The following is a 222,554-nucleotide window of genomic DNA, read 5'->3' as shown; positions in this document are numbered from 1 at the left end:
CCCAGCGGCGCACGTTGCGCACCGAGGCGGTGATGGGGGCCTGACGCCGCTCGGGCATCTGCCGCCAGCTGCCGGGCCCCATCCAGTAGTCGATAAAGTGTTCGGCGGCCGCCGCGGGATCGCCCGCATCCAGAGCGGCCGCCGATTGCGCCACTGTCGCGCGAATGCCGTCGGCGGCATTGGGCGGCGGTTGCCGGGCATCGATCAGGGCGAACAACGTCGGTTCGTAAAGCACCAACGCGGCGATCCGCTCGGGGTGCCTGAGGGCGGCGAGCAGGGCCACCGCCGCGCCGTAGGAGTGACCGACCAGCGCCAGTGGTGCGCCGGCCTTCGCCAGCAGCGGTTCGATCAGCTCGACTTCGTCGCCCAGGCTGATCTGCCGATCCGACGGCCAGTCCGGACTCTTGCCGGCGCCGTAGGCGTCGGGCGCGAGGACTCGGTAGTCGGGCGCCAGGCGCTCCATCAGCGCTAGCCACTGGCTGGAACTGCTGGCGTTGGCGTGCAGGCAGACCACCGCCGGGCCGTTGCCGGCCTCGCGACAGAAGGCTTCGTGTGGCATGCAACCTCCCGCGCTAGACGCGCACGCCTTGCTCGCGCAGGCGCTTGTACAGGGTATTGCGGCTGACGCCCAGGCGCCGCGCCAGGCCCGAGACGTTGCCGCCGCAGGCGCGGTACTGGCTGGCCAGATCGCTGGGCTCGACCGACGATGCCTGCGCCGCACCGGGTGCGCTCGCCGGCAGATCGAGGAAGAAGTCGTCCGGCAGGTGCTCGGCACGGATGGGCTGGTCGTCGGCCATGGCCAGCGCCACGCGCAGCACGCTGCTGAGCTGACGCAGGTTGCCCGGCCAGGGATGACGCTGGAACAGTTCCACCACCTCGCGGCTGAGTCCGGCCCATTGCTTGGGTTCGCGGTGCTGCTCCCACAGCCGCTGGAACAGCGCCTGCTTGTCGCTGCGTTCGCGCAGCGGCGGCAGTTCCAGGTTCAGCCCGCTGATACGGTAGTACAGATCGGCGCGGAACTGACCGCTGTCGACGTCCTGGCGCAGCGGGCGGTTGGTCGCGGAAATCAGCCGCACGTCCACCGGATGCTGTTCGCTGCTGCCCAGCGGCTGCACGCAGCGCTCCTGCAGCACGCGCAGCAAACGGGCCTGCACCCGCAGCGGCATGTCGCCGATCTCGTCGAGAAACAGGGTGCCCTTGTGCGCCTTGCGGATCAGGCCGACATGGCCCTTCTGGCTGGCGCCGGTGAAGGCACCCTTCTCGTAGCCGAACAGCTCCGATTCCACCAGTTCCGCCGGAATGGCCGCGCAGTTGACCGCGATGAAGGGGTGGCTGGCGCGTGAGCTGGCACGGTGCAGGGCCTTGACGAAGACCTCCTTGCCGGCGCCGGTTTCACCCTGCACCAGGATCGGGATGTCCTTCTCCAGCAGGCGTTCGGCCTGGCGAATGACCTTGTCCATCCGCGCATCGCCCAGGCTCAGCGCATGCAGCTCGGGTTCGCCGCTGGGGCGCGGCGCGGTCTGCGGGCGGAAATCGCGGGCCTGGATCGGTGCCGGCTGCGCCGGGCGTCGAATCCGCGCATGGAAACGCAACTGGCCGCTGGTGCGCAGACCGAATGGCTGGCCGTCCGGCTGGTTTAGCAGTTGTTGCAAGGGCACGTCGAACAGCTGCTCGATGGCGCCGTAGGCCAGCGGTTGGCCGAGCAGGTTATCGGCGCGGCGGTTGGCCGAGACCACATGGCCCTGTTCGTCGAACACCACCAGGCCGGCCCAGGGGCTGTCGAGGTTGTCCAGGCTGGTGTTGAAGCTGAGCAGGTGGTACTGGTCGGCGAACAGCTTGAGGATCAGGCGGTTCTCCACCGACTGACTCATCATCTTGACCATGCCGAGGGTATGCGCCGGCGGCAGGTAGCTGTCGCTGGAGACGTCGAGCACGGCGATCATGCGCCGCTGTTCGTCGAAGATCGGCGAGGCCGAACCGGTCATGAAGCGGTTGGCCTTGAGGAAATGCTCGTCGTGCTGGATATGCACGGCCTGGCCGCAACCGAGTGCGGTGCCGATGGCATTGGTGCCGGTGTAGCGCTCCAGCCAGCTGGCGCCGGCGACGAAGCCGGCGGCCTGGCGCGGCTCGATGAAGCGCCGGTCGCCCCAGGACTGCAGCAGCCGGCCCTGCTCGTCGGCCAGCATGATCAGGCAGTTGGAGTTGGCGAGGATGGTGCCGTAGTAGGGCAGCACCTCCTGGTGGGTGGTCTGCACCAAGGCCTGGCGGCTTTCCAGCAGGGCCGAGAGTTCGTCGGGGGGCGGCGGGTCGAAGCGCGGCGTGCTCTGGTGGGTCAGGCCGTAGTCACGACAGCGCGACCAGGACTCCTGGATGATGGTGTCGTGTGCCGGGGCACGGGCAGCTTCTGTCATGGTGCGATCTCTTCTTGTCGGTTCGCGATCTGCGTCGCGATGGGTCCAGTTTCGTTCAAGCCTGTTCAATGTCAACGAACGAATTGTTCAGTTGTTCACATTCGACTGTTCAAAAGTGTTCAGTCGAACATCGCCCAGCAACCCGAACCTGCGCTTATTTCTCTTCTGGAACAGATAGATATTCTGATTTTTGGCGGTCTGGCACGCTTGTCGCTGTAGGTGTTCGAAACCGAATGGCACGACAAGAAAAAGGACAGGCCATGTCGCTCAAGCTCGAACACGTCACCCGTATCGTCGACGGCCAGGTGCATATCGACGATGCCTGCCTGAGTTTCGAACCCGGCTCCTTCAACGTCCTGCTCGGCCGCACGCTGGCGGGCAAGACCAGCCTGATGCGCCTGATGGCCGGGCTGGATCGCCCCAGCAGCGGGCGAGTGCTGATGAACGGCGCCGATGTCACCGGTGTGCCGGTGCGCCAGCGCAATGTGTCGATGGTCTACCAGCAGTTCATCAACTATCCGACCCTGACGGTGTTCGAGAACATCGCCTCGCCGCTGCGCCAGGCTGGGGTGGCCAAGGAGCAGATCGTCGAGAAGGTCGAGGCCACCGCGCGCATGCTGCGCATCGACAAGCTGCTGGCGCGCTACCCGCTGGAGCTGTCCGGCGGCCAGCAGCAGCGCACGGCGATGGCGCGGGCGCTGGTCAAGGATGCCTCGCTGATCCTGTTCGACGAGCCCCTGGTCAACCTCGACTACAAGCTGCGCGAGGAGCTGCGTCAGGAAATGCGCGAGCTGTTCCAGGCGCGCCACACCATCGCCATCTACGCCACCACCGAGCCCAACGAGGCGCTGGCCCTGGGTGGCACCACCACCATCCTGCACGAAGGACGGGTGGTGCAGAGCGGTAGGACCGCCGAGGTCTACCATCGCCCGCAGCAGGTGCTGGCCGCCGAGCTGTTCTCGGAACCTGCGATCAACCTGATGCCGGGGCGCATCAGTGGCACCGAGGTGAGCTTCGCCGATTGCGTGCACTTTCCGCTCAACCCCGATCTGCGCGGCATCGCCGAGGGCGAGTACCGCTTCGGCGTCAGGCCCAGCCATATCGGCCTGGTGCCGTCCAACGACGATGATCTGGAACTGGCCGTGACCGTCGAGCTGGCCGAGATCAGCGGCTCGGAAACCTTCCTCCACGTGCGCAACGAGCAGTTCGTGCTGGTGTTGCACCTACCCGGGGTGCACGAGTACGCGGTGGATGCGCCGATCCTCATCTATATCCCCACCCACAAGCTGTTCGTCTTCGCCGCCGACGGGCAACTGGTGCAGGCGCCCAGCCGTCGTCAGGGGAGGGCCGCCTGATGGCCGAGATTCGTCTGCACAACCTGGCGCACAGCTACAGCGGCGTGCCGAAAGCGCCTGAAGACTATGCAATTCGCGAGATGAACCACGTCTGGCAGCAGGGCGGCGCCTATGCATTGCTGGGGCCGTCGGGCTGCGGCAAGTCGACCCTGCTCAATATCATCTCCGGCCTGCTCAGCCCGTCTCAGGGCGAGGTGCAGTTCGACGGCAAGGCGGTCAACGCGCTGTCGCCGCAGCAGCGCAACATCGCCCAGGTTTTTCAGTTCCCGGTGGTCTACGACACCATGACGGTGTTCGACAACCTGGCCTTCCCGCTGCGCAACCAGGGCCTGGACGAAGCGCGGGTGATGAGCAAGGTGCACGAGATCGCCGAGGTGCTGGAACTGCATCCGCTGCTGCACAGGAAGGCGCGCAACCTCACCGCCGACGAGAAGCAGAAGGTCTCCATGGGCCGTGGCCTGGTGCGCGACGACGTGTCGGCGATCCTCTTCGACGAGCCCCTGACGGTGATCGACCCGCACCTGAAGTGGAAGCTGCGGCGCAAGCTCAAGCAGATCCACGAGCAGTTCAATATCACCATGGTCTACGTCACCCACGACCAGCTGGAGGCCTCCACCTTCGCCGACAAGATCGCGGTGATGTACGGCGGGCAGATCGTCCAGTTCGGCACGCCGCGCGAGTTGTTCGAGCGCCCCGGGCACACCTTCGTCGGCTACTTCATCGGCAGTCCGGGCATGAACCTGATCGAGGTGCAGCGCTGCGAGGGCGGGGTGCGTTTTGCCGGGACGGTATTGCCGCTCTCCGACGCGCTCAACCAGCGCCTGGTCGAGCTGGACGGCAAGCGCCTGCAGGTGGGCATCCGTCCCGAGTTCGTCCACGTCTGGGATGGCGCCTACGAAGACGCGCTGTGCGGTCGGGTGCTGCACGTCGAGGACCTCGGCACCTACAAGATCCTCACCTTCGACCTCGACGGCCAGGTGCTCAAGGCGCGCCTGCAGGAGGATCAGCCGGTGCCGCGCGAGCAGGTGTACCTGAGCTTCCCGGCGCAGTGGCTGATGCTCTACGCCGACGACTACCTGGTGGAGGTGGCGCCATGAGGGTGCAGAACAACAAGGCCTGGTGGCTGGTGCTGCCGGTGTTCCTGCTGGTGGCGTTCAGCGCCATCGTGCCGATGATGACGGTGGTCAATTACTCGGTGCAGGACATCTTCGATCCGTCCACCCGCTATTTCGTCGGCGTCGACTGGTATCGCCAGGTGCTGCAGGACCCGCGCCTGCACGATTCGCTGCTGCGCCAGTTCATCTTCTCCGCCTGCGTGCTGCTGATCCAGATTCCCTTGGGTATCGCCATCGCCCTGTGCATGCCGACGCGCGGGCGCTGGGCCTCGCTGTGCCTGATCCTGATGGCCATTCCGCTGCTGATCCCGTGGAACGTGGTGGGCACCATCTGGCAGATCTTCGGCCGCGCCGACATCGGCCTGATGGGCTGGGTGTTGAACAAGCTGGGCATCAGCTACAACTATGCCTCCAACACCATGGACGCCTGGGTGACGGTGCTGATCATGGACGTCTGGCACTGGACCTCGCTGGTGGCGCTGCTGTGCTACTCGGGGCTGCGCGCCATTCCCGACGTCTACTACCAGGCGGCGCGCATCGACCGCGCGTCGAACTGGGCGGTGTTCCGCCATATTCAGCTGCCCAAGCTGAAAAGCGTGCTGCTGATCGCGGTGATGCTGCGCTTCATGGACAGCTTCATGATCTACACCGAGCCCTTCGTGCTCACCGGCGGCGGGCCGGGCAACGCCACCACCTTCCTCAGCCAGACCCTGACGCAAATGGCCATCGGCCAGTTCGACCTGGGCCCGGCGGCGGCGTTCTCGCTGGTGTACTTCCTGATCATCCTGCTGGTGTCCTGGCTGTTCTACACCGCCATGACCCACGACGACAAAACCCGCTGAGGCCGACCATGATGCTGCGCAAACGCCTGGTGCTGCTGCTCTACTTCCTATTCCTGCTGGTGCCGATCTACTGGCTGCTGAACATGTCGTTCAAGGGCAACACCGAGATTCTCGGCGGCCTCAGCCTGTGGCCGCAGAACTTCACCCTGGACAACTACCGGGTGATCTTCACCGACCGCAGCTGGTACGAGGGCTACCTCAACTCGCTGTACTACGTCAGCCTCAACACCCTGATCTCGCTCAGCGTGGCGCTGCCGGCGGCCTATGCCTTCTCGCGCTACCGCTTCCTCGGCGACAAGCACCTGTTCTTCTGGCTGCTGACCAACCGCATGGCGCCGCCGGCGGTGTTCCTGCTGCCGTTTTTCCAGCTGTACTCGTCCATCGGCCTGTTCGACACCCATATCGCCGTGGCGCTGGCGCACTGCCTGTTCAACGTGCCGCTGGCGGTGTGGATTCTCGAGGGCTTCATGTCCAGCGTGCCCAAGGAAATCGACGAGACGGCCTATATCGACGGCTACAGTTTTCCCAAGTTCTTCGTGAAGATCTTCATTCCGCTGATTCGCTCCGGCATCGGCGTCACCGCCTTCTTCTGCTTCATGTTCTCCTGGGTCGAGCTGCTGCTGGCGCGCACCCTGACCTCGGTGGACGCCAAGCCCATCGCGGCGGTGATGACCCGTACCGTGTCCGCCTCGGGCATCGACTGGGGCGTGCTGGCCGCCGCCGGGGTGCTGACCATCCTTCCGGGGATGCTGGTGATCTGGTTCGTTCGCAACCATGTGGCCAAGGGCTTCGCCCTCGGTCGCGTGTAAGGGAGGTTTGTCATGAGCTGGATGGCCTGGACTCTACCGACCGCGCTGTTCTTTGCCGGCATCGCCATGCTGCTGGCCGGCATGACGCTGGTCGAGCTGCGCTGGCCGTGCGTCGAGCGCAAGGGTTTTCTGCCGATTGCCACCACCCGGGGCGATCGGCTGTTTATCGGTCTGCTCGGCAGCGCCTACCTGCACCTGCTGGTGATAGGCGTGACCGACTGGAGCGTGTGGATAGCCTCGCTGCTATCACTGTTGTGGTTGTGCGCAGTCATGCGCTGGGGCTGAGCCGGGCTGCCACCGGTATGCCTCTCCCCATATCCTGAGATGGAGGTCTCTATGTTCGACAATAACAACAAGACCCGACATAGCATGGCGTTGGCCGCCCTGCTGGCGTTGTCCGGTTTGAGCGGTGCGGCCTGGGCCGATGCCTTTGAGGAGGCCGCGAAGAAATGGATCGCCGAGGAGTTCAATCCCTCGACCCTGACGCCCGAGCAGCAGCTTGAAGAGCTGAAATGGTTTATCAAGGCCGCCGAGCCGTTCCGCGGCATGAACATCAGTGTGGTGTCGGAAACCATCACCACCCACGAGTACGAGTCCAAGGTGCTGGCCAAGGCTTTCAGCGAGATCACCGGCATCAAGCTCAAGCACGACCTGCTGCAGGAAGGCGACGTGGTCGAGAAGCTGCAGACCCAGATGCAGTCGGACAAGAACATCTACGACGGCTGGGTCAACGACTCCGACCTGATCGGCACTCACGCGCGCTACGGCAAGGCGGTGGCGATCAGCGACATGATCGCCGGCGAGGCCAAGGACTTCACTTCGCCGACCCTGGATCTCGAGGACTTCATCGGCATCTCCTTCACCACCGGGCCGGACAAGAAGATCTACCAGCTGCCGGACCAGCAGTTCGCCAACCTCTACTGGTTCCGCGCCGACTGGTTCGAGCGCCCGGAGCTCAAGGCCAAGTTCAAGGAAATCTACGGCTACGAGCTGGGCGTGCCGGTCAACTGGTCGGCCTACGAGGACATCGCCGAGTTCTTCTCGGTGCACGTCAAGGAAATCGACGGCCAGCGCGTCTACGGCCATATGGATTACGGCAAGAAGGACCCGTCGCTGGGCTGGCGCTTTACCGATGCCTGGTTCTCCATGGCCGGCGGCGGCGACAAGGGCCTGCCCAACGGCCTGCCGGTGGACGAATGGGGCATTCGCGTCGACGGCTGCCGGCCGGTGGGCTCCAGCGTCGCCCGTGGCGGCGACACCAACGGTCCGGCGGCGGTCTACGCCACCAGCAAGTACGTCGACTGGATGCGTCAGTACGCCCCGCCGGAAGCCCAGGGCATGACCTTCTCCGAGGCCGGGCCGGTGCCGGCGCAGGGCGCCATCGCCCAGCAGATCTTCTGGTACACCGCCTTTACCGCCGACATGACCAAGCCGGGCCTGCCGGTGGTCAACGAGGACGGTACGCCGAAGTGGCGCATGGCACCGTCGCCCAAGGGGCCGTACTGGGAGGAGGGCATGAAGCTCGGCTACCAGGACGCCGGCTCCTGGACCTTCCTCAAGTCCACCCCGGAGAAGCAGCGTCTGGCCGCCTGGCTCTATGCCCAGTTCGTCACCTCCAAGACCGTGTCGCTGAAGAAGACCCTGGTTGGCCTGACGCCGATCCGCGAGTCGGACATCAACTCCCAGGCCATGACCGACGCCGCGCCCAAGCTCGGTGGGCTGGTGGAGTTCTACCGCAGCCCGGCGCGGGTGCAATGGACGCCGACCGGCACCAACGTGCCGGACTATCCGCGTCTGGCCCAGCTGTGGTGGCAGTTCATCGCCGAGGCGGCCAGCGGCGACAAGACCCCGCAGCAGGCGCTCGATGGTCTGGCCGCGGCGCAGGACACCATGCTCGGCCGCCTGGAGCGCTCCGGCGTGCTGGGTGAATGCGGGCCGAAGCTGAACGAGCCGCGTGATCCGCAATACTGGCTGGATCAGCCGGGTGCGCCGAAACCGAAGCTGGACAATGAAAAGCCCAAGGGCGAGACCATCGCCTATGACGAGCTGCTTAAATCCTGGGAGCAGGCGCGCAACTGATCGGTAAGGCAGAAACGACAACGGCACCCGCAGGTGCCGTTGTTCGTTGTGTAGCGCTGCTTATTTATGCAGGTGTTCGGCTGCGTGCAGGGTGTTTTCCAGCAGGCCGGCGCGGGTCATCGGGCCGACGCCGCCCGGCACTGGGGTGATCCAGCTGGCGCGGGGCAGGGCGGTCTCGTAGACCACGTCGCCGACCAGCTTGCCGTCTTCCTGACGGTTGATGCCGACGTCGATGACGATGGCGCCTTCCTTGATCCACTCGCCCTTGACCAGACCCGGCTTGCCGGCGGCGACCACGACGATATCGGCCTGGCCAACGTGGGTCGGCAGATCCTTGGTGAAGCGGTGGGTGACGGTGACGGTGCAACCGGCCAGCAGCAGCTCCATGGCCATCGGCCGGCCGACGATATTGGAGGCGCCGACTACTACTGCATGCATGCCGTACAGATCGACGCCGGTGCTTTGCAGCAGGGTCATGATGCCCTTCGGCGTGCAGGGGCGCAGCAGCGGCATGCGCTGGGCCAGGCGACCGATGTTGTAGGGGTGGAAACCGTCCACGTCCTTGTCCGGGCGAATGCGCTCGAGCAGCAGGGAGGAGTCCAGGTGTTCGGGCAACGGCAGTTGTACCAGGATGCCGTCGATGGCCGGGTCTTCGTTGAGTTCGTCGATCAGGGCGAGCAGATCGGCCTGGCTGGTCTCTGCCGGCAGATCATAGGCGCGGGAAACAAAGCCGACTTCTTCGCAGTCCTTGCGTTTATGTGACACATAGACCTGGGAGGCGGGATCGGTGCCAACCAGGATCACGGCCAGGCCTGGCGCACGAAGGCCTTGCTGGCGGCGTTCGGCGACACGTTGGGCAATCTGCTGGCGGAGGCTGGCGGCGATCGCCTTGCCGTCGATCAGTTGTGCGGTCATTGCGCTGATTAACCATTAATAAGGATGAAAAAAGGACGCGCATTCTCGCATGGGCGCTCCCTCGGGCAAAGGCGCCTACTGTCGTTTTCGCGTAACTCCTTTATATCGCTGAATTTTTTTGATTTTTTCTGTTGACGGGGTGTGGCCGCCTCTATAACATTCGCCCCGCTTGTCGAGCACAGCCAGTCGCTGGGTAAGACGGCAGCGGTAAAGCCCTTGTGGTAGAGCCTAAGCCGAAAGCTTTAAGTCTGCGCTTGCAGATGGATAGGCGCCCGTAGCTCAGCTGGATAGAGCATCCGCCTTCTAAGCGGATGGTCGCAGGTTCGAGTCCTGCCGGGCGTGCCATTTGGCAGCTAGGCATGCAAGCAAAAAGCAATATGGTGGGCGTAGCTCAGTTGGTAGAGCACAGGATTGTGGCTCCTGGTGTCGTGGGTTCGATTCCCATCGTCCACCCCATATTCCAGAACGCCAGGCCCCAAGGCCTGGCGTTTTTGTTTTAAGGTTCCGACCACGCGGACGTGGTGAAATTGGTAGACACACCAGATTTAGGTTCTGGCGCCGCAAGGTGTGAGAGTTCGAGTCTCTCCGTCCGCACCATCTTTATCTAGCCCTCCCGACTGCCGCCTGCTTCTAGGGTGACTTCTGCACATCGACCCTCTAGAATGCATGCCCTTGATTCGGGGCCGGTTCGAGCCGGCTTATGTCTGTGCAACGAGGAATATCCATGCAAGTTTCTGTTGAAAGCACTTCTGCTCTTGAGCGCCGCATGACCGTCGGCGTCCCCGTCGAGCGCATCGAGACCGAAGTCAACAAGCGTCTGCAGCAGACTGCCCGTCGCGCCAAGGTTCCTGGCTTCCGTCCTGGCAAGGTGCCGATGAGCGTCATCCGTCAGCGTTACGAAGACGCCGCTCGTCAGGAAGCCCTGGGCGACCTGATCCAGGCCACCTTCTACGAAGCCGTGGTCGAGCAGAAGCTGAACCCGGCTGGTGCGCCGTCCGTCGAGCCGAAGTCCTTCGAGAAGGGCAAGGATCTGGAATACGTCGCCACCTTCGAAGTGTTCCCCGAGTTCCAGGTTGCCGGTTTCGACTCCATCGCCATCGAGCGCCTGCAAGCCGACGTGGTCGATAGCGACGTCGACAACATGCTGGACATCCTGCGCAAGCAGAACACCCGTTTCGAAGCCGTCGAGCGTGCCGCCGAGAATGGCGACCAGCTGAACATCGACTTCGTCGGCAAGATCGACGGCGAAGCCTTCGCCGGCGGCAGCGCCAAGGGTACTCAGCTGGTGCTGGGCTCCGCTCGCATGATCCCGGGCTTCGAAGATGCCCTGGTCGGCGTCAAGGCTGGTGAAGAGCGCGTGATCAACCCGACCTTCCCCGAGGATTACCAGAACCTCGACCTGGCCGGCAAAACCGCCGAGTTCACCGTCACCGTGAACAGCGTTTCCGCCCCGCAACTGCCTGAGCTGAACGACGAGTTCTTCGCCCTGTTCGGCATCAAGGAAGGCGGTCTGGAAGGCTTCCGCGCCGAAGTACGCAAGAACATGGAGCGCGAATTGCGCCAGGCCATCAAGTCCAAGGTGAAGAGCCAGGTGATGGACGGCCTGCTGGCCGCCAACCCGGTCGAAGTGCCGAAGGCGCTGATCAGCAACGAAGTGAACCGTCTGCGCGTGCAGGCCGTTCAGCAGTTCGGCGGCAACATCAAGCCGGATCAGCTGCCGGCCGAGCTGTTCGAAGAGCAGGCCAAGCGCCGCGTCGTGCTGGGTCTGATCGTCGCCGAAGTGGTCAAGCAGTTCGAGCTGAAGCCCGATGACGCCCGCGTGCGCGAGCTGATCCAGGAAATGGCGTCGGCCTACCAGGAGCCGGAGCAGGTCGTGGCCTGGTACTACAAGAACGACCAGCAGATGAACGAAGTTCGCTCGGTTGTACTGGAAGAACAAGTTGTAGATACTGTTCTGCAGAAGGCCAACGTGACCGACAAAACGGTCTCCTACGAAGACGCAGTCAAGCCGGCAGAAGCCCCGAAAGCCGACTGATCTCGCAACCTCGTTCGAGCACACCATAAGCCAGCCTTAGTGCTGGCTTATGCGTATTTGAGACATGACTATTTAGGGAGTGAGCGCAAGACATGTCCCGCAATCCTTTTATGCAACACATGCCCGACATCCAGGCCGCCGGCGGCCTGGTGCCCATGGTCGTCGAACAGTCGGCCCGCGGTGAGCGTGCCTACGACATCTATTCGCGCCTGCTCAAAGAGCGGGTGATCTTCCTGGTCGGCCCGGTTGAAGACTACATGGCCAACCTGGTGGTGGCGCAGCTGCTGTTCCTCGAGGCGGAGAACCCGGACAAGGACATCCACCTGTACATCAACTCGCCGGGCGGTGCGGTGACTGCCGGCATGTCGATCTACGACACCATGCAGTTCATCAAACCGGACGTCTCCACCATCTGCATCGGCCAGGCCTGCAGCATGGGGGCGTTGCTGCTGGCTGGCGGCGCCGCCGGCAAGCGTTACTGCCTGCCGCATTCGCGCATGATGATCCACCAGCCGCTGGGCGGCTTCCAGGGCCAGGCCTCGGATATCGAGATCCATGCCCGCGAGATCCTCACCATTCGCGAGCGCCTGAACAAGATCCTCGCCGACCACTGCAACCAGCCGATCGAGGTCATCGCCAAGGATACCGACCGCGACAACTTCATGAGCGGCGAGGCGGCGGTGGAGTACGGTCTGATCGACAAGGTTCTGGACAAGCGTCAACTGGCGGTCTGAAGCACCGCGCCATAGAGCGGTCGGCGACGAGTCGGCCGCGTCGCGGGCTTGAAAATGCCCGCATTTGCCTTCATCTTGTGTTTCAAGCCTACCGTATTGGATTGATCGAATGACTGATACCCGCAACGGCGAGGACAACGGCAAGCTGCTCTATTGCTCTTTCTGCGGCAAAAGCCAGCATGAAGTACGCAAATTGATTGCCGGTCCCTCCGTATTCATCTGCGACGAGTGCGTCGACCTGTGCAACGACATCATCCGCGAGGAGGTGCAGGAAGCCCAGGCCGAGAGCAGTGCGCACAAATTGCCGGCTCCCAAGGAAATCAGCAGCATCCTCGATCAGTATGTGATCGGTCAGGAGCGGGCCAAGAAGGTGCTTTCGGTAGCGGTGTACAACCACTACAAGCGCCTCAACCAGCGCGACAAGAAAGACGATGTCGAGCTGGGCAAGAGCAATATTCTGCTGATCGGTCCGACCGGCTCGGGCAAGACCCTGCTGGCGGAAACCCTGGCGCGTCTGCTCAACGTGCCGTTCACCATCGCCGACGCCACCACCCTGACCGAAGCCGGTTACGTGGGCGAGGACGTCGAGAACATCATCCAGAAGCTGTTGCAGAAGTGCGACTACGACGTCGAGAAGGCCCAGATGGGCATCGTCTATATCGATGAAATCGATAAGATCTCGCGCAAGTCGGACAATCCCTCGATCACCCGCGATGTGTCGGGCGAGGGCGTGCAGCAGGCGCTGCTCAAGCTGATCGAAGGCACCGTGGCCTCGGTTCCGCCGCAGGGCGGGCGCAAGCATCCGCAGCAGGAGTTCCTGCAGGTCGATACGCGCAACATCCTGTTCATCTGCGGCGGCGCCTTCTCCGGCCTGGAGAAGGTCATCCAGGGGCGCTCGACCAAGGGTGGCATCGGTTTCAACGCCGAGGTGCGCAGCAAGGACACCGGTAAGAAACTCGGCGAGTCCCTGCGTGAAGTGGAGCCGGACGATCTGGTTAAGTTCGGTCTAATCCCCGAGTTCGTCGGTCGTCTGCCGGTGATCGCCACCCTCGAGGAGCTGGACGAAGCGGCGCTGGTACAGATTCTCACCGAGCCGAAGAACGCGCTGACCAAGCAGTACGCCAAGCTGTTCGAGATGGAAGGGGTGGATCTGGAGTTCCGTCCGGATGCGCTGAAATCAGTCGCACACAAGGCCCTGGAGCGCAAGACCGGCGCCCGCGGCCTGCGTTCGATCCTCGAGGGTATCTTGCTCGACACCATGTACGAGATCCCTTCCCAGCAGGAAGTGAGCAAGGTGGTGATCGACGAGAGCGTGATCGAAGGCAGCTCCAAGCCGCTGCTGATCTACGAGAACAGCGAGCCGCAAGCCAAAGCCGCGCCAGACGTGTAACGCTCAAGTTACATGGTGCAATGAAGGGGCCCGCTGGGCCCCTTCGCTTTTCTGGCCGCAGTGCTTGTTTTTTGCCGGGCCTACCCCCATCTTAAAAGCCAAGGGTAATCCCATCTGTTTACGGCCTTATGGCCGCCGCTGAGCCGAAATCATGAAGACAACCATCGAATTGCCTCTCCTGCCATTGCGCGATGTTGTGGTCTATCCGCACATGGTGATCCCGCTTTTTGTCGGGCGCGAGAAATCTATCGAAGCCCTGGAGGCAGCGATGACGGGCGACAAGCAGATTCTTCTGGTCGCCCAGAAGAATCCTGCGGTCGATGATCCGGATGATCAGGATCTGTATCGGGTCGGTACCGTCGCCACCGTACTGCAGCTGCTCAAGCTGCCCGACGGCACCGTCAAGGTGCTGGTCGAGGGCGAGCAGCGCGGTGCCATCGAGCGCTTCATAGAGGTCGACGGCCACTGCCGTGCTGAGGTGCAACTGATTGAGGAGGGTGACACCGCCGAGCGCGAGTCCGAGGTGTTCACCCGCAGCCTGCTGAGCCAGTTCGAGCAGTACGTGCAGTTGGGCAAGAAGGTGCCGGCCGAGGTGCTGTCCTCGCTCAACGGCATCGACGAGCCGAGCCGGCTGGTCGACACCATGGCGGCGCATATGGCACTGAAGATCGAGCAGAAGCAGGAGATCCTCGAAATCACCTCGCTGTCCGCTCGTGTCGAGCATGTGCTGGCGCTGCTGGATGCCGAGATCGACCTGCTGCAGGTGGAAAAGCGCATTCGCGGCCGGGTCAAGAAGCAGATGGAGCGCAGCCAGCGCGAGTACTACCTGAATGAGCAGATGAAGGCCATTCAGAAGGAGCTGGGCGACATCGACGAAGGGCATAGCGAGCTCGACGAGCTGCGCAAGCGCATCGACAACGCCGGTCTGTCCAAGGAGGCGCTGACCAAGGCCAATGCCGAGCTGAACAAGCTCAAGCAGATGTCGCCGATGTCTGCCGAAGCCACCGTGGTGCGTACCTACATCGATTGGCTGGTCAACGTGCCGTGGAAGGCCGAGAGCAAGGTGCGTCTCGACCTGGCGCGCGCTGAGAGCATTCTCGATGCCGACCACTACGGCCTGGAGGAGGTCAAGGAGCGCATCCTCGAGTACCTCGCCGTGCAGAAGCGGGTGAAGAAGCTCAAGGGGCCGGTGCTCTGCCTGGTCGGCCCGCCCGGCGTGGGCAAGACCTCGCTGGCCGAGTCCATCGCCACTGCGACCAACCGCAAGTTCGTGCGCATGGCCCTGGGCGGTGTACGCGACGAAGCCGAAATTCGCGGCCACCGCCGCACCTACATCGGCTCGATGCCCGGCCGCCTGATCCAGAAGATGACCAAGGTCGGCGTGCGCAACCCGTTGTTCTTGCTCGACGAGATCGACAAGATGGGCCAGGACATGCGTGGCGACCCCGCCTCGGCGTTGCTCGAGGTGCTCGATCCGGAGCAGAACCACAACTTCAACGATCACTATCTGGAAGTCGATTACGACCTGTCCGACGTGATGTTCCTCTGCACCGCCAACTCGATGAACATTCCCGGGCCGCTGCTGGACCGCATGGAAGTCATCCGCCTGCCGGGCTACACCGAGGACGAGAAGGTCAATATCGCCATCAAGTACCTGGCGCCGAAGCAGACCCAGGCCAACGGCCTGAAGAAGGGCGAGCTGGCGTTCGACGAAGGCGCCATTCGCGACATCATCCGCTACTACACCCGCGAGGCCGGGGTGCGCGGCCTGGAGCGGCAGATCGCCAAGGTCTGCCGCAAGGCGGTGAAGGAGCACCTGCGCGAGAAGCGCTTCCAGGTTCAGGTCACGGCCGAGTCGCTGGAGCATTTTCTCGGCGTGCGCAAGTACCGTTACGGCCTGGCCGAGCAGCAGGATCAGATCGGCCAGGTCACCGGTCTGGCCTGGACCCAGGTGGGCGGCGAGTTGCTGACCATCGAAACCGCCGTGGTACCGGGCAAGGGCGTGCTGATCAAGACCGGCTCGCTCGGCGACGTCATGGCCGAGTCCATGACCGCTGCCATGACCGTGGTGCGCAGTCGCGCCAAGAGCCTGGGGATCGCCGCCGATTTCAACGAGAAGCGCGACGTTCACATCCATATGCCGGAAGGCGCCACGCCCAAGGACGGCCCCAGCGCGGGTATCGGCCTGTGCACCGCGCTGGTGTCGGCACTGACCCAGATTCCGGTGCGCGCCGATGTGGCCATGACCGGCGAGATCACCCTGCGTGGTCAGGTGTTGGCCATTGGCGGGCTCAAGGAAAAACTTCTGGCGGCTCACCGGGGCGGGATCAAGACGGTGATCATTCCGGAAGAAAACGTGCGCGACCTGCGGGAAATTCCGGAAAATATTAAGCAAGACCTGCAGATTAAACCGGTTAAATGGATTGACGAGGTCCTGCAAATTGCGCTGCAATACGCCCCGGAGCCCTTGCCCGATGCGGCTCCGGAGATGGTTGCAACGGATGACAAACGCGAGTCTGATTCCAAGGAGCGAATCAGCACGCATTAGCCGGGGGGCTTCCTTGACACATTTTTTGAGCCCTTGTTATAAAGCGGCTCTTATTGTGTCGGCAGGCCATCCAGCACCCGCTTTGCTTACACTAAAAATCAAGAAACAAACTCAACAGAAATAAGGGGACTTAGAGTGAACAAGTCGGAACTGATCGATGCCATCGCTGCATCTGCTGATATCCCGAAAGCTGTTGCTGGCCGCGCGCTGGATGCAGTGATTGAATCCGTCACTGGCGCTCTGAAGGCTGGCGATTCCGTTGTACTGGTTGGTTTCGGTACCTTCGCTGTCAAAGAGCGCGCTGCTCGCACTGGTCGCAACCCGCAGACCGGCAAGCCGATCAGCATCGCTGCTGCCAAGATCCCGGGCTTCAAAGCCGGTAAAGCTCTGAAAGACGCCGTCAACTAAGCGTCTTCCGGGTCTTTGCCCCGCCGCTGCGCACAGGTTGCGCAGCGGTCGCGAAGCGCCAAGGTCGGCTCAGCCTGCATCAGCCGCTTCGCACGTTACGAGAAGGCGCATCCTCGGATGCGCCTTTCTTCTATCCGGACATTACCCACGCTGCGCGGCCGGTCATTCTTTACGGACGTTCTGGGGGAAGCATGCTGCAAAATATCAGGGACAATTCAAAGGGTTGGATTGCCAAAACCATCATCGGCCTCATCGTCCTGCTGATGGCCTTTACCGGCTTCGAGGCGATTCTCACCGGCACCAGCAACAGCCAGAATGCTGCCGCGGTCAACGGTGACGAGGTCACGCTCAACGAGCTGGGCCAGGCCGTGGAAATGCAGCGTCGTCAGCTGCTGCAACAGCTGGGGCGTGATTTCGATGCTTCGCTGCTCGACGAGCGCCTGCTGCGTGAGTCCGCACTCAAGGGCTTGATCGACCGCAAGCTGCTGCTGCAGGGCGCCGGCGATGCCGATTTCGCCTTCTCCCAGGCGGCGCTGGATCAGGTCATTCTGCAAACCCCCGAATTCCAGGTCGATGGCCGATTCGATGCCGCGCGCTTCGATCAGGTGATCCGCCAGATGGGCTACGGCCGCCTGCAGTTCCGCAAGATGCTGGAAGAGGAAATGCTCATCGGTCAGCTGCGCGCCGGCCTCGGTGCCAGCAGCTTCGTCACCGAGCAGGAAGCCCGTGCGTTCGCCAGCCTGGAGCGGCAGACCCGCGACTTCGCCAGCCTGGCGATCAAGGCCGACCCGACGACGGTCGAGCTGGCCGATGACGACGTGCGGGCCTATTACGACGAACACGCCAGCGAGTTCATGAGCCCCGAGCAGGTGGTGTTGGAATACGTCGAGCTGCACAAGGACAGCTTCTTCGATCAGGTCGAGGTCAGCGACGAAGAGCTGCAGCCGCTGTATCAGAGCGAAATCGCCAACCTGGCCGAGCAACGCCAGGCTGCGCATATCCTGATCGAGGGCGACGACGAGGCGGCGCGTACTCAGCTCGAGGAGCTCAAGACGCGTATCGACGCCGGCGAGGACTTCGCCGCGCTGGCCAAGGAGTTCTCCCAGGATCCGGGCTCCGCTGCCGATGGCGGCGATCTGGGTTACGCCGGCCCCGGCGTCTACGACCCGTCTTTCGAAGAGGCGCTCTACGCCCTGCAGCAGGGCCAGGTGTCTGCACCGGTGAAGAGCGAATTCGGCTGGCACCTGATCAAACTGCTCGGCGTGCAGGCGCCCGAGGTGCCGAGTTTCGACAGCCTGAAGGACAAGCTGGCGCGCGACTACAAGGCGCAGCAGGTCGAGCAGCGCTTCGTCGAGGCCACCAAGCAGCTGGAAGACGCGGCGTTCGAGGCGTCCGATCTGGCGCAGCCGGCGCAGGAACTCGGTCTGGAGGTCAAGGTCAGCGAGGCGGTCGGTCGCGAAGGCGGCGCCACTGGCGTCACCGCCAACCGCCAGGTGCTGCAGGCGGCGTTCAGCCCGGAAGTGCTGGAAGACGGCAACAACAGCTCCACCATCGAACTGGATCCGAGCACGGTCGTGGTGGTCCGGGTGAAGGAGCACAAGAAGCCCGAACAGCTGCCGCTGGAGCAGGTCGCCGAGAGCATTCGCGGCCACCTGTTGCAGGAGCGCGCCGCGGCCGCGGCCAAGGCCGAAGGCGAGAAGCTGCTGGCGGCGGTACAGGCCGGCGAGGGCAGCAGCGAGAGCTGGCAGGTGCAGGAAGCGGCGACGCGCAGCCAGGAGGGCGTCGAGCCCAAGGTGCTGCAGGCGCTGTTCCGCATGCCCAAGCCGGCTGCCGCAGGCGCGCCGACCTATGCCGGGGTGACGCTGAACAACGGCGACTACGTGCTGCTGCGCCTGGACGGGGTGAATGTGCCGGAGCAGGCGCTGAGCGCGGAGGAGCTGGGCATGTACCGCAACTTCCTGGCCTCGCGCGCCGGTCAGCAGGACTTCGCCGCCTACCGCAAGCAGCTCGAAGCCAAGGCCGATATCGAGCGTTTCTAAGCCTTTCCGGGCGCCTCGTTCGAGGCGCTCTTCGGGCAATAAAAAACCCGCACATCGTGCGGGTTTTTTATTGCCTGATGGGGCGTCTCAAGTCGTTCCCGGCAATCTGCTATTGCCGAGAACGAGTCCCTCAGTCTTCCATCGCGCCCATGGCGGTGGTGTTGAAGCCGCCGTCGACGTACATGATCTCGCCGCTGATGCCCGAGGCCAGGTCGGAGCAGAGGAAGGCGCCGGCATTGCCGACTTCCTCGATGGTGACGTTGCGGCGCAGCGGGGTCTGCTTCTCGTTGGCAGCCAGCATCTTGCGGAAGCTGGCGATGCCGCTGGCGGCCAGGGTGCGGATCGGCCCGGCGGAGATGGCGTTGACGCGGGTGCCTTCCGGGCCGAGGCTGCCGGCCAGGTAGCGGACGCCGGCTTCCAGGCTGGCCTTGGCCATGCCCATGACGTTGTAGTTAGGCATGGTGCGCTCGGCACCCAGGTAGGAGAGGGTCAGCAGGCTGCCGTTGCGGCCCTTCATCATCTCGCGGCCGGCCTTGGCCAGGGCAACGAAGCTGTAGGCGCTGATGTCGTGGGCGATCTTGAAGCCTTCGCGGGTGGTCACCGCGGTGAAGTCGCCATTGAGCTGGTCGCCCGGGGCGAAACCGACGGAGTGGACGATGCAGTCCAGGCCGTCCCACTTCTTGCTCAGCGCTTCGAATACCGCGTCGATCTCCTCATCGCTGGCCACGTCGCAGGGGAAGCACAGGTCGGCGCTGGAGCCCCAGCCGGCGGCGAACTCCTCGACGCGGCCCTTGAGCTTTTCGTTCTGGTAGGTGAAAGCCAGCTCGGCACCTTCGCGGTGCATGGCGGCGGCGATACCCGAGGCGATGGACAGTTTGCTGGCAACGCCAACGATGAGTACGCGCTTACCGGTTAGAAAACCCATTGTGCTATTCCTCTTCCTGTTTCAAGGATCAGTGAGCGGTTGCCGGGGCCATGAAAGCGGCTTCCAGCAACTGCTGTGTATAAGGGTGTTGCGGTGCGCCGAAGATCGACTCGGCAGACCCCTGTTCGACCACCTGGCCCTGCTTGACCACCATCAGTTGGTGGCTTAGCGCTCTGACTACCGCCAGGTCATGGCTAATAAACAGATAGGTCAGGTTGTACTTGGCCTGCAAGCCGCGCAACAACTCCACCACCTGACGCTGTACCGTGCGGTCAAGCGCCGAGGTGGGCTCGTCCAGCAGGATCAGCGCCGGTTTCAACACCAGTGCCCGGGCAATGGCAATCCGCTGCCGTTGCCCGCCGGAAAACTCGTGGGGGTAGCGGTGCCGCGTCTGCGGGTCCAGCCCTACCTCCAAAAGCGCGTCGATGATCGCCTGTTCCTGCTCCGCCTCGTTGCCCATGCCATGGATGCGCAGGCCCTCGCCAACGATCTGGCCCACCGACATGCGCGGGCTCAGGCTGCCGAAGGGGTCCTGGAACACCACCTGCATCTGCCGCCGCAGCGGCCGTACCTCATGCTGGCTCAGCCCCTGCAACTGCTGGCCCTGGAAGCGGATGTCGCCGCGACTGGCGAGCAGCCGCAGGATGGCCATGCCCAGGGTGGATTTGCCGGAACCGCTTTCGCCGACTATGCCCAGGGTCTGACCCTGGGGCAGGCTGAAGTTGATGCCGTCCACCGCCTTGACATGATCTACCGTCCGGCGCAGCAGGCCCTTCTTGATCGGGAACCATACGCGCAGGTCGCCCACTTCCAGCAGCGGCTGGCCCACGGGGTTGGCCGCGGGCTCGCCGCTGGGTTCGGCGCCGAGCAGTTCCTTGGTATAGGGATGCTGTGGCGCCTGGAACAAGTTTTCACACGACGCCTGTTCGACGATGCGACCTTGCTGCATGACACATACGCGATGGGCAATTCTGCGCACCAGATTGAGATCGTGGCTGATCAGCAGCAGCGACATGCCCAGGCGCGCCTGCAGATCCTTGAGCAGTTCGAGGATTTTCAGCTGCACGGTGACGTCCAGTGCGGTGGTCGGTTCGTCGGCGATCAGCAGCTCGGGCTCGTTGGCCAGCGCCATGGCGATCATCACCCGCTGGCGCTGGCCGCCCGACAGCTCGTGCGGGTAGGCCTTGAGGCGCTTGGCTGGCTCGGGGATGCCGACCAGCTCCAGCAGTTCCAGGGTGCGGGCGCTGGCGGCCTTGCCGCGCAGGCCCTTGTGCAGGGCGAGCACCTCGTTGATCTGCTTTTCGATGCTGTGCAGCGGGTTGAGCGAGGTCATCGGCTCCTGGAACACCATGGCGATGCGGTTGCCGCGGATGCCGCGCAGACGGCCCTCGCCGAGCTTGAGCAGGTCCTCGCCGGCGTACTCGATGCTGCCGGCCGGATGGCGCGCCAGCGGGTAGGGCAGCAGGCGCAGGATGGAGTGGGCGGTGACCGACTTGCCCGAGCCGCTCTCGCCAACCAGGGCCAGGGTCTCGCCCTTGCGGATGTCGAAGCTGACGCCTTCGACCACGCGCTGGCATTGCTCGCCCATGACGAACTCGACGGCCAGGTCGCGTACTTGCAGCAGGGTTTCGTGCTGGCTCATGTCATTTCCTCGGGTCGAAGGCATCGCGGGCGGCTTCGCCGATGAACACCAGCAGGCTCAGCATGATCGCCAGCACGGCGAAGGCGCTGATGCCCAGCCAGGGCGCCTGCAGGTTGCTCTTGCCCTGGGCGACCAGTTCACCGAGCGAGGGTGCGCCGGGTGGCAGGCCGAAGCCGAGGAAGTCCAGGGCGGTCAGGGTGCCGATCGCCCCGGTGAGGATGAAGGGCATGAAGGTCATGGTCGAGACCATGGCGTTGGGCAGGATATGGCGGAACATGATGGCGCCGTTCTCCATACCCAGCGCCCGTGCCGCACGCACGTACTCCAGGTTGCGCCCGCGCAGGAATTCGGCGCGCACCACGTCGACCAGGCTCATCCAGGAGAACAGCAGCATGATGCCCAGCAGCCACCAGAAGTTCGGCTGGACGAAGCTGGCCAGGATGATCAGCAGGTAGAGCACCGGCAGGCCCGACCAGATTTCCAGGAAGCGCTGGCCAAGCAGGTCGACCCAGCCGCCGTAGAAACCCTGCAGGGCGCCGGCGATCACGCCGATCACCGAGCTGGCCAGGGTCAGGATCAGGGCGAACAGCACCGAGATGCGAAAGCCGTAGATCACCCGCGCCAGCACGTCGCGGCCCTGATCGTCGGTGCCCAGCCAGTTCTGCGCCGAGGGCGGGGCGGGGGCGGGCACCTCCAGGTCGTAGTTGATGCTCGAGTAGCTGAAGGGAATCGGCGGCCAGAGCATCCAGCCGTCTTTTTCCGCGATCAGCTCCTGGATATAGGGGCTCTTGTAGTTGGCCTGCAGCGGGAATTCGCCGCCGAACACGGTCTCCGGGTAGCGCTTGAGTACCGGGAAGTACCACTGGCCGTCGTAGCGCACCGCCAGCGGCTTGTCGTTGGCGATCAGCTCGGCGCCCAGGCTCAGGCCGAACAGCACGAGGAACAGCCACAGCGACCACCAGCCGCGCTTGTGCGCCTTGAAACGCTCGAAACGCCGTTGATTGAGCGGGGAAAGCTTCATATTCAGCCCTCCCGGCTTTCGAAGTCGATGCGCGGATCGACCAGGGTGTAGGTGATGTCACCGATCAATTTCACGATCAGCCCCAGCAAGGTGAAGATGAACAGGGTGCCGAACACCACCGGGTAGTCGCGGTTGATCGCCGCCTCGAAGCTCATCAGGCCGAGTCCGTCGAGGGAGAAGATCACTTCGATCAGCAAGGAGCCGGTGAAGAAGATGCCGATGAACGCGGCGGGGAAGCCGGCGATGATCAGCAGCATGGCGTTGCGGAACACGTGACCGTAGAGCACGCGGTGGTTGGTCAGGCCCTTGGCGCGGGCGGTGACCACGTACTGCTTGTTGATCTCGTCGAGGAAGCTGTTCTTGGTCAGCAGGGTCAGGGTGGCGAAGTTGCCGATCACCAGCGCGGTGACCGGCAGCACCAGGTGCCAGAGATAGTCGAGAATCTTGCCGCCGAGGCTGAGCTCATCGAAGTTGTTCGAGGTCAGGCCGCGCAGCGGGAACCAGTCGAAGTAGCTGCCGCCGGCGAACAGCACGATCAGCAGGATGGCGAAGAGGAAGGCCGGGATGGCATAACCGACGATGATCGCCGAGCTGGTCCAGACGTCGAAGGCGCTGCCGTGGCGGGTGGCCTTGGCGATCCCCAGGGGGATGGAGACCAGGTACATGATCAAGGTGCTCCACAGCCCCAGGGAGATCGACACCGGCATTTTCTCGACGATCAGGTCGATGACCTTGGCGTCGCGGAAGAAGCTCTCGCCGAAGTCCAGCTGCGCGTAGTTTTTCAGCATGATCCAGAAACGCTCCGGCGCCGACTTGTCGAAGCCGTACATCTTCTCGATCTCGGCGATCAGCTGCGGGTCGAGGCCCTGGGCGCCGCGATAGTTGGAGCCGGCCACCGAGACTTCGGCGCCGCCACCACCGATGCGCCCGGTGGCGCCGCCGGCGGCCGCATCGAACCCCTCCAACTTGGCGATCATCTGCTCGACCGGGCCGCCGGGCGCGGCCTGAATGATGACGAAGTTGATCACCAGAATGCCGAACAGGGTCGGGATGATCAGCAATAGGCGGCGAAGGATATAGGCCAGCATTATTGCTTCGCCTCTTCGGTCGCCTGTTGCTGGGCCTCGCTTGGCTCTTCGAGGCCAGGGCGTACCCACCAGGTGTGCAGGCCGATGTCATAGAGCGGCGTCACCTTGGGGTGTTCGAAGCGGTTCCAGTAGGCCACGCGCCAGGTCTTGATGTGCCAGTTGGGGATCACGTAGTGGCCCCACAGCAGCACGCGGTCGAGGGCGCGGGTATGGGCGATCAGGCTCTGGCGCGAGTCGGCGTTGATCAGCCCCTCGACGATCTGGTCGATGGCCGGGTCCTTGAGGCCGATGAAATTGCGGCTGCCGGGATTGTCGGCGCTGGAGGAGTGCCAGTACTCGCGCTGCTCGTTGCCCGGCGAGTTGGACTGACCGAAGCCGCCGACGATCATGTCGAAGTCGCGCGAGCGCAGGCGGTTGATGTACTGCGAGACGTCGACCCGGCGGATCACCAGCTCCATGCCGAGATCGGCCAGGTTGCGCTTGAACGGCAGCAGGATGCGCTCGAATTCGGTCTGCGCCAGGAGGAACTCGAAGCTCACCGGCTGGCCGCTGGCATCCAGCATGCGGTCGCCGTCGATGCGCCAGCCGGCCTGTTGCAGCAACTGGTAGGCGCGGCGCTGCTGCTCGCGGATGATGCCGCTGCCGTCGGTGGTCGGCACGCGGTACTCCTCGCTGAATACCTCGGCCGGGATCTGGCTGCGCAGCGGTTCGAGAATGGCCAGTTCGTCCTCGCCCGGCAGGCCGCTGGAGCCCAGCTCGGAGTTGTCGAAGTAGCTGCGGGTGCGGGTGTAGGCGCCGTTGAACAGGCGCTTGTTGGCCCACTCGAAGTCGAACAGCAGGCCGAGGGCCTCGCGCACGCGGCGATCCTGGAACTGCGCGCGGCGGGTATTGAAGACGAAGCCCTGCATGCCGGTGGGGTTGCGGTTCTGGATCTCTTCCTTGACCAGCTGGCCGTTGGCCACGGCCGGCACGCTGTAGGCGGTGGCCCAGTTCTTCGCGCTGGTCTCCAGCCAGTAGTCGAACTGGCCGGCCTTGAGCGCCTCCAGGGCCACGGTGTTGTCGCGGTAGTAGTCGATCTGGATGGCGTCGAAGTTGTAGAAACCGCGGCTCACCGGCAGGTCCTTGGCCCACCAATCCGTCACCCGCTCGTAGCGGATGCTGCGCCCGGCCTGCACCCGGGCGACCCGGTACGGGCCGCTGCCGAGCGGCACCTCCAGGTTGCTCTTGCTGAAGTCGCGCTCGGCCCACCAGTGCTTGGGCAGCACCGGCAACTGGCCGACGATCAGCGGCAGTTCGCGATTGCCGGCGTGCTTGAAGACGAAGCGCACGCGCTGCGGCGATTCCACCTCGACCCGCTCGACGTCGGCGTAGTAGCCGCGGTACATGGGCGCGCCTTTCTCCATCAGGGTATCGAAGGTGAACTTGACGTCCTCGGCGGTGATCGGCGTGCCGTCGTGAAAGCGTGCCTCCTGGCGCAGGTGGAAGCGTACCCAGGCATTGTCGGGGGCCTTCTCGATCTTCTCCGCCACCAGGCCGTAGGCGCTGAACGGCTCGTCCTGGCTCTGCACGGTGAGGGTGTCGTAGATCAGGCCGATATCGTCGGCGGCGACGCCCTTGTTGATGAAGGGGTTGAGGCTGTCGAAGCCGCCGAAGCCGGCCTGGCGGAAGGTGCCGCCTTTCGGTGCATCGGGGTTGGCGTATTCGAAGTGCTGGAAGCCGGCCGGATACTTGGGCGCCTCGTCGTAGAGGGTGACCGCGTGTTTGGGGGCGGCGAGGGCGAGGCCGGCCAGGCCGAGCAGGATGAGGCTGCTACCGTGAAGCAGGAAACTGCGCAGCGGGTGGGTCATCGAGCGTTCTCCGTGGGCTTCAGCCACCAGGTGCGCAGGCCCAGGGTGTAGGGCGGCGTGGTGACGAAGGCGAACCGGTTGCGGTACGCCAGGCGGTGATAGTTGATGTACCAGTTGGGGATGCTGTAGTGCTGCCAAAGCAAGACCCGGTCCAGGGCGCGGGTGGCGGCGATCTGTTCGTCGCGGGTCTGCGCCGAGAGCAGCTTGTCGATCATCGCGTCGACCACCGGATGGGCGACGCCAGCGTAGTTCTTGCTGCCCTTGACGTTCACCTGGCTGGAGTGGAAATACAGCGACTGTTCCAGGCCGGGGCTCAAGGTTTGCGGCAGGGTCAGCAGGATCATGTCGTAGTCGAACTGGTCGAGGCGCTGTTTGTACTGGGCGCGGTCGACGGTGCGCAGGTTGGCGCGGATGCCGATGCTGGCCAGGTTGGCGACGTAGGGCTGGAGGATGCGCTCGAGGCTGGGGTTGACCAGCATGATCTCGAATTCGAAACGCTCGCCGCGGGCGTTGCGCAGCTCCTGGCCGGCAGGCTTCCAGCCGGCGTCGGCCAATAGACCCAGGGCGCGGCGCAAGGTTTCCCGCGGGATGCCGCGGCCGTCGGTCACCGGTTGCACTATGGGCTGGCTGAACAGCCGCGCCGGCAGCTTGTCGCGGTGCGGCGACAGCAGCAGCCACTCGGCGCCTTCCGGCTTGCCGGTGGCGGAGAACTCGCTGTTGGGGTAGTAGCTGCTGGCGCGCACGTAGGAGTTGTTGAACAGGGTGCGGTTGGTCCACTCGAAGTCGAACATCAGTCCCAGCGCCTCACGCACCTTGCGCTGGCCGAACAGGCCGCGGCGGGTGTTCATGAACAGTGCCTGGGTCTGGGTAGGGATCTGGTGGGCGATCTCGGCGCGGATCACCTCGCCGCGGGTGACGGCGGGAAAGCGGTAGCCGTTGGCCCAGTTCTTCGCCTGGTTCTCGATGTAGAAGTCGAATTCGCCGGCCTTGAAGGCCTCGAAGGCCACGTGGTTGTCGCGGTAGAACTCCACCTCGACGCGGTCGAAGTTGTACTTGCCGCGATTGACCGGCAGATCCTTGCCCCACCAGTCCTTGACCCGTTGGAACACCAGGCTTCGCCCCGGCACCACCTGAGCGATGCGGTAGGGGCCGCTGCCCAACGGCGGCTCGAAGGTAGTGGCCTTGAAGTCGCGGTCCTTCCAGTAGTGCTGCGGCAGCACCGGCAGCTCGCCCAGGCGCAGGATCAGCAGCGGGTTGCCGGCGCGCTTGAAGACGAAACGGATGCGCTGGCGATTGAGGATGTCGACCCGCTTCACCTCCTGCAGGTGGGTGCGGTACTGCGGATGGCCGTCGCTGCGCAGCAGGCGGTAGGAGAAGGCCACGTCGTAGGCGGTGATCGGCTTGCCGTCGTGAAAGCGCGCCTCGGGACGCAGGTTGAACACCACCCAGCTGCGGTCCTCGCTGTACTCCACGCTGGCGGCGATCAGCCCGTAGCTGGAGGCCGGCTCGTCGCCGGAGGGGTCGTAGGCGCCGGTGCCGACCATCAGCGGCTCGTTGAGCTCGTTGACCCCGTACTGCAGGAAATGCGCAGTGGAGATCGGGCTGCTGCCCTTGAAAGTGTAGGGATTGAGCGTGTCGAAGGTGCCCGAGGCCATGATCCGCAGGGTGCCGCCCTTGGGCGCCTCGGGGTTGACCCAGTCGAAATGGCTGAAGCTGGCGGGGTATTTGAGCGTCCCGAACTGGGCGTAGCCGTGGCTCTCGCTGATGGTCGCAGAGACGGGAAAGCTCAAGGCCAGGCTGAGGAACAGCGGGAGGGGGGAACGCATCGGGGGTGAGATCCGATCCATGGCGGCTTTTGGGCTTCTGGGTCGGTACAGTAACAGCTTGTATCGGCAGGAAAAAGACCGCCGTGCCAGGCAAGCAATGACAGCACTTTGGCATACACTTGGGGAAAGCTCAGCGAGGGTACCGATTTGCCAGAACGTAGCCATGGTTTGCAGTCATGGATCGATCGCTTGAACCAAGCCGAACTGCCCGCGCTGGCCGCCGTGGTGCAGGATTTGCAGCGCCTGGCGCAGCAGGATTCGGCCTCGGTGCAGCAATTGGCCGACGTGCTGCTGCGCGACGCGGCGCTGACCTCCAAGGTGCTGCGGGTCGGCAACAGCGTCTATTACAACCCCTCGCAGGAGGCCATCAAGACCATCTCGCGGGCCATCGTGCTGATCGGTTTCGACAACGTGCGGCTGATCGGCCTGTCGGTCAGCCTGATCGACGGTCTGCTCACCCGCGCTCCGCGCGAGCAGCTGCAGGAGCTGCTCGCGCGCTCCTTCCACGCCGCGGTGCAGGCGCGCAACATCGCCGGGTACGTGCTCTCCAAGCATGCCGAGGAAGTGTTCATCGCCGCCTTGCTCCATCACCTGGGCGAACTGGCGTTCTGGGGCTGCGGCGGCGAACAGGCCGACGAGCTGGCCGCCGCCCTGGCCCAGCCCGGGGTGGAGGTGGACGAGGCGGTGCGCGAGGTGCTCGGCACCAGCTTCCGGCAGTTGACCCAGGGCCTGGTGAAAAGCTGGAACCTGGGCGAAACCGTCAGCCTGGCGCATGCCGGCGCCAACCAGCACGATCCGGCGGCCTATGCGGTGCAGCTGGGCGTGCGCATCAGCGAGGCGGCGCTGCACGGCTGGGATTCGCCGGAAATGGAGGCGGTGCTGGCGAAGATGGCCGCCTTCGTCGACCTCAGCCCGGAGGAAGCCCTGCAGCAGGTGCTGGCCAGCGCCGAGGAGGCGGTCAAGGTGGCCTCCACCTTCGGCGCCAGCAAGCTGTGCCGACTGATTCCCAATACCGACCCCGAACAGATCCGCCTGCAGCAGGAGGAGCGCAAGGCGCGCCTGTTGCAGCCGGATCTGCTGGTGCTGCAGCAGGCCTTGCAGGATCTCGGCCTGATGGTGAGCAAGCGCGGCGACGTCGGCCTGATCCTCGACACCCTGCTCAAGGGGCTGCATCGCGGCGCCGGCTTGGAGCGGGTGATGCTGGCGGTGCTGGCCGACGAGCAGAGCTGTTTCCGCGCCAAGCGGGTGATCGGCGACAAGACCGAGCAGTGGTTGAAGGATTTCGTCCTGCCGGCCGAGCAGGTGGAACAGCCGCATGTCTTCAGCTATGCCCTGCGTCATCGCGAGGCGATCTGGATGGGCGTGCCGGCCAGCTACAACCTGGCCGAGCTGGTCACCCAGCCGATCCGCCGCAGCCTGGGAGCGGGGATGTTCTTTATCGCGCCGATCATTGCGGGGACGCGGGAGATCGGCGTGCTCTACGCCGACAGCCGGCTGTCCGGGCGCGCGCTGCGCCACGAGCAGTTCGTCGCCTTCCAGCGTTTCACCCAGCTGACCGGGCGTTGTCTGGAGGCCTTGAGCCGGCGCTGATCAGGGCAGGTAGAGGGTCAGCATCTGCCCCGGGCGCAGGCTGCTGCTGCGCGGGTTCCAGGCCTGCAGGCGCTTGAGGTCGATCTTGAAACGCTTGGCGATGACGTACAGCGAGTCGCCTTTCTGCACCCGGTAGTAGGTGGCCTTGTCGCGCGAGGTGCTGCTGCGCGTGTTGCTGGCGACCTGGCTGCGCTTGTCGGCAGGCGCCAGGCTGAGGCGCTGGCCGACCTTCAACTGGTTGCCCCGCAGCTTGTTCCAGCGCTGCAGGTCGTGCACCGAGACCTGGTGGGCGCGGGCGATCTGCCACAGGTTGTCGCCGTCTTTCACCTGATAGCTGCGCGCCGCCGGCGCCTGTGCCGTGCTGCGCTGGTACAGCGGTTCACTCGGCTGCGCGCCGGGCTTGCCGGGAATGGTCAGCACCTGGCCGATACGCAGGTTGTTGCCACTGAGGCGGTTGACGTCCTTGAGCGTGTTCACCGTCAGGTGATGGCGGTTGGCGATGCCATGCAGGCTGTCGCCGGCGCGCACGGTGTAGCTCTGCCAGGCGACCAGCTCCTGCGGTTTCATCAGGGCCAGGTTGGCGCTGAGCATCTCCGCCTTGTCCGTCGGCACCAGCAGGTGCTGCGGGCCGTCGAGGGTGACGCCGCGCTTGTAGGCGGGGTTGAGCTGCAGCAGCTCCTCCTCGTCGAGGTCGGCCAGGCGGGCGACACGCGACAGGTCCATGTGCTGCTTGATCGCCACCTGTTCGAAATAGGGCTCGTTGGCCACCGGCGACAGGCTCACGCCGTAGGCCTCCGGGGTGAGGATCACCTGCGACAGGGCCAGCAGCTTGGGCACGTAGTCTTCGGTTTCCTTGGGCAGCGCCAGGTTCCAGTAGTCGCTGGGCAGGCCGAGTTTCTCGTTGCGCTCGATGGCCCGGCTGATGCGGCCTTCGCCGGCGTTGTAGGCGGCCAGGGCGAGCAGCCAGTCGCCGTTGAACATCTCGTGCAGGCGGCTCAGGTAGTTGAGCGCAGCCTGGGTCGAGGCGGTGACGTCGCGGCGGCCGTCGTACCAACTGGTCTGGCGCAGGTTGTAGTGACGGCCGGTGGAGGGGATGAACTGCCACAGGCCGACGGCGTGGGCGGAGGAGTAGGCCTGCGGGTCGTAGGCGCTCTCGATCACCGGCAGCAGTGCCAGCTCCATGGGCATGTCGCGCTCGGCCAGGCGTTCGACGATGTAGTGGATATAGGGGGCGCTGCGTTCGCTGACGGTATCGACGTGCTTGGGGTTGCTGGCGTACCACAGGCGCAGGCGTTCGATGCGCGGGTTGATGCCGATCTCGTCCTGCAGCTTGAAGCCGTCGCGCATGCGCTCCCAGATGTCGGCGTATTCGCGAGGCTTGATCTGGCTGCTGAGCCACTCCGGTTCACGCTCCAGGCCGACGGCGCGCGAGGTGTCGGCGTCGGCCGGAGCGGACGGGGCCAGGCTCTGACAGCCGGCCAGGGTCATGCAGCACATCACCACGAGCACCTGAGTGCTTTGTGCCAATGCCTTTAAATTCAAGGGCTTGCGTGGTGATAAGGGCATTGGTCGAGGTGGTATTCCCGGCGAAAAGGTCGGGCGATTCTAGGAATCGAGCCTGGACTGGTCAAGTTTTCACCAGTCTTTTGTGACCGGCATCCCTGTCGGTCAGCCTGCCGGGCCGTCGCAGAGCGACGTCAAAAAACGCTCCAGGCGTTTTTTTGCGTGCCTGTGGTGCGTTTAGAACTGGTCTTTCCAGGCGCGCAGGCTGGCAAACACAGCGCTTGGTTCTGCATGGGGCCGGCCGTCGCGCCGTTCGGCGGCGCCGATCACCGCAGCCTCGGCAGTGCGCAGAAAGGGGTTGCTGGCCAGTTCCAGGGCGATGTTCGAGGGCAGGCTGATGCGCCCGGCCTCGCGCCAGCGGCTGACCTCGGCCAGACGGGCGGCTATCTGCGGATTGTCCGGCTCCACCGCCTGGGCGAAGCGCAGGTTGCTCAGGGTGTACTCATGGGTGCAATACACCTGGGTGGCGCCGGGCAGCGCCGCCAGCCGCCCGAGCGATTCGTGCATCTGCTGTGGCGTGCCCTCGAACAGGCGCCCGCAGCCGCCGGCGAACAGGGTGTCGCCGCAGAACAGCAGGTGCTGCTCGGCCTGGTAATAGGCGATATGACCGAGGGTATGACCGGGCACGGCGATGACCCGAAACTTCAGGCCGAGCACCTCGATGCTGTCGTTGTCGCTCAGGCCCAGGTCCCGTCCCGGGATGTTTTCGTCTGCCGGACCGAGCACGCGGGCGCCGGTGGCGGCCTTGAGCCCTTCGATGCCGCCGACATGGTCGAAATGATGATGGGTGACCAGGATGTCGCTGAGTTGCCAGCCCGGATGGGCCGCCAGCCAGGCCAGCACCGGCGCCGCATCGCCCGGGTCGACCACGGCGCAGCGCTGGCTGGCGGCATCCTGCAGCAACCAGAGGTAGTTGTCGGTGAAGGCGGGCAGGGCGTCGATGCGGATCATTGCGGGTCGCTAAGCTGCTAATAAAGGTGCATCTTAGTCCCCATGCACGACGACTGTCATGAGAGGAATCCGATGAGCGATCAGGCATTCGCCCAGGCCGACCCCGACTGGCTCAAGCTGATCGGCGAGGCCCGTGACTGGCTGGCCGGGCCGCTCGGCCAGTTGCTGCTGGGCGAGGAGCGGCGCCTGCTGGAGGAGGAGCTGGCGAAATTCTTCGGCGGTTACCTGGTCAGCTATGGCCCCGGTGCCGAGCCGCCGCCGGATGCCGGGCAGATCCAGTGCAACGTGCGCCTCGGGGCGCCGCTGCCGGGGGTGCAGATCGTCTGCGAGGAGCAGGCCTGGCCGCTCAGCGAGCACGCCGCCGACGTGGTGGTGCTGCAGCACGGCCTGGATTTCAGCCTGTCACCGCACGGCCTGCTGCGCGAGGCGGCGCGCAGCGTGCGGCCGGGCGGCCATCTGCTGATTCTCGGCATCAACCCCTGGAGCAGCTGGGGCGCCTGCAGCCTGTTCGCCGGCGACGGACTCAAGCGCGCACGCTGCATCTCGCCCAATCGGGTCGGCGACTGGTTGACCCTGCTCGGCTTCGCGCTGGAGAAACGCCGCTTCGGGTGCTATCGTCCGCCGCTCGCTGCAGCGGCCTGGCAAGCGCGCCTGAGCCGACTGGAGCAATGGGGCGAGGCCTGGCAGTTGCCGGGCGCCGGCTTCTATCTATTGGTGGCGCGCAAGCTGGTGGTCGGCTTGCGCCCGCTGCGTCCGGCACGCCGCGAGCCCATGGGCAAGCTGCTGCCGATGCCGGTGGCCAAGGTCAGCCGGCGCAATGCCGAACGTTAGGCGCTCTACGAGAAGCGCCTGCGCGCGGCGATTTTCGTAGGCCTGGAAACAATGTCTGAAACCGATCAAGTCGTGATCTATACCGATGGTGCCTGCAAGGGCAATCCCGGCCCCGGCGGCTGGGGCGCTCTACTGGTCTACCGGGGGGCGGAAAAGGAACTCTGGGGCGGCGATCCCAGTACCACCAACAATCGCATGGAGCTGATGGCGGCGATTGCCGGGCTGGTCGCCCTGACCCGGCCCTGCTCGGTCAAGCTGGTGACCGACTCGCAGTACGTGATGAAGGGCATCCAGGAATGGCTGCCGAACTGGAAGAAGCGCGGCTGGAAAACCGCTGCCAGGGAGCCGGTGAAGAATGCCGACCTCTGGCAGAAGCTGGACGAGGAGGTCAACCGTCACCAGGTCAGTTGGCAATGGGTGCGCGGCCACACCGGCCATCCTGGCAACGAGCGTGCCGACCAGCTGGCCAACCGCGGCGTCGACGAGGTGCGCGCGGCGCGCTGAGCCGCTGGGTTAAGATGCCGCGTTGGCCGCGTGCGGCAAGCGATTGATGAGAGAGACGAGACGTGACAAGCGATAACAGTGTCATCCGCTACGTGGTGCTGGACACCGAAACCACGGGTATGCCGGTCGCCGAGGGGCACCGCATCATCGAGATCGGCTGCGTCGAGCTGATGGGCCGGCGCCTGACCGGGCGGCATTTTCACGTCTACCTCAACCCGGATCGCGAGATCGACGAAGGCGCCATCGCGGTTCACGGCATCACCAACGAATACGTCGCCGACAAACCGCGGTTCAAGGACGTGGCCGATGAGTTCTACGAATTCATCAAGGGCGCCCAGCTGATCATCCACAACGCGGCGTTCGACGTCGGCTTCATCAACAACGAGTTCGCCCTGCTGGGGCAGAGCGAGCGCGCCGACGTCAGCGACTACTGCACCGTGCTCGACACCCTGATGATGGCGCGCGAGCGGCATCCGGGGCAGCGCAACAGCCTGGATGCGCTGTGCAAGCGCTACGGCGTGGACAACTCCAACCGCGAACTGCACGGCGCCTTGCTCGACTCGGAGATCCTTGCCGACGTCTACCTGGCGATGACCGGCGGGCAGACCAACCTGTCGCTGGCCGGCGAAGGCGGCGACGGCGATGGCAGCGGTCGTCAGCAGGCCACTCCGATCCGCCGTCTGGACGCCGCGCGGCCGCGTACCCGGGTGATTCGCGCCAGCCAGGACGAGCTGGCCGCGCACCTGACGCGGCTGGCGGCCATCGAGAAATCCGCCGGTGGGCCGGCCTTGTGGGCGCAGTTGGAACAGGCGCCGGAATAAGCCAACAGCGCAATTGCGACCTTTTCGTATAGCGTGACGCATGGGGGGTTCCGCCCGTTCGGGCGAATCTCTACCCTGAGACGATGGGCAGGTCGGACCTGCCAGCCTTCAGGACGTCACAATGTACAAAGACCTCAAATTCCCCGTCCTCATCGTCCACCGCGATATCAAGGCCGATACCGTCGCCGGTGATCGCGTGCGTGCTATCGCCCAGGAGCTGACGCAGGACGGTTTCAGCATCCTGCCCACCGCCAGCGCCGCCGAGGGGCGCATCGTCGCCTCCACCCACCACGGCCTGGCCTGCATCCTGGTGGCCGCCGAGGGCGCGGGGGAGAACCAGCGCCTGCTGCAGGACATGGTCGAGCTGATCCGCATCGCCCGGGTGCGCGCGCCGCAGCTGCCGATCTTCGCCCTGGGCGAGCAGGTGACCATCGAGAACGCGCCGGCCGAGGCCATGGCCGATCTCAACCATCTGCGCGGCATCCTCTACCTGTACGAGGACACCGTGTCCTTCCTCGCCCGCCAGGTGGCGCGCGCCGCGCACAATTACCTCGACGGCCTGCTGCCGCCGTTCTTCAAGGCGCTGGTGCAGCACACCGCGCAATCGAACTATTCCTGGCACACGCCCGGCCACGGCGGCGGCGTGGCCTACCGCAAGAGCCCGGTGGGGCAGGCCTTCCACCAGTTCTTCGGCGAGAACACGCTGCGCTCGGACTTATCCGTGTCGGTGCCGGAGCTGGGCTCGCTGCTCGATCACACAGGCCCCTTGGCCGAGGCCGAGGCCCGCGCCGCGCGCAACTTCGGCGCCGACCACACCTTCTTCGTGATCAACGGCACCTCGACGGCGAACAAGATCGTCTGGCACTCGATGGTCGGCCGCGACGACCTGGTACTGGTGGATCGCAACTGCCACAAGTCGATCCTGCATTCGATCATCATGACCGGCGCCATTCCGCTGTACCTGTGCCCGGAGCGCAACGAGCTGGGCATCATCGGGCCGATTCCCCTGAGTGAGTTCAGCAGGGAGTCGATCCAGGCCAAGATCGACGCCAGCCCGCTGGCCAAGGGGCGCGCGCCCAAGGTCAAGCTGGCGGTGGTGACCAACTCCACCTACGACGGTCTGTGCTACAACGCCGAGATGGTCAAGCAGGCCCTGGGCGATTCGGTCGAGGTGCTGCACTTCGACGAGGCCTGGTACGCCTACGCCGCCTTCCACGAGTTCTACGCCGGCCGCTACGGCATGGGCACCCAGTGCGACGAACATTCGCCACTGGTGTTCAGCACCCATTCCACGCACAAGCTGCTGGCGGCCTTCAGCCAGGCCTCGATGATTCACGTGCAGGACGGCGGGCTGCGCCAGCTGGATCGCGACCGCTTCAACGAAGCCTTCATGATGCACATCTCCACCTCGCCGCAGTACGGCATCATCGCCTCGCTGGACGTGGCCTCGGCGATGATGGAGGGCCCGGCTGGCCGCTCGCTGATTCAGGAAACCTTCGACGAGGCGCTGAGCTTCCGCCGCGCCCTGGCCAACGTGCGGCGCAATCTCGACGCCGATGACTGGTGGTTCAGCATCTGGCAGCCGGCGGCGGCCGACGGTGCCGATAGCCTGGCCACCGCCGACTGGGTGTTGCAGCCGGATGCCGACTGGCATGGCTTCGGTGAAGTGGCCCAGGACTACGTGCTGCTCGATCCGATCAAGGTGACCCTGGTGATGCCCGGACTCAATGCCGCCGGCAAGCTGGAGGAGCAGGGCATCCCCGCGGCGGTGGTCAGCAAGTTCCTCTGGGAGCGTGGCCTGGTGGTGGAGAAGACTGGTCTGTATTCCTTCCTGGTGCTGTTCTCCATGGGCATCACCAAGGGCAAGTGGAGCACCCTGCTGACCGAGCTGCTGGAGTTCAAGCGCAGCTACGACGCCAACCTGCCGCTGACCCAGGTGCTGCCGTCCATCGCCCAGGCCGGCGCGGGGCGCTACCAGGGCATGGGCCTGCGCGACCTGTGCGACGCGTTGCACGGCTGCTACCGCGATAACGCCACGGCCAAGGCGCTGAAAAGCATGTACACGGCGTTGCCGGAAGTGGCGATCAAACCGGCCGACGCCTACGACCGCCTGGTGCGCGGCGCGGTGGAGGCGGTGCCGATCGAGCGGCTGGAGGGGCGCATCGCCGCGGTGATGCTGGTGCCCTATCCGCCGGGTATTCCGCTGATCATGCCGGGCGAACGCTTCACCGCGGCGAGCCGTTCGATCCTCGACTACCTGGCCTTCGCCCGCACCTTCGACCAGGCCTTCCCGGGCTTCGATATCGACGTGCACGGCCTGCAGACCGAGGCCGGCCAGTACTGCGTCGACTGCCTGGTGGAGTGAGCTTGGCGCTCTGCCGAGAGGACGAGACCCTCGGCAGATCAATCCCTTATTCACGATAGTCAAAGCAGTTCTTAACCTCCGGGGCGTGCCCTGCGTCACAGCGGCAAGCATCGACTTTTATGTCGTGCTTGTTATAGTTGCTCGGTTTTAATCACAAAATAATTGCGTGCGCTGCCGAGCAGCGGCTGAGGATGACTGCCGTGTCCGACTACCAAGCCTTTCGCGTCGAACTGGCGGACAAGATCGCCCATGTGCAGATCAACCGTCCGGACAAGGTCAATGCCATGAACGCCGACTTCTGGCGCGAGATCGTCGAGATCTTCCGCTGGGTCGACGCCACCGATGCGGTGCGCGTGGTGGTGCTGTCCGGCGCCGGCAAGCATTTCTCCTCCGGCATAGACCTGATGCTGCTGGCCTCGGTCGGCGCCCAGCTGGGCAAGGACGTCGGTCGCAATGCCGATGCCCTGCGGCGCAAGATCCTCGAGCTGCAGGCGTCCTTCAACGCCGTCGACCAGTGCCGCAAGCCGGTGCTGGCAGCCATCCAGGGCTACTGCCTGGGCGGCGCCATCGACCTGATCAGTGCTTGCGACATGCGTTATTCGACGCTGGACGCGCAGTTCTCGATCAAGGAAATCGACATGGGCATGGCCGCTGACGTCGGCACCCTGCAGCGCCTGCCGCGGATCATCGGCGACGGCATGATGCGCGAGCTGGCGTTCACCGGGCGCAGCATCGACGGCGTCGAGGCCCAGCGCATTGGTCTGGTCAACCGCACCTACGAGACCCAGGAGGCGCTGCTCGCCGGGGTGCTGCAGATCGCCGGCGAGATCGCGGCTAAGTCGCCGGTGGCGGTGCGCGGCACCAAGGAAATGATTCGCTACATGCGCGACCACCGGGTCGACGATGGCCTCGAGTACATCGCGACCTGGAACGCGGCCATGCTGCAGTCCGAAGACCTGCGCCTGGCCATGACCGCGCACATGAGCAAGCAGAAACCGGAGTTCGCCGACTGATGCCGTATCCACTGTTGTCCGCAGCGAGCCGCGAGGTGCCTAGAGCATGGTGAGTGGAGCCACATCCCTGAGCCTGGTGCGCGACGAACTGTTCGTCACCATGGAAGAGGCCGAGCAGAGCCTCGAGCACTTCATCGCCGAACGGCACAACGGCAGCCTGTTGCAGCAGGCGGTGGAGAGCCTGCAGCAGGTGCGCGGCACGCTCAATTTGATCGAGCTGGCCGGCGCCGAGCTGCTGGCCCAGGAAGTGCTGGACCAGGCCACCGACATCCCCGCCGGCGCCGGCGAGGAGCGCGACGTGCAGCTGGCGGCGCTGAGCAACGCGCTGCACGTGCTGCGCCGCTACCTGGAAAACGTCGACGCCCATCGCCAGGAAATGCCCGAGCTGCTGCTGCCGGCGATCAACGACCTGCGCCAGGCCGGCGCCCAGCAGCCGCTGCCGGAAAGCTTCTTCTTCAGTGTGCGCCTCGACCAGGCCCGACCGCACAGCGCCAGCCTGGCACTCGACGGCGCGGCCAAGCTGGCCGAAGGCAAGCGCCTGCGCCATATGTACCAGGTGGGCTTGCTCGGTTTTATCCGCGAGCAGAACCCACAGGCCAGCCTCAAGCTGATGGTGCGCGCCATGGGCCGTCTGGACAGCCTGTTCGCCAACGAGCCGCGCGGGCGCATGTGCTGGATCGGCGCCGCCGCCATTGAGGCGCAGAGCGACGGCCAGCTGCTGCCGCGCAAGTCGCGCAAGCAGCTGTTCTCGCGCCTGGATCGCGAACTCAAGCTGATGCTGGGCAACCCGCAATACGAGGCGCCGCGCAGCCTGCTCAAGGAATTGCTGTACCTGGTGGCCCTGGCTGACAGTCACGGCCCGCATGCCAGCGCCATGCGCCAGGTGTTCGGCCTGACCCCGCTGCCGTTCACCGACCACCTGTTGGAAGCCGAGTACCAGCGCCTGGCCGGCCCCGGCAAGGCGGTGATGCGTTCGCTGTCCACCGCCATTCGCGAGGAGCTGGCCAGCGTCAAGGACATGCTCGACCTGATGGAGCGCGGCACCCTGCAGAGCGAGACCCTGGGCACGCTGCACGCCCTGCTCGGCAAGCTGGCCAAGACCCTGGGCATGGTCGGCCTGACCTCCGCCGGCAACGCCCTCGGCGCCCAGTTGCCACTGGTCGCCGCCTGGAGCGATGCCACGCCGCCGGCGCCTGCGCAGTTGCACAAGCTGGCCGATGCGGTGCTCTACGTCGAAGGCATGGTCGCCAGTCTGGAACGCGGCGAAAGCCGCGACACGCGACCGACCCCGGCCGAGCCGGGCAGCGAGGCTGATTCCTTCGCCAGCCACCAGCTCAACGAGGCGCGCATCGTCGTGGTCGATGAGGCTCAGGCCGGCCTGGCCCTGGCCAAGCGGGCGATCACCGCCTACCTGGAAGCCGGCGGCGACAGGATGCACCTGGCCAACGTGCCGTTCAGCCTGCAGGCGGTGCGTGGTGGCCTGTGGTTCCTCGAGCAGCGCCGTGCGGCGACCCTGGTCGGCGCCTGCGCCGACTATATCCAGACGCGCATGCTCGAGTCCGGGCAGATGCCCTCCGAGCAGATGCTGGAAACCCTGGCCGACGCCCTGAGCAGCCTGGAGTACTACCTGGAAGCCGGCGCCGTGCTGCGTCCGGAAACCCAGCCCAGCGTACTCGACCTGGCCGAGGAGAGCGTCAAGGCCCTGGGAATGCCGGTGGCGGCCTGATGGTCTGGCGCAACGCCTTTCTCGACCCCGCCCAGCCCGGCGGTTGGGCGCTGCTGTACTGCCGGCAGCAGTTTCTCGCTGACGCCAACGGCGTGCTGTTTCCCCGCGACTGGATCAAGCGCCAGGAGCTGGACATTCTCGCCGAGCAGGGCATCGGTCATTTCGGCGAGGATGCCGTCTACCTGCTGCAGGTTACGCCCTCCACCCAGCTGGACGGCGCCAGCTGGCAGAGCCTGCGCCAGTTCATGCTGCAGGGCGAGGCCGAGACCTTCCGCATGCTCGCCTACGCCGCGCAGATCGGCACCTGGTATGCCGAGCATCGTTTCTGCGGCAGTTGCGGCGCGCCGACCCGCCAGCTACCCGGCGAGCGGGCGATGCGCTGCGACGCCTGCGAGTCGCAGCACTATCCGCGCATCTCGCCGAGCATGATCGTGCTGGTCAGCCGCGGCGACGAAATCCTTCTGGCCCGTTCGCCGCGTTTCGTTGCCGGGGTCTACAGCACCCTGGCCGGCTTCGTCGAGCCGGGCGAGTCGGTGGAACATTGCGTGGCGCGCGAGGTGCGCGAGGAAGTCGGCGTCGAGGTGCGCAACCTGCAGTACATCGGCAGTCAGGGTTGGCCCTTCCCGCATTCGCTGATGCTCGGCTTTCACGCCGAGTACGCCGGCGGCGAGATCGTCATGCAGGCGGACGAGATCGAGGATGCCCGCTGGTTCCGCGTCGACGACTTGCCGCCGCTGCCGGCGTCGCGCTCCATCGCCCGCCACCTGATCGATCTCTACGTGGCACGCCGATTGGGTTTGCCCGAGCCTGTGCTGCCAGCGTAAGACCCCTTGTAGGAGCGGCTTCGGCCGCGAACCTCGGTTACCTTTTCGCGGCTCAAGCCGCTCCTACAAGATCCCGGATGGCCCGTCGGAGCTAGCCAAACCAGTGCTGCCAGGCCAGGCGCGCGGTCAGCGCCAGCACCACCAGGATGAACACCGGGCGGATGAACTTCGAGCCGCCCTTGATCGCCGTGCGCGCACCGAGGAAGGCGCCGACCATCAGCGCCGCGCCCATGCTCAGCCCCAGCACCCAGGCCACCTGCCCGAAGGCGATGAACACCGCCAGCGCCGCGGCGTTGCTGACGAAGTTCATGGTACGTGCCACGCCGCTGGCGCGAACCAGGTCGAGCGGGTAGAGCAGCAGGCTGCTGACGGTCCAGAAGGCCCCAGTGCCGGGGCCGGCGACGCCGTCGTAGAAGCCCAGGCCAAGGCCTTGCGGCCACTGGCGGCCGCGGGCAATGGGCAGGTTCTGCTCGCTCGGCGCCTCGGGCGTGCGACCGAACAGCAGGTACAGGCCGCAGGCGAACACCACCGCCGGCAGCATCTGGTTGAGCCATTCGGCCGGCAGCCAGTGGGCGATCAGCGCGCCGAGCAGGGCGCCGATCAGCGTGGCCAGCAGTGCCCCGCGCCATTGTCCGGGATCGAACAGCTTGCGCCGGTAGAAGGTCAGCGCCGCGGTGCCTGAGCCGAAGGTGGCGCACAGCTTGTTGGTGCCCAGCACCAGGTGCGGCGGCAGCCCGGCGGTGAGCAGCGCGGGAATGGTCAGCAGGCCGCCGCCGCCGGCGATGGCGTCGATGAAACCGGCGATGAAGGCGACCAGCGCCAGGATGGCCAGGGTGCTGGGATCGATGGCGAGTTCGAGAGCGAAGGGCATATAAAGTGTCGACTTGTGGGCGAGTGCGCAGCCTGCCGACTGTTCGGCGTCCGGCGAGCTGCGCATAATGCCGGGATTTTCCGGCGGAAGGAACGCAATAGATGCAATACGACGGGTTGGCCTGGGCGGTGGCGCTGCTGGCGGTGCTGGCACTGCTGGTGGCGCTGCGCATTCTGCTCAATAGCGGCTGGTTTCTCGGCTGGCTGCGCGGCACCTGCGGCCTGGCGTTCCTCGCCCTGGCCGGCCTGGTCGGCCTGGTCGCCTACGACCTCTACAGCTACGCGCCGTTGCCGCAGGTTAAGCCGCTGGCGACGCTCAGTTTCAAGGCCGACGGCCCGCAGCGTTACCGCGTCAGCCTGCTGGAAGGTGGCCGCGAGCGCACGCTGATCCTGGAGGGTGATCTGTGGCAGCTCGATGGCCGGCTGATCCGTTGGAAGGGCCTGGCCGAGCTGATCGGCCTGGAGCCCGGCTACCGTTTCGAGCGTTTGTCCGGACGCTTTCTTGCCATCGAACAGCAGGCCCTGGCCCAGCACGGTCGCGTGCAGCTGGCCGAGAGTCCCTACGGCGTCGACCTGTGGCGCTGGCTGCGCCTGAGCCAGCGCGACCTGCTGCTGTTCGACCCGCAGGCATTGCGCGTGACCTACCTGCCGATCGCCGCCGATGCGGTGTACAGCGTCAGCCTGACGCCGACCGGGCTGCTGGCCGAGCCGATGAATCCGGCAGCCGAAGCCGCGCTGAAGGATTGGTAGCGGCCGCTTTGCGGCCATTTGGCGACCCGGAGGGTGTCCGAAGGGCAGGAGAGGAGAGCGAAATATCCTACAAAGCAAAAAGGCACCCTAGGGTGCCTTCGTCGTTTATGCCACTTGATGTGCAGGCTTGAGAAAGATAACACCGGAAAAGCGCGATAAAGGCGGGATATAAAGGAACGAAGGGGAAAATAGCGGGACGGGGTTTGTAACGGTGTTGCCGTAGGTGAAACGGCGGCGGCCGGGGATTACAGGCCGTCGCCGAGGTCGAGTTTGTGCTGGTCGCGGTCGAACTTCCTGTCCTGGGTTCTCTTCAGCAGCTTGTATATCGCGTTCTCGGTCATGTCGTACTCAACCGCCAGCGCGTGGTGGTTGCGACCGTTGAACTTGCCGAGGATCTCCAGATCGCGCTGGGTGATCCTCCAGCGGAAATCCTTCGGAAAGGTCACACAGGAACCGGCCCAGGTGTTCGAGAGATGCTCGACCACCGCGGCTCCGGCCTGCTCGGCGATCACCGCCGCCACTCCGTGGTCCTGGATCACCGCCGACACGTGGTCGGCGATATCGCTGAGTAGTTCGTGGCGCTTCTGCGCCATGGCTGTCGGCTTGGTGCTCATGCTTTCCCCCTTGCCGCCTGCTTGCGGCGTTCGGCTTCCTCTTCATCTATAAGGCCCAGGCGGCGATCGGCTTCGATGCGGCCGATTGCGTCCTGCAGGATCTGCTGCGACGTCGCAACCGCACGCGGCGGCTTGGCCGGCGCGGCGGCTTGGGCCTGGGCGGGGTCGCTGGCGATGCCGTAGACCACCGCGCGCAGGTAGTTGTGGTTCTCCAGCGGCAGCTGCAGGCGATCGCGACCGGTGACCATCTGCTCGATGCCGGCCGCCCACAGCCGTGGCGGCGCCGGCTTGCTGTCGTTGGTGCGGGCGTCCTTCTGCACGGTGCCGGCGTTGACCAGGTCGAGCAGCTCCTCCACCAGCTTGACGGCGCGAGTCATGCGCAGGCCGCGCTTGGCCGGGCTGAACAGGCGCAGGTAGTTGAGCACCGCGCGGCCCAGCTTCGGATCGAGGCCGGCGAATAGCGCGGCCAGCTTCTTGCCGTCCGCATCCGCAAAGCCGGCCTCGATCGGGAACTGCTCACCGCAGCAAGGGCATTGCAGCTGCATCAGTCGCCCCTCCGCGCGATGGCCAGGCTGTTGAGCGTGTCGATCAGGGTCTTGAGGATTGGACGCTGGCGCTTCCAGCCCTTGGGCAGCGCTTCCAAACCGCTGATGCGTTCTGGATCACTCACCCCCAGCTCCTTGCACAGCTCTTCCACCTGGTGGAGTAGCCCGCGTTTCTCCTGCTCGACGTGCAGCGCGGCCAATACCGCCTTGAGCTGCTCGGGTTTTTTCAGCCATGCCACCTTGGCGACGCCGAACTGCTGCCGGGCGATGGCATCGGCGTAGCTCCAGGGCAGGCGCATATCGGTGAGCTGGGCCTCGATGACCTTGATCTCGCCGGACAGCTGGTTGAAGTTGTGCGGCTTGCCCTTGGCCTTGCTGCTGGGCTTCGGCTTGAACCCCAGGCGCTCGAACTCGCGCAGGACGCTGCCGGCCTGCTTGCTGTTCAGCTCCTTGGCCGAGCGCACGCCGGCCACGCGGGCCAGCAGTGCGCGGTAGCTGTCGTCATCCATGCCGAGCTGCTGCTGGGCGATGTGGATCTTGCTGAGGATGGCTTTGGCGATCGGCATCACGACCTCTCCAGGCGACGCATACGCTCCGCCTTTTCCTGCGCCAAGCGAGCAGCATCGGAATCGACGTTCATCCAAGTCGGCTGCGCCGCGCCCTGGGTAGCTTTGACCAGTTCCACTTCGAGCTTGCCGACCTGCACCATGACGCCGCCCAGCTGCGCGATGGCCTTGGCCTGATCGACGGTGATCTTGCCTTCCATGACATCCTTCATAGCCGCGCCGAGGCGGGCCTGGAGCTCAAGCTGATTTTTCATCTTCTTTCTCCTGGATTGCCTTATTGAGCTTGCGGAGCTGCTGCATCGTGGCCTTCAGCTCCGGCGGATAGTTGTGAATGGTGTTGCGCCGCATAAGCTCGGCGCGGGTGATCAGCTCGAAATTCTCGTGCTCGATATGGGCGGTGTTTCCATCCCGGAAAACGACGATGTGCCCCTTGGGGATAGGTCCGTTGCGCTCCTCCCACATGATCGAATGCACCGACTTCCAGCGCCGCTGAGGCGGGCCGTCATCGCGCACCTTGCGCTGGCGGATACCATCCTTGGTGATGCGCTCGGCGCCGATTGGCTGCAGCAGTTGGGCCGCCCTGCCGTTCACTTGGCCCTTTGTGAAGCGCGTTTCCGCAGACCGGCCTCCGGCCTTCCAGCCCTTCATGCCTTTGTTCCAGGTGGTGTGCCCCCTCTGGAACCTGAACGCCGCGCCAGTCTCCGGATCGAGGTTTCGGCAATGCTGCTCGATAAACGCCTCGGACTTGTGCAGCCCCATGGCGTTGGCCTTCGAGAGCACCTTGGCCACCGATCGCCCGAGTTCCTCGGCCAGTACCTCGGTCAGCTCGTCGGCATAACGCTCGCGCAGCAGCTGTTCCTCCTCGGCCGACCAGAACTGCTTGTTGCGGCAGGCCTCCCGCCGGCGGATCTTCCTTCTCGCCCGTTCGACGGCCTCCATGGCCAGGGCGCCGAGTGCCACGTCAGGCCCCCTGTAGAGCCTGGAGGCCTTCGAGGATGCGGCCGGTGGCGTCCAGGTCATCAGCCAGAACGGCAACCAGGATCAGCTCACGACCGCTGTCGAGATCCAGGTGAATCAGGTCGAAATGGTTGGACTCGGTGGCTTCTGCCGCCTGGATGACGTGCAGGAGCGTGGTGGTTTCGGTGTCTTTCCCATGGAGTAGGCTCATCTCACACCGCCGCGATATTCAGGTTGATCGGGTCGTAGCGGTCGGTGTTGCCGACGCGCTGGTAGACGCGGATGTACACCGCGGTGCCGTTGACCTGGATGGAGTCCTTCAGGGCCTCCATGGCGCGCTGCCAGTCCGGGTCGTCGATCTCCACGCGCAGCAGGCTGAGCACGTCGCCGGTCTTGATCTGGCCCTGGCGGTTGGCGCGGAACGCGCGGTCGACCAGGATGCGCAGGTGCTGGTCCGCGCCTTCGCTCCATTTGCGGATGCACTGGTCGATCAGCTCCTTGGCTGCGAGGATCTCCTCAGTGAAGGTGATGCGCTCGGCCATGGCGCGCTCGATCTTGAAGCGGCCGTCGTAGGTGACGATCGAGACGTTGCCCTTCTTGCCGCCGAGCTTGACCTGGTACTTCTCGGCCGAGATGGCGATAAGGTCGGCGATATCGCCCAGGGCCTTGGCCTTGAACGTGGCCAGGGCCTCGCTGATGGCCACGGCCTGCTTGGCCAGATCGCCGGCGACCTGGTCGCGCAGCTTGTCGTGCTCGCGCACCTGGTGCTCCGGCACCAGGTGGCCGGCGGCGTTCTTGACGAAGCCGGCGGGGATGTTGGTATCAGCCATGGGTCTCTTCCTCGGCTTGTTGGGTGACGTGGTCGAGTTCGGCCAGTACCTGGCAGCGGAACTGGCAGATCTCGTCGTTGAGCTTGTGGCCGCCGATGCTCGGGTAGGACGAGGCGTAGCCGGCGCTGCGCTTGAGCAGCTCCAAGGCTTCGCGCAGGCGGCGCTCGACGGTGAGCTGTACGGCGGATTTGGTCATGCTGTTCATCAATGCACCCTCCCGTCGGCGCCGGCCGGCTTGCAGTTCTTGACGTAGCCCTCGGTGAACTGCGCGACTTTGCGCATCACCAGATCGTGATCGCCGGCCAGCTGCGCTTCGCACATGACCGCCATCTCGCTGCAGAGCTGGTTGCTGGCGGCCATGAGGTTGTCGAATTGCAGCCAGAGGGCGTTGTAGCGCTGGCTCTCATTGATCAGGCTCTGCTCCATCTCCTTCATCTCGGCGCGCATGGCGTCGAGGAAGCCCTCGAAGCCGTTGAGGAACAGCAGCGTGCCGTCCTCGTCGACTTGGAAGGTGGTGCTATGCAGCGGAATTCGGACGCCGGCAATGCTGGCGAACAGTTCAATGGCGTCCGGCTCAAGATCGAGATCGCGAGCCACGGTGCCCAAGCGCACGGCCAGGTTCTTCGCGGTAATCGGAAAGGCGCTCATTGGTCCTGCTCCTTCAGCGGTACCAGCCAGCAGATATCCACCTGGTTGAGGGTGGCGACGTGGCGGCTGTAGCGTCGGCCGGGGTAGCCGCGCGAGCGGATGCCGCGCAGCAGGTGGCCGAAGCGTTCGCGCAGGGTGGGTACATCCTCGGCGCGGATGAACAGGCGGTTATCCAGGAAGGACGCGGCCTCGATGCCGATGCCGGCCTCGCGCAGCCGGCGGGAGACCGAGTTGAAGGCCTCGATCCTCGTGGCGAAGTGGGCGTCCAGGATGCTGAGGGTCTTGGGGGCCGGTGGCGGCACGAGTTGAAGGCGTGCGTTCATGGTCACTCCTCCTCGTCGCTGGCCGGTGCGGTGCGTTGGATGGACAGCGGGAACTTCGCAACCCACTCGCGGGCGATCATCAGGCCGATGCGGAAGCCACGAAGTACTTCTCCGTTGAGCACCAACGGTTCCTCGTCGCCGGTGTCCAGGCGAACCTCGGTATCCTTCGGCGTGTTAAGCAAAGTGTCGAACGTCGCCAGGCGCTTCTGATGCCACTGCACCAGGCCCTCGGCGATCTCCTTCAGGTTGCCGGGGGCGGCGTTGGTGTCGGTCTGCTCCCAGAACAGTCCGAGCATCTCCTCCAGTCGCTCTTTCTCCTCTTCAGCCAGCTGCAGCTGATTACCCTGGTCGAAGACCCCGCCTACCAGGCTCCAGGCCGAGGCGTACACCTGGGCCTGCTCCATGATCTGTTCGATAGTGATGGCCATCTCACACCTCCCTGATCACGTTGGCGGTAACCACAGGCTCACCGACGCGTACGGCCAGGTTCATCGCCGCCACCACCAGGTTGCCGATCGCCAGCGGGTACAGGAGGCTGCGCTGGCTGTCGCGGCCGGCGGCGGTCAGGCGTTCGGCGATCGCCTGCACGCCGCTGGCGTCGATGATCTCCTCCAGCTTCTTGCCCGCCCGGCCCAGGCGGAACTGCAGGAACTCATCCAGGCGCCCGGCGCTCACCGGCATCAGCTCCGCGACCTCGATGCGCTGAACCACCTCGCGCACCTCCGGGTTGCGTTCGGAGAGCTTGACCATCAGCTCTGGCTGGCCGATCAGGATGATGCTCAGCAGCTTGGTGAAGCCCGACTCCAGCTCGCGCAGGCGCTTCAGGTGCTTGAGCGTCGAGGTCGGCATGCTGTGCGCTTCCTCGATGATCAGCACGTGGCGAAAGCCGCTCTCATAGCTGTTCTTCAGGGCCCGGTGCATCTGCCGGAAGCGCGCCTCCGGGCTGGATTTCAGGCGCTCCAGCGGCACAACGGTGTCGACGATGGCCTCGGCGATATGCGCGGTGCGCAGCGCCTTGCCCTTTTCCCCTTTGTCTTCCATGGCGATCACATAGGGCTCGATGACCAGCACCGGCGCGCCTTCGGCGGCCAGGCGGTTGATCAGATCGCGGCGCAGAGTGGACTTGCCGGCGCCGGACTCCCCGACCACCGCCAGGAAGCCATCGTGGCGCGCCACCTGGTACATCGACTCGCGGATGTAGCGGATATCCGGGCTGACGTACATGTCGTCGGCCGACTGCAGGTCATCGAAGGGGTCGCGGAAAATCGAGAAGGCCCGCTTGGTTTCTGGCAGCAGCACCTGTTTGCGCAGTAGCATGGGTTCGCACTCCTGGTCGTCTTTGGCTTTTTTGGTTGGGTGTGCAGGAGCCGGAGCGTTGCAGCGCTCTGGCTCCGCTTCTTCAAAGGCGGTGTTCACCGCCACTTCATCCGCGCCGTGTTCCTTCAGGAACTGCTCGACGCCAGCGCGCAGATCAGCTTCAGGAATGGTTCGCGGCCACTGCCGGTGGTTGATCAGCAGCGATACGGTTGCTGAGCTGACCTTCAGGTGCTTGGCCAGCGTGATTTGCCGCTGGCCGATATCCTCCAGGGCGTGCTTCAGGTTCAGCATGATTCACCTCCAACCACGCGCAGGCCGGGGCGCGCGGGCGTGTTGAGGGTGGCGGCGATGGTGTCGAGTTCGGCCTCTGGCACGCCGTCCGGGTAGTGGGTTTTCAGCCAGGCCAGCGAGTCCGCCGACCAGTTCTTGACCTTGCCGCGCAGCGCCTTGGCAGCCGCCACATGGGTCAGCGGGGTGAGTTCGATGGTCGGCAGTACCAGGCCGTGGTCGGTGCCGCGGCGCGGCATGAAGGTGGGCAGGTTGGCGTCGTCGATATGCTTGTACGGCTGCAGCTGGCCGCCGAAGGGGATGGCCTTGGCCTTGCGCGCCGCTGCCACCTCTTCCTCGGTATCCGCGCCCATGGCCAGCTTGGCGGCCTCCTTGCGGGCGACCTGGGCCGGGGTTTCGGCGTGGCGCTTGAAGGCTTCGCCGATCGTCGCGCCGTCCTCGCGGAAGCCGTACTGGTTGGTCACCACTGCCGGCACCACGTAGTACACCTCGTGGCCGTTGGCGTCGGTGGCCACCACCTGGGCGGCGTCCTCGCGCCACGGGTTGATGGTGATGAGCAGGCGCTCGTTGACCATCACCCCCGGCACGCTGGCCACGTTGTAGCTGCGGCCTTCGAAGCTGACGGTCAGATCCGGGCGCACCTTGCGGCTCACCGGCTCGGCCACCGCCAACTGGCGGCACACCTCGACGCTCGGCGCCTTGATCAGCTGCTCCTGGCGGATGGTCATCCACATGGCGGTGCGGGGCTGGCCGTAGCGGCTGTGCTTGGCCGTGGCGTTGAAATAGCCGCGCCAGGTGCAGGCCTTGGCGTTCAGCTCGTCCAGGTCGGCGACCGGCTGGAACTTCAGGCCCGCCTCGAACTTGCGCTCGATCAGGTTCCGCGCGTTCTCAACCTGGCCAGTGACGCGCGCCGCACCAGGTGCGTGAACGATCATCTGGATGCCCAGGCTGCGGCACAGGTTGCGCGTCATCGCCGAGGTGTTGGCCGAGCCCGGGTCCATCATCAGGATGCGCGGCACGCCGTGCAGCACGTCGGCGCCGCCGCGCTCCTGCATGGCGTTGATCAGCACCGAGCAGAGGTTCTCGCTGCTCTCGGCGCCCATCACATATTCCACATACACCCAGCCACTGGTGTGGTCGGTGATCTCGTAGGACCACACCCGGTTGGCGGCGATGCGCGCCAGGTTCTTCGGCTTGTTCTTGTAGAACTGATCCGCCTCCATCACGCGCAGGCCGTTGCCACGCGCATCGGCGCCGGGACGCAGGTAATAGAGCACGCACAGCGAGGCGTCGATCTGCCACACGTGGTTGGGGTGCTCGCTGACCAGCTGGGTTACCGGGGCCTGGGCCAGCAGTTGCTTGGGGTGCAGCTTGTAGGCGTACAGCGCGCGGTTGATGGCGCTGAGCGACATCGGCCGCAGCTCGCCGGTGGCTTTGTCCACCGTCTCGGCGCGGATCATGCCGCTGGCGCGCAGCGCCTCCACGGCATCGCCCAGGGAATACAGGCGCTTCTCGTTGCGGCGGGCCGTCTCGATCAGCGCGGTGCTGATGGTCAGCGCCTCCTCGCGGGCCAGTTCGCTCTGGCCCGCATCGACACGCTGTTTGCGGGTGGTGATGGTCACGGTCACCTCCTCCAGTTTTCGGTAGAGCGTTGCCAGGGAGAGGTTCAGATCCTGCGCCGCCGCCCTGCACAGGGCTGTGCGCTGGCCGCGCCCTGCGCTTTGCAGGGCGCGCTCCAGGTCAACCAGGCGTTGGATGATCACGGCGCTCATGGATCAGGCCTCGTTTCCCGGGGCGGCATTGCCGGGTTGGTCGATCCAGCCGAAGTCCTCTGCGCCGGCCAGCAGCTCGGCCGGCACCTCGAACTCGTCGCGGATGCCAGCCAGCACCGCCTCCAGCTGCGCCAACAGGCCGGCCTTGAACAGGCGGTGATCCACGCCCGTGCTGTTGGCATGCTCCACCAGGGTGTTGAAGCCCTCGCGCAGCTTGCCCAGCAACACCGCCTCGGCCTCGAAGGCCAGTAGGCTGACCTCCTGGCGCAGCTGCTTGGCCTCTTCGTCCGGGGGCAGGGTCTGTACGCGCGGCTGCTTGGCCAGCGCCGCGGCCAGCTCGTCAATCTTGGCGTTCTTGTCGGCATTGACCTTGGCCAGGGCCTGCTTGTCCTCGCGCGCTTCTCGCAGCGCCTTGCGCAGTTCCTTGACGCTCATGGTGGCCACGTCGTCCAGGCGCAGCTCGCCGGTATGGCCGGTCAGCTCCAGTTCCTGGATCTCCTCGTCGTCCAGGACGAGCATCTCGAACAGCTTGGTCTGGTTGCCGATGGCTTTGGTCAGTGCGGAGCTGCTGCTCATGCTGGCGAAGCGGCTAGCAGAGGCCATGAACTTCTGTGCTACGCGGGGCTCAATGCCCATCACATCCAGCCGGGCGATGAAGTTGCCGTGCCCGCATGCGGCCTTGAGCACCTGCAGCCCACGGCCGACCTCCAGGCAGGCTTCCACGCTGCGGCGCATGTTTGCGGCGATATCGCGCTGGATCAGGTCCGGGTCGGTGCAGTCCGCCGGCAGTTGGTAGCCCAGCTGCGCGGCCACGGCACGCACCTGGGTGTCCTGCTCGGCAGTGAGGGCGATCAGCTGGTTCTGCTGACCGATCAGGGTTTCGCCGTCCAGCGCCACGTCGGCGACCAGTTCGACATTCGGGGTTGCGCTACGAGCCATCAGGCAGCCCTCCGCTCAGTGTCGCCAGCCAGCTGGCGCAGGCGTTCGATGGCCTGCTCGCGGTTGCCGTTGGCCTCGATCAGCGTATTGCGGAACTCGTCGGCGCCGCGGCGGCAGCCGTAGTACCAGGCGTCGAACTCCAGGCTGCCCTGCGGGTAGGTCATCACCGTGGGTTCGCCCTCGATGCGCAGCTTGAGCGCGGCGCAGAGGCCGTCGACATAGACGCTGCTGTGGCGATCGCCGCCGCGCAGCAGGTGCTTGGCCAGGTTGCGGTAGTCCATTGGTTGCTCCTTGTTGTCAGCGGCTGGCTCCAGCCAGCACACGTTGGTTGATCTCGTTGATGCGGGCCTGGGCCATGCCCATCTCGTTGGCATGGGCCTGGGCGATCTGCAGCAGCGCCACGCTGGGGGCGAAGCGGCCGTTGTCCAGCTTCACCGCCAGGCCTTCGGCGATCAGGGTGTTGAGGGCGCGATTGATATTGGCCGGGCTTTCGCCCAGGCCCTTGGCCAGGTCGCCATTGCTGATGCCGGTGAGGCTGTAGCCCTTGAGGGCCTTGAGGACGCGCAGCACGCGGGCGCCGCTGTCCGAGGTGCGTGGGGTGCTCATGCTTGGCTCCTGGGGTAGAAGTAGTCCTTCATCTCTTCGTCGACGGCTGCGGCTATGTCCTGCAGCTCGCCAACGGTGAGTTCGCGCAGGGGCTTGCCCAGGGCCATCACGCGCTTGGCGAACTTCATCTGCGTCGGCGCGTTCCACCACTCGGTGAAGCCAGTGAAGGGCTCCAGGGCTTCATGCACGTCCATGATCTGGGCCAGGGTTTCCGGGCTCATGGCTGCTCTCCGAGTTCGAGTTGTGGGTGGGCGTGCTGCTGCACGTTGGCGCGATGCCAGGCCAGGGTGGTGAGCCCGTTCTGGATGGACGCCAGGGTGGCGTCCACATCGGCGTGGTCCTGGTAGAAGGCGATCAGCGCGCCGATGGTGGTGTTGAGCACGCCTTGCAGCTCGTGCATCTCCTGGGCATCGCAGGTGCGGCCGGTGGGGATGTCCACCAGCAGCTTGCCGCCGGTGGAGGCCAGCCAGCGGCTGACCAGGTTGATGCCGCAGGCATGCTCGAAGGCCGGGATCAGCACTGCCGGCATGCGCCCCTCGCTGGCCCACTTGTAGATCACCCAATGGCTGGGCAGGCCCATGCGCTCGCCGATGCGCTCGGCGTTCAGGCGGTGCTCGGCGGCGAACTCCAGCGACCACTCAACCGCCTGGCACATGGTGCGCGGCTGCACCCGTTTCCAATTGCGGCGGCTCATTGGAAGGCCTCCAGGCGCGGGCCAGAGCGGCCCGCCAAACAAATAGGTTTTTTGCGGGTGGGCAAAAGCCTTGCCATGGGCACAATGGAATCATGTACATTCACTGGCATGAGGAATCACCCAATGGACGTTGAAGAGGTTCGCCTGCTGCAGATCGAGGGGCAGATTCATGCCCTTGCTCAGGCTTGGCTGTACCTGGCTGCGGCGTTGGAAATGCGGGGAGAGATTGATCCCGAGGTGCTTGCACACTCGATGCTGAACGCGAACTGGCAAGGGGCGCCTCTGGAGCCTCATGCGCAGCGGATGATGCAGCACCTGGTTGAGCAACTGGCCGCGGCCCGTGAGAACCGGCAGCGGAAAGATCGATACCAATCAACGGGGCTTGATGAGTGAAGCCGAAGGCATTGTGTGACCGCTGCGCCTGGCCAGCCCGCTTGCCCGCGGCAAGCAGCATCAGGCGGTCGATCAGCATGGCTTCGCCTTGGGTGGCCGCCGAGAAGTCGCGGCAGACCAGGGTCTTCTCGCGAGCATCGGCGAGGTGCCAGGCAACGTCGTAGGTGCTGCCGGGCGCAACGGCGATCAGCGCGTTGAGCGCGGTGCGCCATACGTCGATGTGGAGCGGGGTTAGCTCGATCTCTTCAATCGGGCACTGCGGCGTGCTGGACATGACGGTCCCTCGCGGCGTGTGGTGGGTGGTCAGGCGGCGGAGAGCTGCTCAGCGGAGAGCTTCATTCCGAGCTTGAGTGCGATTTCGTGGGAGGTACCGCGGCGGCCCTTGAACTGGCCGTTGATCACGCAATACACCTGGTGGCGGCTGTAGCCGTTGGCCTCGGCCCAGGTGGAGATGGCCACGCCTTCGGCGTGAAAGAGTTCTTTGACCCGTTCGCCCGAGTACGGCTTGCGGGTGGGTAGCGGATACGGGACGTTCATGGCGGTGTTCCTGTCTGCTTAAAGATTGCTAATCAGTCAGCGCATGTGCAGTGCGTTGGTGTGAATTGAGTATGGGTAGATTTCTACCCATCGTCAAGGCGTATATGGATAGAAAAATACCCATCGGAGAGCGTCTCAGAGCGGAGCGGGAACGCCTGGGGGAAAACCAGACGGACTTCGCTGCTTTGGCTGGCGTGACCCGGAAAACTCTTTTCGGTTACGAGACGGCAGATCGTTCGCCGCCGGCGGATGCCCTGGCCGTTTGGGCGGAACATGGGCTGGATGTCAGCTACGTGGTCACTGGTCGCAGTTCAAATGCGTCGTCAACGACGCATTTGCCCGCGGACGAACAGCTGCTTCTGGAGGCGTATCGGGGCATGGCGGCGCCGGCGCGCAAGGCGCTGCTGGCCGAGCTGCTGACCGGCGGCGCCAAGCCCAAGGCCAAGCCGAAGGCGGCCAGCGACAACGCAGGTATGAAGGTTTCAGGACGCGGCCACCGGGTCGCGGGCAGGGACTATCACGAGAAGGAGTAGTACGTGAGCGAAATTGGGATTGATGGCGATTCGAACCGGGCGGCAGGCCGGGACTACTTTGAGATCAATCTGGCGAGTCAGGAGCGCGAGCCGCTGGCCCAGGCGCAGCGGGCGCGGCTCAAGGAGGAAGTGGACAAGCTCAGCGAAGAGCTGGGCATGGACCCGCGCATGCTCTGGCGCAGTGTGCATGAGAGCACGGGCGTCAAGACGGTCGGCGAGGTGAGAAAGGACCAGTTCCAGGACGCCCTGGCCGCCCTGCAGGCGGTGCGCGAGCGACACCAGGAGAAGGCCCGTGCGCAAGCGCTGATCACCGAGCTGGAGCAGGCCGCCGCCGAGCGCGGCCTGGCCAAGAAGCTGGCCCGCTTCTGCCTACGCGAGTTCGGCGAACAGGCGCTCACGGGCCTCAGCATCGCCCAGCTCACCCAGGCGCTGCGCTTCGTGGACGAATACCAGGCGCCGCGGCAGGTGGCCGCGCCACTGAACTTCGGCGGTTTCAAGCAGCTGGCGGTGGCTCACCCGTGGCATGTGAGTGCGGTACTGCTGGCCGGTGTCGTGATCGGCCGTATTTTCTGAGCGCGAGGGAGTAAGGGAATGAACAAGAAGGCGATGGTGCTAGGGCTGGCGGCGGTTGCGGCCATTACGGGCTGTTCCACCAAGAACTACGGGCGGCAGCCCGAGCTGACCTCGTTCGAGCGGCAGACCATGACGTGCCGCGAGATCGACCTGGAGGAGGCAAAAGTGCATGGTTTTCTCTCGCACGTGCGGCAAGAGGCCGAGTTCGACGGCCGTTCGGTGCTGTCGTTCCTGGGCGACTTCGGCATCGGCAACCTGATGGAGCGCGACGCCGCCGTGGACAGCGCCAACAAGCGCCTGGCCCAGCTCAGCGACGCCAAATCGCGGCAGCGCTGCAACTATGCCAGCCGCGAGCAGCAACACAGCATACCTCTAGCCCCTGCCAGTCAAGCGGCTGCTCCGGTCAGTACCGTGACAGGCGCGACCAAGGAGCAGCAGCTGCTGGAGCTGCAGAACACGCCGGGGCTGAGCTACGAGGAGTACAAGCGGCGCTACGCGATCATCATGGGGCAGTGATCAGGGAGGTTACGCGATGAAAACCTTGGTTTTGTTGGTGTTGACCGCCTGCTCTTCGGCCGTCTTTGCAGGGAATTTGATCGATGAAATGGACAGGTTCACGGGCGACAGGATAGTAAGCTGGAGGTCTCTCCCAGAGGCCGAAGGTAAGTTCGCGATATCCGCACACGTGAAGGTTGCCGAGCAGCAGAATAGAAATGCGATGACGGTGTACCTGTACACCTATGGGAGGCAACGATTCAGCCGCTGCAATGAAACCTTCTGGCTGGTGGATGGTGAGCGGGAATCGAATTTCGTCACCAAGTACAGATCCGTCTACTCGAACGGGATCAACTTCGAGTACTTCGATTTTGTACAGCCCGTGGCGGTTATAGAACGCCTGGCAAAGGCTAAGAAGGTTGAGTACCGAGCCTGCAACGAGGAGGGCGAGGTCTCGCAGGATGATCTGGAGGGGCTTCGTGGCCTGTTGAGCAAGCTCAACTCATAGCTCAGATACCGGTAATGCTAGGGGCGCCGCAATGGCGCCCTTTCGATTTTTGCCCCGTCAAAATTACTCCGCGCGCGCGCGAGGTGAAGCTGTTCACGCATCCCGTTGGAACGGATCGGGATTCGAACAGCCATGGCCAAGGATGGCCACCTTAGCGCGGAGCACACCATGTCCAAATCCTGCACGCCCAGCCAGCGCCTGCCGCGCATGTGGCTGTGGAGCATCATCAGCCTCGGCCTGCTGCTGGCCCTGTATGTCATCCGCCCCGAGCAGCTCCAGGTGGTGCTGTACAAGGCCGCCCTGGTGACGTTGGCCGCCACGCTGGCCTACTGGATCGACCGCTCGCTGTTCCCCTACGCCCAGGCTCGCCCGCACCAGTGCCTCAGCTTCGTCCAGATTGTTGGCGCCTGGATTCGCCGCGCGCTGATCGTGCTGGCCTGTGTGCTCGGCATGACGCTGGGGCTCTAGCCATGTGGGGCCTTAAACGTTGGCTGGCGATGGCCAGCATCATCTGGCAGATCGAGCCACGCCTGTTCCTGTACCCGTTGCTCCTGCTGGTGTGCTTCATCGGGTTCTTCTTGGTACCGACAGCAGAGGCCGCGAGCATTCCGTCCGGCGCCGAGCAGCACCGCCGCACCCTGGTGCGCGCCGCGCATGCCGGCTGGGGCCTGGATGCGCCGATCGCCACGATGGCCGCACAGGTGCACCAGGAGAGCGCCTGGCGCGTGAATGCGCGCAGCCCAGTCGGCGCCCAGGGTCTGGCGCAGTTCATGCCTGCGACGGCCGATTGGATGGCCGAGCTGTACCCGCGCAGCCTGGGCCCGGCGCAGCCGTACAACCCGGGCTGGGCGCTGCGCGCCATGGTGGCGTTCGACCTGTGGCTGTACGAGAGAAACCAGGCCATCAGCGAGTGCGATCGCTGGGCGTTCGTGCTGTCCGGCTACAACGGCGGCAATGGTTGGGTGAACCGTGACCGCAGGCTGGCATCGGCTATGGGTGCCGATCCGCTGGCCTGGTTCGATTCCGTCGAGCGGCACAACGCTGGCCGCTCGACCGCCAACTTCCGCGAGAACCGCCACTACCCGCGCGCCATCCTGCTGCGCTGGGAGCCCCTGTATGCGGCTGCCGGCTGGGGGCCTGGCGTGTGCGCCGACAGGTATAGCCGCCATGAAGATCCCGACGCTGTTTCTGCTCGCCACGTTGACTACGAGTTCGCCTGCCGCCTGCTCCCGGAACTGGCTGGCTGCCGCCGAGCTGTTCGCCTCGCCACCGCCCCGCGAGCGCCACGCGCCGCGGCTGCCGCGCAAGTTCAGGCGTAAGGGGCGGCGATGAATCGATCACTCGTCCTGGCCGCCGCGGCTTCCCTGCTGTTCGCCGGCTTCGTATGGCTCATTCAGAACGGCGCCTACCAGCGCGGCTACAGCGCCGCCCAGGCCGAGGGCGACAAGGCCCTGGCCGAGCTGCGCGGCCAGCACGACAAGCTGCGCGCCGATGCCGCCGAGCAGAACCTGGTGCTCTACCGCCAGCAGGTGGAGCGCGCCAACCAGGCCGAGCTGGTGTTCCTGGACGCCCAGGACGAGATCGGCCGGCTCAAGCAGCAACTCACACAGGAGCGCATCAACCGTGTCTCGACTCAATACACCCCGGCGCGCGGTGCTGCCCCTGTGGCTGCTCCTCGCTTCGTTGTCACTTGTGGCTGGCTGCGCGACTTCAACGCAGCGCTTGGAGCCACTGCCCCAGCTCCAGCCAGCTGCCGAGCCTACGCCGGCTCTCAAGCGCCGGCCTGGCCCACCCCCGGCTCTGACGCCGAACTACTGGAAAGCGGCGTTGCCGCGGCTGACATCCTGGCCCATGCGCGTGACTACGGCGCTTGGGCGCTCGCCAACCTTGCGCAGTTGAACGCGCTGATCGACCTCCACGACAAGGACAAACGCTGATGAAACGGCTGAAGGAATGGTGCGAACTGGCGTTCGTTGCTCTGGCATCCCTGCTTTGGGTGCTCCTGACGGAGAAGCCCTACCGGCGCAGGAAGTGGAGGGTCGCAACGGCAGCTCTGCTGCTGGTCGGCGCCATCTATCTCGTAATGCAGGGGGCCTGATGGATCTCGACTACATGCTGCGCGCCGGCCAGTTCGTTTTCACCGTTGCGGTGGGGCTGTTCTCCATCAGCAGCGCCCGCAAGGCCAGCTCCAAGGCCGATGCCGAGCAGCTGGCCGGCCGGCTCAACGGGCAGGACAACCGCATCCTGGTGCTGGAACAGCGCATGAACCACCTGCCCGATAGCGAGCAACTGACCGAACTGGCGGGCGAACTGGCCGACCTGGCCGGCGACATGAAGGCGATCAAGGTCGAGATCGCGGGGGTAACCAAGGCGCTCGACCCTTTGGCCCGCGCGGTTGAGCGCATGAACGAATACCTGTTGAACAACAAGTGAGGCCGCGATGAGCACTCAATACGCTGACTTTCTGCGCCAGGATCAACGCCTGGTGATGCTGCGCATCCTCTCCGAGCTGCCGCAGTACCGCTCCAACTCCTCGGTGATCGCCAGCCTGCTGGGCCAGTTCGGCCACCACCCGAGCCGCGACCAGGTGAAGGGCGACCTCGTATGGCTCGGCGAGCAGGGCCTGGTGTCGATCGAGGACATCGGCTCGGTCCTGGTCGTGACCCTGACCGAGCGCGGTGGCGACGTGGCTGCCGGCCGCGCCTCGGTTCCGGGCGTCAGCAAGCCGAGGCCCTGACCATGGGTCGCAAGTCGAGCATCGACCGGCTAGATCCGGCAGTCCGCACGCACATCGAGAAGCGCCTGCGCGAGCGGCGCCTCACCCTGGACGAGCTGATCGAGGATCTGCACGAGCACTTCCCCAGCGCGGACAAGCCCAGCCGCTCGGCGATCGGCCGCTACAAGGTCAGCTTCGACGAGATGGCCAAGCGGCTGCGCGAGCAGCAGGCCATGGCCAGCCTGCTGGTCGAGGAGCTGGGCGAGAACCCCAACGACAAGGCCGGCGCGTTGATGGTGCAGTCGATCCAGACGCTGACCACGCACGCCGCCCTGGGCGCCCAGGTGGACGACGAGACAACCATCGACGACGTGCGCAAGCTTGCCCGCGCGGCGAAGGACGTGCTGCAGGCCAGCAAGGCCAGCCGCGAGGAACGCAAGGCGATCGAGCGTGAGGCCCGCGAGGCGCTGCTGGCCGAGCAGGAACAGCGCCTGGAGGAGATGCGCGGCAGCGACGGGATGAGCGAGGAGTTCGAAGATCGCATCCGCCGCGTACTGATGGGGAAAGCCTGATGAAGCTTTTGGCGATTATTGGCCTGCTCTGGATCGGCTGGCTGCTGGGCTGGCGTCATGCCCATATCACCGTGGCTGCAGAGTGCGAGCGCCTAGGCGCCTTCTACGTTGGCAAGACCGTTTACCGCTGCACCGCCATCGAGCCGAAGGAAGAGTCCAGTGAGTGAGCCAGAAGCCAAGGCGCTCAAGGCGCTGACCAAGCCGCGCAAGATCGATCTCGCCGCCGAGCTGGAGCTGCATGGTGTTGTCGTGCCCCAGGATATGGCCGATGCGGTACCGGAGGCCGAGGGCGTCTTCCTGCCCTACCAGCAGCGCTGGTTCGACGACACCAGCCAGATCATGATCGCCGAGAAGTCGCGCCGTACCGGCCTGACCTGGGCCGAGGCCGGCCGCAACGTGATCAACGCCGCCAAACCGCGGCGCCGGGGCGGGTGCAACACCTTCTACGTGGGCAGCAAACAGGAGATGGCGCTGGAGTACATCGCCGCCTGCGCGCTGTTCGCCCGCGCCTTCAACGAAATGGCCCAGGCCGACGTCTACGAGCAGACCTTCTGGGACGATGGGCGGCGCGAGGAGATCCTGGCGTACATGATCCGCTTTCCGAAAAGCGGCTTCAAAATCCAGGCGCTCAGCTCGCGCCCGAGCAACCTGCGCGGCCTGCAGGGCGACGTGGTGATCGACGAGGCGGCGTTCCATGAATCCCTGGAGGAGCTGCTCAAGGCCGCACTGGCGTTGACCATGTGGGGCAACAAGGTGCGCCTGATCAGCACCCACAACGGCGTCGACAACGCCTTCAACAGCTACATCCAGGACGCACGCGAGGGCCGCAAGGACTACAGCATCCACCGCATCACCCTGGACGATGCCCTGGCCCAGGGGCTGTACAAGCGGATCTGCTACGTCACCAACCAGAAATGGTCGCCCGAAGCCGAGAAGGAATGGCGCGACAAGCTGTACCGCAACGCCCCCAACGTCGAGTCGGCCGACGAGGAGTACGGCTGCGTACCGAAGAAATCGGGTGGTACCTACCTCAGTCGGGTGCTCATCGAGCAGGCGATGGTCAACGACCACTCCATCCGCATCTACCGCTATGAGGCGCCCGAGGGTTTCGAGCAGTGGACGCCGCAGATGCGTGAGGCGGAGATCCAGGCATGGTGCGAGGAGAACCTGGCGCCCGAGCTGGCTCGCCTCAACCCACGCAACCGCCACACCTTCGGCGAGGACTTTGCCCGCCGCGGCGACCTCACCGTATTCACGCCGTTGCAGATCGACCCGCTGCTGCGCAAGCGCGTGCCCTTCGAGGTGGAGCTGCGCAACCTCACCTACGAGGCACAGCGCCAGGTGATGTTCTACATCTGCGATCGCCTGCCGCGCCTCAGTGGCCTGGCGTTCGACGCCACCGGCAACGGCGGCTACTTGGCTGAGCAGGCGGCGCTGCGCTATGGCGCCGGCATTGTCGACCAGGTGCAACTCAGCTTGGCCTGGTACGCGCTGTGGATGCCCAAGCTCAAGGGCGAGCTGGAGGCCTTCAACCTGCAGATCGCCCGCCACCAGACCCGCCTCGACGACCTGTTGTCGATCAAGGTGGACAAGGGTGTGCCGGTTATCGAGAAGGGCCGCACCAAGGATCTGCAGGCGCAGGACAGCAAGGCCAAGCGCCACGGCGACAGCGCCGTATCGCTGGCCATGGCGGTGCGGGCCAGTTTCATGGAAGGCGGCGCCATCGAGTTCACCGCACTGCCGCGCCACAGCCGCGGCTTCGACAACGTCGACGACAACGACTCCGACCTCACTCTCCCGGAACCTTCAGCATGGTGACCACTACCCGCATCCTGGGCCCCGATGGCCAGCCGATCAGCCTGGCCGAGATCCGCGAGCCGCAGACCGCCCACCTGACCAGCCTGCACCACGAGGTGGGCAACCACCCGTCCCGCGGCCTGACCCCAAGCCGCCTGGCCGCGCTGCTCGATGCCGCCGAGCAAGGCGACATCGTGGCGCAGTACGAGCTGTTCGAGGACATCGAGGAGAAGGATGGCCACGTATTCGCCGAGATGGACAAGCGGCGCCGCGCCGTGTCCCAGCTGGAGTGGCAGATCGTGCCGCCAGCCAACCCCACCGCCAAGGAGAAGGACGCCGCCGCTGCGCTGGAGAGCCTGCTGGCCGGGCTGGATGACTTCGAGGCGATGCTGTTCGACGTGACCGATGCCATCGGCAAGGGCTTTGCCTGTCTGGAGTTCGACGGCTGGCACCGGGTGGACGGCGACTGGCTGCCGCGTGCGATCGATCACCGGCCGCAGACCTGGTTCCAGCTGACCCGTGGCGAACGGCGCCAGGAAATCCGCCTGCGCGGCGCTGCCGGCGGCGAAGCCCTGCAGCCGTTCACCTGGATCACCCACATCCACAAGGCCAAGAGCGGCTACCTGGAGCGCAGCGCCCTGATGCGCGTACTGGTGTGGCCGTACCTGTTCAAGAACTACAGCGTCGGCGACCTGGCCGAGTTCCTGGAGATCTACGGCATCCCCATGCGCGTGGGCAAGTACCCAGGCGGCGCCACCCAGAATGAGAAGCTCACCCTGCTGCGCGCCCTGGCCCAGCTCGGCCACAGCGCCGCGGGCATCATCCCGATCGGCATGGAGATGGATTTCCTCAACGCCGCCCAGGGCGACCCGGCCGCGTTCAAGCTGATGATCGACTGGTGCGAGCGCACCCAGAGCAAGGTGATCCTGGGCGGCACGCTCACCAGCGGTACCGGCGAGGGCACCAACACCAACGCCCTGGGCAACGTGCACAACGAGGTGCGCCTCGACCTGCGCGACTCCGACGCCAAGCAGCTGGCCGCCACCATCAGCCGTGACCTGGTGTACCCGATCGCCGTGCTCAACGGGCTGGTGGACAACTGGAAGCGCTGCCCGCGCCTGGTATTCCCCACCCAGGAGCCCGAGGATCTGAAGGCCTACGCCGATTCCCTGCCGCAGTTGGTCAAGCTCGGCTTCAGGATTCCGCGCCAGTGGGCCCAGGAGAAGGTGGCCATCCCCGAGCCGGCCGACAACGAGGACGTGCTGCAGCTGCAGGCCGAACCATCGGCGCCGACGCCACCCGAGCCGCCTGCAGTGCGTGCAGCGGCTACCGCACAGAAGCCGGCCACCACCGCCGCCGATCGCCTGGACGATGACCTGCAGCCCCTGACCGGCCAGTGGATCGCACGCATCCGCCAGCTGGTGGAGCGGGCCGAGAGCCTGGAGCAGATCCGCGATGGCCTGGCTGAGCTGCTGCCGGACATGACCCTGGAGCAGTACGCCGAGGCCATGGCCCAGGCGCTGGCCGCCGCTGCCCTGCAGGGGCGCCTGGACATCGTCCAGGAGGCCGCCAATGGCCGTTAGCGCCACCTCGCTGCCGTTCCGCGAGCAGAACGAGTTCCTGCGCCGCAAGCTGAACCTGCCCAGCAACGGCTGGACGGACGTATACGGCCGCGAGCACGACTACGCCTTCACCGTGGCCGGCGCCAACCGTGATGACCTGGTGGCCGACTTCCACCAGGCGGTGCAGCGCGCCATCGAGGGCGGCACCACCCTGGAGCAGTTCCGCCGCGACTTCGACCGCATCGTCGCCAAGTACGGCTGGAGCTACAACGGCGGGCGCAACTGGCGCTCGCGGGTGATCTACGAGACCAACATGCGCAGCAGCTACATGGCCGGCCGCTATGAGCAGCTGATGGCCGTGCGTGAGGAGCGCCCGTTCTGGCAGTACCTGCACAGCGATGCGGTGGAGTTCCCGCGCGAGGAGCACGAGGCCTGGAACGGCATGGTGCTGCGCTGGGATGACCCGTGGTGGCAGTACCACTTCCCGGTCAACGCCTGGGGCTGCCAGTGCAGCGTGCGGGCACTGAGCTATGACGACCTGGTGCGCATGGGCAAGACCGGGCCGGACACCGCGCCGCCCATCGTGTTCGAGCAGCGCACCATCGGCCAGCGCAGCCCGCAGGGCCCGCGCACCGTCGAGGTGCCGGTGGGCATCGATCCGGGTTTCGAGCACATTCCCGGCCAGTCGCGGCTGGAGAGCCGGGTGCCGGTACCGCGCGCCGGTGAGGAACTGATCCCCGCGGCCACGCCAGGCCTGCCCAACCGTCCGGCGCCCGATGCGCTGCCTGCGCCGCGCGTAGTCGACCCGGCCAGCCTGCCGCCTGCAGGCATGACCGATGCCGAGTACGCCCGCCGCGCGCTCGATGCCTTCGGCGCCCAGCTCGATGCCGCCGAGCTGGTGACCGACGTCCTGGGCGAGCGCATCGCCGTTGGCCCTTCGATGTTCGAGCAGCCCTCGGGCGCACCCGCCGTGCAGGGCCAGGGCGAGCTGCTGCCGCTGCTGGCGGAAACGCTGTTACAGCCCGACGAGATCTGGACGCGCCTGGAGTACTCCGAGCCGCTGCGCAAATCCCAGGTGCTGCGCCGCTACCTGGGCCGCTTCAACCTGGGCCAGCAGCTGACCCAGCTGGTGGTAGTCGAGCTGGCCGGCAACGCCTGGAGCTGGGACATCGAGCCGGATCGCAACGGCCTGGCCGAGCTGGTGCGCCAGGGCGTGCGCCTGTACCGGCGCGAGGAGTGAGGTATGGCCGGGGCTACTCTGGAGTTCGACGCCGTCGCGGCGCTGGCCGTGGTCAACGAGGCCGCGGCCGCGCTGGCCGACCCCAAGCCGATGCTGCGCGATATCGGCGAGTACCTGCTGATCGCTCACGACCAGCGCTTCGCCAGCCAGGCCTCGCCGGACGGCACGCCGTGGCAGGCGCTGTCGCCTCGGTACCTCAAGCGCAAGCGCAAGAACCCGGACAAGATCCTGGTGCTCGATGGCTTCCTGAAGAACACCCTGCGTTACCAGGTGGGTGACAACGAGCTGCTGTTCGGTACCAACCGCATCTATGGCGCCATCCACCACTTCGGCGGCGGCATCGACGTCGCCGCGCGCAGCCAGCAGGCCTACTTCCGCCAGGACGGCAAGAGCGGCGAGGTGGGCAACCTGTTCGTCAGCAAGCGCAAGAGCAACTTCGCCCAGTGGGTGACCATCGGCGCGTACACCATCCAGATCCCGGCACGGCCTTGGCTGGGTATCAGCGACGACGAAAACTACGCCATCGCCGGCATCGCAACCCGATACATGGTGCCGAGTGGGGCATAACGCCAGAACGCGCCAGGAAGGCCTATAACGCCCTCTGGGGGCTGCCGTTGTATGCGTCAGGGCAGCACTTGCCGTTTCCGGGGCTGTTTGGGCGTTTATAAACACAGTGGGCGGGGTGGCGGTGGTTCACCTTCGCGCGCCCCGGCGAAAAACACCTGCCGCAAGATTTTTGCCCCGTCAAAATTACTTCCCCTCCCGGCGGCGCCAAGCTGCCGGCATGAACAGAAAACGCCTCCCTCTCGCCGTAGCACTCGCCGCCTGCAGTTACTCGCTGGGCACGGTTGCTGACGACAACACCATCTGGCTGCAGGTGACCCCGGCGGGTCACTTCAAGCCGGCGGATGGCCGTGAAATCAAGGTGCCGGCCTGGCACATCAACCAGGCGGTGGCCACCAAGGTCATCGAGCGCTTCCGTGCGACCAAGAACAAACGGGTGGTCGACTACGAGCACCAGACCCTGCGCAAGGAAGAGAACGGCCAGCCAGCCCCCGCTGCCGGCTGGTACCAGGATCTCGAATGGCGCGAGGGCGAAGGCCTGTTCGCCCAGGTGCAACTGACCGCCCGCGCCGCGCAGTACATCGCCGAGGGCGAGTACCAGTATTTCTCCCCCGTGTTCCTTTACCACCCGACCACCGGCGACGTCCTGGACGTGCAGATGGGCGCGCTCACCAATGCCCCGGCAATCGACGGCATGCAGGAACTCAGCCTGCGTGCCGCGGCGTCGTTCGGCTGTTTCGATGACCCTTCAGAGGAAAACCCCGTGGACCCACTGCTGCAGGCGTTGATCGCCGCCCTCGGCCTGGCCGAGAACACCACCGAAGAGCAGGCAGTCGCCGCGCTCTCCGCCCATACCACCAACCTGCGCAAGCTGCTGGGCCTGGATGAAGGTGCCGTTTTCGGCGAGGCCCTGGTGGCCGCCTGCACCGGCCTGAAGGCCAAGGCCGCCACCAGCGTCGACCCGGCGCAGTTCGTACCGCTGTCGGTCGTCGACGGCCTCAAGGCCGAGATGGCCGCGCTCACCGCCCGCCTGGGCGAGCGCGACGAGAAGGATCTCGACGGCCAGATCTCCGCCGCTCTGGAAGACGGCCGCCTGCACAAGACCATGGAGGGCTGGGCGCGCGAACTCGGCAAGAGCAACCGCGCAGCGCTGACCGCCTACCTGGACAAGGCTGCGCCGATCGCCGCGCTGGCCGGCAGCCAGACCCAAGGCAAGCCGCCGGTAGCGGACGAGAAAACCGGCCTGACCCAGGACGAGCTGGCTGTGTGCTCGGCCATGGGCCTGACCCCCGAACAGTTCAAGGCCGCCAAGGTCGAGGAGCAATAAGCCATGACTGCGCTGACCAAAGACCGCAACACCAAGCGCCGTGATGGCGTGCAGTTCTCCGACCCGGTAGCCGCTGCTACCCGCATTTTCGCGGGCTCGCTGGTGTGCCTGAACGCGGCCGGTAACGCCGTGCCCGGCTCCACCGCCACCACGCTGAAGGCGCGCGGCGTCGCCCAGGAGCAGGTCGACAACTCGGCCGGCGCCGCCGGTGATCTGCGCATCGAAACCCGCCGCGGTGTGTTCCCGTTTGCCAACAGCGCTTCCGGCGACGAGATCACCCGTGCCGATATCGGCGCCACCGCGTACATCGTCGACGACCAGACGGTCGCCAAGACCGATGGCACTTCCACCCGCTCGGTTGCCGGGACTATCCGCGATGTGGATAGCGATGGCGTCTGGGTCGAGATCTAAAGGAGCAAGACTCAGATGATCATCAACCGCCAGAACCTCGCCATCCTGCACACCGGCTTCAAGGCGTCGTTCCAGAACGCCTTCAACGGTGCGCCGATCGACTACAACCAGCTGGTGATGGAGGTGAACTCCGGCACCGCCATCGAGCAGTACGGCTGGCTGGGCGCCACCACCCGTTTCCGCGAATGGATCGGCGATCGGGTTATCCAGAACCTCGCGCTGCATGACTACGCGATCAAGAACAAGACCTTCGAGAACACCGTGGGCGTGCCCCGCGAGGCGATCGAGGACGATCAGTACGGCACCTACAACCCGCTGATGGCTCAGTTGGGCCAGGATGCCAAGGAGCATCCGGCCGAGCTGGTGTATGCCCTGCTGAAAAACGGTTTCACCGGCAAGTGCTACGACGGCCAGTTCTTCTTCGACACCGACCACCCGGTGATCGGCGCCAACGGCCAGGAAACCTCGGTGAGCAACTTCCAGGGTGGCAGCGGTACGCCGTGGTTCCTGCTGGACGTGACGCGCGTGATGCGCCCGCTGATCCTGCAGAAGCGCAAGAACTACCAGTTCGTAGCCAAGACCGGCGAGACCGACGACAACGTGTTCGACCGCAAGGAGTTCGTGTGGGGTGTGGATGCCCGCCTGAACGTCGGCTTTGGCCTGTGGCAGCTGGCCTACGCCTCCAAGGAAACCCTGGACGCCACCAGCTTCAACGCCGCCTATGCCGCCATGCAGGAACTCAAGGGCGACAACGCACGCCCGCTGGGTATCCGGCCGAAGCTGCTGGTAGTGCCGCCGAGCCTGCGCGCCACCGCCCTGGAAGTGGTCAAGGCCGAACGCAACGCCGCCGGCGCCACCAACATCAACCGCGACGTGGTCGACGTGCTCACCACCCCGTGGCTGGCCTGATGGAGGTGATGTATGCCCCGTAAATCGACCACCAAGGCGCCTGCGAAGGCGCCCGTCACGAGCGCAGAACCGGCAGCCACCACGGCTGCCCCTGCGGCCGCCGAACAGCTGGCCAACCAGCCGGCGGCACCTACTGATAACGCTGCGCCGGCTCAAGTGACCGGGTCGGCCGGCACCGGACAACCCACCGAGAGCGTTCCGGCCACGGCCGGTGACATGGCCGGGAATGGACCCGGCGTTATTACCGGGCAGGAAGCCCACCCTGTTGTGATCCTGGACGGCGCTGAGATCGGCGAGTACCTCGCCAAACTCAAGGCCGCAGGTGAAAGCCTGGGCGACCTGATCCCGCTGTCGGCGCTCGATGAGCCGCTGCTGCGCCAGGTTGGCCAGTTCGTCGAGATTGAGGGCTATGCCGAGTTGCCGCCTGAGCAACTGGTTATCCAGATCGAGGCCAAGGTGGGTATCGGTGCGGTGGTTACGCCAGCGCCGTCCACTGGTGGGCCGCTGCCGTACCCGCCCGGTGTCGAACCTGGTGCGGATCCGCTGGCGGTTGCATTGAGTGAGCTGCGGGGCGGCGTCTCGTCTAAGACCATCGATGAATCGGAGGTGCCGGCTGTGCTGTCGGCAGGTGGCGATGCCACTAATACCGTCGATGACTCCTCGATGGACGACGACGGCGACATCGAAGGCCTGTGGATCACCGCCATCCCCGAGCACGGCTTCCGCCGCTGCGGCTATCGCTTTACCCGGGAAGGCTTCGGCATCGCCCTGGACGCGCTGACGGCCGAGCAGATCGAACAGCTGGAGAACGAGCCCAACCTCAAGGTTGAGCGCGGTGTCTTCTCCGGTCGCGTCGGCGAGCGGCTGGAGTAATCCATGCAGTACATCACCCTCGACGACCTGGCCGAACGCCCCGGCGCCCGCGAGCTGGCCCAGGTGGCCACCCCGGAGCATGCGCGCCAGGTGGCCACCGAGCTGATGGAGGCCACCCTGCGCGGTGCCGACCGCAGCACGTGGCCGGCCGACCAGGTCGCCGTGGCGGATGATGCCCTGCAGCGCGTCCAGGATGCCGTCACCGAGGCTGAAAGTCTGATCGACGGCTACCTGGCCAAGCGCAGCTACCCGCTGCCGCTCAGCCCGGTGCCGAAGCTGGTCACTGGCTGGGTACGCGATATCGCCCGCTACCTGCTGCACAAGGATCGCGGCGGCAAAGAGGACAGCGACCCGATCGTGCGCAACTACAAGGATGCGCTGAAGTTCCTGGGCCTGATCGCCAGGGGCGAGTTCAGCCTGGGCGCCGAGGATCCGATTGCGAGCAACCCGAACCAGCTCGACGTGCGCTTCGAGTCCGCGCCGAGCGTGTTCGATCGCCCCAGCCGGAGGGCGTTCTGATGAGCTTCGCGCCTCTGGACACCTCGCTGATCGAGCAGCGCCTGCGCGAGCAGGTGCCCGAGTTCGAGGAGGTCAATGGCGCCGCGGCCTATCACACGCTCAAGGGCCTGCAGGACTTTCGCACCGGCACCTGCTACGTGGTGCTGGCCGCCGAGAGCAACCCGGCTGCCGATGCTGGCCAGCCGCGCCGCAAGGCGGCCGCCTCTGCGGTGTTCGGCGTGGTGATGTGCACCAGGAACTACCGCGACCCGCACGCGGAAGCGGCCATGGACGAGGCCACGATTTTTGCCGGTAAGGGCCGCCAGGCGCTGATCGGCTGGACGCCAGGCAACTGGTCCCCCTGCATCTGGCTCAAGGGCCAGGTGCTCGATAGCGACCAGGACCGCGTGCTCTGGATCGACGTTTACCACACCACCCACGTACTAGGGGGCACCCCGTGAGCAAGCAACCCGAAACCGCCAAACCCGCCGCCAAGCCCGAGCTGTTCAAGGTGAAGCTGGCCAAGCCGCATAAGCATGCCGGCGAGGATCAACCCAAAGGCAAGACCATCGAAGTCACCGGCCCGGAGCGCGCCTTCCTGATTCGCGCTGGCGTGGTCGAGGCCCCTGAAACCACTGAAGGCGCCGCCCCGGCCGCCGAATAACGAGGTGCACAATGTCTGAGTCCTACTACTTCGGCCAAGGCAAGCTTTGGATTGCCGAGATCCTCGCTGGTGGTCTGCTGGGCCCCTGGATCTGGGTCGGTGACGTGTCCGAGCTATCGGGCCAGGGCAACGAAACCCGAGTTCAGCACCGCGAATCGTTCAGTGGCATCAATGCCATGGTGCGCGACTTCGGCAAAGAGACCGGCATGACCTGGTCCGCCACCATGCACCAGCTCGACGCCGACAACGTGGGCCGCTTCACTCGCTCCCGCATGAGCGCGCAGATCGCTGGCACTGTGACTGGTGAAGTGCTGCCGAACCCGGTGGAAGATGGTGACCTGATCGCGCTCGATCACATGAACGTGACCGACCTGGTCATCACCGACAGCCTGACGCCGACCCCGGCCACCCTGGTGCGCGGTACCCACTTCGACTATGACGTGTTCGGCGACGTCGAGATCCTGACCCTGCCGACCTCGCCAGCGCCGACTCAGCCGCTGGTAGCCGCTTACAGCCACGGGGCCACCAAGCAGGCCGCCTTCCTGGCCGGTACCGACAAGAACTACGCGCTGAAGTACAAGGGCATCAACCTGGCCGAGAACGGGGCACCGATCCTGGTCGAGCTGTACAAGACCAGCGCCGGCCTGCTGCAGCAGCTCTCGCTCATCACCAGCGGCAACCAGTTGGCCGGTTCGCCGGTCACCTTCACCACGCTGCTGGATTCCAGCAAGCCTGCATCGGGCGACCTGGGTCAGTTTGGCCGCTTCGTTGAAATGGCTGCCTGACCATGGCTCAGCGCAAGGTAAGGAAAGGTCTGATCACCGCGCCCGAGGCCCCCGCGGCCGAAGGCGCCAACGACGTGCAGGTGATGCACCCCAACCTCTCGGCCACCCTCAACGGTCGCGAGGTGACGGTGCGCGAGTACGGCTTCGTCGAGGGCCTGGAGCTGCAGCCGCTGCTGCAGCCGTTCCTCGACGGGCTGTACGAGCTGGCTAAGGGCGACACACAGCCGCCGCTGGAACACATCGTCGCCCTGATCGGTCGCCACACCGGCGTGGTGATGCAGGCGATGGCCCAGTCGGCCGACGTCGAGGTGGCGGAGCTGCGCAACCTCAAGAGCCAGCTGGAAGGCCGGGCGCTGCTGATGAAGTGGTGGACCGCCAACGGCCCTTTCTTCTATCGCTGCGTCCTCGACCGGATTCTGGCCGAGCGCGAGCTGGCAAGGCGGCGCGGTGGAGTGACATCTTCGGCACCCTCATCAGGGCCGGCTACGGCGACGCCGAGCGAATCGGCAAGCTGACGCAGCGCCAGATACTGCTGTACTACGAAACCGAACAGCGGCTGCGGCGCAGGGAACGCGCCGAGGCGCTGATAGACCTGAACCAGGCGTTTGCCGGCGGCGAGGCTGCCGAGAAACACCTGAAGAAGCTGACCCAGTAGGAGGCACCATGAACCAGGCCATTGCCGAACTGCAACGCACCGCCGAGATCGCCGAGCACAACCTGCCGTACAGCGAGCAGGCCGGCGACACCGCCCAGGCCGAGCTGCAGCGCACGACGTCGACCGAGTGCCGCGAGGCGATCGAGCAGCTGCAGCACCAGGGGTGCGTCGACCAGGAGTAACCGCGCCAGGGATTGCTCCTTCGCCGCCTACGGGCGGCTTCTTTTTGCCTCGTCAAAATTACATCCCGCCTCGCGCGCGCGAGCATGTCGGCATCCCTCCCATCTGGATGCTGACCGATGAACAACCGCGGTGATATCGAGTTTGCCCTGCGCCTGCGCACTGACCTGGAACAGGGTCAGCGCGAGCTGCAGGGGCTCGCCCAGTCCGTTGAGGACGTCGGCGCCGCGGCCGCCACCAGCAGCACCCAACTCGGGCAGATCGGCGAGTCCGCCGAGCAGCAGGCCGCCCGCATCCGCGTCATGGTCGAGGCCAGCCTGCAGCAGCAGGCCGCCGCCGATGCCCTGGCCAGTAGCGTCGAGCGTGGCAACACCGTTGCCCAGGAGGCCAACACCACCTGGCAACAGACCGCCGCGGCGCAGACCGAGGCGATGAACGCCTACCACAACGCCGAGCGCGCGGCCCTGGAGAAGGCCCAGGCCGACGCGCGCGCAGCAGAAGCGGCCGCGCAGGCCGCCGCGGCCACCGAGAAAGAGGCTCAGGAGCTGCAGCAGCTGCTGGGCAAGATCGACCCGGTGATCCGCAAGCTGGACGAGCTGGACAACATGGAGCAGCAGCTGCGCCGCGCGCGCAGCTCCGGCCAGATCGACCTGGATACCTTCGACACCTACAACGCCAAGCTCCAGGAGCAGCGCCAACGGCTCACCGGCACCACTGAGGCCATGCGCGTCGCCAGCATCACCGCCGGGCAGTACCAGCAGGCGATGCGCCAACTGCCGATGCAGATCACCGACATCACCACCAGCCTGGCCAGCGGCATGCCGGTGTGGCTGGTGGCGGTGCAGCAAGGCGGACAGATCAAGGATTCGTTCGGTGGCTGGGCCAACGCCGGGCGCGCGCTGGTCAGCACCATCAACCCGCTGACCCTGGCCATTGCCAGCATCACAGCCGCCATCGGCGCCACGGTGATCGCCGCCGTCCAGGGCGCCGCCGAAACCTACGAATATGAAAAAGCCATTGCCCTGACGGGAAATTCGGCGGGTGTTACCTCGGATCAGCTGGCAGCCATGGCCCGCCAGATCGACGGCGTTTCCGGCACCCAGCGCCAGGCCGCCGCTGCACTCGCCGAAGTGACCGCCGCCGGCAAGTTCACCGCCGATCAGATCCAGCTGATCGCCACCACCGCCGTGGTGATGGAGAACAGCATCGGCCGCGCCGTCAGCGCCACAGTCGACGAGTTCAAGCGCCTGGCCGAGGAGCCGGCCGAAGCCTCGGCCAAGCTCAACGAGCAGTACAACTACCTCACCCTGGCCGTATACGAGCAGATCGCCGCCCTGGAGGCTCAGGGCGATCAGGCCGGCGCTGCCCAGGTGGCCATGGAGGCGCTGGCCGAGGCGATGCAGGGCCGCGCTGCCGATATCGCTGGCAACCTGGGGCTGGTCGAGTCGGCCTGGCAGGCCGTCAAGAATGTGGCCGCTGAAGCCTGGGACGCCATGCTCGATATCGGCCGGGCCGATACTCTGGAGGACAAGCTCGCCGCCATCGCTCAGCAGCGCCAGACGGCCCTTTATGGGGTGCGGGGTGATCGTGTCGGCGGCGGCATTGATCCGGCCCTCGAAGCCCGGTTGGCCGCCGAGGAGGAAGGTCTGCGCGAGCAGATCCGCCTACGCGACGAGCAGGCCAAACAGGAGGGTGAAGCCGCGGCAGCCAACCGCGAGGCCATCGCCGCCGCCCAGGAACGCACCAAGGCCGCCGAAGCCTTCGTCAAGGGTGCCGAGGCGCAGCTGCAGAGCCTGCAGAACCTGACCAACGTCGAGCGCGCGCAGCGGGTGATGCAGGAGCAGAGCATCGAGGCCACCAGCGAGCTGGGCCAGCGCATGCTGGCTGCGGCCGAGGCCACCGATAAGCAGCGCGAGGCCAACCAGGCCGAAGCCGACGCCAAGCGCCTGGCCACCGAGGAGCAGCGCAAGGCGACCGCCGCGCAACGCGAGCAGGAGCGCGCCGCCCAGGCCGCGCTGCGCGCAACCGAGCAATCCGTGCGGCAGCAGCTAAGTTACGTGCAGGGCCTGGAGGATCAGGCCATCAAGCTCGGCATGACCGCCGCCGAGGTCCGCCAGTACGAGCTGGCCGAGAAGGGCCTGGCCGGCGCCATGCTTGATCGCGCCCAGGCCGCCCTGGTGCTGATCGATGCCGCCGAGGCCCAGCGCCAGGCCGACGCCAATGCTCGCACCAACGCCGGGCTGGAGGCCGAGTTCCTGCGCGCCGCCGGCCGCGAGACTGACGCGGCGCTGCTGGAGATCCGCACCAAGTTCGAAGGCATGCGTACCGAGTTCGAGAAGGTGGGCAACGAGGCCGGCCTTGCCTGGCTCGACAGGCTGATCCCGGTGGCCGAGGCCAAGGTGCGCGTCGACGACGTGCAGCGCGAGATGGAGCGCATCCTGGCCGAGCAGCAGCGCCAGGAGCAGTCGGTAAACGTGCAGCAGGATGCCGGGCTGATCACCGAGCTGCAGGCGCGCGAGCGCATCCTGGAGATCCACCGCCAGACCTACGCCCAGCTCGAACAGATCCGCCCGGTGCTGGCCGAGCTGGCCCAGCAACCTGGTGCGATCGGCGAATCGGCTGCGCAGGCCCTGTACGCCCTGGACGCTCAGGCCCAGCGCCTAATGGCCACCACCACGCTCCTGCAGGAGACCCTGCGCGACGGGCTGACCTCCGGGCTCACCGAGGCGCTGACCGGCCTGGCCAACGGCACCATGACCCTGCGCGAGGCCGTCACCGCGCTCGGCCAGAGCGTGCTCGATGCGCTGACTCAAATGGCCGCCGAGAACGTGGCGGAGTCGCTGACCAATGGTGTCATGGGGCTTTTCGGTTCAGGCGCCGATGCTGCGGCTGATGCCGCAGGTGCCACGGCTACGGCCACCGCTATCACCACCGCAACGGCCGCCGGAGCCACAACGATGGGCGCCGGCATTACCACAGGTGGTGCGACCGCGGCGTCTGCCATGGCCGCCTCTATTACGGCCGCCGGTGCCTCTGCCGCCGCGGCAATGGGGGCTGCTATCGCCAGCGCTGGAGCAGCTGGCGGAGCTAGCAACAGCCTCGGCCTTCTCGCCTCGCTTGCTGGCGGCGGCGCCGGAGGTGCCGGAGGTGCTGCCGCCTACACCGGCGCCTTCGGCTTCGCCGAGGGCGGCAAGGTCAAGGGCCCAGGTACACCCACCAGCGATTCCATCCTGGCGGCGCTCTCGACCGAGGAGGTGGTGATTCGCGCCGCCTCGGCCATGCAACCTGGTGCGACCGACTTCCTCCTGGACTTCAACGCCCGCGGCATGCAGGCGCTGCACGACTGGGCCTTCCAGTCCGCCTACCACCACAACACCGGCGGCCTGGCCGGCGTACCGGCGCCCGCGCTGGCAGCCCCGAGCCTGGGCAACACCCGCCTGGCCGAGCCGGCGAAGAACATGAGCACCACCCTCAAGAACGCGGTGAACCTCTACGCGGTGCAGCGCCCCGAGGACGTGGCCGGCATGGCCTGGGGCAAGGCCGGCCAGGAGCACTTCATGGTTTACCTGCAACAACACGGCGCCGAAGTGCGCCAACTACTGGGGATCAGCTGATGCCGTATCAGATCGGGTTCGTCGATGACACCGGCGGCACCCTTGCCCACCAGAAGATGCTCGACACTATCAAGACGTTTGCCGAGGCGAATGGCTGGGTGACGGTCTTCCACAACACTGCCGGCACCAACCATCAGGTCATCTTGAAGGGGCCAGGGTATAGCGGTACCGAAGAGATCTTCGTCGGCTTCGGCACTTACCAGGACGTCACGGCGGACTACTACAACATGATCTGCTACGGCTTCACCGGGTATGTCCCCGGTAATCCGATCGGCAGCCAACCCGGCGCGCGTTGGTCGGCGGTGCCGGCGCATAACCAGCGCATCGACTACTGGCTAACCGTCAGCCCGCAGCGTGTCGCGTTCGGCCTGAAGGTCGGCATCCCGGTCTATGAGTCGGCCTACGTCGGCAAGATGCTGCCGTATGCCAGGCCGTCTCAGTTCCCGTATCCGATGGTCGTTGGGGGCATGCTGGCGGCCAACAGCGCGCCGGCGACCCGGTTCTCCGACACCGCGCACTCCATGCCCTACAAAGGCAACCGCAGCAACCTGGCGTTGCGTGACAACGCCGGAAACTGGCTGCAGGTGGAATGCCACCCCTGGAACAACAGCGTGCTGGCCGGCGTCGGCACCGGCACCACCACCAACGTCCGTGACACCGGCGGGGAGTACCCGCTGCTGCCGATCATTCTCAGCGATGCCAATGGCATCTACGGGGAACTGGAGGGGGTGTTTTACATCAGCGGCTTTAACAACGTGGTCGAGAACACGCTGGAGATCGAGGGCGTCACCTATGTCGTGCTCGAGGACGTGTACCGAACCGGCCACACCGACCACTACGCATTGAGGATGAGCTGACATGGCGCACTACACCGGTAGCGCGAACGATTTCGCTGAGCTGCTCACCGCGCTGCGCAACGCCTGCGTTGCAGAAGGTTGGACGTTGACCGGCGATGTGCTGAGCAAGGGCACGGCCTTCATCAAGATCGAGGACATCACACTCGACGCCAACACGCCGCGCAGCCTGATGGTGACCGGTGGTACCGGGCTCGACGGGTCTACCCTGCTGCAGCCGTCGGCCGTCACGCCGCGTATGGGGCGAGGCCACAACAATGCCGCGGCCTACGTTTGGCCCATGTCCTACCACATCCATATCCACGCCGACCCGGACGAGGTGTATTTCATCGCCAACTGGTCAGTGGAGTACTTCATGTGGTTGGCGTTCGGGGTCTCCGACGTACCCGGCCTGGCCGGCACAGGGCTGTGGCTGACCGCCAATGCGATGCGCCGGTACAACTCGGGGTTCGGCGAGTCTATTAGCTACAGCTACGAGATCCGCCCCAACTCGGGAGGGTCGGGCCCCAGCGTCAACAGCTTCTACCGCAACACCGGGCCGTTCTGGCGCACCTACACCCGCAATACGTCGGGTGCTGTTGCCCTGTATGGCCCGTACTACCAAGACGCCGTGCACACCGGCCTTAATGCCCTGGGCGCGGACGGGTGGGCTGGCGTGCCGACAGCCACCGGTTCCATTGCCCCTGGCAACATCGACGCGATCCTGGCCCAGCAGCCCCACATGGCAAGACAGCCATCTGTCTGGAACAACGAGGCAATCCTGCTGCCGATACAGGTGTACGAGGTCACCAGCTCGAATAAGCGTCAGCTGATCCTTGACGTTCGCCACGCCCGCTACCTGCGTATCGACAACTACGAACCCGGCCAGGTAATCACCCTGGGCACGGATCAGTGGAAGGTCTACCCGTTCTGGCGCAAGAACGTCGCTGTGCGCGACGGTGGTAGCAACCTGGAGCACACCGGCACTTTCGGCTGGGCCATTCGGTACGACGGGGAGTAACCGGTGGCCATCCTGCCAGGCTTCAGCATCGGTTCGCCCGCCGGCGGGGTCAACAACCCCTACGTGACCGACGACATTGACCTGTTCGAGGATCAGCCCTGGCCATTCGGGCCCTCACTGGCCGGCGCGGCGCCGATTCAGGATGTCACCAGCCACTTGCCCGTGTCGGCTGCGCCGCGAGTGCTGGAGGGTTTCATCGCCTACAGCTACCAGCACGACTTCTATCACCGCATCCATATTTCCCGGTCCCAGCTCGACCTGGGCAACGTGGTTTCCACCCAGATAACGCCAGTGAATGTCTGGAACGCCTATCTGGTCGATCGCACCTTGGTCGCGATCAGCGGGTTAGATGAGGGCATCGAGCTGGCTGGCCAGCCTGAGCCGCCCTTTGTTTTCGAGCCCCTGCAGGAGCGCGAGTGGCTGGTTTCCGTCACGCCGGACGGCGTGCCTGTGCTCGACACTGCCCTGGAGTGGCAGTTCGATAATGGCGCCACGGCCCGCTTGCGCATTACTGCCAACCGCATAATCGCCTGGACGTTCGTGCCGGACTGGGGCGACGGCGTGCGCGAGCGCCTGATATTCGCTACCGACATCCTGCAGAGCGAATCGGGAGTCTCGCAGCGTCGGCAGCTGCGCCTGGCGCCGCGGCGCGAGTTCCAGGCGTCGATGTTCGCTGAGGGTCGCGAGCGTCAGTTGCTCGACCTGGCGCTGGCCGGTTGGGGCGATCGCCTTTGGGCGCTGCCTATCTGGCCTGATGTGCAGTTGCTAGCCGTTGGTGTTCCTGCAGACGGCGTGTTCATTCCGTGCCAGACCGAACACCTGGACTTCCGAGCGGGTGGCCTGGCGTTGCTGCGGGCCGAGGATGCCTTTACTTACGAGACCGTGGAGGTCGAAGGGGTATCGCCTCTCGGTCTGGACTTGGCCCGCGCCACTCAGAAGACTTGGCCGCCCGGTACCCGGTTGTACCCAGCCCGCACCGCCCAGCTCATCGAGCCGCCTCCGCTGACCAAGCTGACCGATCAACTGATCGAGGCGCAGGTTCGCTTCCTGATCATGGAGGCGTGCGAGTGGCCGGCGCTGATGCCGGCGTCGACATATCGCGGTCGACCTGTGTGGGATCGCCGCCCTGACGATAGCCAGGATCTGACGTTGGCAGCCGAGCGGCTGATGTCGACGCTGGACAGTGGCCTGGGCCTGCCGCGCTTCACCGACACCGCACGGAGGGCGTTCGCGCTACTCGGCCAGCGCTGGCTCGACCAGGGTCGCGCTGAGCGGGCTGCTTTGCGCAGCTTCATCTACGCCATGTGCGGTAGGCAGAAAGTAGTGTGGGTGCCAACCCACATGGCAGACCTGACGCTGGTTGCGACGGTCTCCAGTGTCGCGGCCACCATCGACGTCGCCAACATCGGCTACGCGCGGTTCAGCGGAGGGCGCCCTGGCCGCCGTGACATCCGTATCGAGCTGTACGGCGGCGCGGTGTTCTTCCGGCGGGTACTCGCTGCCGCGGAGGTTGATGCCGATGTTGAGCAGCTAGTGCTCGATGCCGCCTTGGGGCAGGTGGTCGAACCGGACCAGGTGGCGCGCATTAGTTGGATGGTACTGTGCCGCTTCGAGAGTGACACCCAGGAGCTGGAGCACATGACAGACAGCCTGGGCGTTGCCAGCTGGGCAACGACCTTCCGCGAGGAGCGCGATGATGAGTTTTGACAGCCGTGAGCAGTCTCTCGCCGCCGGCGCGCCTGTGCGCCTCTATGAGTTCCGCCGGGGGGTGTGGCGCTGGCTCTACAACAGCAGCGATCGCAATCTCACTGTCGGGCCCCAGGTATACCTGGCGCTGCCAGGAGGCATCAGCGACGGCGGCATCCGCCAGAGCGGCGTGGCGCGGCAGGATGACTTCGTCATCACCGCCCCGGCCGACCTGGAGGTCGCTCAGCTGTTTCGTAATAGCCGGCCGAGTGCCGAGATCGCTCTGATCGTGAGCGACATGCACATGGGCGACGGCCAGGTGGTGGCGCGTTACACCGGCACCATCGCCAGCGTGCGCTGGCCGACGCTGGATAGCTGCCGCATTACCTGCCAGGACATCGACGCCAGCATGGAGCGGCCGGGCCTGGTGGACACTTACAGCCGCACCTGCACGACCACGCTCTACTCGAAGTGGTGCGGGGTCGATCGCAACCTGCACCGTGTGGAATCCGTCATCGATGCAATGGCCGGCAGGACTATTACCTGTGCGGGGATCGATGCCTACCCGGACGGACGTTTCGCCGGCGGTTACGTCGAATGGCCGATCGGCAATGGCGAGTTCGATACGCGCACCATCGAGACTCACGCCGGCGAAGTACTCACCCTGATGGGCGGCACCTTCGGCCTGGCGCCTGGCATGGCGGTGCGGGTGTATCCGGGGTGCGACTTCCTCCCCGGCACCTGCAATGACGTCTACGACAACCTGCCCAACTTCCGGGGCACCAACGCTATGGACGGCGTCTCACCTTTTGACGGCGACCAGGTGTTCTGACCATGTGGTTACAAGTTGCGATCCTCGTCGCGTCGTATCTGCTCAGCGCCGCGAACCAGCCGAAACCGGCAAAGCCGAAGCCGGCGGCGTTCTCTTCGTTCGACTTCCCGCGCTGCGAGGAAGGCTCCGAGAAGACAGTGCTGTTCGGCCAGCGCTGGACGAAGAGCTGGATGGTGCTCTCGGTGCGAAACCAGCGCAGCGAGGCCATCAAGAGCAGTGGAGGCAAGAAGTGAGCGGGCGTTTGATCGTCACCATCGAGCACCTTTATACGGTGCCGACCTGGACAGGTCGCGTCGGCTACTGTGGGCAGAAGTCGCGCGAGTTCTTCGCGGTGCAGGGCTGGGACTGGCTGGACTTCGTGCAGAACGGGATCGATGCCGATCGCCTGACGGCCACGGGCAACGCCCTGGCCATTCACCTGGTGGCGCACGCGCGGGGCGTAGAGGAGGCTCGACATGGGCAGCAGTAGTAAGAAGTCGGTGATTGTCGGATTCCGGTACTCCTTCGATATCCACTTCGGCCTCGGCAAAGCCATGGACGGTCTGCTAGCTATCCGAGCTGCCGGCAAGACCGCCTGGACAGGCTTGGTCACCAGCAACTCGCGCATTCACATCAGCGCGCCAAATCTGTTCGGTGGCGACAAGGGCGAAGGCGGCATCGACGGCGACCTGGATGTGATGTTTGGCGAGGAGGATCAGGCAGTGAACAGCTCGCTGGCAGCCGCCCTCGGTGGGCTGGTGCCGGCGTTCAGAGGCTTCTGCGGCGGATTCTTTTCGGGGCTGATCACTTCCATTAACCCGTATCCCAAGCCCTGGGAGATCCTGCGGTGGCGAGCGCTCAAGGGGTGGGATGGCGATGTCTGGTACCCGTCCACCTGCCAGATCACCTTGGCCGGTGGCCAGGTGCGGGCGATGAACCCGGCGCACATCCTCTACGAGACCTATACCAATGCGGACTGGGCGCGCGGTCTGGATCGGACGATGCTCGATGACGCCGCCTTCAGGGCGGCGGCGCTGCAGCTGTACAACGAGGGCTTCGGCCTGTGCCTGGAATGGGAACGCTCCGGCTCGCTGGCCGAGCTGCGCGACCTGGTCTGCGACCACATCGGTGCCTACGCCGGCCCTGATCGGCGCACCGGACTGATCACCCTCAAGCTGTTCCGCGACGACTACGACCCTGAGGATCTGCCGCTGTTCGATGAAGACAGCGGTCTGCTTGCTATCGAGGAAGACGAAGCCAGCAGCCAGCTGGTCGCACCGAGCCAGTTATTCGTCGAGTTCGATGACGCCATCACCGGCGAGAAGCGGCGTGCTCGAGCGGTTAACCCGGCCGTGGCCCAGGCCCAGGGCGGGCCTGCAGCTGAGGTCGTCAGCTATCCCGGCCTGCCGACCGCCGAGCTGGCCGGGCGTGTGGCGAGTCGTGATATGCGGGTTAAGGCGAGCAACCTGCGCAAGTTCAAGGTGCGTCTCGACCGGCGTGGCTGGGTGCTCGGACCTGGCGATGCCTTCCGGGTTCGCTCGCTCAAGCGCGGCATCGAGCAGATCATCCTACGCGCGGGGCGGATCGAGGACGGTACGCTGAGCAGCGGCGCCATTACCGTCACCGGCCTTGAGGACGTGTTCGGCCTCCCGGCCAACTCGTTCGTCGCGGTCCCGCCCAGTGGTTACGTCCCACCAGACCGTACACCGCAGCCGGTGGCTATACGCCGTCTGGTCGAGGCACCGTATCGGGAACTGGCCGGGATCGTCGATCCGGCGAACCTGGAGCTGCTCAATGCCAACACCAGTGCCGCCTATGTGTTCAGCGCAGCCGTTCGGCCCTCGGGCCTGTCGCTCAGCTATACCTTGTTGACTAGGGTTGGTTCCTCCGGGGCTTTCACCGAGCGCGACACCGCATCCTGGTGCCCGACGGGAACCCTGGCTGCCGTCCTGGAGCCTGGCGCTACCGGTGCTTTACTCGGCAACCTCATAGGCGGACAGGACGTCCAGCTGGGTACTGCGGCACTCGTCGGCGACGAAATCTGTCGGGTTGACGCGATTGATGCGGAGACGGGCGCTGTGACCTTCGGCCGGGGCTGTGCTGATACCGTGCCTGCGCGGCATGTGGTGGGTACGCGAGTCTGGTTCTACGACGGCAATGAAGGCCAGGATGGAACCGAGTACGCCAGCGGGCTGACCATCCAGGCGCGGCTTCTGACCAACACGAGCCAGGGCCAGTTGGCGCAAGGGTCTGCCAGCACGGACAGCCTGGTCCTACAGGGGCGTCAGGGCAGGCCCTATCCTCCAGGCCTACTCAAGATCAATGGAACAGCCTATCCGGCCGAGGTAGAGGGCAACATCACTGCCACCTGGGCCCATCGTGACCGGATTTCTCAGGCCGACCAGTTGATTGATACCACGCTGGGCAGCATTGGGTCTGAAGCGAGTGTTACATACACCTGCAGGCTCCTTCGGGCAGATACGAACGCGGTCTTGCTGAGTCAGACAGGTATCACTGGCACGTCATGCAACTTTGTCCCTGACTACGGAACCTATGCCGGGCTGATGAAGTTAGAGCTTTGGTCGGTGCGAGGCTCCTTGGCCAGTACCCAGATGCATGTGCACGAGTTCGAGGCTGGGCCGGTCGAGGGTATGCAGGAACTCAGCGTTGTTAACACCAGCATCCAACCTCCGAGTGGTACTGCTTCGTCGATCTCGCGCCTTATCCAAAGCAGCACGGCGATCGGTGACTTAATGCTGGCCTTCGTGATGCACTTCGGCCCGCTTACGACTGTTCCCGCCGGCTGGGTGCTGGTCACCTCTGTTACAGGCGCGAATGATCGTCTGTCCGTCTACAAGAAGATCGCCGAGGCGGGTGACCCTGGCGCCAGCAGAACCTGGGCCATGAGCGTGTCCTCAAGGTTCAGTGTCCATTACGTGGTGTTGAGGGGAACGGTGACGCTAGATGTTGTTGCGTTTAACGGCGAGGTCAGCTCTGCAGGCGTCTCCAACGATCCCACTCCGATCGCGGCGGTGGCAGCAACTGCGGTTGGCCAGGTGGTGCTCAACACAGCCTGTCAATTGGCGAACACATCCGTGCCGTCCAGCTTCACAGTGTCTGCTCCCTGGACACTGCGTACGAACGCCTCCTCGGCCACTCAGGCCAATCGGCATGGCGTGGCGACTCTGACTGCCGGTGATTTGACCCCGGTCGAAGGGGAATGGACGCCTAGCCCAGCGAACGCATCAAGTTCCTGGGCGAGCATATCGGTGGTGGTTGGGTACGCGGGGACGTAATCGGCAATTCCTTTGCCGCATGTGAAACGCTAGGCTTGCCGTGATTATCGCGCACAAGCCTGCGTTTTTTCGCGCGGCGCTACAACTTGACCTCAGGAGAGGAAGCCGCCGTCGACGTTGAGCGCCACGCCGGTGGTGTAGCTGGACGCTGCGCTGGCCAGGTACAGCACCGCGCCGGCCATCTCGCTGGGATCGGCCACGCGCTTGAGCGGAATACGCTGCAGCGCCATGTTGAGAATGGCGTCGTTCTTGGTCAGTGCCGAGGCGAACTTGGTGTCGGTCAGGCCAGGCAGCAGGGCGTTGCAGCGGATGCCGAACTGCGCGCACTCCTTGGCGAACACCTTGGTCATGCTGATCACCGCGGCCTTGGTCACCGAGTAGATGCCCTGGAACTCGCCGGGCGAGACGCCGTTGATCGAGGCGACGTTGATGATCGAGCCGCCGCCACCCGCCTTCATCAGCTTGCCGCCTTCGATGGACATGAAGTAGTAGCCGCGGATATTCACATCGACGGTCTTCTGGAAGGCGCCGAGGTCGGTATCCAGCACGTTGCAGAACTGCGGGTTGGTGGCGGCGTTGTTGACCAGGATGTCGAGACGGCCGAACTGTTCCTTGATCTGTGCGAAGACGCTGGCGATCTGCTCCATCTCGCCGATGTGGCAGGCGATGGCAGTGGCCTTGCCGCCCTCGGCCACGATGGCGTCGGCCACGGCTTGGCAGCCTTCGAGCTTGCGGCTGGAGACGATCACGTGCGCGCCTTGCTGGGCCAGCAGCTTGGCGATGGCCTCGCCAATGCCGCGGCTGGCGCCGGAAACGAAGGCGATCTTGCCGTCGAGGTCGAACAGTTGGGTCTTGGACATTGTGATTACCCCGGGGTTAGAGAGTGGATTTGCCGATGACCTGCAGGCTCATCTGTTCCAGCAGCTTGTTCATCTGAATGAACTGGGCGAAACGCTTGTCCTGGGTCTGGCCATGGTAAAAGCGGTAGTAGATCTGCTGGACGATGCCGGCCAGGCGGAATAGGCCGTACACGTAGTAGAAATCGAAGTTGTCGATGCGGATGCCGGCGCGCTCGGCGTAGTAGTCGACGAACTCGCGGCGGGTCAGCATGCCCGGCGCGTTGCTCGGCTGGCGGCGCATCAGCTGCACGGGGGGCGGGTCGTTCGCCTCGATCCAGTAGGCCAGGGTGTTGCCCAGGTCCATCAGCGGGTCGCCGATGGTGGTCATTTCCCAGTCGAGCACGCCGATGATCTGCATCGGGTTGTTCGGGTCGAGGATGACGTTGTCGAAGCGGTAGTCGTTGTGCACGATGCCCGGCTTGTGGTGGTCGGCCGGCATCTTGTCGCGCAGCCAGGCCTTGACCGGCTCCCAGGTGGGCGCATCGGGGGTCAGGGCCTTCTCGTAACGGCTGATCCAGCCGCCGATCTGGCGCTCCACATAGCCTTCCGGCTTGCCCAGGTCGCCGAGACCGCAGGCGTTGTAGTTGACGTTGTGCAGCTCGACCAGCTTGTCGATAAAGCTCTTGCACAGCGCGCGGGTCTGCTCGGGCGAGAAGTTCAGCTCGGTCGGCATCTCCGAGCGCAGGATGATGCCCTTGACCCGTTCCATCACGTAGAACTCGGCGCCGATCACCGACTCGTCGGTGCAGTGCACGTAGGCCTTGGGGCAGTACGGGAAACCGGCATTGAGCTGGTTGAGGATGCGGTACTCGCGGCCCATGTCGTGCGCCGACTTGGCCTTGTGGCCGAATGGCGGGCGGCGCAGGACGAACTCCTGCTGCGGATACTCGATCAGGTAGGTCAGGTTCGAGGCGCCGCCGGGGAACTGGCTGATCTTCGCTGCGCCGCTCAGGCCGGGAATATGGGCCTTGAGATAGGCGTCGATGACGGCGGCGTCGAGCTCTTCGCCTGCGCGGATGCGGGTGGATTGGTCGGTGAGCGCCATGCTTATCCCTTCTACTTATGATGGGTGCCCTAGATAATTGGCTAATCTAATGCTGCACCCGAACCGTCACAAGCAATACGCGCCGTTATAGGCGGGCGTGTTGCACCACAATCAAGCTGCCTGATTCGCCCGCAGGCGGCGGCTGCGCATAAAAAAAACCGGAGCCCAAGGACTCCGGTTTCGTCTGTGTCACGGTCAGCCTAGACGCTTAGACCGGGAACAGTTCGCCCAGCTTCATCGCCAGCATCATGTCGCCTTCGGCGCGCAGCTTGCCGGCCATGAAGGCCTGCATGCCGTCGGTTTCGCCGCTGGTGATGCCCTTGAGGGTTTCGCTGTCCATGATCAGGGTCACGTTGGCGTTCGGGTTGTCGCCTTGCTCGACGGCGCAGGTGCCGTCCTTGACGATCAGCGCGTAGTTCTCGCCGTCTTCGATATTGAACTGGAACACCAGATCCAGGCCGGCGGCGGCGCTGGCGTTGAACTTGGATTGCATGGTTTGGACGATGTCAGCAACGCTCATGGTCTTATCCTTTTTTCAGGTTTTTCGCGCAGCCTCGCGGCCGCAGTGGGCCAAAACTCATCGGTAGGTGATGAGCTCCGGCGCCTTCAGCAGCTGCAGATGCACATGGCTGTTGAAGGAAGCCAGACTCACCTCGCGGCCGCGGAACTTCAGCTGGCTGAGCGAGGTGTTGACGATTTGCCAATTCAGTTCGAAGGCCTTGTCCGCCGGTACGCCGGTGATCAGCCGGAGCAGGGCGGTGATGGTGCCGCCGGAGGTGAACACGGCGATGTTCTGTTTGCTCCGGGCCTGCTCGAGGATGCGGGCCAGGCCGCCTTCAACCTGCTCGACGTAGGCCTGCCAGCTCTGCAGACCGGGCTGCTCGTACTCGCCGCAAACCCAGCGGGCGATCAACTTGGAGAACAGGCGCTGGAACTCGGCACGGTTCTGCGCGCCGTTACGCAGGATATGCAGGGCCTCGGGTTCTTCGGGCAGGATGCCCGGGAGCAGGGCGCGGATCACCGCATCGGCGTCGAACTCGTTGAAGGCCGCGTCGATGTCCAGCGGCGGGGCGTCGCTCATGCGCTGCAACGCGGCATTGGCGGTATGCTGCTGGCGGCGCAGGCTGCCGCTGACGCAGCGATCGAAGACGATGCCGAGCTGATTCAGGTGCTCGCCCAATACTTCGGCCTGGCGCACGCCGGTGGCAGACAGGACATCGTAGTCGTCCGCGCCGAATGAGGCCTGGCCATGTCGAATCAGGTAAATGCTGCCCACGTCCGTTTCGGTCCCGGCGCGTTGAAAGTTCCGCGAGGGTATGAGGAAGCTCAGGGGCTGTCAACGAAAAAACATACGCTTGTTTGAATCCGCTGTGCGGTGCCCGTCGACCTTCGTCGCGCTTGGCCGCCGGCCGATGGCGCCGGTATGCTTGAGCCTTTGCGCGCCTCGGCGCCGCCGCATTGTCCAAGGGGGATCTGTGGAGTTTCTTAGCGAGTACGTCGGTTTTCTGGCGAAAACCCTGACCCTGGTGGTCGCCATCGTCCTGGTGCTGGCGGCGGTCGCCGCTACGCGCGGCAAGGGCCGGCGCAGCAGCGGCCAGTTGCAGGTGCACAAGCTCAACGACTTCTACAAAGACCTGCGCGAGCGCCTGGAGCACAGCGTGCTGCACAAGGACCAGCTCAAGGCCGCGCGCAAGGCCGAGGCCAAGGCGGCCAAACGGGAGAAGAAGCACCCGCCGAGCAAGCCGCGGGTGTTTGTGCTGGACTTCGACGGCGATATCAAGGCCTCGGCCACCGATCATCTGCGCCATGAGGTGACCGCGCTGCTGTCGCTGGCCAAGGCCTCGGACGAGGTGGTGCTGCGCCTGGAAAGCGGCGGCGGTATGGTGCACAGCTATGGCCTGGCTTCCTCGCAGCTGGTGCGCATTCGCGAGGCCGGCATCCCGCTCACCGTCTGCGTCGACAAGGTGGCTGCCAGCGGCGGCTACATGATGGCCTGCATCGGCCAGAAGATTCTCGCCGCGCCGTTCGCCATCCTCGGTTCCATCGGCGTAGTGGCACAGCTGCCCAACGTGCATCGCCTGCTGAAGAAGCACGACATCGATTTCGAGGTGCTCACCGCCGGCGAGTACAAGCGCACCCTGACCGTGTTCGGCGAGAACACCGAAAAAGGCCGGGAGAAGTTCCAGGAAGACCTGGAAACCACCCATGAGCTGTTCAAGGGCTTCGTCGCCCGTTACCGCCCGCAACTGGATATCGACGCCATCGCCACCGGCGAGGTCTGGCTGGGCCTGTCCGCCCAGGAGCGCCTGCTGGTGGACGAACTGAAGACCAGCGACCAGTACCTGGCCGGGCGCGCCGCCGAGGCCGAGCTGTTCCACCTGCATTTCGCCCACAAGAAGAGCCTTCAGGAGCGTGTGGGGCTGGCTGCCAGCATGGCCCTGGACCGCTTCGCGCTGACCTGGCTGAGCAGACTCAATCAGCAGCGCTTCTGGTAAGAGCACGCCACCGAACAACGACAAGAGGAGAAGGTGATGACTGAATTCAAGGCCTTGCTGGTCAGCGAAGGCGCCGATGGCGGTTTTCAACGCCAGGTGGTGGCGCGGCGGATCGAGGAGCTGCCCGCTGGCGAGCTGCTGATCCGCGTGCGCTATTCCTCGCTCAATTACAAGGACGCGCTGTCGGCCAGCGGCAACCGTGGCGTCACCAAAGCCTATCCGCACACGCCGGGCATCGACGCTGCCGGCGTGGTGGAGGCGTCCGCCGTCGCCGAGTTCGCCCCCGGCGACGAGGTGATAGTCACCGGTTACGACCTGGGCATGAACACCGCCGGCGGTTTCGGCCAGTACATTCGCGTACCGGCGGCCTGGGCGATCAAGCGTCCGCAGGGCCTGTCCCTGCGCGAGGCGATGATCCTCGGCACCGCCGGCCTCACCGCCGCCCTGTGCGTGGACAAGCTGGAGCAGGCCGGCGTCACCCCCGAGGCTGGCACTGCGCTGGTTACCGGCGCCACCGGCGGGGTCGGCAGTATCGCCGTGGTGCTGTTGAAGGCGCTGGGCTACCGGGTCGCGGCCGCCACCGGCAAGGCCGAGCAGGGCGAATTCCTGCGTGGTCTCGGCGCCGACGAGATCGTCAGCCGCGAAGAGCTGCTGCAGGGCGTCGAACGGCCATTGCTCAAGGAGCGCTGGGCGGCGGCGGTGGACACCGTGGGCGGCGACATCCTGTTCAATGTGGTCAAGTCCCTACGCCATAGCGGCAGCGTGGCGTGCTGCGGGCTGACCGCCGGCGTCGGCTTCCAGGCCAGCGTGCTGCCGTTCATCCTGCGCGGGGTCAACCTGCTTGGCGTGGATTCCGTTGAGCTGCCGCTGGTGGTCAAGGCGTCGATGTGGGACAAGCTGTCGCTGCAGTGGAAGCTCGATCTCTCGGCGTTGTGCCAGGAAGTCGCCCTGCAAGAGTTGCCGGCGGCCATCGAGCGGATACTCGCCGGCGGCATGGTCGGCCGCGTGCTGGTGCGGCTGGATTGAGCGAGAGGCCCGCCTTCGACGGGCCTCTGCGTTTCACGCCCGGCTGACGTACATGGTGATTTCCGCGCGAAACACCGGCTTGTCGCCGACATAGGCCAGCACCGGCACCTTGATGTCGCCGAGCTGGCTCCAGTCCAGCGCACTGCCGTCGGCCACGGCGCGGATATCGCCGTCGGCCTTGGCCAGGTACTCCACCGTCATGCCCTTGGGAATCCAGCGACAGCCGGCCGGGATCGAGGCGTCGGTCATGCTGCCGGCGGCCAGCTCGGCGGCGTTGCACAGGGCGATGGCGTGCACCGTGCCGATATGGTTGAGCACTTCGCGACGCTTGGGGAAGGTCAGCTCGGCATAGCCGGGGCGCAGCTCGACCATCTGCGGGGCGATGCTGGCGAAGTAGGGGGCGACCTGGCCGATCAGTGCGCTGAACTGCGCCGGGCCGGCTTGCTGGAACATCTGCAACATCTGACTCATGACTGTCTCCTGCGGGTTTGCGATTGAAGATGAGCGCGCGCCAGGGCAGTATACGAACGTTAGAAAATAATTCTAGAAAAATATTCTAGTCATCAGGGAGTGGCATGGCCCGTCCATCGCGTAAAGACGAGATTCTCCAGGCCGCGCTGGCCTGTTTCACCGAGCAGGGCGTCGATGCCACCACCATCGAGATGATCCGCGACCGTTCCGGCGCCAGCATCGGCAGCCTGTATCACCACTTCGGCAACAAGGAGCGCATCATCGGTGCCTTGTACCTGGCCGGCACCGCGCAGTACGCCGAACGGCTCGAGCACGGCTTCGCCAAGGCAGGCAGCGCCGAGGCCTGCGTCAAGCTGCTGGTGACCAGCTATATCGATTGGGTGGTGGCCAATCCGGACTGGGCGCGCTTCATCCTGCACAGTCGCGGTCGGGTCGAGGCAGGGGAAATGGGCGAGGCGCTGCGCGAGGCCAATCGCCTGCACTTCGCGCGGATTCTCGCGGCACTGGCTGAGTACCGCCAGCAGGGGCTGTTCAGGGCCATGGCCGACGACTGCTTCGCTGCGGTGGTGATCGGCCCGAGCCAGGATCTGGCCCGCAACTGGTTGGCCGGCCGCAGCCAGAGCGAGCTGGGGGCGTGTCGCGAACTCCTGGCGCAGATCGCCTGGGAGTCGGTGCGGGCGAGTTCCTAGGTGCAGGGAAGCAGGATCTTGCCGGTAGCCCGGCCGTAATTCGGGGTGCGCCGTCGCGCATTCGCGGAGTGCAGCTGCGCCACATCAACGCAAAAGCCCCGCCAGTAGCGGGGCTTTTGCGTACAAGCGGCGACGATCAGGCGCGGCGGCGGAACAGCGGTTGCGGCTGGTCGGCCGAGGCCTGGTAGACCTCGCTATAGTCCTCGAAGGCCTTGAGCGCGTCGTACGGGTCCTTGTCCGCGCGCAGGGCGAAGGCATCGAAGCCGACGCGGCGCAGGGCGAACAGCTGGTCGCGCAGCACGTCGCCGATCGCGCGCACTTCGCCTGTGTAGCCGTAGCGAGTGCGCAGCAGGTAGGCGCTGGAGGAATGGCGACCGTCGGTGAAGGCCGGGAAGTCCAGGGCGATCACCTGGAAATGCGCGAGATCGTCGGCGATTTCCTCGACTTCGTCGCCGGCTTCCAGCCACACGCCCAGGCCGCCATCGCGGGCCTTCAGCGCATGGGCGTGCTCGCGCCACAGCGCCAGTGGGACGATGATGTCGTCGCAGTTGGGGATGGCGTCGAGCGTCACGTCCTTGGCCAGCAGGTGCCAGGTTTCGTCGATTACCTGGCCGTTCTTAATGATTCGCTGCATAGACGCGCTCCTTGAACGGGTCGATACCGATGCGGCGGTAGGTATCGAGGAAGCTTTCTTCTTCGGTGCGTTGCTCGACGTAGACCTTGATGATCTTGTCGATCACGTCCGGCATGTCGTCCTGAGCGAAGGACGGGCCGAGAATCTGCGCCAGGCTGGCTTCGCGGCCGGCGCTGCCACCCAGCGAGACCTGGTAGAACTCCTGGCCTTTCTTGTCCACACCGAGGATGCCGATATGGCCGACGTGGTGGTGACCGCAGGCGTTCATGCAGCCGGAGATGTTCAGGTCGATATCGCCGATGTCGAACAGGTAGTCGAGATCGTCGAAACGACGCTGAATGGCTTCGGCCACCGGGATCGACTTGGCGTTGGCCAGCGAGCAGAAATCGCCACCCGGGCAGCAGATGATGTCGGTCAGCAGGCCCACGTTGGGCGTGGCGAAGCCTTGCTCGCGCAGCTCGCCCCACAGGGTCAGCAGCTGACGCTGCTCGACGTCGGCGAGGATGATGTTCTGGTTGTGGCTGTTGCGCACTTCACCGAAGGCGTAGCGATCGGCCAGGTCGGCGATGGCATCGAGCTGCTTGTCGGTGACGTCGCCTGGCGCGGTGCCGGTGGGCTTGAGCGACAGGGTCACGGCGACGTAGCCGGGTTTCTTGTGGGCGAAGGTGTTGCGCTGGCGCCAGCGGGCGAAGCCCGGGTGCTCGGCGTCCTGCTGGGCGAGCAGGGCGTCTTCGTCGTTCAGAGCCTGATAGGCCGGGTCGACGAAGTGGCCGGCAACGCGCGCCACTTCGGCTTCGGTCAGGGTGCTCGGGCCATCCTTGAGGTGCGCCCATTCGGCGTTCACCCGCTCGGCGAATACCTCGGGGGTCAGCGCCTTGACCAGGATCTTGATGCGCGCCTTGTACTTGTTGTCGCGACGGCCGTAGCGGTTGTACACGCGCAGGATGGCGTCGAGATAGCTGATCAGGTGCTGCCAGGGCAGGAATTCGTTGATGAAGCTGCCGACGATCGGGGTACGGCCCAGGCCGCCGCCGACGGAAACGCGGAAGCCCAGCTCGCCGGCTGCGTTCTTCACCGCTTCCAGGCCGATGTCATGCACCTCGATGGCGGCGCGGTCGCTGACGGCGCCGTTGACCGCAATCTTGAACTTGCGCGGCAGGTGGCTGAACTCGGGGTGGAACGTCGACCACTGGCGGATGATCTCGCACCAGGGGCGCGGATCGACGATCTCGTCCTTGGCCACGCCGGCGAACTGATCGGTGGTGGTGTTGCGGATGCAGTTGCCGCTGGTCTGGATCGCGTGCATCTGCACGGTGGCCAGCTCGGCGAGAATCTCCGGCACGTCTTCCAGGTCCGGCCAGTTGAACTGCACGTTCTGCCGGGTGCTGATGTGCGCGTAACCCTTGTCGTAGTCGCGAGCGATCTTGGCCATCATGCGCACCTGTGCCGAGGACATCAGGCCGTAGGGCACGGCGATGCGCAGCATGGGCGCGAAACGCTGGATATACAGACCGTTCTGCAGGCGCAGCGGGCGGAATTCCTCGCCGCTCAGCTCTCCGGAGAGGTAGCGGCGGGTTTGATCGCGGAACTGCTTGACGCGATCCTCGACGATCTTCTGATCGTACTGGTCATATACGTACATGAAGGGTCCTGTTGTCAGGCTACTACTGCCAATCAGCGCGCACGGCCGCGCACTCCCCACGGAGCCGGGGCACGATACCAGCTCAGCTTTATGCGTAAAAGTGATGTTTGAGTATATAAACAGAACTATGAGCAATAAGAGCGCGACGGAACATAACCTGAGGGCTTGAGCCCTGGCTCGGGCTGGTCTTAACTGCAGGGCGTGTCACCCATAAGCACAAGAACAAGGGGGAGTCATGCACGACCATAGCGAAATGGAAAAAACCGACAGCCGCGTCGACGCCTGGGCCATCTTCAGCCTGATCCTGATTGCCGTGGCCACGGCGGTGTTCTGGGTCAGCGGTCAGTAGCACCCGCGCCGGCATACAGGCCGACCCGCCACCGCGATCGGCCTTTTTGCGCTTATGCCCTTATACTGCGCCCGGTTATTGGGAGGGGCGTCGTGATCAGGTGGGTGCTGGGGCTGTTGGCCATGTTGGCCTGGTGCGTTGCCGAGGCGCAGGGGCGACCGCTTTCCGTGGTGTTTCTCAACCCCGGCCATGCCGCCGAGCCGTTCTGGGCCGATTATTCGCACTATATGCAGGACGCCGCTGGCGATCTGGGCATCGACCTGCGGGTGATCTACGGCGAGCGCGATACCGCACGCATTCTGCGCAACGCTCATGAGGTCCTGGAGCGGGGCGAGTTGCCCGACTACCTGATCTTCGTCAACGAGCAGTTCACCGGCCCGGAGATCCTGCGCCTGTTCGACGGCACCCAGGTGCGTCTGTTCGCCCTGCACAGCACCCTGACGCCGGAGCAGCAGGCGCTGGTCGGCGGCAGCCGCGAGCGCTATCGCCACTGGCTGGGCAGTCTGGTGCCCAACGACGAGGAAGCCGGCTACCTGATGGGGCGGGCGCTGATCGCCCTGGCCGGCGGTGAGCCGGCGCAGATGCTGGCGTTCACCGGCATCAAGCAGACGCCCTCGGCGACCCTGCGCATCGTCGGCCTGCAGCAAGCCCTGGCCGAGGCGCCGCATGTTCGCCTGCAGCAGGTGCTGTACGGCGAGTGGCGCCAGCAGCGCGCCTACGAGCAGTCGCTGGCCCTGTTGCCACGCTACCCGCAGCTGAGCCTGGTGTGGTCGGCCAACGACGAGATGGCCTTCGGCGTGATGCAGGCGGCCGCCGAGCAGGGGCGGCAGCTGCGCTACGCGGCGCTGAACAATTCCGCGCGGGTGCTGCAGGCGCGCGTCGACGGGCGCATCGAGGTGTTGGCCAGCGGACATTTCCTGCTCGGCGCCTGTGCCCTGGTGATGCTCCACGACCACGCCAAGGGGCTGGATTTCGCCGCGCGCGGCGGCAAGGATCAGGTGGCCAACCTGCTGCGCCTGGTCGATGACGAAGCTGCCGGACGTCTGATGCGGCGCCTCGAACAGGGCGACCTCGACCTGGACTTCCGCCAGTTCAGTGCCACTCGTCAGCCGCAGATGAGCCGTTACGCGTGCTCCATCGACAGCCTGCTGCGCTGATCAGCCGACCGCCAGGTGCAGCACCAGTTTCACCAGGGCCAGCAGCACCAGCACGAACAGCCCGGTGAACAGCAGCCCGAGGAGGATGAAGTGGCTGGGTTTGCCGCGGCTGAAGTCGCGGCTGCGATTCTTCCCGCTCTGCACCCCGAAGGCGGCGGCCAGCACGCTCTGCAGCATTTCCCAGAACGTCAGTGGCGGTGGCGGCGGTGGTTTGTCCGGTTCTTTCATGGGCGTTCTCCCGATCTTCCTCAAGCATAGTCGCTGTACCTGGCGAGGCCGAAACAGAGCGCCGCAGCCGCCGCCGGGGAAGACCTCGGGCGGACTCGCCAACGGATGGCAAACGGCTATAGTCAAGCACAGGAAGCCACTATAGGCAGGAGCGTTGTCCTTGATGCCCAGACCGTTACCCCGCGCGCTCGGCGAGGCACTCGGTTCGCTGGTTCGCCGCCATCTGCCGGATGCGCTGCGGCAACTGTGTCTGGCACTGGAACAGGCGCTGGCGGAGCAACGCTTGCGCGCCTTCTCCAACGAGGAGGCGCAGGCCTGCGAGCATTTCATGCGCCTGTGCCGCAACCAGCAGGGCCGCGCCATCGACAGCTGCCTGCAGCGCATCTGCGGCGGTCTGCTGGAGCGCCCGCTGCAGCCGGTGGCACTCGACAGCCGCAGTGAGTGGAGCCTGGTGGACGACGAGGAAGTCGACGACATGCTGCTCGCCCGGCGCCTGGTGCGCACCCTGCGCGAACACCTGGGCGTGCTGGAGTGGCGCGTGTGCGGCTGTTTCAACCAGTTGGTCGGTGAGCCCCTGGCCGATGCGGACAACCCCTTGTCGTTCGAGTTTCTCTTGCGTCAGTGGCAGGGCGAGCTGCGCCTGCGCAATCAGCCTGCCAGCGTGCGCGGTCTGTACCTCAGCGAGGCCGGGCGACTGCTGCCGGCGCTGTTGCAACCCTATATGCAGGCCCTGGCCGAACAGTTTGCCGCCCAGCGTATCGAGCCGCTCGGCGTCGAGCTGGCACCGCCGCGCCCCCAGCTCGCATCGCCGCCGCGCGCCGAGGCGAGGTCCGCCGCTTATCAGGCCATCCACCAACTGCGGCGCAGCAGCGCGGCGCCGCGCCAAGCCGTGGCGGACCAGGCGTCGAGCGGCCAGCCGGCCGAACTGCTGGGACGGCTGCGCGCCGAACCGACGCCGTCCGGCGGCTGGACGGCGCAGGCGCTGCTCGAACAGTTCCAGCAACAGGACTGCTCGCTCAGCCTGCGCCAACAGGAAGACACCCAGCTGGTGGGCGAGGTGTTCCAGCACCTGGGGCAGGACGCCGGCCTGGCGCCAGCGCTGAAACCGGCCATCGAGCGCCTGCTGCTGCCGGTGCTGCAGGCCACGTTGAAGGAACCGGCGGCCATCGCCGACAGCAGCCATCCGGTGCGCGCCACCCTGGATCGCCTGCTACGCCTGGGCGATCACTGCGAACCGGCCAATCCGGCGCTGGAGGCCCGCTTGCAGGGCCTGATCGAGCGAATCGTCGACGGCTACGACGGCGACAGCCAGAGTTTCGCCGCCCATGACGCCGAGCTGGACGAGCTGCTCGCCCAGCAGCAGCGCAGCTACCAGCAGAACGCCGAACGGGTCAAACAGCTGCACCGCGGCCAGGACACCCTCAAGCAGGCGCAGCAGGAAGTCGCCGGCGCACTGCGCGACCTGCATGGCGAGCGCGTGCCCAGGCTGCTGCTGGAATGGCTGGACGTCGGTTGGCGCGACCTGCTGGTGCACGAGCTGATCCGTATGGGCCGGCAGGACCTGACCTGGCGTCTGGACATGTCGCTCACCGGCATGCTCTGCAAGCGCCTCAACGAGCGTGCGCAGGGCCCGCTGGGGGGCGATGGCGAGGCCTACGCCAAGGAGGTCGAGCACCAGTTGCAGATTCTCAAGCGGCGCATGGAGGCCTTCGGCGCCGGCAGTTTTCAGTACGCCCCGGTGCTGGCCGGGCTGCGTCGGCAATTGCTCGGCGAGGAACCGGTGGCCATGGTCGCGCCGCCGAGCCTGGCGCTGGCCCGGCCGCCGTTGGCCGAAGAGCTGCAGCGTTGGGGCGAACGCCTGGAGCAGCTCAAGGAGGGCGCGCGCCTGCAAGACGCCAGCGGCCAGCTGCATCGCCTGGTGTGGAAGAACCCGGCGCTGGATCACTATGTGCTGGTCGACCGTCAGGGCCGCGAAAGCGGCAGGTACAGCGAGCGCGAGCTGGTCGCCGAACTGGCGGGCGGGCGGCTGCTGGTCGACGATGGCGCGCAGGACTCCGACAGCCTGGTGCAGCGCACCCTGCAGGACATAGTCGGGCGCCTGTACCGCGAGATCGCCCATGCGCGCAGCCACGACGAGCTGACCGGCCTGCACAACCGTCGTGCCTTCGAGTCGTCCCTGGCGCAAAGCCTGGCCAGCCGCGGCCGCCACGCCTTCCTCATGCTGCACGTCGACCAGTTCGCCCTGATCAACACCCACGCCGGCCCGCAGGCCGGCGACGCCTGCCTGAAACGGCTCTGCGAGCAGCTGCAACGCTGGCTGCCGCAGGCCAGCTGCCTGGCGCGGGTCGGCGGGGTGGATTTCGCCGCGGTGCTGCCGGGTTGTACCGAGGCCCAGGCGGCCGATCTGGCCGAGCAGCTGCGCCGCGAGGTGGAGAGCGAGGGCTTCACCTGGGAGGCGCGCAAGCACGGCATCACCCTCAGTGTCGGGGTGGTCGAGGCGGCCGAGCGGCACGATGTCACCAACCTGTTCTGCGACCTGCAGGCGGCCTGCAACGCGGCCAAGGAAGCCGGGCGCAACCGCGTGCACTGTTTCAGCATGGCCAGCGACGATGGGCGCATCGGCCTGCTGGCGATTGCCGCGCGGGTCGACGATATAGTCGAGCGCGAGGACCTGTCGCTGCGCGTACAGCAGATCGCGCCGACTGCCGAAGACGCCAGCGAGTTGCCGCACTACGAGCTGCTGCTGGTGATGCAGAACGAGCTGCTGCTGCAGGACTTCATCGCCGCCGCCGAACGCTACCACCGCATGAGCAAGGTGGATCGCTGGGTGCTGCGGCACATCTTTGCCGTGCTCGACCGCCACCCCAACCTGTGGCGGCGCTGCAGCGCGCTGTCGATCAACCTGTCCGGCAGCAGCCTGAACGACGACAAGCTGCTCGGTTTCATCGAGAGCCTGTTCGAGCGTTACCGGGTCGACCCCCGGCGCATCTGCTTCGAACTGACCGAGACCGCCGCGGTATCCAACCTGGCCAAGACCGCCGACCTGGTGCGCCATCTGCAGCGTGCCGGCTGCAGCTTCTCGATCGACGACTTCGGCGTCGGCTTCTCCAGCTACGACTACCTCAAGCGTCTGCCGGTGGACTACGTGAAGATCGACGGCAGCTTCGTCAAGGAGATCGAACGCTCGCCCAGCGATCTGGCCATGGTCCGCTCGATCAACGAGATCGCCCACGCCCTGGGGCGCCAGACCATCGCCGAGTACGTCGAGACCCCGGCCATCCGCGCGCGCCTGCTGGAGATGGGGGTCGACTACGTGCAGGGCTTCGGCGTGCAGAAGCCGGTGCACCTGGAAGACTGGCTCGGGGTGGCGGCGCTTTGACCCGTTTGCGGCGAATCGGGCAAGCTGCACGGTGCCCCTGAAACGATGCCCGCCATGTTCGACGACAATTTCCCTGACGACGCCGCGCAGACCGCGCGCACCCGCGAGACTGTCCTGCGCTATCACCTGAGCTGGAAGCAGCGCGACCTGGAGGCGGTGCTGGCGCTGTACCACCCGGACGTGGAGTACAACGACTTCTACCAGCAGCGCTGCATGCGCCTGGCCGAGCTGCGCGGCTATGTCGAAAGCAACCTGCCGCGCCACCCCGGCGAGGTGCTGGAGCATCTCGACCGCATCCGCATCGATGGCCACACCGCCTTCATCCAGTACCGCACCAGCCTGCAGGGCGGTGCGGGATTGGTGTCGTTCCGCACCGGCGAGGCGATCACCGTGCGCGACGGGCTGATCTGGCGCATCAACGAGTACGCCACCCTGGTGCGCGAGGCGAACCCTGCCAACCAGCCGGTCGGTGCGCGCCCGGCGATCAGCCGGCTGGGGTTGTCGCCCCGCCAGCTCGGCCAACTGGCGCAGGACCTGCAGGAGTATTTCCAGCGCAGCAAAGCCTTTCTCTATCCCGAGCTGAACCTGCAGCAGGTGGCGGCGGCCACCGGCTACAGCCGCAACCAGATCTCCCATCTGCTCAACCAGGTGCTCGGCGAGAGCTTCTACCGCTACGTCAGTCGCGCCCGCCTGCAGCACCTGCTCGCCGGTCTGGAGGCGGGCAGCGACCTCAAGCGCATCGACGAGCTGGCCTTCGCCGCCGGTTTCAACTCGCTGTCGGCCTTCTACAGCTGCTTCAAGCGGCATACCGGGCTGTCGCCGAAGGCCTATCTTAGAGGCCGTCCAGGATCTAGCGAGCTAGAGCCCGTTTTTAACGCAGCAGGGCCGACGCGCAGCAGATTCTAGGCGGGTTCTCTAGCAGATTTCCGCGCGGGTCCGCACGCAAGACAGCTACTGAGCCGTGCCGCTAGCCTTGGCGCATCGATCGATGACGGAGGCGTGCATGAATCCCTGGCGCAACATCAGTCTGTGGATGGATCGAATCGACGATCCGCTGCAGGCGCGACCCCGCCTGCAGGCCGATCTGCAGGCGGACGTGGCGATCATCGGCGCCGGCTATACCGGGCTGTGGACCGCCTATTACCTCAAGCGCCAGGCGCCGCAGCTGCGCGTGGCGATAGTGGAGGCCGAGACCGCCGGCTTCGGCGCCTCCGGGCGCAACGGCGGCTGGTTGATGGGTAACCTGCTCGGCGAGGATCGCCTGCTGGCGGGCCTGCCTGCCGCCGAGCGCAAAGCTTCCTTCGATCTGCTGCATGGCATTCCCGACGAGGTGGCGCAGGTGGTGGCCCGCGAGGGTATCGACTGCGACCTGCGCCAGGGCGGGGTGCTCTACTGCGCGGCGCGCTATCCCGAGCAGGAAGTACGCCTGCGCGAGTACCTCGACGGCCTGCGCGCGCTCGGCCTGGGCGAGGACGACTACCGCTGGCTGGCGCCGAGCGAGCTGGCCGAGCAGCTGCGCCTGGCCAACGCCTACGGCGCGCTGTACAGCCCGCACTGCGCCACCATCGATCCGGCCAAGCTGGTGCGCGGCCTGGCACGCTGCGTCGAGGCGCTCGGCGCCCAGCTCTACGAACGCAGTGCGGTGATCGACTGGCAGCCCGGTCTGGTGCGCACCGCGCAAGGCAGCGTGCGTGCTGACTGGGTGGTGCCGGCCATCGAGGGCTACGCCGCCGGCTTGCCGCCGCTGGGCCGGCATCAGTTGCCGGTGCAGAGCCTGATCATTGCCACCGAGCCGCTGCCGGCGAAGGTCTGGGCCGACATTGGCTTGCAGCGTGGCCAGGCCTTCAGCGAGTTCAGTCGCCAGGTCACCTATGGCCAGCGCAGTCGCGACGACCGCCTGGTGTTCGGCGCGCGCGGCGGGTATCGCTTCGGCGGCCGCCTGCGCCGCGACTTCAACCTCAGCGACGACGAACTGGGCCTACGCCGCTATTTGATGGGCGAGCTGTTCCCGCAGTTGCGCGGCGTGCGGCTGAGCCACGCCTGGGGCGGCAACCTGGGCATGGCGCGGCGCTTCCAGCCGCATATGCTGCGCGACCTGAAGCAGCGCATCGCCCTGGCCGGCGGCTACGGCGGCGAGGGCGTCGGCGCCAGCAACCTGGGCGGGCGCACCCTGGCCGACCTCATCCTCGGTCGCGACAGCGAACTGCTGCGCCAGCCCTGGGTGCTACCCGACAGCCCGGTTTCCCGCCTGCGCCGCTGGGAGCCCGAGCCGTGCCGCTGGCTCGGCTATAACGCCATCATCCGCAGCTTCGTCCACGAGGATCGGGTGCTGGCCAATCCGCACAGCCCGGCCTGGCGCCGGCGTCTGGCGCAGGCCGTGGCCGAGCGCATGGAACGTCTGATGAGTTGAGGAGGGCTTCGATTGCTGGTGCGCACGGCCTAGGCGGCCCGGCTACACCCTGCGGGCGGGGTCAGCGAACCCGGCGCAGCGGGATCAGCTCGCTGGCGCGGGCGCGCAGCTGGCCGCAGCCGCCGTCGATATCCTGGCCGGCCGAGTTGCGCACCTTGGTCAGCACGCCGCGGCTGTGCAGGTAACGCACCATCTGCACGATGCGCTCTCCGTCCGGGCGCTGGTAGTCGTCGGCTTCCAGGCTGTTGTAGGGAATCAGGTTAAGCACGGCGAACTTGCCCTTGAACAGGCGCAGGATGTTGTCCATTTCCTCCTGGCTGTCGTTGATGCCCTTGAGCAGTGTCCACTGGTACTGGATCGGGTAGTCGATGCAGCGGGCGTAGGCCTCGCCCAGTTCCACCAACTGCTCGGGATCGATGCGCGGCGCCTTGGGCAGCAGGCGCTGGCGCAACTCGGCGTCGGTGGTGTGCAGAGACAGCGCCAGGGCAGGGCGCACGCGTTGCTGCGGCAGACGCTCGAATACCCGCGGATCGCCCACCGTGGAAAACACCAGGTTCTTGTGGCCGATGCCACCCTCGGTGCCGAGCAGGTCGATGGCCTCGAGCACGTTGTCGAGGTTGTGCGCCGGCTCGCCCATGCCCATGAACACCACCTTCTTCACCGGACGAAAGCGCCGGCCGAGGGCCACCTGGGCGACCATCTCGGCGCTGCTGAGCTGGCGCAGCAGGCCGCTCTTGCCGGTCATGCAGAACACGCAGCCCACCGCGCAGCCGACCTGGCTGGAAATGCACAGGCCATCGCGCGGCAGCAGCACGCTTTCCACCATCTGCTGGTCGGCCAGCTCCACCAGCAGGCGCGCCGAGCCGTCGGCGCCGGGATGCTCGGAGCGCAGCCGGGCGAGCTTATCGAGGTCGGCGGCAAGCGCCGGCAGGCCCTGGCGTACGGACAGCGGCAGGAAGTTCTCGGTCTTCTGGTGCTTGGTGCCGGTGTCCAGCGCCTTGCCCTGCAGCCAGGCGCGGGTGATCCGCCCGATGTGCTGGGGTTTGGCGCCAAGGGCGGCGAGGCGTTGGGTGAGATCGGCGAGCTGCATGGGGCGCGGATGCTATCAGGTGCCGGGGGCGTCGGCCACGTCGAAGCGCAGCACGCCGATCAGCTGCCCGGCCTCGGTAAGCACCTGCACCTGCCAGCGGCCCTGGGCCTCGGTGGGGAAGTTCTGCTTGTGGCTCCAGGCGCGGTAGCCCTCCTTGCGCCCGCCCTGGATATCCAGGGCGATGCGGTCGACCTCGCGGCCGTCGTGGCGCCAGACATGGTAGATGCGTTCGTTCAGCCCGCGCGGCGCGTTGATCGCGGTGTAGGCGTAGAGCCCGCCGGCGCTCAGTTGGGCCGGGCTGATGCGTTCGATCGAGCGCCCCGGCGAGCGCTGCGCCCCGTCGAACTCGGTGGTCACCGCCACCTCGTTCAGCCAGAGCGTGGCCGGCGGCACCCAGGTGCGTGCCAGCCAGCCGCCTGCGCCGAGGATCAGCGGCAGCGCGGCCAGGGCCACGGCGCGGCGCCAGCCGACGAAGCCGATCAGCCCGGGCAGGCTCGGCAGCGTCAGTAGCGTGGTCAGGACCAGGGCGACGCGGTAGCTCTGCGGGGTGCTGAGGTGGAAGATGATCGGCAGCGCGGTCAGCATCACCGCGAACAGCGCCAGGCTGTGAAACATCAGCAACAGCCAGCGCCGGGCCGCCAGCCAGCGGTAGTAGAGCGGATCGGTAATGGATATCAGCGCGGCGACGGCGAGCAGGCCGCTGAACAGCAACTGGCCGCTATTCCAGGTGGTGGTGATGAAGAAGAACGGCAGGACGAAGAACAGGCTTTCCTGATGGATCATCTGCGTCGCATAGCGCAGCAGCGGGATCGGCAGCTCGAAGCCGAAACGCCGGGCGATGTGCTCGCGCAGCAGGTTTTCCAGCATCAGCCACAACCAGCTGGCCAGCAGCACCACGCCGAGCACCTTGGCCAGATTGGCCTGGCGCTCGACCAGCAGGAAGCTGGCCAACCCCGAGCAGAAGCCGAAGGCGGCAACCAGGCCGGGGTAGCGACGGACCCAGGCGAGCAGGGTGGGGATGCGATCTAGCAGGATTTTCATGGCGGCGCTGTACGACGGCGTGGCCGCGCATGCTAGGGCCCGCTCCCCGGGGTGTCCAGCCCGGGCCGTGACTGCGCCGCGCTAACGGCCGTTGCCGCGGGGCGCCAGCGCTACGGCCTCGCCTGCCCGTTCAGCCGTCGGCTATCACTGCGCCTCGACGCTAACGGCCACCGCCGAGGTCATGCGCAGCACCAGCTCGCGGCCCAGGTACTCGGGTTTCATCTCGACGTCGGGGCGCACCTTGACGGTACGCTGGCTGCCGTCGGCGAACTGCAACGTGGCGGTACGCTGGGTGCTGTCCATGGCCTTGATCACCGCGGTGAGTTCCAGCGTCTCGGCCATCAGCAGGCCCGGCTTGCTGCCTTCCGGTGTGGTGGCCAGGATGCCGGCGGCGCCGTCTTCGCTGGTATCGCCCGGCTCGCGCAGCTGGACGATGCGTTCCAGGCCGATCATCGCGCGCACCTGGTCGCCGACCCTGAGCTGCTCGAAGTTGCGCATCTCCGGCGGTGCCTGCAGGGTGCGGCTGTGCCCCTGCTCGTCGGTGAGGGTAAAGCTGCGCGTGGCGGTATCGATGGCACTGACCTTGGCGTGTACCTCCTCGGTTTCGAGCACCGCGCCGCCGGGCTTGCCCGGTTCGAAGGATTCGCTGCGGTCATGCTCGCCGCCGAGCTGCTCCTCGGCCTGGCTATAACCGCCGTGTAGCAGGCCGGCGACGAGAACGGGGGCAAGGAAGCTGGATATCTTCATGGGCGGGCTCCTGCGAGAGGCGACGTGCTGCGTTTGCCGAAGGTGCTTGCCGCGCGCTCCGGCGCGGCGGCTGAAATCAGCCTAGCAGCGCTTGAGCAGGCGCGCCCCGTCGTCTCGGCGCTGCCCGCGGCGCGCGCTCGTGCTATCGTCGCGCCCCCGATCCAACCGGAAGCACGCATGAAATTCATCCATCAACGCGAACAGCTGAACGAGGGCGACCTGGTGGTCATCGAGTGTTCGCAGCCCTGCAATATCCGCCTGATGAACGACGCCAACTTCCGCGCCTTCAAGAACCGTGGCCGGCACAGCTACCACGGCGGCGCCTTTATCAAGTTCCCGGCGAAGATCCGCGTGCCGAGCAGCGGTTTCTGGAACATCACCCTGGATACCGTGAGCCGCCGTGCCGTCAGCGTGACGCGCAAGCCGCAGATGGAGTACTCGATCAAGATCGTGCGCAGCAGGGTCTGACGGCGCTCGGGCATAGTCCGGAAAGCGCGCAAGGCGTTTTCGATTGGCCAGGCAGCGGTGGGCAAACAGAGCGTTGCCCACCCTACGCAACGCGAGCCCGCGTCAGCCGTCGTAGCCCAGATTCGGCATCAGCCAGCGCTCGCTGACGGCGATGTCCTGGCCCTTGCGCTTGCTGTAGCTCTCGACCTGGTCCTGGTCCACCTTGCCGACGGCGAAGTACTGCGCCTCGGGGTGGGCGAAGTACCAGCCGGACACCGCGGCCGCCGGGAACATGGCGTAGTGCTCGGTGAGGAACACGCCGCTGCGCCCGGCCTGGTTGTAGCCGGCCTCGGGGTCGAGCAGCCTAAACAAAGTGGCCTTTTCGCTATGGTCCGGGCAGGCCGGGTAGCCGGGAGCGGGGCGGATGCCCTTGTACTGCTCCTTGATCAGGTCTTCGTTGGCCAGCTGCTCGTCGGCGGCATAGCCCCAGTACTCCTTGCGCACACGTTCGTGCAGCCACTCGGCGCAGGCCTCGGCCAGGCGGTCGGCCAGGGCCTTGACCATGATCGAGTTGTAGTCGTCGCCTTTGGCCTCGTAGGCCTTGGCCACTTCCTCGGCGCCGATGCCGGCGGTGGTGATAAAGCCGCCGACATAGTCGGTCTTGCCGCTCTCCTTCGGCGCGACGAAGTCGGCCAGTGACAGGTTCGGCTTGCCGTCCGCCTTGATGCTCTGCTGGCGCAGGTGGTGGAGCAGGGCGATGGGCTTGCCCTGGGCGTCGCGCAGTTCGATATCGTCGTGCGCCACCTGATTGGCCGGCCAGAAGCCGAACACCGCGCGGGCCTTGATCAGCTTCTCGTCGATCAGCTTCTTCAGCATCGCCTGGGCGTCGGCGAACAGCGCGCTGGCGGCTTCGCCGACCACTTCGTCGGTGAGGATGCGCGGGTACTTGCCGGCCAGGTCCCAGGAGATGAAGAAGGGCGTCCAGTCGATGTACTCGGCCAGGGTGGCCAGGTCGATATCCTCCAGCACCTGCGCGCCTATGAAGCTCGGCTTGGGCGCGTTGTAGCCGGCCCAGTCGAACTGCGGCTTGTTGGCGATGGCGTCGGCATAGCTCAGGCGTTCGGTGCGCGAGGCGCGCGCCGAGGTGCGCTCGCGCACCACCACGTATTCCTCGCGGGTTTTCTGCACGAAGTCGGCCTTGAGCTCCTTGGACAGCAGCTGGGTGGCCACGCCGACGGCGCGCGAGGCGTCGGTGACGTAGACCACCGCGTCGTTGCTGTACTGCGGGTCGATCTTCACCGCGGTGTGCGCCTTGGAGGTGGTGGCGCCGCCGATCATCAGCGGCAGCGTGAAGCCCTGGCGCTGCATTTCCTTGGCCACGTGGACCATCTCGTCCAGCGAGGGGGTGATCAGGCCGGACAGGCCGATGATGTCGCATTTCTCGGCAATCGCCGTCTGCAGGATCTTCTCCGCCGGCACCATCACGCCCAGGTCGACGATGTCGTAGCCGTTACAGCCCAGAACGACGCCGACGATATTCTTGCCGATGTCGTGCACGTCGCCCTTGACCGTGGCCATGAGGATCTTGCCCTTGGCCTCGGGTTTGTCGCCTTTCTCGGCTTCGATAAAGGGGATCAGGTGCGCCACCGCCTGCTTCATCACCCGCGCGGACTTGACCACCTGGGGCAGGAACATCTTGCCCGAGCCGAACAGGTCGCCGACCAGGTTCATGCCGCTCATCAGCGGGCCTTCGATCACCTCGATGGGGCGCGCGCACTGCTGGCGGCACTCTTCGGTGTCCTCGACGATAAAGGCGGTGATGCCCTTGACCAGCGCGTGTTCCAGGCGCTTGTTCACCGGCAGCGAGCGCCATTCCTCGTTTTCCACTTCCTTGGCGGCGCCGTCGCCCTTGTACTTGTCGGCGATGGCCAGCAGCGCCTCGGTGGCGCCGTCGTGGCGGTTGAGCACTACGTCCTCGACCGCGTCGCGCAGCTCCTTGGGGATCTCGTCGTAGATTTCCAGCTGGCCGGCGTTGACGATGCCCATGGTCAGGCCGTTCTGGATCGCGTAGTAGAGGAACACCGAGTGGATCGCCTCGCGCACCGGGTTGTTGCCACGGAAGGAGAACGACACGTTGGACACGCCGCCGGAACTCAGGGCATAGGGCAGCTCGTCGCGGATGTAGGCGCAGGCCTCGATAAAGTCGACCGCGTAGTTGTTGTGCTCCTCGATACCGGTGGCCACGGCGAAGATGTTCGGGTCGAAGATGATGTCTTCCGGCGGGAAGCCCACTTCGTTGACCAGGATGTCGTAGGACCGCTTGCAGATTTCCTTCTTGCGCGCGGCGGTGTCGGCCTGGCCGACCTCGTCGAAGGCCATCACCACCACGGCGGCGCCGTAGCGCTTGCACAGCTTGGCGTGGTGCTTGAACTGCTCGACGCCTTCCTTCATCGAGATGGAGTTGACGATGCCCTTGCCCTGGATGCATTTCAGGCCGGCCTCGATCACCTCCCACTTGGAGGAGTCGATCATGATCGGCACGCGCGAGATGTCCGGCTCGCCGGCGATCAGGTTGAGGAACTTCACCATCGCCGCCTTGGAGTCGAGCATGCCCTCGTCCATGTTGATGTCGATCACCTGGGCGCCGGCTTCCACCTGCTGCAGCGCCACTTCCAGCGCTTCGGTGTAGTTTTCCTCGCGGATCAGTCGGGCGAACTTGGCCGAGCCGGTGATATTGGTGCGCTCACCGACGTTCACGAACAGCGAATTGCGGTCGATGGTGAAGGGCTCCAGGCCCGACAGGCGGCAGGCGCGCGGAATCTCCGGGATCGCCCGCGGCGGGTACTTGGCCACGGCCTCGGCGATGGCCTGGATATGCGCCGGAGTGGTGCCGCAGCAGCCGCCGATGATGTTGAGGAAGCCGCTGGCGGCGAACTCCTCGACCACCGCGGCCATTTCCGCCGGGGTCTCGTCGTACTCGCCGAAGGCGTTGGGCAGGCCGGCGTTGGGGTGAGCCGAGACATGGGTGCCGGCCTTGTTCGACAGCTCTTCCAGGTAGGGGCGCAGGTCGGCGGCGCCGAGGGCGCAGTTCAGGCCCACGGAAATCGGCTTGGCGTGCGCCACCGAGTTCCAGAAGGCCTCGGTGGTCTGGCCGGACAGGGTGCGGCCGGAGGCATCGGTGATGGTGCCGGAAATCATGATCGGCAGTTCGATGCCGAGTTCCTCGAACACGCCCTGCACGGCGAAGATGGCCGCCTTGGCGTTGAGGGTGTCGAAGATGGTCTCGATCAGGATCAGGTCGGCGCCGCCCTCGATCAGGCCGCGGGTGGCCTCGGTGTAATTCTCCACCAGCTCGTCGAAGCTGACGTTGCGGTAGCCGGGGTCGTTGACGTCGGGGGAGATCGAGCAGGTGCGGCTGGTCGGGCCGAGCACGCCGGCGACGAAGCGCGGCTTGTCCGGGGTTTCCAGGGTCTTGGCATCGGCCACTTCACGGGCCAGCCGCGCGCCTTCGACGTTCAGCTCGTAGACCAGCGCCTCCATGCCGTAGTCGGCCTGGGACACCTGGGTGGCGTTGAAGGTGTTGGTTTCCAGGATGTCGGCGCCGGCATCCAGGTAGGCCTTCTCGATGGCCTGGATCACGTCCGGGCGCGACAGCAGCAGCAGGTCGTTGTTGCCCTTGACGTCTCTCGGCCAGTCGGCGAAGCGCTCGCCGCGATAGTCGGCCTCGTCCAGCTTGTAGCTCTGGATCATGGTGCCCATGCCGCCGTCGAGGATCAGGATGCGCTCCTTCAGGGCTTGCTGGAGGGCGTGGAGGCGGGCGCTGCGATCGGACATGGGAACTACCTGAGCAAAGCGGGAACAAAGGTGCGCGATGATAGCAAAGCTGCAGGGTTCTGGAGTGCCTGCGCCTTTTGCATGAATTGCGCTCATGTTGCAGGCGGCGACATCTGGCTAGAATCGCCGTTATCGTCATCAAGGAAGTTGCCATGCTCAAGCCCGCTGCCCTGTTTGTTCTTTCCTTCGCAGCCGGTCTGGCGCGGGCCGAGCCGATTTCCTACGCGAACGACGTCCAGCCCATCCTCACCCACAAGTGCGTGGCCTGCCACGCCTGTTACGACGCGCCCTGCCAACTCAACCTGGGCAGCGGCGAAGGGCTGATGCGCGGCGCCAGCAAGCAGCCGGTGTACGACGGCACGCGGACCAAGGCGCAAGCCACTTCGCGCCTGTACCTGGATGCCCAGGGCGAGGCCGCCTGGCGCCAACGCGATTTCCACTCGGTGCTCGGCGACGGGAACGGCCAGGCCGCATTGCTCAAACGCATGCTGGAACTGGGGCGCAGCCAACCGCTGGAAGCGGGTGCCAAGCTGCCGGAGGCCCTGGACATCTCCATCAACCGCAGCAACAGCTGCCCGCTGCCCGGCGAGTTCGCCGCCTATGCCAAGAAAAATGCTCACGGCGGCATGCCCTTCGCCGTCGCCGGCCTGAGCGACGCCGAGTACGCCACCCTGCAGCAATGGCTGGAGCAGGGCGCGCCGGTGACCGAGCAGGCCCTGTACCCCAACGCCACCGAGCGTCGGCAGATCGCCGAGTGGGAGGCCTTCCTCAACGCCCCCGGCGCGCGGCAGAACCTGGTATCGCGCTGGCTCTACGAGCACCTGTTTCTCGCCCATCTGCATGTCGACGGCGGCGAGCCGGGGCATTTCTTCCAGCTGGTGCGCTCGCGCACGCCCAGCGGCCAGGCCATCGATCCGATTGCCACGCGCCGCCCCAACGACGACCCGGGCACCGCGTTCCACTATCGCCTGTGGCCGATCCAGGGCGTTATCGTGCACAAGACCCACATCACCTATCCGCTGAGCAGCGCCAAGCTGGCGCGGGTCAAGGAACTGTTCTTCGCCGAGGACTGGCCGCTGGACGCGGTGCCCGGCTACGGCGCGCAGCGCCGCGCCAACCCCTTCGAGACCTTCGCCGCGATCCCGCCGCGGGCGCGCTACCAGTTCATGCTGGATAACGCCGAGTACTTCGTGCGTACCTTTATTCGCGGCCCGGTGTGCCGCGGACAGATCGCCACCGACGTGATCCGCGACAATTTCTGGACACTGTTCCAGGACCCGCAGCACGACCTCTATATCACCGATGCCGACTATCGCGCCCAGGCCACGCCGCTGCTGGCGATGCCCGGGCAGTTCGACGAGATCGGCGACCTGCCCGGGCTGTGGCGCAATTACCGGGACAAGCGCAACCACTATGAGAACCTGCGCAAGGACGCCTACGCCGACGCGCCGCCGGCCGACTGGGCGCATATCTGGCGAGGCAACGACAACGCGCTGCTGTCGATCTTCCGTCAGCACGACAGCGCCTCGGTGCGCAAGGGGCTGCTCGGCGAGATCCCGCAGACCCTCTGGTGGATGGACTACCCGCTGCTGGAGCGCACCTACTACCAGTTGGTGGTCAATTTCGACGTGTTCGGCAACGTCTCGCACCAGGCGCAGACGCGCCTGTACTTCGATCTGATCCGCAACGGCGCCGAGGTCAACTTCCTCCGCCTGTTGCCGGCCCAGGCGCGCAAGGGCTACCTGGACGACTGGTACCAGAACAGCGGCAAGCTGAAGATGTGGCTGGATTACACCGCGGTCGACTACCGCACGCCCAGCGCGCTGGCGCTGGACGGCGGCGACCCCAAGCGTCAGTTCGCCGAGCAACTGCTGCAGCGCCTGACCAAGCTCAATGCCCGGCCCGACCCGATCAACCGCTGCACCGGCGCACGCTGCTACCGCGAGGGGCTGGCGGCGGAGCTGCAGCACGCCGAGCAGGCGCTGGCGCGCCTGGCCAGTCGCCCGGCCGGCGGCCTGCGGGTGATCGAGCAGCTGCCGGAGGCGACCCTGTTGCGGGTCGAGCTGAGCGACGGCTCGCGCGAGGTCTACAGCCTGCTGCGCAACCGTGCGCACAGCAACGTGGCCTTCATGCTCGGCGAAGAGCTGCGCTACCAGCCGCGCCTGGACAGTCTGACCATCTACCCGGAGGTGCTGAGCAGCTACCCGAACTTCCTGTTCAGCCTCAAGGCCGAGGAGATGGACACGTTCGTCGCGCAAATGGAACGCGCCGCCGATGCCAAGGCCTTCGAGCGCATCGTCGAACGCTGGGGCATTCGCCGCAGCCACCCCGAGTTCTGGCGCTATTTCCACGACCTGGCCGAGCATATCCGCGAGACCCAGCCGCTGGAGGCCGGCGTGCTGGACATGAACCGCTACCAGAACCTGTAGCTTGGGCTTCGTCAGCTCGGCACCCACCTGTGGCGACCAACCTATCCCGGCGGTCGCCATAGCTGCAATTAATTCCTACTAATTTGCTTGGGCTTTAACCGCGCAACGCACTGGCGTACACTGCGCCCATGTTTGCGAGGAGTTGCCATGAGCGCCATCACCATTACCCAAGCCGCCGAAGACTACCTGGCCGAGTTGCTGAGCAAGCAGGACACGCCGGGCATCGGTATCCGCGTGTTCATCACCCAGCCGGGCACGTCCTATGCGGAAACCTGCATCGCCTACTGCAAGCCGGGTGAGCAGAAACCTGAAGACACCGCCGTCGGCCTGGCCAGCTTCACCGCCTGGATCGACGCGGTCAGCGAGCCCTTCCTCGAAGACGCCGTGGTCGACTACGCCACCGACCGCATGGGCGGCCAGCTGACCATCAAGGCACCGAACGCCAAGGTGCCGATGGTCAACGAAGACAGTCCGCTCAACGAGCGCATCAACTATTACCTGCAGACCGAGATCAACCCCGGCCTGGCCAGCCATGGCGGCCAGGTGACCCTGGTCGACGTGGTCGACGAAGGCATCGCCGTGCTGCAGTTCGGCGGCGGCTGCCAGGGCTGCGGTCAGGCCGACTACACCCTCAAGGAAGGCATCGAGAAAACCCTGCTCGAGCGCATTCCCGAACTCAAGGGCGTGCGCGACGTGACCGACCACAGCAACCGGGAAAACGCCTACTACTGAGGCACCCAGTTGCGAGTCAAATGAAAAGGCGACCCCATGGGTCGCCTTTTTGCTGCCTGGCTGGGTGCATCGGCTTAGCCGGCGGCCTCCAGCAGGCCACGCCTGGCCGGCAGCAACATCAGCATGGCCAGGCCTACCAGGGGCAGGATAATCAGGTTGATCGCGTCCCAGCCAAGGCCGCTGATCAGCGCGCCGGCGGTGAACGCGGCACAGGCCGCCATCAGGCCGTTGAGCAATTCCATCAAGCCCTGGGCCTGGCCACGTTCCGTGTCGCTGTGGCCTTCGGCCAGCAGGGTGGTGCCGGCGACCAGCATCAGGTTCCAGCCCAGCCCGAGCAGCAGCGAGCTGAGCAGAAAGTGCAACTGCTGCAGGCCGGCCAAGGCTATGGCGGCACTTGCCAGCATTATCACCCCGCCCAGCACGGCTACCCGCCGGCTGCCGAGGCGATCCACCAAGGGACCCGCCAGAAAGGCCGGGAGGAACATGCCGAGCATGTGCCATTGAATCACCTGGGCGCTGCTGGCCAGGCCAAATCCGCAAAGGTTCATGGCCAGGGGCGTGGCATTCATCACCAAGACCATCAGCCCATTGCCAATCGCCGTGGTGGCGATCGCCGCGCGTACCACCGGGCGGCGCAGCAGCAGTCTCAGCTCACCGAGGCCAGCTTTGGCCCGGCGCGGTGCAGTGCCCTCCGGTAGCTTCATCATCAGCAACGCAGCGAGCGCTGCCAGGATCGCGATCAGCAGGTAGGCACCGACAAAAGGCGTGCTCAGGGCGGAGCGCGCCCACAGCGTCATACTCGGTACCAGCACGGCCGCCAGTACGCCGCCGCCAATCACATAGGCACTGGCGCGGCCCTTGTGCGCCTCTTCGGCGGCCTCCAACGCGGCAAAGCGGTAGTACATCGCCGACGCCTGATAGACGCCAATGGGCAGTGCACCCAGGCAGAACAGGGCGAAATCGGCCAGCCAGACGCCCAGTGCACTGAGCAAACCGCCCACCACGCCGGCACCGGCGCCGAGCAGCAAGCCAGGGCGACGACCATGGCGCTGCATAAACAGCGACAAGGGTTGTACGGCGAACAAGTTGCCCAGCATCCACAAGCCCAGTGGCAGGGTCGCCAGGGCATTCAAGGGGGCCAGTTGCAGCCCCACCAGCGCGGTCAGGGTGATCCCGATCATCGAGCAGGACCAATACAGTGCCTGGCCGGCAAACAGTATGCGGATCGAAGGGTTACGTATCAGCAGCATCAGCTGGCTCCAGATAACAGCTAGGGTCTCGAGGTATCTTGCTTCTAGTCGCAGTCGGCGGACTTGAGCACGCGCTGACAGGAGGCCGGGAAACGCTCCAGCTTTTCGGCTGGACGGATCGGTCGCCTGACCAGTTCGCCGCCACAGTTCGGGCAGCTGCCGTGCAGAACCCGCTCATTGCAGGCACTGCAGAAGGTGCACTCGAAGGAGCAGATCAGTGCGTCCAGGCTGTCGGCCGGCAGGTCGCGGTCACAGCATTCGCAGTTGGGGCGCAGTTCAAGCATGGGCGTTCTCCTGGCGCTGGCCGAAGCGCTGCAGGTAGTCCTGCGGACTGACGGCCAGGTGTTTGTGAAAGCTGCGCCGCAGGTTCTCGGCATGACCGAAGCCGGTCAGCCGCGCCACCGTGGCGATCGAGGCCTGGGCGTCCTGCAGCAGGTTGCGTGCGGCCTCCAGGCGGACGCGCTCGACGTAGCGGCCCGGCCCCATGCCCAGTTCCTGGCTGAACACCCGCGACAGGGTGCGCGGGGTCATGCGTGCCTGGGCGGCGAGCGCCTCGAGCGACAGGTCGTCGCCGAGGTGGGCGGGGATCCATTCGAGCAGGGTCGCCAGGCGCGGCACGCGGCTTGGCTCCGGGCTGAGCAGGGCGCTGAACTGTGCTTGTCCCCCGGGCCGGCGCAGGAACATCACGAGGCGGCGAGCGACCGCCAGGGCCATGGCCCGCCCCAGATCGGCCTCCACCAGCGCCAGGGCCAGGTCGATACCGGCGGTGACCCCGGCGGAGGTGAAGAGGTGCGCGGCACCGCCCAGGTCGTGCGGGTCATAGGTGTGCAGGCAGTCGCCCAGCACCTCCACCTCTGGATAGCCCTGACGCAGGGTCTCCACGTCGGCCCAGTGGGTGGTGGCGCGGCGCCCGTCGAGCAGACCGGCGGCGGCGAGGATCAGTGCGCCGGAGCAAACCGAACCGAGCCGGCGCACGCGCGGCTCGTTCTCGCGCAGCCAGGCCAGCAGCGGCGCATTGGCGCATTGCCGGCTTTCGCCCAGACCGCCGGGAACCAGCAGGGTATCCAGGGTTGCGCCGTCGAGCTGGCGCCAACTGCCGTCGGCCACCAGCTGGAAACCGGCGGAGGTGCTCACCGGGCCGGCCTCGTCGGCCAGCAGGCGAATGCGGTAGCAGGGCGGCAGGCCCTGGCGCTGGCGTTCGACGTTGGCCGAGGCGAATACCTGCAACGGCCCGCTGACGTCCAGGCTCATGACGTCGGGGTAGATCAGGCAGGCGATGGTTCTGAGCGCATCCATAAGGGCCTCCTTGGGAATTGGAGGCAGTCTGCGCCGGCAGGATCATGGCAACAAGGACAATAAGCCCACAGATATTGCCAAGGGGTAGCAAAACTCAGGGGGCGCCGGGCGGCGCCCCGAACGGGCTTACTCCGGCATGCTCCAGGGCGCCAGGTCGAAGCCTTGGCGACGCAGTTCCTCGCGGGAGCGCTGCAGGGCATCGGCCAGTTGTTGCGGGTCGCTGTAGGTGGCGCTGGACAGCTGGGTGCGGCCGAGCAGGCGGGTGCTGGTGCGGTCGATGACGCTGATGCTGACGACGCCGGTGCCGTCCTGCTGGGCCCAGGCCACGCACTGGAACGGGCGGAAGGCGCGATCGGCAATCAGCAGGGCTTCGTTAAAACGCAGCGGGGTGTTCATGGGGTCGGTATCTCCGAGTTGATCCCAGCAATAATGGCGGCCAGCGGTTTATTGAGTTGGCCTGTCAAAGCTGTTGATGAACGCAGTCGACCTATAAGTCACACGGTACCGAAAAAAGTTTTAACGCAGTTCGCAAAAGTGTCCGGTAAAGAAGTTTTAACGTCCTGCCCTTTACAACTTTCTGCCGCGAAAGTTCCTTTTTCCTGTTTCGCTCTACCGGCTGCAGGCCCGGAACCGCGCGCCCTGTGGCTCAGGGCGCAGCATTGCGTTGATGGCGATAAGCGCTCACCGCCTCATATACCGCCTGGCGCAAACGGTTGATACCGCCAATCGGCCGATGTTCCGGCAGGGCATGCCAGGGATTGAAGGACAAATTGTCGCAGAACAGATTCTGTTCGCGACTATCGAAGTCCTGAGCCGGCACGCTGATACGTGCCACGCTTTCGAATGGCGCGATCTTTTCGTCCCACTCGACGCTGGTGTCTTCGATGGGCATGTAGTACTGCGGATTCTGCCTTTGCACCTGCAGTTCGAAGCAGGCCGGCGCGCGATCCAGCGACAGTTGCTGGTACAGCGCGTTGCGCAGGAAGTTGGGCAGGGCGCTGTTCTGCTCCGGCAGTTGGTAGGGTGGACAGTGCTGTGGCGCCGGCACCACCCGGTACTTGATGTTGTGCGGGCCGAGCTTGAACGGCGCGATGGAGTTGTAGGTGGTCGCCACCGGGCTTTCCGGCGCCGGCGCCAGGGTTTTCAGGGCGATGATCAGGTGGCGGATTTCCCAGCTGCGCGGATCCCAGCTGGGCAGGAAGGCCAGCACCTTCTTGCCGTCGGCCTGGGCGGCGAAGTTGCTGCGGTATTCGGCCACGTCGCGCACGAAGAACACCGGATGGTTGAACATCACGAAGTCCTGTTCGCCGGCATGCGCGGGGCTTTTCATCAGCTTCTCGCCTGGTACCTCGAGCAGCTTGATGGCCATGCCGCGGGCATCGCGGGCGCGGTCGAACTGCGGGTAGGCGTTGCCGTTGGACAGGCGCATCCAGGCTTGCCAAGTGTGCCCCGGCTCGCTGAATACGCCATGACGTAAGCTCTCGTCCAGATCTTCCAACACCTGCACTTCGGCCTTGACGCAGCCATGTGCCTTGGCGTGGGCATCGCGCAGCACACGGGTGTTGTCGCGGTGCTGTTCGACGATGCGCACGGCGTCTTCGATGATCAGTCGGGTCAGCGCCGCTTCGCCCGGCGGAATCTGTTCTTCGCTGGAGACCGGGCCGGAGAATTTCCAGGCGTAATAGAGTTCACCCAGCGCCCAGGCGAGGCCGGCGAGGATGAGCAGCAGGGCCAGCAGCCGGCCGAACAGACGGCAGAACCACAGCCAGAGCGTTTCGAGCATCGGATGTCTTCCTTCAGTCGGGTTCAGTTCAGGCCCGCGCACTCGGGCCCCGGTGTCCAGGCCTTGGCCGGCACGTTGCTGAGCTGGCTTTCCAGTTCGGCGTTGCCGAGCACCTTGAGGTACTCGATCAGCGCCAGGCGTTCCTCCGGCGCCAGGGCGCGACCGATCACGCCCTGCTGGCGGCAGCCGTCGCGGAACTCGTGGCCGCCGTTGCCGTTGCCGGTGATGCGGGTGTCGAACAGGAAACCGCCGGGGAAAGGTTCGCTGCGGTAGCCGACGCGCACCGGGTCGAACTCGAAGTTGCCGACCCAGAACTGCGTCTGCCGTTCGTACACCGGCGACAGCAGCTCGAACAGGTTGGCCACCGAGCCGTTGTGCAGGAAGGGCGGGGTGGCCCAGATGCCGTCCAGCGGACGGGCCTTGTAGCCGCGCTTCTCCTGCACGCCGATGGACAGCCCATAGCCGTCCATGCGCCAGCGCTGGCGCGGGGAGATACCGGCGTCCTGATAGGCGCGGTTTTCCACGTAGGCGGTGATATAGGCCAGGCCCTTGGCGCTGGAGATGCGTTTGAAGTCGACCTCGTCGAGGCTGGCGCCGAACAGCTGGACGTCCAGCCGCGACAGCTCCGCCTTGGTCCAGCCCAGGCGGCTGATGTCGAAGCGGTGGTCGGCGATGTTGTCGGCGGTGGTCGGGTCGGTGCCGACGATGGCAGTCGGCACGATGCGCATCTTCCATTCCGGGTCGCGCGCCGGCGCCAGGCGCTGGTCGCGCGGCTTCGGATCGGGGGCGTGGCAGTAGGCGCAGTTTTCCGTGTACAGCGCCTTGCCGCGACTGGCCAGCGGCAGGTCGAGCTGGCCGAAGACGGCCTGCGGCCACTTCGGCGGCTGCAGTTTCTTCAGGGTTTCTTCCAGGGTATGCAGGTCGTGCAGGCGCACGCTGGAGGCATAGCGCTCGGCCTCGGCGACGCCGCGTCCTTGCTCGTCGAGCAGGTGCAGGCTGGCGCCGACGCCCAGCGCCTCGCCGACGTTGCGCGCCATAGGCTGCATCGCCGAGCCGTTCCACTGCACCCAGTCGAACTTCCAGATGTCCCACAGCTGCGGGTAGCTCACCGGGGCATTGGCGATGCGGTAGTTGGCCTCGTCGAGAGCGTCACCGAACACGGTATTGGCAATGCGACCGAAGGCATCGGTGCGGCCGAAGCCTTCCTCGGTGGGATACAGGCCGCGGTGCCAGTCGTTCTTCGCCGTGGCCAGCAGGCGATCGAGCACCTGCTTGAAGTCCTTGCGCAGTTCGTCACGCCCCTGCGGGTACTGCTCGCCGAGCACTTCGCGGGCGAAGCGGCGGAACTTCAGCGGGTTGTAGTAGGTGAAGGCCATGCTCATGCCCAGGGCCTGGCCGAAGCCGCCGCCGCGCAGGGTCGGCACGGTGGAGGCCAGCGAGTGCAGGGCGGCGCCGCCGTCGATGCGCACCGCCTGGCCCTGGTAACGCAGCTCGCCGGTGTGGCAGGCGGCGCAGCTGATGTCGAGGAAGTGCTCGCCGCTTTCGTCGTCCTGGTGGCGGGCGAAACCCACCGGCAGGTTGCCGGGGTTGAGGGGCGTGGCGCGCTGGTTCGGGTCGGTGAGAAAACCGAAGCGGGCGAGGTATTCGGGGCGGGCGAACTTGGCGCTGCCGAAGGGCATTTCCAGGGCGTTGAACCAGGCGTAGCGCAGGCCTTTTACCGTGGTGCCCTGGGGTGTGTAGTAGTAGGTCTGACGTTCCTCGTCGCTCCATTGCTCGAGGTAATGCAGCTGGCTGGGTTGTTCGAAGGTCGGCAGGTTGGGGTTGGCGATGTAGTAAAGCACCACCGCCAGGCCGATCAGCGCCAGCAACAGGATGAGTTTCAGGGTACGACGGAGCAGACGCATCAGAGACTTCCTTGTGGCGTTCTTATTAATGGGCTTGTTATGCCAATACCGCAGGCGCTTGGCAAGTTGCCATCTTGACGGCTAAGAGAAGTTCGCCATAACCAGCCAGAACAAGTGATATAGAGAAATGTTCCAAGCGGCGTCAAAGTTCTTGCTAGCGTTACATCTATGTGCGCCAAATCATTGTTTTTATTGGGATTACAAAATAATGGCGCCAAGGATGGGATATGTTGGAGGCTGTATCCGTCGCATCCCGCCAGTTACTGGTGATCGACCCCTGTGACGAGTGCGAACGCCTGCTGCCACGTGTGCAGGCCGCCGGCTGGGCACTGCGCGGCTGTCGCCTGGACGAGTGCGACAGCCTGCACGGCGATGTCGTGCTGATCCGCCTGGGCGAGGCGCTGCTGCTACAGCCGCAGGGACTGCTTGCGCTGTTGCGGCGCAGCGCCGCCAGTTGCGTCGCCTTGCTCGATGGGCCGAGCCTGGCGCGGAGCGAGGTCGCCGAGCTGATCGGCGAATGGTTCTTCGCCGCCCATGCGCTGCCGTGCGAGGCCGAGGTGCTGCTCGAGTCGCTGGCGCAGGCGCAGGCCACCACGCGCCTGCGCAGCCTGCAGGGCGAGCGCCACCCCCGTCAGTTTCTCGGCAACAGCAGCCAGACCCGCGCACTGCGCAAACAAATCGAGCGCTGCGCCGGGCTGGAGGCGCCGCTGTTGCTCACTGGCGAACGCGGCAGCGGCAAGGCCCTGCTGGCGCGCCTGCTGCACGAGCGCTCGGCGCGCGCCGGCAAGCTCTATCTGCGTTTCGACTGTGCCGCGCCGCCCGCCGCACAGCTCGAGGCCCGTTTGTTCGGCGAAGGAGGCGCCCTGGCTGCAGCGGCGGGCGGCACCCTGGTGCTGGAGGGCGTCGATGCGCTCGACGGCACCGGGCAGCGCCGCTTGCTGCAGCATCTGCAGGCGCATCCGGGCCTGCACCTGCTGACCATCAGCCGCGGCGAGCTGGAGGAGGCGGTGCGCCAGGGCCGCTTGCGCGACGACCTGTACCGCCTGCTGGCCAGCCAGCAGCTGCAGACCACGCCGCTGCGCGAGCACCGCGGCGACCTGCTGCTGCTGGCCGAGTATTTCGCCAAGGTCTATGGCGCGGTCATCGGTCGGCGCCATCGGCGGTTCAGCGACGAGGCGATCGACGCCATGGCCGAGCACCTGTGGCCGGGCAACGTGCGCGAGCTGTGCAATCGGGTGGTGCGCGCCCTGGTGCTGGCGCAGGGGCGGCAGATTCTCGCCCGCGATCTCGGCCTGGAGCCGGGGCAGGAGCAGAGCGCGGCGGTCGCCACCCTGGCCGACTACATCCTGCGCGCCGAGCGCCAGGCGCTCAACGACGTGCTGGCACGCTACGCCAACAATATGAGCCAGGCGGCGCGCAGCCTGGGTATTTCCCGCCCGACTTTCTATCGGTTGCTGCACAAGCACCGCCTGCGCTGACCCGCCGCGGCTGTATCGCTGGCGAAACACTGCTAAGGTGCACGGCGCACCATCTTGCCAAGGAGATCGCCATGCACCCGTTCGACGCCGAGAAACCGCCGCAACTGGCCATGCTGCTGGGCTATGCCGGGCTGGTGCCCTTCGTCAGCGGGGCCTTGGGGATCTGGGTGATCCCGCTGGGCTGGCGGCCCTTCGTGCTGGCGGCGCTGCTGGATTTTGCCGCGGTGATCCTCGCCTTTATGGGCGCGATCCACTGGGGCCTGGCCATGCGCGCGGAGGAGACCAACGAGAATGCCCAGCTGCAACTGGGCCTGTCGGTGATTCCGCCTTTGCTCGGCTGGGCCGCGCTGGCCAGCGGTCTGCCCATGGCCCTGGCGCTGCCGATCTTCCTCTTGGCCTTTATCGGCCTCTATCTGGCCGACCTGCACGCGGTCAAGGTGGGGCTGGCGCCGCAGTGGTATCCGGCGCTGCGCACGCCGTTGACCCTGGTGGTCTGCGCCAGCCTGCTACTGGCCTGGGCCAGCGTGCTGATCCGCTGAGTCCAGCAGCGCCTCGACCCGTTCCAACGCGGCCTGGCGGCGTTGCGGCCAATCGCCGGACAGCTCGCAGAATGGCTGGCGGTTGTCCACCAGCCACTGCCGGCAGGCGCGCTGGAAGGCCAGGCGCTCGTCCAGCTGCGGCTGGCAGCGTTGGCCGTCGTCGACCCAGGGCACGCCCTGCGGGTCGAGCAGCAGGTGCAGGTCGTAGCGGCGCGCGCGCAGTTCGTGTTCCAGCCACGGCGGGCAGTCGCCGAACAGGCAGCGGCTCCACAGCAGGTTGCTCAGCAGGTGGGTGTCGAGGATCAGCAGCGCCGGGCGTTCGGCCCGCGCGGCATCCTCCCAGGCCAGTTGGCCGCGGGCGATGGCCGGGATATCGGCGTAACAGGTGTCGCGCCGCTCCCGCTCGATGAAATGGCGCACGTACTCGCCCACCACCAGGCCGCCGAAGCGTGCCTGGATCTCGGTCGCCAACCAGCTCTTGCCGCTGGATTCAGGGCCGGTCAACACCAGTACCTTCATGCGCTGGCTCGCAGCGCCGGGGCGTGACGCCAGCTCAGCCAGCCGCTGACAGCCAGCGCGGTGAAGGCGGCGTACAGGCCGGCGGTCAGGTACAGCGCGCTGTGCAGGAAGAAGGCGACATAGCACAGGTCCACGACTATCCACAGCGCCCAGCACTGCAGACGCTTCTGCGCCATCCACAACTGGGCGATCAGGCTGAAGGCGGTGAGCGTGGCGTCCAGCCAGGGCGAACTGGCGTCGGTGTGGGTGGCCATCAGGTAGCCGAGCAGCAGGGCTCCGCCGGCGCCGGCGCTCAGTCCGACGGCCAGGCCGGAAACACTGAGGCTGCTGACTTGGCGTCCGTCGTGATGCTCGCCCCCGCGGGTCCATTGCCACCAGCCGTACAGCTGCAGGCCGGCGAACAGCAGCTGCAGCAGCAGATTGGAATACAGCCGCCAGTCGAAGAACAGCCAGGCATAGAGCAGCACCATGATCAGGCCGATAGGCCAGCACCAGGGGTTTTGTCGTACCGTCAGCCAGACCGCGACGATGCCGAGACCGGCGGCGATGAGTTCGAGCCAGGACATCCAAGCTACTCGGGAGGGAAAGGGGGGGCGATTGTAGCGATCCGCCCGGCGTTCAGCACGCCAGGGTGTCGGCCAGGCGATAGAGCATCAGCAGCTTGCGGGTGATGGTCTGCTGGATGTCCTCGCGTTCGAAGCTGGACAGCCGCGGCAGGCGCGCCAGTTGCAGACGATGCAGGTGGATATAGGGCATCTGCTGGTCGAACTCGCGCAGATCGCCCTTCATCAGCACCGGCAGGAACACATCGCCGACCTTCTTCTGGTTGCTGATGATCTGCGCCAGCGCCGGCTTGAAGGCCATGGTCTTGGGCGCCGGGCCGCCATCCCGGAGCTGGGTGCCGAGCAGCAGGCCGGGCTTGCCCAGCACCTTGCCCGGCAGCACGCACAGACCGGTCTTGCGTATGGCCTGGCTGTCGATGCCGTGCAGGGTGTCGTGGAAGGCGTAGGGGTTGGGCAGCACAACCATCTTGCGCCCGAGGTCGCTGGGGAAATGCAGGCTGTAATTGGTGTACAGCTGGCCCACCGACTCGGAATAGACGCACAGGCGGTTCTCGAACAGCTTGATGAAGCGCTCGGCCAACTCTCGGCGGGCCATGCTGTCGAGGTCCCAGATCAGGTCCTGGTTCTGCGGCCGACTGAAGTCGACCTCCTGATGCTCCATGCTGCTCATGCGGGCCTCACACGCGGAACTGTCCCAGCAGGCGGCCCAACTGGTCGGCCAGCTGCTTGAGGTGCTGGCTGGCGGCGTTGGACTGCTCGGCGGCCTCGGCGGTGTTGTGCGCCAGGCCGGCGGTCTGGGTGACGTTCTGGTTGATGTCTTCCACCACATGCGACTGCTCCAGGGTGGCGCTGGCGATCGAGGCGTTGAGCCCGGTCAGGTTGCGCAGCGATTGTGCGATCTGCACCAGGCTTTGACCAGCCTGGCTGGCCTGCTCCACGGTCAGTTGCGAGGCGCGGCTGCTTTCGTGGATGACCTTGACCGCCGCCTCGGAGTTGCCCTGCAGGCGTTCGATCATGCCCTGGATTTCCGCCGTCGACTGCTGCGTGCGCTGCGCCAGCAGGCGCACCTCGTCGGCCACCACGGCGAAACCGCGGCCCTGTTCACCGGCCCGCGCCGCCTCGATGGCGGCGTTGAGCGCGAGCAGGTTGGTCTGCTCGGCGATCGAGCGGATCACCTCGAGCACGCTGCCGATCTGCGTGCTTTCGCTGGCCAGCGACTGGATCACCGCCACCGCCTTGTCGATGGTGGCCGACAGCTGGCCGATCTGGCGCAGGCTGGCCTCGATGTTCTGTTGGCCCTGAGTGGCCTGTTCCTCGGCGGCGTGCACCTCGCTGGAAGCGTGCTCGGCGTTCTTCGCCACGTCCTGCACGCCGTAGGTCACCTGGTTGACCGCGGTGGCCACCAGCTCCATCTGCTGCGCCTGCTGTCGGCTGTGCTGCTGCGCCTCGCTGGAAATGTCGCCGAGCGAGCGCGCGGCCTGATCCAGCGAGCCGGCCGAGTCGAGCAGCTGGCGGATGACGCCGCGCAACTTGTCGGTGAAGGCGTTGAAATGGCTGGCCAGGGCGGTCAGCTCGTCGCGCCCGTGGGTATCGAGGTTGCGCGTCAGGTCGCCTTCGCCGCTGGCGATATTGGCCATGGCGTCCACCGCCGCCTGCAGCGGCTGGGCGATGCTGCGGGCGATCAGCAACACCAGGGTGGCGAGCAGCAGGGTGATCAGCAGACCGATGCCCAGGGCGCGCAGGGCCTGTTCCTTGAACACCGCCTGGACGTCGTCGACATAGACGCCGGAGCCGATGATCCAGCCCCAGGGCTGGAACAGTTCGACATAGGAAATCTTCGGCACCGGCTCGCTGGCGCCCGGCTTGGGCCAGCGGTAGTCGACCTGGCCGGCGCCCTGGCTGCGGGTGACGGCCACCATCTCGTTGAACAGCGCCTTGCCGTCCGGATCCTTGAAACCGGAGAGGTTCTGCCCCTCCAGCTTGGGGTTGGTCGGGTGCATGATCATCACCGGAGTCTGGTCGTTGATCCAGAAGTACTCCTGGCCGGCGTAGCGCAGCCCGCGGATCAGCTCCATGGCCTGTTTCTGCGCGTCCTCGCGGCTCAGGCTGCCGGCGCTCTCCAGGCCGTGGTAGTGCTTGAGGATGCCGGCGGCGCTCTGCACCACGTGCTCGGTCTTTTCCGCCTTGCCGGCATACAGGTCGAGATTGATCTGGCGCAGCATATAGGCGCCGAGCAGGATCAGGGTCAGGATGGCCAGCGCCAGGATCAGCCACAGGCGCCGGCTGATGGGAAGACTACGTAAGCTGTTCATGGACGAGTTCCTGATTCTTGTTGTTGTCGGGCTCGAAGCGGCCTGGCCGGGCGGCGCGAACTGCTGGTCACGACGAGGCATTCTTTACTCTAGTTGTCTGATAGCATTTCGGCCGCTCGGCGTAAAACCTGAGTTTGCACCGAGCTAGAGGGGGCGGGGAACCTCTGGGGCGCCTCCGTGTCCCAGCGCACGGCACAGCGTTCGACTGTGCCGGCCTATTTACTTGTGCGGCGTTCGCCGCGATTTCTGGGGGAATTCGATGGACTTCTGGGCGGCCATGCAGGCCTTGATTCTGGGCATAGTGGAGGGGCTGACCGAGTTCCTGCCGATTTCCAGTACCGGACACCTGATCGTGGTCGGCGACCTGCTGGACTTCAACGGCGAGACCGCCACCGCGTTCAAGATCATCATCCAGTTGGGCGCCATCCTGGCGGTGATGTGGGAGTTTCGCCAGAGGATCTTCGACGTGGTGCGCGGGCTGCCGAGCGAGCCGCAGGCGCAACGCTTCACCTTCAACCTGCTGCTGGCCTTCATTCCGGCGGTGATCCTCGGTCTGGCCTTCGCCGATCTCATCGAGCACTGGCTGTTCAACCCCATCACCGTGGCCACTGCCTTGATAGTAGGCGGCATCGTGATGATCTGGGCAGAGAAGCGCGAGCATGAGATCAAGGCCGAAACGGTCGACGACATGACCTGGAGCCTGGCCCTCAAGGTCGGCTTCGCCCAATGCCTGGCGCTGATTCCCGGCACCTCCCGCTCCGGCGCCACCATCATCGGTGGACTGGTGTTCGGCCTGTCACGCAAGGCGGCCACCGAGTTTTCCTTCTTCCTGGCCATGCCGACCATGGTCGCCGCAACCGTCTACTCCCTGTTCAAGTACCGCGACATCCTGCAACTGAGCGACCTGCCCACCTTTGCCATCGGCTTCGTCACCACCTTTATCGTGGCGATGTTCACCGTGCGGGCATTGCTCAAGTTCATCGCCAACCACAGCTATGCCCTGTTCGCCTGGTACCGCATCGGCTTCGGTCTGCTGATCCTCGCCACCTGGCAACTGCAGCTGATCGACTGGAGCACCGCGCAGGGATGATGGCCAAGGAGCGCGCGGGGCGCCTCACCAGCTGGAACGACGACAAGGGCTTCGGCTTTATCCAGCCGCAGGGCGGCGGCGCCGAGGTGTTCGCGCATATTTCGGCGATGCGCGGTGAGCGGCGCCCGCAAGTCGGCGACAGCCTGCTCTATGTCGAGGGGTGCGATGCCCGCGGCCGGCCGCGGGCCGAGCATATGCGCCTGGCCGGCTCACCGAGTCTGGACCGGCCGGCGATCCGCCGCCAACCCAGGGCGCCGCGCCAGCCTGCAGGGGCGCGGGCGGCGCGCGGCGCGGCTCTAGGCGTTCGCAATCCGGGGCTGAAGCTCGCGCTGTTCGCCGCGCTCTGCGCGTTACCGCTACTGGGGGCCCTGCAGTCGCTCGGCGCCGGGCTGCCGTGGGTGCTGCCGCTGTACCTGGCGGCCAGTCTGCTCGGCTTGCTGCTGTACTGGCTGGATAAACGCAGCGCCCAGGGCGGCGGCCGACGCATCCCGGAAAACACCCTGCACCTGGTGGAGCTGGCCGGCGGCTGGCCCGGTGCGCTGCTGGCGCAACAGTTCCTGCGCCACAAGACGCGCAAGGCTTCCTACCAGACGGTGTTCTGGCTGATCGTCGCCGCTCATCAGGTGTTCTGGCTCGATTGGCTGCTGCTCGATGGCGCCTATATCGCCCGCCATTTACCGCTGTTCGTCCAGTAGCAGCCCCGGCTGCAGGCGCTTGGCCAGCTTGCGCACCACCAACTGGTGCGAGCGGGTGAGCAACCGCCGCAGTTCGGCTTCGCCCAGCGGCGGCTGCCGCCCGCTCATGCTGATCCAGTGTGCCCGCGCCAGGTACGGGGCCGGGCGGATGCCGGGGCGGTCGACGAAGCCGAGGAACAGGTCGCCGTCCACCTTGAACGCCAGGTCTTCGCCGAGAAAATCGAGGATGGCGAACATCTTGTTGCCGGCCACCGAAAATACCCGGTTGCGGCCCCACTTGAGGTCTTCGCGGACGCCGGGCAGGGCCAGACAGAAGGCGGCGATCTGATCGGAGGTCATTTCCGGCTCCAGGGCGGTTGGCGGAGGACTAAGCTGGCAAGTCTATCCACCCACCTGGGAGTGCACCATGTCGCTGTCCATGTACCACGCTTCGATTCCGGTTTTCCTGCGCATGCTCGGCAATCTTGCGGCGATTCTCGACAAGGCCGAGCAGCATGCCCACGACCACAAGATCGCCGCCGAGGTGCTGCTGAGCGCCCGCCTGGCGCCGGACATGTACCCGCTGACCCGCCAGGTGCAGATCGCCAGCGACGCGGTCAAGGGCTGTGCGGCGCGCCTGGCGGGGGTCGAGGTGCCCAGTTTCGCCGACACCGAGAGCAGCTTCGCCGAGCTGCAGGCGCGCATCGGCAAGACCTGCGACTTTCTGCGCAGCGTCAGCCCGCAGCAGCTCGATGGCAGCGAAAGCCGCGCCGTCAGCCTGAGTTTTCCCGGCCTGGAACTGCGCTTCAGCGGTCAGGACTATCTGCTCAATTTCGTCCTGCCCAACTTCTATTTCCACCTCAGCATCGCCTACGCCATCCTGCGCCATAACGGCGTGCCGCTGGGCAAGATGGATTATCTCGGTCACCCCTGAGGCATCCTGTATCTGCAGTGGCGGCGCGCCTCACGGCAATGCCTTCATCGGCAAAAAAAGCCCCAGGGTAAGGAGCCAACACCCTGGGGCCGGAGCGACTGGCGGTTGCCGGTCGGGAGAGAGGAAAGCGTCAGGCCTGTGGTTGCCAGCCGCCGCCGAGCGCCTTGTAGATGGCGACTATGCCGCTGTACAGCTCGACCTCGGCCAGCGCCTGGGCGTCTTCGGCGGCCAGGCGCTCGCGTTCGGCGTCGAGCAGCACGAGGAAATCCACCGTGCCTTCGCGGTAGCGGATCGCCGCCTGCTCGGCGGCGGCGCGGCTGGCCTCGGCCTGGCGCAGCAGCGAGAGCAGGCGCTGCTGACGCTTGGCGTAGTCGCTGAAGGCGTTTTCCGATTCCTCCAGGGCCAGCAGCACCTGCTGCTCGTACTGCGCCAGGGCGCCGTCGGCTTCGGCCTCGGCGCCGCGCAGACGGGCGCGCACGCTGCCCAGGTCGAACGCCGCCCAGCTGATGCTCGGCGCCACGCCCCAGGCGCGTGCGGCCGAGGAGCCCAGCTGCGAGCCGCGCCCGGCGGTAAAACCGAGGAAACCGGACAGGCTGACCCGCGGGAACAGATCCGCGGTGGCCACGCCGATCTGCGCCGTGGCCGCGGCCAGTTGGCGTTCGGCGGCCTGCACGTCGGGACGGCGGCGCAGCAGCTCGCCCGGATCGCCGATCGGCAGGGCCTTGGCGATGGCCGGCAGCGGCCGGGCCGACAGGTCCACCTCCAGCTGCTCCGGACGCTGGCCGAGCAGGGTGGCGATGCGGTTCTGTGCGCGCACCTGTTCGGCCTGCAGCTGCGGCAGGCTGGCCTCGGTGGCGGCCAGGCGGGCGTCGGCGCGCAGCACGTCCAGCTCGCTGCCGACGCCGGCGTCGCGCAGCTGCTCGGTGATGGCCCGCGAGTCCTGCTGGTTCTTCAGATTCTCGCGGGCGATGTGCTCGCGCAGCTGGGCGCCGCGCAGGGTGCCGTAGGCATCCACCAGCTCGGCGATCAGGCTGACCTGCAGCTGGTAGTAGTCGGCCTCGGCCACCTCGATCTGCGCTTCGCTGGCCTCCAGCTGGCGCTGGATGCGGCCGAACAGGTCGAGTTCCCAGGCCATGTCCAGGCCCAGGTCGTAGCGTTCCTGACGGATGCGCTGCTCGCTGGTGGGCGGCTGCTGGGCCTTGCCGAACTCGCCGCTGGCGCGGCTGGTGACGGTGGGCAAGCGGTCGTTGGCGACATCGTCGCGGATCGCCCGCGCCGCGCGCAGGCGGCTGAAGGCCACGCGCAGCTCGCGGTTGTCCGCCAGCGAGCGCTGCACCAGGCGGTTCAGCGTCGGGTCGTCGAACTGCTGCCACCAGGCGGCCTCGAAACGGGTGCGGTCGTAGTCGCCGGCCTCCAGCGCGTCGAGGCGCGCCGGTTCGGTCTGCGGCGCGCGGTAATCCGGGCCGACCGCGCAGGCGCTGACCGCCAGGGCCAGCAGGCTGATCTTCAGGGCATTGGCAACGCGCTTCATGCGTGCACCTCGTGGGCAGCGGCTTGGGCTTTGCGCGCCTGGCGTTTCTCGACGAAGGCGCGGATCAGCACGTAGAACACCGGGGTCAGCAGCAGACCGAAGAAGGTCACGCCGATCATCCCGCTAAATACCGCCACGCCCATGGCATGGCGCATCTCGGCGCCGGCGCCAGAGGACAGCACCAGCGGTACCACGCCCATGATGAAGGCGATCGAGGTCATCAGGATCGGCCGCAGACGCAGGCGGCAGGCTTCCAGCACCGCACTGATGCGATCCAGGCCTTCCTCCTGTTTCTCTTTGGCGAACTCGACGATGAGGATGGCGTTCTTGCACGCCAGGCCCACCAGCACGATCAGGCCGATCTGGGTGAAGATGTTGTTGTCGCCGCCGGCCAGGATCACCCCGGTGATGGCGGAGAACAGCACCGTCGGCACGATCAGGATCACCGCCAGCGGCAGGCTCCAGCTTTCGTACTGGGCGGCCAGCACCAGGAAGGCCAGCAGCACGCAGAGCGGGAAGATGAAGATCGCGCTGTTTCCGGCGAGGATCTGCTGATAGGTCAGCTCGGTCCACTCGAAGGTCATGCCGTTGGGCAGTTCTTCTTTCAGCAGCTTGGCGATCGCCGCCTCGGCCTGGCCGGAGCTGTAGCCGGGCGCCGCCGCGCCGTTGATCTCGGCGGTGAGGAAGCCGTTGTAGTGCATCACCCGGTCGGGGCCGGCGCTGTTCTCCACCTTGACGAAGGTGGACAGCGGCACCATTTCCCCGCGGTTGTTGCGCACCTTGAGCTGGCCGATCTGCTCCGGTTCCAGGCGGAACTGCTGGTCGGCCTGGACGTTGACCTGGTAGGTGCGGCCGAAGCGGTTGAAGTCGTTGGCGTACAGCGAGCCCAGGTACACCTGCATGGTGTCGAAGATGTCGCTGATGGCCACGCCGTGGGTCTTGGCCTTCTCGCGGTCGATGTTGGCATCGATCTGCGGCACGTTGACCTGGTAGCTGGTGAACACCGACATGGGGTTGAGCTCGGGCAACTGGCGCGCCTTGCCCAGGATGTTCTGGGTCTGCGCGTACAGCTCCTCGTAGCCCAGGCTACCGCGGTCCTGGATCTGCAGGCGGAAGCCACCGATGGTGCCGAGACCCTGCACGGGCGGCGGCGGGAAGATGGCGATGTAGGCGTCCTGGATCTCGGCGAACTGGGCATTCAGCTCGGCGGCGATGGCGTTGGCCGACATCGACGGATCACTGCGCTCGTCGAACGGCTTGAGCGGGGTGAAGACGATGCCGCTGTTGGGGCTGTTGGTGAAGCCGTTGATCGACAGACCGGGGAAGGCCACTGTGTTCTCCACGCCCGGGTGCTTGCCGGCGATCTCCGACATACGCTTGATCACCGCCTCGGTGCGGTCCAGGGTGGCGGCGTCCGGCAACTGGGCGAAGGCCACCAGGTACTGCTTGTCCTGCTGCGGCACGAAGCCCGTGGGCGTCGTCGAAAAGCCCAGGTAGCCCAGCCCCAGCAGGCCGGCGTAGAGGAACATGGCCACGCCGCTGGTGCGCAGTACGCGCTGCACGGTGCCGACGTAGCCGTGGCTGGCGCGGTCGAAGAAGCGGTTGAAGGGGGTGAACAGCCAGGCGCCGAACAGCTTGTCGAGCAGGCGCGAGAAGCCGTCCTTGGGCGCATCATGGCTCCTCAGCAGGGCGGCGGCCAGCGCCGGCGACAGGGTCAGCGAGTTGAACGCCGAGATCACCGTGGAGATGGCGATGGTCAGCGCGAACTGCTGGTAGAACTGCCCGGACAGCCCGGAGATGAAGGCGGTCGGCACGAACACCGCGCACAGCACCAGGGCGGTGGCGACGATGGGCCCGGTAACTTCCTTCATGGCTTGTTTGGTCGCCTCTACCGGCGTCTTGCCCAGGCCGATATTACGCTCGACGTTCTCCACCACGACGATGGCGTCGTCCACCACGATGCCGATGGCCAGCACCAGGCCGAACAGCGACAGGGCGTTGAGCGAGAAGCCGAACATGTGCATCACGGCGAAGGTTCCGATCAAGGACACCGGCACGGCGGCCAGCGGGATGATCGAGGCGCGCCAGGTCTGCAGGAACAGGACCACCACCAGCACCACCAGCACGATGGCCTCAAGCAGGGTGTGCACCACCGCCTCGATGGAGCCGCGCACGAAGATGGTCGGGTCGTAGACGATCTCGCAGTCCACGCCCTGGGGGAAACTCTGCTTGAGCTCGGCCATGCGTGCCCGCACCGCATCGGAGATCTCGATGGCGTTGGAACCGGGGCGCTGGAACACCGGGATGGCTACCGCCGGCTTGTTGTTGAGCAGCGAGCGCAGGGCGTACTGGCTGGAACCCAGCTCGATGCGGGCGATGTCCTTGAGGCGGGTGATTTCGCCGTCTTCGCCGGCGCGGATGATGATGTTCTCGAACTCCTCCTCGTCGACCAGGCGGCCCTGGGTGTTGATCGACAGCTGGAAGCTGTTGCCGGCATCCGAAGGCGGCGCGCCGAGCGAGCCGGCCGCCACCTGGCGGTTCTGCTCGCGAATGGCGCTCACCACGTCGGTGGCGGTGAGGCCCCGCGAGGCCACCTTGTTCGGGTCGAGCCACACGCGCAGCGAATAGTTGCCCAGGCCGAACAGCTGCACGTCGCCGACACCGTCCAGCCGCGCCAGCTCGTCCTTGACGTTGAGCGCGGCGTAGTTGGACAGGTAGAGCATGTCGTAGCGGTCGTCCGGCGAGGTCAGGTGCACCACCATGGTCAGGTCGGGCGAGGCCTTGTCGACGGTCACGCCGAGGCGCTGCACCTCGGTGGGCAGGGTCGGCATGGTGCGGGTCACGCGGTTCTGCACCTGCACCTGGGCATTGTCCAGGTCGGTGCCGAGGGCGAAGGTGATGGTCAGGGTCAGCTTGCCGTCGGCGGTGGACTGCGACGACATGTAGAGCATGCCTTCCACGCCGGTGATCGCCTGCTCCAGCGGCGAGGCGACGGTCTCGCCGATCACCTTGGGGTTGGCGCCGGGGAAGTTGGCGCGCACCACCACGGTGGGCGGCACCACTTCCGGGTATTCGCTGATCGGCAACTGAAACAGCGAGATGGCGCCGCCGATCAGGATGATCAGCGACAGCACCGCGGCGAAGATCGGCCGCAGCACGAAGAATTGCGAGAAATTCATGGGACTGTCCTCGGGCACGGGTGCGCCATGCGCCCCCTATGCAGGGAGCGCTGCGCGCACCAAGGCGTTATCAGCTGCGCGGCGTACCGGCGGCGTTGCTCTTGCTGGCCAGGCGCGGGGCCTGAGTACCATCCACGGCCTGGCGCATCTGCGCCAGCTGGGCCAGGGTCGCGGGATCGGCCATGGGCACCGCCTGCGGATCGACGGTGGCGCCAGGCATGGCCCGCTGCAGGCCGTTGACCACTATCTTCTCGCCCTTGGCCAGACCGCTGCGGACGATGCGCAGGCCCTCCAGCTTCGGCCCCAGCTCGATGGCGCGGTAGGCCACGGCGTTGTCCTCGCCGAGCACCAGGACGAACTTCTTGCCCAGATCGGTGCCGACCGCCTCGTCCTTGATCAGCGCGGCGGGGTAGGCCGCACTGCCGACCAGTTTCAGCCGGGCGTAGAGGCCCGGGGTGAAGCGGCCATCGGCGTTGTCGAACACCGCACGACCGCGGATGGTGCCAGTGCGCGGGTTGACCTGATTATCGAGAAAGTCCAGCTGGCCCAGATGCGGATGACCGTCTTCGCTGGACAGACCGAGGTACACCGGGCTGGCGCCGCGGGCGTCGCCGCCGGCCTGGCGGGCCAGCTCGAGGTACTTGAGGAACACTCGCTCGTCGGCGTCGAAGTAGGCGTAGACCTTGTCGGTGGAGACCACCGAAGTCAGCAGGCTCTCGCCGGCACCGACCAGGTTGCCTTCGGTGATCTCGGCGCGGCTGACGCGGCCGTCGATGGGCGCGGTGATGCGGGTAAAATCGAGGTTGAGGCGGGCGTTGTCCAGCTCCGCCTGGATCGCCGCCACGGCGGCCTGGGCCTCGGCGGCGGCGCTGGCGCGGGCGTCGGCCAGTTCGGCGGAGATGGCGTTGCTCTGGCGCAGACGTTCGCCGCGACGGGCTTCGCTGTTGGCTCGGGTCAGGTTGGCGCGGGCTTGCTGCAGCTGGGCTTCGAGGCGCTTGACCTCGGCCTGGAAGGGACGCGGGTCGATCTGGAACAGCAGGTCGCCTTTCTTCACCAGGCTGCCCTCGGCGAAGGCCACCTTGTCGATATAGCCGGACACCCGCGGGCGCACCTCGACCGACTGCGGCGCCTCGAGGCGGCCGGTGAACTCGTCCCACTCGTTGATCGGCTGCTCGATCACCTCGGCCACACTGACCTTGGGCGCCGGCATCTGCTGCATGGCGTCCGGCGCCTGACCGCAGGCGCTGAGCACCAGGGTGGCGGCGAGCGCCAGGGGAAAAATCCAGATGTTCTTATGGGGCTGTTCCATGAGTGACTCCGCCAGTCGGATTTGTGAATGGGCGGAGTCTGCTGCGAGGGCTGGCAGACGACGAATCGAATGCCGCGAAGTTGAATATCAGCGGTAATGATGATTGGCAGCGCTCTATCGTCGAGGCTCGATGATGGTGCGCGAAGGCGTTGCGGTGCCCGTTATCGGTGCCTTTTCGCCTGGCGGCTACAGGCTGTCCGGATCGCCGCAGAACATCTGGATGCGCGAGCGCAGCCAGCGTTCGGCCGGGTCGTTGTCCTGGGCACCGCGCCAGGCCATGTGCAGCTCGAAGGACTGGGTCTCAAGCGGCAGTTCCTCGGCGCGCAGGCCGCCGGCGGCGGTGAGCACGGCGGCGGTGTAGTCCGGCACGCTGGCGACTATGTCGGTGCCGGCGAGCAGGGTGCCCAGGCCGTTGAACTGCGGCACGGCCAGCACCACATGGCGCTTGCGGCCGATCCTCTCCAGTTCTTCGTCGATGAAGCCGGTGAGGTCGCCGGCGAACGACACCAGCGCATGCGGCCTGGCGCAGTAGTCGTCCAGGCTCAGCGCACCGGGCACAGCGTCGGCGCGCAGCAGGCGCGCCTTGCTGCGGCGCAGCACCTTGCGCTTGGCGTTGGCCGGCAGCTCCTCGGTGTAGGCGACGCCTACGGAGATTTCGCCGGAGGCCAGCAGGCCCGGCATCAGCAGGTAGTTGGTGCGCCGCACCACCAGCACCACGCCCGGTGCCTCGGCGCGCAGGCGGCGGAGCAGGGCCGGCAGCAGGGCGAATTCGACGTCGTCGGACAGGCCGACGCGAAACACCGCCTTGCTGGTGGCCGGGTCGAAGTCGGCGGCGCGGCTGACCGCGGTGGAGATCGAGTCCAGTGCCGGGGCGAGCAGGGCGAAGATTTCCTGGGCGCGCGGGGTCGGCTCCATGCTGCGCCCGGTACGCACGAACAGGGGGTCGTCGAACAGACTGCGCAGGCGGGCGAGGGCGGCGCTGATCGCCGGCTGGCCGAGGAACAGCTTTTCCGCGGCGCGGGTCACGCTGCGCTCGTGCATCAGCGTCTCGAAGACGATCAGCAGGTTGAGGTCGAGGCGGCGCAGGTCGTTGCGGTTCATCCGGTTACCATCCGAGAGACCGGGCCTTGTCAGCACGGCGTGGCAAATGAGAGCCTTGCCGCGCAATAGTACGGGCAGTACGGGCGAGATTGAAAGGTGCCCGGCACGCTGCTGAATCACTGCCAGGCATTTGCACTATCGATGCCGGCGGGTGGTGCCAGCGGCGATCTGCGGATAGAGTCCACAGGCATTGAAGTGTTAATCCGTGATCGGAGCTCGAGGTATAGCGATGTCCCGCATGATCCGTTTCCATAAATTCGGCGATGCCGAGGTACTCCAGTACGAGGAAGTACCCACTCCTGTGCCGGGCCCCGGCGAGGTGCTGGTGCGCGTGCAGGCCGTGGGCCTGGGCTGGAAGGACGTGCTGTGGCGGCAGAATCTGGCTGCCGAGCAGGCGCAGTTGCCGGCCGGCATGGGCTTCGAACTGGCCGGTACGGTGGCTGCAGTGGGCGAGGGCGTCGACGACTTTCCGCTCGGCACGGCCGTGGCCGGGTTCCCCGCCAGCACGCCGAATCGCTACCCGACCTGGGGCGATCTGGTGCTGATGCCGCGCTACGCACTGACCCGTTATCCCGAGGTGCTTAGCCCGGTGGCTGCCAGCGTGCATTACACCGCACTGCTGTTCGGCTATTTCGCCCTGGTCGACCTGGCCCAGCTCAAACCCGGCCAGCACGTGCTGATCACCGAGGCCAGTCACTGCATGGCGCCGCAGACCGTACAGCTGGCCAAGGCGCTCGGCGCCAAGGTCATCGCCGCCACCGGCTCGGCTGACGACCGCGAGTTCCTGCGCGGCCTGGGCGCCGACAAAGTGGTGGTCACCGAGGAACAGGACCTGGTGCTGGAAATCGAGCGCTACACCGAAGGCAAGGGCGTCGAGGTCATCCTCGACCAGTGCGCCGGACCGCAGATGAAGCTGCTCGGCGACATCGCCGCGCCGCGCGGCAAGCTGATCCTCTACGGGGTCAACGGTGGCAACGACACCGCGTTTCCGGCCTGCGCCGCGTTCAAGAAGCACCTGCAGTTCTACCGGCACTGCGTGCTGGATTTCACCGGTCACCCGGAGCTGGGCATCGAGCCCAACGCCGAGGCGGTGCAGCGCGCGCTGCAGCACATCAACCAGATGACCGCCGACCGTTTGCTCACGCCGGTGATCGACAAGGTGTTCGCCTTCGAGGATTTCGTCGCCGCACACCGCTATATGGAAACCTGTCCGAATCGTGGGCGGGTGGCCTTGGAACTGGCCGCGGATTAAAGTCCGCGGCCGTTCGGCCGCTATAACCTGCAGGTTTTCAGTCCAAGGATCCCTTCATGACCCTCGTCACCGGCGATGCCCTGTCGCTGCTGTTGTTCCGCCTGCACAGCGGCAGGCTGCTGGGCATCAACCTGCTCAAGGTCAACGAGATCATCCCCTGTCCGCCGCTGACCAAGCTGCCCAACCGCCACCCCAACGTGCGCGGCATCGCCACCTTGCGCGGCTCGGCGTTGACGGTGATCGACCTGGCCCGCGCCATCGGCGAACGCGGCGGTTCCAGCGAGGACGAGGGCTGTCTGATCGTCACCGAGTTGAGTCGCTCGCGCCAGGGCCTGCACGTCAAGAGCGTCGAGCGCATCGTGCAATGCTCGACCCGCGACGTGCGGCCGCCACCTGCCGCCTCCGGCAGTCGCGCCTTCATCACCGGGGTGACCCAGATCGATGGGGCCATCGTGCAGATTCTCGATATCGAGAAGGTGTTGCACGACATCGCCCCGGCGCTGGACGATGCGCCGGTGGGGCAATTGCTCGAAGGCGACGACGGCCAGCTGTTGCAGGGCCGCCGCGTACTGATAGTCGACGATTCCCAGGTGGCCCTGCAGCAGACGGTCAATGTCCTGCGTCAGCTGGGCCTGGACTGCACCGCGGTGCGCAGCGCCCAGGCCGCGCTGCAAAAGCTGCAGGAGTATCGCCAGGCCGGCATGCCGTTCGAGCTGCTGGTGTCGGACATCGAGATGCCGGAGATGGACGGCTACAACCTGGTGCGGGAAATCCGCCGCAGTGCCGACATCGCCGACACCTACGTGCTGCTGCACACCTCGCTGGACAGCACCATGAACACCGAGAAAGCCAGGTCGGTGGGCGCCAACGCGGTGCTCACCAAGTTTTCCTCGGTCGACCTGAGCCAGGCCCTGCTCAACGCCTTTCGCCAGATCAGCGGCCAGCGCTAGGCCGCGTCTTCCGCTCTTCGCATTCCCCACCCCGGCCCACCAAGGCCGGGGCAGGGCGCTGCTCAGAGAATGTTCAGCGGGTACTCGACGAAGGCGCGAATCTCGTTGAGATCCGGGCCGACATCGGTGCTGGAGCGGTAGATGGAATTGCGCAGGCGCAGCGACAGGTCCTTGGCCGCACCGCTCTGCAAGGTGTAGCTGACCTGGTTGAACAGCTCGCGCTCGGTGCCCTCGTTGTCGGCGCCGGTGTCGATATTGTCGCCGCGCACGTAGGCGAGCTTGTAGCGCAGCCCCGGAACGCCATAGTCGCTGAAGTCCAGCTCGTAGCTGGCCTGCCAGGAGCGCTCGTCCTTGCGGTTGAAGTCCGAGTAGTAGGAGTTGGCCAGGTAGATGCTCGCGCCACCGTCGCCGTAGTCGTAGGCGAAACCGGCATCGCCGCTGTTGCGCTGATGGGCGAGGATGAAGGCGTGGGCGCCGACGCTGTACTTGGCCGCCAGGCTCCAGATGCTGTTGCGATCGCCCTGGCCGTCGCCGCCGAAATCCAGCGCGGCGGTAGAGCCGTCATCGTACTTGGTGCGGTAGAGGTTGAAGTCGAAATTCAGCGCCTGCTCGGCGGTCAGCGCCAGGTTGTAGTTGAGGTTGGCGTAATAGCGCTTGTACAGGTCCTCGATGTCGGAGTGGTACAGCGCCAGGCTCAGATCGTCGCTGACCGCGTAGCTGCCGCCGAGCACGTCGATGCTCTTGAGGCGATTGGGATCGCGCGCCGGATCGCCCATCGGGCTGTCGGCGGTGAAGCGGCCGGCATTGAGTTCCAGGCCCTCGATCTCGTTGCTGGTGACCAGGGTGCCGGTGAAGGACTGCGGCAGCAGGCGGCTGTCGTCATGGGCCAGCACGGGCAGGGACGGGAACTGGTTGCCGTACTTGATCACGGTATCGGACAGGCGCAGCTTGACCGCGGCGCCGGCCTGAGACAGCTCGTCGACCGGGCGGCCCTCGCTGTCGGTGTCGAAGAAGGCGCGGTAGTTGCGCCCGCGGCCGCTGTCGAGTTTCACCCCCAGCAGGCCGAAGGCATCGACGCCGACCCCGACGGTGCCCTGGGTGAATCCCGACTCGAAGGTGGCGATGAAACCCTGGCCCCAGGACTTGGCGTCGTTGGTACGGTCCTTGTAGTCGCGGTTGAAGTAGGCGTTGCGCAGCAGTAGATCGAGGCTGGCATCTTCGACGAAGCCGTTCGATTGTGCCTGGCTGCTGGCATGAGCCAACGGCGCGCCGAGCGCGAGGCTGCAAGCCAGCGCGAGACAGTGCTTGTTGTACATGGGTGCTCCCGGTGTCGGTGTTTTATGCGAGCAGGCCTGACAGCGAGGTCAGGCCCGGCCCAGAGGGGCCGCTAAGAGTTATCACCGGGCTGGCGAGCGGGCCATTGACGCTGATCGATGATCACTATCGATTGCTTTGATAAGCCGAGTGGGACGAACGGCGCTAGCCTGCACGCGATGAAGATTCCATGAGCTGCGCGTTCGGCGCGGCTCGCTGACTGCGCTTCATCTCCTTTGGTTAAGACTTAGCAGCCGCCTGGGTTTCCAGTGCGGCTTTTTTAGCTCATGCGGCGGCACTTTGGGGAGATCAAACGCTACGCCTTCTGCGCTGGCGTAGCCTTGAGAGAATGGGCGCTACGTCTTAACGGCGGAGGGGCAGGTACACTCCGCTTCCCCACCGATTATTGCCTTGCCCGCCCTTCGCGCGACGACTTCTCGCACTGGACCTGGCGCGACTTGCTGCATTTCGTTTGATAGAAAATCAACCCAGTAATGCATTTATATCGATTGTCGGTAGGTCGGGCTGTGCGGGACGCTCTGGCATCTTCCGTTGTTTTACGGCCTGGCAGGAGCCAAGTGTCGTAGAGGGTGGTCGTCGAAAACCGGATCTACTCTCGGCGTCCGCTAGAACCCCCAGCTCAGAGGCTGTACATGCGCCAGGATCATCTCGATGGTCTGGTCACCTTTGTGCAGGTGGCCGAACACCGCAGCTTCACGCACGCAGCCCAACGACTGGGCGTATCCACCTCGGCGGTAAGCCAGGTGGTGCGCAGCCTCGAGGGGAGGCTGGGGGTGGTGCTGCTCAAGCGGACGACCCGTAGCGTCAAGTTGACCGAGCCGGGTGAGCGCTTTCTGAAGCGGGTGAAACCGCTGGTGGTCGAGCTGGCTCATGCTGCCGACGAGATCGCCGATCAGGCTTGTGCACCCGCCGGGCAGTTGCGTCTGGTGGCATCCACGCCAGCCTATCTGACGGTGCTGCGCCCTCATCTGCGTTGCTTTCTGCAGCGCTATCCCGCCATCGACATCGATATTGCGCTGCGTGAGTCGCGAGTGGATCTGGTGGCCGAGGGATTCGACGCCGGCCTTGGCCAGGACTGGCAGGTCGAGCGCGACCTGGTAGCCGTTGCCCTGGGATCGGAACAGCGCATGCTTGCCTTGGCTGCGCCGCATTATCTGGCAGACCGTGGGCTGCCAGGGCACCCGAATGAATTGAGCAGCCACGATTGCATCGGTTATCGCCATCCGGCTACCGGGGCCGTGGAACGCTGGGTGTTCGAAAATGGCCAAGAACGTGTGCAGGTCGGTATCAAGAGTCGTTTGGTCCACAGTGATCCGGTGGCGCTGTTGCAGTCCGCCGTTGACGGTTTGGGAATTGCCTATCTGCCTCACGGATACACCGATGCGCTTCAGGCGCAGGGAGGTTTGCGCGCAGTGCTGGACGGTTGGGGAAGGACGATCGCCCCCTACATGCTCTACTTCCCGGATCGGCGAAGCATCTCCAGTCGTCTGCGCCTGCTGATCGACCACCTGAGAGGCCAGAATCCTGGATGCCAAGGAAGGTTGTCGGAGCTGTCCGGGATCGATGCCAAAGCCTGAGTATTAAGTTTGCCTTCAAGGCTCTTGCACGAATGTGCGGTTTTCCAGGGGGTGATGGCTATCTAGTCTTTTCGGGGGTAACGAAAGGAGATGAGCATGCACAAGATCCCCACTCTTGCGGTCGCATGTGGCCTGTTGTCATTACCCTTGGCCCATGCCGATGTCACTCAATTGTTGCAGAGCAACGCCTGTACCGCCTGCCACCAACCCGCCGCTCGCGTCGTCGGCCCCTCCTGGCAGGAGGTGGCCCAGCGCTACGGGGACGGCAGCAAGAGTGCCGAGCAGCTTGCCGCCAGTATCAAGAGTGGTGGTTCAGGGTCCTGGGGGACCGTGCCTATGCCTCCTCAAACCCAGCTCAGCGACGCCGATGCGAGCAGCATCGCCGAGTGGATTCTGACCACAGGTCACCAGTAACCGACACATGCTCCGCACACCTGGAATCGTCCCGCCAACGCTGGTTGTGCTGCCGGGACAAGGCGGGCGCTTACCGGATTGGCGAGGACACTTTCATGGCTCACACACTGAAGATCAATGGCAGAGAGCATCAGGTGGATGTCGATGACGACACCCCCTTGCTCTGGGTGCTACGCGATGTACTCGGAATGACCGGCACCAAGTTTGGCTGCGGCATGGCGCTGTGCGGTGCTTGTACGGTGCATATGAATGGCAATGCGGTGCGCTCCTGCATCATGCCGGTCAGTGCCATGGTCGGTGCCGAAATCACCACCATCGAAGCGGTCGGGGAAACACCGGCTGGCAAACGCATACAGGAAGCCTGGTTGGCTCATGAAGTGGTGCAGTGCGGCTACTGTCAGTCCGGGCAGATCATGTCCGCCAGTGCGTTGCTGGCGCGTAACGCCAGTCCAAGCGACAGCGATATCGACGCAGCCATGGCCGGTAACATTTGCCGCTGTAGCACCTACGTGCGGATACGCGAAGCCATCAAGTTAGCTGCCGAGCAGCCGGTCGCACAGGTGGAGGGTTGAGCATGAACAGCTTGCAGGATTTGTCGATGGCGGCTGCTCCGGACGAGCGTATCGGCCTGAGCCGACGTCATTTTCTCAAGGCCAGCGCAGCGCTCGGTGGAGGGCTGCTGATCAGCTTCTCCCTACCGGTTTTGATGCGTGGTGCGCAGGCGGCCGAAGGGGCCAGTTTTGAACCCAATGCCTATGTGCGCATCGATCGCGATGGGCGTATCTATCTCACCATCCAGCCGGTGGAGATGGGCCAGGGGACCTACACCTCGATGCCGGCGCTGATTGCCGAGGAGTTGGAGGTGGGACTCGATCAGGTGACCATCGAGCACGCCCCGGCCGACGACACCCGCTACGCCAATCCGATGCTCGGTTTTCAGGTCACCGGCGGCTCTACCTCGGTACCGGCCAACTGGCTGCCACTGCGCGAGGCCGGAGCGGCAGCGCGCGTGCTACTGGTCGCTGCCGCTGCCCAGCAGTGGGGCGTGGCGACCGACAGTTGCAAAGCGGAGAAGGGGGAGGTGCTACACCCGGCCAGCGGACGCAAGCTCGGTTACGGCGAGTTGGTGGATGCCGCTGCCAAGTTGGCCTTGCCGGAGTCCATACCGCTTAAGGATCCCAAGGACTTCAAATTGATCGGTACACCGGCCAGGCGCACCGACTCGCCGAGCAAGGTCAACGGCACTGCAGTGTTTGGCATTGACCTACATCCGGAGGGCATGAAGGTGGCCGCAATCACCATCTGCCCGATAGTCGGCGGCACACTCGACGAGGTCGACGCGGCCCCGGCAATGGCGGTGCGTGGCGTGCGTGAGGTGATCCGTACGGATAATGCGGTCGCTGTTGTTGCCGATCACATGGGGGCTGCGCGGAAGGGCTTGGCGGCCTTGCAGATCAAGTGGAACCCCGGTGCTAACGGCCAGGTGTCGAGCGCGCAGATGCTGGAGGATATCCGCAAGGCTTCGGAGCAAAAAGGCGTCGAGGCTCGCAACGAGGGTAATGTCGAGGAGGCCTTGCAGAAGGCCGCGAAGAAAGTCGACGCGGTCTATCAGGTGCCGTTTCTCGCACATGCTTGCCTCGAGCCGGTGAACTGCACGGTACATGTGCGCAAGGACGCCTGCGATCTGTGGTTGGGTATTCAGGTTCCGACCCGCGCCAAGACGGCAGCCGCAGAGCTGACCGGTCTGCCCGAGGAGGCCGTGACGGTACACAATCATCTGATCGGCGGCGGTTTCGGGCGACGCTTGGAGGTCGACTTCGTGATCCATGCGGTGAAGATCGCCAAGCAGGTGGACTACCCCGTGAAGGTGATCTGGTCGCGCGAGGAAGACACGCGTCACAGCACCTTGCGTCCCTATCACTACAGCCACTTGAGTGCCGGACTGGACGAGAAGAATAGCCCTGTGGCCTGGACCCATAAGGTCACTGGCGGTTCGATCCTGGCGCGCTGGGCGCCGGCGGCTTTCGTCAATGGCCTCGATCGCGACGCCATCCGCGATGCCAGCGGGCCGTATGCCTTCCCCAACATCAATGTGCAGTATGTTCGCCATGAGCCACCGACGGGTATCACCCCGGCTTTCTGGCGCGGTGTAGGCCATACGCAGAACGCTTTTATGGTCGAGGGCTTCCTCGACGAGCTGGCTCACATCGCCCAGGCCGATCCCTTCGAGTACCGTTATCCCCTGCTGAAGGAGCACCCACGAGCGATCAAGGTGTTGCAGCAGTTGCGCGATGAGTCCAACTGGGACAGCCCATTGCCCCAGGGGCATGGCCGCGGTCTGGCACTGACTTACTGCTTCAGCACTTATGCAGCCCAGGTCGCCGAGGTCAGCGTAAGTCCCAATGGCGATGTGCGGGTACTCAAGGTCACCTCCGTGGTCGACTGCGGCATTCCAATCAACCCTGACAGCGTGGTGGCGCAGATCCAGGGCGGCACCATCTTCGGCCTCACTGCCGCGCTATTTGGCAATATCACCTTCAAGGATGGCCGGGTGGAGCAGGGGAACTTCGACACCTATCGCATGCTGCGGATCAACGAGGTCCCCGAGATCATCACCCACGTGGTGGAGAGCAGAGAGTCGCCGGGCGGTCTGGGTGAGGTATCGACGGTGACCATCGCCCCGGCGGTGGTCAATGCCATCTTCGCCGCCACTGGCAAGCGCTTGCGCAGTCTGCCGATCGACCCGCAGGCACTGCGCACGGCCTGACCGCGGACGGCCGCGGGCACGCAGGCTCGCGGCGCCGCCCTGGTGCGGGGCTCAACCGTGCAGCGCCGGCACGCTATCGTGGATCGGCGCCTCGCGTGCCATGAGCATGCCGCCGGCACGCCCGTTGAAGTGCGCGGTGATTTCCGCCAGCACCGACAGCGCCACGCTCTCCGGCGCGTCGCCGCCGATATCCAGGCCCATGGGGTAGTGCAAGCGCGCATAGGCGGGCAGGTGGCGGCTGATCGGCCCGATTTCGTCGAGCAGGCGCTCGGTACGACTGCGCGGCCCCAGCTGGCCGATATAGCTCGGCCGCAGGCGCAGCGCCCGTTCCAGCCAGTGGCGATCCTGACTGTAGCTATGCGACATGACCACCACCGCGGCGGACTCAAGCAGGGCGGCGAGGTCGTGATCCTGGTCGATGCCCAAGTGCAGCACCTGGTTGGCCTCGGGGAAGCGTTCGCGGCGCGCAAAGTGGCGGCGGGCGTCGATCACCGCGACCTGCCAGCCCTGTTGCCGAGCCAGGCTCACCAGCGGCTGGGCGTCGTGGCCAGCGCCGAAAACCACTAGCCGGCGCGGGGGCGTCAGGTACTCGAAGAGTATTTCGACTTCGCCACCTGCCAGACGATAACGCTGCAATGCCGGGCTTTGCCGCTGCCGGACGGACTGCAAGTCGGCTTCCAGCGCCCGGGTCAAAGCAGCCTGCTGCAGGGTTAGGTGCAACTTGCCGGTGGGGTCGAGCGCGGCGCGCTCGGCCAGGCGTACGCTGTCGTCGCTACTGGCGATCACCGTGGCCAGCACGGCGGGTGCGTCCGACGCTTGCACCTGGCGCAGCAGGGACAGCGGCAGTGGTGTTTGTCCTCCCCGCACCCGCTCCAGCAGGATATGCACGGTGCCGTTACAGCCCAGGCCGAAAGCGAGTTCCTCTTCCTCATCGGCCGCGTCGACCCCCACGCCGGTGCTGTAGGTACGGAGCACCGGTTCGCCGAGCTCGGTCAGCCACCAGGCTTTCTTGATCAGATCGCCTTCCAGGCAGCCGCCGCTCACCGTGCCGACGGCGCCGCCGATTTGCGGAATGAGCATTCGCGCGCCAGGGCGTCGATAGGCCGATCCCTCTACCTTGACCACGGTCGCCAGCACTGCTTGCTGCTGTGTGGCGTCCAGTTCGTCCAGCGCTCGCAACAATTGCACCGTCTCTCTCATGACAGCCTTTCCCGCTCGCTTGCCTGTGGTGCCGATTATTCACCAGGGCTCGCGCGGTATTGCCTGGCGAGCCTGCATGGCTCTTGAAGCATGGCTTAACAGTGGCAGGTCGCCAGGGCCGTTTCGCTTCAGTTTTTCTCAATCAAGTGGGGTTTTTATATCGTTTGTCGCACCCCCAGCAGGCTGCCGAACATAGCCTCATGGCGCCGTGGTCGCGGCTCCTGCAACTGGAGGTCGAACAATGAGAACGTCCCTGTGGAGCAGCGATGCTCCCGCGAGGCTGCTTGCTTCCTGCCACCGATCCACTGGCGAGATCGTCTTCCCGCCGGTTCCCGCCCATTCGCCGCTGGCCGATCAATACCAAGGCCTGCTGTTGGAGGGCGAAGGCACCCTGTACAGCTTCACCGTCATTCAGCCGAGCGCGAAAAGCGGCCTGCAGCCCTTCGCCCTGGGCTACCTGGACCTGGCCGGACCGGCGCGCCTGTTCGGTCGCATCAATGGCGCGCGGCGCCCGGCGATCGGCGACACCTGTCGCATCGTGCCCGATGACACCTACGGCTACGCATTCGAACTGGTGGAGGCTGCGCAATGACTCAGATGCACGTGATGGGCGGGGCCATGACCCGCTTCGGCAAGCATGTGGGCGTGAAGGCCCCGGAACTGGCCCAGCAGGCGATTCTCGCCGCCGTGGCCGATGCCGGCATCGCGCTCAAGGATATCCAGGCGATCTACTGCGCCAATGTGCTCGGCGGGATGATCCTCGGCCAGGTGATACTGCGCGACCTCGGTCTGGCCGGCATCCCGGTCTACAACGTCGAGAACGCCTGTGCCAGCGGCGCCACCGCCGTGCACCTGGCCAGGCATGCGCTGCTGGCCGAGCAGTACGACACCGTGCTGGTGTTCGGCATCGAGCAGCTCACCGCCCTGGGTGGCGGCACCATCCCGTTGCAGCGCAACGACGAGAAGACCGATCTCTACGCCGAAGCCGGCATGGTGCTGCCCGCCGTCTACGCCATGCGTGGCACGCGTTTCCTGCATGAACGCGGCGCCAAACCGGCCGATCTGGCTGCCGTGGCGGTGAAGAACCGCTTCCATGGTTCGCTCAACGCGTACGCCCAGCAGCGCACCGAGGTGACCCTGGAAGAAGTGCTGGCCTCGCGCATGATCGCCGACCCGCTGACCCTGCTGCAGTGCTGTCCCTCGCAGGTCGATGGCGCCGCCGCCCTGGTGCTGAGCAAGCGCCCCGGGCCGCATGCGAAGGACGTGCGCGTACTCGGCTCCATCGTGGTCTCCGGCCTGGCCGAAGGTCCGCGCGACGACATTCTCGACGCCGAGATCACTGCCCGTGCAGCGCGTCTGGCCTACGAGCAGGCCGGGGTCGAGCCCGATGACGTCGGCGTGGTCGAACTGCACGACGCCTTCACCATCGCCGAACTGCTTTATTACGAGGCCCTCGGCCTGGCCGCACCGGGCGAGGCGGTGGCCCTGCTGCACTCCGGCGCCACCCGCGTCGGTGGACGGGTGCCGGTCAATCCCAGCGGCGGCCTGCTGGCCAAGGGACACCCGCTGGGCGCCACCGGCGTGGCGCAGATGGTCGAGCTGATGTGGCAGCTGCAGGGTCGTGCCGGCGCACGCCAGGCCCATGCGCCGCGCATCGGCGTGGCCCAGTGCACCGGTGGCGGTATCGCCGGTGTCGATCACGCGGCCTCGTCCGTGCACGTGCTGGGGGTGTGAGATGAGCGAGAAGACCTTCCACAGTGGCCAGGTCGCCGCTGTCACCGGTGCCGCCCGCGGCATCGGCCTGGGCATCGCCAGCCGCCTGGCCGCGCAAGGCGTAACCGTCTACCTGCTGGACCGCGACGAGACGGCGCTGGCGTCTGCCGTCGCCCGCCTGCGTGACCTGAGCATGGAGGTGCATGGCCTGGCCCTCGACCTCACCGACGGCGAGGCGGTGGCGAAGGCCTTCGCGCAGATCGGCGAACGCCACGGTGCGCTGGATTTCCTGGTCAACAACGCCGGTGTGGTGCGCGACAAGCGCTTTCTGAAGATGACCGAGGAAGACTGGGACCTGGTGGTCGACAGCAACCTGCGCGCACAGTTTCTCTGCTGCAAGGCGGCGCTGCCGCTGATGCTGGAGCGCGGCTTCGGGCGCATCGTCAACCTGTCCTCGCGCGCCTGGCTGGGGGGCTTCGGCCAGGCCAACTATTCCGCCGCCAAGGGCGGGGTGGTCAGCCTGACCCGCAGTTTGGCCATCGAGTTCGCCGCCAAGGGCATCACGGTCAACGCCGTCGCACCGGGCATCGTGGACACGCCGTTGTTCCAGAACTTCGAGCCTGAAGTACAGGCGCGGTTGAAGGACACGGTACCGGTCAAGCGCATCGGCAACCCGGACGATATCGCCAACGCGGTGGAGTTCTTCCTCGCGCCGGCCAGTTCCTACGTCACCGGACAAACCCTCTACGTCTGCGGCGGGCGCAGCCTGTCGTCGGCCAGCGTGTGAGGAGGTCGCCATGTCCGTCCAACTGGAAATCCACGGCGCGGTTGCCCGCATCGTGCTCCATCGCCCCGAGGTGCTCAACGCACTGAACCTCGAAGCGCTGCACGAGTTGCGCGCGCACCTGGCCGAGGTGCGCGATCGCCGCGAGATTCGCACGGTGATCATCACCGGGGCCGGCGACAAGGCGTTCTGCGTCGGCGCGGACCTCAAGAGTACGCGCCAGTCGCCGGCCTCCTACGCCGAGGCGTTGTTTCTCGCCAACCAGCCGGCGGCCGACGCCGGCCTGTACATCCGCCTGATGGATCTCACCGACCTCGATCTGCGCAAGCCGCTGATCGCGGCGGTGAACGGCCATTGCCTGGGCGGCGGGCTGGAACTGGCGCTGCAGTGCAGCCTGCGCATCGCCTCGGACAATGCCAGCTTCGGCCTGCCGGAGGCGGTGGTCGGCTCGATTCCCGCGGTGTCCGGCCTGCACCGGCTACTCAAGGCGGTGCCCGCGGCGCATGCCATGCAGATGGCGCTCACCGGCCAGCGTATCGACGCGCGGCAGGCAGCGCTCATCGGCCTGGTTTCCGAGATCACGGACAGCCAGCTGGGCCTGCAAGAGCGCGCCTTTGCCCTGGCCGAGCGCATCGCCGCCGCCGCACCGCTGGCCGTGCAGGCGCTGCAGTCGCTCTCGGTGGAAACCGCACACCTGTCGGCTCGCGACGCCCAGCGTCTGACCGAGCTGTACTGGGGCGCCTTGCGCGACAGCGAGGATCGCCTGGAAGGGCGTGCCGCCTTCGCCGAAAAACGTACGCCGAACTATCGAGGGCGCTAGCCCCGGGAGGCCGCCATGCAATTGCACAATCCCTTTCTGCAGAGCCAGGGCGTCGAGCTGATTCACTGGGCGCCCGGCGAAGCCGAGTTCCACATGCCCATCGAGGCGCGCCACCTCAATCGCCAGGGCATGCTGCACGGCGGGCTGATCGCCACCCTGCTGGATGCGGCCTGCGGCTACGCCGGACTGCACACGGGGGAGGGCGAGGAGGAGCTGCACGGCGTGACCGTGATGCTGAACATCGCCTACCTCAACGCCGCACGCAGCGGCACGGTGATCGCTAGGGGGCGGGTCAATCGTCAGGGCCGCAGCCTGTACTTCGCCGAGGCCACGCTGAGTTCGGCGGACGGCGAGTTGCTGGCCACCGCCCAGGGCAGCTTCAAACGGGGAGGGCGCCGCCATGTTGCGTGACGCCCTGCAGGGCCTGACGGTGCTGGACTTCACCCAGATCGCCGCCGGCCCCACCTGCACCATGCTGCTGGCCGACATGGGCGCCCGGGTGATCAAGATCGAGCCGCCGGAAGGCGAGCTGGGACGCACCCTCGGCCCAGCCTGGGTCGGCGACGACAGTGCGCTGTACCACGGTTTCAACCGCGGCAAGCTGGGCGTTTGCCTGGACCTCAAGCACCCGGACAGCCAGGCCATAGTGCGGCGTATGGTGGCCGAGGCCGACGTGCTGATCGAAAGCATGCGCCCCGGGGTGATGGGGCGTCTTGGCCTGGGCTACCAGGCCTTGGCCGAGATCAACCCGGCGCTGGTCTACTGCTCCATCTCCGCCTATGGCCAGCAGGGGCCCTATGCCGACCGCGCCGGGGTCGACGGCATCCTCCAGGCCGACTCCGGGTTGATGAGCCTGATCGGTCTGCCCGGCTCGCCACCGTGCAAGGTACAGGCACCCGTGGTGGACGTGGTGACCGGTTATATGGCCTGCATGTCCATCCTGGCCAAGCTGCATGCACGTCAGCGCGACGGGCAGGGGGGGCACCTGGATGTCAGCCTGATGAATTCGGCGTTGGCCCTGCAGCAGTCCTCGATCACCAGCTACCTGCGCGACGGGCAGCGACCGACACCGATCGGCAGTGCCGCGCCCTATGCAGCGCCCAACGAGGCGTTCCAGACCGCCGATGGCTGGATCATGGTGGCCGCCTACAACGGCAACCGCTGGCAGCGATTGTGCGGAGTTCTCGGTCATGCCGAATGGGTGGGTGACCCTCGTTTCTCCAGTTCGGCGCAGCGGGTCAAGCATCGCCGCGAGATGCAGATGGCGCTCAATGCGGCGTTCGTCACCCAGCCAACCGCGCATTGGCTGCAGGTGCTGCGTGACGCCGACATCCTCTGCGCCAAGGTGGCCAGTTACGACGACTTGCTGGAGCATCCCCAGCTCGCCGAGAACGGTCTGCTGACCTGTGTCATGCATCCACGGCACGGTAGCCTGCGCACTCTCGGGTTCCCGGTGAACAGCGCCGAAGCGGCAGCTACGCCGTACCGGCCGGCGCCCGATCTCGGTGAGCATTCACGCGGCGTGCTGCGCAGCTATGCCTTTAGCGAGGACGAGATAGAGGCGTTGACCAATAGCGGCGCCGTGCGCGACAGGCAGACCGCTGCGAGTTCATGAGCAGGGAGCAGGGTACGAGGCCGCCCCGGTTTCCCGAGGCGGCCTCTTGCTGGTCAGGCCTCAGGCCGCGTTGCGCGTCTGGCGCGCCTGTTCCAGCAGCCACAGGCGGAAAGTAGCCATATCTTCGCTTTCCGGTCGGTGCTTGGGCGTCAGCAGGTAGTAGGTGTATGCGCCCATATCGACGCTATGCTCGAAGGGCCGCACCAGGGTGCCCTCGCGCAACTCCCTCTCCACCAGAAACAGTTGCGCCATGGCGATACCTTGGCCGCCGACGGCGGCGGCATAGGCCATCGACGAGCTCTGGTAGCTCATGCCGGCACGCGCATCGACCTGGCCGATCACGCCGGTCGCTTCCAGCCAGTGCGCCCAGTCGTCCGGGCGGGCCAGCGAATGCAGCATGCTGTATTCGGCCACGTCCGCCGGGCCGTGCAGGCCGGGGCCGGTATCGAGCAGGGTAGGGCTGCACACCGGCGCCAGCACGTTGTCGCTGAGCACGTAGCAGTTGCAGTTGGGCCAGTCGCCGGCGCCCAGGCGGATGGCGGCGTCGAGATCGTCCTTGTGGAAATCGACCGGATCGAGCGATGCCGTCAACAGCACCTCGATCTTCGGGTGCTCCTGGTGGAAGCTGGCCAGGCGTGGGATCAGCCACTGCATGGCAAAGGTGGTGTAGACGCGTACCTTGATCTGCCGGCGCTTGGGCGGGCGCTTGAGTTTGCGCGTAGCGCTGCGCAGCTCCTCGATGATGCGCGCCACGGCGTTGAAATACTGCTCGCCGGCGGGGGTGAGGCTGATCTGCCGGTGGCCACGGACGAACAGTGGCTGCTCCATGAACTCTTCCAGGCTGCGGATCTGTCGCGATACGGCGCCCGGGGTGACGTTCAACTCGTCGGCGGCGAGGGTGATGCTCAGGTGGCGGGCGACGGCTTCGAAGGCCCTGATGGCATTGAGAGGGGGCAGTCTGTCCTTCATTGAAATCTTCTTGTCGGTCGGCGGACGGCGCGAATCTTACTCTATATCTGATTGACAAAAACTCAAGCAAGAGGGGCTGTTTTATCGTTTGCCGCTTATGGCACGGCGTTCCTGGCATCCGCTCCCGGACGCCATCACAACCACAAGAGAGTGCCGCCCCATGAGTCATATCCACCTGATCGCCTGGCGCGATCTTCGCCGCATTTCACGCCATCCCCTGTGCCTGTGTTCCAGGACGCCGGGATGCCTGCCCACTGGTCGGACAGGCACGGAGCTTGCTGCTTTACTGCTTAATTAGGCTGCACTCCAAGAGGCCCCCTGGATGAACCGCAACGATCTGCGCCGCGTCGACCTGAACCTGCTGGTGATCTTCGAAACCCTGATGTTCGAGAAGAACCTGACCCGTGCAGCGGAGAAACTGTTTCTCGGCCAGCCGGCCGTCAGTGCGGCCCTGGCGCGGCTGCGCGACCTGTTCGACGACCCGTTGCTGGTGCGCAATGGCCGTACCTTCGAACCCACGGCACGAGCCTTGGCGATCCTCAGGGAGCTGCAGCCGGCGATGGACACCATTTCCTGCGCCGTCAGTCGTGCCCGAGAGTTCAACCCGGCGAACAACCGCGACACCTTTCGCATCGGCCTGTCGGACGACGCCGAGTTCGGTTTGTTTCCGGCATTGCTCAACCAGATCCGCGAGGAAGCGCCGGAAGTGGTGATAGTGGTGCGGCGAGTCAATTTCCTGCTGATGTCGCCGATGCTGGCCTCGGGTGAAATTTCCGTCGGCGTCAGCTACACCACTGACCTATCGGCCAACGCCAAGCGTCGCAAGCTGCGCGAACTCAAGGTCAAGGTTCTGCGCGGCGATGATCGCCCCGGGCCGCTGACCCTGGACGAATACTGCTCGCGCCCGCATGCGCTGGTGTCGTTTTCCGGCGATCTGAGCGGCAATCTGGATAACGACCTGGCCAAGCTGGGCCGCACGCGTCGGGTGGTGCTGGCGGTGCCGCAGTTCAGCGGATTGCGCTCGATCCTCGCTGGCACCGAGTTGCTCGCCTCGGTGCCGGATTATGCGGCGGCGGCCTTGATCGAAGGCACCAGCCTGCGCGCCGACGATCCGCCGTTCCCGATCGTCACCTCCGATCTCGCCATGGTCTGGAGCGGGGTGACCGACAACGACCCCGCCGAGCGCTGGTTGCGAAGCAAGATCGTCGAGCACATGGCCGCGCCCGACCTCTAGCAGTTGCCGGCCGGGCGTGCCTGGCCCTCCGTCAGGTACACGCACAGATCGGTCAGCGGTGGCATGGCGGGAATCTCGAAGTACATCTGCACCAGCCAGCCGCGGTGGTAGGTGGCGTGATTCACCACATGCAGCAGCATGGCGCCGGCCGTCATGCTGCCTCGATTGCCTGAGACAAAGGCGAAATCGATGACCTCGTCCAACGAGCTTTCGCTCAACTGCGCGCTCCAGTCGACGTACCAGTCGTCGACCTCTCGCTGCGCCTGGCACAGCTCGGCAAGGGCTGGGTAGGGCATGGCCTGGCGTGAAGTGAAGCCGTGATCGCGATGCTGCAGGTGGGCCTGCCAGATGCGGTCGACCACGTACATATGGTTGAGCACGCCGATCATGCTCTTGATAGGGCCGGCGCGCTCCCGGGAAAGCTCCTCCGCGGGCAGTTCGCCCAGGCTGTCGAAAAAGAGCTGGTCGGCCCAGCGCTTGTACTGGCTGAGCATGCTGGCTGTGGCGACGTTGATCATTGGTTGCCCTCCCAGGGGCGCAACGGTAGGTGTCCTTCGGTTGGTAGCTCCAGGCAGGTTTGGCAAGTGACTACTGGGTATAGACCAAATGCCGCTCAAGATCGACGCCTGCTCCTTCGGGAACGCAAACGCCCCGCGCGGAGGAGTTCGTCGCGGGGCGTTAGGGGCCTAGCTCCGCCTAGAGGCGGATGATCACCGACTTCAGCTGGGTGTAGTGGGAGAGGGCGTCGATGCCCTGTTCGCGGCCGTAGCCGCTCTGCTTGAAGCCGCCGCAGGGCGTCTGCACGAAGCCGCCGCTGTACTCGTTGACCACGATGCGCCCGGCCTCCAGGCCGGCAGCGACGCGGTGTACGCGGCCGATGTCGCGGCTCCAGATGCCCGCGCCCAGGCCGAACTCGCTGTCGTTGGCGATGCGCAGGGCATCGGCTTCGTCCTTGAACGGGATCACGCAGAGAATGGGGCCGAAGATCTCCTCCTTGGCCAGGGTCATGTGGTTGTGCACCCCGGCGTAGACGGTGGGTTCGATGTACCAGCCGCCGCCAAGATGCTCGCCACTGGCCACCTTGCCGCCGATGACGGGTTTCAGGCCTTCACGCTCGGCGACCTCGAAGTAGCTCTGCACCTTTTCGAACTGGGCGCGGGTGGTGATGGGGCCGGAGGTGGCATCGAACTGCGGGCCGACCCGCAGCGCGGCGACCTCGGCGACGAGCTTGTCGAGAAAACGTTCGTGGATATTCTCCTGCACCAGCAGGCGCGTACCGGCGCAGCACCATTGCCCACTGTTCCAGGTAAAGGCGCGGGTGGCCCCCTTGGCGGCAGCGTCCAGATCTGCGTCGTCGAACACTATGTTGGCCGATTTACCGCCCAGTTCCAGGGTCAGCGGCAGGATGCGCTCGGCGGCGATACGGCCCAGTTCCTGGCCGGCGCTGATGCCTCCGGTGAAGGAGATCTTGCGCATCAGCGGGTGACGGGCCATCTGCGGACCGAGCACGCTGCCCTTGCCGACGATCACATTGAACACGCCGGCAGGCAGGCCGGCTTCCTCGACGGCGATACGGGCCAGTTCCACCAGCGAGGCAGAGGTGTGCTCGGAAGGTTTGGCCACCACCGTGTTGCCGGTCGCCAGGGCCGGTGCGATGGCCCGTGCCGCCTGATGCAGCGGGGCGTTCCAGGGCAGGATGACGCCAATCACGCCGAAGGGGTCGCGGCGGGTGTAGACATGATAATTCGGCCCCTGGTTGATGACCTCGCCATCCATCACGTTGACCAGGCCGGCATAGAACTCGAAATACTGCGCGGTGAGATCCATCAGGGCAGCCATCTCGCCGCCGGGTTTGCCGGTTTCGGCACTTTCCAGAGCACCGAGGCGGCCTTCACTGCGGCGGACGATGCGGGCCAGTTCCAGCAGCACGCGGCCGCGCTCGGAGGGGCGCATGTCGCGCCAGGCAGGCAGTGCCTGATGGGCGTTGTCGATGGCGAAGTCCATGTCCTGCGGGCCACTGTTGGCCACTTCGCCCATCTTCTCGGCGGTGCGCGGGTCGAGCTTGTCGACGTAGAGTCCGCTGCCCGGCTGCACCGAGCGGCCACCGATGTAACTGTCCACTTTCAACATCTTCGAGTCTCCTCGTTCATTTCCGGGCCCCTTGATCGGGTGGGCCTCTTGTTGATCGATGCACTGCGCATGCTCGGCAGGTTGGTGGCTGCAGCAGGCCCGTTCAACGGAGATTTCGGCTGTCGTCAGTTGAGAAAATATCACTCGGAAAGGCGCGGCGATGCCCGGGCCCGCCTCCCGCGTCATTCGCGCTGCGGGGGCGATTGGGTTGACTTGCAGTCAACCGAAAGACGCGGAAATCTCGCTTCACCGGCCCCAGCCCCGGTGCCATCGTTCGTGGCAACGACAACAAAAAGACATGCTCACAGGAGCCATGCCATGAACAATGACAATAGTGCGGTATACAACCTCATGCCTGACGCCAGTTCGCCTGCAAGCGCCGACACCCAGGGGCGCAAGCTCAACAAGACCGAGCGCAAGGCGATAGTCGCGGCGACGCTCGGCACTATCGTCGAGTACACCGACTGGGTGATCTACGCGACCTTCTCCTCGATTCTCGCCAAGCAGTTTTTCCCCGCGGGCAATAGCCTCACGGCGCTGTTGTCGGTGCTTGCCGTATTCGCCGTAGGTTTTCTCATGCGCCCAATCGGCGGTGCGGTGCTCGGCGTGTTTGCCGACCGCTACGGGCGCAAGAAGGGCCTGACGCTATCGATCCTGCTGATGTCGGTGGCCTCGCTGGTAATTGGCATCTGTCCCAACTACGAGAGCATCGGCATTGCCGCACCGATCATCCTGGTGCTGGCTCGCCTGACTCAGGGCTTTTCGGCCGGTGGTGAGTTCGGCTCGGCCTCGGCCTTTCTGATCGAATCGGCACCGTCCAATCGCCGTGCCTTCGCCGGCTCCTGGCAATGGTTCGCGATCAACGCCGGCACCCTGGTGTCCTTTCTGCTCGGTTTCGTGCTCGCCTCGGTGGGTAGCGACACCGCCCTGGAGGACTGGGGCTGGCGGGTGGCCTTCATCATCGCCGCGGCGATGGGCATGCTGACCCTGTGGATTCGCTTGTCGGTGCGTGAAACCGAGGTGTTCAACTCGCGCGTGGTGCAGAAGGCCGAGGATAAGCGGCCGATTCGTGAAATTTTCACCAAGCATCGCAAGGATGTGGCGCGGGTAATCGGCGTAGCCATGGCCGGCAACCTGCTCAACTATGTGTGGATGGTCAGTTATCCGTCGCAGGTGCATCTGCTGACTGGCATGTCGATTCGCGAGACGCTGCTGGCCGGGGCCATCGCGGTGGGCGTGTCGTTACTGTTGATGCCCTTGGCCGGCATGCTGGCCGACCGTGTCGGCCGGCGCCCGGTGCTGATCGCCTTCGCCGCCTGCGCCGCGCTGTGGGCCTGGCCGAGCTTCGCGCTGCTGCATGAGGGCATCAGCCTGGTGGAGGTGGCGCTGCTGCAGACCGTGTCGATGATTATCCTCACCGGTTTCGGTGCAGCCTCGGCGGTGACCATGGCCGAGCAGTTTCCGGCCGAGGTGCGTGTTACCGGCATCGCGCTGCCTTATGCGCTTTCGGTGACCCTGTTCGGCGGCACCTCGCCGTACATCATGACCGCCATGGCAGGCTGGGGGTACGGCCACCTGTTCTGGATCTACCTGGTGGCCGTGAGCCTGGTCAGCTTGCTGGTATACGTCCGCATGCCGGAGATGAAAGGTCAGCCACTGCGTTGAAGCTTCGGAGCGCCCAGGCCGCCTCTCGGGGCGGCCCTGGCGAAATCTCGCCAGGGCCAGCGAGCAGCGTCAGGGAGCACACCTTGTAGCCCAGCTGATCAATGAGCCAATTCGTAAGTAGCGCTTCAAAACCTCTGCAGCCTTGCACGTCTTGTCCAATCCTCGGCTGCCATCGACCATGCGCCGACCCCGAGGCGCTAGCCGCGGGAAGCAACGAGTAACCCCAACCGCCAAAACTCGCCTCAGGAGGTAACCCGTGATGGATGCCTACGCCAGCCCCATAGCCTACCGCCAGGTGCTCGGTTTCGTGGCCGGCTTGTGGCTGCGTCGTCGTGGATACTTCTTCCTCGGGTTGACCCTGACGCTGGCGGCGACCGGATTCGACCTGCTGCTGCCCTGGGCGTCGGCACGACTGATCGAAAGCGTCGCCGAGAGCGCCGATCAGGCGGTCGTGTGGCAGAGCTGGGCGTTGCTGCTGGCGGCGTTCGCCGGTTTCGCCATCAGTCGCAACCTGGCCCATCGCCTGTGGATTCCGCTGGCCGCGCGCAACATGCAGGCGGTTCTGTTGCAGGGCTTTGAACACGTGCTCGCCGCGCCTGCCGACTGGCACGCGAACCAGGCTACCGGCGAAACCGTGCGGCGCCTGCGCCGAGCGATGGAGGGGTATGACGCAGTCACCGACGCCGCCACCATCCACCTTGGCCCGGCACTGGTTGTGCTACTCGGGTTGATCCTGATGATCGGCTGGCGCGAGCCGTTGGCTGGGGTGCTCGCGTTGCTGGTGGCGCTTGCCTTCATCGCCAGCAACCTGCTGGTGGGTATGCACTGGATTCGCCCGGCCAGCCTGCAGGCCAATGCCAGCGACAGTCAGCTCAGCGGCATCGTGGCCGACGTGCTGGCGGCATCGGTGACGATCAAGGGTTTTACCGCCGAAGGGCGTGAGCAGGGTCATATGGCACAAGTCGCCCATGTCTGGGGGGCTTCCTCAGCCATGGCCTGGCGCCGCTTCGTCGACCTCGGACTGGTCCAGAACCTGTTGCTACTGCTGCTGCTCACCGGTTTGAGCGGCGTGGCGCTGTACACCTGGATGCTTGGGAACACCGGCGCCGGCGACGTAGCCTTCGCCGTGACCTCCTTCCTCCTCATGGCGGGTTATCTGCGTGGTTTCGGCGAAAACCTGCGGGTGGCGCAGAAGGGCCTGGAGGATGCGGCCGATGCGCTGATGCTGACGGCGTTGCCGCGCGAGGAAACAGCTGAGCAGGTGGTCGAGGACAGGCCCTGGCGTGGCGAGGTGGTATTCGAAGGGGTGAGCTTCGCCTACCCGTCCACCACCGTGCCTGTTCTCGATGGTCTGGACCTGCGCGTCAGGCCTGGGGAAACGCTCGCCATCGCCGGTCCCAGTGGCTCCGGCAAGTCCACCCTATCCCGGCTGTTGCAGCGCTTCTACAGCCCGGATAGGGGGCGCATTCTGCTGGACGGACGGGATATCGCAGCATTGCCCCTGGTTGCGCTGCGCCAGCATGTTGCAGTGGTGACTCAGGAGCCAATGCTGCTGAATCGCTCGATCCGCGAAAACATCCTGTACTCGCGGCCGGGCGCCAGCCAGGAAGAGATGATCGCCGCCGCCAAGGCAGCCTGTGCGCACGATTTCATCATGCAGTTGCCGCATGGCTACGACACCCAGGTCGGTGCCTATGGTGCGCGCCTGTCCGGTGGTCAGCGCCAGCGCCTGGCCCTGACGCGCGCGTTGCTGGTGGATGCGCCGCTGCTGGTGCTGGACGAGGCGACCTCGGCGCTCGATCCGCAGACCGAGGCCCAGGTGCTGGCGAATCTCGCCACCTTGCGCCCGCAGCAGACCCGTATCGTCATCGCCCATCGTCCTGCGGTGATACTGGCGGCGGACCGGGTGGTGCGGATGGCGGCGGGCAAGGTCAGCGAGAGCACCGCCATCTGAGCGGCGCCACCTCAGAGAACCAGCGGGACTTCGGCGACCTGTGCCAGGCTTTCGCGCTCGTTGCGCAGAAAATCGATCAAGGCGCGCAGTTTGGCGGGGACTCGGCGTCGGTCCGGATAGTAAAGGTGCAGGGCAGGGCAGGTCGGGCTCCAATCCTCCAGCAGGCGCACCAGTTGCCCCTGCTCAATGAAGGGTTCGATATAGCCATTGATCATGTAGGCGATGCCGAGTCCGTCCAATGCCGCTCGTACCAGAATCTCCGAGTCATTGAGGATCAACCGGCCCTTGGGCGGTAGGTCATACTTTTCATCGCCACGGGAAAAGCTCCAGCGCTCGATTTGCCCGCTGGTGGTATGGCGATAGCCGATGCAGTTGTGCGCCAGCAATTGCTGTGGATGAGTCGGCACCCCGTGCTGTGCCAGATAGCTCGGCGACGCGATGATCTGAGCCTGCAGCGGCGGCCCGACCGCGATTGCCACCATATCCTTCTCGACTGCCTCGCCAAAGCGGATACCGGCATCGAAACCCTGACTGACGATATCAACCAGCAGGTTTTCCACGCGTATCTCCAGGTTGATCTCCGGATAGGCAGCCATGAAGCGACTTAGCACTGGCTGCAGAACGATCAGATGCGCTGCTCGCGGGACGTTGATTCTCAACAGGCCTGAAGGATGATCGGCTTCGCGCCCCAGTTCGCGGGACGCCGAGGTCAGTAGCTCAAGGGCTGGCTGCACCCGCTCCAGGTAGCGTTCCCCGATCTCGGTGAGGCTGACACTGCGGGTGGTGCGGTTGAACAGCACCAGGCCTAGACGTTGCTCGAGGTTACGGATGCTCTGGCTAACCGCCGAAGGCGACACCCCCAGTCTCACCGCGGCGGCGGAGAAGCCCTTCTCCTCGGCAACGGCAATGAAAGTCAGCAGTCCGTCTAAATGGTCTTGACGCATAGACCGCTCCGGCATCGGTGGGGGCCGAATGTACGACATTGCCAGCGCGCCGATTATGCAGATGGGCTTCAAGGGGCATGCAGCGGGGCCCCGGTTGAATTACACCTACCATACTAGTAGATGTAACGGATAAAGGTATTTGCCAGGCGGCAATGCTCAACGCTCAGGGCGGGCGTTTCGGGCGAACTCAATGAAGGCCTTGAGCGCCGCGGGGACGTGGCGGCGGCTTGGATAGTACAGGTGCAACCCTGGGTAATAGGGGCACCAGTCTTCCAGTACCTGAACCAAGCTGCCATTGGCCAAGTGCTCGCTGACCATGTCCTCGAACACGTAGGCCAGGCCAACGCCCTGCAATGCAGGCCCGACCATCAGGGCGACGTCGCCCAGTATGAGAGGGCCTTCTACATCGATTTCCAGTTCGATACCGCCTCGGGCGAACTCCCAGCGATAGAAGGCGCCGCTCGGAAAGCGATGGCGGATGCAGGGCAGGCCGTGCAGATCCTGCGGCTGTTGTGGCGCCTGATGACGCTGGAAGAACTCCGGCGACGCCACCACCACCGAGCGCATGTAGGGCCCGATGGACAAGGACACCATGTCCGCCTCCAGGCGTTCGCCAAAGCGCACGCCCGCGTCGAAGCCGGCAGACACGACGTCCACCAGGGCATCGTCGGTCACGATGTCCAGGCGCACGTCCGGGTAGGCCTCGAGAAAGCGGCTGGCCAGTGGCAGCAGAACCAGTTGTGCGGCAGGTCGGCCGGCGGTGATGCGGAGGTTACCCGACGGTTTGTCGCGAAAGCTGTTGAGGTCTTCGAGGGCGTCGTCGATATCGCGAAAAGCTGGTTTGACCCGGTTGTAGAGGCGCTCGCCAGCTTCGGTCAGTGCCACGCTGCGGGTGGTGCGATTGAACAGGCGGACCCCCAGACGAGTTTCCAGGGCCCGCAACGCATGGCTCAGTGCCGACGCAGAGAGCCCGAGCTCTACCGCCGCGCGGCTGAAGCTGAGGTGCTGGGCGATGCTCAGGAAGATCGACAGATCTGCGGCGGATACCGGCTTCATATGTGAATCCTGCTCACAAAGTTATGTGAATTTCTTGGGATTATCACATCAGTAGTTGGATTTTAGAGTGGCGTCAACTCATCGAGAAGGCCCGGCAATGGTGCAGGGTCACTGACAGGAGGAGTTGATATGCGTACTTGGTTCATTACTGGAGCTTCCCGTGGTTTTGGCACGCTGATCGCAGAACATGCTCTGCGTGCCGGTGATGCCGTGATTGCCACCGCTCGCAAGCCTGAAGATGTCGTGGCCCGCCTTGGCAGCCATCCCAACCTGCTGGCCGTGCGTCTGGACGTGACCAGCGAGGCCGAGGCCCATCAGGCCGTCGCCGAAGGCGTCAAGCACTTCGGTCGTATCGATGTGCTGGTCAACAACGCCGGCTTCGGCGTACTTGGTGCGGTAGAGGAAACCAGCGCCAACGAAACCGAGCGCCTGTTCGCCACCAACGTGTTCGGTGTGCTCAACGTGATCCGCGCAGTGCTGCCGCACATGCGTCGCCAGCGCTCCGGCCACATCATCAACATTTCCTCCATCGGCGGGTACCAGGCCTACATGGGGTGGGGGGTCTACGGCTCCACCAAGTTCGCGGTGGAAGGCATCACCGAGGCACTGCATCAGGAAGTCGCGCCGCTGGGCATCCACGCCACTGTGGTCGAACCCGGCTTTTTCCGTACCGACTTCCTCGACGAGCAGTCGCTGGTGAAGACCGCGCTGGAACTGCCGGATTACGACGAAACCGTGGGCGCCATGCGCCGCTTCGCCAAAGATGCCAATCATGCGCAGCCGGGCAATCCGGTGAAGTTCGCCGAGGCCATTCTGGCTCTGGTCAATGCGCCGAAACCACCGCAGCGCCTGCCCTTGGGCAGCGACACCGTGGCGCGCATTGAGGAAAAGAACCACTTCGTCGCCAGCGAGCTGGCCGAGTGGAGAGGCCTGGCCCTGTCCACCGACTTCCAGGCCTGAAGCAATCGTCCAACCTTGTAGAGGAAAGACTCATGAAAGCCATCCTGTTCTCTGTACTCGGCGTGCTGATGACCACTCAGGCCATGGCCACCGATCAGCCGACCGCGCAGTCGTCCGACGCAGTCATCGATTACCACTACGGCATGCACCTGGATATCGCTCGGGTGGTGTCGCATAGCGAAATCCCGAATGTGTGTCATGCGGTGCCTGTGGAAATGACCTACGAGGATTCCAATGGTCAGCAGCACAGGATTCGCTATCAAGTAATGGGCAACGGCTGCCTGGGCGGCTAAGCCTCCCTCCTGCAACAGTCTCAGAAACCGGGCTTGCCCCGGTTTCTGTTTTTTCGCTCATTGGAATTGATCCGCGCTCAGGTTGAACGCGCCTTCGATATGCTCTTCGCGAAACTCGGAGTCGCTACGAACGTCCAGCAGGGTTACGCCTTCGGCAATCCGTGCTCGCGCTTGCCGCGGGCTGATCTGCAGTCGTCGACGGCGTAGCCTGCGCCGCGCGGCGCAGGAAGTCTTCGTCATGTTCGGCCATGGGGGACCTCTCAATAGGGTTTGTCGCCCAGGATGGTCGCGCGATGCATCACCCTGCGTTGGGGGCGGTAGTCGTCGACGGCGTAGTGCTGGGTGATGCGGTTGTCCCAGAAGGCCACGTCGTTTTCCTGCCAGCGCCAGCGGATGGTGAATTCCGGGCGCGTGGCGTGGGCGAAGAGAAAGCGCAGCAGGGCAGCGCTTTCGGCGGCTTCCAGTTCGTTGATGCGGTTGGTGAAGCCGTCGTTGACGAACAGGCCCTTGCGTCCGGTAACCGGGTGGGTGCGCACCACCGGGTGCACCACGGGCGGGTGGGTGCGCTGCACCTCGTGGTAATGCGCCAGGGCCTCGGGGGTGTTGCCGAAGCGCTCCAGGGGGAAGGAGCGGGTGAAGTCGTGGGTGGCGGTGAGGCCGTCGAGCAACCGCTTTAGCGGCTCTGACAGGGCGTCATAGGCCGCGCTGCTGCTGGCCCACAGGGTGTCGCCGCCATAGGCCGGCAGGTGCTTGGCAGCGAGTATCGCGCCGAGGGCCGGGGTTTGCAGAAAGCTGACGTCGGTGTGCCAGATGGCGTTGTCACGCACGTCGGTCACGGCGGTGTCGAGCACGAGGATTTCGGGCTGCTCGGGCACGTTGGGGTAGAGCGAGTGGATGTGCAGGTCGCCGAACTGGGCGGCGAGGGCGGCCTGCTGTTGCGGCTCGATGGGCTGCTCGCGAAAGAACAGCACCTGGTGCTGGAGCAGGGCGTCTTCGACTTGCTGGCGCAGGCTGGTGGTGAGGGGCTGACGCAGGTCGATGCCGCTGACCTGGGCGCCGAGTGCCGGGCTGAGCGGGGTGATGTGCAGGGTCATGTCGGGTTCTCGCTCAATGTGCCTGAGAAAGCTCGCCGCTCAAGCGCCTTCTCACAGGTGTGCGCGGTCGAGCAGGAGAGGGCGCCGTGCGTACCGACAGACCGCAAAGCCACGATGGGTGAGGTGCCGGTGGTGACTACAGCGAACGATCTAGCAGGAACTTGCTGAGGAACTGGCGCGTACGTTCGTGCTGGGGCGCGGTGAACAGGGTCTTGGCCGGGCCCTGTTCGACGATCCGACCCTGGTCGATGAAGATCGCCCGGTCCGCCACGTCACGGGCGAAGGCCATTTCGTGGGTGACGATGACCATGGTGCGTTTTTCCTCGGCGAGGTCGCGGATGGTGGTCAGTACTTCGCCCACCAGTTCCGGGTCGAGGGCGGAGGTGGGCTCGTCGAATAGAATCACCTGCGGGCGCATGGCCAGGGCGCGAGCGATGGCCACGCGCTGTTGCTGGCCGCCAGAGAGGCGCTTGGGGTAGGCGTCTTCCTTGCCGCTCAGACCCACCTTGGCGAGCAGAGCCCGAGCATGGGACAGTGCCTCTTCGCGCGACTCCTTCTTCACCTGCACCGGGCCTTCGATGACGTTTTCCAGCGCGGTGCGGTGGGGGAACAGGTTGAAGTTCTGGAACACGAAGCCGGCCTGCTGGCGCAACTGGCGGATCAGCTTCTGTTGGCTCTTTAGCGGCTTATCCGCATCGATATGGATGTCGCCAATGGTGATCTGGCCGCCGCTGGGCTGCTCCAAGAGGTTGAGGCAGCGCAGCAGGGTGGTCTTGCCCGAGCCGCTGGGGCCGATGATGGCGACCACCTCGCCAGCTGCCACATCCAAGTCGATGCCCTTGAGTACTTCGTTGCTACCGAAGGCTTTTCGCAGATTGCGCACGGAAATCATCAGCTGTCCTGCTCGTGCCGGTTGACCCTGGCCTCTAGACGCGCCTGGAAGTGCGCGAGGATGCTCGCCAGCACCCAATAGATGAGCGCGGCTGCCAAGTACATGGTGAAAATCTCGAAGGTGCGTGCGGTGATCAGCTGCGCCTGGCGGAACAGCTCCGGCACCTGGATGGTGGCGGCCAGGGCGGTGTCCTTGACCAGCGAAATGAAGCTATTGCCTAAAGGCGGCAAAGCCGTGCGCGCCGCCTGCGGCAGAATCGCCCGGTACAACGTTTGCGCCTTGCTCATGCCGATGCTGGCGGCCGCTTCCCACTGCCCCCGATCAATGGAGGCGATGGCGGCGCGGAGAATTTCCGAGGTGTAGGCAGCCATGTTCAGCGAGAAGCCGATCAGCGCAGCCGGCAGGGGATCGAGCTGGATGCCCAACTGCGGCAGGCCGTAGTAGATCAAAAACAGTTGCACCAGCAGGGGCGTGCCGCGGAAGAAGGACACGTACAGCCGCGAGAACCAGCGCAAGGGGGCTACGGCATACAGGCGCAGCAGGGCCAGGACGAAGCCCAGCAGCAGGCCGAAGAACATGCCGCCCAGGCTGAGTACCACGGTGTAGTAGGCGCCCTTGAGCAGAAAGGGCGCGGACTCCAGAGCCAGCTGCAGGGCGGACTCGATCATCGGGTGACGTCAGCCTTGAACCATTTCTCGGAAAGTTGCTTGAGGGTGCCGTCGGCACTCAGCTTGGCCAGCGCCTGGTCGATGGCAGCGAGCAGGGCGGGGTTGCCCTTGCGCAGGGCGATACCGGCCTCCTGGCGGGAGAAGGCGTCGCCGGCCACGGCCAGACGGCCACCGGTTTTCTCCACCATCTCGAAGGCGGCAAGGCGATCGACCAGGATTACGTCGATGCGCCCGACGTTGAGATCCTGGAACTTGGTCGGATCGTCATCGTAGGTGCGGATGTCGGCCTGCGGCACGTTGTCCTTGAGCCACTGTTCATAGTTGGTGCCGAGGCCTACGCCGACTTTCTTGCCGGCCAGATCCTGGGCGTTCTTGATGCTGTCGCCATCGGCTTTGCGGGTCAGCGCCTGGATACCTGAGACGGTGTAGGGCGTGGAGAAATCGTACTTCTTCTTGCGCTCGTCGGAGATGGTCACCTGGTTGATCACCACGTCCAGGCGCTTGGATTCCAGTGCGGCGAGGATGCCGTCCCATTTGGTCGGCTGGAACTCGGCCTTGACGCCCAGCTCCTTGGCCAGCGCTTCGGCCAGCTCCACTTCGAAGCCGGTCAGCTTGCCGTTCTCGTCCTGGTAGTTGAAGGGCGGGTAGGTGCCCTCCAAGCCGACCTTGATGGCGCCACGGGCCTTGATGTCATCGAGCAGGTCGGCGGCGAAACTCGGGGCGCTGATGCTGGCGCCCAACACGAGGGCCAGGCTGCCGAAGAGGAAATGGCGACGCAGGGTGGAAAGTTTCATGGTGACCTCATGCATATGGAAAGGTGGCGCCACTCTAGGGGGAAATCCTTATGCACATAAATAATTAAAAATTATTTATGTATTCATTTTTGTTTGTATGCGAAGAGAGCTGGCGAGCCGCCTGTGTGCAGGAACAGCAACGGCCCAACGCCAGGGAAAGCGCCTCGCTTGAGCCCGTCGAGCAAACCAGCGAAGGCTTTGCCAGTGTAGACAGGGTCGAGCAATATCGCTTCCAGGCCCGCCAGCAAGCGGATCGCCGCCAGGCCGCCGGCATTCGCTTCGCCGTAGCGCGGGGCGAAGTAGTTGTCCCACAGCTCCAGTTTCAGCCCTTCTGGCACATCTACGGCCAGCAGCTCAGCCGTACGTTGCAGCAGGTTTTCCACCTTGGGGCGTTGGGCTGCTTCGCTGCGCGAGACAGTGACGCCGATCACGCGTGTGCTCGGGCGCGCACTTTCCAGCGCCAGGGCCAGCCCGGCATGGGTGCCGGCACTGCCGGACGCCAGCACCACAGCAGCAAAATCCTGGCCACTGGCGGCGATCTGCTCGGCCAGTTCCAACCCGCCGCGCACGTAACCGAGCGCGCCCAGGGCATTGGAGCCGCCGATGGGCACCAGGTATGGAAGGCGCCCGGCTGCGCTGAGGCGCTGGCAGGCGCCCTCCAGCAGCTGGTCGGCGTTGTCCAGGCTGGCGACGTTCTCCACCTCGGCGCCGAACAGATCCAGTAGCAGGCGATTGCCGTTGCCCAGGTAGTCATCGCTCTGGCTGTCGATGGGGTTTTCCAGCAGAGCTAGGCAGCCCAGGCCTAATTGCGCAGAGACGGCGGCGGTTTGCCGTACATGGTTGGACTGGATTGCACCGGCAGTGACGAGCACATCGGCACCCTTGGCCTGCGCATCGGCGGCGAGATACTCCAGCTTGCGCGCCTTGTTGCCGCCGAGCGCCAGCGGGGTAAGGTCATCGCGCTTGATCCAGATATCTCGACCCAGGTGTTGCGACAGGCGTGGCAGGCGTTGCAGGGGGGTGGCCTGGGGAACGAGTTCCAGACGGGGAAAACGGGCGAGGGCGGCAGTGAGCATGGGAGCCTCCAGCAGATTGAAGGCTGTCTACTCTAGGTGGGTGATGGCGATGCTCACAAGCAAAAGTGAGTGGTTGTTTTGGGTATAAGAAAATAATTAAAAATTATTTTATGGAATAAAAATTTCTTCGTACTGTCGCGCTCAGCCCGTCACATCCGCCGGGCGCATGCCAATCGCGCCGGACTGCCGATCCAGCCGGTGCCACAGACCGAGGACAAGGAACTATCCCGGTGCCGCACGCCGAAATCCTCGAACTGATTAAGCCCGACCTGGCGCCGAGCGACATCTGCGTGCAAGCCATCAACGCCCAGGGCTATGGCGTACAACTGATCTTCAGCGATGGCCACGACCGCGGCATCTATCCCTGGGACTACCTGTGTGGGCTGACATCCTGAGGCTGGTGATGGCGAGAGAGAGAGCACTGAGAATCTGCTTAAAATCGTGAGCAGATCTGCTCAGAGGTTTTAACCCTAGGCTTCGCATAATGTATATTATGTTAAATCACGTGCCATTTCAGATATGTGCATGAATGTACCAGCCCCCGATTCGTTAGCCCCCTCTCAAGACCTCTGGCGAAGGACGTGTCGATGTTGCGTTCACCTCGAGCGCGACGGCTTCTTTATCGAGCCACGCCTACGCTCTGCAGGCATTCGATAAAGCCCGCCATGGCCGCCGAGCGGCTGATCCTGGGATACAGGGCGCCGATTTCGCGGTGGATCGGCGCTGGGCCAAGCTCTATGGCGCGAACGCTCCCCGGTAGCGGCAGGATGGTTTCCGTAAGCGGCACCACCGCCACACCGAGGCCATTCTCGACCATCGACAGCATGGCCTGGATATCATCGACCTCTATCCATTCCTGCAGTGCTATCGAGTGATCGCGCAGGTACCGCTCCACCTGTCGTCCGCCAAATGAGGATCGGTTGTAACGAATAAAGGGCTGCTCGCGAATCACTGAGCGCCAGTCTTCGCCAGGCACATTGCCTGCTGCCAGCAGGACATAGTTCTCGCATGCCAGCGGCGTCCATTCCAGTTCCCGTGGCGGTTCGAATGCCGGGCGGATGAGGATGGCCAGATCGAGCTCCCCTGCTTCTACTCGATCCATCAGTTGCAGGGAAACGCCTGGCGACAGATTCACTCGACAGTTGGCAAAGCGCTGGCGAAACGGCACCAACGCGCGCGTCAGGAGGGTCGCCTGCACCGAGGCAATCGCGCCGATCTCCAACGGCCGGGCCCACTCCTCGTCCTGGTTCGGCTCGCCCAATGCATCGAAACCGGCGACCAGCGCCTCGGCGCGGGCAAGCGTGCGCAGCCCGGCGGCGTTCAGCGTGGCCGAGCGACCAGTGCGATCGAACAGGGTAAAACCCAGGGTTTCTTCCAGGCGCCGCATATGGCCGCTGACCGCAGCCTGCGTCAGGCCGACCCGGTCGCCCGCCGCACTGAAGGTGCCATAACGGGCGACGGCGATCAGGGTGCGTAATTCGGTGATCATGGCGATTGATAAGATTTCGTTTTGCTCATGATCAGAACATATAGTTTTTTATGAACATTGTCGCCGACTAGGATGATTCCACTCACCCACAACGAGGGAACTCCAATGACTGCGCTATGCCCCTTCCACCTGGCCTTTCCGGTTGACGATCTGGCCGCCGCCCGCGACTTCTACGGCAACCTGCTCGGTTGCAGCGAGGGTCGCAGCTCGCCGGAGTGGATCGACTTCAATTTCTATGGCCACCAGATCGTCGCGCACCTGGCGCCCGGTGAGGCCGGCGCCGGTCCGGCGAACGCGGTAGACGGCCACGGCGTGCCGGTACGTCATTTCGGTGTGGTGCTGTCGATGGCGCAATGGCAGGCCGCCGCCGAACGCCTTACCGTAGCTGGCGTCGACTTCATCATCGAACCCTATATCCGCTTCAAGGGCGAGCCGGGCGAACAGGCGACCATGTTCTTCAAGGATCCAAGCGGCAATGCCGTCGAAATGAAGGCCTTCGCCGACATCAACAACCTGTTCGCCCGCTGACCACGAAAGGATCGAAGCCATGCAAACGCTCAAGGTGGCAATCGCCGGTTTCGGCGGTGTCGGCCGCGCCACGGCCAACCTGCTGTTGCAACGCCGCGAACGCTATCGCCAGTTCTACGGCGTGGACGTGCGCTTGGTTGCGGTGTGTGGCTCACGCACCGGCCTGGCCGATGCCAACGGTCTGCAAGCGGATCAGTTGGACGCACTGCAGCCCGGCCTGACAGGGCCGGATTTCGTGACCGCGAGCGGCGCATCGGTGCTCATCGAAGCCGGCCCCAGCGATTTTCGCAGCGGCGGACCGGGCCTTGCCTACCTTCGGTCGGCGTTGTCGGCCGGGCAGGATTGCATCGTCATTTCCAAAGGCGCGCTGGTTCACAGCGGGCCGCAGCTGCGCGAACTGGCGCGCGCCTCCGGAACGCAGCTGAAACTCAGCGGTGCAGCCGCGGCCGCCCTGCCCACGCTCGACCTGCTCGAACACAGCCTGGCCGGCTGCAAGGTGCTGGCCGTAGAGGGCATTCTCAATGCCACCACCAACTACCTGCTCGATGCCATGCGCACCCAGGGGCTCGGTTTCGATGCGGCGTTGCGCGAGGCGCAGGCCGGCGGTTTCGCCGAAGCGGACACGCGCAACGACACCGAAGGCTGGGATACCGCCTGCAAACTCCTGCTGCTGGCCAACTTCGGCCTCGGCGCCAACCTAACGATGTCTGACGTCGAGGTCGAAGGCATCCACTCGGTTACGGCGCAGCGTATCGATGCCTGGCAGTCGCAGGGCCTGGTTCCGCGGCTGGTCGGCAGCCTTAGCCAGGTAGGCGGCACGATCCGCGCCAGCGTCGGGATCAAGACCTACCCGCTGTCCGACCCATTCGCCCAAGTGAACGGGAAGAACAAGGCGATCCGTATCAGCAGCGACGCCATGGGCGAGACCATTGCCATCGGCTGCGGCGTCGAACCGCTCGCCACGGCCGCCGCCGCGCTGAAGGACTTTGAACATATTCTCCAGGCCAGGGGCGCTCGCCCCGCCTCCATTACGGAACATTCAGCATGACCCGACGCACCCTGCACGCCATCCGTCATGTCGGATTCGAAGACCTTGGCAGCTTCGAGACGCCTCTACGCACTGCCGGCTACCAGATCGAATACATCGATGCCGCGGAACGCGACCTCGGCCAACTCGATCCACTCGCCGCAGACCTTCTGGTGATACTCGGCGGCCCCATCGGCGTCTACGACCACGACAGCTACCCACTTGTCGCCGACGAGCTGCAATTGCTACGCGCGCGCCTGGCAGCCGACCGGCCGACGCTGGGTATCTGCCTCGGCGCGCAATTGATGGCCGCTGCACTTGGTGCGCGCGTCTATCCCGGGCCGGCCAAGGAAATCGGCTGGTCGACGCTCGAACTAGCGCCTTCAGCCAAGTCTCAGCCTCTGGCCGCGCTGCGTGACGTTGCCGTGCTGCACTGGCACGGTGACACCTTCGATCTGCCGCAGGGCTGTACGCTCCTCGCCTCGACACCGCTGTGCCGCCATCAGGCTTTTGCCCGTGGCCCCAATTTGCTCGGCCTACAGTTCCACCCAGAGGTGCGCGGCGACCGCTTCGAGCATTGGCTACTGGGACATGCAAGCGAATTGGCCACCTCGGGCCTGGACCCCGTCACCCTGCGCCACGATGCCAAGCGTTACGCCCGCACGCTGGAGCAAGCCGGCACCGTCATGCTCAACGATTGGCTGGAGAAGCTGAAACACTGAAGCTGTCAGAGAGCCCGAACCTGGTGGCAGGACTGCCGCCAGGCATGGAGATGCGGCTACTTTATCGACATCTAACCCGTTAACGCGGGCAGTTTCGAGTCAGCTCACCTCACGCCCTATCCAGGCGTCAGAGATAGGCGAGCAGAATTCGCTCCTGCTGGTGCCGGCTCTCCCACAAGAACGCCGCAACTGCTCAAGCAATTGCAGCGTTCTCAGGTGCCCAGCAGTACGCCAGCTGGCTGTGAGTACTACACGCTGGTGCAGGGATCGGGTGCCCAGTCGCCCAGATCGGGGTTATTGCAGGCGCTGCTGATCATGCCGGTGCCGCGGCTGCTGACCTGTTGCGCCTCGCTGCGCTTGGCGCTGGCTTTCTGGATCTTCTGCTCGGTGACCACCGCCTCTTGCGGCACGGGCTTAGCCGCCGGTGCCGGTTTGGCCGCGGGCGCGCTTTCCACTTTGGCGGCGACGGCGACCTGCTGGCGCTCGACGCCCACCTGTTGCAGGTCCTTCTCGTAGGCCTGGGTGTAGGTATCGATGTCTTCGCCGGTGCGGCCGTCGGCGGCGGCCAGCAAGGCGTTGGTTTCCTTCAGGCCGCTGAGGATCTCGGCGAAGCGACTGCGCCCTTCGCTGTCGCTCATGGTCTTGTTGCGATGGGCGGCGCGCAGGTTGTCGAATTCGCGCTGGTAGCAGTCCTGCGCCGCCTTGGCGTGGACGATGCTGCGATCCAGGTCCATGGTGCTGCGCTCGAAATCGCTGCCGTAGGAGGCGATGCGCTGGCGGTCGTCGCTGATCTGCTTCTGCCGCTCGGTGTAGTAGCCCGCCGCGCCACCGACCAGGGCGCCGGCCGCGGCGCCGATCAGGGCGTTGCGCCCGGCGTGGTCGCCGCCGCTCAGGGCGCCGGCCAGGCCGCCGAGCAGACCGCCGGTGACCGCGCCGGTGGTCACCGATTTCTGCATCGCCGCGTCGGAGGCACGCAGGTGATTGACCGGCTCGTAACAGGCCGGGTAGTAGTTGGCCTGGGTGGTCTTGGCCACCTTGGCGCTGACCCCGCCACCGACGCTGGCGCAGCCGCCCAGCAACAGGACGGAAAAGGCGCCGGCGAACATCAGGGAAGAGCGTAGAAAGCGAATCTGCTGCGGATATTCCATGGTCTTGGCCTCATGCTTGAGTTGTCTGATTCCATCCCGGGCCGGCTCGAGCGTACAGCGCCCCTCACCCGCAGCCTGCTCTCCTACGTCAGGGTGCCAGCAGCTCCTTGAGAATCGCCGCCGGATCAGCCTTGCGTTGCAGGCGGTACTCGCCCACATGCTTCACAAACAGCGTAGCCCGTTTCACCAGACTCTTGCCCAGCACCGGCTGGCGCTCGAGCTCCTGACGGGTACGCTGGAACTGCGCCTGGATCACCGCATCGCTGTAGCGGGTGCCGGTGGCCAGGTTGTCGATATAGATGCTCACCGCGCCGTCCAGCGCGCTGCGGCCATTGGCGATGGCCGACTCGTAGAGTTTCGCCGCGGTCTGATCCTGGGCCTGGCGCGCCTGGTTCAGGCTGTTCTGCAGGTTGGTCAGGCGGATGTTGTAGTTGTTGACCGTCTCGGCCACCAGCGCCGCGGACTGGATCAGGTTGGCCGCGGCCTCCTGGCGCTGCTGGGCGATCAGCGAGACGTTGCGCTTGAGCTCCTCGTTGATCAGCGCCAGGCGCGCCTGCAGCTCCGGGTCTTCGCTGCCGGCGATGATGCTGTCGAGTAGTAGGGTCGGGTCGTCGGCATCCTCGATCTCGTCGGTCAGGCCGGCCAGGCGCCCTTCCCTCTGCCATTGCTCGAACAGCTCCTGATAGCGCGAGCGCGGCGCCGACAGCGCGCCCAGGGCGACGCGAAAGCCGGTGGTTTCGTTGCGCTGTTCGCTGCCGTCGGCGGCGAACGAGGGGTATTCGCGGCGCATGCCGGTGAACAGGGTCAGCTCGCCTTCCAGGTAGTTGCCGCCCTTGACCACGAAGCCGCCATAGGTGCCCTGGCGGCGCCCGGCGTGAACCATCTGGAAGGGATCGTGGACCATCTCGGCAGCATTGCCGATCACGTCGTGTAGCCCCAGTGGGTTGGGCTTCTTGCTGCCCACCGGCAGCAGCCGCGCGCCCTGCCCCGTGCCGCCGGCGACCTGGGTGAACACCGCCCAGTCGGCCAAGGGGCCATCGCCGTCGACGCCCTCCTCGCGCCGTGGAAACAACCGCGCCTCCAGCTCCTGACGGCTGACAGCATGGCCGCCGCGGGCGGCGAACTCCCATTCCACCTCGGTGGGCAGGCGCACGAAGCCGACGCCGCCGTCTTCCAGGCTCTCGCCGCGGCCGCTGATCGGCAGGCGTTCGCGGTAGTGCCTGAGCAGCCAGGCGCTGTACACCGCGGCGAAGCGCTCGGCCTCGAAGCGCGACAGATTGACCTTGGGCCGGCGCACCATCACCCCGCCGGCGACCGGCGTGCAGACCTCCTCGCCACCTTCGACCAGGGCCGGTGCCTGATCCATCACCTGCTGGTACTGGCGCTCGGTGACCTCGTACTTGCCGACGAAGTACAGCATGGGTTTGAGCAGCTCGTCGTCCTGCCGGATCGGCAGGGTCGGGGCGATGCGCGATCGCCAGTCCTCGGGCAGGTCCTCGACGACGAACTGGCCGTTGATGAAATCGCGCCGGTAGCCGGAGATGAAGGACTGCTGATAGCCCGGCTCGTCCTCGCTGAAGGGGTAGCCGAGGCTGATCTCGCGGTCGTCCAGGGTGCCGCGGGCGAGGATATAGACGTGGCGGAAGACCATCTCGCCGCCGCAGGGCAGCGGCAGGCTGACGTCGTCTTCCAGCGGCTTGGGGTTGTAGTCGGCCGGGCTGCCTGGCGCCGGCGCGGGTACCGCGGCGGCACTGGGCGGCGGCGCCTCGACTGGCGCTTCCGCCACGCTCGGCGCGGTCGGCGCGGCCTCCTCTGCGACTTCGACCTTGGCGGCAACGGGCTTGGCCTGTTCACCCTCGGAGCAGCCGAGCACCAACAACGCGGGCAACAGCAGAGGCCACTGACATCTAGACATCGCGCAATCCTTCCGAAGCTTCGATTCGCGCCGCCCGCCAGCCGCCGGAAGCGGCCGCCAGGCTGCTGCACAACAGGGTGACCAACAGGGCCAGCAGGTAATGCCCGGCCAGCAGGCGGCAGGCGTATTCGCCCGGGCTGTGCTGGAACAGCTGGTTCAGGCCGAGTTCCGCGCCGGCATACAGCGCCCAGGCCAGCAGGGTGCTGAACAATCCGGTATAGAGCGCCTGCAGCACCACGAAGGCGACCAGCGCGGAAGACGAGAAACCCAGCAGGCGCAGCACCGACAGCGCGCGGCGCTTGCGCTCCACCGCGGCCAGGGCGCTGGCGGTCATCGCGGCGAAGGCGCCGCCCAGGGCCAGGCAGGCGATGATCCAGAACACCAGGGTCAGGTTGCGGCTGAGCGAGCGCACCTGGGCGATGGTGTCGGCCTGGGTCGCCACCTCCAGGTTGCGGCTGGCGAAGTGGCGCCGCAGCGCCTCGACGCTGTCCAAATCGGCGGCGTACAGGCGAAAGCCCGGGTAGACCCGCGCGTCGCGGGCCTCCTGCAGACCCGGCCAGCCGAACGCCGGCACAGCGAGGCCGTCGCGATAGTCCTCGGCCGCCTCCAGCAGGCGCAGGTCGGCGAACAGCGCGTCGCGGGCGAAGGCGCTGAGCGGCAGCACCGCCTGCACGCGCAGGCGGGTGCGCTGGAATTCGCTGCGCCCGCCGACCTGGCGGCCGAAGGCGGCCTGCAGTTCGTCGCCGGCGGCGACGCCGAGTTTCTCCGCCGCGCGCTGGCTGAGCACCACGGCGTCCAGCGCCAGGGGCTGACCCTGCTGCGGCAACAGTGGGTCGCCCGGTGCGGTGGGAATCATCTCCACGGTGAGGCTGCCGGCGCCGGCGGACAGCTCGGCGGTGGCGGCGATCTGCCGGGTACGCGGCACGACGAAGGCCACGTCGGCCCGCGCGCGCAGTTCGGCGATGGCCTCATTGCCGAAGCGGCCGCCGCCCAGCGGGATCACCTCGCGAATGCCGGGATCGCGCTCCAGGCGCTCGGTCAGGGTGCTGATCAGACCGAACTTGAGACCGAACAGCACCAGCAAGGGCGCCAATACGGCGACCAGGGCCAGCACCGCGCAGGCCGACAGCCGCCCTTCGCGGCGGTAGTCATGCCAGGCCAGTCGGCCCATCAGCCCCAGGCGCATCAGCCGGCCTCCCGCAGGGTGGCGAGCACCCCGCCCTGGCCGTCGCGCTCGACCGCCAGGCGCTGCAGGTCGAGGCCGACGCGGCGCGCCAGGGTCTCGTCGTGGGTGGCGATGAGGATGCAGGCGCCCTGCTCCTGCGCCCGCTCCACCAGCAGCTGCATGACCCGCTCGGCGTTGAGCGGGTCGAGCGAGGCGGTGGGTTCGTCGGCCAGCACCAGGGCCGGGCCATGGGCCAGGGCGCGGGCGATGCTGACGCGCTGGCGCTGGCCCACCGACAGCGCGGCCGGCAGTTTGTCGAGCTGGTCGGCGATTTCCAGGCGCTCGGCCAGGCGCTGCACCGTGGCATCGTCGGGCAGGCCGAGCAAGGCCCGCGACAGGCCGATATTGCTGCGCACGTCGAGAAAGCCGAGCAGCCCGCCGGTCTGCAGCACGTAGCCCATCAGCCGGCTGCGCAGCTCGGCCAGCTGATCCTGGCGGTCGTGGCGCCAGAGCCCGGCGATGTCGGTGCTGCGCCCGTCGCGGGTGAATTCCAGGGTGCCGCCCGGATCCGGGCTGAGCACCAGGGCCAGCAGGTCGAGCAAGGTGCTCTTGCCGCTGCCGCTGGGCCCGACCAGGGCCAGGCGCTGGCCGGGGCGCAGGTCCAGGCGCGGCACCTGCAGGCGGTAGCCCGGGCGGCTCTTGCCGATGTCGCGCAGGCGCAGCATCAGGGCAGCGTCGCCAGCGGCACGCGGTACAGCGCGTCGCCCGGTTGCGCATCGCCGAAGCGTACCCAGTGGGCGATGTCGTTGTGGAAGGTCTCGTACAGGCGGATCTTCGACTCCAGCTCGTCGATGTAGTCCTGCTGTTCGGCGACGCTGAGCGACAGCCACAGCTCCTGGGTCATGTTCAGCGACTTGCTGCGGTACGGCAGCCCTTCCAGGTACTCGCCGAGGATGCCGGACTCGGCCAGGTTGCGGCCCTGGCTCAGGCCGCTGGGGTCGCGACTCATGTAGGCGCTGGCGCTGGCGATCTCCTGGAAGAAATCCTTGGGCGAGGACTGGGTGCGCCGCGCCGCGTCGACGATCAGCTTGAGCGACTGCTGCAGGTCGTTGAGCTGCAGCTTGGTCAGCAGCACGCAGACCTGAAAGGCCGGCAGCGAGGGGTTGGTCAGGTCGTGGTCGGCGGTCCAGGCGGTGACCAGCTGCGGTGCCTGGGCGGCGGCGCGGCGGCCGAGAAAATCCATCTGCATGGCGTAGCCGATGGCCGAGGTCTTCGCCGCAATGCTGCGGATCGATTGATGCTGATTCGGCGCCTGCACCTGGTTGTTCGCCACCTTGTTCACCAGTTCGGCGAAGATCAGTCCGATTTCCTTCACGGTCTGCCCGAACTTCTCCACCGCGCCATCGGCCACCGGGATGTACAGGTCGCCGATCTGCGGGTTGGCGTCGGCGGTCAGGCTGCGGTATTGCTGCTCGGCGAAGCCGTGGTTGTCGCGGCCGACCGGGGTGCGCAGGTGCAGGGCGTAGACCTTGATCTGCTTGCGCAACGCCGCCTCGCGCACCTCGGCCTCGTTCATCTGGGTGCGGCTCAGCGGGTCGTTCTTGCGCAGCGCGCCGGCATCGGTGACCAGCAGGATCAGCCGGCCGCTGTAGGGCGTCCAGTCCATGCCCTCGACCGCCTCCATCACCCCGGCGAAGGCGTCCTCGTTGAAGGCATGGCTGGAGACGTTGGTGGCGCGTACCTGGCGCGCCAGTTCGGCGAAGCGTTGCGGATCGCTGCCCTCCTCCAGGCTCACCAGGGTGCGGCTGACGTATTCCAGCCCAGGGGTCTTGTCGACGTTGCTGCGAAAACCCACCAGGCCGAAGCTGACGCTGTCCAGGTCGCCGCGGCTGGCGATCTGCCGGTGCAGTTCGTCGACCACCTGCGCCACCCGGTCGATATAGGGCTGCATCGACACCGAGGTGTCGACCACCAGGACGATGCCGGTGCGGAACTTGTCGTGCTGGATGCGCGGACTGCCATCGCCGACCACCCGTTCGGCGTCGCCCGGATCGATCGACGCCACGTTCAGCAACTGCACCGGCGCGCCGTTGCCGTCGAAGGTCTCGTGCGACTCGAAGATCGGCAGCAGGTAGAACTGCTCCTGCGGGATGGCGCTGGCCGCCGGCTCCAGGGCGACGATCTGCGGCGCCACGCGCTCTTCGAACTGCGCCTGGTGCAGCGCCGTGCGCGCCTGCGCCGGATCGGCCAGGTACTGTTCCACCGCGCTGCGGCTGTCGAGAAACATCACCGGCGAGCGCCCGGAACGCTCGGTGAACTTCAGCACCAGGCTCTGCTTCCAGTCGCTGACGTCGGCGGCCGCCAGCCAGCCCTCGCGCGTGCCGTCGCTGGAGGCGCCGACCTCCAGCCAGGTCTGTCCGCCGTGCTCCTGGCGACGGTAGACGTAGAGCACCGAGAAGGCCGGCAGCTCGCTGCCCTGCCCCGCCTCGCCCGGCTGGCTGGCCAGACGCGCCTCGGGTTTGCTCAGCACGCGCTGGAACAGGCTCTTCTTGCCCGGCATCAGCAAGGGACGCTCGCCGCCGTCGCTGGCCAGCGCGCCCGGCGTGCCATCGTTCGCCACCGGCGGCTTCGTCTTCTCAGGCGGCGGATCGCTCTGCGCCTGCTCCTGTGGCGGCTTGGGCGAACCACTGAACAACCAGTAACCGCCGCCGGCCAGCACCAGCAGGCCGACCAGGGCCAGCGCGACTATGGCCAGCATGGGGCTGCGCGAGGGTTCGGGCGGCGGGCTCGGTTTCGTCGGCGGCACGCGGGTGGGATGCTCGTCGGCCGGCCGTGGCGGCGGCTCGGCCTGCGCCGGCGGCATGTTGACGGAGACCGCCTGCAGGCCGCCGAGATCGGCCGCGCCGGAGCGCTGCGCCGGGGTTTCCGGCAGGCCCAGCGGGCGGAACTGGGTAGCTTCGCTGTCGCCGCCATTTGCGGGGGCCGGGCTGGCGGATAGTGCGTCCAGCGCCTGGATCAGCGCGGCGGCATCGGGGAAGCGATCGGCCGGGTCCTTGGCCAGCAGGCGCGACAGAATCGGCTGGTAGCGGCCCTGGGCAATCGGCAGCTCGGGCAGCGGCTGGGTCAGGTGGGCCAGCGCGGTGGACAGCGAGTCGGCGCCGACATAGGGCAGCTGGCCGGTGAGAATCTCGTAGAGCACCACGCCCAGCGCATAGAGGTCGGCGCGGCCGTCGACCTGCTGACCGCGCGCCTGCTCCGGGCTCATGTAGCTGGGCGTGCCGACGGCGAAGCCGGCCTGGGTGAACTGGGTGCGGTCTTCCAGCGATTTGGCGATGCCGAAGTCAGACAGCACCGCGGTACCGTCGGCGCGAAACAGGATGTTGGCCGGCTTGACGTCGCGGTGCACCAGGCCCTGGGCATGGGCGTAGCCGAGCGCCGAGGCGATCTGGCGCAGGTACTGGATGCCCTGCTCGGCGCTCAGCCCGGCGGCGATGCGCTCCTTCAGCGTGCCGTTGGGCAGGTACTCCATGGCCATGTAGTAATGGCTGCCGACGTTGCCGATGTCGTGGATGGTCACGGTATTGGGGTGGGACAGCCGCGCCAGGGTCTTGCCCTCGCGCAGGAAGCGCTCGCAGAAGCTGGGGTCGGCAGCCAGCGCGGCGGCCATCACCTTGAGCGCCACCTTGCGCTCCAGCGAGCGCTGGGTCGCCAGGTAGACCACGGCCATGGCGCCGTCGCCCAGCTCGCGCTCGATCTCGTACCCGGGGATGTCGATATCCATGGATTACTGCGTCCTTCAATAGGCTTTGACGACAATGGCGGTGATGTTGTCCGGCGCGCCGCGGGTCAGGCCCAGGTGCACCAGGCTGCGCACCATCTCGTAGGGGGCGACGTGGCCGAGCACCTCCTGCAGTTCGTGTTCCTCCACGGTGCGGGTCAGGCCGTCGCTGCACAGCAGGAAGCAGTCGCCGGGCAGCACCTCGAGCTGCACCTCAGCCAGTTCCAGGCGCTCCTGGGCGCCGACGGCGCGGGTGACGATATTGCCCATGGGGTGTTCGCGCGCCTCGGCCTCGCTGAGCAGGCTGCTGTCGATCAGTTCCTGCACGTAGCTGTGGTCGTGGCTGATGGCCTGCAGCGCGCCGTCGCGCAGGCGGTACAGGCGGCTGTCGCCGGCCCACAGGCAGGCGGCCTGGCTGCCGCGGGCGACCAGCAGCACCAGGGTGCTGCCCATCATGCTCACGCCGCGGCGCCGGGCCTCCTCGCGCACCGCCTGGTTGACCTCGTCGAGGCTGTCGCGCAGCGCCTGCACGTAGTCATCGAGCCGCTGCGCCGGCGCCACCCGGCGCAGGCTGTCGACGATCAGGCTGCTGACGAAATCGCCGGCGGCGTGGCCGCCCATGCCGTCGGCCACCGCCCACAGGCCGACCTCCTGGGCGTCCAGGCAGGCGTCCTCGTTGACCTGGCGGACCATGCCGACATGGCTGTGGCTGGCGGACTGGTACTGCTCCACTGCGGCTGCGCTCATCATCGGCCCTCGCTCTGCAACTGCGCGGCCAGGCCGGGCGCAGGCGAGACGTCCGCCCCCAGCAGCAGGCCGCTGAACGCCTGCGCTGCCGGCATCCCGGCGCAGCACAGCAGGCCGGCGGCGACATGCTCCGAGCCGCGCCCCCACCACAGACTGGCGCCTTCGCAGGTGAGCTGGGCCAGCACGGCCAGGCGCTCGCCCGGGCTGGCCACGCAGAAATGCATCTGCCGAAACCCCGGCGTGCGCGGCATGCGCCGGCCGTAGGACGGCGTGTCGAGGGCGGCCACCGCAGCCTCGAAGGCCTCAAACTCGCTGCCCTCCTCCAGCGTCGCCAGCAGCAGGTTCTCGACCTGCTCATACCAGGCGTCCGGGCCGCCGAGCAGCGAACCCAGGTCGGCGTCGGCGTCCAGCAGGCAGGCGACGGTCAGCGGGAAGTAGCGGCCGACCCGGTCGACGCTGGGCATCATCACCCCGGTGACTGCCTCGTTGCCGATCAGGCCCGGGGCCAGGGCGAAGCGCCACAGCGGGCTGACCAGGTAGGCATCCAGCCAGGCCGGGCCCAGCTCCTGCTGGCTGGTGGCGATACCGCTGGCCAGCCAGGCGTCCCAGGGCTCGATAAAGCTGCTCGGCAGGCCGCGGTGAAGAAAGTCGCCGCGACTGGCCAGCTTGCCGTAAAAGCCCGCCGTCATAGCCGCTCCGGCAGGCTGAAGCCGGTCAGCACGCGGCTCTTGAACGGGTTGAAGGCGCTGCTGGCGCGCAGTTCGCAGGCCACGCTGGCGTTGTCCACGCGCAGGCGCAGGGTGAAACGGTCCGGCGAGGCGCCCGGGGTCAGGTCGGACTGTTCCAGCAGGCGGAACCAGGCCCAGGGCCCGTCCAGGGTCAGACCGGAGCGGCCGGCGCTGGTCGGCGGGGTGATCGACAGGCGCACCACGCCCAGGCTGTTGGGGCTCGGCCACTGCATGGCCACCGGCCGGCTGGGGCCGTGGTCGTAGGTCATCTGCTGGCCGTCCAGATCGAGGATGAACTGGCTGATCGCCGCGTCCATGGCCACCGGCTTGAGCTCGAAACGCACGGTGGGCTGCACGCCGCCGGAGCGGAAGAAGGCATCGCGGATCGCCGCCGCGCGCTGGAAGGTCTGCAGCACGCCGCCGCCTATGCCCAAGCGCTCGGCCGCCCCCGGCTGCCAGCGCCAGGTGGTTGCCGAGGTGTCGACGTAGGGCTGCAGGTATTTGCGGAAGTAGCTGTCCATCACCCCGCCGACGCCGAAGAAGTTGCCGAAATCCTCCAGGGTGGCGTCGCGCGTGCTGCCGCTGTCCAGCGGGTAGCGGCCGGCCAGCGACTGGCGGTAGACGTTGACCACCTCGGCCACCCAGGCCGCGTTGAGCTGGCTGCGGATACCGCCCATCATGCTGTTGGTGGTGGCGTTGACCACCGAGTTGACCAGGTTCTGCACCAGCGGCGGCTGGCGTTCGCCGGCCAGCTTGACCCGCTGCGCCGAGGCCACCGCCTGGTTCTTCGCCTCGCCCAGCAGGGCATCACCGCTGGCGCCGCTCATGGCGCTGAGCTGCACGTAGAGCTCGTTGAACTGGGCCAGCAGGTCGTCGATGGGCGCGCTGTTGCTGCCCTCTGGCTTGCGCACCAGGCTGTTCAGCTCGTTGAAGCGGGCGGTGATCGGGTCCACCTGCGGCGCGGCCTGTGCCTGGTTCTGCGGCGTCTGCCCGACCAGCGAGCCGAGCTGCTGCTTGAGCTTGTCCACCGTGCCGTCGGCGGCCTTGAGCTTGTCGGCGAGCAGGCGGTCTTCCTGCTGCAGGTCGGTCTCCCGCGCCACCGCCTCGAGCAGTTGCTTGAGCGGCGAATTGGGCCCGGACAGCACGCGCATCACGTCGGCGGCCTGGGCCACGCTGGTGATGGCGACGAAATCGACATCGCCGAGCAGGCTTTCCCACTGGCCGAGGAAGTCCTGGAAGTACAGGTTGCGCACCTCCAGGGCCAGGCTGGCGGCGTCCTGGTTGTCGCTCAGCGGCCGGCCCAGCACCCACTGTTCCTCGGCCAGTGCGCCAGACTGGCTGAGGCTGGCGACCATGAACACCTGGCGATAGCCGCGGTAGGTGTAGAAGCCGCTGAGCGGATCGTTCAGCGGCTTGCCGCTCTTGCGGGTGAACACCAGAGCCGCGTCGCGCCCGGCCGCTTCGCTGATACGAAAATCCGCCAGGCCGTCGGGCAGCGGTTGCCGCTTGACCCGGTTGTACACCCGCTGCGCCACCGACATCTGCTGCAGCTGACGGCGCAGGTCCTCGATCAGGTTCTCGTCCAGGCGCGCCGGTGGCGGCTTGCGCGCGAACAGCGCATCGAGGTGCTCAGCGAGTGCCAGGCGCTGTTCGGGGGCCAGGTCGCGCGGCAGGCTCTGGTCCCAGTCCAGGTTGATCCAGGCCTTGATGAAGTCCGCGTCGTACTGCTCGGCGCTGGCCAGCATCAGGTAGGCCTTGAGCCCTTCGTAGAGGAAGTCGGAATTGCCGCCGCTGCGCAGCTGTTCCTCGATGCGGGTCAGCAGCCGCGGCGCCATCACCGCGATCAGCAGCTTGCGGTAGACGCTGCTGGCCTCGGCGCCGAGCATGTCGCCCTGGTACAGGCCGAAGCCCTCGGCCCAGGACGGCGGATTGTCCGCCACGTGGCGAATGGCGTTGAGCAGCGGCAGCACCGCCAGTACCTCGCGCTGCGCCGGGCTCAGGGCCTCCAGCTGGCCCTTGAGCGGCGCCACGCGGGCGTCGACCTCGGCGATATAGGCCTGGTTGGCGTTGTAGCTGGCCAGCCAGACGCCGGCGACCGCGACGAACAGCAGTACCGAGGCGGCCAGGGCGCCACGGGTGATCCACTTGCGCCGACGCTCCACCTTGGGGTTGGCGCCGACCAGCCCACGCTCGCCGAAGGCCACCTCGCGGAACAGCCGCTCGATGAAGTAGCTGCGCCCGGTGCCGGTCTGCCGCGCCAGCTGCTGACGATCCAGGTTCATGCTCTGCGCCATGGCGCCGATCAGGCGGTCGATGGGGCTGCCTTCCTGGGTGCCGCTGGTGAAATAGACGCCGCGCAGCAGCACCCGCTCTTCATAGGGATTGGGTTTGAACACGCCGTCGAGGAAGCTGGCGAGGTTGTCGCGCAGCGCGGCGAACTGCTGCGGGAAGCCGTAGATCAGGTCGCGCCGGTTGGGGTCGCGCTCCTGCTGCAGGCGCTCGACCAGGCGCTGGGTCAGGCGCTCCTCCAGGGCGGCGAACTCCTGCCTGAAGCCGGCCAAGGGCCCTTCCCCGCTCTTGCCGTCGTCCAGGGCGAAGGTACAGCCCCAGACCTGGCCGCGCTCCTCCTTGCTGAGGCCGTCGAAGAACTCCATGAAGCCCGGCACCAGGTCGAACTTGGTTAGCATCACGTAGATCGGGAAACGCACGCCGAGCTGGGCATACAGCTCCTGAACGCGCGCCTTGATGGCGCGGGCATGGGCGGCGCGCTCGCTCTCGCTGCCGAGCAGCAGGTCGGACAGGCTGATGGCGATAAAGGCGCCGTCGATGGGACGGCGCTTGCGCTGGTTCTTCAGCAGATCGAGAAAGCCCAGCCAGGCAGCCTTGTCCACCTCGGCGTGGCTGTCCTGGGTGGTGTAGCGGCCGGCGGTATCCAGCAGCACCGCCTCGTCGGTGAACCACCAATCGCAGTTGCGCGTGCCGCCGACGCCGCGGATGGCGCCGCCGCCCATATGCTCGGCCAGTGGGAAGTTGAGTCCGGAATTGACCAGCGCGGTGGTCTTGCCCGAGCCGGGTGGGCCGATGATCACGTACCAGGGCAGCTCATAGAGGTTGCGCCGCTCCTGGCCGCCGAGCTTGGCCTTCTTCAGCAGCTGCAGGGCTTCGTCCATGCGCTGCTTGAGGGTGGCCAGCTCCTCGGCGGTGGCCACGCTGGCGGCATCCGGCGCCACCGCCACCAGCCCCTGCATGACCTTGGCGGCGTTGCGCCGGGCCTGGATCAGGCGCAGGACGCGAAAGCCGATCCAGGTCAGGAACAGCAGCGCGATGAGGATCCAGCGCACCGTCGCCGAGGCCAGCGGCTCGTAGCTGCCGATGGCGATCAGCGGGCCGACGAACCAGATCACCAGGCTCAGGGCGAGCAGGCCGAGCAGCGGCACCAGCCAGCGCACGCAGAAATTGAAGAAGGCCTTCACAGGTTGCCCTCCGCGAATACGGTGATCTCCACCCGGCGATTGCGCGCACGGCCGGCGGCGGTCTCGTTGGAGGCCACCGGCTCGGTGTCGCTGCGCCCTTCGGCGGTGAAGCGCTCGGGCTGGCCGCTGCGCGCGGCCAGCACATCCATGACCTGCTGCGCGCGGTCCTGCGACAGCTTCCAGTTGGAGGGATAACGCAGGGTGGCGATGGGCCGGTCGTCGCTGTGGCCGGTGACCAGCACGTTGCCCTTGACCTGGCGGATGGCCTCGGCGATGCGCAGCAACAGCGGCTGCAGGGCGTCGGAAATGCTGGCGCTGCCGGAGGCGAACAGCTCGTCGCCGCGGATGGTCACCACCGAGCGATCCACCGCGTCCTCCACGGCGACGCGCTGGGCGCGGATGTCCTCTTCGAGAAAACGCGCCAGGCGCGGGCGCTCGATCAGCTTGGGCTGCAGCGGCGGGCGATCGATGGTCTGCACCGGGATCTCGCCCAACGCATGGATGTTGCGAAACACCGGCTCGGCGTCACTGGCCAGCTTCAGGCGCAGGCCGAACAGCAAGAGCAGCAGCAGCGCCAGGCAGATGGCCGCGCCGACCCAGGGCGGGACGAACTGCGACAGCCGATCGCGCACCGCGCTGACCCCGCGCCAACGCGGCGACAGCTCGCGCTCGAACTCGCCGCGCACGCTGCGGATGGTCGCCGCGGTGCGCTCGCGCAGGGCTTCGAGCTGGCTGCGGCCGTCGTTCATCACCCGGTAGCGACCCTCGAAACCCAGGCACAGGCACAGATACAGCAGCTCGAGAAGGTTCAGCTTCTGCCGGGCGTTCTGCAGGCAGTGCTCGAGCAGCTGGAACACCTTCTCGCCGCCCCAGGCCTCGTTGTGCAGGGTGATCAGCAGGCTCTGCTTGCCCCAGTCGCTGCCGCTGCCCCAGGGCGTGCTGAGCACCGCTTCGTCCAGCGCAGTACAGAGCACGTAGCGGCTGAGCATCACTTCGTCCTGCGGCACGCCGGCGCCCTTGGCCTGTTCTTCGAACTGGCGCAGATAGGCCAACAATTGTGCGCGCAGGCTGGCCGGCATCGGGTGGGAAATGGTGTTGCGCAGCCGCGTCAGCAGCGCCAGCAGCGGTGCCGCCGCGCGCTCCAGCGGGTTGAGGCCCTGGGCCAGGCTGCTGGGCAAGGGCGCGCCAGGCATGGCCGGGGCTGGCCCGGCTGCGGGCGCCGGGCGAGGCTGCCCGCCGGGCGGCTCAGGTGCCCGGCCACCGGGGCGCGGCATGATCATGGTGCGGTCGCTGCCGCCGCCCGAGCCGCCACCACCGTTGCCGGGTGGGCCGCCGAAGGGATCGTCGATCGGATGCATGGCGAACTATCCTCGGATGGCCCAGAAGGCCAGGTTCAAACCGGGGAACTGGCCGGCGATATGGAAGGCGAAGCCTCCCGAATTGGCCAACTGCTTCCAATGGTCGCTGCCGCGATCCAGCTCGAAGTAGCTGGAGCCGGCGTGATAGGGAATCTGCCGTGGCGCCACCGGCATCGGCAGCAGGGCGATGCCCGGCAGCTGCAGGTTGACCAGGTCGCGGATGTGCTCCACCGAGCCGACCTTGGCCTGCTGCGGGAACAGGCTGCGCAGGTTTTCCGCCGGCACGTCGGCGCGCACTACCAGGACGAAGCTGGCGCCCTGCAGCAGGTTCTTGTCGGCCAGCATGGCCACGTGCACGCCGTAGGATTTCTCGACTATGGGAATCGGCGTGGCGCGGCTGTCGATGACCATCGACAGTGCCTGGCGCAGCTCGCGGATCACCGGGGCGAAGCTGGCCGCCAGGTCGTCGTGCTCGTAGGCCGGGTACTCCGCCGGGCGCCGGCCGCTGCTGGAGAAGGTGGCGAACTCGCCGGCCAGCGCCACCGCCTCGCGGTAGAAGGCCTCCGGATGCAGCGGGCTGAGCCGGGCCAGGTGGCTGATCAGCGGCTCGGCGCGGTTGACCAGCTGCAGCAGCAGAAAGTCGGCGATCTCCGAGGCGCCGCCGGCGCCGGAGGCCACCACCCTGCCCGCCAGCGCCTCGCCACGCTGGTGCAGCAGGCCCTGCAGTTCGCTGCGAAAGGCCGCCAGCGGCGGCGAGGCGGCGACGTCCAGCAACGGCGGGATGTAGCTCTCGTCGAGCAGCAAGGCATTGTCGGCGCGTTTTTCCACCACCCGCACCACGCCGATGCAGGCGTACTCGCCGAGGCCGTCGCGCTCGGTGAGCAGGCGCAGCGCCTTGCCGCCGATGGCCAGCGGCGCGCGGCTCTCGAACGGCGCGTTGTCGTCGCGCACCTCGCGCACCTGGCTGACGTAGCGGGCGCCGCCGAGGGCTTCGCCCTCCTCCACGGTGTCGCGGGTGCCGGCGCGCTTGAGCGGCAGGCCGAGGTAGATCAGCTGGTCGCGCATCTGCGGGTCGACGATCAGCGGCGTCGGCGCCACGTCGTCGCCGGGGATGTCGAACGGCGTGCCGTCGGGCAGTACGCCGCGGGCGCCGAGAATGGCCAGCTTGCCCTGGGTCAGCAGCGCCGTGTCCAGCTGCAGTTCGGAGAACCCCCAGCCGCCGGCGAACATTGGCCGGCAGCGGCTGTCGACCAGGGTTTCCAGATAACGGTCATGCTGTTGCAGGTGTTGCGGGCGCAGGAACATCCCCTCGGACCACACCACTCGGTTATTCCAGGACATGAGCGAATCTCCCGAGTGGTTTATTTGGTCGGCGGCGCGGGCACGGCGCTGACCGCGCGCGCGCTGAGGCTGACGTTGAGCACGCTGGTCTGGTGCGGCGGGATGTTGACCAGCTGCCGCCACACCGAGTCGTCCAGGTCGCGGAAGGCGACCACCAAACCGAGCAGACGGCTCTGTTCGTCCAGGGTGCGGTCGAGGATCAGTTGTTCGCCGGGCTGGATCAGCAACTCGTCCTGGGCCACTAGATCGCTGCTCAGGGTGGCGTTGGCCGACTCGACCAGGGAGAAGTAGTCGGCCCGGCTGAACACCGCCCCGCTCTTCAGTTCGTACAGGCGTACCCGCACCGGTGCCGGCTGCCCGCCCGGCGCAGGATTGAGGTCGGCCGAGGCCTGGATCTGCAGACGCACCACGGTGGGCGCAGGCGGTGGCGGCTCCGATGCGCAGGCGGTCAGCAACAGGGCCAGCACTCCCCACAATATCCTTGGCATCTTTGGCGTCCTCTAGAAGTTTTATTATTTCAATTCAGAATTAACAGCCCGCCGCTCCATAACAAACACTAAGTTCTACGCAGTTTGGCGCTGTGCTCTTCATAGGCGCGACTGAACTCGCGGCCGAACAGGTCCTGGAAGTCGTCCTCCGCTTCCCGGGATATGGCGGCATAGGTTTCAGTGAACAGTTCCCAGTACTTGGCTTGGCGCCCCCCCGACAATAATCCGCCAATACCCGAAGGTTTGTTCAGACGCGCCTCCAGAGTGGCCGGCTCGAAGCGCTTCAACAGATGTTTGATGGCCGCCTGTACCCCCGCCATGACCGCCAGTTGGTGCGCGCGCAGGTCATCGAAACTTTCCGCGATGGCCTGGTCGGCCGGCATGAAGGCCTGGTTGCCGGAGCGCAGCAACAGCAGCAGTGCCTCCTCGACGTTCGGCGCGAATTTCAGCGGGTTGTTTTCCACCGGCTGAATCATGGTCTGCGCCATGCGGAACTCGCCCTTGAGACTGGCGCGGGCGCGCAGCACGTCCACCAGGCCTTCGACCATCTGCCGGTAGCTGCGGCCGATGGCCTCCATCTGCGCCAGTGCCTCGCCCCGTTCGATGCGCAGCTGCGCTACCCCGGCGCCGCGCAGAAAGGCTTCCAGGGCGTCGTCGGTAGGCGCCGCCGCGCCGGGCTGCGGCGTGCCGACAGCCGGCGGAACGGCCGCGGCGACGGGCGCCGTTGGGGCGGCCGGCAGCGGCGCGGCCACTGGCACAGGCTGGGCAGCCGGCACCGCTGGCGGCACCGCTGGCGGCGCCGACGGTGCGGCGGGCGGGGCCTGCGGCGTCGCCGCGGCGATGCCCAGTTCGGCGAAGGGATCCCAGTCCGCCGGAATCGCATGCGCCGCTGCCGGGCTGGCCTCAACCGGCGGCGCGGGCACCTGCGCCTGCGGCGGGCGGAAATCGTGGCGTTCGGCGGGAATATGATCGGGCGCGCTCGGCGGCGGTACCGCCGGTGTGGCGAGGAAGTCGAACAGGTCGGGCTTGGTGTCCAGCGGCGAGCCGCCCGCCTGCATCTGCGCCGGGGCGGCGGGCGGCGGCGCGGGCATGCTCGGCGCGCCGGCGCCTTGACGGTTCATCAGTGCATCGAAACCGGTGAAGGGATCGCTGGCGGCGGGCAGCCCCGGCGACGATATGTCGGCGCCGGTAATCTGTACCAGGATGTCGTACTCGCCCAGGCGCACCAGCTCGCCGTCCCGCAGCGGCTCGCTATTGCCGCGGTGCAGGCGCACCCCGGCGTTGACCAGTTGCACGCCGTTGGTGCTGGTGTCGGTCAGGTAATAGGTGCCGTCGCGGAACTGGATCACGCAGTGCTGGCCCGATACCAGGCGCTCCGGGTCGGGCAATACCCAGTCGTTCTCCGGGTTGCGCCCGATGCGCAGCTCGCCGCGGTCGAGCTCCATGTCCGCACGCTGCCCGGGCGTCAGCTTGTGATAACTGGTGATGGTCAAACGCAGCGGCATTCAAACTCCTTACAAAACTTCGCTCATCGACCGCATGAGTCCCCAACCGGTGCCCTGAGTATAGGCATCACAAAGTTGACCAGTGTTGTTCAGGAGTAACACTTTGAATCTGCTTTTTTGTAATTATCGATATAGCGAAAGACACTAAATAAAGAATTTCGGCTCGCCTATCTTAATCCGCTCGACAGTTCGTCCAGGCGCCTGGCCAATTTCTTGACAAGCCTAAAACAACGCCAAGACTTGCTCTAACAACTCGATCGGAGTGGCCATGCCCTGCTCCGAATAGAACGTAATCCACAGGATGTGGATTGAAGTCCAACGTTCGCTCTGACGGTATGCCTGCCCGCAGCAGGTTGGATATGGAGATCACCCATTGTGGTGGACGTACAGCAGCTGTTGACCGCGGTATCCCCCGACTCCCCGAGTGGCGCCGATCTCGAATACGACTCGGCGTTCCTCGAACTCGAGCGCGTCGCCCAGGGCCAACCCGAGCGCCAGATGGGCGATTCGGTATTGCCCGCCGAGCCGCCGGAATGGCGCCAGGTGCGCGATCTGTGCGTCGAGCTGTTCGCGCGCAGCAAGGATCTGCGCATCGCCAACTATTACCTGCAAAGCAGCATCGCCCTCGATGGCCTGCCCGGCCTGGCCCAGGCGCTGCAGCTGATCCAGGCGCTGCTGCAGCAGTACTGGGACAGCCTCTACCCGATGCTCGACGTCGAGGACGACAACGACCCCACCTTCCGCATCAACGCCCTGGCCGGCATCGGCGCCGAGCCGGTGGTGCGGCTGTTGTGGGAAATGCCGCTGATCCGCTCGCGCGCCTTCGGTACCGTGACCTTGCGTGCCGCGCTCAATGCCAGCGGCTTGCAGCGCTTCGCCAGCGAAAGCCTGGGCCTGGAACAGGTCGCGGCGGCCTTTCGCGATAGCGATGCCGAGCAGGTCGAGGCCTGCCGCGCCGCGGTCGGCGCCGCCCAGGCGGCGCTGCAGGGGATAGAACGGGAGGTCAACGAGCGCGTCGGCTCGGACCGCGGCGCCGATCTGGGCACCATCAAGCAGCTGCTGCGGCATGCCGTGCAGATAGTCGCCGAACAGGCGCCCGCCGCGACCGCGGCAGAGGTGGCCGAGACGGCTCCCGTCGCAGAGGGCGCCAGCGCGGCGACAGCGGGCGCGCCCGCCGCACCGCGCATCAGCGGTGAGATCGGCAATCGCGACGACGTGCTCAAGACCCTCGACCGCATCCTCGCCTACTACGCCCGGCACGAGCCCTCCAGCCCGGTGCCGGTGCTGCTGAGCCGGGCCAAGACGCTGGTCAGTGCCGACTTCGCCACCATAGTGCGCAACCTGATCCCCGACGGCTTCTCCCAGTTCGAAAAGCTCAGGGGGCCCGACGGCGAATAGCGCCGGGTCACCTCATTCACAGCCCATAGCCGCATACGCAGCGCAGGAGGAACAAGATGGCCAACCCCAGCAGCCAGAAATTCATCGCTCGCAACCGAGCTCCACGGGTGCAGATCGAGTACGACGTGGAGCTCTACGGCGCGGAAAAGAAAGTTCAGTTGCCCTTCGTCATGGGGGTGATGGCCGATCTCGCCGGCAAACCCGCCGAACCGCTGCCGGCGGTGGCTGACCGCAAGTTCCTCGAGATCGACGTGGACAACTTCGACTCCCGGCTCAAGGCGATGAAACCGCGGGTGGCCTTCAACGTGCCCAACACCCTGACCGGCGAGGGCAACCTCAGCCTCGACATCACCTTCGAGAGCATGGACGACTTCAGCCCCGCTGCCGTGGCGCGCAAGGTCGATGCGCTCAACCAGTTGCTCGAAGCCCGCACCCAGCTGGCCAACCTGCTGACCTACATGGACGGCAAGACCGGCGCCGAGGAAATGATCATGAAGGCGATCAAGGACCCGGCCCTGCTGCAGGCATTGGCCAGCGCGCCGAAACCGACCGACTCCGAGCCGCAAAGCTGATTAGAGGACGCAGACCATGGCCGAACCGATGACCGAACAGCAGGCCCAGGGTGGGACTGCTACCGAAGAGACCAGCGACTTCGCGTCGCTGCTGCTGCAGGAATTCAAACCCAAGACCGAGCGCGCCCGCGAGGCGGTGGAAACCGCGGTGCGCACCCTGGCCGAACATGCGCTGGAAAAGACCGACCTGATCTCCAACGATGCGATCAAGTCCATCGAGTCGATCATCGCCGCCATCGACGCCAAGCTCACCGAGCAGATCAACCTGATCATGCACCACCAGGACTTCCAGCAACTGGAAAGCGCCTGGCGCGGCCTGAGCTACCTGGTCAACAACACCGAGACCGACGAGCAGCTGAAGATCCGCGTGATGAGCATCTCCAAGGGCGAGCTGCACAAGACCCTGAAGAAGTTCAAGGGCACCGCCTGGGACCAGAGCCCGATCTTCAAGAAGATGTACGAGGAAGAGTACGGCCAGTTCGGCGGCGAGCCCTACGGCTGCCTGGTCGGCGACTACTACTTCGACCAGTCGCCGCCGGACGTCGAGCTTCTCGGCGAGCTGTCCAAGGTCTGCGCAGCCATGCATTCGCCGTTCATTGCCGCGGCGTCGCCCACCGTCATGGGCATGGGCTCCTGGCAGGAGCTGTCCAACCCGCGCGACCTGACCAAGATCTTCACCACCCCCGAGTACGCCGCCTGGCGCTCGCTGCGCGAGTCCGAGGATGCGCGCTACATCGGCCTGACCATGCCGCGCTTCCTCGCCCGCCTGCCCTATGGCGCCAAGACCGACCCGGTGGATGCCTTCGCCTTCGAGGAGGACACCGCTGGCGCCGACAGCAGCAAGTACACCTGGGCCAACTCGGCCTACGCCATGGCGGTCAACATCAACCGCTCGTTCAAGCTCTACGGCTGGTGCTCGCGCATTCGCGGCGTGGAGTCCGGCGGCGAGGTACCGAACCTGCCGGCGCACACCTTCCCCACCGACGACGGCGGCGTGGACATGAAGTGCCCGACCGAGATCGCCATTTCCGATCGCCGCGAGGCCGAGCTGGCGAAGAACGGTTTCATGCCCCTGCTGCACAAGAAGAACACCGACCTGGCGGCCTTCATCGGCGCCCAGTCGCTGCAGAAGCCGGCCGAGTACGACGACCCCGACGCGACCGCCAACGCCAACCTGGCGGCGCGCCTGCCCTACCTGTTCGCCACCTGCCGTTTCGCCCACTACCTCAAATGCATCGTGCGCGACAAGATCGGCTCGTTCAAAGAGAAGGACGACATGCAGCGCTGGCTGCAGAACTGGATTCTCAACTACGTCGACGGCGACCCGGCGCACTCCACCGAAACCACCAAGGCCCAGCACCCGCTGGCCGCCGCCGAGGTGGTGGTCGAGGAAGTCGAGGGCAACCCCGGCTACTACAACTCGAAGTTCTTCCTGCGCCCGCACTACCAGCTGGAAGGTCTGACGGTGTCCCTGCGCCTGGTCTCCAAGCTGCCCTCGGCCAAAGGCGCCTGATCCACCCTCACATTGGTATCCGCCACGGCGGCGGATACCGCACCACGTAGCGTGGCGCGAGCCACCAAGGAGGCATGATGGCTGTTGATATGTTTATCAAGATCGGCGATGTGGACGGAGAATCCGCCGACAAGACCCACGCCAAGGAAATCGACGTACTGGCCTGGAGCTGGGGCATGTCCCAGTCCGGCAGCATGCATGTGGGCGGTGGCGGCGGCGCCGGCAAGGTCAGTATCCAGGACATCTCGTTGACCAAGTGGATCGACAAGTCCTCGCCCAACCTGATGATGGCCTGCTCCAGCGGCAAGCATTACCCCGAGGCCAAGCTGACCATCCGCAAAGCCGGCGGCGAGGATCCGGTGGAGTACCTGATCATCACCCTCAAGGAAGTGCTGGTGTCGTCCATCAGCACCGGCGGCAGTGGCGGCGAGGATCGCCTGACCGAGAACGTCACCCTCAACTTCGGCCAGGTTCAGGTCGACTATCAACCGCAGAAACAGGACGGCAGCAAGGACGGCGGCCCGATCAAGTACGGCTGGAACATCCGCGAAAACGTCAAGATCTGAGGCATGACCGCCCGGCGCCGCTGCGGCGCCGGGTGCTCGTTTCGTCGGCCATGGCACCAGCGCAGGCGCTCGGCGCGTACGTCTGGTATCGCCACCAAAGGCCAGGACACCCGCGGCCCGCAGCGCCACTGCTGCGCGGCACATGAACGGAAGGACGCAGCGATGAATGCCGATGAACTTGTGCGTGCCGGTCAGCTGAACGAGGCCCTGGGCGCCCTGCAGGATCAAGTGCGCAGCCAGCCGTCCAACCCCGCCCTGCGCGTCTTCCTCTTTCAACTGCTGGCCGTGCTCGGCCAGTGGGGCCGCGCACAGAACCAGCTCAAGGTCGCCGGCGAGCTGGATGCCGGCGCCCTGGCCATGGTGCAGACCTACCGCACGGCCCTGGAATGCGAGGCGCTGCGCGGCGAAGTCTTCGCCGGGCGGCTGACGCCGGTGCTGCTGGGCCAGCCGGCGGACTGGCTGGCCCCGCTGATTCAGGCCCTCAAGCTGGATGCCGAAGGTCATGGCGAAGCCGCAGCGCAGCTGCGCGAGCAGGCCTTCGACGCTGCCCCGGCCATCGCCGGCGAACTCAACGACGAACCCTTCGCCTGGTGCGCCGACGCCGATCCGCGGCTCGGTCCGGTGCTGGAGCTGATCGTCAACGGCCGCTACGTCTGGCTGCCGATGGAGAACCTCGTCAGCCTCAGCTGCGAGGCGCCTAGCGACCTGCGCGACCTGGTGTGGATGCCGGCCGAGCTGACCCTGCGCAACGGCGGCACCACCGTGGCGCTGATTCCCAGCCGCTACCCGGACACCGCCCTACTCGGCGACGACGCCGCGCGCCTGGCGCGCAAAGTCGATTGGCAGGACAACGGTTTGCCCATCGGCCAGCGCCTGTTCGCCACCGACCGGGGCGAAACCGCGCTGTTCGACCTGCGCAGCCTGCGCTTCGCCGCCGGGGACGCCTGAGCATGGCCGAGCTGACCCTGCAGGAGCGACTGCAGCCTTCGCTGCTCGATCGTCTCACCGACGACGAGCCGAGCAACCCCAAGGAAAGCGCCGAGCGCCGGGTGATGAATCTCAACCAGCTCAAGGCCTCGGTGCTGCGCGACTTGGCCTGGCTGCTCAACACCACCGCGTTGTTCGGCCCGGAAACCGCGGCACAGATGCCGGCCGGCACCTCGGTGATCAATTTCGGCCTGCCGCCGCTGTCCGGCCACACCGCCTCGAGCATCGACGTACAACTGGTCGAGACCCTGCTTGCCGAGATCATCGAAACCTACGAGCCACGCCTGCTCCAGGGCTCGCTACGGGTGCGCGCGCAGCTGGCAAGCGACGAGATGAACCACAACGCGCTGAGCTTCGAGATCGAGGCCGACCTGTGGGCCGAACCGGTGCCGCTGCGCCTGCTGCTGTCCACCGATCTGGACCTGGAGACCGGGCATATCAAGGTCGCCCCGGTCGACGGCAGGAGGCGCGCATGAACCCGCGCCTGCTCGACTACTACAACCAGGAGCTGCAGCACATCCGCGAGAGCGCCGCCGAGTTCGCCGCCGAGTTCCCCAAGATCGCCAGCCGCCTGACCCTGTCCGGCATCGACTGCGCCGACCCCTATGTCGAGCGCCTGCTGGAGGGCTTCGCCTACCTCACCGCGCGCGTGCACCTGAAACTCGACGCCGAGTACCCCACCTTCACCCATAACCTGCTGGAAATCGCCTACCCGCACTACCTGGCGCCGACGCCCTCGGTGGCCGTGGTGCAACTGTGCGCCGACCCCGACGAGGGCTCGCTGGCCAGTGGTTTTCGCGTCGAACGCGGCGCCGCCCTGCGTGGCCAGCTCGGCCACGAGGAGCAGACCGCCTGCGAGTACCGCACCTGCCACGACGTCACCCTGTGGCCGCTGGAGGTCAGCCGTGCCGAGTATTTCGGCAACCCGGCCACCGCCCTCGGCCGCCTCGCCGCGGCCGAACCGCGAGCCAAGGCCGGCCTGCGCATCCGTCTCAAATGCGGCGCCGGCATGCCGTTCAAGGCCCTGGCGCTGGACAGCCTGCCGTTGTTTCTCGGCGGCGCCGACGAGCAGCCGTTCCGCCTCTACGAGCAACTGCTGGGCAACGCCTGCGCCTTGTTTATCAAGAGCGTCGATGGCGAATGGGCCGAACGTTTGCCGCTGAGCTGCATCCAGGCACGCGGCTTCGACGACGAGGACGCGGTGCTGCCGGTAGTGCCGCGCGCCTTCCAGGGCTACCGCCTGCTGCAGGAGTATTTCGCCCTGCCCAATCGCTTCCTGTTCGTCGAGTTCGCCGGCCTTGCGCGCGGCGTGGCGCGCTGCAACGCCCAGGAGCTGGAACTGGTGGTGCTGTTCACCCGCCTGGACAGCAGCCTGGAAGGCGCGGTGTCGGCCGCCCAGTTCGTGCCTTTCTGCACCCCGGCGGTCAACCTGTTCCCGCGCCGCGCCGACCGCATCCACCTCAGCGACCGCGTGCACGAACACCAGGTGATCGCCGACCGCACCCGCCCGCTGGACTTCGAGATCCACTCGCTGACCCAGGTCAGCGGCCACGGCAGCGGCCCCGAACAGCCGTTTCAGCCCTTCTACGCCATTCGCGATCCGGCCCGTTACGGCCGCGAGCAGGCCTATTATGTGGTGCGCCGCGAGCCGCGCCGGTTGTCCAGCCAGGCGCGCCGGCGCGGGCCGCGCTCCACCTACGTCGGCAGCGAGACCTTCGTCTCCCTGGTCGACGTCAACCAGGCGCCCTACCGCCACGACCTGCGCCAACTGGGCATCGGCGCGCTGTGCACCAACCGCGACCTGCCGCTGCTGATGCCGATCGGCACCGGCAAGAGCGACTTCACCCTCGAAGACAGCGCGCCGGTGCAGGCGGTGCGCTGCCTGGCCGGGCCGAGCCGGCCGCGCGCCAGCCGCGCCCACGATGCCAGCGCCTGGCGGCTGATCAGCCAGCTGTCGCTCAACTACCTGTCGCTCAGCGAACGCGGCCAGGGCGCCGCGGCCCTGCGCGAGTTGCTGCGCCTGTACGGCGATCCGGCCGATTCGGCGCTGCAGTTGCAGATCGAGGGCCTGCGCGAGGTGCGCAGCAGCCCCTGCACGCGGCGCCTGCCGATGCCCGGGCCGATCGTGTTCGGCCGCGGCCTGGAGATCAGCCTGGAATTCGACGAGAACGCCTTTCGCGGCACCGGCGTGTACCTGCTCGGCGCGGTGTTCGAGCGCTTTCTCGCCCGTTACGTGTCGATCAACAGTTTTACCGAAACGGTATTGCGCACCACCGAGCGCGGAGAGGTCATGCGATGGCAGGCACAACCGGGTCGCCGCCCGAACATCTGAGCGGCGCCGCCGAGATGGCCGCCGCGCCCTGGAGCTACGACTTCTTCCAGGCGCTGCGGCGTATCGAATGCACGGCCGTGGCGCAGCCGCGCATCGGCCGTTCCGTGCGCCTAGCCGACGATCCGCTGCGCCTGGGCCAGCAGCCCGACTGCAGCTTCGCCCCGGCGACCCTGGCCAGCGTGCACCAGGGCCCGGTGCCGCGTATCGAACAGTTCTTCTTCGGCCTCACCGGCCCCAACGGGCCGCTGCCGCTGCACCTGACCGAGTACGCCCGCGAGCGCCAGCGCAACAATGGCGACGCCACCTTCAAGCGCTTTCTCGACGTCTTCCACCATCGCCTGCTGACCCTGTTCTACCGCGCCTGGGCCGAGGCGCGGCCCACCGTCAGCCACGACCGGCCAGACGACGACTACTGGTCGATGCGCCTGGCCGCCCTGTCCGGCCGCGGCATGCCCAGCCTGCTCGGCCAGGGGCCGCTGGCCGATTCGGCGAGCCTGCACTTCAGCGGCCACCTGGCCGCGCAGACCCGCTACCCGGACGGCCTGCGCAGCATCCTCGAAGCCTATTTCGAGGTGCCGGTGCGCATCGAGGAATACGTCGGCCAGTGGCTGCAGCTGCCGCAGTACAGCCAGGTCGGCGCGGCCGCCTGCACCCTCGGTAGCGACCTGTGCCTGGGCACCCACGTATGGGATCGCCAGCACAAGTTCCGCATCCGCCTCGGCCCGCTGAGCCTCGAGCAGTACCAGCGCCTGCTGCCGGGCCAGGAGAACTTCGCCGAGCTGGCCGCCTGGGTCGCCGAGCACCAGGGCGACGAGCTGGACTGGGAGGTCAACCTGGTGCTGCGTTGCCAGGAGGTGCCGCGCATCGACCTCGACGGCGGCACCCAGCTCGGCTTCAACACCTGGCTCGGCACCCCGTTGCACGACCCCGACGACCTCTCGCTGGTACGCGACTACGCCAGCCAATCCATCCCCGATTCGAGGAGCTGCGAACATGAGTGAGATCAGCCGCGCCGCGCTGTTCGGCAAGTTGAACAGCCTGGCCTACAAGGCCATCGAAGCCGCCACGGTGTTCTGCAAGCTGCGCGGCAACCCCTACGTCGAACTGGTGCACTGGCTGCACCAGATCCTCCAGCTGCAGGACTCCGACCTGCACCAACTGGTGCGCCAGTTCAGCCTCGACCCGGCGCGCCTGGCCAAGGACGTCACCGAGGCGCTGGATCGCCTGCCGCGCGGTTCCACCTCGATCACCGACCTGTCCTCCCACGTCGAGGAAGCGGTCGAGCGCGGCTGGGTCTATGGCAGCCTGATGTTCGGCGAGAGCCAGGTGCGCACCGCCTACCTGATCGTCGGCATCCTCAAGACGCCGAGCCTGCGCCATGCGCTGACGGCGATTTCCCGCGAGTTCGACAAGATCAAGGTGGAGAGCCTGATCGAGCGCTTCGACGAGTATGTCGGCAACTCGCCGGAGAACGGCCTCGGCGCCAGCGACGGCTTCAACGCCGCCGGCGCGCCGGGCGAAGCCAGCGGCGCCATGGCTCCCAGCGCCATGGGCAAGCAGGAGGCGCTCAAGCGCTTCACCGTCGACCTCACCGAGCAGGCGCGCAGCGGCAAGCTCGACCCCATAGTCGGGCGCGACGAGGAGATCCGCCAGCTGGTGGACATCCTCATGCGCCGCCGGCAGAACAACCCGATCCTCACCGGCGAGGCCGGCGTCGGCAAGACCGCGGTGGTCGAGGGCTTCGCCCTGCGCATCGTCGCCGGCGACGTGCCGCCGAGCCTCAAGGACGTCGAGCTGCGCGCCCTCGACGTCGGCCTGCTGCAGGCCGGGGCGAGCATGAAGGGCGAGTTCGAGCAACGCCTGCGCCAGGTGATCGAGGACGTGCAGAGCTCGCCCAAGCCGATCATCCTGTTCATCGACGAGGCCCACACCCTGGTCGGTGCCGGCGGCGCGGCCGGCACCGGCGACGCCGCCAACCTGCTCAAGCCGGCGCTGGCGCGCGGTACCCTGCGCACCGTGGCGGCCACCACCTGGGCCGAATACAAGAAGCACATCGAGAAAGACCCGGCGCTGACCCGGCGCTTCCAGGTGGTGCAGGTGGACGAGCCGTCCGAGCACAAGGCGATCCTGATGATGCGCGGCGTGGCCTCGACCATGGAACAACACCACAAGGTGCAGATTCTCGATGAGGCGCTGGAGGCCGCGGTCAAGCTGTCGCACCGCTATATCCCGGCGCGCCAACTGCCGGACAAGTCGGTGAGCCTGCTGGATACCGCCTGCGCCCGCGTCGCCATCAGCCTGCACGCGGTACCTGCCGAGGTGGACGACAGCCGCCGGCGGATCGAGGCGTTGGAAACCGAACTGGCCATCATCGCCCGCGAACAGGCCATCGGCATCGCCATCGGCAGCCGTCAGAGCGACGTGCAAGGCGCCCTGGCCGAGGAGCGCGAGCGCCTGGCCGCCCTGGAAAGCCGCTGGAGCGAGGAAAAGGCCCTGGTCGACGAGCTGCTGGCGACCCGCGCCAGCCTGCGCGCCGCCGCCGAAGCGGTGGACACCACCGGCGCGGCCCAGGCGCAGCCGCCGAGCCCGCAGCTGAGCGACGACGAACGCCAGGCGCTGCACGGCAAACTGGCGGATCTGCAGAGCCGCCTCAGCGCGCTGCAGGGGGAAACGCCACTGATCCTGCCCACCGTCGATTACCAGGCGGTGGCCTCGGTGGTCGCCGACTGGACCGGCATCCCGGTCGGGCGCATGGCGCGCAACGAGATCGACACCGTGCTGCGCCTCGACGAGCACCTGAAAAAACGCATCATCGGCCAGGACCACGCCCTGAGCATGATCGCCAAGCGCATCCAGACCTCGCGCGCCGGGCTGGACAACCCGAGCAAGCCGATCGGCGTTTTCCTTCTCGCCGGCACCTCCGGGGTGGGCAAGACCGAGACCGCCCTGGCCCTGGCCGAGGCCATGTACGGCGGTGAGCAGAACGTCATCACCATCAACATGAGCGAGTTCCAAGAGGCGCACACCGTCTCCACCTTGAAGGGCGCCCCGCCCGGCTACGTCGGCTACGGCGAAGGCGGCGTGCTGACCGAGGCCGTGCGGCGCAAGCCCTACAGCGTGGTGCTGCTGGACGAGGTGGAAAAGGCCCACCCGGACGTGCACGAAATCTTCTTCCAGGTGTTCGACAAGGGCGTGATGGAAGACGGCGAAGGCCGCATGATCGACTTCAAGAACTGCCTGATCCTGCTCACCACCAACGCCGGCACCGAGATGATCGCCGGCCTGTGCAGCGACCCCGAGCTGATGCCGGACCCCGAGGCCATTGCCAAGTCGCTGCGCGAGCCGTTGCTCAAGGTGTTCCCCCCGGCCCTGCTCGGCCGCCTGGTGACCATCCCCTACTACCCGCTGAGCGACAAGATGCTCGAGAGCATCAGCCGGCTGCAGCTGGACCGCATCAAGAAGCGTGTGGAGGCGACACACAAGGTGCCGTTCGACTACGAGCAGAGCGTGCTCGACCTGGTGGTGTCGCGCTGCACCGAGGCCGAGAGCGGCGGCCGGCAGATCGACGCCATCCTCACCAACAGCCTGCTGCCGGACCTGTCGCGCGAGTTTCTCGGCCGCCTGCTGGAGGGCAAGCCGCTGGCCGGTGTGCATATCGGCGCCGAAAATGGCCAGTTCAGCTACCGCTTCGACTAGCAGGCCGTGATCGCCAAGGGAGAACGTAGATGGCACTGACCCAATCCCAGCGCCTGGTGCAGGTCAACGGCCCGCTGGGCGCCAATGTCCTGCTGCTGCAGAGCCTGGAAGGCAGCGAGGAACTCGGACGGCCCTTCCAGTACCACCTGGAGCTGACCTCTGAGGACGCCTCGGTCAAGTTCGACCAGCTGCTGGGTAAACCCATGGGCCTGGCGCTGGAGCTGTACGACGGCGGCGAGCGCTACTTCCACGGCATCGTCTGCGCCTGCCGGCAGACCGTCGGCACCGGCCAGTACGCCGGCTACCAGGTGACCCTGCGGCCCTGGCTGTGGCTGCTCAGCCGCACCTCGGACTGCCGCATCTTCCAGAACAAGACGGTGCCGGACATCATCAAGCAGGTGTTCCGCGACCTGGGTTTCTCCGACTTCGAGGACAGCCTCAGCGGCAGCTACCGCGAGTGGGAATACTGCGTGCAGTACCGCGAAACCAGCTTCGACTTCGTCAGCCGGCTGATGGAGCAGGAAGGCATCTACTACTACTTCCGCCACGAAAAGGCGCGCCACGTGCTGGTGCTGGCCGATGCCTACGGCGCCCATTCGACGGTGGAGGGCTACGCCTCGGTGCCCTTCTTCCCGCCCGAGCAGCAGATGCGCGAGCGCGATCATTTCTACGACTGGCAACTGGCGCGCGAGGTTCAGCCCGGCGTCCTGGCGCTGACCGACTACGATTTCCAGCGCCCCAGCGCGAGCCTGGAGGTGCGCTCCAGCGTGTCGCGCAGCCACAGCAACGCCGAATACCCGCTGTTCGACTACCCCGGCGAGTACGTGCAGAGCAAGGACGGCGAGCATTACGCGCGCACCCGCATCGAGGCCATCCATACCCGCTTCGAGCGCGTGCAGCTGCGTGGCCGCGCCCGCGGCCTGGGCTCGGGGCACCTGTTCAAGCTCAGCGGCTACGAGCGCACCGACCAGAACCGCGAATACCTGGTGGTGGGTGCGCGCTACCGCATCCACCAGGAGCCCTACGAAACCGGCTTCGGCGACAGCAGCGAGCAGTTCACCAGCGAGCTGGACTGCATGGACGCCAGCCAGGCCTTCCGCCCGCTGCCGTTGACGCCGCTGCCCATCGTCCGTGGGCCGCAAACCGCCATGGTGGTCGGGCCCAGCGGCGAGGAGATCTGGACCGACCAGTACGGCCGGGTCAAGGTGCACTTCTACTGGGATCGCCACGACCAGTCCGACGAGAACAGCTCCTGCTGGATGCGCGTGTCGCAGGCCTGGGCCGGCAAGAACTGGGGCGCGATCCAGCTGCCGCGCATCGGCCAGGAGGTGATCGTCAGCTTCCTCGAAGGCGACCCGGACCGGCCGATCATCACCGGCCGCGTCTACAACGCCGAGCAGACGGTGCCCTACGACCTGCCGGCCAACGCCACCCAGAGCGGGGTCAAGAGCCGTTCGAGCAAGGAAGGCACGCCGGCCAACTTCAACGAAATCCGCATGGAGGACAAGAAGGGCGAGGAACAGCTGTTCATCCACGCGGAAAAGAACCAGGACATCGAGGTGGAGAACGACGAGACCCACTGGGTCGGCCACGATCGCACTAAAACCATCGACAACGACGAAACCGTGCACGTCAAACACGACCGCACCGAGACGGTGGACAACATCGAGACCATCACCATCGGCGTCGACCGTATCGAGAAGGTCGGCAACAACGAATCCATCACCATCGGCGTCAACCGCACCGAAAGCGTCGGCAGCAACGAAGACATCACCATCGGCGCCAACCGCACCGAGAACGTCGGCAGCAACGAGAGCATCACCATCGGCAGCAACCGCACCGAGAACGTCGGCAGCGACGAGAGCATCACCATCGGCAACAACCGCACCGAAAACGTCGGCAGCAACGAGAACATCACTATCGGCAGCAACCGCACCGAGAGCGTCGGCAGCAACGAAGAAATCAGCATCGGCAGCAACCAGAGCACCAGCATCGGCAAGAACGAGTCGCGCAGTGTCGGCCAGAGCCGCGACAGCAGCATCGGCAAGGACGACAGCCTGAGCGTCGGCAAGAACTTCTCGCTGACCGCCGGCGACTCCATCACCCTGACCACCGGCTCGGCCAGCATCACCATGAAGAAGGACGGCACCATCACCATCCGCGGCAAGGACATCACCATCGACGGCTCCGGCGCGATCAACGTCAAGGCCAGCAAGAACGTGGTGGTCAAGGGGCAGAAGATTCTGCAGAACTAGCAGGCCGGTTCTACCCACGGCCAGGAGCCCAGCTATGACGGTTCAATACTGCCTGCCCAGCCAGGCGCGCCTCGACGGCGTGATGATCGGCACCCTGCTCGCCCTGTCCGAGGACGGCGTGCCGCGGGTGAGCTTTCCCGGTTGCGCCGATGCCCAGGGCGTAAGCGCTCGCAGCATGGCACCGCTGGCTGCCGCGGATATCGGCGCCCAGGTCGCGCTGATGTTCGAGAACGGCGACCCGAGTCGCCCGCTGCTGATCGGCCGCCTGCTCGGCGCGCTGGCGGCGTCCCAGGTGCAGCTGGACGACGAACGCCTGGAGCTGCGCGCCGAGCAGGAAATCGTGCTGCGCTGCGGCAAGGCCAGCATCACCCTGACCCGCGCCGGCAAGGTGATCATCCAGGGCGCCTACCTCTCCAGCCGCTCCAGCGGGGTCAACCGCATCAAGGGCGGCTCGGTGCAGATCAACTAGAAGGCGCTGGCCCATGCAACTGCTCAATGCCACCCGACTGATGGCGGCCTTCACCCAGGGCCTGGCGCCCGACGGGCGCGAATCGCTGGTGGTGATCGCCAAGGGTACCTTCGACCTGCCGCTGGACGGCCGCGAGGCGCGCCTGCTCGACCCCCAGCAGCCGCTGCTGATGGCCGATACCTTTCACGGCGAGCCGGGCCTCAGCGCACCGCTGCAGGAGATGGACTTCGCCCCGGTCAAACCCTTCTGCGACGTGCTGGTGCAGGGCAAGGCCCATGCGCCGGGCGGCAAGCCGGCGACCCAGATCACCGCCGGCATCCGCGTCGGCCGGGTCGGCAAGGCCTTCTCGGTACTCGGCCCCAGGCACTGGCAGCCAGGCCTGCTCGGCGTCGCGCCCGGGCTGCCGCAGCCTTTTCTCGAACAGACGATTTCCTACGCCCAGGCCTTTGGCGGCGCCCATCCGCTCAAGGGCAACCCCGAGCAACAACAGGCCTACCCGGATAACCCGGCCGGCATCGGCTGGTATCCGCGCGGCACGGACAGCGCCGACATGCTCGGCATGCCGATGCCCTGCACTGAGGAGCTGGGCAAGCCGGTCGACAGCCCGCATGGCGACTTCCGCCCCATGGCGCTGGGGCCCATCGGCCGTCACTGGCCGCAGCGCGCCGCCTTTGCCGGCACCTACGACGAGGCCTGGTTGGCGGACTGCTTTCCCTTCCTGCCGGCCGATTTCGACAACCGCTACTTCCAGGCCGCGCCGGCCGATCAGCAGACCGATTACCTCAAGGGCGGCGAGGAGGTACTGCTGCTCAACCTCACGGCGCAGGAACGCGCGGGCTTTCGCATTCCGCAGATGTCCGTGCCGGTAACCTTCTTTCTCAACAAGGGCGGCCATGAGACGGTGCATGCCGTGATCGACACCCTGCTGATCGACACCGAGGCGCGCCAGGTGCAGCTGACCTGGCGCACCAGTCGACCGCTCAAACGCAACATGTTCGAGATCGCCCAGGTGCTGGTGGGCAGCATGTCGCGCGCCTGGTGGCGTGCCCGCGAGCTGGGCAAGGACTACCACGCCGGCCTCGGCAGCCTGGTCAAGTCCAGACACCAGGCGACGGAGGCCGACTGATGAACGCCCTGTGCATTCTCGGCTCCGGCATGGTCAGCGCGGTCGGTCTCAGTGCCCCGGCCAGTTGCGCGGCGATTCGCTGCGCCATCGACAACTTCCAGGAAACCCGCTTTATCGACCGTGGCGGCGAATGGCTGATCGCCGCCAGCGTGCCGCTGGAACAACCCTGGCGAGGCCGCGCCAAGCTGATCAAAATGGCCGCCCGCGCCATCGCCGAAGCCCTGCAGAATGCACCCGGCGTCGATCCGGCGCAAACCCCGCTGCTGCTCGGCGTCGCCGAACTGGAACGCCCAGGGCGGCTGGAGGGCCTGGATATCGAATTGCTGCACGGTATCGAACGGGAACTGGGCCTGGCCTTTCATCCCAGCTCCAACCTCATCGCCCGCGGCCGGGTCAGCGGCGCGGTGGCCCTGCTCAACGCGCGCAAGCTGATCTACCAGGGCGGCCATCGCCACGTGCTGATCGCCGGTGTCGATTCCTTCCTCAGCGCGCCGACCCTGGCCGCCTTCGAGGAGCGCGAACGTCTGCTCACCAGCCAGAACTCCAACGGCTTTATCCCCGGGGAAGGTGCCGCCGCCGTGGTGATCGGCGCTCCGGTCGCCAGCGAGGAGCCGCAACTGGCCTGCCTCGGCCTTGGCTTTGGCATGGAGCCGGCGACGGTGGAAAGCGAAGACATCCCCCTGCGCGCCGAGGGCCTGACCCAGGCCATCCGCGCCGCACTGGCCGAGGTGGGCTGCGGTCTGGAGCAGATGGACTACCGCGTCACCGACCTGTCCGGCGAGCAGTACTACTTCAAGGAAGCCTCGCTGGCCCTGAGCCGCAGCCTGCGCGTGCGCAAGGAGTTCTTCCATATTTGGCACCCGGCCGACTGCATCGGCGAAGTCGGCGCCGCCATCGGTCCGGCCATGCTCGCCGTGGCCCTGGCCGCCAGCCGCAAGGCTTACGGCGATGGACCGAACATCCTCTGCCACCTGGGCAACGACGCCGGCCAACGCGCCGCCGCCCTGCTCAGCTACCAACCGGTGAGGGCCGCCTGATGGGCAACGAGGTCTACGCCAACAATATGGAAGTGTCGTGCAAGTCGGCCGACGGCAAGGCCGTGGCCTGCTTCCCGGACGTCTGCTTCACCCCGCCGCAGACCCCGGCCACCCCACCCGGGGTGCCCATCCCCTACCCCAACACCGGCATGGCCAAGGACACCACCAACGGCACCCGCACGGTGAAAATCACCGGCAAGGAAGTGATGCTCAAGAACAAGAGCTACTTCAAGACCAGCTACGGCGACGAGGCCGGTTGCGCGCCGAAGAAAGGGGTGATCACCAGCAAGAACAAGGGCAAGGTGTACTTCACCTCCTGGTCGATGGATGTGAAGTTCGAGGGAGAGAATGTGGTCAGGAACCTGGATATGACCACCCATAACCATGCGTCGATGCCAGGCAATACACCAGTTTGGCCCTATATGGACAAGCTGGCGATGGATGCCGGAGGGGGCGCCTGCAAGAAGGAGGTAGAAAAGGAAAAAACCGACTGCGCGGACTTCAAACCCCATGGCAGCAAGGATGCTTGCACGGCGTTGGGTAAGAAGAAAAAACCCTCGGGTAAGAAAACCAGCCCTGAAGCCGATCAGGTGGCCGACAAGGCTGCCGCCAGCAAGTGTTTGTCTGCCCGCCGTTGCTCCCTGCAGCCGTACAAGCCCAGCGGCTGCTGTCCGCAACAGACTCCGCACCACCTGATAGAAGCCAGTTCGCTACATGACACCGGGCGCGGTGGTACTGGTTCATCGCCGCTCAAGGGCATCAAGGACTACAAGGAGGGGAAAGCTCCTTGCGTCTGTGCCGAGGGGGTGAACCAGAATGTGGGGACGCACGGTTTGATGCATACCTACCAGAGCAGCGGCTCGGCCAAAGCCCGCAGAGGCAATCTCACTTTCGAGAACGGTTACACCACCAAAGCCAAACGCATGAGCTACAAGAAGGCAAAAGGCAATGCGGTGACCGCAATGTCGAAAGCCTTTCCACAGTCCAAATGCTCGAAGAAATGCATCGAGGCCCAGTTGGACAACTACCACAACCAGTGTGGGATCAAGGACACGACACAGATCAAGGCCGTGGAAACCGGGCAGAGCGATGTCCGTGCAGCCAATCAGGCGGTCAGCGCACGAAACGCCAGACTGGCCAGCCCTCGTGGCAGAGGCGGCCGTTAAACAAAAAGGAGGAAGCTCATGGCTGGACAATGGACAGGAATCTTCTCATTCGTTACCGGCGTCGTCAGGTATCACGACCTGGCTTACCTGGCATCGGTATCGGATGAAATGCAGGCCAAGCGGATCAATCACACCTATATCACCGAGTGGGATGCGGGCACCTGGAGAGTCGGCGACGACGATGACGATATCCAGCATTGGTCGGTGGTCGCCGCTACGTTGGTTCACTCGCCACTGGAACAGGCATTGTTTCTCGGCGCGGGCGGTCAGGTCATCTGCATGGGCTCTGGCGACACCCACGAAGAGCAGCTCCCCAATGATGATTCCGCCATTCCCGGACGCGGCGAGATGCGCGGCGTATGTGCCGTCGAGGGTGTCGCTTACGCCTGCGGGATGGACAGGCAGGTCTACCGCCGACATGACGAGAACGACTGGCGTGCGATGGATGCCGGAGCTCGACCTGCAGCAGAAGACGAGCGCATCGTCGGCTTCGAAGCCATCGCCGGTTTCGCTAAGAGCGAAATCTATGCGGCAGGCTGGGAGGGTGAAATCTGGTCATTCGACGGCAAGCTATGGCGTCCGCAGGTCAGCCCGACGAATCTTGTCCTTACTGCACTGTGCTGTGCGGAGGACGGCTACGTATATGCCTGCGGACAGCTCGGCACCCTACTCCGTGGCCGACATGCCACTTGGGAGGTTATCGAGCACGGCGACACCGAAGATGATCTCTGGAGTCTTGCCTGGTTCATGGGGACGCTCTACGTTTCCAGTTCGACCGCTATCTATAAATTGCACAACGGCCATCTGCAGTCCGTCGACTTTGGCGACGACGAGCCTACCAATTGTTTCCACCTGAGTTCCGCCGACGGCGTGCTATGGAGTATCGCCGGCAAAGATGTCTTCGCCTTCGATGGAAACCAGTGGCAACGGATCGACTAGATGCCCAGTCTTGAAGTGATAGTCGACCAACACATCGAAGAAGCCGCCTTCCTCGGCTTGCTGCGCAGCATCGCCGTCCACGAGCCCCACTACGACCTCAATCACCTGACCACCCTCGACAACCGTATCGAGGCCCATCTGGACGGCCTGCGTATCGCCGGCCCGGTCGCTCTAGAAACCCTGCTGCAGCAGCTCGATCCCAACGCCCAGGGCGAAATCTTCGCGGCCACGGTGCTGGCCTTCGAGACCGCCAATACCGCCGCCATGGCCCGGCTGGCCGAGCATGTGCGCGCCGCCCCCGACAGCGCGCGTTTTATGGCCGCGGCCCTGGGCTGGCTGGATTGGGCCCGAGTCGAGCCCTGGGTGGACAAGCTGCTTGGCTCGCCCGAGGCACTGTTTCGTCAGATCGGCCTGGCCGCCTGCGGCATGCACCGCCGCGATCCGGGGCCGGCGCTGATCGCCGGGCTGGCGCATGCCGACGCGGCAGTCGTCGCCCAGGCCGCGCGCACCGCCGGCGAGTTGCGCCGGCGCGATCTGCTGCCGGCGATCCGTGCCCATCGCCTGCAGGCCGACGAAAACGCGCGCTTCTGGGCCAACTGGGCCACGGTGCAGATGGGCGACGAGGAGGCGCTGCTGCCCCTGCGCCAGTTCGCCGAACAACCGGGCCCGCTACAGCAGCGCGCCTTGCCGGTGCTACTGGCCTGGCAGCCCAGAGAAACCAGCGTCGCCTGGATTCGCCAGTTGATGCCGCAAGCGCAGCAGCGCCGCATGGTCATCCAGGCGGTAGGCCTGCTGGGCGATCCGCTAAGTCTGCCCTGGCTGATCCAGCAGATGCGGGACGTGACGCAGGCCCGGGTCGCCGGCGAGGCCTTCAGCCTCATCACTGGAGCAGACCTGGCGTTGCTCGATCTGGAGCTGCGCGACACCCCCGAGCACGACGCCGGCCCCAACGACGATCCGGCCGATGCCAACGTGGCCATGGACGAGGACGAGAACCTGCCCTGGCCCGACCCGGCGTTGATAGAGGCCTGGTGGCAAGGGGAGAAAGGCGCGTACCGGAATGGCCAGGGCTATTTCCTCGGCCAACCGATAAGCGAGCAGGGCTATCGCCTGGCCCTAAGCAATGGCCAGCAGCGCCAGCGCAGGGTTGCGGCCTATGGCCTGGCGCGTTTTCGCCCGACCGAGGCATTGTTTCCGGTCGCCGCGCCCGCCTGGCGGCAGCGGGCCTTGCTCAGATCTTGAGAGCGCAGGACGCCCTGGTGCGCATGGCGCACCTTACACAGCGGAATAACGGCTGACTTCGATCAGATTGCCGTCCGGGTCGCGAAAATACACCGACTCGATGGGCCCGATGGCGCCGGTGCGCGCCACCGGCCCCTCCTCCACAGCCACGCCCTGCTCGGCCAGATGCGCGAGCACCTTGACCAGCGGCCACTCGGTGATCAGGCACAGATCGATGGCCCCCGGCGTCGGCCTGGCGGCCTTGGGCTCGAACTCGCGGCCGGCCTGGTGCAGGTTGAATTTCTGTTGACCGAAGAGCAGCGCACTGCGCCCGGCGCCGAAACGCTCGTGGCGCATGCCCAGCACCCGTTCGTAAAAGGCGACGGTGGCCTCGATATCGGCCACGGTCAGCACCAGGTGATCCAGTCGTTCGATCATGTTCAATGCCTGTCCAGCAGATGAAAACGCGGCAGCCCCAGGTGCCAGTGGATCGCTGCCAGGCGCGCGCCCAGCACCACCAGCATGGCGGCGCTGGTATCCAGCCAGTGCGGCGTGTCCAGCGCGCGCAGGCCGATAAAGGTCAGCGCACCGGCGATGCAGGCGGTGGCGTAGATTTCCTTCTGAAAGATCAGCGGGATCTCGTTGCACAGCACGTCGCGGATCACCCCGCCGACCACGCCGGTCATCACCCCCATGATCACCGCGGTGCTGATCGGCGTGCCGTGCTGCAGTGCCAGTTCGGTGCCGTACACAGTGAACACCGCCAGGCCGAAGGCGTCGGCGATCAGCAGGCCCTTCTCGTGGATCGGCCGGGTCATGCGCACCCAGACCACCGTGCCCAGCGCCGCCAGCGACGCCACCAGGATATAGGTGTCGTCGCGTATCCAGCTGACCGGGTGATTGTCCAGAATCAGATCGCGCAGCGTGCCGCCGCCCAGGGCGGTGACGATGGCCATGACCAGCACGCCGAACAGGTCCATGGACTTGCGCCCGGCCATCAGCGCGCCGGTGATGGCGAACACCGCCACGCCGAACAGGTCGGCGAAATAGAACAGTTGCTGCATGGCGCCCTCAGCCACCGACCGGGGTGCGCAGGGTGACGAACTCCTCGGCGGCGCTCGGGTGCACGCCGATGGTCTCGTCGAATATCTGCTTGGTGGCGCCGGCCTTGAGCGCGATGGCCAGGCCCTGGACGATCTCGCCGGCCTCCGGGCCGACCATATGGCAGCCCAGCACGCGGTCGTTGTCGGCATCGACCACCAGCTTCATCAGGGTGCGCTCCTGGCATTCGGTGAGGGTCAGCTTCATCGGCCGGAAACGGCTCTCGAAGATCTGCACGCGATGCCCCGCCTCGACCGCCTGCTCCTCGCTCAGGCCGACGGTGCCAATATTCGGCAGGCTGAACACCGCGGTGGGGATCATCCGGTAGTCCAGCGGGCGGTACTGCTCCGGCTGGAACAGGCGGCGCGCCACGGCCGTGCCCTCGGCCAGCGCCACCGGGGTCAGTTGCACGCGGCCGATCACGTCGCCGATGGCGAGGATCGACGGCGTGCTGGTCTGGAACTGCTCGTCCACTTCGACATAACCGCGCTGATCCAGCTTCACCTCGACGTTTTCCAGGCCCAGGTTGTCCAGCATCGGCCGGCGGCCGGTGGCGTAGAACACGCAGTCGGCCTGCAGCACGCGGCCATCCTTGAGGGTGGCGTTGAGGCTGCCGTCGGTTTGCCGTTCGATGCGCTCGATATCGGCGTTGAATTGCAGGTCGATGCCTTTCTTGACCAGCTCCTCCTTCAGGTGTCTACGCACCGCGCCGTCGAAGCCGCGCAGGAACAGCTCGCCGCGGTAGAGCTGGGTGACCTGGGCACCCAGGCCATGGAAGATCGAGGCGAACTCCACAGCGATATAGCCGCCACCCACCACCAGCACGCGCTTGGGCAGGGTTTCCAGGAAGAACGCCTCGTTGGAGCTGATGGCATGCTCGCGCCCGGGAATCTCGGGGAGCTGCGGCCAGCCGCCGGTGGCGATAAGGATGCGCTCGGCGCTGTGGCGCTGGCCGTTCACCTCGACGCTATGGGCGTCGAGGATGCGCGCGTGGCCCTCGAACAGGCTCACGCCGCTATTCACCAGCAGGTTGCGGTAGATGCCGTTGAGACGCTGGATCTCGCGGTTCTTGTTGGCGATCAGGGTCGCCCAGTCGAAGTGCGCCTCGCCCAGCGACCAGCCGAAACCGCCGGCCTGCTCGAAGTCTTCGGCAAAATGCGCGCCGTAGACCAACAGTTTTTTCGGCACGCAGCCAACGTTGACGCAGGTGCCACCGAGGTAGCGGCTCTCGGCCACCGCCACCCGGGCACCGTAGCCGGCAGCGAAACGTGCCGCACGAACGCCGCCGGAGCCGGCGCCGATCACGAACAGGTCGTAGTCGTAAGTCATCTGAGGCCTCCTTAGACAGGCCGCCAGCATACCGGAAAGGCAAAGACTAAGCTGACAGCCAAGGAGGAAAGCCGCCATGCGCCCGACCCTGACGCACCTGGCGCTGCACGTGCCCGACCTGGACGCCTGCATCGCCTTCTACCAACGCTACTGCGCCATGCAGGTGATCCACCAGCGCCCCGGCAAGGGCACGCGCATCGTCTGGATGGCCGAGCCGGGCAAGGAGCACCAGTTCATCTTCGTCATCATGCCCGGCGGCCAGGATCGCCAGCTGGCCAGCGACGACTACAGCCATTTCGGCTTCGCCCTGGCCCGCCGCGAGGAGGTCGACCGCATCGCGGCCATGGCCGCGGAGGACGGCTGCCTGATCTGGCCGCCGCGCGACGAGCCCTACCCGGTCGGCTACTACTGCGGCCTGCGCGACCCGGCCGGCAACTACGTGGAATTCAGCTACGGCCAGCCGCTGGGGCCGGGGTCGGAGCGGATGCCGATCCCCTGAAACGCAAGACGCCACCCGAAGGTGGCGTCCTGGTTAACTCGGGATGCGTGGTGCTCACGGGGCCGCGCGCACCTCCCGTTGCCTAAGGCTCAGTAGGCCTTGCCGGTCTTGTACAGGTTCTCGAAGCAGAAGTTGGTCGCCTCGATATAGCCTTCGGCGCTGCCGCAGTCGAAGCGCTGGCCCTTGAACTTGTAGGCCATCACGCAGCCCTGCTGGGCCTGGCGCATCAGCGCGTCGGTGATCTGGATCTCGCCGCCCTTGCCCGGCGGGGTGTCGCGGATCAGGTCGAAGATGTCCGGGGTGAGGATATAGCGGCCGATGATCGCCAGGTTCGACGGCGCGTCCTCGGGCTTGGGCTTCTCCACCATGTTGCTGACCCGGTAGATGTCGTCGCGGATCATCTCGCCGGCGATCACCCCGTACTTGTGGGTCTCGTCGCGCGGCACTTCCTGGATGGCGACGATGGAGCAACGGAACTGCTTGTACAGCTTGACCATCTGGGTCAGCACGCTGTCGCCCTCCAGGTTCAGGCACAGGTCGTCGGCCAGCACCACGGCGAAGGGTTCGTCGCCGATCAGCGGCTGGCCGCAGAGGATGGCGTGCCCCAGGCCCTTCATCTCCACCTGGCGGGTGTAGGCGAAGCTGCACTCGTCGATCAGGCGGCGGATGCCGACCAGGTACTTTTCCTTGTCGGTGTCGCGGATCTGGTGCTCCAGCTCGTAGCTGACGTCGAAATGGTCCTCCAGCGCGCGCTTGCCGCGGCCGGTGACCATGGCGATCTCGGTCAGACCAGCGGACAGCGCCTCTTCGACGCCGTACTGGATCAGCGGCTTGTTCACCACCGGCAACATTTCCTTGGGCATGGCCTTGGTCGCGGGCAAGAAGCGGGTGCCGTAACCGGCGGCGGGGAACAGGCATTTCTTGATCATGGGACTCCCAGATGGCGTGTGGAATGCGCAGCCAGTCTATCAAGCTGCGCTGGCCTTACAACTGCCCAGCGCCGGCCGGCCGATGCCGCGATAGAGGAAACCCAGCTCGGCGAGCTGCGCCGCATCGTAGATATTGCGCCCGTCGAACAGCACCGGCATGCGCATCGCGGCGCGGATGCGCAGAAAGTCCGGCTGGCGGAACTGCTTCCACTCGGTCACCAGCACCAGGGCGTCGGCGCCCTCGCTGACCACATAGGGCGAATCGCTGAGCAGCAACTGGCCCTTGGCCAGGTACTCGGCGTAGCGTGGCGCCAGCGCCGGGGTCGCCACCGGATCGCAGGCCTGCACCCGCGCGCCCGCCGTCAGCAGGGCGTCGAGCAGCACCAGGCTGGGCGCCTCGCGCAGATCGTCGGTGCCGGGTTTGAACGCCAGCCCCCACAGCGCCACCACCCTGCCCTGCAGATGGCCGTTGAAGTGCTCGCGCAGGGCCTGGAACAGCAGGGTCTTCTGCAGCGCATTGCGCGCCTCCACCGCCCGCAGGATGCCCGGCTCGAAACCCTCCAGCTCGGCGGTGCGGATCAGCGCGCGCACGTCCTTGGGAAAGCAGGAGCCGCCGTAGCCGCAACCGGCGTAGATGAAGTGGGTGCCGATGCGCTTGTCGCTGCCGATGCCGCGGCGCACCTCCTCGATGTCCACCCCCAGGCGCGCGCAGATGCCGGCCATCTCGTTGATGAAGGAAATCTTGGTGGCGAGAAAGGCATTGGCCGCGTACTTGCTGAACTCCGCGGCGCGCACGCCCATGCACAGCAGGCGGTCGTGGTTGCGCAGGAACGGCGCGTAGAGCCGGCGCAGCAGCTCCGTGCCGCGCTCGTCGTCGCAGCCGACTATGACCCGGTCGGGGCGCATGAAGTCCTCGACCGCCGAACCCTCCTTGAGAAACTCCGGGTTGCTCGCCAGCATGACCCGGGCACGCAGGCCACGCCGCGCCAGGGCGGCGTTGATGCGCTGGGCGACGCGCTCGGCGGTGCCCACCGGCACGGTGGACTTGTCCACCACCAGGCAGCCGTGCTCGAGCTGTTCGCCCAGCTCATCCGCCACCGCCAACACATGGGACAGATCGGCCGAACCGTCCTCGCCGCTGGGCGTACCCACGGCGATGAAGACCACCTCGGCGCGGCGAATGCCGGCCTTGAGCTGTGCGGTGAAACTGAGTTGGCCGCTGGCCAGTTGCGTCTTGAGCATCGCCTCGAGGCCGGGCTCGTAGATCGGCACCTCGCCGCGGGCGAGCCGTGCCACCCGCAGGGGGTCGCGCTCGACGCAGATCACCCGGTTGCCCATCTCGGCAAAGCAGGTCGCCGTCACCAGCCCAACGTAGCCAGCCCCAATTACGCATATCTGCATCGCTGCATCCTCTCGACGGGTTGCAGCGATTGCAGCGGATGGCGGTGGCAGCGGTATGACCGTCAGGTGACCGGGCCATGACAGTCGGCGCAAGGCCACCCCTCAGTCGTCATCCCACTCCTTGCATTTCACCTCTTTCTTGTACTCGTCGCGCTTGGCGTCGATCTTCACCCGGCAGGCACCGTCGCGGAACTCCTCCTTCCATTCGCCGCGCGGCCAGCTTCGCCCGTGGCCGTCCGGACATTTGATTTCCAGCAGGTAATCGCCCCGGTCGAACTCCTCTTTGACGCGGCACGGCCCGTCCCGGTAGCGGTTTTCCCATTTGTCATGACCATCATGACGGTGTTCGGCGCTGGCCTGGCTGGCCAACAGCGCCGCCCAGCAGAACGGCAGAACACCGCGCGAAATGAACCGACAGAGCATCATGCAACCTCGCCAATCAACCTCCTCCGCGACGGCGGAGGCACCGGATACCTCTCAGACAGCGGCGCCAGGTTATTTGCTCGCGGCTCGTTCGTTGCTTTTACGCCGGCCCGCTGCCCCGCCGCCGCTCTCTTGGGAATTCGTACGTTTGCGAAACTGCCCCGGGACGATGTCGAACATCTCGCGCAAGCGCCGCTGAAAATGCGAGGAGGTCACCAAGCCGCCGGCAATGGCGACTTCACGCAGGGATTTGAAGGGTGGATGGCCGAGTGGCGGTCGGCGGCGTTAGAGGGCTGCCCTGCTTTTCGCCAACTGCAACAACGCCGCCCAACGACTGCCAGCGGGCAGCGCGTCGGGCGGCGTGGGTAGCCCGTGGTTCAGCTGCGGCAGTCCTGGATCAGGCCTTTGACCAGGCCGACCATCATCAGCAGCATCAAGGCCATGAACGGCAAGCCCATCGCCACTGCGCCGGCCTGGATGCCCTTGAGCGCGGTGTCGCCGCCGACCACGAACAGGGTGACGGTGACCAGGGCAATCATCACCAGCCAGAGCACCCGCTGCAGCGGCAGGGTATCGGGATCTCCGCCGGCGGCGAGGTTATCGACCACCAGGGCGCCGGAGTCGACCGAGGTGACCATGAAGATAACCAGCAAGGCCACGACCAGCAGCGAGGCAAGACCGCCCAGCGGCAGCACTTCGAGGAACTGGAAGATGGCCATGTTGACGTCGGTCAGGCCCGCCGCCAGCGCCCCGCTGCCGTCGACGACCTGGGCGATGGCGCCGCCGCCGAAGGCGGCGAACCAGAGCACGGCGACCAGGGTCGGTGCCAGCATCACCATGCCCACCATCTGCCGCAGGGTGCGGCCTTTGGACACGCGCGCAACGAAGATGCCAACCAGCGGGCCCCAGGTGCACCACCAGGCCCAGTAGAACACCGTCCAGCCCTGGAACCAGTCCTGATCCGGGCGTTCGACCCAGTTGCTCAGCGGCAGGAAGAAGCGGCCGTAATCCAGCGCGGCCGTCAGGGCGCCGAAGAAGAACTCCAGCACGCCGATACCGACCACCACCAGCAGGAACAGCCCCAGGGCCAGCAGCATGTTGATATTGCTCAGAAGCTTGACCCCGGCATCCAGCCCGCGCCACAGGGAAATCGCGGCGATGCCGGTCACGGTAGCGATAAACAGCAGCTGGAAGGTGAAGTTGTTGGGCACGCCCAGCACATGGGAAATGCCGGCGGTGGCCTGCATGGCGCCGAGGCCCAGCGAAGTGGCCAGGCCGAAGACGGTCAGCACCACGGTGAACACATCGACCAACTGCCCCGGCAGCCCCTTGTGCGCCTTGCCGATCAGGGGCTGCAGGCCGGAGCTCAGCGACAGCGGCAGGCCCTTGTTGTAGGAGAAGTAGCCGACCACCAGGGCGCTGGTCAGATAGATGGCCCAAGGGTGGAACCCCCAGTGAAACAGGGTGGCGCCCATCGCCGCGTGCTGCGCCTCCGGCGTGTTGGCCGTGACATCCAGCGGCGTCTTCCACCAGGCGGTGTACTGCGCCACGGGTTCGGCCACGCCCCAGTACAGCAGGCCGACACCCATGCCGGCGGCGAACATCATGGAAAACCAGGACAGCGTGCTGAACTCCGGCTTGGCCTCGCGCCCGCCCAGGCGCACCTTGCCCAGGGGCGAGAGCGCCAGGCCCGCGCAAAACAGCACGGCCAGGTTGCCCATGATGATGATGAACCAGTCGCAGTTCTTGAGAATCCAGCCCTTGACGCTCTCCAGTGTCTGGCCGAAGAGCACCGGGTTACTCAGCGCCAGCAGAACCAGCAGCAGGACTATTGAGAACGAGACTGGAAAGATAACCCGATGGAAGTTCAGGCCCAGCACTCGAATATTGAACTCTCGACTGACCAGGCCTTGCGCAGCTATAGGCTTCATGCACGCACCTCGATTTTGTTCTTGTAATAAGTTGTTCTACCGAACCCAACCCAGGCACCGAGGTTCCTGGTTCTGGACGTCCTGCAGATGCTCAATGGTCAGTCAGGGGTATGTCCTCGACAAACCATTTAAACTCCGCGACTTATGAGTTTTGATCATTAATCCGGGCGTGCGCGGCGCCTGCCCTTAACGCCTGGAGAGTCCGACGCCAGCGGCTCCGTTGCCGGCATGGCCGCGTCCGCGCCGCTTCGCTATGAGACTCGATGGCTCATGGACCGGAGCGGCCGGGGTCGCCTGTAAGATCGGACGCGGGCGTCAGCGGCGCTGCACCGGGCGGCTCGATCACCGCCGCCAGAGTCGCACAGGCGATGCCGTTGGGGGTGGCCTGATGATGCAACGGCGCATCGTCCTGCAGGTGCTCGCCGGTCACGCGCCCCTGCCCCACCGCCAGCGCCAGCACGGCGGCGCTGACGGCGAAGAACAGATAGAGGCTGGAGGCGCCGAAATGCCCCATCAGCGCACCGGCCAGCAGCGGGCCGATACAGGCGCCGACGCCGAAGGTGGCCAGCAACAGCCCCGCCAGCGAAACCCGCAGGCGCGGCTCCATGTTGTCGTTGGCCAAGGCGACGCCCAGTGGATACAGGCAGAACTGCAGAAAGCCGATACAGGCGCTGAACAACAGCAGCACACCGAACGACAACCCCTGATAGAACGCCAGCGGCAGGCAGGTAAGCATCAGCAACGCCGCCACCGCGCGAATCAGGCTGGCCCGCGGCAGTCGGTCCGACAGCCAGCCGAGCGGCAGTTGCGCGAGCAGGCCGGCAGCGATCGCCAGGGCCATGAACTGCCCCACTTCGACCGTGCCCAGGCCCTGCCGGCTGGCGTAGATCGACGACAATCCATAGAAGCCGCCATTGATCATGCCCGATACCAGCACGGTGATCAGCGACTGCGGCACCCGCTGCAGGAACAGCCGCAGATCGACCGGTTCCGCACTCGGTATGGCCGGGTGCGTGCTACGGGTCAGCGCCATCGGCACCTGGCTCAGGGCGAAGGCGATGACCACGCCGAGCAGCGCGTGCAGGCCCAGGTCGCCGTCGATACTCAGCGCCAGCTGGCCGAGCATCATGCCGACGTAGGCCGAGACCATGTAGATGCCCAGCACCTTACCGCGCTGATCGCTCTGTGCGCAGTCGTTGAGCCAGCTCTCCACCACCATCAGCTGACACATCATCGCCACGCCGACCAGCAGGCGCAGCAACAGCCAGAGGGGCAATGCTTCACTGAAGGCGTGGGTCAGCACCGCCGCGCAGATGATTCCGGAGCAGGCCACGTAGGTGCGGATATGGCCGACGCGACCGATCAGCACCTGGCCGACCTTGCCGCCGACCACCATGCCCAGGGCATTGGCCGCCATCAGCGCGCCGCCCCAGAAATCAGCGACGCCGCCGGCGGTCAAGCGCAGCGCCAGATAGGTCATCAGCAGGGTCGAGCCGAGCTGCATCAGCAGACTGGCCAGATAGAGTGCAGCGAACGCCTGGGTCAGTCCGAGCAATTGCTCACCCCTTTTTCACGGATAACAACTGCGCCTGAGCCGGGCGCGCAGCAAAGCGGGACCATCTGCAACGCTCCCCTGGCTAGGCCAGACCGTGGCGCTGCTTCCAGTCGCCCGGATGGACCACGTAACCGAACAGCGCATGCCCGCCGTAGACCAGCTCGGTGCCCTCGGGAATCCACAGCAGCTGGCCCGGCCCGACCCGGTACAGCTGGCCGTTGGCCTTGAGTTCGAAGCAGCCCTGGATGACGAAGATCACCTCGTCGTACAGCAGGGTCCAGGCCACCTCGGCACCCTCCCAGCGGGCGAAACCTATGCCGATGTGCGGCGAGATCTCGTTGCCGATCGCCCGCGCCACGAAGGCGGCGCCGGGCGGGCCGCCGCGCGGGATGAAGTCCAGGTCATGGTGATCAACCAGCAGCACCGGGCCTTTGCCGGAAACGACCTGGCTCATAGCTCGCTCCGACTGTTCCAGGCCGCCAGGCGAATGCGCGAGCGCACGCCGAGGCCGAGGAAGGGTTCCGGCGGGTTCAGCGACGGCATGCCGGTGACCGCCTGGATGTCGCGCAGCTGCGCCGAATCGGCGCCCACCGCTAGGTCGGCCAGCAGGGTGCCGGAGATGGTGCCCCAGGCCGCGCCGACGCCGTTGTCGCAGGCCGAGGCGAACACGCCTGGCTCCAGCTCGCCGAAGAAGTTGGTGAAGTTGCGTGAAATGGCGTAGACGCCGCCCCAGGTGTGGCTGAACGGCACCTCGGCCAGCTGCGGGAAGCGCGCTAGGAAAGCCTTGCGATGGTCATTGCGCACCGACTCGCGCATGGCGTCGCTGCTGCTCTTGCCGTACTTGGGCACGTGCTTGTAGGTGTTGCGGATGATCAGGCGGCGGTCCTGGGTCATGCGCACCGTGGTGCCGGCGTGATCGGCCGGGGTCAGCCCCCAGTCGAGCTGGCCGCCATAAACGGCCAGTTCGGCGTCACTCAGCGGCCGGGTCCAGCTGGCGAAGGTCATCACCGGCAGCAGGCGGTTGCGCAGGTAGCCGAACTCCTGGGTGAAGATGCTGGTGCCCAGCAGCAGCCGCGGGGTGCGGATGCTGCCGGTGCTGCCGTGGAGAATCCAGCCGCCCTGGCCATCGCGCTGCAGGCGCTGGATCGGTGATTCCTCGAGCAGCTCGACATTGCCGGGCAGCGAGCGACCCAGGCCGCCGACCAGCGTCGCCGGCTGCATCAGATAGCACCCCGGGGTGTAGATCGCCCCGCTGTAGTGCTGACTGCCCACAACCTTGGCCAGTTCGCCGCGCTCGACCCACGCGAAGGGCTCGCCGAGATCCTGCATCAGGCGCTCGAAATGCTGCAGATAGGCCATGCCGCGCGGCCCCACCGCGCCCTGGTACTTGCCGGCGTGGGACCACTGGCAGTCGATCCCGTGACGCTGGATCAGCCCCTGCAACTGGGCGATGGCGGCGCGGTTGAGGCTGAGCAGGCGCTGCTTGTGCGCTGGATCGGGGTGTTCCAGGGCGAACTTGTGCGGCAGGTCGATGACGAAGCCGGAGTTGCGCCCCGAGGCGCCGTAGCCGACGCGCTGGGCATCGACCAGCAGGATGCGCGCCTCGGGATGGTGCTCGGCCAGGCGCCGGGCGGCGGCCAGGCCGGCGAAACCGGCGCCGATCACCGCGTAGTCGGCACGCTGCTCGCCCTGCAGGCGCGTGGCGGGCTCGGCGGCGGGCAGCGCGGCGTACCAACCGCAGCTGGCGTCGTCGTGGGGCAGATTGATGCTCTTGTTCATGCTTGCGCCCTCAGGCCACGGCCCGTTGTGCGTTCTGACAGGATTGCAGCCAGCTGTTGCGCTGCGCTTGGGCTTGCCGGCCGAGCAGGATGAAGCCGCGCAGGGTGCCGGCGGCGTCGTAGTAGCCGGCGCTGAGGCCATCGGCGGTCGCCGTGCAACGCCATTCGCCGGCCACGCCGACGGCCGGCGGCAACAGACACAGCGGTGCGGCCGGGGTCTTCACCGTCACTGGCATCAGCGGGTAGCTGACCGTGGTTGGCTGGCCGAGCAGGGTCTTGCTCAGGGCGGCGATGCCCTGGTTGATCGGCGCCAGGTAGGGCAGCAGCTGGCCGTCGATCTCGATGCAGTCGCCCAGGGCGTAGATCCCCGCTTGCGAGCACTGCAGGCGGGCATCGACCCGGATGCCGCGACCCACGGCGAGCCCGGCGCTTTCGGCCAGGCCCAGGTTGGGCCGCAGGCCGACGGCGGAGAGCACCAGATCGGCGTCCAGGCCTTCACCATCGGCGAGGGTCAGGCGGTAGCCCTGCTCCAGTGCGTCGATGCGCTGCAGAGTGTTCTGCAGGTGCCACTGCACGCCCAGCTCCGCCAGCGCGGTCTGCAGCTGCCGGCCGGCCTCGGCCGGCAACAGGCGCTCCATAGGCCATTTACCGAGGCCGATAACGCTGACCTCGAAGCCGCTGGCCGCCAGGTCATTGGCGAACTCGCAGCCGATCAGGCCGTCGCCGAGGATGGCGACGCGGCGCACGCCGACCAGGCGCTCGCGGAAGATGCGATAGTCGTGCAGGTTGTTGACGCTGAGCAGCGCGTCGCTGGCCCCTTCGATGGGCAAGCGAATCGGCGCCGCGCCGCTGGCCAGCACCAGCTGGCCGTACTCCATCTCGCCGATAGTGGTGTGCAGGCGCCGCTCCGTGGTGTCGATGCGCTCGACCCTGCAATGCGGGTAGACGCGAATCTTCAGGCGCTTCTCGATGGCCAGGGCCGACTCGCCGGCCAGCGCCTCGGCGCTCTTGCCCTGAGCCAGGCCGATGGACAGTGCTGGCTTGGAGTACAGGTACCCGGACTCCTGGGTTAGCACGCGGATTTCCACCTCGGCATCGGCGCGGCGCAACGCCTGGGCCAGGCCATAGCCGGCATAACCGCTGCCGATGATGACGATGGGCTGACGCACGCCAGCCGCAGGTTGTGCGGGCGCCGCCGGGGGCACCGGCAAGGGCGTCGAGGGGTTCGCTGCCGCGGCGACTACCGGGCTGATGTCGAGCATCTCGAAATCTTCCTTGCCGACCTTGCACTCCGGGCACTTCCAGTCCGCCGGCACATCTTCCCAACGGGTGCCGGCGACAATGCCGTCGTCCGGCCAGCCCAGGGCCTCGTCATAGATCAGGCCGCAGACCACACAGAGCCAGGTCTTGAACATGTCGTTCACTCCCCCGCCACGCGAATGGCGACGTTCTTGGTACGTACGTAGCTATACAGCGCTTCCTGGCCCTTCTCGCGGCCGAAACCGGACAGCCCCACACCGCCGAACGGCGTTTCGATGCCGCCGGCATACCACTCGTTGACGAATACCTGGCCGGCCCGCAGGCGCCGCACGCAGCGCATGGCGCGGCTGATGTCCTGGGTGAAGACGCCGGCGACCAGACCGAAGTCGGTGCCGTTGGCGATCTCGATGGCCTGCTCCTCGCTGTCGAAGGGGATGATCGCCAGGACCGGGCCGAACACCTCTTCTCGGGCGATACACATCTCGGGGCGCACATCGCGGAACACGGTCGGGCGCATAAAGTGCCCGGCCCTGTCGCTGAAAGCCTCGCCACCGGTGGCCGCCACTGCGCCCGCGTCGACGGCGCGCCGGCACAGGCTTTCGATGCTGGCCAGTTGTGCGGCGCTGACCACCGGGGTGAGGTCCGGGTTGTCCTGGCCGAGGCCGACGGACAGCCCTTCGGCCAGCTCGACCACGGCGGCGACGATCTCTTCGTAGATCTCGCGCTGCACCAGCAGGCGCGACATGGCCGAGCAGACCTGGCCGGCATTGAAGAAGATGCCGCCCTTGACGCTGGCCAGCAGCTGCTGGCGGTCGACGTCGGCGAAGGCGATGGCCGCCGACTTGCCGCCCAGCTCCATGACGCTGGGAATCGCATTCTCGGCGGCATCGCGCAGGATGGTCTGGCCAGTGGGCACCGAGCCGGTGAAGACGATCTGGTCGACCTTGGCGCTGCTCACCAGATGCGCCCCGACCTCGCGGCCGCGGCCGCAGATCAGGTTGACCGCGCCCCTGGGCAGGCCGACGCGGGCGATGGCACGCAGCAGCACGCACAGGCCCAGCGGCGACAGCTCCGGCGACTTGATCACCACTGCGTTGCCGGCAGCCAAAGCGGGTGCCAGGGAGCGGGCGCAGATGGACACCGGGAAGTTCCACGGCACGATCTGCGCCGACACGCCCATGGGGTCGTAGAGGGTGAAGTCCATGTAGCCGTTGCCCAGCGGGATCGAGGTGCCCTCGATCTTGTCGGCCATGCCGGCGTAGTACTCGAAGTAGCGAGCGGCTTCGATGAACTCGTCGCGGGCATCGTTGAGGCTCTTGCCGTTTTCCTGGCACAGCACCCAGGCCCCCTCCTCGGCCACCGCGCGAATCTCGGCGGCGGCGCGCAGCAGCCAGGTCACCCGCTGCGCCGGGCGGGCGCGGGTCAGCTCACCGCTGTCGACGCAACGCCGCGCCGCCAGCAGGGCGTGCTCGGCGTCCTCACGCGAGGCCTGGGCGATGGTCGCCACCGGCTCGGCGGTACCGGGATTGCTCACCTGCAGGTGCTGGGCACTGTCCACCCATTCACCGTCGATGTAGTTCAGCCAGTGTTCGGCAATCGGAAACATGGCGAGCTCCTCAGGCGTTCTGGGCGATGGCCAGCAGCTTGCGCGCGGCCCACTGGTGGAAGTAGTGAGTCGGGATGTCCATCTCCGGGGAGAACGCGCCGCCGCCGTAGCCGGGCGAGTGACGGCCGTTCTGCATGCCTTCGACCGAGGCGATGTCCTCGGCGAACACCACCTTCCACGACTCCAGGATGGCGTTGCGGCAGGCGGCGTATTCGTCGCCCAGCGCCTCGTCGCCGACGTAGAACAGGCGCAGGTGCTCGATGGTGCGCCCCGGTGCGACCGGTTCCAGCTGCATGGCGAAGGCGTGGTCGGCCTGGATACCGAGCAGCACGTTGGGGAAGAAGGCCACGTACTCGGCGTTGCGCAGGCGATCCTGCGGCCAGCTGGGGAACTGCGGCAGGTGGGTGCCGGCGACGTCGGAGAGGTTGTAGGCGTAGCTGCCCTGGCCGGCGAACTGCTCGTCGAACAGGATGTTGTAGTGATCCTCCAGGCGCGAGTAGCTGTTCAGACTCGGGTGCACCCACGGCAGGTGGTACGCCTCGCAGTAGTTCTCCACTGCCAGTTTCCAGTTGCAGGCGATGTCCAGGGTGGTGGCGTCCATGTTGGCGCGGCGGCGCATCAGGCCCATGCCGTCGTCGCCGAGGAACTGGCTCCAGCGCGCGGTCAGCGGCGCCAGCATCTCTTCCAGCGGCTGCGCGTCGCCGGACAGGTTGACGAACACCATGTCCATCCAGATGGCGCTGCGGATGGCCTTGAGGCCGTGCTTTTCGCAGGCGAAGCGCTCGTCCTTGTGCTTGTCGATGCCGCCGACGTGCGGGGTGCCCTTGAGGCCGCCGTTGAGGTCGTAGGTCCAGGAGTGGTAGGGGCAGCGGATCACGCCCTGCACAGTGCCCTCTTCCTCCACCAGCTTCATGCCGCGGTGGCTGCAGACGTTGTGGAACACCTGCACCAGGCCGTCGCGGTTGCGCATCAGCAGCAGCGGCAGGCCCATGAAGTCGACCGGCTTGACCGAGCCGTTCTGGCTCAGGTCGCTGGCAAAACCGACGCAGGCCCAGGTCTTGCCCATGATCTGGTCGCGCTCGAGCTCGAACAGCTTCTGATCGGTGTAGAACGCGTTGGACAGGCCGGTGGCCTCGTGGATCGGCGCGAGAACGGTTTCCAGCTGATGCACTGGGATCTGCTGAGAAGTGGCTTGAGTCATTGTTGTTATCCCCTGCAAGGCACGGTGGTGGTGATCGGCAGGCGCGCTGGCCTTGTCCGTTGGCGGCCAGTTTCGGAAAGCGGGGGATTGTTCGACAAACGATTTTTTACCGCCGCATTTATGACTATTACTCATTAATGCGTCGATGCAGAGCGGCCGCAGGCAACACGGGACGGTAGCTCCCCATGCGTGAAGATAAGCGGTTTATGACAAAGCATGGCCCGACGAGCGGGCGTAGGCTATCGCGCGACCTAAGCGGCCGCGCCGCTTCAGGGGGGGCTTGCTTCGCCGTTCGCCTGGCCGGCTACCTGCTCCATCAGCCAGCTGCGAAAACGCTTGACGCTCTGCCGGCTGCTGCCGCGACCAAGCGGCTCGAGCAGGCAGAATTGCGCCTCGGTGCGCAGCACGTCCTCGATGGGCCGCACCAGTGCGCCGGTCTGCAGGTGATTGTCGACCAGGTTCGACCAGGCCAGCGCAATGCCCTGCCCGCTCAGCGCCGACTGGATCAGCATCGAGTAGCTGTTGATGTTGATCCTGTGCCTGGGGTCCCGTGCCTTGTGGCCCAGTCGCTGAAACCATTCCGGCCAGCTGATCCAGTCGCGCTGCGGGTCTTCCAGCCACAGCCAGGTGCCGGCGGCCAACTGCGCCAGCCCGGTGAGCTCCGGATGCTTGGCGAGATAGCCCGGGCTGCACACCGGGAACACCTCCTCGGCGAACAGCGACGTCACCTGCATGTTCTTCGGCGGCGTGCGGCAGTAATAGAGCGCCAGGTCGCAATCGAGCCGGGAAAAGTCCCTGACATGGTCGTAGGCGATGATGCGCAGATCGACCTCCTCGTTGTCGCGCTGGAACTCGGCGACCCTGGGCAACAGCCAGAGCGACGCCATCGCCGTGCTAGTGACCACCGTCACCTGCTGGGCGCCGCGCCAGTGACGGATTTCGCCCGTGGCGTGGGCCAGCTGCAGCAAGGCCTCGCGCACCGTTTCGTAGTACTGGCTGCCGGTGGGGCTGAGGTTGATCTCGCGGGTGGTGCGCTCGAACAGGGTCTTGCCGAGGTAATCCTCGAGCAGGCGCACCTGTCGACTGATCGCCCCCTGGGTGACGTTCAGCTCTTTGGCGGCCAGGGTAAAGCTCAGATGCCGGGCGGCGGACTCGAATGCCACCAGGCTATTCAGGGGCGGTAGAGGTTGAATTTTCATGCAGGCGTTCACGCAGGCGTTGTTGTTGTTTGGCAGGAGTCTATAGCTCCGGCCTGCCGCCGGCATTCAAATTGTGCTGGTCGCGGCGTCAGCAGCGCCGATCACCCTGACTGGGAAAATGGCCGCTAAAAATCAGTTAAATAGAAGCGATAAGTCGTAATCAGGCGGCCATCTTGCAAATTATCCAGCAGTGCTTCGGGGCCGCCTGACAGCGCGTCCGCGAGCGCTGCGAGAAGCCTGCCGGCCGTTGAGCTGGGCGGATCAAGCCGGCGCATCAATTCAGCGAGCGAATACCTGGCATCACGACATGTCATTTCTCAAATAGTCGTCGGGTCACTAGGGTGCGACGAGCCGGGCTCAGCGACATCCGCCAGTCGGCGTCGCGCGCCGGCTTCGCTGCCCGGCCTTCAGGGCCGCCCCGCTTGGCGGTCTCGCCTCCATTTCCCTCCGCGACGCCAGCGATCAGCCAGGAGTTGACCATGCAAGATGCCGTAATCCTTTCCACCGCGCGCACGCCGATAGCCAAGGCCTTTCGCGGCGCATTCAACGACCTCAAAGCGCCCAGCATGAGCGCCATCGCCATCCAGGCGGCCGTGCAGCGCGCGGGGATCGACCCGGCGGCTATCGACGATGTGGTGATGGGCACGGCGATGCAGGGCGGCAGCGCCTCCACCAACCTGGCGCGCCTGTCCCTGCTGGCCGCCGGGCTGCCGCTGACGGTCAGCGGGCAGACCATCGACCGCCAGTGCGCCTCCGGCCTGATGGCCGTGTCCATCGCCGCCAAGCAGATCATGGTCGACGGCATGCAGATCGCCCTGGGCGCCGGCCAGGAGCAGATCAGCCTGGTGCAGAACCCGCATATGCAATGGGCCGCCGCGGATGCCGACGCCAATGTCACCCGCCAGGCCGAGCACGCCTACATGCCCATGCTGCACACCGCCGAACGAGTGGCCAAGCGCTACGGCATCAGCCGCGAGGCGCAGGATGCCTATGCCCTCGAATCGCAGCAGCGCACCGCCGCGGCCCAGGCGGCCGGCCTGTTCGCCGAGGAGATAGTGCCGGTGACGGCGCGCAAGAAGCTGGTGGACAAGGCGAGCGGCGAAGTCAGCTACGAGGAAGTGACCCTGAGCCTGGACGAAGGCAATCGCCCGCAGACCCAGCTGGAGGACCTGAGTCGGCTCCAGCCGGTGGTCGACGGCGGCTGCGTCACCGCCGGCAACGCCAGCCAGCTGTCCGATGGCGCCAGCGCCTGCGTGCTGGTGAGCGGCAGCCTGGCCGCCCGCCACGACGCCGCCCCGCTCGGCCTCTATCGCGGCATCGCCGTGGCCGGCCTGGCGCCGGAGGAAATGGGCATCGGCCCGGTGTTCGCCGTGCCCAAGCTGCTCAGACAGCATGGCCTGAGGGTCGACGACATCGGCCTGTGGGAACTCAACGAAGCCTTCGCCTGCCAGGTGCTGTACTGCGCCGAACGGCTCGGCATCGACCCGAGCAAGCTCAACGTCAACGGCGGCGCCATCGCCATCGGCCACCCCTACGGCATGAGCGGCGCGCGCATGGTCGGCCACGCACTGCTGGAGGGCAAGCGCCGCGGCGTGAAGTTCGTCGTGGTGACCATGTGCGTGGGCGGCGGCATGGGCGCGGCCGGTCTGTTCGAAGTGCTGTAACGCCGTTCACACCCCATCCAGCCCGGCCGAAACCGTGCGCACCAGCCGTTGGTGCGCGCGGCGCAGCCTACGAGCGGCCGCTTGGCCGCCGATGCAGGGCCAATGCATCGGCCGGCCCCTCCGCTGAAATAGTCGTCATTCCCGCGCAGGCGGGAGCGCAGCTCTATCGCCGCACAGCGTTTGCGCTGACCTGATCCACAACCAGCCTGGTAGCTGGGCTCTCGCCTTCGCGGGAGTGACGGTAAAGGGCATTTTCAGCACGTCCCCGGACACTCTTCCCGCACGGTAAGTTAGCGCCGGTTGCCGTTATATCTGTCGCCATCCAATAACGATATGGGCTGCATCGAACTCTTGTATTAGTTATCGACGAACTTGCCTGGCTAGCATCGGCGAACATTGTCCAGCCGATGAGAACAACAAATTGAACCTCGGAAAAATCATCAGCCGCAGTGCACTTTATTGGCCAGACCATGAAGCACTCGTCGATAACAAACAGCGCATCAACTTCGCGCAACTGGAACTTCGCACCAACAGGTTGGCCTCGGGCTTGTTCGAGCTCGGCCTGCAGGCCGGTGCGCATCTGGCCATATTGGCGCTGAACCGGGTCGAGCTGGTCGAGGCGGAAATCGCCTTGTACAAGACCGCCATGGTCAAGGTGCCGGTCAACGCCCGCCTGTCCCTGGACGAGATCGTGCAGATCCTCAACGACTCGCACAGCCAGGCGGCCATAGTCGAGGGGCGCTTCGCCGCCGCCTTGCACGCCCGCCGCGGGGAGCTCCCAAGGCTGCGCTGGATCGTCTCGCTCGACGACGAGGCCGGCGATATCGCCTATTCCACGCTGCTGGCGCGCGGCAGCGAGGCGCCGGTGCACAGTGACCCGGCCGACGACGCCCTGGCCGTGCTGCATTACACCTCCGGCAGCTCCGGGGTGCTCAAGGCCGCCATGCTGACCTTTGGCAACCGCAAGGCGCTGATCCGCAAGAGCATCGCCAGCCCCACCCGCCGCGCTGCACCGGGCGACGTGATGGCCCATGTCGGGCCGATCACCCACGCCAGCGGCATGCAGATCATGCCGCTGCTGGCGGTCGGCGCCTGCAACCTGCTGCTGGAGCGCTACGACGACCGCCTGCTGCTGGAGACCATCGAGCGCGAACGGGTGACCCGGCTGTTCCTGGTGCCGGCGATGATCAATCGCCTGGTCAACTTCCCCGAGGTCGAGCGCTTCGACCTGTCCAGTCTGCGCCTGGTGATGTACGGCGCCGCGCCCATGGCGCCGGCGCTGGTCAAGCGCGCCATCGCGGTGTTCGGGCCGATCCTCGCCCAGGGCTACGGCGCCGGCGAGACCTGCTCGCTGGTCACCGTGCTGACCGAGCAGGACCACCTGATCGAGGACGGCGACTTCAGCCGCCTGGCCTCCTGCGGCCGCTGTTATTTCGAGACCGACCTGCGGGTGGTCAACGACAACTTCGAAGACGTGAAGCCCGGCGAAATCGGCGAGATCGTGGTCAAGGGCCCGGACATCATGCAGGGCTACTGGCAAGCGCCGGAGCTGACCGCAGAAGTGATGCGCGACGGCTACTACCTTACCGGCGACCTGGCCACGGTGGACGCGCGCGGTTACCTGTTCATCGTCGACCGCAAGAAGGAAATGATCATTTCCGGCGGCTTCAACATCTACCCCACCGAAGTGGAGCAGGTGCTCTACAGCCTGCCCCAGGTGTTCGAGGCGGCGGTGGTCGGCGTGCCCGACGAGCAATGGGGCGAGGCGGTGCGCGCCGTGGTGGTGCTCAAGCCGGGCGCGAGCCTGAGCGCCGAGGCCGTCATTGAGCACTGCGGCCGCAGCCTGGCCAGCTTCAAGAAACCGCGCGCGGTGGACTTCGTCCAGGAGCTGCCGAAGAACCCCAACGGCAAGGTGGTGCGCCGCCTGATCCGCGAAGCCTACTGGCAAAACACCGACCGCCGCATCTGATGGGAGAGTTCAACATGATCGAACCAAGTGCCAAGGCCAGCCAACTGATCGACGGGCTCAAGGCCTTTATCCGCGACGAGGTCGCCCCGCTGGCGCAACGCGAGGGCATCCTCTGGGGCGAACCGGTGCCCAGGCCGCTGCTGCGCGACCTGTGGAAGCGTTCCTGCGAACTGGGTTTCTACAACGCCATGTTGCCGGAAAGCCTCGGCGGCGCCGGGCTCAGTGTCGCCGAACTGTGCGCGGTGAAGGAGGCGGCGGCGCTCAGCGGCTCGCCGCTGGCCGCGCACGTGCTCGGCGAGCTGTCCGGGCCACCGCGCATCGGCCACCTGTTCAAGGTGGCCAGCGCCCACCAGGTCGACGCCTTCCTGCGCCCGGTGTGTGCGGCGGACAAGGCCGTGTGCTTCGCCCTCACCGAGGCCGAGGCCGGCTCCGACGCCAGCGCCATCGGCACCACCGCGCGCCGCGACGGCGAGCACTATGTGCTCAGCGGCGCCAAGCGCTACATCTCCGGCGCGCCCTATGCCGATCTCGCCGTGCTGCTCGCAGTCACCGAACCCGGCCGCGGTGCCCAGGGCATCTCGGCCTTCTTCGTCGACCTGGCGGCAGACGGCGTGCGGGTGGACAGCGACTACGCGGTGATGTCCGGTGGCGGCGCCCACGGCAACATCCACCTGGACAACGTGCGGGTGCCGGTGGACAACCGCATCGGCGAGGAAGGCGAAGGCTTCAAGCTGGCCATGGGCCGCATCACCCTCAACCGCCTGCTGCATTGCCCGACCATGCTCGGCATGGCCGGCCTGGCGCTGAACCTGTCGCTCGAACATGCCCGCACGCGCAAGCAGTTCGGCCAGCCGATCGCCATGTTCCAGGCCATCAACCACCAGCTCGCCGACATGGCCACCGAGCTGTACGCCGCGCGCAGCATGATGTACGCCACCGCCGCGCTGAACGACGCCGGCGGCGACATCAAGCTGCAGGCGCCGATGTGCAAGCTGTTCGCCTCGGAAACCGCCTTCCGCATCGCCGACAAGGCGGTGCAGGTCCACGGCGGCGCCGGGCTGATCAAGGGCCATCCGGTCGAGTGGCTGTTCCGTGCCACGCGTATGATGCGGGTACTCACCGGCACCAGCGAGATCCAGCGCAATACCATTGCCAAGGGCATCCTGATGCCCGGCTAGGGCGGCAGGACAGGCCCGTCCCCCACGCGGGACGGGCCTTTTTCCATAACAACAAGATCAGAGATTACCCCCCCATGACTCGCGACGCCCCTGCCTTCCACCCTCGCACCGCCTGGACCATCGCCTTCCTGCTGGCCTTCATGATGCTGGTCAACTTCCTCGACAAGGTGGTGATCGGCCTGGTGGCCGTGCCCATGACCCAGGAACTGGGCCTGACCCCGACCGAGTTCGGCCTGATCGGCGGCGCCCTGCACTGGTTCTTCGCCATCTCCGCGGTGATCGGCGGCTTTCTCGCCAACCGCCGGCCGACCCGCACCCTGCTGCTGGGCATGGGCCTGTTCTGGTCGCTGATCCAGCTGCCCATGCTGTTCGCCAGCTCGCTGTGGATGATCGTCGCCTGCCGCGTGCTGCTCGGCATCGGCGAGGGCCCCGCCTCGCCGGTGGCCACCCACGCGCTGTACAAGTGGTTCCCCAACGACCGCCGCAGCCTGCCGGTGGCCCTGCTGCATTCCGGCAGCGCCATGGGCCTGCTGGTGGCCGGCGCGATGATTCCCTGGATCAGCCTGAACTACGGCTGGCGGGTCAACTTCGCGGTGCTGGCCGCCATCGGCGCGGTGTGGTGCGTGCTGTGGCTGCGTTTCGGCCGCGAAGGCAGCCTCGACAGCCTGCGGGCCGGCCAGCTGGCGCCGGATGGCGAGCGCCTGCCCTACCGCCACCTGCTCAGCGACGGCAGCGTGCTGGGCAACTACCTCTGCCACTTCGCCGCCAACTGGTCGCTGGCGCTGACCCTGACCTGGGTGCCCAGCTACCTGGAGATCGGCCTGGGCATCGACCCGCTGAAAACCGGGCACATCTTCGTCATGTTCGTGGTGGTCACCACCCCGCTCAGCCTGTTCATGGCCTGGCTGTCGCAACGTCTGCTGCGCAGCGGCTACTCCTCGCGGGTGGCGCGCGGCGCCTTCGTCTCGGTGTGCCTGATCGCCAGCGGCCTGCTGTCGGCCTCGCTGATCCTCACCGAGCTGTCGGTCGCCACCCGCGTCGCCTGCCTGACCCTGAGCGGCGGCCTGGCCCTGGTGATGTACTCGGTGGGCCCGGCCATGCTCGGCGAGTTCACCCCCAGCAGCCAGCGCGGCGGCATCCTCGCCATCGGCAACGCGGTGGCCTCGCTGGCCGGCCTGTCGGCGCCGGTGATCACCGGCATGCTGGTACAGGGCGCCGGCGCCGCACATCCGCTGGGCTATGCCCAGGGCTTTCTGGTGTGCGGCGGCGTGCTGGTGGTGGCGGGCCTGATCGGCCTGGTGAGCATGAACCCGCAGCGCTCGCGCCAGCGCCTGCTGGCTCAGGAAGCGGTGTCGGGCGCCTGTTCGCGGGCCTGATCCGACTCCTCCGGGCTGCGCTCGATCAGGCTGCCGCGCCAGCGGCCGTCGCTCACCGCATCGAGCAGCAGCCCGCGCACCAGATCACGCATGCACGACGCCGCGAAGGACAGCGGCTTGTGCACCGAGTAGGCGATTGACACGGTGCGGGTGATGCGCGGCTCGACGATCAGCCGCGCCGCGGTGGACTCGAACAATTCCTCCAGCGGCGGCCAGTTGCAGATGGTCGCCGCCAGCCCATGGCGCACCAGGCTGGCGATCCCCGGCGCGGATTGCTGCTCGTAGACCACGTTGAGCGTCACCCCCGCCTCCATCGCCGCCTGCTCGATACGCCGGCGCAGGTGCAGGACCCGCGGCGCCATCACCAGGCGCGTGGCGCCGGCCTCGGCCAGACTGATCGGCGTGCCGCTCTCGGCGCTCGAGCCCGGCCCAACCCAGTACAGGTCCTCGGTGAAGATCGGCTCGGCGATCACGTGCTCCAGCTCCTCGGCGTTGGGCACCACGCCGAAATCCACCTTGCCCAGCTCGATGGACTGGCCGCCTTCGCGGGTCAGGCCGTCGCAGATGGTCAGGCTGATGCCGGGGAACTTGTCCGAGGCCCGGCGGATGATCTCCGGCAGCAGCAGCGCCGAGACCGTGGCCGGAATCGAGATGGACACGTGGCCCCTGGGGTCGCCGCGGGTCGACGCCAGCTCGTCCTTCACCGAATCGAGTTTCTGCACCACCGAGCGGGCCACCTCGTACAGCCGGCGCCCGGCGTCGGTCAACGCCACGCCGTCGTGCTGGCGCTCCAGCAGCTGCATCTCCAGCTCGCTCTCCAGCAGGCCGATCTGCCGGCTCAGGGCGGGTTGGGCGATATAGGCGCGACGTGCGGCGGCGGAGAAGCTGCCGGCCTCGGCGATGGCGATCAGGTAGCGGAGCTGCTTGAGGGTCATGCGGTTCTCTCTGGCTATGCCGAAGCGTTATGGCAACTATCCGAAGACACTATTTGTCGGCTTTTTCAGGCGCCCCTAGTATCGCCGAAACACCGCCATCCAGGGAGTAGGCATTACCCAGAGTTACCGCGCGAAACATTAAGTTTTTCCACCGGGACAATTAATTCGCGGCCTGCCCTA

At 66.0% G+C, this 222,554-nt stretch carries 209 protein-coding genes, 3 tRNA genes and 5 pseudogenes (1 of these 217 only partly in view); 116 read left to right on the top strand and 101 right to left on the bottom strand.

Translation table 11 applies throughout. The features are described 5' to 3' along the window. Positions 1–559 carry the 5' portion of an alpha/beta fold hydrolase gene (locus tag AC1G9C_RS12245; RefSeq protein WP_480410343.1) on the bottom strand. The gene continues 248 nt to the left of window position 1, outside the view, so 559 of the gene's 807 nt are visible here — the first part of the coding sequence; its start codon is at positions 557–559; the stop codon falls past the left edge of the window. Between the two features lie 13 nt (positions 560–572). Beyond that, a complete protein-coding gene (locus tag AC1G9C_RS12240; protein ID WP_480410342.1) occupies positions 573–2,411 on the bottom strand; it encodes a sigma-54-dependent Fis family transcriptional regulator in 1,839 nt (612 codons plus the stop codon). Between the two features lie 260 nt (positions 2,412–2,671). On the opposite strand from AC1G9C_RS12240, the gene AC1G9C_RS12235 reads away from it, so the two are divergent. Genes AC1G9C_RS12235 through AC1G9C_RS12210 form a run of 6 tightly spaced genes read left to right on the top strand, consistent with a single transcriptional unit; the run spans position 2,672 to position 8,611 of the window. Further along, positions 2,672–3,766, top strand: coding sequence for an ABC transporter ATP-binding protein (locus AC1G9C_RS12235; RefSeq protein WP_021445163.1), 1,095 nt, complete (start codon positions 2,672–2,674; stop codon positions 3,764–3,766). After that, the gene (locus AC1G9C_RS12230) at positions 3,766–4,863 is read left to right on the top strand and encodes an ABC transporter ATP-binding protein (RefSeq protein ID WP_480410341.1); all 1,098 of its coding nucleotides are present in this window, start codon (positions 3,766–3,768) and stop codon (positions 4,861–4,863) included. The genes AC1G9C_RS12235 and AC1G9C_RS12230 overlap by 1 nt, the downstream gene beginning before the upstream one ends. After that, positions 4,860–5,723, top strand: a complete 864-nt coding sequence (locus tag AC1G9C_RS12225) for a carbohydrate ABC transporter permease (RefSeq protein WP_045735967.1) — start codon at positions 4,860–4,862, stop codon at positions 5,721–5,723. Before AC1G9C_RS12230 ends, AC1G9C_RS12225 begins: the two co-directional genes overlap by 4 nt. A gap of 8 nt (positions 5,724–5,731) precedes the next feature. Then, entirely contained in the window at positions 5,732–6,532 is an 801-nt protein-coding gene (locus AC1G9C_RS12220; protein ID WP_021445160.1) for a carbohydrate ABC transporter permease, read from the top strand. A 12-nt stretch (positions 6,533–6,544) separates the two neighbouring features. Next, on the top strand, positions 6,545–6,817 hold the full coding sequence (locus AC1G9C_RS12215) for a DUF2160 domain-containing protein (RefSeq protein ID WP_397498452.1): 273 nt from the start codon (positions 6,545–6,547) through the stop codon (positions 6,815–6,817). A gap of 51 nt (positions 6,818–6,868) precedes the next feature. Beyond that, the gene (locus AC1G9C_RS12210) at positions 6,869–8,611 is read left to right on the top strand and encodes an ABC transporter substrate-binding protein (protein WP_021445158.1); all 1,743 of its coding nucleotides are present in this window, start codon (positions 6,869–6,871) and stop codon (positions 8,609–8,611) included. Between the two features lie 60 nt (positions 8,612–8,671). On the opposite strand, the gene folD is transcribed toward AC1G9C_RS12210, so the two are convergent. Then, entirely contained in the window at positions 8,672–9,526 is an 855-nt protein-coding gene (gene folD, locus AC1G9C_RS12205; RefSeq protein WP_480410340.1) for a bifunctional methylenetetrahydrofolate dehydrogenase/methenyltetrahydrofolate cyclohydrolase FolD, read from the bottom strand. 268 nt (positions 9,527–9,794) lie between these two features. Between folD and AC1G9C_RS12200 the strand changes: the two genes are divergently transcribed. The 9 genes from AC1G9C_RS12200 to AC1G9C_RS12160 all read left to right on the top strand — a co-directional run bounded on the left by AC1G9C_RS12200 (position 9,795) and on the right by AC1G9C_RS12160 (position 18,680). Then, positions 9,795–9,871: transfer RNA gene (locus AC1G9C_RS12200), tRNA-Arg, on the top strand. Positions 9,872–9,906: 35 nt separating this feature from the next. Continuing rightward, a tRNA-His gene (locus tag AC1G9C_RS12195) sits at positions 9,907–9,982 on the top strand. A gap of 56 nt (positions 9,983–10,038) precedes the next feature. Then, positions 10,039–10,123: transfer RNA gene (locus tag AC1G9C_RS12190), tRNA-Leu, on the top strand. 127 nt (positions 10,124–10,250) lie between these two features. Further along, entirely contained in the window at positions 10,251–11,561 is a 1,311-nt protein-coding gene (gene tig, locus AC1G9C_RS12185) for a trigger factor (RefSeq protein ID WP_480410339.1), read from the top strand. 92 nt (positions 11,562–11,653) lie between these two features. Beyond that, the gene (gene clpP, locus AC1G9C_RS12180) at positions 11,654–12,295 is read left to right on the top strand and encodes an ATP-dependent Clp endopeptidase proteolytic subunit ClpP (RefSeq protein WP_031303098.1); all 642 of its coding nucleotides are present in this window, start codon (positions 11,654–11,656) and stop codon (positions 12,293–12,295) included. Between the two features lie 109 nt (positions 12,296–12,404). Further along, complete coding sequence (clpX, locus tag AC1G9C_RS12175) at positions 12,405–13,685, top strand: ATP-dependent Clp protease ATP-binding subunit ClpX (protein ID WP_021443957.1); 1,281 nt, start codon at positions 12,405–12,407, stop codon at positions 13,683–13,685. A gap of 151 nt (positions 13,686–13,836) precedes the next feature. Beyond that, on the top strand, positions 13,837–16,233 hold the full coding sequence (gene lon / locus AC1G9C_RS12170) for an endopeptidase La (protein WP_397498450.1): 2,397 nt from the start codon (positions 13,837–13,839) through the stop codon (positions 16,231–16,233). A gap of 135 nt (positions 16,234–16,368) precedes the next feature. Beyond that, complete coding sequence (gene hupB, locus AC1G9C_RS12165) at positions 16,369–16,641, top strand: nucleoid-associated protein HU-beta (protein ID WP_003239952.1); 273 nt, start codon at positions 16,369–16,371, stop codon at positions 16,639–16,641. A gap of 191 nt (positions 16,642–16,832) precedes the next feature. Continuing rightward, the gene (locus AC1G9C_RS12160; protein ID WP_480410338.1) at positions 16,833–18,680 is read left to right on the top strand and encodes a SurA N-terminal domain-containing protein; all 1,848 of its coding nucleotides are present in this window, start codon (positions 16,833–16,835) and stop codon (positions 18,678–18,680) included. Between the two features lie 130 nt (positions 18,681–18,810). Here AC1G9C_RS12160 and fabI read toward each other — a convergent pair whose 3' ends face one another. The 6 genes from fabI to AC1G9C_RS12130 are packed head-to-tail and all read right to left on the bottom strand — an operon-like array spanning position 18,811 to position 27,029. Then, complete coding sequence (gene fabI / locus AC1G9C_RS12155) at positions 18,811–19,605, bottom strand: enoyl-ACP reductase FabI (RefSeq protein WP_021443954.1); 795 nt, start codon at positions 19,603–19,605, stop codon at positions 18,811–18,813. Positions 19,606–19,633: 28 nt separating this feature from the next. Then, positions 19,634–21,247: an ABC transporter ATP-binding protein gene (locus AC1G9C_RS12150; protein ID WP_480410337.1), complete on the bottom strand. Its 1,614-nt coding sequence runs from the start codon at positions 21,245–21,247 to the stop codon at positions 19,634–19,636. Between the two features lies 1 nt (position 21,248). Next, positions 21,249–22,268, bottom strand: coding sequence for an ABC transporter permease (locus tag AC1G9C_RS12145; RefSeq protein WP_480410336.1), 1,020 nt, complete (start codon positions 22,266–22,268; stop codon positions 21,249–21,251). A gap of 2 nt (positions 22,269–22,270) precedes the next feature. Next, on the bottom strand, positions 22,271–23,356 hold the full coding sequence (locus tag AC1G9C_RS12140) for a microcin C ABC transporter permease YejB (RefSeq protein ID WP_122107982.1): 1,086 nt from the start codon (positions 23,354–23,356) through the stop codon (positions 22,271–22,273). Continuing rightward, on the bottom strand, positions 23,356–25,203 hold the full coding sequence (locus AC1G9C_RS12135; RefSeq protein WP_480410335.1) for an extracellular solute-binding protein: 1,848 nt from the start codon (positions 25,201–25,203) through the stop codon (positions 23,356–23,358). The genes AC1G9C_RS12140 and AC1G9C_RS12135 overlap by 1 nt, the downstream gene beginning before the upstream one ends. Next, on the bottom strand, positions 25,200–27,029 hold the full coding sequence (locus AC1G9C_RS12130) for an extracellular solute-binding protein (protein ID WP_397498445.1): 1,830 nt from the start codon (positions 27,027–27,029) through the stop codon (positions 25,200–25,202). The genes AC1G9C_RS12135 and AC1G9C_RS12130 overlap by 4 nt, the downstream gene beginning before the upstream one ends. 168 nt (positions 27,030–27,197) lie before the next feature. On the opposite strand from AC1G9C_RS12130, the gene AC1G9C_RS12125 reads away from it, so the two are divergent. Next, entirely contained in the window at positions 27,198–28,619 is a 1,422-nt protein-coding gene (locus tag AC1G9C_RS12125) for an HDOD domain-containing protein (protein WP_480410334.1), read from the top strand. Here the strand turns inward: AC1G9C_RS12125 and AC1G9C_RS12120 are convergent, their stop codons facing one another. Together AC1G9C_RS12120 and gloB are read right to left on the bottom strand one after the other, a co-directional pair. After that, positions 28,620–30,185: a lytic transglycosylase domain-containing protein gene (locus tag AC1G9C_RS12120; RefSeq protein WP_480410333.1), complete on the bottom strand. Its 1,566-nt coding sequence runs from the start codon at positions 30,183–30,185 to the stop codon at positions 28,620–28,622. It lies immediately after the preceding gene. 174 nt (positions 30,186–30,359) lie between these two features. After that, entirely contained in the window at positions 30,360–31,133 is a 774-nt protein-coding gene (gene gloB, locus AC1G9C_RS12115) for a hydroxyacylglutathione hydrolase (RefSeq protein ID WP_480410332.1), read from the bottom strand. 72 nt (positions 31,134–31,205) lie between these two features. Here gloB and AC1G9C_RS12110 point away from each other — a divergent pair, with 72 nt between their 5' ends. From AC1G9C_RS12110 to nudC, 7 genes are all read left to right on the top strand, one after another. Further along, complete coding sequence (locus AC1G9C_RS12110) at positions 31,206–31,964, top strand: methyltransferase domain-containing protein (RefSeq protein WP_021443945.1); 759 nt, start codon at positions 31,206–31,208, stop codon at positions 31,962–31,964. Between the two features lie 51 nt (positions 31,965–32,015). Further along, positions 32,016–32,468, top strand: a complete 453-nt coding sequence (gene rnhA / locus AC1G9C_RS12105; RefSeq protein ID WP_480410331.1) for a ribonuclease HI — start codon at positions 32,016–32,018, stop codon at positions 32,466–32,468. An 83-nt stretch (positions 32,469–32,551) separates the two neighbouring features. Continuing rightward, positions 32,552–33,289, top strand: a complete 738-nt coding sequence (gene dnaQ / locus AC1G9C_RS12100) for a DNA polymerase III subunit epsilon (RefSeq protein WP_031303094.1) — start codon at positions 32,552–32,554, stop codon at positions 33,287–33,289. 121 nt (positions 33,290–33,410) lie between these two features. Next, positions 33,411–35,654, top strand: coding sequence for an Orn/Lys/Arg family decarboxylase (locus AC1G9C_RS12095; RefSeq protein WP_480410330.1), 2,244 nt, complete (start codon positions 33,411–33,413; stop codon positions 35,652–35,654). Between the two features lie 200 nt (positions 35,655–35,854). After that, entirely contained in the window at positions 35,855–36,667 is an 813-nt protein-coding gene (locus AC1G9C_RS12090) for a crotonase/enoyl-CoA hydratase family protein (RefSeq protein WP_480410329.1), read from the top strand. A 46-nt stretch (positions 36,668–36,713) separates the two neighbouring features. Further along, positions 36,714–38,393: a FimL-related protein gene (locus tag AC1G9C_RS12085; protein ID WP_031303091.1), complete on the top strand. Its 1,680-nt coding sequence runs from the start codon at positions 36,714–36,716 to the stop codon at positions 38,391–38,393. Further along, entirely contained in the window at positions 38,393–39,217 is an 825-nt protein-coding gene (gene nudC, locus AC1G9C_RS12080; RefSeq protein WP_122107973.1) for an NAD(+) diphosphatase, read from the top strand. Before AC1G9C_RS12085 ends, nudC begins: the two co-directional genes overlap by 1 nt. Positions 39,218–39,308: 91 nt before the next feature. Here the strand turns inward: nudC and AC1G9C_RS12075 are convergent, their stop codons facing one another. Next, complete coding sequence (locus AC1G9C_RS12075; RefSeq protein WP_021443938.1) at positions 39,309–40,088, bottom strand: TSUP family transporter; 780 nt, start codon at positions 40,086–40,088, stop codon at positions 39,309–39,311. Between the two features lie 101 nt (positions 40,089–40,189). On the opposite strand from AC1G9C_RS12075, the gene AC1G9C_RS12070 reads away from it, so the two are divergent. Beyond that, the gene (locus AC1G9C_RS12070) at positions 40,190–40,837 is read left to right on the top strand and encodes a hypothetical protein (RefSeq protein WP_480410328.1); all 648 of its coding nucleotides are present in this window, start codon (positions 40,190–40,192) and stop codon (positions 40,835–40,837) included. Positions 40,838–41,082: 245 nt separating this feature from the next. On the opposite strand, the gene AC1G9C_RS12065 is transcribed toward AC1G9C_RS12070, so the two are convergent. From AC1G9C_RS12065 to AC1G9C_RS11980, 18 genes are read right to left on the bottom strand one after another with little or no spacing between them, the layout of a single operon-like run. Further along, complete coding sequence (locus tag AC1G9C_RS12065) at positions 41,083–41,451, bottom strand: Mor transcription activator family protein (RefSeq protein WP_480410327.1); 369 nt, start codon at positions 41,449–41,451, stop codon at positions 41,083–41,085. Then, positions 41,448–41,996 (bottom strand): hypothetical protein, encoded by a 549-nt coding sequence (locus AC1G9C_RS12060; RefSeq protein WP_480410326.1) that lies wholly within the window; start codon positions 41,994–41,996, stop codon positions 41,448–41,450. Before AC1G9C_RS12060 ends, AC1G9C_RS12065 begins: the two co-directional genes overlap by 4 nt. Next, positions 41,996–42,562 carry a gp16 family protein gene (locus AC1G9C_RS12055; RefSeq protein ID WP_480410325.1) on the bottom strand — a complete coding sequence of 189 codons (567 nt, stop codon included), beginning with the start codon at positions 42,560–42,562 and terminating at the stop codon, positions 41,996–41,998. Before AC1G9C_RS12055 ends, AC1G9C_RS12060 begins: the two co-directional genes overlap by 1 nt. Next, positions 42,562–42,816 carry a hypothetical protein gene (locus tag AC1G9C_RS12050; protein ID WP_480410324.1) on the bottom strand — a complete coding sequence of 85 codons (255 nt, stop codon included), beginning with the start codon at positions 42,814–42,816 and terminating at the stop codon, positions 42,562–42,564. The genes AC1G9C_RS12055 and AC1G9C_RS12050 overlap by 1 nt, the downstream gene beginning before the upstream one ends. Further along, positions 42,800–43,522: an HNH endonuclease signature motif containing protein gene (locus AC1G9C_RS12045; protein ID WP_480410323.1), complete on the bottom strand. Its 723-nt coding sequence runs from the start codon at positions 43,520–43,522 to the stop codon at positions 42,800–42,802. Before AC1G9C_RS12045 ends, AC1G9C_RS12050 begins: the two co-directional genes overlap by 17 nt. 1 nt (position 43,523) lies before the next feature. Continuing rightward, positions 43,524–43,730 (bottom strand): hypothetical protein, encoded by a 207-nt coding sequence (locus AC1G9C_RS12040; protein ID WP_480410322.1) that lies wholly within the window; start codon positions 43,728–43,730, stop codon positions 43,524–43,526. A 1-nt stretch (position 43,731) separates the two neighbouring features. Then, a complete protein-coding gene (locus tag AC1G9C_RS12035) occupies positions 43,732–44,349 on the bottom strand; it encodes a DUF3164 family protein (RefSeq protein WP_480410321.1) in 618 nt (205 codons plus the stop codon). Next, positions 44,342–44,554 (bottom strand): hypothetical protein, encoded by a 213-nt coding sequence (locus AC1G9C_RS12030; protein WP_480410320.1) that lies wholly within the window; start codon positions 44,552–44,554, stop codon positions 44,342–44,344. The genes AC1G9C_RS12035 and AC1G9C_RS12030 overlap by 8 nt, the downstream gene beginning before the upstream one ends. After that, positions 44,554–44,997, bottom strand: a complete 444-nt coding sequence (locus AC1G9C_RS12025) for a hypothetical protein (protein WP_480410319.1) — start codon at positions 44,995–44,997, stop codon at positions 44,554–44,556. Before AC1G9C_RS12025 ends, AC1G9C_RS12030 begins: the two co-directional genes overlap by 1 nt. Beyond that, the gene (locus tag AC1G9C_RS12020) at positions 44,994–45,320 is read right to left on the bottom strand and encodes a hypothetical protein (protein WP_480410318.1); all 327 of its coding nucleotides are present in this window, start codon (positions 45,318–45,320) and stop codon (positions 44,994–44,996) included. Before AC1G9C_RS12020 ends, AC1G9C_RS12025 begins: the two co-directional genes overlap by 4 nt. 2 nt (positions 45,321–45,322) lie before the next feature. Further along, positions 45,323–45,748, bottom strand: a complete 426-nt coding sequence (locus AC1G9C_RS12015; RefSeq protein WP_480410317.1) for a host nuclease inhibitor protein — start codon at positions 45,746–45,748, stop codon at positions 45,323–45,325. A 1-nt stretch (position 45,749) separates the two neighbouring features. Continuing rightward, positions 45,750–46,928, bottom strand: a complete 1,179-nt coding sequence (locus AC1G9C_RS12010) for an ExeA family protein (RefSeq protein ID WP_480410316.1) — start codon at positions 46,926–46,928, stop codon at positions 45,750–45,752. Beyond that, on the bottom strand, positions 46,922–48,697 hold the full coding sequence (locus AC1G9C_RS12005) for an integrase catalytic domain-containing protein (protein WP_480410315.1): 1,776 nt from the start codon (positions 48,695–48,697) through the stop codon (positions 46,922–46,924). The genes AC1G9C_RS12010 and AC1G9C_RS12005 overlap by 7 nt, the downstream gene beginning before the upstream one ends. A gap of 3 nt (positions 48,698–48,700) precedes the next feature. Further along, positions 48,701–49,636, bottom strand: a complete 936-nt coding sequence (locus tag AC1G9C_RS12000; RefSeq protein ID WP_480410314.1) for a hypothetical protein — start codon at positions 49,634–49,636, stop codon at positions 48,701–48,703. Next, positions 49,636–49,917 (bottom strand): hypothetical protein, encoded by a 282-nt coding sequence (locus tag AC1G9C_RS11995; protein WP_480410313.1) that lies wholly within the window; start codon positions 49,915–49,917, stop codon positions 49,636–49,638. The genes AC1G9C_RS12000 and AC1G9C_RS11995 overlap by 1 nt, the downstream gene beginning before the upstream one ends. 16 nt (positions 49,918–49,933) lie before the next feature. After that, positions 49,934–50,242, bottom strand: coding sequence for a helix-turn-helix domain-containing protein (locus tag AC1G9C_RS11990; RefSeq protein WP_480410312.1), 309 nt, complete (start codon positions 50,240–50,242; stop codon positions 49,934–49,936). Further along, a complete protein-coding gene (locus AC1G9C_RS11985; protein WP_480410311.1) occupies positions 50,239–50,463 on the bottom strand; it encodes a hypothetical protein in 225 nt (74 codons plus the stop codon). The genes AC1G9C_RS11990 and AC1G9C_RS11985 overlap by 4 nt, the downstream gene beginning before the upstream one ends. Next, positions 50,460–50,936, bottom strand: a complete 477-nt coding sequence (locus AC1G9C_RS11980) for a hypothetical protein (protein WP_480410310.1) — start codon at positions 50,934–50,936, stop codon at positions 50,460–50,462. The genes AC1G9C_RS11985 and AC1G9C_RS11980 overlap by 4 nt, the downstream gene beginning before the upstream one ends. A 123-nt stretch (positions 50,937–51,059) precedes the next feature. On the opposite strand from AC1G9C_RS11980, the gene AC1G9C_RS11975 reads away from it, so the two are divergent. Next, complete coding sequence (locus AC1G9C_RS11975) at positions 51,060–51,329, top strand: hypothetical protein (protein WP_480410309.1); 270 nt, start codon at positions 51,060–51,062, stop codon at positions 51,327–51,329. 303 nt (positions 51,330–51,632) lie between these two features. Here the strand turns inward: AC1G9C_RS11975 and AC1G9C_RS11970 are convergent, their stop codons facing one another. Further along, complete coding sequence (locus tag AC1G9C_RS11970) at positions 51,633–51,866, bottom strand: DNA-binding protein (RefSeq protein ID WP_480410308.1); 234 nt, start codon at positions 51,864–51,866, stop codon at positions 51,633–51,635. Positions 51,867–51,937: 71 nt separating this feature from the next. Between AC1G9C_RS11970 and AC1G9C_RS11965 the strand changes: the two genes are divergently transcribed. The 34 genes and pseudogenes from AC1G9C_RS11965 to AC1G9C_RS11800 all read left to right on the top strand — a co-directional run bounded on the left by AC1G9C_RS11965 (position 51,938) and on the right by AC1G9C_RS11800 (position 79,989). Next, positions 51,938–52,399: a helix-turn-helix domain-containing protein gene (locus tag AC1G9C_RS11965; RefSeq protein WP_480410307.1), complete on the top strand. Its 462-nt coding sequence runs from the start codon at positions 51,938–51,940 to the stop codon at positions 52,397–52,399. A 3-nt stretch (positions 52,400–52,402) separates the two neighbouring features. Beyond that, positions 52,403–52,972: a hypothetical protein gene (locus AC1G9C_RS11960; protein ID WP_480410306.1), complete on the top strand. Its 570-nt coding sequence runs from the start codon at positions 52,403–52,405 to the stop codon at positions 52,970–52,972. A gap of 18 nt (positions 52,973–52,990) precedes the next feature. After that, on the top strand, positions 52,991–53,488 hold the full coding sequence (locus AC1G9C_RS11955) for a hypothetical protein (RefSeq protein ID WP_480410305.1): 498 nt from the start codon (positions 52,991–52,993) through the stop codon (positions 53,486–53,488). Between the two features lie 16 nt (positions 53,489–53,504). Next, positions 53,505–53,975 carry a hypothetical protein gene (locus tag AC1G9C_RS11950; protein ID WP_480410304.1) on the top strand — a complete coding sequence of 157 codons (471 nt, stop codon included), beginning with the start codon at positions 53,505–53,507 and terminating at the stop codon, positions 53,973–53,975. A 168-nt stretch (positions 53,976–54,143) separates the two neighbouring features. Further along, positions 54,144–54,443: a putative holin gene (locus AC1G9C_RS11945; RefSeq protein ID WP_480410303.1), complete on the top strand. Its 300-nt coding sequence runs from the start codon at positions 54,144–54,146 to the stop codon at positions 54,441–54,443. A 68-nt stretch (positions 54,444–54,511) separates the two neighbouring features. Continuing rightward, positions 54,512–55,135: pseudogene (locus tag AC1G9C_RS11940) on the top strand (transglycosylase SLT domain-containing protein); the annotation flags it as partial. Positions 55,136–55,303: 168 nt separating this feature from the next. Further along, entirely contained in the window at positions 55,304–55,912 is a 609-nt protein-coding gene (locus tag AC1G9C_RS11935) for a lysis protein (protein WP_480410302.1), read from the top strand. Further along, on the top strand, positions 55,912–56,073 hold the full coding sequence (locus tag AC1G9C_RS11930; protein WP_397497646.1) for a hypothetical protein: 162 nt from the start codon (positions 55,912–55,914) through the stop codon (positions 56,071–56,073). Before AC1G9C_RS11935 ends, AC1G9C_RS11930 begins: the two co-directional genes overlap by 1 nt. Next, a complete protein-coding gene (locus AC1G9C_RS11925) occupies positions 56,073–56,408 on the top strand; it encodes a DUF2730 family protein (protein WP_101194145.1) in 336 nt (111 codons plus the stop codon). Before AC1G9C_RS11930 ends, AC1G9C_RS11925 begins: the two co-directional genes overlap by 1 nt. Positions 56,409–56,415: 7 nt before the next feature. Continuing rightward, positions 56,416–56,712 carry a VpaChn25_0724 family phage protein gene (locus AC1G9C_RS11920; protein ID WP_480410301.1) on the top strand — a complete coding sequence of 99 codons (297 nt, stop codon included), beginning with the start codon at positions 56,416–56,418 and terminating at the stop codon, positions 56,710–56,712. Between the two features lie 2 nt (positions 56,713–56,714). Next, positions 56,715–57,263, top strand: coding sequence for a phage protein Gp27 family protein (locus AC1G9C_RS11915; RefSeq protein WP_230925508.1), 549 nt, complete (start codon positions 56,715–56,717; stop codon positions 57,261–57,263). Next, the gene (locus tag AC1G9C_RS11910; protein WP_480410300.1) at positions 57,263–57,430 is read left to right on the top strand and encodes a hypothetical protein; all 168 of its coding nucleotides are present in this window, start codon (positions 57,263–57,265) and stop codon (positions 57,428–57,430) included. The genes AC1G9C_RS11915 and AC1G9C_RS11910 overlap by 1 nt, the downstream gene beginning before the upstream one ends. Beyond that, a complete protein-coding gene (locus tag AC1G9C_RS11905; RefSeq protein ID WP_480410299.1) occupies positions 57,423–59,081 on the top strand; it encodes a hypothetical protein in 1,659 nt (552 codons plus the stop codon). The genes AC1G9C_RS11910 and AC1G9C_RS11905 overlap by 8 nt, the downstream gene beginning before the upstream one ends. Further along, positions 59,075–60,643 carry a DUF935 domain-containing protein gene (locus AC1G9C_RS11900; RefSeq protein ID WP_480410298.1) on the top strand — a complete coding sequence of 523 codons (1,569 nt, stop codon included), beginning with the start codon at positions 59,075–59,077 and terminating at the stop codon, positions 60,641–60,643. Before AC1G9C_RS11905 ends, AC1G9C_RS11900 begins: the two co-directional genes overlap by 7 nt. Beyond that, entirely contained in the window at positions 60,633–61,862 is a 1,230-nt protein-coding gene (locus tag AC1G9C_RS11895) for a PBECR2 nuclease fold domain-containing protein (RefSeq protein ID WP_480410297.1), read from the top strand. The genes AC1G9C_RS11900 and AC1G9C_RS11895 overlap by 11 nt, the downstream gene beginning before the upstream one ends. A gap of 3 nt (positions 61,863–61,865) precedes the next feature. Then, on the top strand, positions 61,866–62,429 hold the full coding sequence (locus AC1G9C_RS11890) for a phage virion morphogenesis protein (protein WP_480410296.1): 564 nt from the start codon (positions 61,866–61,868) through the stop codon (positions 62,427–62,429). A 217-nt stretch (positions 62,430–62,646) separates the two neighbouring features. Further along, positions 62,647–63,753: a phage protease gene (locus AC1G9C_RS11885; protein WP_480410295.1), complete on the top strand. Its 1,107-nt coding sequence runs from the start codon at positions 62,647–62,649 to the stop codon at positions 63,751–63,753. A 3-nt stretch (positions 63,754–63,756) separates the two neighbouring features. Next, on the top strand, positions 63,757–64,164 hold the full coding sequence (locus AC1G9C_RS11880) for a hypothetical protein (protein WP_480410294.1): 408 nt from the start codon (positions 63,757–63,759) through the stop codon (positions 64,162–64,164). A gap of 15 nt (positions 64,165–64,179) precedes the next feature. After that, complete coding sequence (locus tag AC1G9C_RS11875) at positions 64,180–65,073, top strand: Mu-like prophage major head subunit gpT family protein (protein WP_480410293.1); 894 nt, start codon at positions 64,180–64,182, stop codon at positions 65,071–65,073. Between the two features lie 12 nt (positions 65,074–65,085). After that, on the top strand, positions 65,086–65,946 hold the full coding sequence (locus AC1G9C_RS11870; protein WP_480410292.1) for a hypothetical protein: 861 nt from the start codon (positions 65,086–65,088) through the stop codon (positions 65,944–65,946). Positions 65,947–65,949: 3 nt separating this feature from the next. Beyond that, a complete protein-coding gene (locus AC1G9C_RS11865) occupies positions 65,950–66,465 on the top strand; it encodes a gp436 family protein (RefSeq protein WP_480410291.1) in 516 nt (171 codons plus the stop codon). Next, positions 66,465–66,905: a phage tail terminator protein gene (locus AC1G9C_RS11860; RefSeq protein ID WP_480410290.1), complete on the top strand. Its 441-nt coding sequence runs from the start codon at positions 66,465–66,467 to the stop codon at positions 66,903–66,905. The genes AC1G9C_RS11865 and AC1G9C_RS11860 overlap by 1 nt, the downstream gene beginning before the upstream one ends. Beyond that, complete coding sequence (locus tag AC1G9C_RS11855; protein WP_480410289.1) at positions 66,902–67,108, top strand: DUF7210 family protein; 207 nt, start codon at positions 66,902–66,904, stop codon at positions 67,106–67,108. The genes AC1G9C_RS11860 and AC1G9C_RS11855 overlap by 4 nt, the downstream gene beginning before the upstream one ends. Before the next feature lie 11 nt (positions 67,109–67,119). After that, a complete protein-coding gene (locus tag AC1G9C_RS11850) occupies positions 67,120–67,893 on the top strand; it encodes a phage tail tube protein (RefSeq protein WP_480410288.1) in 774 nt (257 codons plus the stop codon). 2 nt (positions 67,894–67,895) lie between these two features. Then, positions 67,896–68,408 (top strand): DUF6631 family protein, encoded by a 513-nt coding sequence (locus AC1G9C_RS11845; RefSeq protein ID WP_480410287.1) that lies wholly within the window; start codon positions 67,896–67,898, stop codon positions 68,406–68,408. 148 nt (positions 68,409–68,556) lie between these two features. Continuing rightward, positions 68,557–68,730 (top strand): hypothetical protein, encoded by a 174-nt coding sequence (locus tag AC1G9C_RS11840; protein ID WP_480410286.1) that lies wholly within the window; start codon positions 68,557–68,559, stop codon positions 68,728–68,730. A gap of 117 nt (positions 68,731–68,847) precedes the next feature. Continuing rightward, positions 68,848–72,342 carry a phage tail tape measure protein gene (locus AC1G9C_RS11835; protein WP_480410285.1) on the top strand — a complete coding sequence of 1,165 codons (3,495 nt, stop codon included), beginning with the start codon at positions 68,848–68,850 and terminating at the stop codon, positions 72,340–72,342. After that, the gene (locus AC1G9C_RS11830; protein WP_480410284.1) at positions 72,342–73,199 is read left to right on the top strand and encodes a hypothetical protein; all 858 of its coding nucleotides are present in this window, start codon (positions 72,342–72,344) and stop codon (positions 73,197–73,199) included. The genes AC1G9C_RS11835 and AC1G9C_RS11830 overlap by 1 nt, the downstream gene beginning before the upstream one ends. A 1-nt stretch (position 73,200) precedes the next feature. Beyond that, positions 73,201–74,196, top strand: coding sequence for a hypothetical protein (locus AC1G9C_RS11825; protein WP_480410283.1), 996 nt, complete (start codon positions 73,201–73,203; stop codon positions 74,194–74,196). Positions 74,197–74,199: 3 nt separating this feature from the next. Next, a complete protein-coding gene (locus tag AC1G9C_RS11820; protein WP_480410282.1) occupies positions 74,200–75,903 on the top strand; it encodes a hypothetical protein in 1,704 nt (567 codons plus the stop codon). After that, positions 75,893–76,714, top strand: coding sequence for a phage BR0599 family protein (locus AC1G9C_RS11815; protein ID WP_480410281.1), 822 nt, complete (start codon positions 75,893–75,895; stop codon positions 76,712–76,714). Before AC1G9C_RS11820 ends, AC1G9C_RS11815 begins: the two co-directional genes overlap by 11 nt. A gap of 2 nt (positions 76,715–76,716) precedes the next feature. Further along, positions 76,717–76,947 carry a hypothetical protein gene (locus AC1G9C_RS11810; RefSeq protein ID WP_480410280.1) on the top strand — a complete coding sequence of 77 codons (231 nt, stop codon included), beginning with the start codon at positions 76,717–76,719 and terminating at the stop codon, positions 76,945–76,947. An 8-nt stretch (positions 76,948–76,955) separates the two neighbouring features. Next, on the top strand, positions 76,956–77,183 hold the full coding sequence (locus AC1G9C_RS11805; protein WP_480410279.1) for a hypothetical protein: 228 nt from the start codon (positions 76,956–76,958) through the stop codon (positions 77,181–77,183). After that, the gene (locus AC1G9C_RS11800; protein WP_480410278.1) at positions 77,170–79,989 is read left to right on the top strand and encodes a hypothetical protein; all 2,820 of its coding nucleotides are present in this window, start codon (positions 77,170–77,172) and stop codon (positions 79,987–79,989) included. Before AC1G9C_RS11805 ends, AC1G9C_RS11800 begins: the two co-directional genes overlap by 14 nt. A 92-nt stretch (positions 79,990–80,081) precedes the next feature. Here the strand turns inward: AC1G9C_RS11800 and AC1G9C_RS11795 are convergent, their stop codons facing one another. The 4 genes from AC1G9C_RS11795 to AC1G9C_RS11780 all read right to left on the bottom strand — a co-directional run bounded on the left by AC1G9C_RS11795 (position 80,082) and on the right by AC1G9C_RS11780 (position 83,209). After that, positions 80,082–80,849, bottom strand: coding sequence for an SDR family oxidoreductase (locus AC1G9C_RS11795; RefSeq protein ID WP_397498439.1), 768 nt, complete (start codon positions 80,847–80,849; stop codon positions 80,082–80,084). 16 nt (positions 80,850–80,865) lie between these two features. After that, on the bottom strand, positions 80,866–81,933 hold the full coding sequence (locus AC1G9C_RS11790; protein ID WP_480410277.1) for a phosphotransferase family protein: 1,068 nt from the start codon (positions 81,931–81,933) through the stop codon (positions 80,866–80,868). A gap of 208 nt (positions 81,934–82,141) precedes the next feature. Next, entirely contained in the window at positions 82,142–82,453 is a 312-nt protein-coding gene (locus AC1G9C_RS11785) for an SCP2 sterol-binding domain-containing protein (RefSeq protein ID WP_003239871.1), read from the bottom strand. 57 nt (positions 82,454–82,510) lie between these two features. Continuing rightward, the gene (locus tag AC1G9C_RS11780) at positions 82,511–83,209 is read right to left on the bottom strand and encodes a histidine phosphatase family protein (RefSeq protein ID WP_480410276.1); all 699 of its coding nucleotides are present in this window, start codon (positions 83,207–83,209) and stop codon (positions 82,511–82,513) included. A 199-nt stretch (positions 83,210–83,408) separates the two neighbouring features. Here AC1G9C_RS11780 and sohB point away from each other — a divergent pair, with 199 nt between their 5' ends. Both sohB and AC1G9C_RS11770 read left to right on the top strand, forming a co-directional pair. After that, the gene (gene sohB, locus AC1G9C_RS11775) at positions 83,409–84,428 is read left to right on the top strand and encodes a protease SohB (protein ID WP_480410275.1); all 1,020 of its coding nucleotides are present in this window, start codon (positions 83,409–83,411) and stop codon (positions 84,426–84,428) included. Between the two features lie 36 nt (positions 84,429–84,464). Continuing rightward, positions 84,465–85,454: a YhdH/YhfP family quinone oxidoreductase gene (locus AC1G9C_RS11770; RefSeq protein WP_021443932.1), complete on the top strand. Its 990-nt coding sequence runs from the start codon at positions 84,465–84,467 to the stop codon at positions 85,452–85,454. 33 nt (positions 85,455–85,487) lie between these two features. Here the strand turns inward: AC1G9C_RS11770 and AC1G9C_RS11765 are convergent, their stop codons facing one another. Further along, positions 85,488–85,925, bottom strand: coding sequence for a hotdog fold domain-containing protein (locus AC1G9C_RS11765; RefSeq protein ID WP_021443931.1), 438 nt, complete (start codon positions 85,923–85,925; stop codon positions 85,488–85,490). 104 nt (positions 85,926–86,029) lie between these two features. Here AC1G9C_RS11765 and AC1G9C_RS11760 point away from each other — a divergent pair, with 104 nt between their 5' ends. Beyond that, a complete protein-coding gene (locus AC1G9C_RS11760) occupies positions 86,030–86,614 on the top strand; it encodes a TetR/AcrR family transcriptional regulator (protein ID WP_021443930.1) in 585 nt (194 codons plus the stop codon). 136 nt (positions 86,615–86,750) lie between these two features. Here AC1G9C_RS11760 and AC1G9C_RS11755 read toward each other — a convergent pair whose 3' ends face one another. Both AC1G9C_RS11755 and AC1G9C_RS11750 read right to left on the bottom strand, forming a co-directional pair. Continuing rightward, a complete protein-coding gene (locus AC1G9C_RS11755) occupies positions 86,751–87,248 on the bottom strand; it encodes a DUF934 domain-containing protein (RefSeq protein WP_021443929.1) in 498 nt (165 codons plus the stop codon). Next, positions 87,232–88,890 (bottom strand): nitrite/sulfite reductase, encoded by a 1,659-nt coding sequence (locus AC1G9C_RS11750; protein ID WP_480410274.1) that lies wholly within the window; start codon positions 88,888–88,890, stop codon positions 87,232–87,234. Before AC1G9C_RS11750 ends, AC1G9C_RS11755 begins: the two co-directional genes overlap by 17 nt. A gap of 471 nt (positions 88,891–89,361) precedes the next feature. Between AC1G9C_RS11750 and AC1G9C_RS11745 the strand changes: the two genes are divergently transcribed. After that, positions 89,362–90,396: an ABC transporter substrate-binding protein gene (locus AC1G9C_RS11745; protein ID WP_480410407.1), complete on the top strand. Its 1,035-nt coding sequence runs from the start codon at positions 89,362–89,364 to the stop codon at positions 90,394–90,396. Here the strand turns inward: AC1G9C_RS11745 and AC1G9C_RS11740 are convergent, their stop codons facing one another. After that, on the bottom strand, positions 90,397–90,624 hold the full coding sequence (locus AC1G9C_RS11740) for a DUF2970 domain-containing protein (protein WP_457787307.1): 228 nt from the start codon (positions 90,622–90,624) through the stop codon (positions 90,397–90,399). 163 nt (positions 90,625–90,787) lie between these two features. Between AC1G9C_RS11740 and AC1G9C_RS11735 the strand changes: the two genes are divergently transcribed. The 3 genes from AC1G9C_RS11735 (at position 90,788) to AC1G9C_RS11725 (ending at position 96,413) form a co-directional block, all read left to right on the top strand. Continuing rightward, a complete protein-coding gene (locus tag AC1G9C_RS11735; protein ID WP_480410273.1) occupies positions 90,788–94,003 on the top strand; it encodes a DUF1631 family protein in 3,216 nt (1,071 codons plus the stop codon). Between the two features lie 54 nt (positions 94,004–94,057). Next, positions 94,058–94,909: an AraC family transcriptional regulator gene (locus AC1G9C_RS11730; protein WP_480410272.1), complete on the top strand. Its 852-nt coding sequence runs from the start codon at positions 94,058–94,060 to the stop codon at positions 94,907–94,909. 97 nt (positions 94,910–95,006) lie between these two features. Continuing rightward, positions 95,007–96,413: an NAD(P)/FAD-dependent oxidoreductase gene (locus tag AC1G9C_RS11725; RefSeq protein ID WP_480410271.1), complete on the top strand. Its 1,407-nt coding sequence runs from the start codon at positions 95,007–95,009 to the stop codon at positions 96,411–96,413. Between the two features lie 61 nt (positions 96,414–96,474). Here AC1G9C_RS11725 and AC1G9C_RS11720 read toward each other — a convergent pair whose 3' ends face one another. From AC1G9C_RS11720 to AC1G9C_RS11710, 3 genes are all read right to left on the bottom strand, one after another. Further along, positions 96,475–97,503, bottom strand: a complete 1,029-nt coding sequence (locus tag AC1G9C_RS11720; protein WP_397498429.1) for an RNA methyltransferase — start codon at positions 97,501–97,503, stop codon at positions 96,475–96,477. Positions 97,504–97,518: 15 nt separating this feature from the next. Next, complete coding sequence (locus AC1G9C_RS11715) at positions 97,519–98,544, bottom strand: DUF5924 family protein (RefSeq protein WP_480410270.1); 1,026 nt, start codon at positions 98,542–98,544, stop codon at positions 97,519–97,521. A gap of 144 nt (positions 98,545–98,688) precedes the next feature. Next, the gene (locus AC1G9C_RS11710; protein ID WP_021443919.1) at positions 98,689–99,291 is read right to left on the bottom strand and encodes a hypothetical protein; all 603 of its coding nucleotides are present in this window, start codon (positions 99,289–99,291) and stop codon (positions 98,689–98,691) included. Between the two features lie 177 nt (positions 99,292–99,468). On the opposite strand from AC1G9C_RS11710, the gene AC1G9C_RS11705 reads away from it, so the two are divergent. Further along, positions 99,469–99,759 (top strand): DUF1883 domain-containing protein, encoded by a 291-nt coding sequence (locus AC1G9C_RS11705; protein WP_122107959.1) that lies wholly within the window; start codon positions 99,469–99,471, stop codon positions 99,757–99,759. Between the two features lie 102 nt (positions 99,760–99,861). Here the strand turns inward: AC1G9C_RS11705 and metH are convergent, their stop codons facing one another. After that, positions 99,862–103,572 (bottom strand): methionine synthase, encoded by a 3,711-nt coding sequence (gene metH / locus AC1G9C_RS11700; RefSeq protein ID WP_480410269.1) that lies wholly within the window; start codon positions 103,570–103,572, stop codon positions 99,862–99,864. 152 nt (positions 103,573–103,724) lie between these two features. On the opposite strand from metH, the gene AC1G9C_RS11695 reads away from it, so the two are divergent. Beyond that, positions 103,725–106,001, top strand: a complete 2,277-nt coding sequence (locus AC1G9C_RS11695; protein WP_480410268.1) for a fatty acid cis/trans isomerase — start codon at positions 103,725–103,727, stop codon at positions 105,999–106,001. A gap of 147 nt (positions 106,002–106,148) precedes the next feature. Further along, entirely contained in the window at positions 106,149–106,733 is a 585-nt protein-coding gene (gene nfuA, locus AC1G9C_RS11690) for a Fe-S biogenesis protein NfuA (RefSeq protein ID WP_021443630.1), read from the top strand. 74 nt (positions 106,734–106,807) lie between these two features. Here the strand turns inward: nfuA and AC1G9C_RS11685 are convergent, their stop codons facing one another. The 6 genes from AC1G9C_RS11685 to AC1G9C_RS11660 all read right to left on the bottom strand — a co-directional run bounded on the left by AC1G9C_RS11685 (position 106,808) and on the right by AC1G9C_RS11660 (position 112,966). Beyond that, positions 106,808–107,980, bottom strand: coding sequence for an MFS transporter (locus AC1G9C_RS11685; RefSeq protein WP_480410406.1), 1,173 nt, complete (start codon positions 107,978–107,980; stop codon positions 106,808–106,810). A 47-nt stretch (positions 107,981–108,027) separates the two neighbouring features. Further along, a complete protein-coding gene (locus AC1G9C_RS11680) occupies positions 108,028–108,267 on the bottom strand; it encodes a DUF1272 domain-containing protein (RefSeq protein WP_480410267.1) in 240 nt (79 codons plus the stop codon). Then, positions 108,260–109,279: a GlxA family transcriptional regulator gene (locus AC1G9C_RS11675; RefSeq protein WP_480410266.1), complete on the bottom strand. Its 1,020-nt coding sequence runs from the start codon at positions 109,277–109,279 to the stop codon at positions 108,260–108,262. Before AC1G9C_RS11675 ends, AC1G9C_RS11680 begins: the two co-directional genes overlap by 8 nt. A gap of 126 nt (positions 109,280–109,405) precedes the next feature. Continuing rightward, a complete protein-coding gene (locus AC1G9C_RS11670) occupies positions 109,406–109,675 on the bottom strand; it encodes a hypothetical protein (RefSeq protein ID WP_021443626.1) in 270 nt (89 codons plus the stop codon). 250 nt (positions 109,676–109,925) lie between these two features. Continuing rightward, positions 109,926–111,062: a catalase family protein gene (locus tag AC1G9C_RS11665; RefSeq protein ID WP_457787296.1), complete on the bottom strand. Its 1,137-nt coding sequence runs from the start codon at positions 111,060–111,062 to the stop codon at positions 109,926–109,928. Positions 111,063–111,085: 23 nt separating this feature from the next. Then, positions 111,086–112,966 (bottom strand): di-heme-cytochrome C peroxidase, encoded by a 1,881-nt coding sequence (locus tag AC1G9C_RS11660; protein WP_457787295.1) that lies wholly within the window; start codon positions 112,964–112,966, stop codon positions 111,086–111,088. 227 nt (positions 112,967–113,193) lie between these two features. Here AC1G9C_RS11660 and AC1G9C_RS11655 point away from each other — a divergent pair, with 227 nt between their 5' ends. Both AC1G9C_RS11655 and AC1G9C_RS11650 read left to right on the top strand, forming a co-directional pair. Beyond that, entirely contained in the window at positions 113,194–114,444 is a 1,251-nt protein-coding gene (locus tag AC1G9C_RS11655) for a sigma-54-dependent transcriptional regulator (protein WP_457787294.1), read from the top strand. A gap of 71 nt (positions 114,445–114,515) precedes the next feature. After that, positions 114,516–114,983 carry a DUF3429 domain-containing protein gene (locus tag AC1G9C_RS11650; RefSeq protein ID WP_457787293.1) on the top strand — a complete coding sequence of 156 codons (468 nt, stop codon included), beginning with the start codon at positions 114,516–114,518 and terminating at the stop codon, positions 114,981–114,983. On the opposite strand, the gene AC1G9C_RS11645 is transcribed toward AC1G9C_RS11650, so the two are convergent. From AC1G9C_RS11645 to AC1G9C_RS11625, 5 genes and pseudogenes are all read right to left on the bottom strand, one after another. After that, entirely contained in the window at positions 114,951–115,502 is a 552-nt protein-coding gene (locus AC1G9C_RS11645) for an AAA family ATPase (protein WP_457787292.1), read from the bottom strand. The two genes, AC1G9C_RS11650 and AC1G9C_RS11645, sit on opposite strands and share 33 nt — an antisense overlap. Further along, positions 115,499–116,068, bottom strand: a complete 570-nt coding sequence (pnuC, locus tag AC1G9C_RS11640; RefSeq protein WP_480410265.1) for a nicotinamide riboside transporter PnuC — start codon at positions 116,066–116,068, stop codon at positions 115,499–115,501. The genes AC1G9C_RS11645 and pnuC overlap by 4 nt, the downstream gene beginning before the upstream one ends. Before the next feature lie 52 nt (positions 116,069–116,120). After that, on the bottom strand, positions 116,121–116,735 hold the full coding sequence (locus AC1G9C_RS11635) for a hypothetical protein (protein WP_457787290.1): 615 nt from the start codon (positions 116,733–116,735) through the stop codon (positions 116,121–116,123). 7 nt (positions 116,736–116,742) lie between these two features. Continuing rightward, positions 116,743–117,333: pseudogene (locus AC1G9C_RS11630) on the bottom strand (methyl-accepting chemotaxis protein); the annotation flags it as partial. Between the two features lie 315 nt (positions 117,334–117,648). Next, a pseudogene (locus AC1G9C_RS11625) lies at positions 117,649–118,287 on the bottom strand (cache domain-containing protein); the annotation flags it as partial. 349 nt (positions 118,288–118,636) lie between these two features. On the opposite strand from AC1G9C_RS11625, the gene AC1G9C_RS11620 reads away from it, so the two are divergent. Beyond that, the gene (locus tag AC1G9C_RS11620) at positions 118,637–119,467 is read left to right on the top strand and encodes an undecaprenyl-diphosphate phosphatase (RefSeq protein ID WP_397498416.1); all 831 of its coding nucleotides are present in this window, start codon (positions 118,637–118,639) and stop codon (positions 119,465–119,467) included. Continuing rightward, entirely contained in the window at positions 119,464–120,162 is a 699-nt protein-coding gene (locus tag AC1G9C_RS11615) for a DUF1294 domain-containing protein (RefSeq protein ID WP_480410264.1), read from the top strand. The genes AC1G9C_RS11620 and AC1G9C_RS11615 overlap by 4 nt, the downstream gene beginning before the upstream one ends. Here AC1G9C_RS11615 and AC1G9C_RS11610 read toward each other — a convergent pair. Then, positions 120,142–120,501 (bottom strand): MmcQ/YjbR family DNA-binding protein, encoded by a 360-nt coding sequence (locus tag AC1G9C_RS11610; RefSeq protein ID WP_122107948.1) that lies wholly within the window; start codon positions 120,499–120,501, stop codon positions 120,142–120,144. The genes AC1G9C_RS11615 and AC1G9C_RS11610 overlap by 21 nt on opposite strands. A 67-nt stretch (positions 120,502–120,568) precedes the next feature. On the opposite strand from AC1G9C_RS11610, the gene AC1G9C_RS11605 reads away from it, so the two are divergent. Next, positions 120,569–121,075, top strand: coding sequence for a DUF1993 domain-containing protein (locus AC1G9C_RS11605; RefSeq protein WP_480410263.1), 507 nt, complete (start codon positions 120,569–120,571; stop codon positions 121,073–121,075). Positions 121,076–121,205: 130 nt separating this feature from the next. Here the strand turns inward: AC1G9C_RS11605 and AC1G9C_RS11600 are convergent, their stop codons facing one another. The 4 genes from AC1G9C_RS11600 to AC1G9C_RS11585 all read right to left on the bottom strand — a co-directional run bounded on the left by AC1G9C_RS11600 (position 121,206) and on the right by AC1G9C_RS11585 (position 128,195). Further along, positions 121,206–122,606, bottom strand: coding sequence for an efflux transporter outer membrane subunit (locus AC1G9C_RS11600; RefSeq protein ID WP_122107946.1), 1,401 nt, complete (start codon positions 122,604–122,606; stop codon positions 121,206–121,208). After that, the gene (locus AC1G9C_RS11595) at positions 122,603–125,785 is read right to left on the bottom strand and encodes an efflux RND transporter permease subunit (RefSeq protein WP_480410262.1); all 3,183 of its coding nucleotides are present in this window, start codon (positions 125,783–125,785) and stop codon (positions 122,603–122,605) included. The genes AC1G9C_RS11600 and AC1G9C_RS11595 overlap by 4 nt, the downstream gene beginning before the upstream one ends. A gap of 70 nt (positions 125,786–125,855) precedes the next feature. Then, a complete protein-coding gene (mexE, locus tag AC1G9C_RS11590) occupies positions 125,856–127,094 on the bottom strand; it encodes a multidrug efflux RND transporter periplasmic adaptor subunit MexE (protein WP_480410261.1) in 1,239 nt (412 codons plus the stop codon). Between the two features lie 186 nt (positions 127,095–127,280). Then, positions 127,281–128,195 carry a LysR substrate-binding domain-containing protein gene (locus AC1G9C_RS11585; RefSeq protein WP_480410260.1) on the bottom strand — a complete coding sequence of 305 codons (915 nt, stop codon included), beginning with the start codon at positions 128,193–128,195 and terminating at the stop codon, positions 127,281–127,283. A 229-nt stretch (positions 128,196–128,424) separates the two neighbouring features. On the opposite strand from AC1G9C_RS11585, the gene AC1G9C_RS11580 reads away from it, so the two are divergent. Then, on the top strand, positions 128,425–129,447 hold the full coding sequence (locus AC1G9C_RS11580) for a zinc-dependent alcohol dehydrogenase family protein (protein WP_122107943.1): 1,023 nt from the start codon (positions 128,425–128,427) through the stop codon (positions 129,445–129,447). Between the two features lie 56 nt (positions 129,448–129,503). Then, a complete protein-coding gene (locus tag AC1G9C_RS11575; protein ID WP_397498409.1) occupies positions 129,504–130,397 on the top strand; it encodes a chemotaxis protein CheV in 894 nt (297 codons plus the stop codon). A 62-nt stretch (positions 130,398–130,459) separates the two neighbouring features. Here the strand turns inward: AC1G9C_RS11575 and AC1G9C_RS11570 are convergent, their stop codons facing one another. Beyond that, positions 130,460–131,713 carry an OprD family porin gene (locus AC1G9C_RS11570; RefSeq protein ID WP_480410259.1) on the bottom strand — a complete coding sequence of 418 codons (1,254 nt, stop codon included), beginning with the start codon at positions 131,711–131,713 and terminating at the stop codon, positions 130,460–130,462. 651 nt (positions 131,714–132,364) lie between these two features. Between AC1G9C_RS11570 and AC1G9C_RS11565 the strand changes: the two genes are divergently transcribed. The 4 genes from AC1G9C_RS11565 (at position 132,365) to AC1G9C_RS11550 (ending at position 136,490) form a co-directional block, all read left to right on the top strand. After that, a complete protein-coding gene (locus AC1G9C_RS11565) occupies positions 132,365–133,309 on the top strand; it encodes a LysR family transcriptional regulator (protein WP_480410258.1) in 945 nt (314 codons plus the stop codon). A 96-nt stretch (positions 133,310–133,405) separates the two neighbouring features. Next, the gene (locus AC1G9C_RS11560) at positions 133,406–133,723 is read left to right on the top strand and encodes a c-type cytochrome (RefSeq protein ID WP_480410257.1); all 318 of its coding nucleotides are present in this window, start codon (positions 133,406–133,408) and stop codon (positions 133,721–133,723) included. 95 nt (positions 133,724–133,818) lie between these two features. Then, complete coding sequence (locus AC1G9C_RS11555) at positions 133,819–134,295, top strand: (2Fe-2S)-binding protein (protein ID WP_021446217.1); 477 nt, start codon at positions 133,819–133,821, stop codon at positions 134,293–134,295. Positions 134,296–134,297: 2 nt separating this feature from the next. After that, positions 134,298–136,490, top strand: coding sequence for a xanthine dehydrogenase family protein molybdopterin-binding subunit (locus AC1G9C_RS11550; protein ID WP_480410256.1), 2,193 nt, complete (start codon positions 134,298–134,300; stop codon positions 136,488–136,490). Between the two features lie 51 nt (positions 136,491–136,541). On the opposite strand, the gene AC1G9C_RS11545 is transcribed toward AC1G9C_RS11550, so the two are convergent. Continuing rightward, positions 136,542–137,690 carry an XdhC family protein gene (locus AC1G9C_RS11545; RefSeq protein WP_480410255.1) on the bottom strand — a complete coding sequence of 383 codons (1,149 nt, stop codon included), beginning with the start codon at positions 137,688–137,690 and terminating at the stop codon, positions 136,542–136,544. Between the two features lie 241 nt (positions 137,691–137,931). On the opposite strand from AC1G9C_RS11545, the gene AC1G9C_RS11540 reads away from it, so the two are divergent. From AC1G9C_RS11540 to AC1G9C_RS11515, 6 genes are read left to right on the top strand one after another with little or no spacing between them, the layout of a single operon-like run. Beyond that, positions 137,932–138,282, top strand: a complete 351-nt coding sequence (locus tag AC1G9C_RS11540; protein WP_457787280.1) for a Zn-ribbon domain-containing OB-fold protein — start codon at positions 137,932–137,934, stop codon at positions 138,280–138,282. Next, positions 138,279–139,424 (top strand): thiolase family protein, encoded by a 1,146-nt coding sequence (locus tag AC1G9C_RS11535; protein ID WP_122107935.1) that lies wholly within the window; start codon positions 138,279–138,281, stop codon positions 139,422–139,424. The genes AC1G9C_RS11540 and AC1G9C_RS11535 overlap by 4 nt, the downstream gene beginning before the upstream one ends. A gap of 1 nt (position 139,425) precedes the next feature. Continuing rightward, the gene (locus AC1G9C_RS11530; protein WP_457787278.1) at positions 139,426–140,190 is read left to right on the top strand and encodes an SDR family NAD(P)-dependent oxidoreductase; all 765 of its coding nucleotides are present in this window, start codon (positions 139,426–139,428) and stop codon (positions 140,188–140,190) included. Positions 140,191–140,200: 10 nt separating this feature from the next. Further along, the gene (locus tag AC1G9C_RS11525) at positions 140,201–141,007 is read left to right on the top strand and encodes an enoyl-CoA hydratase/isomerase family protein (RefSeq protein WP_480410254.1); all 807 of its coding nucleotides are present in this window, start codon (positions 140,201–140,203) and stop codon (positions 141,005–141,007) included. Positions 141,008–141,022: 15 nt separating this feature from the next. Then, positions 141,023–141,418, top strand: a complete 396-nt coding sequence (locus AC1G9C_RS11520; RefSeq protein WP_122107932.1) for a PaaI family thioesterase — start codon at positions 141,023–141,025, stop codon at positions 141,416–141,418. After that, positions 141,408–142,622, top strand: a complete 1,215-nt coding sequence (locus AC1G9C_RS11515) for a CaiB/BaiF CoA transferase family protein (RefSeq protein WP_480410253.1) — start codon at positions 141,408–141,410, stop codon at positions 142,620–142,622. Before AC1G9C_RS11520 ends, AC1G9C_RS11515 begins: the two co-directional genes overlap by 11 nt. Positions 142,623–142,682: 60 nt before the next feature. Here AC1G9C_RS11515 and gcvA read toward each other — a convergent pair whose 3' ends face one another. Then, the gene (gene gcvA, locus AC1G9C_RS11510; protein ID WP_480410252.1) at positions 142,683–143,591 is read right to left on the bottom strand and encodes a transcriptional regulator GcvA; all 909 of its coding nucleotides are present in this window, start codon (positions 143,589–143,591) and stop codon (positions 142,683–142,685) included. Between the two features lie 322 nt (positions 143,592–143,913). Here gcvA and AC1G9C_RS11505 point away from each other — a divergent pair, with 322 nt between their 5' ends. Next, positions 143,914–144,825: a LysR family transcriptional regulator gene (locus AC1G9C_RS11505; protein WP_480410251.1), complete on the top strand. Its 912-nt coding sequence runs from the start codon at positions 143,914–143,916 to the stop codon at positions 144,823–144,825. Here the strand turns inward: AC1G9C_RS11505 and AC1G9C_RS11500 are convergent. Together AC1G9C_RS11500 and AC1G9C_RS11495 are read right to left on the bottom strand one after the other, a co-directional pair. Further along, the gene (locus AC1G9C_RS11500) at positions 144,822–145,343 is read right to left on the bottom strand and encodes a DinB family protein (RefSeq protein WP_122107928.1); all 522 of its coding nucleotides are present in this window, start codon (positions 145,341–145,343) and stop codon (positions 144,822–144,824) included. The two genes, AC1G9C_RS11505 and AC1G9C_RS11500, sit on opposite strands and share 4 nt — an antisense overlap. 178 nt (positions 145,344–145,521) lie before the next feature. Then, positions 145,522–146,955: an aldehyde dehydrogenase family protein gene (locus AC1G9C_RS11495; protein ID WP_480410250.1), complete on the bottom strand. Its 1,434-nt coding sequence runs from the start codon at positions 146,953–146,955 to the stop codon at positions 145,522–145,524. Positions 146,956–147,273: 318 nt separating this feature from the next. On the opposite strand from AC1G9C_RS11495, the gene AC1G9C_RS11490 reads away from it, so the two are divergent. Further along, entirely contained in the window at positions 147,274–148,620 is a 1,347-nt protein-coding gene (locus AC1G9C_RS11490; protein ID WP_480410249.1) for an MFS transporter, read from the top strand. A gap of 259 nt (positions 148,621–148,879) precedes the next feature. Next, entirely contained in the window at positions 148,880–150,574 is a 1,695-nt protein-coding gene (locus tag AC1G9C_RS11485; protein ID WP_480410248.1) for an ABC transporter ATP-binding protein, read from the top strand. Between the two features lie 11 nt (positions 150,575–150,585). On the opposite strand, the gene AC1G9C_RS11480 is transcribed toward AC1G9C_RS11485, so the two are convergent. Then, positions 150,586–151,518 (bottom strand): LysR family transcriptional regulator, encoded by a 933-nt coding sequence (locus tag AC1G9C_RS11480; RefSeq protein ID WP_480410247.1) that lies wholly within the window; start codon positions 151,516–151,518, stop codon positions 150,586–150,588. Positions 151,519–151,674: 156 nt separating this feature from the next. Continuing rightward, positions 151,675–152,574, bottom strand: coding sequence for a LysR family transcriptional regulator (locus AC1G9C_RS11475; protein ID WP_122107923.1), 900 nt, complete (start codon positions 152,572–152,574; stop codon positions 151,675–151,677). A gap of 129 nt (positions 152,575–152,703) precedes the next feature. Here AC1G9C_RS11475 and AC1G9C_RS11470 point away from each other — a divergent pair, with 129 nt between their 5' ends. Together AC1G9C_RS11470 and AC1G9C_RS11465 are read left to right on the top strand one after the other, a co-directional pair. Further along, positions 152,704–153,534 (top strand): oxidoreductase, encoded by an 831-nt coding sequence (locus AC1G9C_RS11470; protein WP_480410246.1) that lies wholly within the window; start codon positions 152,704–152,706, stop codon positions 153,532–153,534. A gap of 32 nt (positions 153,535–153,566) precedes the next feature. Beyond that, positions 153,567–153,827, top strand: a complete 261-nt coding sequence (locus AC1G9C_RS11465; protein WP_021446271.1) for a DUF2790 domain-containing protein — start codon at positions 153,567–153,569, stop codon at positions 153,825–153,827. Positions 153,828–153,884: 57 nt separating this feature from the next. Here AC1G9C_RS11465 and AC1G9C_RS11460 read toward each other — a convergent pair whose 3' ends face one another. From AC1G9C_RS11460 to AC1G9C_RS11435, 6 genes are all read right to left on the bottom strand, one after another. Next, positions 153,885–154,067 carry a rhodanese-like domain-containing protein gene (locus AC1G9C_RS11460; protein WP_480410245.1) on the bottom strand — a complete coding sequence of 61 codons (183 nt, stop codon included), beginning with the start codon at positions 154,065–154,067 and terminating at the stop codon, positions 153,885–153,887. Positions 154,068–154,087: 20 nt separating this feature from the next. Then, positions 154,088–154,921, bottom strand: a complete 834-nt coding sequence (tauD, locus tag AC1G9C_RS11455; protein ID WP_480410244.1) for a taurine dioxygenase — start codon at positions 154,919–154,921, stop codon at positions 154,088–154,090. Positions 154,922–155,057: 136 nt separating this feature from the next. After that, on the bottom strand, positions 155,058–155,813 hold the full coding sequence (gene tcyN, locus AC1G9C_RS11450) for an L-cystine ABC transporter ATP-binding protein TcyN (RefSeq protein ID WP_021446269.1): 756 nt from the start codon (positions 155,811–155,813) through the stop codon (positions 155,058–155,060). Further along, positions 155,813–156,481: a cystine ABC transporter permease gene (gene tcyL, locus AC1G9C_RS11445; RefSeq protein ID WP_021446268.1), complete on the bottom strand. Its 669-nt coding sequence runs from the start codon at positions 156,479–156,481 to the stop codon at positions 155,813–155,815. The genes tcyN and tcyL overlap by 1 nt, the downstream gene beginning before the upstream one ends. Further along, positions 156,478–157,275, bottom strand: coding sequence for a cystine ABC transporter substrate-binding protein (gene tcyJ, locus AC1G9C_RS11440; RefSeq protein ID WP_480410243.1), 798 nt, complete (start codon positions 157,273–157,275; stop codon positions 156,478–156,480). Before tcyJ ends, tcyL begins: the two co-directional genes overlap by 4 nt. Before the next feature lie 83 nt (positions 157,276–157,358). Beyond that, positions 157,359–158,351 (bottom strand): D-cysteine desulfhydrase, encoded by a 993-nt coding sequence (locus AC1G9C_RS11435; protein WP_480410242.1) that lies wholly within the window; start codon positions 158,349–158,351, stop codon positions 157,359–157,361. Positions 158,352–158,644: 293 nt separating this feature from the next. Here AC1G9C_RS11435 and AC1G9C_RS11430 point away from each other — a divergent pair. Beyond that, positions 158,645–158,746, top strand: a pseudogene (locus AC1G9C_RS11430) (gamma-butyrobetaine hydroxylase-like domain-containing protein); the annotation flags it as partial. Positions 158,747–158,970: 224 nt separating this feature from the next. Here AC1G9C_RS11430 and AC1G9C_RS11425 read toward each other — a convergent pair. Next, positions 158,971–159,840, bottom strand: coding sequence for a LysR family transcriptional regulator (locus tag AC1G9C_RS11425; protein WP_457787265.1), 870 nt, complete (start codon positions 159,838–159,840; stop codon positions 158,971–158,973). A 105-nt stretch (positions 159,841–159,945) separates the two neighbouring features. Between AC1G9C_RS11425 and AC1G9C_RS11420 the strand changes: the two genes are divergently transcribed. Genes AC1G9C_RS11420 through AC1G9C_RS11410 form a run of 3 tightly spaced genes read left to right on the top strand, consistent with a single transcriptional unit; the run spans position 159,946 to position 162,117 of the window. Continuing rightward, on the top strand, positions 159,946–160,368 hold the full coding sequence (locus AC1G9C_RS11420) for a VOC family protein (RefSeq protein WP_480410241.1): 423 nt from the start codon (positions 159,946–159,948) through the stop codon (positions 160,366–160,368). Between the two features lie 19 nt (positions 160,369–160,387). Beyond that, entirely contained in the window at positions 160,388–161,416 is a 1,029-nt protein-coding gene (locus tag AC1G9C_RS11415) for a homoserine dehydrogenase (RefSeq protein ID WP_480410240.1), read from the top strand. After that, positions 161,413–162,117, top strand: coding sequence for a glutamine amidotransferase (locus tag AC1G9C_RS11410; protein ID WP_480410239.1), 705 nt, complete (start codon positions 161,413–161,415; stop codon positions 162,115–162,117). Before AC1G9C_RS11415 ends, AC1G9C_RS11410 begins: the two co-directional genes overlap by 4 nt. A gap of 248 nt (positions 162,118–162,365) precedes the next feature. On the opposite strand, the gene tagQ is transcribed toward AC1G9C_RS11410, so the two are convergent. The 12 genes from tagQ to tagH form a co-directional block, all read right to left on the bottom strand. Beyond that, the gene (tagQ, locus tag AC1G9C_RS11405) at positions 162,366–163,265 is read right to left on the bottom strand and encodes a type VI secretion system-associated lipoprotein TagQ (RefSeq protein ID WP_397498654.1); all 900 of its coding nucleotides are present in this window, start codon (positions 163,263–163,265) and stop codon (positions 162,366–162,368) included. 88 nt (positions 163,266–163,353) lie between these two features. Beyond that, a complete protein-coding gene (locus AC1G9C_RS11400) occupies positions 163,354–165,180 on the bottom strand; it encodes a formylglycine-generating enzyme family protein (RefSeq protein ID WP_480410238.1) in 1,827 nt (608 codons plus the stop codon). Next, on the bottom strand, positions 165,173–166,366 hold the full coding sequence (locus AC1G9C_RS11395; protein WP_480410237.1) for an ABC transporter permease: 1,194 nt from the start codon (positions 166,364–166,366) through the stop codon (positions 165,173–165,175). Before AC1G9C_RS11395 ends, AC1G9C_RS11400 begins: the two co-directional genes overlap by 8 nt. Continuing rightward, a complete protein-coding gene (locus tag AC1G9C_RS11390) occupies positions 166,366–167,070 on the bottom strand; it encodes an ABC transporter ATP-binding protein (RefSeq protein WP_397498651.1) in 705 nt (234 codons plus the stop codon). The genes AC1G9C_RS11395 and AC1G9C_RS11390 overlap by 1 nt, the downstream gene beginning before the upstream one ends. Next, entirely contained in the window at positions 167,070–170,126 is a 3,057-nt protein-coding gene (locus tag AC1G9C_RS11385) for a serine/threonine-protein kinase (RefSeq protein WP_480410236.1), read from the bottom strand. The genes AC1G9C_RS11390 and AC1G9C_RS11385 overlap by 1 nt, the downstream gene beginning before the upstream one ends. A gap of 15 nt (positions 170,127–170,141) precedes the next feature. Further along, positions 170,142–170,870 (bottom strand): PP2C family protein-serine/threonine phosphatase, encoded by a 729-nt coding sequence (locus tag AC1G9C_RS11380; RefSeq protein WP_021443435.1) that lies wholly within the window; start codon positions 170,868–170,870, stop codon positions 170,142–170,144. Further along, positions 170,870–171,559, bottom strand: a complete 690-nt coding sequence (gene tagF / locus AC1G9C_RS11375) for a type VI secretion system-associated protein TagF (protein WP_021443434.1) — start codon at positions 171,557–171,559, stop codon at positions 170,870–170,872. The genes AC1G9C_RS11380 and tagF overlap by 1 nt, the downstream gene beginning before the upstream one ends. After that, positions 171,556–175,071: a type VI secretion system membrane subunit TssM gene (tssM, locus tag AC1G9C_RS11370; protein WP_457787257.1), complete on the bottom strand. Its 3,516-nt coding sequence runs from the start codon at positions 175,069–175,071 to the stop codon at positions 171,556–171,558. Before tssM ends, tagF begins: the two co-directional genes overlap by 4 nt. After that, the gene (locus AC1G9C_RS11365) at positions 175,068–176,429 is read right to left on the bottom strand and encodes a DotU family type VI secretion system protein (RefSeq protein WP_122107896.1); all 1,362 of its coding nucleotides are present in this window, start codon (positions 176,427–176,429) and stop codon (positions 175,068–175,070) included. The genes tssM and AC1G9C_RS11365 overlap by 4 nt, the downstream gene beginning before the upstream one ends. A 6-nt stretch (positions 176,430–176,435) precedes the next feature. Continuing rightward, positions 176,436–177,770, bottom strand: a complete 1,335-nt coding sequence (tssK, locus tag AC1G9C_RS11360) for a type VI secretion system baseplate subunit TssK (protein ID WP_480410235.1) — start codon at positions 177,768–177,770, stop codon at positions 176,436–176,438. 20 nt (positions 177,771–177,790) lie between these two features. After that, the gene (gene tssJ, locus AC1G9C_RS11355; RefSeq protein ID WP_122107895.1) at positions 177,791–178,258 is read right to left on the bottom strand and encodes a type VI secretion system lipoprotein TssJ; all 468 of its coding nucleotides are present in this window, start codon (positions 178,256–178,258) and stop codon (positions 177,791–177,793) included. Between the two features lie 68 nt (positions 178,259–178,326). Next, positions 178,327–179,763: a type VI secretion system-associated FHA domain protein TagH gene (gene tagH, locus AC1G9C_RS11350; RefSeq protein WP_480410234.1), complete on the bottom strand. Its 1,437-nt coding sequence runs from the start codon at positions 179,761–179,763 to the stop codon at positions 178,327–178,329. Positions 179,764–180,138: 375 nt separating this feature from the next. Between tagH and tssA the strand changes: the two genes are divergently transcribed. The 16 genes from tssA (at position 180,139) to AC1G9C_RS11270 (ending at position 199,061) form a co-directional block, all read left to right on the top strand. Further along, positions 180,139–181,161, top strand: coding sequence for a type VI secretion system protein TssA (gene tssA, locus AC1G9C_RS11345; RefSeq protein ID WP_480410233.1), 1,023 nt, complete (start codon positions 180,139–180,141; stop codon positions 181,159–181,161). A gap of 56 nt (positions 181,162–181,217) precedes the next feature. Beyond that, a complete protein-coding gene (gene tssB / locus AC1G9C_RS11340) occupies positions 181,218–181,733 on the top strand; it encodes a type VI secretion system contractile sheath small subunit (protein WP_003245007.1) in 516 nt (171 codons plus the stop codon). A gap of 16 nt (positions 181,734–181,749) precedes the next feature. Further along, a complete protein-coding gene (gene tssC, locus AC1G9C_RS11335) occupies positions 181,750–183,246 on the top strand; it encodes a type VI secretion system contractile sheath large subunit (protein WP_021443732.1) in 1,497 nt (498 codons plus the stop codon). Between the two features lie 77 nt (positions 183,247–183,323). Beyond that, positions 183,324–183,812, top strand: coding sequence for an Hcp family type VI secretion system effector (locus AC1G9C_RS11330; RefSeq protein WP_031303038.1), 489 nt, complete (start codon positions 183,324–183,326; stop codon positions 183,810–183,812). 162 nt (positions 183,813–183,974) lie between these two features. Then, positions 183,975–184,760 carry a type VI secretion system accessory protein TagJ gene (locus AC1G9C_RS11325; protein ID WP_480410232.1) on the top strand — a complete coding sequence of 262 codons (786 nt, stop codon included), beginning with the start codon at positions 183,975–183,977 and terminating at the stop codon, positions 184,758–184,760. Between the two features lie 2 nt (positions 184,761–184,762). After that, entirely contained in the window at positions 184,763–185,275 is a 513-nt protein-coding gene (tssE, locus tag AC1G9C_RS11320; protein ID WP_021443729.1) for a type VI secretion system baseplate subunit TssE, read from the top strand. Continuing rightward, a complete protein-coding gene (gene tssF / locus AC1G9C_RS11315) occupies positions 185,272–187,131 on the top strand; it encodes a type VI secretion system baseplate subunit TssF (RefSeq protein ID WP_480410231.1) in 1,860 nt (619 codons plus the stop codon). Before tssE ends, tssF begins: the two co-directional genes overlap by 4 nt. After that, positions 187,095–188,132 (top strand): type VI secretion system baseplate subunit TssG, encoded by a 1,038-nt coding sequence (gene tssG / locus AC1G9C_RS11310; RefSeq protein ID WP_480410230.1) that lies wholly within the window; start codon positions 187,095–187,097, stop codon positions 188,130–188,132. The genes tssF and tssG overlap by 37 nt, the downstream gene beginning before the upstream one ends. Then, on the top strand, positions 188,125–190,827 hold the full coding sequence (gene tssH, locus AC1G9C_RS11305) for a type VI secretion system ATPase TssH (protein ID WP_480410229.1): 2,703 nt from the start codon (positions 188,125–188,127) through the stop codon (positions 190,825–190,827). The genes tssG and tssH overlap by 8 nt, the downstream gene beginning before the upstream one ends. A 29-nt stretch (positions 190,828–190,856) precedes the next feature. Continuing rightward, on the top strand, positions 190,857–193,082 hold the full coding sequence (locus tag AC1G9C_RS11300) for a type VI secretion system Vgr family protein (RefSeq protein WP_480410228.1): 2,226 nt from the start codon (positions 190,857–190,859) through the stop codon (positions 193,080–193,082). Positions 193,083–193,116: 34 nt separating this feature from the next. Further along, entirely contained in the window at positions 193,117–193,551 is a 435-nt protein-coding gene (locus AC1G9C_RS11295; protein ID WP_480410227.1) for a DUF6484 domain-containing protein, read from the top strand. A 13-nt stretch (positions 193,552–193,564) separates the two neighbouring features. Further along, the gene (locus AC1G9C_RS11290; RefSeq protein ID WP_480410226.1) at positions 193,565–194,677 is read left to right on the top strand and encodes a DUF2169 family type VI secretion system accessory protein; all 1,113 of its coding nucleotides are present in this window, start codon (positions 193,565–193,567) and stop codon (positions 194,675–194,677) included. Beyond that, the gene (locus tag AC1G9C_RS11285) at positions 194,674–195,714 is read left to right on the top strand and encodes a hypothetical protein (RefSeq protein ID WP_480410405.1); all 1,041 of its coding nucleotides are present in this window, start codon (positions 194,674–194,676) and stop codon (positions 195,712–195,714) included. The genes AC1G9C_RS11290 and AC1G9C_RS11285 overlap by 4 nt, the downstream gene beginning before the upstream one ends. Then, complete coding sequence (locus AC1G9C_RS11280) at positions 195,714–196,880, top strand: HNH/endonuclease VII fold toxin-2 domain-containing protein (protein ID WP_021442818.1); 1,167 nt, start codon at positions 195,714–195,716, stop codon at positions 196,878–196,880. Before AC1G9C_RS11285 ends, AC1G9C_RS11280 begins: the two co-directional genes overlap by 1 nt. 18 nt (positions 196,881–196,898) lie before the next feature. Continuing rightward, positions 196,899–197,819, top strand: coding sequence for a hypothetical protein (locus AC1G9C_RS11275; protein WP_021442819.1), 921 nt, complete (start codon positions 196,899–196,901; stop codon positions 197,817–197,819). After that, positions 197,820–199,061, top strand: coding sequence for a TIGR02270 family protein (locus AC1G9C_RS11270; protein WP_480410225.1), 1,242 nt, complete (start codon positions 197,820–197,822; stop codon positions 199,059–199,061). Between the two features lie 33 nt (positions 199,062–199,094). Here AC1G9C_RS11270 and AC1G9C_RS11265 read toward each other — a convergent pair whose 3' ends face one another. Genes AC1G9C_RS11265 through gorA form a run of 3 tightly spaced genes read right to left on the bottom strand, consistent with a single transcriptional unit; the run spans position 199,095 to position 201,470 of the window. Continuing rightward, positions 199,095–199,478 carry a VOC family protein gene (locus AC1G9C_RS11265; protein ID WP_480410224.1) on the bottom strand — a complete coding sequence of 128 codons (384 nt, stop codon included), beginning with the start codon at positions 199,476–199,478 and terminating at the stop codon, positions 199,095–199,097. 2 nt (positions 199,479–199,480) lie between these two features. Then, positions 199,481–200,104, bottom strand: coding sequence for a trimeric intracellular cation channel family protein (locus AC1G9C_RS11260; RefSeq protein ID WP_480410223.1), 624 nt, complete (start codon positions 200,102–200,104; stop codon positions 199,481–199,483). A gap of 7 nt (positions 200,105–200,111) precedes the next feature. Beyond that, positions 200,112–201,470: a glutathione-disulfide reductase gene (gene gorA, locus AC1G9C_RS11255; protein ID WP_480410222.1), complete on the bottom strand. Its 1,359-nt coding sequence runs from the start codon at positions 201,468–201,470 to the stop codon at positions 200,112–200,114. Positions 201,471–201,546: 76 nt separating this feature from the next. Between gorA and AC1G9C_RS11250 the strand changes: the two genes are divergently transcribed. After that, complete coding sequence (locus AC1G9C_RS11250; protein ID WP_480410221.1) at positions 201,547–201,969, top strand: VOC family protein; 423 nt, start codon at positions 201,547–201,549, stop codon at positions 201,967–201,969. 89 nt (positions 201,970–202,058) lie between these two features. On the opposite strand, the gene galU is transcribed toward AC1G9C_RS11250, so the two are convergent. From galU to AC1G9C_RS11190, 12 genes and pseudogenes are all read right to left on the bottom strand, one after another. Then, complete coding sequence (galU, locus tag AC1G9C_RS11245; RefSeq protein WP_021442131.1) at positions 202,059–202,898, bottom strand: UTP--glucose-1-phosphate uridylyltransferase GalU; 840 nt, start codon at positions 202,896–202,898, stop codon at positions 202,059–202,061. A 39-nt stretch (positions 202,899–202,937) separates the two neighbouring features. Continuing rightward, positions 202,938–204,299 (bottom strand): UDP-glucose dehydrogenase family protein, encoded by a 1,362-nt coding sequence (locus tag AC1G9C_RS11240; protein ID WP_480410220.1) that lies wholly within the window; start codon positions 204,297–204,299, stop codon positions 202,938–202,940. 102 nt (positions 204,300–204,401) lie between these two features. Then, positions 204,402–204,722, bottom strand: a complete 321-nt coding sequence (locus tag AC1G9C_RS11235) for a hypothetical protein (RefSeq protein WP_031302649.1) — start codon at positions 204,720–204,722, stop codon at positions 204,402–204,404. A 377-nt stretch (positions 204,723–205,099) separates the two neighbouring features. Next, complete coding sequence (locus tag AC1G9C_RS11230; protein WP_031302648.1) at positions 205,100–206,653, bottom strand: BCCT family transporter; 1,554 nt, start codon at positions 206,651–206,653, stop codon at positions 205,100–205,102. Between the two features lie 268 nt (positions 206,654–206,921). After that, positions 206,922–208,199 (bottom strand): MFS transporter, encoded by a 1,278-nt coding sequence (locus tag AC1G9C_RS11225; RefSeq protein WP_480410404.1) that lies wholly within the window; start codon positions 208,197–208,199, stop codon positions 206,922–206,924. 91 nt (positions 208,200–208,290) lie between these two features. Further along, positions 208,291–208,662 (bottom strand): ethanolamine utilization protein EutQ, encoded by a 372-nt coding sequence (locus AC1G9C_RS11220; protein WP_480410219.1) that lies wholly within the window; start codon positions 208,660–208,662, stop codon positions 208,291–208,293. Beyond that, positions 208,659–209,987 carry an NAD(P)/FAD-dependent oxidoreductase gene (locus AC1G9C_RS11215; protein WP_480410218.1) on the bottom strand — a complete coding sequence of 443 codons (1,329 nt, stop codon included), beginning with the start codon at positions 209,985–209,987 and terminating at the stop codon, positions 208,659–208,661. The genes AC1G9C_RS11220 and AC1G9C_RS11215 overlap by 4 nt, the downstream gene beginning before the upstream one ends. Positions 209,988–209,997: 10 nt before the next feature. After that, a complete protein-coding gene (locus AC1G9C_RS11210) occupies positions 209,998–211,248 on the bottom strand; it encodes an FAD-dependent oxidoreductase (RefSeq protein WP_480410403.1) in 1,251 nt (416 codons plus the stop codon). Next, a pseudogene (locus AC1G9C_RS11205) lies at positions 211,237–211,401 on the bottom strand (rubredoxin); the annotation flags it as partial. The pseudogene AC1G9C_RS11205 and the gene AC1G9C_RS11210, both read right to left, overlap by 12 nt. A gap of 5 nt (positions 211,402–211,406) precedes the next feature. Then, positions 211,407–212,852, bottom strand: a complete 1,446-nt coding sequence (locus AC1G9C_RS11200) for an aldehyde dehydrogenase family protein (protein WP_480410217.1) — start codon at positions 212,850–212,852, stop codon at positions 211,407–211,409. A 10-nt stretch (positions 212,853–212,862) separates the two neighbouring features. Next, complete coding sequence (locus AC1G9C_RS11195) at positions 212,863–214,053, bottom strand: aromatic ring-hydroxylating oxygenase subunit alpha (RefSeq protein WP_480410216.1); 1,191 nt, start codon at positions 214,051–214,053, stop codon at positions 212,863–212,865. Positions 214,054–214,322: 269 nt separating this feature from the next. After that, entirely contained in the window at positions 214,323–215,252 is a 930-nt protein-coding gene (locus AC1G9C_RS11190; RefSeq protein WP_480410215.1) for a LysR substrate-binding domain-containing protein, read from the bottom strand. A 479-nt stretch (positions 215,253–215,731) separates the two neighbouring features. Here AC1G9C_RS11190 and AC1G9C_RS11185 point away from each other — a divergent pair, with 479 nt between their 5' ends. From AC1G9C_RS11185 to AC1G9C_RS11170, 4 genes are all read left to right on the top strand, one after another. Next, a complete protein-coding gene (locus AC1G9C_RS11185) occupies positions 215,732–216,916 on the top strand; it encodes an acetyl-CoA C-acyltransferase (RefSeq protein WP_480410214.1) in 1,185 nt (394 codons plus the stop codon). Between the two features lie 421 nt (positions 216,917–217,337). Then, positions 217,338–218,885: an AMP-binding protein gene (locus AC1G9C_RS11180; RefSeq protein ID WP_480410213.1), complete on the top strand. Its 1,548-nt coding sequence runs from the start codon at positions 217,338–217,340 to the stop codon at positions 218,883–218,885. Between the two features lie 14 nt (positions 218,886–218,899). Continuing rightward, the gene (locus AC1G9C_RS11175) at positions 218,900–220,063 is read left to right on the top strand and encodes an acyl-CoA dehydrogenase family protein (protein ID WP_480410212.1); all 1,164 of its coding nucleotides are present in this window, start codon (positions 218,900–218,902) and stop codon (positions 220,061–220,063) included. Between the two features lie 74 nt (positions 220,064–220,137). Then, a complete protein-coding gene (locus AC1G9C_RS11170) occupies positions 220,138–221,439 on the top strand; it encodes an MFS transporter (protein WP_480410211.1) in 1,302 nt (433 codons plus the stop codon). On the opposite strand, the gene AC1G9C_RS11165 is transcribed toward AC1G9C_RS11170, so the two are convergent. Next, entirely contained in the window at positions 221,403–222,374 is a 972-nt protein-coding gene (locus AC1G9C_RS11165; RefSeq protein ID WP_480410210.1) for a LysR family transcriptional regulator, read from the bottom strand. The two genes, AC1G9C_RS11170 and AC1G9C_RS11165, sit on opposite strands and share 37 nt — an antisense overlap. Positions 222,375–222,554 lie beyond the last annotated feature (180 nt).

The organism is Pseudomonas sp. ABa2, assembly GCF_056676075.1.
Note: the sequence above shows the minus strand (reverse complement) of the source record. Positions and strands in the feature narration are given on the sequence as shown.

Excerpts from the sequence above, each read along its gene's own strand:
- AC1G9C_RS12240 (WP_480410342.1), bottom strand. The coding sequence starts at position 2,411 with ATGACAGAAGCTGCCCGTGCCCCGGCACACGACACCATCATCCAGGAG.
- AC1G9C_RS12235 (WP_021445163.1), top strand. The coding sequence starts at position 2,672 with ATGTCGCTCAAGCTCGAACACGTCACCCGTATCGTCGACGGCCAGGTG.
- AC1G9C_RS12230 (WP_480410341.1), top strand. The coding sequence starts at position 3,766 with ATGGCCGAGATTCGTCTGCACAACCTGGCGCACAGCTACAGCGGCGTG.
- AC1G9C_RS12225 (WP_045735967.1), top strand. The coding sequence starts at position 4,860 with ATGAGGGTGCAGAACAACAAGGCCTGGTGGCTGGTGCTGCCGGTGTTC.
- AC1G9C_RS12220 (WP_021445160.1), top strand. The coding sequence starts at position 5,732 with ATGATGCTGCGCAAACGCCTGGTGCTGCTGCTCTACTTCCTATTCCTG.
- AC1G9C_RS12215 (WP_397498452.1), top strand. The coding sequence starts at position 6,545 with ATGAGCTGGATGGCCTGGACTCTACCGACCGCGCTGTTCTTTGCCGGC.
- AC1G9C_RS12210 (WP_021445158.1), top strand. The coding sequence starts at position 6,869 with ATGTTCGACAATAACAACAAGACCCGACATAGCATGGCGTTGGCCGCC.
- folD (WP_480410340.1), bottom strand. The coding sequence starts at position 9,526 with ATGACCGCACAACTGATCGACGGCAAGGCGATCGCCGCCAGCCTCCGC.
- tig (WP_480410339.1), top strand. The coding sequence starts at position 10,251 with ATGCAAGTTTCTGTTGAAAGCACTTCTGCTCTTGAGCGCCGCATGACC.
- clpP (WP_031303098.1), top strand. The coding sequence starts at position 11,654 with ATGTCCCGCAATCCTTTTATGCAACACATGCCCGACATCCAGGCCGCC.
- clpX (WP_021443957.1), top strand. The coding sequence starts at position 12,405 with ATGACTGATACCCGCAACGGCGAGGACAACGGCAAGCTGCTCTATTGC.
- lon (WP_397498450.1), top strand. The coding sequence starts at position 13,837 with ATGAAGACAACCATCGAATTGCCTCTCCTGCCATTGCGCGATGTTGTG.
- AC1G9C_RS12160 (WP_480410338.1), top strand. The coding sequence starts at position 16,833 with ATGCTGCAAAATATCAGGGACAATTCAAAGGGTTGGATTGCCAAAACC.
- fabI (WP_021443954.1), bottom strand. The coding sequence starts at position 19,605 with ATGGGTTTTCTAACCGGTAAGCGCGTACTCATCGTTGGCGTTGCCAGC.
- AC1G9C_RS12150 (WP_480410337.1), bottom strand. The coding sequence starts at position 21,247 with ATGAGCCAGCACGAAACCCTGCTGCAAGTACGCGACCTGGCCGTCGAG.
- AC1G9C_RS12145 (WP_480410336.1), bottom strand. The coding sequence starts at position 22,268 with ATGAAGCTTTCCCCGCTCAATCAACGGCGTTTCGAGCGTTTCAAGGCG.
- AC1G9C_RS12140 (WP_122107982.1), bottom strand. The coding sequence starts at position 23,356 with ATGCTGGCCTATATCCTTCGCCGCCTATTGCTGATCATCCCGACCCTG.
- AC1G9C_RS12135 (WP_480410335.1), bottom strand. The coding sequence starts at position 25,203 with ATGACCCACCCGCTGCGCAGTTTCCTGCTTCACGGTAGCAGCCTCATC.
- AC1G9C_RS12130 (WP_397498445.1), bottom strand. The coding sequence starts at position 27,029 with ATGCGTTCCCCCCTCCCGCTGTTCCTCAGCCTGGCCTTGAGCTTTCCC.
- AC1G9C_RS12120 (WP_480410333.1), bottom strand. The coding sequence starts at position 30,185 with ATGCCCTTATCACCACGCAAGCCCTTGAATTTAAAGGCATTGGCACAA.
- gloB (WP_480410332.1), bottom strand. The coding sequence starts at position 31,133 with ATGATCCGCATCGACGCCCTGCCCGCCTTCACCGACAACTACCTCTGG.
- AC1G9C_RS12110 (WP_021443945.1), top strand. The coding sequence starts at position 31,206 with ATGAGCGATCAGGCATTCGCCCAGGCCGACCCCGACTGGCTCAAGCTG.
- rnhA (WP_480410331.1), top strand. The coding sequence starts at position 32,016 with ATGTCTGAAACCGATCAAGTCGTGATCTATACCGATGGTGCCTGCAAG.
- AC1G9C_RS12095 (WP_480410330.1), top strand. The coding sequence starts at position 33,411 with ATGTACAAAGACCTCAAATTCCCCGTCCTCATCGTCCACCGCGATATC.
- AC1G9C_RS12085 (WP_031303091.1), top strand. The coding sequence starts at position 36,714 with ATGGTGAGTGGAGCCACATCCCTGAGCCTGGTGCGCGACGAACTGTTC.
- nudC (WP_122107973.1), top strand. The coding sequence starts at position 38,393 with ATGGTCTGGCGCAACGCCTTTCTCGACCCCGCCCAGCCCGGCGGTTGG.
- AC1G9C_RS12075 (WP_021443938.1), bottom strand. The coding sequence starts at position 40,088 with ATGCCCTTCGCTCTCGAACTCGCCATCGATCCCAGCACCCTGGCCATC.
- AC1G9C_RS12070 (WP_480410328.1), top strand. The coding sequence starts at position 40,190 with ATGCAATACGACGGGTTGGCCTGGGCGGTGGCGCTGCTGGCGGTGCTG.
- AC1G9C_RS12065 (WP_480410327.1), bottom strand. The coding sequence starts at position 41,451 with ATGAGCACCAAGCCGACAGCCATGGCGCAGAAGCGCCACGAACTACTC.
- AC1G9C_RS12060 (WP_480410326.1), bottom strand. The coding sequence starts at position 41,996 with ATGCAGCTGCAATGCCCTTGCTGCGGTGAGCAGTTCCCGATCGAGGCC.
- AC1G9C_RS12055 (WP_480410325.1), bottom strand. The coding sequence starts at position 42,562 with ATGCCGATCGCCAAAGCCATCCTCAGCAAGATCCACATCGCCCAGCAG.
- AC1G9C_RS12050 (WP_480410324.1), bottom strand. The coding sequence starts at position 42,816 with ATGAAAAATCAGCTTGAGCTCCAGGCCCGCCTCGGCGCGGCTATGAAG.
- AC1G9C_RS12040 (WP_480410322.1), bottom strand. The coding sequence starts at position 43,730 with ATGAGCCTACTCCATGGGAAAGACACCGAAACCACCACGCTCCTGCAC.
- AC1G9C_RS12035 (WP_480410321.1), bottom strand. The coding sequence starts at position 44,349 with ATGGCTGATACCAACATCCCCGCCGGCTTCGTCAAGAACGCCGCCGGC.
- AC1G9C_RS12030 (WP_480410320.1), bottom strand. The coding sequence starts at position 44,554 with ATGAACAGCATGACCAAATCCGCCGTACAGCTCACCGTCGAGCGCCGC.
- AC1G9C_RS12025 (WP_480410319.1), bottom strand. The coding sequence starts at position 44,997 with ATGAGCGCCTTTCCGATTACCGCGAAGAACCTGGCCGTGCGCTTGGGC.
- AC1G9C_RS12020 (WP_480410318.1), bottom strand. The coding sequence starts at position 45,320 with ATGAACGCACGCCTTCAACTCGTGCCGCCACCGGCCCCCAAGACCCTC.
- AC1G9C_RS12015 (WP_480410317.1), bottom strand. The coding sequence starts at position 45,748 with ATGGCCATCACTATCGAACAGATCATGGAGCAGGCCCAGGTGTACGCC.
- AC1G9C_RS12010 (WP_480410316.1), bottom strand. The coding sequence starts at position 46,928 with ATGCTGAACCTGAAGCACGCCCTGGAGGATATCGGCCAGCGGCAAATC.
- AC1G9C_RS12005 (WP_480410315.1), bottom strand. The coding sequence starts at position 48,697 with ATGAGCGCCGTGATCATCCAACGCCTGGTTGACCTGGAGCGCGCCCTG.
- AC1G9C_RS12000 (WP_480410314.1), bottom strand. The coding sequence starts at position 49,636 with ATGGCTCGTAGCGCAACCCCGAATGTCGAACTGGTCGCCGACGTGGCG.
- AC1G9C_RS11995 (WP_480410313.1), bottom strand. The coding sequence starts at position 49,917 with ATGGACTACCGCAACCTGGCCAAGCACCTGCTGCGCGGCGGCGATCGC.
- AC1G9C_RS11990 (WP_480410312.1), bottom strand. The coding sequence starts at position 50,242 with ATGAGCACCCCACGCACCTCGGACAGCGGCGCCCGCGTGCTGCGCGTC.
- AC1G9C_RS11985 (WP_480410311.1), bottom strand. The coding sequence starts at position 50,463 with ATGAGCCCGGAAACCCTGGCCCAGATCATGGACGTGCATGAAGCCCTG.
- AC1G9C_RS11980 (WP_480410310.1), bottom strand. The coding sequence starts at position 50,936 with ATGAGCCGCCGCAATTGGAAACGGGTGCAGCCGCGCACCATGTGCCAG.
- AC1G9C_RS11975 (WP_480410309.1), top strand. The coding sequence starts at position 51,060 with ATGGACGTTGAAGAGGTTCGCCTGCTGCAGATCGAGGGGCAGATTCAT.
- AC1G9C_RS11970 (WP_480410308.1), bottom strand. The coding sequence starts at position 51,866 with ATGAACGTCCCGTATCCGCTACCCACCCGCAAGCCGTACTCGGGCGAA.
- AC1G9C_RS11965 (WP_480410307.1), top strand. The coding sequence starts at position 51,938 with ATGGGTAGATTTCTACCCATCGTCAAGGCGTATATGGATAGAAAAATA.
- AC1G9C_RS11955 (WP_480410305.1), top strand. The coding sequence starts at position 52,991 with ATGAACAAGAAGGCGATGGTGCTAGGGCTGGCGGCGGTTGCGGCCATT.
- AC1G9C_RS11950 (WP_480410304.1), top strand. The coding sequence starts at position 53,505 with ATGAAAACCTTGGTTTTGTTGGTGTTGACCGCCTGCTCTTCGGCCGTC.
- AC1G9C_RS11945 (WP_480410303.1), top strand. The coding sequence starts at position 54,144 with ATGTCCAAATCCTGCACGCCCAGCCAGCGCCTGCCGCGCATGTGGCTG.
- AC1G9C_RS11935 (WP_480410302.1), top strand. The coding sequence starts at position 55,304 with ATGAATCGATCACTCGTCCTGGCCGCCGCGGCTTCCCTGCTGTTCGCC.
- AC1G9C_RS11930 (WP_397497646.1), top strand. The coding sequence starts at position 55,912 with ATGAAACGGCTGAAGGAATGGTGCGAACTGGCGTTCGTTGCTCTGGCA.
- AC1G9C_RS11925 (WP_101194145.1), top strand. The coding sequence starts at position 56,073 with ATGGATCTCGACTACATGCTGCGCGCCGGCCAGTTCGTTTTCACCGTT.
- AC1G9C_RS11920 (WP_480410301.1), top strand. The coding sequence starts at position 56,416 with ATGAGCACTCAATACGCTGACTTTCTGCGCCAGGATCAACGCCTGGTG.
- AC1G9C_RS11915 (WP_230925508.1), top strand. The coding sequence starts at position 56,715 with ATGGGTCGCAAGTCGAGCATCGACCGGCTAGATCCGGCAGTCCGCACG.
- AC1G9C_RS11910 (WP_480410300.1), top strand. The coding sequence starts at position 57,263 with ATGAAGCTTTTGGCGATTATTGGCCTGCTCTGGATCGGCTGGCTGCTG.
- AC1G9C_RS11900 (WP_480410298.1), top strand. The coding sequence starts at position 59,075 with ATGGTGACCACTACCCGCATCCTGGGCCCCGATGGCCAGCCGATCAGC.
- AC1G9C_RS11895 (WP_480410297.1), top strand. The coding sequence starts at position 60,633 with ATGGCCGTTAGCGCCACCTCGCTGCCGTTCCGCGAGCAGAACGAGTTC.
- AC1G9C_RS11890 (WP_480410296.1), top strand. The coding sequence starts at position 61,866 with ATGGCCGGGGCTACTCTGGAGTTCGACGCCGTCGCGGCGCTGGCCGTG.
- AC1G9C_RS11885 (WP_480410295.1), top strand. The coding sequence starts at position 62,647 with ATGAACAGAAAACGCCTCCCTCTCGCCGTAGCACTCGCCGCCTGCAGT.
- AC1G9C_RS11880 (WP_480410294.1), top strand. The coding sequence starts at position 63,757 with ATGACTGCGCTGACCAAAGACCGCAACACCAAGCGCCGTGATGGCGTG.
- AC1G9C_RS11875 (WP_480410293.1), top strand. The coding sequence starts at position 64,180 with ATGATCATCAACCGCCAGAACCTCGCCATCCTGCACACCGGCTTCAAG.
- AC1G9C_RS11870 (WP_480410292.1), top strand. The coding sequence starts at position 65,086 with ATGCCCCGTAAATCGACCACCAAGGCGCCTGCGAAGGCGCCCGTCACG.
- AC1G9C_RS11865 (WP_480410291.1), top strand. The coding sequence starts at position 65,950 with ATGCAGTACATCACCCTCGACGACCTGGCCGAACGCCCCGGCGCCCGC.
- AC1G9C_RS11860 (WP_480410290.1), top strand. The coding sequence starts at position 66,465 with ATGAGCTTCGCGCCTCTGGACACCTCGCTGATCGAGCAGCGCCTGCGC.
- AC1G9C_RS11850 (WP_480410288.1), top strand. The coding sequence starts at position 67,120 with ATGTCTGAGTCCTACTACTTCGGCCAAGGCAAGCTTTGGATTGCCGAG.
- AC1G9C_RS11845 (WP_480410287.1), top strand. The coding sequence starts at position 67,896 with ATGGCTCAGCGCAAGGTAAGGAAAGGTCTGATCACCGCGCCCGAGGCC.
- AC1G9C_RS11840 (WP_480410286.1), top strand. The coding sequence starts at position 68,557 with ATGAACCAGGCCATTGCCGAACTGCAACGCACCGCCGAGATCGCCGAG.
- AC1G9C_RS11835 (WP_480410285.1), top strand. The coding sequence starts at position 68,848 with ATGAACAACCGCGGTGATATCGAGTTTGCCCTGCGCCTGCGCACTGAC.
- AC1G9C_RS11830 (WP_480410284.1), top strand. The coding sequence starts at position 72,342 with ATGCCGTATCAGATCGGGTTCGTCGATGACACCGGCGGCACCCTTGCC.
- AC1G9C_RS11825 (WP_480410283.1), top strand. The coding sequence starts at position 73,201 with ATGGCGCACTACACCGGTAGCGCGAACGATTTCGCTGAGCTGCTCACC.
- AC1G9C_RS11815 (WP_480410281.1), top strand. The coding sequence starts at position 75,893 with ATGAGTTTTGACAGCCGTGAGCAGTCTCTCGCCGCCGGCGCGCCTGTG.
- AC1G9C_RS11810 (WP_480410280.1), top strand. The coding sequence starts at position 76,717 with ATGTGGTTACAAGTTGCGATCCTCGTCGCGTCGTATCTGCTCAGCGCC.
- AC1G9C_RS11800 (WP_480410278.1), top strand. The coding sequence starts at position 77,170 with ATGGGCAGCAGTAGTAAGAAGTCGGTGATTGTCGGATTCCGGTACTCC.
- AC1G9C_RS11795 (WP_397498439.1), bottom strand. The coding sequence starts at position 80,849 with ATGTCCAAGACCCAACTGTTCGACCTCGACGGCAAGATCGCCTTCGTT.
- AC1G9C_RS11790 (WP_480410277.1), bottom strand. The coding sequence starts at position 81,933 with ATGGCGCTCACCGACCAATCCACCCGCATCCGCGCAGGCGAAGAGCTC.
- AC1G9C_RS11785 (WP_003239871.1), bottom strand. The coding sequence starts at position 82,453 with ATGAGCGTTGCTGACATCGTCCAAACCATGCAATCCAAGTTCAACGCC.
- AC1G9C_RS11770 (WP_021443932.1), top strand. The coding sequence starts at position 84,465 with ATGACTGAATTCAAGGCCTTGCTGGTCAGCGAAGGCGCCGATGGCGGT.
- AC1G9C_RS11765 (WP_021443931.1), bottom strand. The coding sequence starts at position 85,925 with ATGAGTCAGATGTTGCAGATGTTCCAGCAAGCCGGCCCGGCGCAGTTC.
- AC1G9C_RS11760 (WP_021443930.1), top strand. The coding sequence starts at position 86,030 with ATGGCCCGTCCATCGCGTAAAGACGAGATTCTCCAGGCCGCGCTGGCC.
- AC1G9C_RS11755 (WP_021443929.1), bottom strand. The coding sequence starts at position 87,248 with ATGCAGCGAATCATTAAGAACGGCCAGGTAATCGACGAAACCTGGCAC.
- AC1G9C_RS11750 (WP_480410274.1), bottom strand. The coding sequence starts at position 88,890 with ATGTACGTATATGACCAGTACGATCAGAAGATCGTCGAGGATCGCGTC.
- AC1G9C_RS11745 (WP_480410407.1), top strand. The coding sequence starts at position 89,362 with ATGTTGGCCTGGTGCGTTGCCGAGGCGCAGGGGCGACCGCTTTCCGTG.
- AC1G9C_RS11740 (WP_457787307.1), bottom strand. The coding sequence starts at position 90,624 with ATGAAAGAACCGGACAAACCACCGCCGCCACCGCCACTGACGTTCTGG.
- AC1G9C_RS11735 (WP_480410273.1), top strand. The coding sequence starts at position 90,788 with ATGCCCAGACCGTTACCCCGCGCGCTCGGCGAGGCACTCGGTTCGCTG.
- AC1G9C_RS11730 (WP_480410272.1), top strand. The coding sequence starts at position 94,058 with ATGTTCGACGACAATTTCCCTGACGACGCCGCGCAGACCGCGCGCACC.
- AC1G9C_RS11725 (WP_480410271.1), top strand. The coding sequence starts at position 95,007 with ATGAATCCCTGGCGCAACATCAGTCTGTGGATGGATCGAATCGACGAT.
- AC1G9C_RS11720 (WP_397498429.1), bottom strand. The coding sequence starts at position 97,503 with ATGCAGCTCGCCGATCTCACCCAACGCCTCGCCGCCCTTGGCGCCAAA.
- AC1G9C_RS11715 (WP_480410270.1), bottom strand. The coding sequence starts at position 98,544 with ATGAAAATCCTGCTAGATCGCATCCCCACCCTGCTCGCCTGGGTCCGT.
- AC1G9C_RS11710 (WP_021443919.1), bottom strand. The coding sequence starts at position 99,291 with ATGAAGATATCCAGCTTCCTTGCCCCCGTTCTCGTCGCCGGCCTGCTA.
- AC1G9C_RS11705 (WP_122107959.1), top strand. The coding sequence starts at position 99,469 with ATGAAATTCATCCATCAACGCGAACAGCTGAACGAGGGCGACCTGGTG.
- metH (WP_480410269.1), bottom strand. The coding sequence starts at position 103,572 with ATGTCCGATCGCAGCGCCCGCCTCCACGCCCTCCAGCAAGCCCTGAAG.
- AC1G9C_RS11695 (WP_480410268.1), top strand. The coding sequence starts at position 103,725 with ATGCTCAAGCCCGCTGCCCTGTTTGTTCTTTCCTTCGCAGCCGGTCTG.
- nfuA (WP_021443630.1), top strand. The coding sequence starts at position 106,149 with ATGAGCGCCATCACCATTACCCAAGCCGCCGAAGACTACCTGGCCGAG.
- AC1G9C_RS11680 (WP_480410267.1), bottom strand. The coding sequence starts at position 108,267 with ATGCTTGAACTGCGCCCCAACTGCGAATGCTGTGACCGCGACCTGCCG.
- AC1G9C_RS11675 (WP_480410266.1), bottom strand. The coding sequence starts at position 109,279 with ATGGATGCGCTCAGAACCATCGCCTGCCTGATCTACCCCGACGTCATG.
- AC1G9C_RS11670 (WP_021443626.1), bottom strand. The coding sequence starts at position 109,675 with ATGAACACCCCGCTGCGTTTTAACGAAGCCCTGCTGATTGCCGATCGC.
- AC1G9C_RS11665 (WP_457787296.1), bottom strand. The coding sequence starts at position 111,062 with ATGCTCGAAACGCTCTGGCTGTGGTTCTGCCGTCTGTTCGGCCGGCTG.
- AC1G9C_RS11660 (WP_457787295.1), bottom strand. The coding sequence starts at position 112,966 with ATGCGTCTGCTCCGTCGTACCCTGAAACTCATCCTGTTGCTGGCGCTG.
- AC1G9C_RS11655 (WP_457787294.1), top strand. The coding sequence starts at position 113,194 with ATGTTGGAGGCTGTATCCGTCGCATCCCGCCAGTTACTGGTGATCGAC.
- AC1G9C_RS11650 (WP_457787293.1), top strand. The coding sequence starts at position 114,516 with ATGCACCCGTTCGACGCCGAGAAACCGCCGCAACTGGCCATGCTGCTG.
- AC1G9C_RS11645 (WP_457787292.1), bottom strand. The coding sequence starts at position 115,502 with ATGAAGGTACTGGTGTTGACCGGCCCTGAATCCAGCGGCAAGAGCTGG.
- pnuC (WP_480410265.1), bottom strand. The coding sequence starts at position 116,068 with ATGTCCTGGCTCGAACTCATCGCCGCCGGTCTCGGCATCGTCGCGGTC.
- AC1G9C_RS11635 (WP_457787290.1), bottom strand. The coding sequence starts at position 116,735 with ATGAGCAGCATGGAGCATCAGGAGGTCGACTTCAGTCGGCCGCAGAAC.
- AC1G9C_RS11620 (WP_397498416.1), top strand. The coding sequence starts at position 118,637 with ATGGACTTCTGGGCGGCCATGCAGGCCTTGATTCTGGGCATAGTGGAG.
- AC1G9C_RS11615 (WP_480410264.1), top strand. The coding sequence starts at position 119,464 with ATGATGGCCAAGGAGCGCGCGGGGCGCCTCACCAGCTGGAACGACGAC.
- AC1G9C_RS11610 (WP_122107948.1), bottom strand. The coding sequence starts at position 120,501 with ATGACCTCCGATCAGATCGCCGCCTTCTGTCTGGCCCTGCCCGGCGTC.
- AC1G9C_RS11605 (WP_480410263.1), top strand. The coding sequence starts at position 120,569 with ATGTCGCTGTCCATGTACCACGCTTCGATTCCGGTTTTCCTGCGCATG.
- AC1G9C_RS11600 (WP_122107946.1), bottom strand. The coding sequence starts at position 122,606 with ATGAAGCGCGTTGCCAATGCCCTGAAGATCAGCCTGCTGGCCCTGGCG.
- AC1G9C_RS11595 (WP_480410262.1), bottom strand. The coding sequence starts at position 125,785 with ATGAATTTCTCGCAATTCTTCGTGCTGCGGCCGATCTTCGCCGCGGTG.
- mexE (WP_480410261.1), bottom strand. The coding sequence starts at position 127,094 with ATGGAACAGCCCCATAAGAACATCTGGATTTTTCCCCTGGCGCTCGCC.
- AC1G9C_RS11585 (WP_480410260.1), bottom strand. The coding sequence starts at position 128,195 with ATGAACCGCAACGACCTGCGCCGCCTCGACCTCAACCTGCTGATCGTC.
- AC1G9C_RS11580 (WP_122107943.1), top strand. The coding sequence starts at position 128,425 with ATGTCCCGCATGATCCGTTTCCATAAATTCGGCGATGCCGAGGTACTC.
- AC1G9C_RS11575 (WP_397498409.1), top strand. The coding sequence starts at position 129,504 with ATGACCCTCGTCACCGGCGATGCCCTGTCGCTGCTGTTGTTCCGCCTG.
- AC1G9C_RS11570 (WP_480410259.1), bottom strand. The coding sequence starts at position 131,713 with ATGTACAACAAGCACTGTCTCGCGCTGGCTTGCAGCCTCGCGCTCGGC.
- AC1G9C_RS11565 (WP_480410258.1), top strand. The coding sequence starts at position 132,365 with ATGCGCCAGGATCATCTCGATGGTCTGGTCACCTTTGTGCAGGTGGCC.
- AC1G9C_RS11560 (WP_480410257.1), top strand. The coding sequence starts at position 133,406 with ATGCACAAGATCCCCACTCTTGCGGTCGCATGTGGCCTGTTGTCATTA.
- AC1G9C_RS11555 (WP_021446217.1), top strand. The coding sequence starts at position 133,819 with ATGGCTCACACACTGAAGATCAATGGCAGAGAGCATCAGGTGGATGTC.
- AC1G9C_RS11550 (WP_480410256.1), top strand. The coding sequence starts at position 134,298 with ATGAACAGCTTGCAGGATTTGTCGATGGCGGCTGCTCCGGACGAGCGT.
- AC1G9C_RS11545 (WP_480410255.1), bottom strand. The coding sequence starts at position 137,690 with ATGAGAGAGACGGTGCAATTGTTGCGAGCGCTGGACGAACTGGACGCC.
- AC1G9C_RS11540 (WP_457787280.1), top strand. The coding sequence starts at position 137,932 with ATGAGAACGTCCCTGTGGAGCAGCGATGCTCCCGCGAGGCTGCTTGCT.
- AC1G9C_RS11535 (WP_122107935.1), top strand. The coding sequence starts at position 138,279 with ATGACTCAGATGCACGTGATGGGCGGGGCCATGACCCGCTTCGGCAAG.
- AC1G9C_RS11530 (WP_457787278.1), top strand. The coding sequence starts at position 139,426 with ATGAGCGAGAAGACCTTCCACAGTGGCCAGGTCGCCGCTGTCACCGGT.
- AC1G9C_RS11525 (WP_480410254.1), top strand. The coding sequence starts at position 140,201 with ATGTCCGTCCAACTGGAAATCCACGGCGCGGTTGCCCGCATCGTGCTC.
- AC1G9C_RS11520 (WP_122107932.1), top strand. The coding sequence starts at position 141,023 with ATGCAATTGCACAATCCCTTTCTGCAGAGCCAGGGCGTCGAGCTGATT.
- AC1G9C_RS11515 (WP_480410253.1), top strand. The coding sequence starts at position 141,408 with ATGTTGCGTGACGCCCTGCAGGGCCTGACGGTGCTGGACTTCACCCAG.
- gcvA (WP_480410252.1), bottom strand. The coding sequence starts at position 143,591 with ATGAAGGACAGACTGCCCCCTCTCAATGCCATCAGGGCCTTCGAAGCC.
- AC1G9C_RS11505 (WP_480410251.1), top strand. The coding sequence starts at position 143,914 with ATGAACCGCAACGATCTGCGCCGCGTCGACCTGAACCTGCTGGTGATC.
- AC1G9C_RS11500 (WP_122107928.1), bottom strand. The coding sequence starts at position 145,343 with ATGATCAACGTCGCCACAGCCAGCATGCTCAGCCAGTACAAGCGCTGG.
- AC1G9C_RS11495 (WP_480410250.1), bottom strand. The coding sequence starts at position 146,955 with ATGTTGAAAGTGGACAGTTACATCGGTGGCCGCTCGGTGCAGCCGGGC.
- AC1G9C_RS11490 (WP_480410249.1), top strand. The coding sequence starts at position 147,274 with ATGAACAATGACAATAGTGCGGTATACAACCTCATGCCTGACGCCAGT.
- AC1G9C_RS11485 (WP_480410248.1), top strand. The coding sequence starts at position 148,880 with ATGGATGCCTACGCCAGCCCCATAGCCTACCGCCAGGTGCTCGGTTTC.
- AC1G9C_RS11480 (WP_480410247.1), bottom strand. The coding sequence starts at position 151,518 with ATGCGTCAAGACCATTTAGACGGACTGCTGACTTTCATTGCCGTTGCC.
- AC1G9C_RS11475 (WP_122107923.1), bottom strand. The coding sequence starts at position 152,574 with ATGAAGCCGGTATCCGCCGCAGATCTGTCGATCTTCCTGAGCATCGCC.
- AC1G9C_RS11470 (WP_480410246.1), top strand. The coding sequence starts at position 152,704 with ATGCGTACTTGGTTCATTACTGGAGCTTCCCGTGGTTTTGGCACGCTG.
- AC1G9C_RS11465 (WP_021446271.1), top strand. The coding sequence starts at position 153,567 with ATGAAAGCCATCCTGTTCTCTGTACTCGGCGTGCTGATGACCACTCAG.
- AC1G9C_RS11460 (WP_480410245.1), bottom strand. The coding sequence starts at position 154,067 with ATGACGAAGACTTCCTGCGCCGCGCGGCGCAGGCTACGCCGTCGACGA.
- tauD (WP_480410244.1), bottom strand. The coding sequence starts at position 154,921 with ATGACCCTGCACATCACCCCGCTCAGCCCGGCACTCGGCGCCCAGGTC.
- tcyN (WP_021446269.1), bottom strand. The coding sequence starts at position 155,813 with ATGATTTCCGTGCGCAATCTGCGAAAAGCCTTCGGTAGCAACGAAGTA.
- tcyL (WP_021446268.1), bottom strand. The coding sequence starts at position 156,481 with ATGATCGAGTCCGCCCTGCAGCTGGCTCTGGAGTCCGCGCCCTTTCTG.
- tcyJ (WP_480410243.1), bottom strand. The coding sequence starts at position 157,275 with ATGAAACTTTCCACCCTGCGTCGCCATTTCCTCTTCGGCAGCCTGGCC.
- AC1G9C_RS11435 (WP_480410242.1), bottom strand. The coding sequence starts at position 158,351 with ATGCTCACTGCCGCCCTCGCCCGTTTTCCCCGTCTGGAACTCGTTCCC.
- AC1G9C_RS11425 (WP_457787265.1), bottom strand. The coding sequence starts at position 159,840 with ATGATCACCGAATTACGCACCCTGATCGCCGTCGCCCGTTATGGCACC.
- AC1G9C_RS11420 (WP_480410241.1), top strand. The coding sequence starts at position 159,946 with ATGACTGCGCTATGCCCCTTCCACCTGGCCTTTCCGGTTGACGATCTG.
- AC1G9C_RS11415 (WP_480410240.1), top strand. The coding sequence starts at position 160,388 with ATGCAAACGCTCAAGGTGGCAATCGCCGGTTTCGGCGGTGTCGGCCGC.
- AC1G9C_RS11410 (WP_480410239.1), top strand. The coding sequence starts at position 161,413 with ATGACCCGACGCACCCTGCACGCCATCCGTCATGTCGGATTCGAAGAC.
- tagQ (WP_397498654.1), bottom strand. The coding sequence starts at position 163,265 with ATGGAATATCCGCAGCAGATTCGCTTTCTACGCTCTTCCCTGATGTTC.
- AC1G9C_RS11400 (WP_480410238.1), bottom strand. The coding sequence starts at position 165,180 with ATGTCTAGATGTCAGTGGCCTCTGCTGTTGCCCGCGTTGTTGGTGCTC.
- AC1G9C_RS11395 (WP_480410237.1), bottom strand. The coding sequence starts at position 166,366 with ATGCGCCTGGGGCTGATGGGCCGACTGGCCTGGCATGACTACCGCCGC.
- AC1G9C_RS11390 (WP_397498651.1), bottom strand. The coding sequence starts at position 167,070 with ATGCTGCGCCTGCGCGACATCGGCAAGAGCCGCCCGGGCTACCGCCTG.
- AC1G9C_RS11385 (WP_480410236.1), bottom strand. The coding sequence starts at position 170,126 with ATGGATATCGACATCCCCGGGTACGAGATCGAGCGCGAGCTGGGCGAC.
- AC1G9C_RS11380 (WP_021443435.1), bottom strand. The coding sequence starts at position 170,870 with ATGAGCGCAGCCGCAGTGGAGCAGTACCAGTCCGCCAGCCACAGCCAT.
- tagF (WP_021443434.1), bottom strand. The coding sequence starts at position 171,559 with ATGACGGCGGGCTTTTACGGCAAGCTGGCCAGTCGCGGCGACTTTCTT.
- AC1G9C_RS11365 (WP_122107896.1), bottom strand. The coding sequence starts at position 176,429 with ATGCATCCGATCGACGATCCCTTCGGCGGCCCACCCGGCAACGGTGGT.
- tssK (WP_480410235.1), bottom strand. The coding sequence starts at position 177,770 with ATGTCCTGGAATAACCGAGTGGTGTGGTCCGAGGGGATGTTCCTGCGC.
- tssJ (WP_122107895.1), bottom strand. The coding sequence starts at position 178,258 with ATGCCAAGGATATTGTGGGGAGTGCTGGCCCTGTTGCTGACCGCCTGC.
- tagH (WP_480410234.1), bottom strand. The coding sequence starts at position 179,763 with ATGCCGCTGCGTTTGACCATCACCAGTTATCACAAGCTGACGCCCGGG.
- tssB (WP_003245007.1), top strand. The coding sequence starts at position 181,218 with ATGGCCAACCCCAGCAGCCAGAAATTCATCGCTCGCAACCGAGCTCCA.
- tssC (WP_021443732.1), top strand. The coding sequence starts at position 181,750 with ATGGCCGAACCGATGACCGAACAGCAGGCCCAGGGTGGGACTGCTACC.
- AC1G9C_RS11330 (WP_031303038.1), top strand. The coding sequence starts at position 183,324 with ATGGCTGTTGATATGTTTATCAAGATCGGCGATGTGGACGGAGAATCC.
- AC1G9C_RS11325 (WP_480410232.1), top strand. The coding sequence starts at position 183,975 with ATGAATGCCGATGAACTTGTGCGTGCCGGTCAGCTGAACGAGGCCCTG.
- tssE (WP_021443729.1), top strand. The coding sequence starts at position 184,763 with ATGGCCGAGCTGACCCTGCAGGAGCGACTGCAGCCTTCGCTGCTCGAT.
- tssF (WP_480410231.1), top strand. The coding sequence starts at position 185,272 with ATGAACCCGCGCCTGCTCGACTACTACAACCAGGAGCTGCAGCACATC.
- tssG (WP_480410230.1), top strand. The coding sequence starts at position 187,095 with ATGGCAGGCACAACCGGGTCGCCGCCCGAACATCTGAGCGGCGCCGCC.
- tssH (WP_480410229.1), top strand. The coding sequence starts at position 188,125 with ATGAGTGAGATCAGCCGCGCCGCGCTGTTCGGCAAGTTGAACAGCCTG.
- AC1G9C_RS11300 (WP_480410228.1), top strand. The coding sequence starts at position 190,857 with ATGGCACTGACCCAATCCCAGCGCCTGGTGCAGGTCAACGGCCCGCTG.
- AC1G9C_RS11295 (WP_480410227.1), top strand. The coding sequence starts at position 193,117 with ATGACGGTTCAATACTGCCTGCCCAGCCAGGCGCGCCTCGACGGCGTG.
- AC1G9C_RS11290 (WP_480410226.1), top strand. The coding sequence starts at position 193,565 with ATGCAACTGCTCAATGCCACCCGACTGATGGCGGCCTTCACCCAGGGC.
- AC1G9C_RS11280 (WP_021442818.1), top strand. The coding sequence starts at position 195,714 with ATGGGCAACGAGGTCTACGCCAACAATATGGAAGTGTCGTGCAAGTCG.
- AC1G9C_RS11275 (WP_021442819.1), top strand. The coding sequence starts at position 196,899 with ATGGCTGGACAATGGACAGGAATCTTCTCATTCGTTACCGGCGTCGTC.
- AC1G9C_RS11270 (WP_480410225.1), top strand. The coding sequence starts at position 197,820 with ATGCCCAGTCTTGAAGTGATAGTCGACCAACACATCGAAGAAGCCGCC.
- AC1G9C_RS11265 (WP_480410224.1), bottom strand. The coding sequence starts at position 199,478 with ATGATCGAACGACTGGATCACCTGGTGCTGACCGTGGCCGATATCGAG.
- AC1G9C_RS11260 (WP_480410223.1), bottom strand. The coding sequence starts at position 200,104 with ATGCAGCAACTGTTCTATTTCGCCGACCTGTTCGGCGTGGCGGTGTTC.
- gorA (WP_480410222.1), bottom strand. The coding sequence starts at position 201,470 with ATGACTTACGACTACGACCTGTTCGTGATCGGCGCCGGCTCCGGCGGC.
- AC1G9C_RS11250 (WP_480410221.1), top strand. The coding sequence starts at position 201,547 with ATGCGCCCGACCCTGACGCACCTGGCGCTGCACGTGCCCGACCTGGAC.
- galU (WP_021442131.1), bottom strand. The coding sequence starts at position 202,898 with ATGATCAAGAAATGCCTGTTCCCCGCCGCCGGTTACGGCACCCGCTTC.
- AC1G9C_RS11240 (WP_480410220.1), bottom strand. The coding sequence starts at position 204,299 with ATGCAGATATGCGTAATTGGGGCTGGCTACGTTGGGCTGGTGACGGCG.
- AC1G9C_RS11235 (WP_031302649.1), bottom strand. The coding sequence starts at position 204,722 with ATGCTCTGTCGGTTCATTTCGCGCGGTGTTCTGCCGTTCTGCTGGGCG.
- AC1G9C_RS11230 (WP_031302648.1), bottom strand. The coding sequence starts at position 206,653 with ATGAAGCCTATAGCTGCGCAAGGCCTGGTCAGTCGAGAGTTCAATATT.
- AC1G9C_RS11220 (WP_480410219.1), bottom strand. The coding sequence starts at position 208,662 with ATGAGCCAGGTCGTTTCCGGCAAAGGCCCGGTGCTGCTGGTTGATCAC.
- AC1G9C_RS11215 (WP_480410218.1), bottom strand. The coding sequence starts at position 209,987 with ATGAACAAGAGCATCAATCTGCCCCACGACGACGCCAGCTGCGGTTGG.
- AC1G9C_RS11210 (WP_480410403.1), bottom strand. The coding sequence starts at position 211,248 with ATGCTCGACATCAGCCCGGTAGTCGCCGCGGCAGCGAACCCCTCGACG.
- AC1G9C_RS11200 (WP_480410217.1), bottom strand. The coding sequence starts at position 212,852 with ATGTTTCCGATTGCCGAACACTGGCTGAACTACATCGACGGTGAATGG.
- AC1G9C_RS11195 (WP_480410216.1), bottom strand. The coding sequence starts at position 214,053 with ATGACTCAAGCCACTTCTCAGCAGATCCCAGTGCATCAGCTGGAAACC.
- AC1G9C_RS11190 (WP_480410215.1), bottom strand. The coding sequence starts at position 215,252 with ATGAAAATTCAACCTCTACCGCCCCTGAATAGCCTGGTGGCATTCGAG.
- AC1G9C_RS11185 (WP_480410214.1), top strand. The coding sequence starts at position 215,732 with ATGCAAGATGCCGTAATCCTTTCCACCGCGCGCACGCCGATAGCCAAG.
- AC1G9C_RS11175 (WP_480410212.1), top strand. The coding sequence starts at position 218,900 with ATGATCGAACCAAGTGCCAAGGCCAGCCAACTGATCGACGGGCTCAAG.
- AC1G9C_RS11170 (WP_480410211.1), top strand. The coding sequence starts at position 220,138 with ATGACTCGCGACGCCCCTGCCTTCCACCCTCGCACCGCCTGGACCATC.
- AC1G9C_RS11165 (WP_480410210.1), bottom strand. The coding sequence starts at position 222,374 with ATGACCCTCAAGCAGCTCCGCTACCTGATCGCCATCGCCGAGGCCGGC.